Here is a 230,686-nt window from a genome sequence, read left to right as displayed (position 1 = left end):
TGCACTCCGGCTCCGGCCGTACCTACCACGTGGTGTTCAACCCGCCGAAGGTAGAAGGCAAGGATGACGTGACCGGCGAAGACCTGGTGATCCGTGCCGACGACGAAGAGACCACGGTGCGCAAGCGTCTGGACGTGTACCATCAGCAGACTGCCCCGCTGATCGGTTTCTACGGCAAGGAAGCGGAAGCGGGCCACACCCGTTACGTCAAGATCGACGGCACCCAGCCGGTGGATCAGGTCAGCAAGCAGCTGGCGAGCATCCTGGGCTAACCCGCCATTGCCAGTCGATCTGCTTTGCCAGCCGCTGGCAATCATCTTGCCTGGGCCAGCCGCGATAGTCTGAGACAAGGGTCCATACAGGGCCCTTTCTTGCATCATAACAAGAATGACAAAACCGCATGACAGGAAGCTAACGTGACCACCAAAACCGGGATCTTGCTCGTCAATCTGGGGACACCCGCCGCACCGACCGCTGCCGCCGTCAGGGCCTTCCTCAGCCAGTTCTTACAGGATCCGCGGGTGGTCGAGATACCCCGCCTGTTGTGGTCCCCCCTGCTCAATTTCGTCATATTGCCACTGCGTGCCCCCAGGGTGTCCAAGCTCTACCAGCAGATCTGGACCGAGCAGGGCTCACCGCTGATGGCCATCAGCCAGCGTCAGCGTGACGCCCTCGAGCAGGAGCTCAAGCGCGAAGGGGTGGATGTGCCCGTGGTGCTCGCCATGACCTATGGCAGCCCGTCACTGAATGACGGCTGGCAGGCGCTCAAGGCGCAAGGGGTCAACCGGGTGATACTGCTACCGCTCTATCCGCAATATGCCGCCAGCACCACGGCCGCCGTTTTCGACGGCTGGGCGCGGGTGATGAAGCGTGAGCGTCACCTGCCGGTGATGCGCCTCATCCGTGACTATCACAACCACCCCGAATACATACAGGCGCTGGCCATGAGTGTACGCCGCCAGTGGGAGCAGCAGGGCCAGGGTGAGCACCTGCTGATGTCCTTCCACGGCATCCCCCAGCGCAGCGAGGACGAGGGTGACCCTTATGGTCATCAGTGTCGCCGCACCGCGACCCTGCTGGCCGAGGCCCTGGGTCTCGCCCCCGAGCAGTGGAGCGCCAGCTTCCAGTCTCGCTTCGGCAAACAGGAGTGGCTCAAGCCTTACACCGATGCCACCATCACCCAGCTGGCGGGGCAGGGGGTCAAGCGACTCGATGTGATCTGCCCGGCGTTCTCCGCCGACTGCCTCGAGACCCTGGAGGAGATCCAGGTCGAGAACCGTCACCTCTTCCTGGAGGCGGGGGGCGAGCAGTTCCACTACATCCCCGCGCTCAACAGCGATCAGGCCCATATCCGCATGATGGTGTCGCTGATCTGCCGCGAGCTGGCGTGATCGACCGGGATTTCAACGTTCAACGATAAGGATTGTCCAGATGATGCATATCACGCTGATTTACGCAGGCCTCTTGGGGCTCTTGTTCCTGCTGCTCTCCTTCTGGGTGGTCAAGCGCCGGGCCCAGTTCAAGGTGATGATAGGGGAAGGGGAGGCGCCGGAGATGCTGGCCGCGATCCGCGCCCACGGCAACTTCGCCGAGTACGTGCCGCTCACCCTGCTGCTGATGGCCCTGTGCGAGCTGGCCGGGGTCGGCGCCTTCTGGCTGCACCTCGGCGGCATGCTGCTGCTGGTGGGGCGCATCCTGCACGCCATCGGCATCCAGATCCCCAAGGCACCGAACAAGCCCAGACTGTTCGGCACCCTGTTCTTCTGGTTGTCCCTCGGCCTGTTCTCGGTGTTGGCGCTGGTGCAGGGGTTGTCGTTCGGCTGAGTGCCAGCCCGGGTCCGCTCATTTGTAAAAAACCACCTCATGCCGAGGTGGTTTTTTATTGCATCAAAGTCAAACGTTTGCCTCTGCAACCCTTGCCTATACTGACCCCATATTTTAATCGGGCGACTTTTCGGCGAGGCGGATTGTGTTAAAATCCCGCCCCTCTTTCCCCCAGAGCACAGAACATTGCCATGAAATTTCCCGGTCAGCGCAAGTCCAAACACTACTTCCCGGTCGACAGGCGTGATCCCCTGATCCCGCAGAATCCCCTGCTCACCGAACTGGGCAAGGCCTATGTGGTGGGCATCGATCAGACTCTGGTGGACATCGAAGCTCATGTGGATGAAGACTTCCTGAACCGTTATGGCCTGAGCAAGGGCCACTCCATGCTCATCTCCGACGACGTGGCCGAGCAGGTGTATGAAGAGCTCAAGGCCAACAACATGGTGGTGAGCGAGTTTGCCGGTGGCACCATCGGCAACACCATGCACAACTACTCCGTGCTGGCGGATTCCCACTCCATCCTGCTCGGCGTCATGAGCCAGGACATCCGCATCGGCAGCTACGCCTACCGCTATCTGTGCAACACCTCCTCTCGCGTCAACCTCGACTACCTGCAGCCGGTAGACGGTCCGGTCGGCCGCTGCTTCACCTTCATCACCGAAGGGGGCGAGCGCAGCTTTGGCATCAACGCCGGCAAGATGGATCACCTGGATGTGGCGCACATCCCCGAGGCCATCATCAAGGAGGCCTCCGCCCTGGTGATCACCGCCTATCTGGTGCGTGGCGCCGACGGTACCCCCATGAAGGACGCGGCCATGACCGCCGTGCGTTATGCCCGCGAGGCCGGGGTGCCCGTGGTGCTGACCCTGGGCACCCGCTTCGTCATCGATGAGAATCCCCAGTGGTGGCGCGACTTCATCGCCGAGAACGTGACGGTGCTCGCGATGAACGAGGACGAGGCCGAAGCCCTGACTGGGATAAAAGACCCCCTCGGCGCCGCCGACAAGGCGCTGGATTGGGCCGACATGGTGCTCTGCACCGCCGGCCCCATCGGCCTCTACATGGCGAGCTACACCGAGGAGGACTACAAGCGCGAGACCACTCATACCCTGCTGCCCGGCGTCATCCCCGAGTTCAACATGTATGAGTTCAGCCGTCCCATGACCCGTGCCAAGTGCCGTAAGCCGGCCCGCATCTACTCCCACATCTCCCCTTACATGGGCGGCCCGGAGAAGATCAAGAACACCAACGGCGCCGGAGATGGCGCCCTGTCTGCGGTGCTGCACGACATGGTGGCCAACGCCTACCACCGCATGAATGTGCCGAACTCCGCCAAGCACCTGTCCGAGTTCCTGACCTATTCGTCCCTGGCCCAGGTGTGCAAATACGCGAACCGGGTGAGCTACGAGGTGCTGGCCCAGAGCAGCCCGCGCCTCTCTCGCGGTCTGCCGGAGAAGGAAGACAGCCTGGAAGAGGTGTACTGGGAGCGTTGATCCCGGTTGGTTTGTGCTGAAAAAAACGAAGGCGCCCAATGGGCGCCTTCGTGCATTTCGGGGCTGGATCATATTTCTGGCAGCGCGTTGGCCGCCATCGTGGACAGCCCGCGCCGATGCGACATACCTTGTTAACAACATGTAGCGGTTGAGGGATGGGCTTATGTTGAGACGATGGAGTATCGGCCGGCGGCTGTCGCTGGTGACCCTGATGGTGCTGGTCCTGCTGGGGCTCTTGCTGTTTTCCTGTCTGCAGATCTACCAGCAGGGGCTGATGGCGGAGAAGAGCCGGCAGACCCAGGCTCAGGTCGAGACCGCCTACAGCCTGGTGGCCGAATTCGAGGCCAGGGTGCGGCGAGGCGAGCTCAGCGAGGCCGATGCCAAGGCTCAGGCCCTGGCGCTGCTCAAGGGGCTGCGCTATGGCCAGGACGACTACTTCTGGATCAACGACAGTCACCCCACCATGGTGATGCACCCCATGAAACCCGCGCTGGATGGCCAGGATCTCTCCGGGGTGGAAGACAAGCAGGGGCTCAAGCTGTTCGTCGCCTTCGCCGAGCTCGCCAAGGTGCAAGGGGCGGGGGAGGTGGCCTACTACTGGCCCAAGCCCGGGGTGGAGGAGCCGGTGCGCAAGATCTCCTACGTCAAGCGCTTCGCCCCCTGGGACTGGATCATCGGCACCGGCGTCTATGTGGATGACGTGGAGGCCCAGTATCGGGAGGTGCTGTTCACCCTGCTCGGGATTGGCGCCCTGCTGGCTGTCCTGCTGTTCCTGGTGGTCGGCCTCATAGTGCGCAGCATAGTAGTGCCCCTGTCCCAATCCGTGTCGGCCCTCGGCAACATCGCCAGGGGAGAGGGGGACTTGCGGTTCCGCCTGCCGGAGTTGGGTCGGGATGAGCTGAGTCAGCTGTCCGTCAACTTCAACCAGTTTGCCAGCCAGATGGCGCAGCTGGTGGGGCGCAGCCAGCAGATCGCTGCCCAGAACCGGGAGCAGGCCCATCAGCTGGAGCAGATCGTCGATCGTACCGGTGCCATCGTCACCGGCCAGGAGCAGGATACCCTGAGGGTCGCCAGCGCCATGGAGCAGATGACGGTGAGCAGCCGGGAGGTGGGCCAGCACGCCGCCCAGGCGGCCGATGCGGCGGACGCCGCGCTCAATCTGGCCCAGCAGGGTCGCGAGGTGGTGGCCCAGACCATCGCCACCATAGATCAGCTGGGGGACGAGATGGCCCAGACGGTGCGAGCCGTGGGTCAGCTCGAGCAGGAGACCCAGCAGATTGGCTCCGTGCTCGACGTGATCCGGGGGGTGGCCGAGCAGACCAACCTGCTGGCGCTCAACGCCGCCATCGAGGCGGCCCGGGCGGGCGAGCAGGGTCGCGGCTTCGCGGTGGTGGCGGACGAGGTGCGCACCCTGGCGACCCGTACCCACAGCTCCACCGACGAGATCCGGCAGATGATACAGCGGCTGCAGGAGGGAGCGGGCAAGGTCGCAAGCGGCATCACCCAGTTGCAGCAACTCTCCCGCAGCACCGCCGACAAGGCCGGTGAGGCGGACGGCGCCATCCATGCCATCGCTGGATCCGTGCACACCATTACTGCCATGAATAGTCAGATAGCCACCGCCGCCGCCGAGCAGAGCCGGGCGGCGGAGGAGATCAATCAGCGGCTGGTGGCCATCACCACCCTGGCGGCGGATGCCCTGGCCCAGAACCGGTTGACGGAGCAGGCGGCGGGCACCCTGGCCCACTCGTGCGACGAATTGGGGGCCCTGGTCGCCCAATATCGTACCTGAGGGCGCTTATCCCCTGCTTTTTGGGGATTTGACTTGAGTCTGGGGGGCTTTTGGGACACCATCAGCCCCATTCTCGGCCACGTTGGCCGACTGCCTGCCATTTGCCAGCAAGAGAGAGATCCCCATGAGCAAACTAACTGACAATCTTGACGCCAATTTCCAGCTGTTTATCGAAGAAGTCCGTGAGTCGGGTCAGGTGTGGGGTCTGCGCTACGGTGAAGATTGGGTGGTATGCCGCTCCGCCGAGTTCGAAGATGCCGATGTGATGCCGCTCTGGTCCGCCGAGGGCGATGCCCGTCTGCACTGCGTGGACGAGTGGGCGGATTACGAGCCGGAAGTGATCGAGCTGGAAGAGTTCCTCGACATCTGGATCAACGATCTGGACGAAGACGATGTGCTGGTCGGCCCGAACTGGAACGCCGATCTGGAAGGCCAGGAGCTCGAACCCATCGAGCTGGCCAAGGCGCTGGTCGAACTGGACGCCTGAACTGTGCTGCATTGAGAGCCCGCAAGCGGGCCCTCTGACAGCAGAACCGACCGCCGCGAGGCGGTCGGTTTTTTTATGCCCGCGCCGGCAGAATACTGAATGAAAAGGCGATTTGCCTTGGCGAAGGCGGCGCTATGGGCCATCATCAACCCTTTGCCGGACGGGAGGTGCCATGTTTGTATTTGACGTGACCACAGCGGCGGGCGCGCGGGCACAGATCCGGGTGCAGGCGCTGGACTGGAGCCAGAGCGGACCCGTGACCTTCAGCTGTGACAGCGACGAGCTGGCGCTGGTGCTGCTTGGTGGTTGTCGCTGCGATGCGGTGGGATTTTTCAACCTGCTGGCCGGTTGCAAGCCGCTCTATGTGGAGCAGTGGCTCGCTTACTTGCAAGAGAGCGGCCACATCGACAAACAGAGTTGCCAGCTGGAGAGCCCGGTCCAGAGCGATTATCTGGCCAAGGCCGGACTGGATGACGAGGAGCTCAATGCCCTGCTGGGTCAGGTCTACAAGGTGGCCGGCTTCAACCGGTTGCAGATCAACCGCTACCTCAAGAATCGCCACAACCCGACCATGCTGGCGACCCGTTACGATCAGAAGGAGCTGGAGCGCTATCGCCAGCTCAACGACATCATTCTGACCCTGCTGAAGCTGAAACGGCCTCAGTAAAGAGGCCGAACTGGCCGTTGTCCGGTCTCAGCTCCTGGGGCCGGGCAATGAGATATCCCTGCAATCCGTCCACATACATGCCTTGCAGCAACTCTTGCTGGCTGAGCTGCTCCACCCCTTCCGCGATCACCACGCACCCCATGCGATGGGACACGTCGACTATCATCCGCACGAACTGCTGGTTGGTGAGATCCTGCTCCAGCTCGGTGATGAGGGCGGGATCCAGCTTGATGTAATCGGGCTTGAGCTCACGAAACAGGCTGAATGACCCTATCCCCTTGCCGAAGTTGCAGATGGCCGAGCGACTGCCGTGGCGCCTGAGCAGCTCGAACAGCCGCCTGGCCCCGGTCAGGTTGCGCTCCAGCTGCTCCTCGTCCAGCTCGAACACCAGGTTGGCGCCGATGTCGGGATCCCGCTGCAGCTGGTGATCGAGCCAGATCAGGAAGGCGCTGTTTTGCAGCAGGCTGCCCGGCAGATTCAGACCCCAGCGGCTGCTGTGGCTGCCGAAGGCCCGGTACTGGCGCATGACGTGCCGGATCACCATCTGCTCCAGCCGCATCGTCATGTCCAGCCGCTGGGCCATGGCGAGCAGGGTATCGCTGGGGAGCACGGTGCCGTCGACGCTGCTGAAGCGGGGGTAGATCTCGTGATAGGCGAGCATGCCGCTGTGCAGGGGCAGTATGGGCTGACAGCTGAAGCTGACGCGCTCCTGCTCCAGCAGATCGGTCAGCACCTGGGTCCAGTGCCGTTGCCCCTGCAATTCGACCACCTCATCATTTTGCTGGATGGCCCAGCCGTTGACCGCCTCGGTCTGGGCACGGGCCAGCGCCAGATCGGCCCGGGCCAGGATGGCCTCTATCTTTTGCTCGCTGCTAAGGCGGGTCATCCCCGAGTAGGCAGCGCTCTCCAGTTCGTGCTCTTGCTGGTAGTGGTCGAAGGCATGCTTGAGATCCCGCCCTAGAAGATGGGGGGGGATCTTGGCGAGCGGCGGCACCAGCACCGCAAAGTCGGCGCCCGAGATGCGATAGACCTGGTGGCCGGGGAAGCGGCTGACCGTGTGGATGATGAGGTGGGCTATGTCCTTGATGTAGGCATCCCCCGACTGGAAGCCGCGCTGGGCGTTGAGTTTGCCAAGCTCGGTGGCGCGGATCAGTACCAGGATCGCGGTCTGGGTATCCTCCTGTTGCAGCAGTTCGGTCAGATCGCGCCGAAACGCGTGGCGATTGCGCAGCCCCGTCATCTCATCCTGAGTGGCCTGGCTGTGCAGCTCGCTGATCTGGCGGTGGGCATCGAGTTCGGCCTCGCTGAAGGAGGCGAGCAGCTGACGCAGCGCCTCCTGGGCCTGCGGGCTGCTCAGTTTGGCGGGATCCCGCTGTGCGAGCGCCTGCAGCCAGTCCTGCTCCTGCCTCGCCAAGGCGCCCTTGCGCAGGCTGTGGCTGAGAAAGATCAGCAGGGCAAAGCCGAGCAGGGTGGTCGCCATGACCAGCCACTGGGTGGGTGATGAGGTCGAGGGAGAGAGCCAGATCCCCTGCAGCAGCAACAGGGGCAGGCAGACCAGGGCGCCGACCAGCCGCAGATTCCCTTCACGTTTAATCAACATCGTTTCATCCTTGATGATGTCCATAATGGATGAATTCTAATCAAGTCGGCAGCCCGGTGCCTGTGTACTCACACAACTCCGGGAAAAGATGGGTAAAAAGCGGCTAATCTGTGAGTGAAAACACTTTCATAACCGCTAAAAAAGGTGAAGATGAGATGAAAACAGCTCCAACTAGGCCGAGGTGATTATGTCGTTAGAACCCGTAGATACTGCCAAAGCACGGCAACTATTGAATCAGAGTATGGCCTTGGTGCTCGCGGGAGGGCGGGGCAGCCGTCTGAAGCAGCTGACCGACAACCGTGCCAAACCCGCCGTTCATTTCGGCGGCAAGTTCCGCATCATCGATTTCGTGCTCTCCAACTGCATCAACTCCGGCATCCGCCGGGTGGGTGTGGTGACCCAGTACAAGTCCCACAGCCTGCTGCGCCACCTGCAATCGGGCTGGTCCTTCCTGCGCTACCAGATGAACGAGTTCATCGATCTGCTGCCCGCCCAGCAGCGGGTGGACGAGGTGCACTGGTATCGCGGCACCGCTGACGCCATCTACCAGAACGTCGACATCATCCGCGACTACGGCCCCAAGTACATAGTGGTGCTGGCGGGGGATCACATCTACAAGATGGACTACGCCGCCATGCTGCTCGATCACGTGCGCCTCGGCGCCAAGGTGACGGTGGGCTGCATCGAGGTGCCACGGGTGGAGGCCTCGGCCTTCGGCGTCATGGACATCGACGAGCATCGTCAGATCCGCGCCTTCGTGGAGAAGCCGGCCAACCCGCCCGCCATGCCGGGTAACGAGGATGTCTCCCTGGCCTCCATGGGGATCTACATCTTCGAGGCGGAGTATCTGTATCAACTGCTGGAGGAGGACATCAACAACCAGGAGTCCAAGCACGACTTCGGCATGGACCTGATCCCCCGCATCGTCACCGAAGGCAAGGCCTTCGCCCACCCCTTCACCATGTCCTGTGTGGGTGCCAAGGAGGGGGTGAAACCCTACTGGCGCGACGTGGGAACCCTGGATTCCTTCTGGGAGGCGAACATGGATCTCGCCTCCGTGGTGCCCGAGCTCGACATCTATGACGAGAACTGGCCCATCTGGACCAGCCAGAACATGGCCCCTCCCGCCAAGTTCGTGCAGGACAGAAACGGCCAGCACGGCATGACCATCAACTCCATGTTTGCGGGTGGCTCCATCGTCAGCGGCTCCTTCGTGCTCAACTCGGTGCTGTTCACCAATGTGCGGGTGCACTCCTTCTGCACCCTGGATCAGGCGATCATCTTCCCCGGGGTCGAGATCGGTGCCGGCTGCCGACTACGTCGGGTGGTGGTGGACAAGGGCTGCAAGCTGCCCGATGGGCTGGTGGTGGGGGAGAACGCGGACGAGGATAGCCGCCGCTTCTATCGCTCCGAGCAGGGCATAGTGCTGGTGACCAAGGCGATGCTGGCCAAGTTGAAGGGATGATTTAAAACGATAAAAAACAAGGGAGCCACGAGGGCTCCCTTTTTCATGGGCCAGATGACCCTTGGTTCACTTATTTCTCACTCACGACGGCCTTGCCGGCCATCACCATGGCGGTGCCGTGCTTGCCACCGGCGGCGGTGACTTGCGGCACGCCGTCTTCGTCGGTGTCATGGCCTGCGCCTTCGATGACGTTCTCACCGGAGTCGCCGATCCATTCGGCCATCTGCATGCCGCCGTTGACGGTGCCACGGAACCAGCTCACATAACGCTGGGTCAGGTGGGCCAGCTCAAGCTCTGGTGCCTTCTCGGCTCCTTCGTTGCGCAGGTTCAGCATGGCGGAGCGCAGGGCGCCGGAGATGGCGGCCTGGGTCCAGGGGCTGTATTCACCCTGCTTGCCCGCGAGCCAGGTACCGGCCTTGGCATTGAAGAAGGCCTTGTCGGTGGCGATGAACAGCTCCCTTGCCGCGGTGCGGTACTTGGCATCCGAGGTGGCGAGGAAGGCGGCGGTCAGGCCGCGGATGGCGGCGAACTGGGTCTCGATGGACTGGCCCGCATCCGGTTTGGCACCCAAGGTCAGGCCATCGTGCAGCAGACCATTCTTGCCCTTGAGCTGGGCGAGCAGGAAGTCCGCCTGCTTGCGAACGAGCGTCAGAGCCTGTTGGCCCTGGGCGGTCTTGAGGTTCAGCTCGCCGTTGTCACCGGCGGCGTAGCCGACCGGCAGCGCATCCTGGGCGCGCTGGAAGATCTGCAGGGCGACCAGGGAATAAGCGGCGTCGAAGGTGGTGACGTGCTTGCCCTGTTTGCCTGCCTGCCAGCTGTCCACCAGGGTGCCGGCCTTGGCGTCGAAGTGCAGGGCATTGAGGTTCTTGAACACCATGCCGGAGAGGTTCAGTGCCAGGGAGAAGGCATCCTGGCCCGCGACCAGCTTGGCGGCATCGCTGCCTTGGTTGGCCGCCGGTGCGGCGGCGAAGGGGGCGCCGTCAAACACGGCGTGGAAGGCCGGGTTCTGGTTGGTGTTGGCGCTGCGCTGATCGCTGAAGGCGTAGAATTCGGACAGGGGCCACAGCAGCATCCAGGCGTCGCGCAACTGGGCTGAGCCATCCACGACCTCCAGCTTGCCGATGGCACCCACCTCGTTCTTGGTGGTTTCGGTCACTTTCACCTGATGGGGGAAGTAGACCACGCCCTTGGCCGGATCGTATTGGGGGCTTATCTTGGCGCCGAGCTGTTTGCCGTCGAAGCCGAGCTGACCCTGCAAGATGGCCAGCTTGTCGATGGACTGTTCGGTCAGCATCATGCCGTTGAAGCCATCTGCGGCGGAGACGCCGAGCTTGTGCTTGCCGTCCTGATCCATGGTGGAGGAGGCAGCTTCAACTTCTTCGTCGCTCTCGGCGACGTGCATGCCACCGAGGAAGTCCTGGGACCACATCACTTCCTTGAGCAGGATGCCGCCCACGGCCGCCGGGTTCAGCAGGTTGTCACTGCCGCTCCAGCGCAGAGTGGTGTAGTCACGGAAGTAGGCGGGAACCTGGGTCTTGACGGATTTCTCGACGCCCTTGGCGGTCTTGATGGTGACCTGATCGCCGTTGACCGGGGTGGTGTTCACGGCTTGCGCAAACTCGGGATTGGCGGAGGCGTAGGGCAGGGAGAGGGGATACATGCCTTGCGGCACTTCGTCGGCCGGGAAGCCGACGGCCTCGGCCATGGCCAGTACCCGCTTGCCGAGATCGGCCAGGGTGCCGCCACGAGCCAGGTTCTGCGGCCCGTTCACCAGATGCGGGCCCATGCTGGACTGGTAGTTCAGGGCATACATGGCCTCTTCGGAGTATTCATAGGATTCGATGCCAGCGGCGAAGTCGAACGGGGTCGGCTCATCGGCGCGGTTGGCATCCAGCACGTCCAGATCCAGGCCAAGGGCCTCGGCCAGCGGCTCGCCGGAGAGCTCGAATTCGGTGTAGGCCAGCATGCTGGCGGCGGTATTGAAGGTCTTGTCCTCGACCTTGACGGCGGCGTGCGCGGCGCCGCCGATCAGTGCACAGGCAATCGCCTGCACCAGTACGGTTTTTCTCATGTCCTTTTCACCCATATGTTTGATTTTATTATGACGCTTCTCAAAATCTAAATGAGAATGGTGTGCATTATGGGGCAAAGGAGGGGGCTTGAGAAGAGAAAAGCCGCGCCTGGGTTGCTGGGGAGAGGGGAGGCGCGGCGATGAGTATTACATCAGTTTGAAGGGGATGACCAGGCGGCCCGGCTCCACCTTGAGGGCCTCGACCTTATCCTTGATCCTGGCCTCGTTCTTGCGGTTGCCATCCAGACGGTAGACCGGGGTCTGGGAGAGGAACAGGGAGAGGGACTGGTTGAAGGTCGGCAACAGCGGGGTGAGGGCGGTGCCCACGTCGGCCGGCTCCGTCTTGACCGAGATGAGCTCCAGATCGCGAAGGTAGATGGCGCCTTGCTCGGCCACATAGTCCGGGCGGGCACTCAGGGAGAGGCGGATCTTCATCTGCTGGCTGCCCAGCGGGCTCGCCACCTGCAGATCCCCGGCGGCATCCAGTTCGACCCGATCGGCGCGGCTGCGACCGATGCGGCTCTGCAGATCGTCGAGCCGGATCTTGCTCGACATGATGCCGGGGATGCCGATCTCTTTCTCGAAGGCGACCCTGTCTTTGAGGTACTGGTTTATCTCGCTCTCGCTGACGTTGTACTGGGTGAGGGAACAGGCTGCCAGCAGCAGGCTCAGGGGAAGCAGAAGCAGGTTTTTTAACATGGAGGGTTTCATCTCGACGGGTGACAACAGGACATGGCGCCATCTTAGGGGCAAAGCGGCTTGGCCGCCAGCTCAGGCCTTTTTATCCCGTTTCTGTCGCATCCCCCATATGGGGATGGCAATTTGTGTTCATTCGAGTAGCACTTCAGGCCCCGGTCACGCCAGGCCAGTGCTGGCCTCATCGCCCCTATATCCACAGATAAGCTCCAGTTTTTCCGCCAAAAAATCCCCTTGACCGGGCTCTTTCGACCCGCGTATTTTACCGCCGCTCAAAAGCAATTGATAACGATTATCATTTTGAATCATCTTTGAGGGTCTAGCGTGAATACTCTTGTAATGAAAGATGGTGTCCCTGCCGAGGCCGGATCCCCGCCCGATTTCTTGTTTACCTCGGGCCAGGGCTGCCTTCGCGCCTATGATTTGGGCCAGCCCATCAGCACCCCGGCCAGCGAGTGGTCCCTTCTGGAGCGACAGATAGTGCAGGCCCTGGCGGCGGCAGAAGCCGCAGGCCAGGCCAATCCGCTGCTGGTCGGTGCCTTCGCCTTTGACCCTGCCGAAGCCTCCTGTCTCTATGTGCCCGGCCGCTATGAGCGGGGAGAGCGAGTCTCCCCCCAGGCGAGCACCCCCGACACCAATCAGGTAATCTCGGTGAGCAGCACGCCCGCCGCCGCCGAATTCAAAGCCTCGGTGAGCTCGGCCCTCGATGCCTTCGCGAAGGGCAGCCTTGCCAAGGTGGTGCTGTCGCGCAAACTCAAGCTGCACCTGCGCAAAGCCGCCGATCCCGAGCGGGTGCTTGCCCGCTTGATGACCCAAAATCCCAACGCCTTCCACTTCTCCTTGCCGCTCGGGCAGGGCCGTCGCCTGCTCGGTGCCAGCCCCGAGTTGCTGCTGCGAGTCAGTGAGGGCGCCGTCTTCACCCATCCGCTGGCGGGCTCCGCCAAGCGGGGCGGCGAGCCGCAACAGGATGAGGCGGTGGCGCGCAAGTTGCTGGCCTCTCACAAGGATCAGCACGAGCACCGCCTGGTGATCGACGAGATCCGCCGGGTGCTGACCCCCCATTGCCGCGAGCTGGCGATCCCCGCGAGCCCGACCCTGATGAGCACGGACACCCTCTGGCATCTGGGCACCCCTATCGCGGGCCAGCTGCACGGGCGCGATGCCTCCGTGCTCTCCCTCGCCTGCCAGCTGCATCCCACCCCGGCCCTGTGCGGCTATCCCACGGATCTGGCGCGTCAGTTCATTCGCGAGCAGGAGCCCTTCCGGCGCGCCCTGTTCAGCGGCATCGTCGGCTGGTGCGACAGCCAGGGCAATGGCGAGTGGGCCGTGGTGATCCGCTGCGGCGTGCTGGATGGTCATCATGTTGAGCTGTTTGCCGGCGCAGGCATAGTGGCGGGGTCGGATCCCGCCATGGAGTGGGCCGAGACCGGCACCAAGCTCGGCACCATGTTGAAAGCGCTGGGTCTGGATCTGGAGGTGGCGCTATGAGACAGCCTTACCACATGGGCTTGCCGAGCCGGCAGCCCAAGTTCAATGCCCTGGGCCTGGATCTGGAGGTGGCCCTATGAGCGATGCCAAGCGTTTCCTGCCCTACACCCGCTGGCCAAGCAGGCTGGCGGAATCCTACCGTGCCAAGGGCTATTGGCGCGGTGAGCCGCTGACCGCCATGCTGAGTCGCCAGTGCGAGCTGGCGCCGGATGCGGTCGCCATCCTCTGCGGCGAGCGCAGCATCAGTTATCGCGAGCTCGATGAAGGCGCGACCCGGTTGGCCGAGAGGCTGGCCTGCCACGGCTTTGGCGTCGGCGATACCGCCCTGGTGCAGCTGCCCAATGTGGCCGAGTTCTACCTGGTGTTCTTCGCCCTGCTCAAAGTGGGCATAGCGCCGGTCAATGCGCTCTTTAGCCACAACCGGCTGGAGCTGGTCTCCTATGCCGAGCAGATTGCCCCCCGGCTCTTTATCGGCTCCACCGCGCATCCGCTCTTCGCAGGCCTGGATCGCGGCGCTGAGCTGCTGGCAGGGATAGGCGCCGAGCTGGTGCTGCTCGATGGCGAGAGCGCAGAGCTGGGTCTGGCCCACTGGCTAGGGGCGCGGGATGACATGGGCACGGCGCCTGTGAGCTATGGCCCTAGCCCGGCGGACGAGGTGGCCTTCTTCCAGCTCTCCGGCGGCAGCACAGGCACCCCCAAGCTCATTCCCCGCACCCACGACGATTATCTCTACAGCGTGCGCCGCAGCAACGAGATCTGCGAGCTCGGCCCCCATACCCGTTACCTGTGCGCCCTGCCGGCCCCTCACAATTTCCCCTTAAGCTCCCCCGGGGCGCTGGGGGTATTCGAGGCGGGCGGCGCCGTGGTGCTGGCGCCGGATCCCGGCCCCATGAGCTGCTTCCCGCTGATCGCCCGCCACGGCGTCAACCTCTGCTCCCTGGTGCCGCCAGCGGTCTCCCTCTGGTTGCAGGCGGCCGAGGCGGACCCGTCCGTGCGCAGCCAGCTCGAGAGCCTGGCCTTGCTGCAAGTGGGCGGTGCCAAGCTGGCCGAGGCGGTGGCCAGGAGGATCACCCCGCTGCTTGGTTGCCAGCTGCAACAGGTGTTTGGCATGGCCGAGGGCCTGGTCAACTACACCCGGCTGGACGATAGCGACGACAAGATAATCCACACCCAGGGCCGCCCCATGTGCCCGGATGACGAGGTGCGGGTGCTGGACGAGGAGGGCAATCCGGTTGCCCAGGGCCAGCCCGGCGCCCTGCACACCCGCGGCCCCTACACCTTCCGCGGTTACTACCAGAGCCCGGACCACAATGCCCGGGTGTTTGATGCCGAGGGCTTCTACTGCTCCGGGGATCTGGTGGTGCAAGACCAGGATGGCTACCTCACCGTGGTGGGGCGGCAGAAGGATCAGATCAACAGAGGCGGCGAGAAGATCGCGGCCGAAGAGGTGGAGAACCAGCTGCTGCACCACCCGGCCATCACCCAGGCGGCCCTGGTCTCCATGCCGGACAGCACCATGGGGGAGAAGAGCTGCGCCTTCATCGTCACCACTGAGCCGGGCCTCAGGGCGCTGGCCCTGCGCAAGTTCCTGCGCTCTCGCGGTGTCGCCGAATTCAAGTTGCCGGATCGCTTCGAGATCCTCGAAGCCCTGCCCATGACGGCGGTAGGCAAGATAGACAAGAAGGGCCTGCGTGAGCGCATCGCGCAATCCGTTGCCGCAAGCCAGCCCCTGACAACAGTTTAAAACTAAAAGGAATCATGACGTTATGGCTATCCCAACCCTGAACAACTACGCCATGCCCAGCCAATGGAAGGCCAACAAGGTCAGCTGGACCCTGGCGCCGCGCCGCGCAGCCCTGCTCATTCACGACATGCAGGAGTACTTCACCGCCTTCTATGGCGAGAACAGCCCTCTCATTGGCGAGCTTGTCGCGCGTCTGGCCGCGGTGCGCAAGCACTGCAAGGCCCTCGGTATCCCGGTTTACTACACCGCCCAGCCCAAGGATCAGGCGCTCGAGGACAGGGCCCTGCTCAACGACATGTGGGGTCCGGGTCTGAACAAGAGCCCCGAGTTGCAGCAGGTGGTGGCCCCCCTGCGCCCCGAGAGCGACGATGTGGTGCTGGTCAAATGGCGCTACAGCGCCTTCCAGCGCTCAGAGCTCGAGCAGATGCTGAAAGAGCAAGGGCGAGATCAACTGATCATCGGCGGCATCTACGGCCACATCGGCTGCATGATGACCGCCTGCGACGCCTTCATGCGCGACATCCAGCCCTTCTTCCTGGCGGACGGGGTGGCGGACTTCTCCCTGGCAGATCACCAGATGGCGCTGGACTATGTGGCGACCCGCTGCGGCAAGGTGGTGCCCTGCGAGGAGGTGCTGGCCCTTGCACCGGCCGCCCAGGCAATCCCTCTGCTCACCAATCCGTTGCTGACCTATGAGGGGCTCAAGGCGCGGCTGCTGAGCCACATCGACGAGGATGAAGCAGAGTTCGACGCGGACGAGAACCTCATCGACTACGGTCTCGACTCGGTGCGCATCATGTCCCTGCTCACCGAATGGCGCGCCGCCGGGGTGGAACTCGGCTTCGTGGACTTGGCCAAGACGCCGACCCTGAACGGCTGGTGGCGCCTGATCGACGCCAAGCTGGCCGAGCAAAACACCCTGGAGGTGGTGCAATGAGCCGCTTTCCCTTGACCATCCCCCAGCAGGGGCTCTGGTCCGGTCATCTGCTCAACGACGACAAGGCGATGTTCAACACCGCCGAGTGCATCGCCTTCGATGGCAAGGTGGACGGCACCGTGCTGGCCGCGGCACTCGCCCAGGCGGTGGGCGAGTGCGAGGCCCTGCAGGGCCATTTCGAGGACAATGGCGATGAAGTCTGCTTCGTCAGCCACGCCCTGGCCCCGGCCTACCGCGAGGTGAACCTGGCGCGCGGTGACGAGACGGAGGCCCGCGCCTGGGCATGGGCGGATCTGCGCCGCCCGTTCGAGCTGACCACGGAATCCCCCTGCCGCTTCGCCCTGCTGCGTGGGCCGGAGCGGGATTATCTCTACAGCTGCGTGCACCACATCGCCCTCGACGGCTTCGGCACCACCCTGCTGTTCCAGCGCATCGCCGAGCTCTATGGGGAAGGGCTGGAAGGGGCCATGTTGTCGCCGTCCCCGTTCGGCCTGCTGGACGAGGTGCTGGCAGAAGAAGTGACCCGGGAGGAGAGTGGCAAGAACGCCGCCGCTCGCACCTTCTGGCAGGAGCAGTTGCAAGGCTGGCCCGAGGTGAAATCCTTCAGCGAGTCCCGCGCCCCCATCGCCGCCGAATTCATTCGTGAGAGCCGCCCGCTGCCTGCCGAGCTGTGGCAGACCCTGGTGCGCTTTGCCGATGACAACAAGCTGGGCTGGCCGGATCTACTGCTGGCCGGGCTCTCGGCCCAATTGTCCCTCGCCAGCGGTCAGGAAAAGACCCTGTTTGGCCTGATGATGATGAACCGCATCGGCTCGGCCTCCCTGACCGTGCCCTGCATGCAGATGAACATCATTCCGCTGGCGCTGGCGCTCGATGAGGGGCTGGATCTGACGGTCGCCGCCAGCGCCGTGGCCAAGGCCAAGCGTGGTGTGCGCAAGCATCAGCACTATCGCTACGAGTTGCTGCGCCGCGACCTCGGCCTGGTGGGGGGCGACAAGCGGCTGTTTGGCCCCCTGGTCAACATCATGCCGTTCGACCATGCCCGCCGCTTCGGGCCGCTCAATGCTCATATCCTCAACATCAGCGCAGGTCCTGTGGAGGATCTCACCATCGAGATCCAGGTCGGAGCCGATGGTCAGCCCAGGCTGGATCTGGACGCCAACCCGGGTTGCTACCAGCAGGCCGATCTGGCGCGCATCGCCGATACCCTGTTCGCCCTGCTGGGTCGCTGGCTGGCCGAGCCCACCCTGACCCTGGGCAGCCTCAAGGCCGATTGGCTGGCCGAGCAGCGGCTGACTGCGCTGATCACTGGCCCTTCCCACGAAGTTATCAAGGTGCGCCCTGTGCTGGATGCCCTCTGCCACTTCGCGGCCCAGACCCCGCACAAGATAGCGCTGGAGCAAGGGGAGGCTCGCTTTAGCTACGAGGCGCTGCTGGCGCGCAGCGAGCAGATGGCCTCAGCCCTGCAGGCCGCCGGTGTGCAGCCGGGAGACAGGGTCGGCGTCATGCTGGCGCGCAGCCCCCAGGCCATCTTCGCCCAGCTGGCGGTGCTCCTGGCGGGCGCCGTCTATGTGCCCCTCGATCCCGAGCAACCCCTGGAGCGTCAGGGCCACATACTGCGTCTGGGGGAGGTGAAGACCCTGATCACCCAGGCGGAATATCGCCACAAGCTGGCCAGCCTGTTCGAGGGCCGGACTCTCTTGGTTGGGGATCTGGTGAGCGAGAACCGTCTCTGCCAGCCGACCAACTGCGCTGCGGTGGCTTACCTGATGTTCACCTCAGGCAGCACGGGTCTGCCCAAGGGGGTGGCCATCAGCCACGGCGCCCTGGATCACTTCGCCGCCGCCGCTCGCTGCCGCTATCACCTTGATGGGGACGCGCGGATGCTGCAATTCGCCCCCTTCAACTTCGACGCCAGCATAGAGGAGGTGTTCGCCACCCTGAGTGCCGGCGCCACCCTGGTGCTGCGCACCGACGCTCTGCTCGAATCCATCCCCGCCTTCGTGGCCGGAGTGGAAGAGATGGAGATCACCCATCTGGACCTGCCCACCGCCTTCTGGAACGAGTGGGTGGTGTCGCTGGGCGCAGGCCAGGCCCATATCCCGGCCAATCTGGCCACCGTCATCATCGGCGGCGAGGCGGTCTACCCGGAGCAGCTGGCCCAGTGGCAGCGTCAGGGACGCGCCGATCTGCGTCTGTTCAACACCTATGGTCCCACCGAGACCACGGTCGTGGTCACCACCCAGGAGCTGCAAGGGGAAGACCCGACTCAGGCCCAGCTGCCCATCGGCCTGCCGCTGCCCGGCATGCAGGCGCTGATCCTGGGGGCGGGGGAGCAACCCGCCGAGGAGGGGGAGCTGGTGCTGCTCGGCCCGCAACTCGCCAACGGCTACGTCGGCGGCGTTCAGGGGAGTTTCGGCACCCTGAGGGTCGGCGCGCAGGATCTGCCCGTCTATCGCACCGGCGATCGCGTGCGCTGGGTGGCCGGTCGTCTGGTCTATCTCGGTCGGCGCGACAACGAGTTCAAGATCAGCGGCTATCGCATCCAGCCCGGTGAGGTGGAGGCCCAGTTGCTGGCGCTGCCCGGAGTGGATGAGGCCTGCGTGCAGGGGGTGAGCATCGGCAATGTACGCCGGCTGGTGGCCTTCGTGGCCGGAGCCGAGCGGGATAGCCGGGTCATCAAGGCCCAGCTCGCCAGGGTGCTGCCTGCCGCCATGATCCCCACCGACTATCGCCACTTTGATCAACTGCCCCGCACCGGCTCCAACAAGCTGGATCGCAAGGGGCTGCTGGCCCAATACCAGGCGGGTGGGGAAGCCCTGACGCTGGGCAGCGAGACAGAGAACAGGGTCGGCGCCATCTGGCAGCAGATCCTGGGGCTGGCCACCATGGGGCCGGCGGACAACTTCTTCGAGCTGGGGGGCCAGTCCCTGCAGACCATACAGATAGTGAACCGGCTCGGCGCCGAGTTCGGGGTGCAGGTGAAGGTCTCCGATGTGTTCGATCATCCCCGTCTGGACGACTTCTGCCGTTTCCTCGACGGCAAGCTGACCGAAGACGAAGAGAGCGTGGAGATGGTCTGGTGATGAAAGGCGAACAGATGATGAACTTTGATTTCAGTGGCAAGCGGGTCTGGGTGACCGGGGCCGGACGTGGCATAGGGTATGAGGTGGCGCAGCAGTTCGTGGCCGCCGGCGCCGAGGTGATTGGGCTGGATCAGGCCTTCCCCCATGCGGATTACCCCTTCGCCACCCGGCTGCTCGACATTCGCGACTCGGGGGCGGTCAATGCCTGCTGCGAGGAGCTGCTGGCCGATGGCGGGCTGGACGTGCTGGTGAACGGGGCCGGGGTCTTGCGCCTCGGTCCCACCGAGACCCTGAGCGACACCGATTGGGATGATTGCCTCGCGGTCAACGCCAGCGGCGTCTTCTACCTGCTGCGGGCCCTGGTGCCCCATTTCAAGGGGCAGCAGAGTGGCGCCATCGTCACCATCGGCTCCAACGCGGCCCATGTGCCGCGCATGCAGATGGCGGCCTACTGCGCCTCCAAGGCGGCGGTCACCAGCCTGACCCAGACGGTGGGGCTGGAGCTGGCCCCCTTCGGCGTGCGGGTCAACCTGGTGTCGCCGGGTTCGACGGATACCGAGATGCTGCGCGGCATGCTGCCCGATGAAGGGGCCATGGCTCGCACCATCAAAGGGCTGCCGGATCAGTTCAAACTCGGCATACCGCTGAACAAGATCGCCACCCCCAGCGAGATCGCCAATACCGTCCTCTTCCTGGCCTCTGACTTGGCCAGCCACATCACGCTGCAGGATCTGGTCGTCGACGGCGGCGCCACCCTGAGCGCCTGATCCAAGAGGCTGAGATAACTTATGAACAACATGATTGCGTTGCTCCAGCAGCTGGAGCGCCAGGGAGTCAAGCTGGCCCTGAACGACAAGGGTCAGCTCATCTCCCAGTCGAGCAAGGAGGCGGTGACCCCCGCCATCGGCGCCCTCATCAAGGCGCACAAGGACGAGCTGGTGCGCTGCCTGGCCGCCCGCGCCGCCTTCGAGGCGCCCATCCTTGCCCAGGGTGCCCTGCAGGGGCCGCTCTCCTCCTCCCAGAGCGGGCTCTGGTTTATCGAGCAGTACGAGGAGGCCTCCCACCTCTACAACATGCCGGTCTATTTTAGGGTCAGGGGAGATCTCGACACCGCCGCCCTGGAGTTTGCCTTCGATCACCTGTTTGCCCGCCATCCCAGCATGCGCACCCGTTTCGTCAAGGACGAGGCGGGCAGGGGAGCCCAGGAGATCCTGCCCCATGTTCCCTTCAAGCTGCAGATAGAGGATATGAGCACAGAGCCCAATGCCGAGCGCGAAGCCTATGTGGCCAAGCGGGTGCGGGAAGAAATTGGCCGCCCCTTCTCCCTGACCAAGGGGGATTTGAGCCGGGTCAACCTTATCCGGTTGGGGACTCATGAACATGTGCTGCTGATCACCCAGCATCACATCATCTCCGATGGCTGGTCGGTCAAGAACATGTTTGCGGACCTGAAACGTGCCTTCCTGGCTCATCAGAACCGCGCACCCTTGAACGTGGCCGAGCTGCCGCTCAACTACCTCGACTATGCCCACTGGTTCAACTCGCCGCGCTTTCTCGATTACCACGCCGAGTTCAAGCCGTTCTGGGTGGACAGGCTGGGCGGAAGCCCCGAGGTGCACGGCCTGCCGCTCGACAAACCGCGCCCGGCCCATCAGGCCAGCGGCGGCGAGCTGGTGTTCTCCACCATAGACAACGCCCTGTGGGACAGCTTCAAGCGGCTGTGCCAGCGCCACAGCACCTCCAACTTCATCGGTCTGCACGCCCTGTTCGCCTTGCTGATGGTGCGCCAGAGCGGGGAGAAGGAGGTGGTCATCGGCACCCCGCTCGCTTACCGCGAGCGCCACGAGATAGAGTCCCTGGTGGGCTTCTTCGTCAACACGCTCGTGCTGAGAACACGGCTGGAGGGGCGGCCGAGCTTCGTCGACTATCTGCAACAGTGTCGGGAGGAAGATCTCGCTGCCTTTGACCATCAACTCTATCGGTTCGAGGCGCTGGCCGAGGCCATAGGAGCGGATCGCACTACCGCCATCAATCCCATCTTCCAGATCATGCTGGTGTATCAGGCCAAGGTGGATTTCAACGATCTCATCCCCGGCTGCCAGCTGGTGGAGGAGACTTCCCCCGTGTTGCCCGCCAAGACCGACATCTCGGTCAAGGTGACCGAGTTGATGGACTCGGTGCGGGTGGACTGGCTGTTTGCCACCGCCCTGTTCGAGCGTGCCACCATCGAAGCCTACGCCGATCGCCTGCTGCACCTGATGCGCGCCGTAGTGGCCGCCCCCGACACCGACATCTGGCAGTTGCCCCTGGAGGCGGGGATGGACAAGGCGGCGCTGGCCGCCGAGCTCGCCAGCCTGCCGAGCGACTACCCGAGCCGGGACACCCTGCTCTGCCAGTTCGAGAGCCAGGCGGCGACTCATCCCGCTGCGCTGGCCGTGACCGACGATGAGCGCGCCCTGAGCTATGGCGAGCTGGAAGATCAGGCCAACCGGCTGGCTCATTGGCTGCTGGCGCAAGGGGTGACCCCGGGCGCCGCCGTCGGCATCCAGGCCAAACGGGATGTCGCCTTCGTCATCGGCCTCTTGGCCTGCTGGAAGGCGGGGGCGGCCTATGTACCGCTCGACCCCGCCTATCCCGCCGAGCGACTGGCCCATATCCTCACAGATGCGTCCATTCGCCTGGTGCTGGGGGGCGAGCAGGACGAACGACTGGCCGAGGCCCTGCCGCTGGTGGCCGCCAGCCGCCAGGTCCGCTACCAGAACCTGCATCGATTGGCGCTGGCCGACTCGCCGGCACAGGCCCCGGCTTTGGTTCGCGAGCCCGCCATGCTGGCCCAGATCATCTACACCTCGGGATCTACCGGCCTGCCCAAGGGGGTCATGGTGGAGCAGGGCAGCCTGGTCAACCTGATGGCGGATCACGGCGCACGGATCGAGCTCGATCGGCACGGCGCCATGTTCAACTGCATGTCCCTGTCGTTCGATGCGGGCAACATGACGGCCCTGTTGCCGCTCTCTTGCGGCGCGGCCCTGCATTTCGGCGAGCCGGGGGAGGGGGTCATCACTGCCGCCATGGCCAAAGGCGCCAGCCATATGATCCTGCCGACAGCGCTGCTGGCGAACCTGCTGCCGCCGACGGATCTCGGATCCCTCAAGGCCATAGGTTTTGGTGGCGAGGCTTGCCCGAGCAGCCTGGTGGATCGTTGGGGGAACCGGGTTGCGCTCTACAACATGTACGGCCCGACCGAGTGCACCGTCACCGCGCTCTGCGCGCGGCTGGTGCCGGGCGCGCCCATCACCATAGGCCAGCCCATAGCCAACCTGAAGGCACTGATCCTGGACGAGGCGGGCAACCCCTGCCCGGTGGGAGTGCCGGGCGAGCTCTGTCTGGCCGGCCTCGGCCTGGCCCGTGGCTACCTCAACTTGCCGGAGCGCACCCAGGAGGCCTTCGTCGAGCTGACTCTTGATGACAGCGCCGATGGCCGTACTTATCGCCTCTATCGCACAGGCGATCGGGCGCTGCTGCGCCGTGATGGCAACATCAACTACCTGGGCCGCCTCGATGAGCAGATAAAGCTCAGGGGCTATCGCATCGAGCCCGGCGAGATAGAGACCCAGATTGCCGTGCTCGAGCCGGCCATTCGCCAGATCAAGGTGGTGGTGCAAGAGGGTCGTCTGCTCGCTTACGCCAGCATGCAAGCCGGCGCGACCGAGCCGGACGCCGAGGCACTGCTGCAACGGGCCGGTGAGTGTCTGCCCGAATACATGGTGCCGGTACGGCTCTGTTGGCTGCCCGAGATGCCGCTCACTCCCAACGGCAAGCTGGACTTGCGCCGCCTGCCCGCCATCAGCTGGCAGGAGAGCAAGGCCGAGCCACAGAGCAAGCTGGAGCAGACAGTGCTCGCCATCTGGCAGGGGGTGCTGAAACAGCCCCTCGGGGTGGAGGATGACTTCTTCCGCTTAGGCGGAGACTCCATCCTCAGCATCCAGCTCACTACCCGCTTACGGGACGCCGGACTGCACTGCAGCGTGAAGGACGTGTTCGAGGCCAAGACGGTGCGCCGCCTCTGCCGCCAGCTCGGTCAGCAGCAGGCGGTCAGCCACCAGACTGAGCAGGGGATCCTGGAGGGGGAATTCCCCCTGCACCCCATTCAGCACTGGTTCTTCGAGCAGGGCTTCGCCAAGCCCGGCCACTGGAATCAGGGGGTGATACTGCGCCTGCCTGCCGGCATAGACGACGATGCCCTGACTGGCTGGATGAGTACCCTGCTCGGTCACCACGACGCCCTGCGCCTGGCGGTGACCCCGACCGGCCAGCGCTATCTGCCCGAGCTGGCGCTGCCGCCCCTGCATCGGTTGGATGCGGCCACGCTGGACGAGGCCGAGCTGCAGGCTCGGCTGACCCAATGGCAGGGGGAGCTTGCACCCGAGCAGGGCCAGACCCTGGCCTGGGGGCGGCTCTGCAACCTTGCGAGCGAGGCGGATGCCGAGCCCGTTGAGGGGCTCTTTATCGCCTTCCACCATCTGGTCATCGATGCCGTCTCCTGGCGCATCCTGGCCGAGGATCTGGTCCGTCTCGCCGAGGGTCGGGCCTTGCCCGCCAAGGGTAGCAGCTACCGCCAATGGGGAGAGGGGCTGGCCGCCTACGCGACCCGCGAAGCGGCCCAGCTGGCGTTCTGGCTGGGGCAGGGGGAGGGCAGCGAGCAAGGCTTGCTGGAGGCCCAGCGCGCCCCCGATGGCCGCGCCGCCGCCAGCCTGTTGCGTCTGGATGAAAGCACTACTGCTCGCCTCATCGATGAGGCCAACCAGGCCCATCTCACCCAGGTGCCAGATCTGCTGCTGGCCGCCCTGACCCGCACCCTGAGCGAGCTCGGTTACGGCGCCAAACAGTGCGTGATGCTGGAAGGGCATGGTCGTGAAGTTATAGATCTGCAACTGGATGTGAGCCGCACCCTCGGCTGGTTCACCAGCACTTATCCCCTGGCGCTGGCCGATAGCGCGTCCTGGAGCGATCTCGTCTGTGACACCAAGGAGCGGCTGCGGGCCGTGCCGGACAAGGGGGTGGGCTTCAACGCCCTGCGCCTGCACCATCCCAATGGTGGTGAGCTGCCCCACTCCGCCATCGTCTTCAACTATCTGGGGGTCTCCCACAGAGGCACGCCGGCTCCCTGGCAGCCCCTGCCGGTGGCGCCGGGCCAACCCTCGGCGCCCGAGAACCTGCCGCGCGAGCTCATCAGCCTCCACGGCGGCGTCTATGGCGGTTGCCTCACCCTGCGCCAGGTCGGCGCCCTCAACCAGGCGGCGAGCGACGCCCTGATGGCGACCCTCGCGGCCAATATCGAGGCCCTGGTGAACGCCTGCTGCGCGCAAGCCAAGCCGCGCCGCACCCCGAGCGACTTCCCGGGGCTGGCGCTCTCCCAATCCGCCCTGGATTTGGTGCTGGACGCAGAACAGGCCGGCGGCGAGGTGGAGACCCTGCTGCCCATGACGTCCCTGCAGCAGAGCATGCTCTATCACAGGGCGCTGGCGCCCCGTGATACGGCCTATCACCTGCAGACCGAGATAAGCTATCGGCAAAACCTGGATGTGGCAGCCTATCACGCTGCCTGGCAGGCTCAGCTCGCCCGCTGGCCCGTGCTCAGGGCCGCCCTGCTGATGGAGGAGGGCGTGGCGTTGCAGCGCATACTGCGCCACGCCGAGCTGCCGTTCCACCATGAGGACTTGTCCGGCGTGGCGGGGGCGGACGCTCGCATCGAGGCCTATCGCCAACAGGATCTGGTCCATCCCATCGGGCTGGACAAGGCACCGCTGTTGCGGATCGCCTGCTTCACACTGGCCCCCGATCACCACAAGGTGATCCTGAGCGCTCATCACGCCGTGCTCGATGGCTGGAGCGGTCCCGTGCTGCTGGGCTCCCTGCATAGACACTACCAAGCGCTGATGCAGGGCCAGGCTCCTGAAGTGACACCGGATACCGCCTGGCTCGCCTTCGGTCGCCATATCGCCAGCGGATCGGCCACCAGCGCCGCCTACTGGCAGGGACGTGCCGAGCTGCTGGCCAAGCCCAACGATCTCTCGTGCCTGTTCGGGGTGGCGCTGGAGCCACACCTGACCCAGCACAGGCCCGAAGTCTGCGGTGAGACGCTGGCGCCGGCCCTGTCCGGGCAACTGGAGGCGCGGGCCCGGGCGCTCGGGGTGACCGCGGGCCTGCTGGCCCAATACGCCTGGCATCGCCTGCTCGCCCGCCAGTGTGGCGACGAGATAACCCTGGTGGGCAACGTGACCCCGGGCCGGGACTTCCCCATCGAGGGGATCACCCAGAGCGTCGGGCTCTACATCAACAGCCTGCCGCTCGCCCTGGATTGGCGCAGCGAGGCGACCCTGGAGCAGCATATCGCCTTGTTGCAGCGGAGCTCGCTGGCGCTCAATGAGCACGGCACCCAGTCTCTGGCGGCCCTGACCCGGGGTGGTCCGCGCCTGTTCCAGAGCCTGTTCGTGTTCGAGAACTACCCCATGCCGGCGCGGCCCGAGACGCCGGAGCCCCATCAGCTGGTGCCGCAGTTTGGCACCGTGGTGGAGAAGGTGGAGCTGCCGCTCTCCTTGGTGGTCAACGCTCGCGGCGGCCAGCTCAACCTGCGCCTCGAATACGACGGCGAGCTGATAGCGCGGGAAGGGGCCAAAAGGGTATTGGCGCAGTGGCTGGCGGAGCTGGCGTGGCTGGCGCAGGCCCCCCTGACCGAGCCTGCCCGCCTGGTGGGGATGGAGAGGAGCCAGACTGCCGCGCCGGTACAGATCCCGTCAGGGCAGGAGGCGTGCCCCGCCCATCCCGCCGCTCGCCGCCTGCTGGCCCTGTGGCAGCAGCACTGTGGCGAGGCCGCGCGCTGGCAGCAGCCGCTGGCAGCGCTCGGGGCGGACTCGGTGCAACAGCTCGCCCTGCTGGCGGCTCTCAATCAAGAGTTCGCCGGGGATCACCGCCCGCTGACGCTGCGGGATCTCAAGGCGCACGGGGCGCCCTGTGCCCTCTACCATCACTGGCTGGAACGGCTGCCCGAGGAGGTGCTATGACGGTCGCTACACCGATTGCAACAAAGGAGGCGGGGGGTTCCCCGTCCCATTCACCGCAGCGGGCGGGGCTGAGTGCCCGGCTGGCCGGGTTGCTCGGCGGCACGCCGCTGGCCCCCGCCATCGGCATGGAGGGTGATTGGCTCACCTACGCGGATCTGCAACGCCGGGTCGATCAGATCGCCGCCAGCCTGCAAGGGCTGGCGGTGGGGGAGCGAGTCGGTCTCTATCTGGATCGCACGCCGGATCTGGTGGCCAGCCTGCTCGCCTGTCTGCGCCTCGGACTCTGCTTCGTGCCCCTCGAGCCGGACTTCCCGGTGGAGCGGCTGCAGGGCATCGCCCGTCAGGCGCGGCTCTCGGCGGTGCTCTGCGATCGCGGGTCGGATGTGCCGGACTTTGGCTGCCCGCTGCGGGCCCTCGCCGAGCTGGCTGACTCCGGCCTTGTGCGAAGCGGGGCGGTCTCCTGTCCCCAGGTGGACGACGCTCTGGCGGCCTACATGATGTTCACCTCGGGTTCCACCGGTGAGCCCAAGGGGGTGGTCATCAGTCGGCGCGCCCTGCTCTGCTTCCTCGACGGGATCCGTGAGCGGTTAGGCCTGACCCCGGCTTGCCACTGGCTTTTCATCACCACCCCGGCCTTCGACATCTCCCTGCTGGAGATGCTGGGGCCGCTCTGGAGCGGGGGCCGGCTGACGGTAGCGGGCAATCAGCACAACAAGGATCCCTTGGGAATGCTGGCGCTGCTGGCGGCGGACTCGTCCATCAATTGGCTGCAGGCAACCCCGGCCTGCTGGCGCATGCTGCTCAAGGCGGGCTGGCAGGGCAGTGACAGCCTCACCGCCCTGTGCGGCGGCGAGGCGCTGGATCTCGGTCTCGCCGAGCAACTGTGCGGCCGCACCCAGCGGCTGTGGAATTGCTACGGTCCGACCGAGGCCACCGTCTGGTCCCTGGTGAGCGAGGTGCGCATGCCGCCGGTCGGCGGGCGCATCACCGTGGGTCATAGCCTGCCGGGCTACCGCCACTGGGTGCTGGACGCCGAGGGGCTGCCGGTGAGCGAGGGGGAGGAGGGAGAGCTCTGCATCGAGAGCCCGGCCCTGTGCGAGGGCTATTGGCGCAAGCCGGCTCTCACCGCGGCGGCCTTCCTGCGCCTGGGTACCCATCGCCTCTACCGCACCGGCGATCGGGTGCGCAGGCTTGGCAGCGACAGCTTCCTCTATCTGGGGCGGCGCGACGATCAGATCAAATTGCGCGGTTTTCGCATCGAACTCGGGGAGGTGGAGGCCGGCCTTCGCCGCCAGGCCGGGGTGCAGGAGGCGGCGGTGCGACTGGTCGGCGAGGGGGATGAGGCCATGCTGGTGGGCTATGTGGAGGCCAAGGTCGGGATAACCCTGAACCGGCTGGCCCTGCGCAAGGGGCTGCAAGCGAGTTTGCCCCACTACATGGTGCCGGCCCGCCTCATACTGTTGGATGCCCTGCCCAAGACCGGCAGCGGGAAACTGGACAGAAAGGCGTTGCCACTGCCGGAGTGAATGGTGGTGGGGCGGTAAACTGCCAGATCTGATTTTCATAGATCACATATGCTTTGAAACTCAAACTAACTGGTGAGTTATCGCTCGCAGACCTATCCCGCGAGCGGCAGGCCGGATCTCCCAGGGGATCCTGTTCCAGTCGACAGCTCCAGCCTGCCAGCCAAACAAAAGCCCGCATGATGCGGGCTTTTTTTATTCCTGTGTGACGGCATTAACGGGTGATGGGGGCCGCATCCGGCTTGCTCATCAGCTGCTCCACATCGTCGATCACCCGCAGGGCCGCCTGGGGGCCGCCGGTGGAGGTCCAGAGCGATCCGTCCACGGCGCCGAAGCGCTTGCCCTTGATGGCGCTGAGCTGCTGGAAGGCTGGGGTCTGCTCGGCCTGCTTCATGGCATCCACCGCGTCACCGCTGGTGCTCAGGGTGCCGATCACCAGCCAGTCACCGTCCAGCAGGTTGAGGGATTCCAGGCTCAGGGCCGGGGAGTGGGGTCTCTTGTCGCCGATCTGGTGGGCCGGGCGGGCGAGGCCCATCTCCTGCACCACGCTGCTGGCGAAGGTGCCACCGTGCATGTAGCTCGGCCCCTTGGGGTTCCAGCGCACTATGCTGATCTGCTCCCCCTGATGCTTGGCAAGCCGGGTACGCGCCTCCTGCAGGCGGGCGTCATATTGGGCGAGGAAGGCCTTGCCCTCGGCCTCCCTGTTCATCACCAGGGCGCTGCGCTGGAACACCAGCTTCCAGGGCTCGCCCCAGTTGCCGGTGACCACGGTCGGCGCTATCTCCTTGAGCAGGGCCAGCAGCTCGGGCTTGGTCTGGCCGGTCAGGATGAGATCCGGCTCCAGATCGATGAGTTTCTCCAGGTTCGGATTGTCCAGATCCCCGACCACGGCGATCTCCTTGCCCGCCTTGTCCAGCAGGTAGCGGGGCAGGGTGGCCTGGCCGCGGCCGTTGACGGTGCCGACCGGCTGCACGCCCAGGGTCAGGGCGCTGTCCAGATCCAGCTCGCTCAGCACCACAATGCGCTTGGGGGCGTCGGGAACGGCTTGGGACTGGCCGTTGGCATCGAGGATCTGGCGGGTGCCGGCCTGGGCCTGGAAGCCAACCAGGCTCGCCAGCATCAGGGCGGCGGCCAGGGGGGAGGAGATCTTCATGGTTACATCCTTATGGGTGAAATCGGCGGGCACCCTGGCGGCGCTGTCTATCGACTTGGCGGCGCTGTCTATCGACCGGACGGCTCTGTCTATCGGCTGGACGGCTCTGCCTATCGGCCAGGGTGCACTCTCTTTGTTCAGCCCCAAATGGGCGGGAACATGCTACCACAGGAGCGATTGAGAAGCGTTGTCATTTGTATTTGTGGCATGTTCCGGGTTGGCTTTGGTACCATCAGGCACCCATGCCAGGAGCCTTCCATGCCCCCTTCCTCCCCCTCCGCCGATGGGCGCTTTATTCGTCACGCCGATGCCTTGTTCATGCCTTGTCTCGACAGCCTCCCCCTTCACAGGGTCTGTTTCGATCTAGCGGCCTTCAGGCCCGCTTGCTTTGCCGAGCAGGGGATGGCCTTGCCGGCCGAGTTGCAGAATGCCGTGGCCAAGCGACAGGGGGAGTTTCTGGCGGGTCGGCTGGCGGCGCGGCTGGCCCTGCGTCCTTATGGGCTGGGCGACGAGACGGTGACCATAGGCCAAAACCGGGAACCGCGCTGGCCTGCGGGGATGGAGGGCAGTATCAGCCACAGCCAGCTGCAGGGGCAGGGGATGGCGCTCTGCGCGGTGCGCCCCGGCAAGGCGGGGCTGGGGCTGGATCTGGAGGCCTGGCTCGATGAAAGCCAAACGGCGCAGCTCTGGCCCGGCATCGTCGATAAGGAGGAGTGGGGGCGACTGGCTTCGGGGGCCGCTGCCGCCGATCTGAGCCTGGCGGAGGGGCTGACCCTGGTGTTCTCCGCCAAGGAGAGCCTGTTCAAGGCGCTCTACCCCAGGGTTGGGCGCTATTTCGATTTTCTCGATGCGAGCTGGTCGGCCATGGGGGCCCAGACCCTGAGGTTGAGTCTGAAGACGGCGCTTGCCCCGGACTTGCCCGCCGGCTGGCAATGCACCCTGCGCTGGCAGCGGTTGCCGGGAGGCCTGCTCACCCTGCTGGCGCTTTGAATCCACCAGGACATCAGCCAATAAAAAAACCGCCCGATGGGCGGTTTTTTATTGAAGGCGTCAGGCCCGTTGTTTGCCGGCCGCGGCATCAGTGCGCCGACGGGGCACTATGACGGGGGCGCCGTCGCCTGGGGCGTGCAGTATGTCGACGTCGGTCTGGTAGAGGCGGTCGATCAGGGGCTTGGTCACCACCTCCCGGGCCGGCCCCATGGCCTGAACGCCGCCGTTCCCGAGGGCGATCAGCTCGTCGCAGTAGCGGGCGGCGGTGGCGAGATCGTGGATGACGATGAGCACCGTCTTGCCCTCGGCGGTGATCTGGTGGATGGCCTCCATCACCTCGGTCTGGTGGCCTATGTCGAGCGCGCTGGTGGGCTCGTCCAGCAAGATGATGTCCGCGTCCTGGGCCAGCACCATGGCGAGCCAGACCCGCTGGGCCTGACCGCCGGAGAGAGAGCTGGCGCTCTGGTGCCAGATGGCGTCCAGCTGCATCCGCTCGCGAGCCCAGTTGACCATGTGGGCATCCTCCGCGCTCCACTGATTGAACCAGCCCTGATGGGGATGGCGGCCGTATTGCACCAACTGCTCCACCAGGATGCCCGCAGGCACCAGCGGGCGCTGGGGCAGGTAGGCGAGCTCCCGGGCCAGCGCCTTCATGCCGTGGCTCGCCAGCGGCTTGCCCTTGAGCAGGATCTCCCCGCTCTGGGGCTGCTCTTGTCCCGCCAGCAGCTTGAGCAGGGTGGACTTGCCGCCGCCGTTCGGGCCGACGATGCCCACCAGCTTGCCCTTGGGCAGGGTGAAGGAGACGTCGTCGAACACGGGTTTGTGCTGATAGCCGAAACGCAGGTTATTCACGCAGAGGGTCATAGGAGGGCCCCTTGTCGGTCTTGGAAAAGGATGGAGTGCATCATCAGTCGGCTCTCTGCCTGTCTTTGATAAGGATGAACAGCAGCAACAGGCCGCCGAGGATACGGGTCATGATGCCGGTGGCGACCTCGTGGGGGCTGGCCAGCACCCGCACCAGGGTGTCGCTCGCCAGCAGCAGCAGGGCGCCGCACAGGGCCGCTATCCAGAGCGGCACTATGCGATCCCGGGAGAGCCAGGAGGCGAGGATGGGGGCCGCCATGGCGATGAACACCACGGGGCCGCCGATGGCGGTGCCAAGTGCTGCGACTATGATGGCCTGGGCCAGCACCCCGAGCTGCACCCGGTTCACGTTCACCCCCAGGGTCTGGGCGGTGACGGGGCCCAGGCGCAACACGCCGAGGGCGCGGGAGAGGTAGAGGATCCAGGGGCAGATCAGCAGGATCAGCACGCCGACCGGCAACACAGTGCCATAGCCCTGGCCGACGAAGTTGCCCATGTTCCACAGGTAGAGGCTGGTGAGGTGCACCAGGGACTGGGTGGACATGGCGAACTGGCCGATGGCGTTCATCAGCTCGGAGACGCCGATGCCGATCACCACGAACAGATAGCCCTGCTCCCCCGGCTTGTTGCACAGGGCGTAGAGCACCATGGCGGCGAACAGGGCGCCGAGGGGCGCGGCCCACCAGGGCCAGCTGCCGAGGGTCAGGTAGAGGGAGAAGATGATGATGGCCAGGGAGGCCCCCTCGTTGACCCCTATCATGTCCGGGGTGGCGAGGCGGTTGCGGATCAGGGTCTGCACCAGGCAACCGGAGAGGCCCATGGCGGCGCCCGCCACCAGCACGGCGACGATGCGCGGCAGCCGGATCTTGAACACCGTCACCTGATCGAGTCGGCTCCCCTCGCCGAGCAGGGTCTGGACGACCCCCAGCATGGTGATCTTGCCGGAGCCCAGGGTCAGCGCCAGCAAGGAGAGCAGCACCAGAGCGACGATCAGCGCGAGGGTGATAAGCCAGGCCCGGCGTTCGAGCAGCAGGGTGCGGGAGCCCAGGCGCAGGCAGAGGGTGCCGGCGGGGAGAGGGTAGGGGGCAGGGGCGTCTTGGATGGCGTTATGCATGGGAGGCTCCTTATTTGACGGCCAGCAGGGAGCGGAAGCCGCCGCTGCGCACCACCAGGATGAGCACGGGGGCACCGATCAGCGCCAGGATCACCCCGTTGGGCAGTTCGAACGGCTGCAGCAACCAGCGCGCCAGTATGTCCGCGCCGAGCAGGAACAGGACGCCGAACAGGGCGGAGAAGCGCACCTGAATGGACAGGCGCACCGGCTCTACCAGGCGGGCGCAGTAGGCGGCGAGGAAGCCGACGAAACCGATGGGGCCGGCGATGGCGATGGCGCAGGCGGTGAACAGGGTGGCGGCCAAGAGCACGCCGATGCGCACCCGGGTCGGCCGGATGCCGAGCGCCTGGGCCTGGTTGTCCCCCATCTGCATCAGGGTGAGCTGACGGCACAGGGCCAGGGTCAACAGCAGGCCCGCCAGGGCGAAGGGCACCACGGTCAGCACCGAATCGAGGTTGGAGGCGGCGAGCGATCCTAAGTTCCAGAAACGGAACTGTTCCAGCACCACCTTGTTGGAGAGCAGCAGGAAGTTGGAGAGGCCGCCGAAGGTGGCGGAGAGGGCGACCCCCACCAGGATGAGTTTGAGGGGGTTGGAGCGACCCACCATCAGGCCGAGGCCGAGCACGACGAGGTTGCCAAGCAGGGCCCCCATGCCAGACCAGAGCAGGTAGCCGTAGGCGGATTCGACGCCGAAATAGGTGAGGCCTATGACCAGGGCGAAGACGGCGCCGGCGTTGACCCCGAGCAGGCCGGGCTCGGCCAGGGGATTGCGGGTGGCGCTCTGCAGCATGGAGGCGGCGAGTGCGAGACAGACCCCGACCACCAGGGCCGCCAGGGTGCGGGGCAGGCGCAGGGTGTTGACTATCATGGCGAGCTTTTCATCGGCTACGAGGACGGGGTCGCCCAGCAGGAAACCGGCGACCTCGCGGCCACCATAGACACCGGCCCCGGTGGCCAGTGACAGGCAAATCAGCAGGAACAGGAGCAGCACTCCGAGCCAGAACAGCTGTGCTTGGTATCTGAGCACTCAATGACTCCTTTGAATTCGGGATGGTAGAAACGCAAAAAGGGAGCCCTGTCGGGCTCCCTGCACAAGGGGGAGATTACATCCTGTAATCGATCCCGGCGTAGACGGTACGACCTTCCAGGATGAAGTCGGCGTCGGTGGCGACCTGATCACGTTGAGTGTTGGTCAGGTTGGTGATGCCGAGCTTGAAGTCCAGGGCCGGCGTGACCTTCCAGTTGGTGTTCACGTCCAGGGTCTGGTAGTGCTCGGATTTGAACGCCTGGGCGTTGCGGGCCGGGACCTTGATGATCTGGCTGCCGACATATTGCCAGGCCAGGTTGGCGCTGACGATGTCCGTTGCCTGCCAGTCCAGACCGAGGTTGCCGGTGTGATCCGGGGTCTTGGCCAGGTCATCACCCGTGCTCTTGTCTTCGGAGTCCAGCATGGTCCAGTTACCGGTCAGCTGCACGTTGTCCAGCACGTCGACCCAACCGGTCAGCTCCAGACCCTTGATGCGGGCCTTCTTGACGTTGAGGTAGGTCATCACGGTCGGACGGTAGCCTGGGCCCCACTGATCGCTCTGGATCAGATCCTCGATGTCGTTGTGGAAGCCGGTCACGCCGGCGCCGAAGCGGGCGCTCTCGTAGGCGGTGCCGAGCTCATAGCTGACCGCGGTTTCCGGTTTCAGATCCGGGTTGCCAATCACCTGGCAGGCACCACGGCAGGCGGTGGTGGAGAAGCCTTCGCTGGACTGGGCCAGGGTAGGTGCCTTGAACGCCTTGCCGGCGCCACCCTTGATCACCCACTCGTCGGTCAGGGTGTAGAGGGCGTAGGCACGGGGGCTGAACTCGTTGCCATAGGTCTCGTGGTGATCCAGACGACCGGAGAGGGTCAGGGCCAGATCGCCAAAGCCGAACTCGTCTTGCAGGTAGACGGCGCTCTGGGACGCATCCACGCTGCCGTTGGCGATGTTGCGGCTGTGCTCCAGCTCGGTCTTGCGCAGCTCGGCGCCCGAGGTCAGCAGGTGCTCACCCAGGTAGCCGCTGACCTGACCGTCGACCGTGTTGTTGGTCTGGGTGACATCGGCGGCGCCGCCGTTGAGCTGGGAGTCGTCCATCAGGTCGATCTGCTCAAAGTAGTAGCGCACCCGGCTGTCAAAATGCTGCCAGCGGCCGTTGTGGCTCACCCCCAGGCTCAGACGATCCAGGTTCTGTACGTTGTGCGGGGTGGCCGGTGCGGTCGGGGCGCGGGGCACGTTGTTGAAGTAGCTGTCCATGTCGTTCTGGTTGTAGCCCAGATCGAATTCCACGTCCTGGTTGTCGGCAACCAGCCACTTCAGGCCGGTCAGCACGTTGACCACTTCGCGTTTTTCCAGCGCATCGGCGTCCGGGTTGTTGGACTGTTCGCTCTTCCAGCGGTCACGCTGGTAGCCTTCGACCACTATGTTGCCGAGCAGCTTGTTGTCGATGAGGGCACCGGATACATAGGCGCTGCCCTGGTTGGCATCGCCGCCGTCACCCTTGGTCGGGATGCTGTGGGTGTAGCCGACGGAGGCTTCGGTCTTTTCGGTGGCCTGGCGCAGGATCACGTTGACCACGCCCCCCAGGGCATCGGCACCGTACAGGGAGGAGACCGGGCCACGGATCACTTCGATACGCTCGATGGCCGCCATGGGAATGGAGCTGAGATCGAAGTCGTTGCCGTAGGCGCTGCCCAGGGTCTCGCGGGCATTGACCCGCTTGCCGTTGATCAACAGCAGGGTGTAGTCGCCGCCCATGCCACGGATCTTGATCTCGTTACGGCCGGTGGGGTTGGTGGCGATGATGTTGACACCCGGCACATGCTTGAGCGCATCGCCGATGTTGTTGACGTTCATCTTGTCCAGATCGGCGCGGCTCACGACCGAGACGCTGGCCGGGGCCGTGAATTCGGTGTGCTTGGTCTGGGTGGCGGTGACCACCACTGTCTCGTTGGCCTTGGCCGACTCGGCCTGGGCCAGACCCGGCAGGGCCAGCAGACCGAGGGAGAGCAAGATGGGGTTCAATTTAAATACGCCGTGCTGCAACTGCATTGTTAAAACTCCATGGAAAAACCTGGGTTATGGGATCCGGACTCTTCTGGTCCAGTGCTCACTGACTTCCTTGTCTGGCAGTGCCAGGGGCAGGATTATTGTTGTTTTGTATCCGCTCCAGTCCCCGGATGAGGAACCAGACGCCCGTGCAGGCCAACAGGCCGCAGGCGATATTGATCCAGGCGAGGGTGGCGAAGCCGTGCAGGGCGCCGCTCTCGTCCGAGATGAGGAACTTGGCTGACAACAGGCTGCCGAGCCCGGCCGCCACATTGGTGACAGTGCCCTGGAATGACATGAAGGCGGCGCGCTGATGGGGGGCCGGGATGCCTGCGGTGACGGCGAGCGTGGTGCTGGCACGGGCCGAACTCAGGGCCATGAAGAGGGTAAACAGCAAATAGATGGGCATGCCGACCGGCAGGGCGAAGCCGAGCAGGGTCACCAGGGCCAGCAACAGGCTGGTGAGCAGGATGGCGCCCTGGGCACGGCCCTTGTCTATCCAGCCGCCGCACAGACGCATGGTGGCCATGCTGGCGAGGCCGCCGCACAGATAGAGGGCGGCGATCTGCTCGCGCGGGAAGCTCAGGTTGAACTGGAAATAGTTAGCGAAGTGCGGGATCAGCAGGAAGTGACCGAACATCTGCAGGCTGAGAATGCCGAGGGCGCCCTGGCACAGGGGGGAGCTCAGCAACTGGCGCAGGCCGCTACCCTGGGGGGCTCGGGTGACCGGCAGGGAGGGCAGCAGGCGGCTGCTTATCAGGGCAAGCAGCAAGCCACAGGCGCCAAACAGCAGGAAGGGGCTCTGCCAGCCGAGCCACTGGGCCAGGGTCAGGGCGACGGGCACGATCAGGATGGCGGCCAGGGAAAACGCCATGCCCACATAGGCGAGGCGGCGTCCGCGCTCGCTGGGTGGCACCAGATCCAGCACGGCGGCCATCAGGATGGCGGAGAGCGGGCCCGCCACGCAACCAGAGAGGATAAACAGCAGCAAGAGTTGCTGGCTGTCCTGCACCAGGGCACAGGCCATCAGCAGCAGGAAACGCAAGGTCAGCAGCAACAACATGGCGGGTTTACGGTTGAAGCGATCGAGCCAGGGGGCGGCGAGGATCCCCATCAGGGCGGCCCCCAGAGTCGCGCCGCCACTGAAATAGCCGGTCTGCTCCGGCGCCATGCCGAGGCTGATGACGAGATCCGGCCCAAGGGGCATCACCATCATCATGCTGCCCATGGAGAGCATGTTGATCAGCATCGCCAGATGAATGGCGGCAGGGATGCTGGAGAGGGTCGAAACTGGCTTCATCAGAGGCTGACTCGAAAAAATGAGTCCGAATTGTATCCGAGGGTTTTCGTTGTGACAACAAATGATAACCATTTTTATTTGTATTGAGTGGTCTCTCAATGAGTCTTTTTTGTTGCGTTGGACGATGGCCTGATAAAGGGCGAGATAATGTGTAAATACACAGCAAAATGAAGGGCTTCTGGCGCCGCTATCATTACAATGACGGCACGGGGCAAGCAGACTATGTGGCAAGAAGGGGGAGACGATGATGAGAGTGTGGCGATGGATCTGGCTGTGGTGCTGCTGCGGGCTCTGGGCCCTGCCGCTGCACGCCGAGGTCAAGGTGATCCCGGTATTTGAGGCGCCCGCCATGGTGCAGACCCTCAAAGAGATCTACCCGGCGCTCGGGGTGAGCGCCATGGGCAATCAGCTGGTGCTGAGCGGCACGCCCGCGCAGTTGCAGGAGGCAGAGGCCACCCTGAATCAGCTCAACCAGCCACCCCAGAGTCTGCTCATCGAGTGGCGGGTGGAGGGAGCCTCCAGCAGCCGGCAGTTGGGAGTGGGGGTCGGCAATGACAACGCCAAACGGCAGTGGCTCGTCGAGGGCGGGGCGCAGGATTATCAGCGCACCCAGAACGACAGCTGGCAGGTGCGCGGCCTGTCGGGGCGGCCGGTGCTGTTGCAGATGGGCTCCTACCAGCCGGTCACCTTCTACCGCTGGCAGGGGGGGCGAGTGGTGGGCATGGTGCCCTTGATCAACGGTCTCTATGCCACCGCGACCCTGATAGGCGATCGGGTGCAGATAGCGCTCAGCAGCGAGCAGGCCAGGCTGGAGCGGGGCGACATCAAGACAGGGCAGAGCGCCACCGAGGTGAGCGGTGCACCCGGCCAGTGGCTGACGGTGGGGGAGCTCTCCACCAGCCAGAGCAGTCGGGGGGCCGAGCTCTCGAATTCGTCACAAGTCGGGGTGGCCAGCGGCGGCGAACGCCAGACCCTGCAGATCCGGGTCACCCGCCAATAGGCGCCAGGCTGATCACGACTCCCCTCAGAGTCATGATCACCTAGGTTGAACTTGCCCGATCAGCCCCCGGCGTGGGGTTGATCGACGGCGTATTCCCGCAGCTGACGGCTCTTGAGCAGATACCAAAGTGCCCACAGGCTGCCGATCAGCACCAGCGCCGTCGGCCAGCTGAACGACCACTTCTGCAGGTTGAGGCTATGCAACTGCAGGGCCAGGCCCCCCAGGGTCGAGCAGAGCAGCAGGCCGCGACTGTGGCGCCTGAGCCAGGCACGGGGGCTGCGGGTATGTTGATGGGTGCCGCCGAAGGCGAGCAGCGCCAGCATGGCGGGCAGATCGCTCAAGAGGCCGAGATAGAGGCTCATCCTGTCCGGATAAAACAGCGTCAGGATCTCGCTGCCGCTCTCGCGGGTGACCCCCGCCATCAGAAACAGCCAGACCGAGCGGGTCAACAGCAGGGCGATGGGCCAGAACCAGAGCGGCGGACGCAGCTGGCCGTGATCGTCATAACGGTGTTCGGGATAGAGGGTCATAAGGCCCTGTTTGCGTTGGTTGGGCTAGTGATAAAGGGGATATGGGGCGACGGGGGTGGCTTTACAAGGTGAGGGCTTGGCCGGAATTAATCGGGGAGCCTTAAGCTCCCCAATCCACCAATTCTGTTTTCGGTGGCTTACAGCCAGCCCTTGCGCTTGAAGAACAGGCCGGTGCCGAGGGACGACATCACCATCAGCACCAGGGACATAGCATAGCCATACTCCCAGGCGAGCTCCGGCATGCGGCCGAAGTTCATGCCGTAGATGCTGGCGATCAGGGTCGGTGGCAGGAAGATCACCGCGGCCACCGAGAAGATCTTGATCACCTTGTTCTGCTCCAGATTGGTCACCCCCATGGAGGCCTCCAGCTGGAAGTTGATCTTGTCGAACAGGAACTGGGTGTGGGGCAGCAGGGACTCCACGTCGTGCAGCATCTCGTCGATCCACTTGTTCTGCTCGCTGGTCATGCGCTGGCGCAGGCTGCGTTTGAGGAAGCGCAGGGCGCGGCGGGTATCGTGCAGAGAGAGGCGGATCTGGCCGTTGGCTTCTTCCTGGGCCATCAGCTCTTTCAGCATGGGATTGATCTGATCTGGTTCAAAAATCTGGTCTGCGGTGTTTTCCAGTGTTTTATAACCGTCTTCGATGAGATCTGAGAGATATTCCACCTTCAGATTCTGCACTTCCAGCAGGATATCGAGGGCATCCTCCACCTCCAGGCGGTCCTGGCGCATGTAGTGGCGCAGCAGGCGCACCAGACCGATGTCATCCTCGCGGATGCTGATCAGCAGGTTGTTGCGCAGGGTGAAGGAGACGTGGACCCCCTTGGTGTCGCGGCCGATCCGCTGGGGGAACAGGGAGTGGATGTGCAGGCCGTCGGTGTCCCAGTAGAAACGGGCGGAGGCCTCGATGTCGTCCAGCTCTTCCTTGTCCGGCACCTCTTCCAGGAACAGGCCCGTCAACCATTCTCGCTCCGCCGTGTCCGGCTTGTAGGCATCCAGCCAGACAGTGTTGTCGGGGACTATGTCGTCCGGCCCGAGCGTGACTATGTCCAGCACCTTGTTATTGAGAATGTAGGCGGTGATCATCTGTCCCCCCTTAAGAAGTCGTGGGTAATCAGGGATGGTTGCACAGGTTCATGCGGCCCTAGATCGCACAGAAAGCGATCCCATGAAATAACGTAGCGAGGCCGATGGACAACCTGAATGCGGCGAACTATACAGGGGCGCGTCGCGCTTGTCAGGGCCTATTCATCAGGCTTCCGGCCTGTTCGCTCAAAAAAACAGCGAGGTCGGATCAGCGGATCTGGCCTCGAAAGTGGCAAGATCGGCCTCGCCCTATTCCCCTGTCGAGTCAGGGGAACAAGAGGGCAGGAGCCATATGGCCGGGTGGCTGGGCTGCGAACTTATCCCGGGCGGGTCCAGAGGGGGGGGTTGGCTTGAACATCCTCGCTGTCGCGGGTTTTCTCACATCCCCATTTCACATATTGGGGTAGTTGGGGCCCGATCCCCCCTGAGGTGGCGTCCAGACGATATTCTGGGATTGAGCATCCTTGCTGTCGCAGCTTTCCCCACATCTCAAATCCCATATCTCACATATTGGGATAGTTGGGCCCAGAGCCACCTTGCGGCGGGGTCCAGACGATATTCTGGGCTTGAGTATCCTTGCTGTCGCAGCTTTCCCCACATCTCAAATCCCATATCTCACATATTGGGATAGTTGGGCCCAGAGCCACCTTGCGGTGGGGTCCAGACGATGTTCTGGCTGGGATCCTTGATGTCGCAAGTCTTGCAGTGGATACAGTTCGCCGCGTTGATCTGCAAGCGAGGCTGGCTATCCGCCCCCGGGATCTCGGTCTCCACTATCTCAAAGACGCCCGCCGGGCAATAGCGCTGGGCGGGCTCGGCCCAGGTGGGCAGGTTGACCGTCACCGGGATGCTCGCGTCCTGCAACTTGAGGTGGCAGGGTTGATCCTCGTCGTGACTGGTGTTGGCGAGATAGACGGACGAGAGCTTGTCGAAGCTGAACTTGCCATCGGGCTTGGGATAGGGGATGGGCTGGCAGCGACTGGCCAGGCGCAGCTGACGATAATCCGGCTCCTTGTCCAATAGCGTCACGGGGGAGCCCTTGCCCCAGAGCCGCTGCTCCAGCCAGTTGAAGGCGCCGCCGAACCAGGGGCCGAAGCGGTGCAGGGCAGCGCCGAAGTTGCGGGCGGCCTTGAGCTCTTGTGCCAGCCAGCTCTGCTGCAGCGCATCGCCGAACTCGGCCAGATCCCGGCCCCCCTCATCTCCCCCGCGCAGGCTCATGGCCACCGTCTTTGCCGCCAGCATGCCGGACTTCATGGCGCAGTGGATGCCCTTGATGCGGGAGAAATCCAGGGTGCCGGCATCGCAGCCGATGAGCAGGCCGCCGGGGAAGTGCATGCGCGGCAGGGAGTGCCAGCCCCCCTTGGTGATGGCGCGGGCGCCGTAACTGATGCGCTCGCCCCCCTGCAGGGTGTCGGTAATCAACGGGTGATGCTTGAGACGCTGGAACTCGTCAAACGGGCTGAGCCAGGGATTCTGGTAGTTGAGATCGACGATGAGACCGACCGCCACCTGATTGTCAGCCAGATGATAGAGGTAGAAGCCACCCTGGCTCTTGCTGCCCTTCTCCTCGCCGAGCGGCCAGCCGCTGCCGTGCAGCACCAGGCCTGGTTTCGACTGGCTGGCAGGCACCTGCCACAGCTCCTTGAAGCCGATGGCATAGTGCTGCGGTTGGGCGTCGCTCTCCAGATTGAATTCGGCGATCAACTGCTTGCCAAGGTGGCCGCGGGCGCCCTCGGCAAGCAGGGTGTAGCGGCCGAGAAGCGCCATGCCGGGCACGTGATCCGCCTTGGGATTGCCCTCCCTGTCCAGCCCGAGATCGCCGGTGATCACCCCCCTTACCCTTCCTTTTTCCAGGATGAGCTCGCTGGCGGCGAAGCCGGGGTAGATCTCGACCCCGAGGGATTCGGCCTGCTGGCCGAGCCAGCGGCAGAGGTTGCCGAGGCTGATGATGTGGCAGTTGTCGTTGTGCATGCGCGGCGGCACCGCCCAGTGGGGCAGTTGCAGGGCGCGGGTGGCGCTTTGCAGCAGGTGCACTCGATCGTCCGTGACCGGCGCCCCGAGCGGTGCCTGTTGCCAACTGTCCGGCAGCAGCTCCTTGAGGGCGACGGGATCGAGCAGGGCGCCGGAGAGCAGGTGGGCACCGATCTCCGCCCCCTTCTCCAGCAGGCAGACCGCCAGATCCGGGCTCTGCTGCTTGAGTGCGATGGCGGCACTGAGGCCTGCCGGGCCGCCACCGACGATGACGACATCAAATTCCATTGCTTCGCGTTCCATCTTGCCTCTGCGCTCGACTTGGCCTAGGGTAGTGCTGGTAGTTTACGTAAACGTAAACCATTTTGTCAGCATATAAAGTGCGGAAGTGCAAAATGGACTCACTCAACCGATACGAGGAATGACCGCCATGAAGCTGCTGGTCGCTGTCAAACGGGTCGTCGACTTCAACGTCAAGATCCGGGTCAAGAGCGATGGCTCCGATGTGGAGCTCGCCAATGTGAAGATGGGCATCAACCCGTTTTGCGAAATCGCGGTGGAGGAGGGGGTCAGGCTGCGGGAAGCCGGGATCGCGACCGAGCTGGTGGTGGTCACCTTCGGGCCCGCCGCCGCCGCCGAGCAGTTGCGCCATACCCTGGCGCTGGGGGCGGATCGGGCGCTCCACTTTGTCACAGAGGAGCAGCTGAGCCCGCTCAAGGTGGCGCAGGCGCTGCAAAAGCTGTGCGTGCAGGAGCAACCGGATCTGGTGCTGCTTGGCAAGCAGTCCATCGATTCTGACAACAATCAGGTCGGCCAGATGCTGGCTGCGCTCACCGATTGGCCGCTGGCCACCTTCGCCTCCGCCATCAAGCTGGTGGAAGGCGAGTTGCAGGTGACCCGGGAAATCGACGGCGGCCTCGAGACCCTCGGCATGGCGCTGCCCGCCGTGGTGACGGTGGACTTGCGCCTGAACGAGCCGCGCTTTGCCTCGCTCCCCAACATCATGAAGGCCAAGCGCAAGCCGCTGGAGAGCCAGCCCTTTGCGGCCCTCGGTCTAGACACCGACAGTGACATCCGGCTACTCGGGGTGATGGCACCCGCGGTGCGCAGTGCCGGCGTCAGGGTTGGCTCGGTGGACGAGCTGCTGGACAAACTCAAACACGAAGCCAGGGTGCTGTCATGAATCCCATTGGTATCAGCGCCCGGGTGAGCGCGACACATAGCGGATGCCGGCCTGTCGCAGGGACAAGGGCTGGCGCGGTGGAACGGATTGCGAACGAAGCTAAGGTGCAGCCATGAGCGTACTGGTTATAGCCGAACATCATCAGGGCCAGTTGGCCGACAGCGCCGCCCGACTGGTGGCGGCGGCCACCCAACTCGGCGGTGAGGTGCACCTGCTGCTGCTGGGGCAGGGGCTGACCGAGGCGGGGGAGCAGGCCGCCGGCCTGCAAGGGGTCGATCGGGTGCTGCTGGCCGAGCATCCCCTGCTGGCGGAAGGGTTGAACGATGGGGTCGATCGCTTGCTGGCCCAGGTGGTGCGGGACTATCAGCACTGCCTGATGGCGGCGAGCAGCCACGGCAAGGATCTGCTGCCGCGGGTGGCGGCCAGGCTCGGGGTGGAGATGATCTCCGAGGTGACCGGCATCGAATCCGCCGATACCTTCCTGCGTCCCATCTATGCGGGCAACGCCATCGCCAGAGTGGCGAGTTCGGCCCCCGTCAAGGTGCTCAGCATTCGCGCCAGCGCCTTCACCGGGGTCAGTGGCGGGGCGGGTGGAACGCCGGTCGAGCGACTGCCCGTGTCCGATCTCAGGTGCCGCACCCGCCTCATCGAGCGGCGGGCGGTGCGATCGGCTCGGCCCGAGCTCGGCGCGGCCCGGGTGGTGGTCTCGGGGGGACGGGCGCTCGGCTCGAAAGAGCAGTTCGCCCTCATCGAAGCCCTGGCCGACAAACTGGGGGCTGCGGTCGGGGCGTCGCGGGCAGCGGTGGACGCGGGCTTTGTCGCCAACGATCTGCAGGTGGGCCAGACCGGCAAGATAGTGGCCCCCGAGCTCTACATCGCGGTCGGCATCTCGGGGGCCATCCAGCACCTGGCGGGCATGAAGGAGTCCAAGGTGATCGTCGCCATCAACAAGGATCCCGAGGCCCCCATCTTCCAGGTGGCGGACTACGGCCTGGTGGGGGACCTGTTCAGCCTGTTGCCCGAGCTCACCGCCAAGCTGTGATGTTGTGAAAAAGGGCCTCGGCAGCGCATTTATGCCAGCAGCCGGCCATTTCTCTGCACGTTCTCTGCAAGCCCTGACCCATTCAGGGCTTTTCTACTCTTTGGGATCGGCCTGGCTGACCCAAAAGGGTGCGCCAGATCCCAAAAAGCCTTTGCCCCGACGGGGCCCTCTCGTGTAAAAACATTCAAGTCATCGATCACTCTCATCCACTCACGGAAAGCGTCATGAGCCAAAAAATTTACAACTTCTGCGCCGGCCCCGCCATGTTGCCGGTTGAAGTCATGGAGCGCGCCCAGCGCGAATTTTGTAACTTCCAGGGGCTGGGAGCCTCGGTCATGGAGCTTTCCCATCGCGGCAAGCCCTATATGGCGGTCGCCGAGAAGGCGGAAGCCGACTTGCGCGAGTTGCTGGCGGTGCCGGACAACTACAAGGTGCTGTTCATGCACGGCGGCGGTCGTGGCCAGTTCTCCGCCGTGCCCATGAACCTGCTCGGTGGCGCCAACAAAAAAGCCGATTATCTGCTGACCGGCGTCTGGGCCGCGAGCGCCGTGGATGAGGCGCGCAAGTTCGGCGACATCCAGACCTTTGATGGAGTCGCCAAGAACGCACAAGGGATAAGCCATCTGCTGCCGACCCCGGCGTTTCGCGCCGACGCGGCCTATGTGCACTACTGCCCGAACGAAACCATCGATGGCATAGAGATGTTCGACATCCCGGCCACCGGCTCTGTGCCCCTGGTGGCGGATCTCTCCTCCACCATCCTCTCCCGTCCCCTCGATGTGAGCCGCTTCGGCGTCATCTACGCCGGCGCCCAGAAGAACATAGGCCCCTCCGGGCTCGCCATCGCCATAGTGCGGGACGATCTGCTGAGCCAGGCCCGCGCCGATGTGCCGTCCATTTTCGACTACCAGCTCACCGCCAAGAACGACTCCATGTTCAACACCCCGCCGACCTACGCCTGGTATCTGGCCGGTCTGGTGTTCGAGTGGCTCAAAGAGCAGGGCGGCCTCGCCGCCATGGAAGCGCGCAACAAGGAGAAGGCCGACTTCCTCTACGGCTACCTCGACGACTCCAGCTTCTACGGCAACAGGGTGGACGTCGCCTGTCGCTCCCGCATGAACGTGCCGTTCCAGCTCAAAAACGAGGCCCTGGACAAGCTGTTCTTGGCCGAGTCGGAGGCCGCCGGCCTGCTGGCACTGAAAGGGCACCGCATCGTCGGTGGCATGCGTGCCAGCCTCTACAACGCCATGCCGCTGGAAGGGGTCAAGGCCCTGGTGCACTTTATGGATGGTTTTGCCAAGCGCCACGGCTGAGGCGCAGTCCCATGATGCGAGACGCCGGGGACTCCCCGGCGTCTGTTTTTCCAGCAGATCCTGACCGTCCATCCCATGGGCCCGATTTTGTGCCATGCGCAGTCTTGCCGCACAGGGCAGGGGCTGTTAACGTCCGGTCAGGCGATTTAATTGAGATCTTACAGGAAGTCTATGAATTCGTTGCGTTTGGAACCCATTTCTCGTGTGACTGGCGTGGTCAATCTGCCAGGCTCCAAAAGTGTCTCTAACCGGGCCCTGCTGCTGGCGGCCCTGGCGCGTGGCACCACCCGGCTGACCAACCTGCTCGACAGCGATGACATCCGCCACATGCTGGCGGCGCTGACCCAGCTCGGGGTCAAGTACAAGCTCTCCGCCGACAAGACCGAGTGCACAGTGCATGGCCTGGGTCGCAGCTTCGCGGTGAAGGATCCGGTCAACCTGTTCCTCGGCAACGCCGGCACCGCCATGCGTCCGCTCTGCGCCGCGCTCTGTCTGGGCTCCGGCGAATACATGCTGGGCGGCGAGCCCCGCATGGAAGAGCGCCCCATCGGCCACCTGGTGGATGCCCTGCGCGAGGCGGGTGCCCATATCCAGTACCTGAAAAAAGATGGCTACCCGCCGCTGGTGGTGGATGCCAAGGGACTCTGGGGCGGCGACGTGCACGTGGACGGCTCCGTCTCCAGCCAGTTCCTGACGGCGTTTCTGATGGCGGCCCCCATGGCGGCCGGCGACACCCGCATCCACATCAAGGGGGAGCTGGTCTCCAAGCCCTACATCGACATCACCCTGCACATCATGAAGCAGTTCGGGGTGGTCATCGAGCACGACGACTACAAGCTGTTCTATATCAAGGGCAACCAGACCTACGTCAGCCCGGGCGACTTCCTGGTGGAAGGGGATGCCTCCAGCGCCTCCTACTTCCTCGCGGCGGGTGCCATCAAGGGCAAGGTGCGGGTGACCGGTATCGGCAAACACAGCATCCAGGGCGACATTCACTTCGCCGACGTGCTGGAGAAGATGGGGGCGCGCATCACCTGGGGCGATGACTTCATCGAGGCGGAGCAAGCACCGCTGCACGGCATCGACATGGACATGAACCAGATCCCCGATGCGGCCATGACCATCGCCACCACGGCGCTGTTTGCCGAGGGGCCCACCTCCATTCGCAACATCTACAACTGGCGGGTGAAGGAGACGGATCGACTGCACGCCATGGCGACCGAGCTGCGAAAGCTGGGTGTGGAAGTGGAGGAGGGGCACGACTTCATCACGGTCACGCCGCCCGCCAGCCTCAAGCACGCGGCCATCGACACCTACAACGATCACCGCATCGCCATGTGCTTCTCCCTGGTGGCCCTGTCGGATACTGCGGTGACCATCAACGATCCGGGTTGCACCTCCAAGACCTTCCCGGACTACTTCGACAAGCTGGCCAGCATCAGCCAAGCGGTCTGATCCCAAAGGTCCGCTGCCCGTGCCCGCCCTCTCGCCATGCGCGAAGGGCGGGTCTCTTCTTTTCAGCCCCGCCAACACTTCGCTAGCATCATTATTACAACTTGCAAGACTCCGTTGCTAAATTCATTTCATGAAGATGTAATTTTCTATTTACACCGCTCCGGCTGCGGGCTAGATTGAAGTTTCTTTATCGCAGTTATCTAGCAGGAAGCCTTGTCATGAAGCATCAAACCGACGACGTTCGTATCAGTGAAATCAAAGAATTATTGCCCCCGGTTGCGGTGCTCGAGAAGTTTCCGGCGACTGAAACCGCCTCATCGACCGTGTTTGAATCCCGCCAGGCCATTCATCAGATCCTGGCCGGCGAAGATCAGCGCCTGCTGGTGGTGATCGGCCCCTGCTCCATTCACGATCCGGTGGCGGCACTGGAATATGGCAAGCGCCTCAAGACCTTGCGTGATGAGCTCAAGGGTCAGCTGGAAATCGTGATGCGGGTCTACTTCGAGAAGCCGCGCACCACCGTGGGCTGGAAGGGACTGATCAACGACCCTTACCTCGACAACAGCTGCCAGATCAACGACGGCCTGCGAATCGGTCGCAAGCTGCTGCTGGATCTCAACGACATGGGGCTGCCGACCGCCTCCGAGTTCCTCGACATGATCACTCCGCAATACATGGCGGATCTGATGAGCTGGGGCGCCATCGGGGCCCGTACCACCGAATCCCAGGTGCACCGTGAGCTGGCCTCCGGTCTCTCCTGCCCGGTCGGTTTCAAGAACGGCACCGACGGCACCATCAAGGTGGCCATCGATGCCATCGGCGCCGCCAGCGCGCCGCACCACTTCCTGTCGGTGACCAAGTACGGCCACTCCGCCATCGTCTCCACCGCCGGTAACCCGGACTGTCACATCATCCTGCGCGGTGGCCGCGAGCCGAACTACAGCGCCGCCCACGTCGAGGAGGTGGTGAAGGGGCTGGACAAGGCCGGTCTGCCGCAGAAGGTGATGATCGACTTCAGCCACGCCAACAGCAGCAAGCAGTTCAAGAATCAGATGCTGGTGGCCGAGGACGTGGCCGGCCAGCTGCGCGCCGGCAGCAAGGCGGTGTTCGGTGTCATGGTGGAGAGCCACCTGGTGGAAGGACGCCAGGATCTGGTGGAAGGCTGCGAGCTCACCTTCGGCCAGAGCATCACGGATGCGTGCATCAACTGGGCCGATACCGAGGTCCTGCTGCGCAACCTGGCCGATGCGGTGGCGACGCGCAACGCGCTCTGATGCCCAGGCCCAAGCGGCCCGTTCACAACAGATAAAAAAAGCGCGACCTGGGGTCGCGCTTTTTGTTGGCCTTGTGTGGCAGTAAGGGCCGCTTACTTGGCTTTTTCCTGATGGCCGCGCATGCGGATGTTGATCATCTCCACCACCAGCGAGAAGGCCATGGCGAAGTAGATGTAACCCTTAGGAATGTGCATATCCAGCCCTTCGCCGACCAGGGCAACCCCGACCAGGATCAGGAAGGAGAGCGCCAGCATCTTGATGGTGGGGTGCTCGTCGACGAAGTCACCGATGGCCTTGGCGGCAAACATCATGACGCCGACGGCGATGACGATGGCCAGCACCATGACGGGCACGTGATCCGCCATGCCGACCGCGGTGATGACGGAGTCCAGGCTGAAGATGATGTCGAGGATGGCGATCTGCACCAGTGTCGACATGAAGCCGGCGGTCTTGCTGACCGTCCCCGGCTCTTCGGCGGCCCCTTCCAGGCTCTGGTGGATCTCGTGGGTACTCTTGGCGATGAGGAACAGACCCCCCACCAGCAGGATCAGATCCCGGCCCGAGATGGCCTCATCGAACAGGCTGAACAGCGGATGGGTGAGACGCATCACCCAGGCCAGGGACAGCAGCAGCAGGATGCGAGTGCCCATGGCGAGCCCCAGCCCGAGGATCCGTGCCCGTTGGCGCTGGGCCTCCGGCAGGCGACCGACCAGGATAGAGATGAAGATGATGTTGTCGATGCCCAGCACGATCTCGAGCAGGGTAAGGGTGGCGAGTGCTACCCAGGCAGAGGGATCAGCAATCCATTCCAGCATGATTGAACCTTGGTTGAAATATTGAAGCAGCGCATTTTAGCAGGCAAGCACGGCTTGTCCCATAGCGGCGAACAGATAAAATGGCGCTGTTCAGAGGGAGAGAATCATGTTTCGTTTAGGGCTCATTATCAATCCGGTGGCCGGTATCGGCGGGGCGGTTGGCCTCAAGGGCAGCGATGGGGTGGTGGCCGAGGCGCTGGCCCGGGGTGCCGTGCCCAAGGCGCAGGCACGGACCCGTCAGGCCCTGCTGCCGCTACTGGATCTGACGCAGCCCTTCGAGCTGCTGACGGTGGCGGGGGAGATGGGGGCAGAGCTTGCCGCCTCGCTGCAACTGCCGCACCGCATCGTCTATCAGCCCGCCGCAGACGCCACCACCGCGGCCGATACCCGCGCCGCCGCCGCCCTGATGCGCGAAGCGGGGGTCGATCTGCTGCTGTTCGCCGGTGGGGATGGCACGGCCAGGGACATCTGCGCCGTGGTGGGGGAGTCCTGCCACGTGCTCGGCATCCCGGCCGGGTGCAAGATCCACTCCGGGGTCTATGGGGTCACCCCAGCTGCCAGCGGGCGGGTGGCGGCGCGGATGATAGAAGGTGAGCTGCTCAGCCTGGTGGACGCCGAGGTGGTGGACATCGACGAGGAGGCGTTTCGTGCCGGCAAGGTGCGGGCCCGTCACTATGGCCAGATGCAGGTGCCCGGCGATCTGCGCTACGTGCAGGCGACCAAGCAGGGCGGGCGGGAGTCCGAGGAGCTGGTGCTCGCGGATCTCGCCGCCGGGGTGGTGGAGGAAATGGAACCGGATACCCTCTATCTGATGGGGTCGGGCAGCACGGTCGCCGCCTGTATGGGGGAGCTGGGGCTGGAAAATACGTTGCTCGGTGTGGATCTGGTGGAAAATGGCCGGCTTATCGGGCAGGATCTGTCCGCCGCCGAGATCCTGACCCGGATCCGCGGTCGTCGCTGTCGCCTGATCATTACCCTGATCGGCGGTCAGGGACATCTGTTCGGGCGCGGAAATCAGCAACTGAGTCCAGAGGTGATCAGGGCCGTCGGGCGAGACCATATTCAGGTGCTCGCCACCAAAGCTAAGCTGGCGGCACTCGAAGGCCGTCCGCTGCTGGTGGACACCGACGATCCGGCACTGAACCGGTCGTTAAGGGGTTATCTGCGGATAACCACCGGCTACAAGGATCAGGTCATCTACCCGGTGGCCAACCCGGAATAGGACACCAAGGATGCGGCTGGCCTGGCGCCAGAGAGCCGCGATCAACAGGATCGCGGTTCCACTCCCCGAATTTTTTGCCGGCAATCCCGGAAATGAGGCTGCGTTACATGACAATTCACGATTTTGAGCACAAGTTGTTGGGATTGATCGACGGCATGGTGGCCACGGCCAGCGATGACGATCTGTTTGCTGGCGGCTACCTGCGCGGTCATATCTCCCTGGCGGTGGCCCGTGCCGAGCTGGAAGGCAAGACCCTGGTGCGGGATGTAAAGAGCTATGTCTTGCGTAGCCTGAATGAGGCCATCTTGCAGGGCGAGCTGTCCGAGCAGGACGAGGTGCTGGTGCAGGATCTGTGGCAGCGTCTGCAGCAACAGGCGGAAGCTTGATCCCATTCTCAGTTCAAACAGAAGTTTAAGTAATCTGCTTCCCTGAGTGTTATCAAAAGGTTAATAATGGGACTCGCCTTTTGTTTCAGGGATTGAACTATGTCCTCCTCACGCATTGCCAACAAACTGCCGCTCGAGATGCTCTACCACTGGGAGCGGCAGTGTCCTGACCGAGTCTACCTGCGTCAAACCATTCACCGTGAATACGTCGACTTCACCTGGGGTGAGGTAGCCGATCAGGCGCGGCGCATGGTGACGGCACTGCGCGAGCTGGGGCTGGTGGCCGGTGACAAGGTGGCGCTGCTCTCCAAGAACTGCGCCCAGTGGTTCATCGCCGATCTCGCGATGCAGATGGGGCAGTACGTGAGTGTGCCCATCTACCCGACCGCCAACGTCGACACCATCGAATACGTGCTGCGCCACAGCGAGGCCAAGGCGATCTTCGTCGGCAAGCTCGATGACTGGCAGAGCCAGGAGGCGGGGGTGCCGGCGGACTTGCTGCGCATCGCCTTCCCCTATGACACCATGCCGGCCCCCCATCAATGGGATGCGCTGCTGGATGCACACGCTCCCATCGAGGGCAGCCCGGTACAGGCGCCGGACGCCCTGCTGAGCCTGGTCTACACCTCCGGCAGCACCGGCAAGCCCAAGGGCGCCATGCTGAGCGTGGAGCGCTATGCTTGGTCCTGCGAGAAGCTGGTGGAGGCGGTGGCGCTGACCGAGGCCGATCGCGGCTTCTCCTACCTGCCGCTGGCCCACATCACCGAGCGGGTCTACATCTACGGTGGCAGCCTGTTCAGCGGCGCCACCATCGCCTTCCCGGAGTCCCTCGATACCTTCATCGACGACGTCAAACGTTGCCGTCCCACCGTTTTCATCTCGGTGCCACGCCTCTGGGCCATGTTCCGCATCAAGATCCTCGAGAAGCTGCCCCAGAAGAAGCTGGATCTGCTGCTCAAGATCCCGCTCGTCTCCGGCCTTATCAAGCGCAAGCTGCAAAAGGGGCTGGGGCTGGATCAGGCGCGGGTGCTGGGCTGCGGCTCGGCGCCGGTGGCACCTGCTTTGCTCGAGTGGTACTACCGCATCGGCATCGAGATCACCGAAGCCTGGGGCATGACCGAGAACCACGCCTTCTCCACCCTCAACTGCCCGTTTCGGGCCGACAAGATAGGCACGGTCGGCAAGGCGGGGCCGGGGGTGACCATCAAGATCTCCGACGAGGGGGAGATCCTCTGCCGCTGTGAGGGCATGATGATCGGCTACTACAAGGATCCCGAGCACAGTGCCGAGGCCATCGACGCCGACGGCTGGCTGCACACCGGTGACATGGGCAAGCTGGACCGGGAGGGCTACCTCACCATCACCGGCCGCATGAAGGACGTGTTCAAGACCGCCAAGGGCAAGTACGTGGCGCCGGTGCCCATCGAGGGGCTGCTGGGGCAGGAGCCCATCATAGAGCAGCTGTGCGTCATCGGGTACGGCATGCCGCAGCCGGTGGCCCTGGTGCAGTTGGCCGAGAGCGCCATGAAGGGGGATCGCGCCGCGGTCAACGCCCAGCTGGAGGCGGCCCGCAACAGGGTCAACGACAAGCTGGAATCCCACGCCCGCATTCGCGGCATCCTGGTGGTGAAGAGCCCCTGGAACATCGAGAATGGGGTGCTGACCCCCACCATGAAGATCCGCCGCCACCTGCTCGAGCAGAAATACGCGGACATCGGCGAGCGCTGGGCCGGTGGCGAGAGCATCATCTGGGAATCCTGATGGGCCTGTGAGGGGGCCTGGTGCCCCCGTATCGGCATTTAGCAAATCACTGCCAAGCGCCGCACTATTTAGAAAACAAATGAAAAAGGGGAGCCACTGGCTCCCCTTTCTGCGTTCAAGGCATCGATTAGACGGCTTGGTACTCCAGCTCGACCGTTCCCAGTGCCTTGAGGGTGGACTGGGCCGCATCTCGCTGGCTGATCGGGCTGTTGCCGTTCTCCAGCAGCACGGCGCGGCGCACAGTGCCGAGATCCTCGCCGTTCAAGACCGCGTGGGCACAGGCCATCTGCATCGGTGGCAGGCTGGGGTTGAAGGCGGCGTTCTCGGCGTAGCGCCCGCAGAAGATGCGACCATCCTCGAACTGCAGCGCCACCGCGGCGTAGCCCTGGCTGTAGGGGGCATAGCTCTGGCGGGCGGCGGCCAGCGCGGCCTGCCACAGGGGGTCGTCGCTCTCAAGCTTGAGCTCGTCGTGGGCCTGGGGGCTCATCAGGGCATCGGTGATGTCCAGATCCGCCGGGCCGAAGGAGTGGGGCAGGAAGGACTGCAGCTCGCTGAGATCGTCGGGCAGGGAGACCTTCAGGGTCTTGGCGGTGCTCAGCTCGTTCATGAACTGACGGCAATGGCCGCAGGGGGTGTAGTTGACGGTGATCTCACTGATCCCGGTCTCGCCGCCGAGCCAGGCATTGGAGATGGCGGACTGCTCGGCGTGCACCGAGTGGAACAGGCCAGGACCGGCAAACTCCATGTTGGCACCCAGATACCAGCGGCCGCTCAGGCCACAGGCGATGGCGCCGACGAAGAACTTGGAGATGGGGGCGACCGAGCAGGCGGCGGCCAGCGGCAGCAGCGCCAGGCGCAGGGCACGATCCTCGAGGCCGGTGGCGGCTTTGAGCACGGCGATTTGTGCCGGGCTGAAGCTGGCGTTGAATTCCTCATCCAGCATGGGGCGCAGGGCCGCTTGCAGCGGGGCAGAAAGGGTCTCGAATGGCTTGGCAAAACGGGGATGCATACTGTGTCCTCAAAGGCCAATTGGGGGGCCATTGTAGGGAGCAAGCGCGGCGAAATGTGTGAGCGCGCTCACGCCTTGGTGGGCAAAGGGCCGCAGATGTTAAAGGAAACGTTTGTCTTTCGCAATTTGTGTGCGTTCTGTGCGCCGGCTCGCAGATGGCGCGGCTCTCAGGCCAGCGTCATTGCCGGTTGGCACCCCTATGGGCCCGAGAGATCGCATCGACGCCGAGAGAAAGGGAATGGGCAGCATCCTTTGGTGACGTCAGCTGAGCCAGCGATGGAGAGTCAACAGAAGAGGGGCGAGTGATGGGAGGAACACCGCGGGCTGTTAGCCCCTGCGCCTCCCATCTTTCGACGCTCAGGTGAGCCAGTGATAAATGGCAAAGAGCAGGGGGGCGACGGCGGCGGTGAGCACGCCGCACACCACCATGGCCAGCGACGAGAAGGCGCCCTGGGTGACCCCCTTCTCGGCGGAGGTGGCGGTGCCGATGGCGTGGGCGCAGGCCCCCATGGCGAGCCCCTGGGCCTCGGGATCGGTCACCCGCATCAGCTTGAGCAGGGGGTAACCGATGAGGGCGCCGATGATGCCGACCACCACCACCACGGCGGCGGCGATGGCGGGAATGCCCCCCAGCGACTGGCTGACGCTCATGGCGAGCGGGGTGGTGATGGACTTGGTGGCCAAGGAGGCCAGCAGCGCCGGATCCGCCCCCATCAGATGGCCGATCACCAGAGTGGTACAGACCGAGATCAGCACGGACGCCAGGGTGCAGAGCAATATGGGCTTGAGCTTGGCCTGGATCTGGCGGGCCTGCTGATAGAGCGGTAACGCCAGCGCCACCACGGCGGGTTCGAGCAGGGCCGTGATGGGGAAGGTGCCGCGCTGGTACTGCTCGAGGGGCAATTCGAGCCAGAGCAGCAGGCCTATGATGACGGCGGTGGGCAGCAGCACAGGGTTGATGATGGGCCAGGGCAGGCGACGATAGAGGGCCCGGGTGGCGAAATAGAGCGCGAGGGTCAGGGGTATAGCAAACCAGAACATCATTGCTTGTTCATCCTCTGGTAGAGGTGGCCGACGGTGGCGAGGATCAGCACTATGCCGAGCACCACGCACAGCAGGATGAGGCCGAAGGATTGGCGCAGGGGTTCGAGCCAGGCCACCAGCCCGACCGCCACCGGCACGAACAGGACGCCCATGTGACGCAGCAGCAGGCCGGCTCCCTGCTCGACCCAGTGCAGCTTGATGAACTGCAAGGAGAGCAGCACGAACAGCAGCAGCATGCCGATGATGCTGCCGGGGAAGGCGAAGGGCAGCAGGGCCGCCAGGGCTTTGCCGACCAGCAGGCAGGCGACGATGACCATGAAATCACGAAGGTAGAGCAAGGCGCGTTGAAGCAGCACTGGGGCCTCATCTTGGCAACTGTGAGCGAGGTCGCAGTTTAGCAGAGCGCAGGGGGCGCAGAACAGGGTCAACTGGCCCACAGGCGATACAATGGCGACCAGAGTCATTCCTGTTCATAAGAAGGAGATCCCATGTCTTCCCCCTCTCTGTTGTCCCGGCTGCGCCAACTGGCCGCCGATCCCGCCCTGGCTCCCCAGCTGTTGCAGACCCCCGCCTGGGACGGCCCCCTGTGCCGGGTGCGGCTCGACAACGTCGGCCATGCGCCGCAGGCGGTGCACGACTGGCTGCTGTTTGACGGCGAGTTCGGCATAGACCCTGCGGCGGCCATCTACGGCGAGGGGTTCCAGATGCTGGCCCAGACCATGGGGACCTGGCAGGCCCCACAACCGGTGGGGCGCTGCCCGGATGCGAGCGTCTATCACATCACGGCGGATCAGGGCTATCACACAGTCCACAACCTGCTGCTGGTACAAGTACCAGCGGGCTGGCTGCTGCTGGCCTTTGCGAGCTGCCAGCGCTTCGGCGGCGAGTTCCGGCTCTACCCGAGCGGCCGGCTGCAGATCCTGATAAACGGTGAGGGACGGCAGTTGCTGCCGGGCGAACATTGGCAGAGTGAAGCCCTGCTCTGCCTGGAGGGGCCGGACAGGGAGGCGCTGTTGGCGACACTCGCGGCCCGGATCCATGCCGAGCACGGCAGCCTGGTCGACAGCGTGCCGACCCGCCCCAGCGGCTGGTGCTCTTGGTATCACTACTATGCGGACGTGAGCGCGGCGGATATTCGCGAGAACCTGGCGGAGCGGGCGGCGCGCTTCCCGACTCTGCGCTACGTGCAGATAGACGACGGCTATCAGGCCAAAATGGGGGACTGGCTGACGCCGTCTGCCAAGTTCGAGCAAGGGGTGGCGGCGCTCGCCCGCGAGATCCACGCCGCAGGTTGCGAGCCGGCGCTCTGGGTCGCCCCCTTTATCGCAGAGCCCGGCTCCCGGGTGTTTCAGGATCATCCCGACTGGTTCGTGAAGGGGGATGACGGCCTGCCGCTGCCCTCCGAGAAGGTCACCTACGGTGGCTGGCGCTGCACCCCCTGGTATGTGCTGGACGGCACCCACCCCGAGGTGCAAGCCCACCTCGAGCGGGTGTTCCGCACTCTGCGCGAGCAGTGGGGCATTCACTACTTCAAGCTGGATGCGAACTTCTGGGGCGCCATCCACGGTGGCCACTTCCATGATCCGTCCGCGACGAGAGTCGAGGCCTATCGCCGGGGCATGGCGGCGGTACTGCGCGGGGCGGGGGAAGGCGCCTTCCTGCTCGGTTGCAACGCCCCTATCTGGCCGAGCTTGGGCCTGGTGCACGGCATGCGGGTGAGCGACGACGTGGAGCGCCATGGCCCCCGTTTTCGCCAGATTGCGCGGGAAGCCTTCTGCCGTGCCTGGCAAAACGACCGGCTCTGGGCGCTGGATCCCGACTGCGTCTGCCTGCGGGACCTGCCGAACCAGCGTGCCGGCGAGACAGATTACCAGTTCCACCTCGCCGCCCTGGTGGCGAGCGGCGGCATGGTGCTGGCGGGGGACCGGCTGCGGGATCTTGACGAAGTTCAGGCTGGGCAACTGCACAAGCTGCTGGCCCTGTGCGAGGAGCGTGCGCCGGCGGCCCGCTTCGATGACATGAATTTCAGCCGTGGCCGGGTGGCGCTGCCGGGTGGCGGCGAGCTGCTCTGCCTGTTCAACTGGGACGATGCTGAGAGGGAGGTCGAGGTACCGGCAGGGGCCCTGGACTTCTGGGATGAGCACCCTGTGGGGCAGCGAGTTGTGCTGCGCGCCGGGCAAGGCAGGGTGCTGCGATACCGCTAAATGCCGTTAAAGCAGATAAAAAGGCTCCCGCGGGAGCCTTTTTACAGGGTGTCGCCTGTTAAAATCAGCCAGGGGCGTCCTGGCTTAGAAGTGCCACTCCACGCCGACGGCGTAGTTGGACGAGCCATAGCCCGGAATGTCGTTGCTGGAGGCCAGCGCCTTGACGGTCAGGCGGGCACTCAGGGGAATGCCGAGCCCCATGCCGATGGCGACCTCATCGCTTTGATCCCCCATCATGTCGACCCGCAGGGTGCGATAGAGGGAGAGATCCTCGCTCATCTGGGCGTAGATCTGGGACGACTTGTTGTAGAGCTGGCCGAACACTTCCATCTGGAAACCATTCTGCGCCGTGATGGCGAGCGGGATCCCGGCGAAGCGGTAGAGATCGGAGTGGTTGAAATAGCTGTTGGTGATAAGAGGGGTGAAGTCGGTCTGCTTGTAAAGGGTGCTGAAGTTGCTCTCGATCTGCTGATAGGTCTGCTCCGGCAGGCGGAGCAGATAGTCCGGCACCTCGAAACGGGCCCCGGCCATGGCGGCCGATGGCAGCAAGGCACAGGCGATAAGCGTGAAAGCAGCTGGTCCTGAACGCATCAAACGAGAGTTCCCCAAGAGTCGATAACACGGCATCCATGCCGTCGGTACATACAAATAATTAAATTGTCAGGAGTCTGGCTCCCCTCGCTCATTATGTCGCGAGCGCGGGGCGCGTACAGGGCTTTAACTGTGAAATCACTCACATATCAGAGATCTTCGAGGTAGTGATAGAGACTTTTCAGAATGGCAAAGTTCCGATCGTTACCCTGATTCTGCTCCGCCAGCGCCTCGAGGCGGGGAACATAATCCGGCAGACGGCGGCTGAAGTAGTCGCTGCAGTGCAGCCGCCAGCGCTTCTGCTCGGCTTCGCTTAAGGTGTGTGGCCAGTTGCGGGCGCGATAACGGAACAGCATCTCGGGCAGGCGCGGGTCGCTGAAGGCAAATTCCCGCTCTCCCAGCAGATCCGCCGGGGTGGCGCGCACCAGATCCAGGGTGGCCTTGTCGCCGTGGCCGAAGAAACCGGCGTAGAGCTGGGTGTCCGGGTCGCTGTCATTGCTGCCGACAAACTCCTGGTTGAACACCTCCACCAGCTTCTCGCGCACCTCGGGGTGGGCTCGCAGCAGATTGAGGCTCTTGCGGCACTGCTCCCGATCGACGCCGAGCTCGTCCGCCCGCTCCGCGGTCAGGGTGGCGGCCGGGGCCAGCACGGGGCACTTGTTGATGTGCACCAGCTTGACCGGTATGCCCGCCAGATCCCCGAGATCGTCTTTTTTGGTGTAGAGCCGCTCGCGGATCTCGTCGCTGGTGAGCTCGATGAGGGGGCTGGGGTCGCGGGTGAGATCCACCATGATGACGGCATTCTGGTTGGTCGGGTGCCAGGCCAGCGGTGACACCCAGCTCACGCAGCCCTGCCAGGGGGAGAACATCCCCGAGACGTGGGTCAGCGGCTTCATGGTCACCACGTCGATCAGCGCCTTGACCTTGTTCTTGTTGCGCAGGGCAAACAGGTAGTCAAACAGCTTCGGCTGGGCGCGTTTCACCAGCTTGGCCAGCTCTATGGTGGCCAGCACGTCCGAGAGGGCGTCGTGGGCGTTGGCGTGGGCCACGCCGTTGGCCACCGTCAGTTTTTCGAGCCGAAAACTCGGCTTGCCCTCTTCATCGAAGGCCCACGCTATCCCCTCCGGGCGCAAGGCATAGCAGGCCCGCAGCATGTCGAGGATGTCCCAGCGGGAGTTGCCGTTCTGCCAGCTGTAGGCATAGGGGTCGTAGAAGTTGCGATAGAGGGTGTAGCGCGTCACCTCGTCATCGAAGCGGATGCTGTTGTAACCCAGCACGCAGGTGTTGGGGGTCGCAAACTGCTCGTGGATCTGGCGGATGAAATCCGCCTCGCACAAGCCATCCTTCATCGCCTTTTGCGGCGTGATGCCGGTGATGAGGCAGGCCTCTGGCTCGGGCAGATAGTCCGCCGGCGGCTTGCAATAGATGACCAGCGGCTCGCCGATGATGTTGAAATCTGCGTCGGTGCGAATGCCGGCGAACTGCGCCGGCCTGTCTTTGGCCGGGCTGATCCCGAAGGTCTCGTAGTCGTGAAAATAAAACGTGGGCTCGAGGCCGGGTTGTGCTGGTCTGCTCATGTGTTCCGGGATGGGTGTCCGCAATATCGACGGCGCCACGGCAGGTGGCGGTGGCAAGGTTGGGCGGTGGCGGGCACCGCAATGCCCTGCATGGTAAACCATAGCGCTGGCAGAACGAAGCCCGCGCACGCCGCCTGCCGGTTTAATGAACGCTCGGGCGCGAAGGGGCTCATCGGGTGAAGGCGTTGAACCCGGGATCGGCATCGCCACTGTCTGGTGGCTCGGGATCCCCTATGGCCACCGGGGTCAGGCTGTGCAGATCGAGCAGGGTGAAGACGCCTCCTGCGTGGGGATACCAGCCGCCGGTGTCGATGTAGAACACATTGCCGAGGCGGGCCGGGGCGCTCACCGGGGTGTGGCCCACTATCAGGGCGACCAGATCCTCGACGCCGCGCTCATCCATCAGCTCGATGCGGCGCCGTGACCAGAGGCAGACGTTCTTGATGGCTCGCAACTGGCCGCCGCTGACTCCGCCGTCCAGCCTGTCCAGCAGGCTCTGCCAGGAGGGGAAGGGGCAGTCGGCATGGAGCAGCCCGATCGGGCCGGCCGGGGTGGTCACCTCGATGGCGATCGGCAGCCTACGGTAGCGAGCGGCAAAGTTGTCTTGCTCGGTCGGGCTAAGGCGCTCAAACCAGCTTCCCCCGTTCTGGATCCAATTCTCCCGGTCGCAGCTCTGGTGGCGGCAGACGTAGTCGTCGTGATTGCCGCAGACAGGGTGGAACCAGGGCTTATCCAGCCAGTCGAGAGCCTGTGCGCACTCGGGCCCGCGATCGGTCAGATCGCCGACGGAGAAGAGGCGATCCCGGGCCGGATCAAAGTCGGCTCTATCCAACGCCCGTTGCAGCAGCGCGAAGTAGCCGTGGATGTCGCCGACGGCGAGATCGCGCCCTCGCTCGTTGAGGGGGAAACGGCTGATCAATACACCCTCGCTCATCTCTGCACTCCTTTCTGCATTTTTTGCCTGGCACCGCTCGCGCCCAGCATCCCATGGCCGGTACGGATGGTTGGACAGTGGCTAAGTGCAGCATGGCACGACCCGCCTCGCCGGGGTAGAGGGGCGCTCATCTGCGGCCCCTTGCGGCGAGAGGGCCGGGTCAGCGCCCCTATGGTTGCCCATTTTTCGGGAATATTTCGGCCTGCTATCCCATCCTAATGAAACACCGCCATCTTCTTCACACTCTGCATCACACAAGCGGTACCACACACTCTGTACCACACAAGGAGTCCCATCATGGCCGAATACAGGGTTCGTCTGATCGCCCGCCAGCCGCTTGCCGAAGGCACCCTGGCTTTTCACCTCGAAAAACCCGCCGGGTTTGACCACAAGCCGGGTCAGGCCCTGAATCTCACCCTGCCAGGGCATCATGAGAATCCCAGATCTCCCGATGCCCGCCACACCTTCTCCATCGTCACCGCGCCCCATGAGAATGAGCTGGTGGTTGCCACCCGCATGCGGGACAGCCCCTTCAAGCGCGCACTCGGGGCTCTGCCCCTGGGCACAGAGCTGCAGCTAAACGGCCCCTTCGGCTCGCTCACCCTGCACAAGAGCCTGGATCGCACCGGGGTGCTCATCGCCGGTGGCATAGGTATCACCCCCTTCATCAGCATGTTGAGGCAGGCGGCGGCGCAACAGACGCCTCAGGATCTGCTGCTGATCTACAGCAACCGGCGCCCCGAAGATGCCGCCTTTCTCGATGAGTTGCAGCGGCTCGAGCAACAGAACCCGAGGTTTCGTCTGCTGGCGACCATGACGGACATGGCGCGCTCGGCGCAGCCCTGGCAGGGGGAGACCCACAGGCTCGACGGCCACTGGTTGTGGCAGGCCATCGGTGGGCTGGCCAAGCCGGTTTGCTATGTGTCCGGTCCGCCCCCCATGGTCGAGGCCATCAGCGAGGCGTTGAAGGTGGCCGGCTTGGACGAGGAGGATCTGCGCAGCGAATCCTTCTACGGCTACTGAAAAATTGCGACAAAAGGGTGCACGGCAGCCTGGTCTGCCGGGCACCCTTTTATCAGTTCGTACAAAAGGTTACAGAAGAAGAATGGCGGCTCGGGGAGGCGCTGGTGAATCATAGGGGAGCTTGAGTCAGGCTGGCAGCCGGCAGGCCGGATCGCAGGCGTTGCTCGGGATCTGCCCGCCCTCCATGGCGGGCGACGGAGCGATCGGCCAATGTGCGTTCTCATTTGGATTGTGTTTTTTTCACCCTGGACTGATTTTGCCAGTAGTCTCAACAGGGTGTCTTCATCATCTCTTCTCGCGACAGGAAGCTTATGCGGCGTCAGCTGTTGATCTGGATTGGCCCTCTGTGCAGCTTGCTGCTGCTGGGGGCGGCATTGACCGTGCTCTATCGTTTGACCCACCTCTGGCATTGGCACGACATCCGGCTGGCCATCTGGTCCCAGCCCTTGCCACAGCTGGGGGGCGCCTTGCTGCTGACCCTGCTCAGCTACGCCTGCCTGTGTTGCTATGACCTGCTGGCGGTGCGCATGGTCGGCAAGCGGCTGCCCTGGCAACAGGTCGGGGTGACCTCCTTCATCGCCTACACCTTCTCCAATACCCTGGGGTTTGCGCTGCTGACCGGTTCCTCGGTGCGCTACCGCCTTTACTCTGCCCTCGGGCTCGGTACGGGGGAGGTGGCCCGCGTCATTCTGTTCTGCTCCATCACCTTCTTCCTCGGTCTGCTGGGATGGGGCGGCGCCGCACTGTTGCTGGGGCAGGCCACCACCTTGCTGCCCGGCTGGCCGGACTGGGCTGGCTGGTCGTTGCAGGTGACGGGCGCCCTGGCGCTGCTGGCCGTGCTGGGTTATCTGCTGTGGCCCAAACCTGTGCTCGCCTGGCGCGGACATGAGCTGATCCTGCCGTCCTTCAGGCTGCGTCTGCTGCAACTGCTGATCGCACTGTTCGACTGGATGGCCGCCGCCGCTGTGCTCTTTGTGCTGCTGCCGACAGACAGCGTGCCCTACCCGGTGTTGCTCAGTGCCTTCGTGCTGTCCAGCCTGCTCGGGGTGCTGGCCCATGTGCCGGGAGGAATAGGGGTGTTCGAGGCGAGCATGAGCCTGCTGCTGTCCCAGTATCTGCCGGTGGACAAGCTGCTGGCCGCCCTGCTGCTCTATCGCCTCGCCTATTACGTGCTGCCCTTCCTCTGCGCCCTGCTGCTGTTTGCCAGCCAGGAGGCGCTGCAACAGCGGGCGCGCTGGCATCGGCTGCAGGGGATCATGGTCGCCAGCCGGGAGTTCGTGCCGGCCCTCGTCAGCATGGGGACCTTCGCCGCCGGCAGCCTGCTGCTCTGCTCCGGCATGATCCCGACCATGCGGGAACGGATAGAGACGTTTTTGCAGGTGCTGCCGCTGCATCTGCTGGAGCTGTCCCACGTGCTCGGCAGCGTGAGCGGCGTGTTGCTGATCCTGCTGGCGCACAGCCTCTACCGACGCCATGACGGGGCCTTCCGGATCACCCAGTGGTTGCTGGGGCTCGGCATCCTCTTCTCCCTGTTCAAGGGTTTTGACTGGGAGTCTGCCCTGCTGCTCGGGCTCTTCCTGCTGATCATCAGCCCCTGCCGTCCGCTGTTCTATCGCAAGGGATCCCTGCTGCACGCCCCGTTCACACCGGCCTGGCTGATGTCGGTGGGGGCCGTGCTGCTGGGTGCCCTGTGGCTACTGATGTTCTCCTACCGTCACGTGGAGTACGAACACACCCTCTGGCTCAATTTCTCGCCCCATGGTCCCGGGGCTGCGTCTCGTGGCCTGCGCGCCATGGGCAGCGTGGTCGCCGTGCTGGCGGTGGTCGGGGTGGCGCAGTTGCTGGCACCCTTGCGGGTCTTTGGCAACAAGCCGGACAAGGAGGAGCTGGCCCGGGCGCAGGCACTGGTGCTGCGAGAAGGGGGCGGCCACGGCTATCTGGCGCAGCTCGGCGACAAATCCTTGCTGTTCCACCCCGGTGGCGAGGCGTTTCTGATGTACGGGGTCGAGGGCAACTGCTGGATAGTGATGGGGGATCCCATCGGTCAGGCCGCCCTCATCGAAGAGCTACTCTGGCAGTTTCGCGAGCTGTGTGACGAGCACGACGTCAATCCGGTGTTCTATCAGGTATCGGCCCGCTATCTGCCGCTCTACCTGGATCAGGGGTTGATCCCGTTCAAGCTCGGTGAGGAGGCTATCGTCGATCTGCAGGGGTTCGATCTCGCCGGCAGTCGCCTGCGCAACCTGCGCCAGAGCCATGCCAAGGGCAAGCGGGAAGGGTTGTCGTTCGAGGTGGTGGAGGCTGGCCAGGTGGCCGCCCTGCTGCCCGAGTTGAAGACCATCTCCGATACCTGGCTGCAGAGCAAACAGGGCAAGGAGAAGGGCTTCTCGGTGGGCAGCTTCGAACCGGATTACCTGACCCTGAGCCCGGCGGCCCTGGTGCGGCACGGCGGCCAGGTGGTCGGCTTTGCCAACCTCTGGGTCAGCGACAACAGGGAGAGCCTCTCCATCGATCTGATGCGCTACAGCATGGACACGGGGGCGGCGCCCATCATGGACTTCCTGTTCGTCGAGCTGCTGTTGTGGGGCAAGGCAGAGGGGTACGCCAGCTTCAACCTCGGCATGGCGCCCATGTCCGGCTTCAACGATCACCCCCTCGGCGGTTACTGGGCCCGGCTCGGCAATACCCTCTTCACCCGGGGTAGCCGCTTCTACAACTTCCAGGGGCTGCGGCGCTACAAGGAGAAGTTCTCCCCTAACTGGGAGCCCCGTTACCTGCTCTGCACCAGTCGGCTGGCGTTGCCCAAGACTCTGACCCACCTGATCTCCCTGATAAGCCGTGGCCCCCTTGGATTGATGACGAATAGTTTGATGAAAAATGGGCTGATAAAGAAATAGGAGTTGGCCATGAGAGCCTGGTTATTACTGTTGCTGTGTTTTGCGTTTCCGTTGTTTGCCGCCCCTTCGTCCGCTGCGGTGAAGGCGGATCTGGGGCTGGTGGAGCTGCCGGTGGCGCAAGCCTCGTCCGCCCCCATGGTGGTCTTTATGAGCGGGGATGGCGGCTGGGCCGCGCTGGACAAGGGGCTCAGCGCCGAGTTGCAGCGTCACGGCATGCCGGTGGTGGGCTGGAGCTCGCTGAGTTATTACTGGAAGAAGAAGACCCCTGAGCAGGCCACCGCCGATCTGGTGCGGATCCTCGCGGACTACCAGTCCCGCTGGGGGCGTCAACGCTGGCTGCTGGTGGGCTTCTCCTTCGGTGCCGAGATAGTGCCCTTCGTCATCAATCGCCTGCCACAGGCCTATCGCAACAGCCTGGTGGGGGCTGTGATGCTCTCTCCCTCGACCGCATCGGACTTCGAGATCCACGTCAGCGACATGGTGGTGCACGACAAGGCGGGCAGCTATCCCACCCTGCCGGAGGTCAAGGCCATCAAGAGCCTGCCGCTGCTCTGCGTGCAGGGTTCGGATGACGACTCCCCGGTGAAGCTCTGCCCGCACCTGCAGCAGCCGAACGTCACCACCGTCACCTTGCCGGGATCCCACCACTTCGACGACGACTACGGGGTGTTGTACCGGAGCATCGCCGATCGGCTGCCCTGGGCGGGGGATGAGCCGGATCACTGAGCCAGCCTGGACCGCCAGGGGAGGCTGACTGAGAGAGTCATTTAGCTGTAAGCAGAATAAAACAACGCCAGTCAATTGAATGGCGTTGTTTTATTCTGTGATACGGCTTTCGATGGCGAGTCAACCGGCCTTAGAGCAGATCTTCCAGCTGATACTTCTTGAGCAATTGATCGAAGGTGCCATCGGCCTTGACGCTGTCGATGGCGGCATCGAACTGGCCCTTGAGTTTGGCGTCGTTCTTGCGCAGCGCCACCGCCACCCCTTCACCAAGGGTCTTGTCCTGGGTGCCGTTGAACTGGGGGCCGACGAAGGCGAACTGCTTGCCCATCTCCTTGTCGAGGAAACCCACTTTCAGCTGCACCATGTTGCCGAAGGTGTAATCGGCGCGGCCGGATTGCAGATCCAGCATGGGGGACTGGGCGTTGACGTAGCGCTTGATCTTGGCCACTTCCCCGTAACGGGCGGTGATGAAGTTGTCCTGGGGCGTTCCTTCCTGCACCGCTATCACCTTGCCCTTGAAGTGCGCCTGGTCGTCGGCGAAGGTGGCGGCCTTGTCGCTGCGACCCACGAAGCGGTTTTGCATCATGTAATAGACCTGGCTGAAGTCCACCTTCTGGCGCCGCTCGTCGGTGATGTTCATGGAGGACATGATGGCGTCGTACTTGCGCACCTGCAGACCCGGCAGCAGGGCGTCCCAGGGTTGGTTGATCACCTCGCACTCGGTCTTCATGGCCGCGCACAGGGCGTAGGCCAGATCGACTTCGAAGCCGCCGAGCTTGCCGCTGCTATCGACCATCTCGAAGGGGGGATAGGTGGCGTCGGTGGCGATCACCAGGGGTTTGGCGGCGGCCTGGCCGGCGGTGGCCAGGGCCATCAGCATCATGGCTGTGTTGAGTTTCATGGTCATTCCCTTGTAGTTGTACGTCTGTGGCGTCATGCCGATGGTCTTGAATGTACCGGCCTCAGGGGCCGACGGATATCTTGCGATGGTTGAGAGCCGGCAGCTGGCTGCGCACCTTGCGCTGGGCGGCCAGATCCAGGGTGGCGATGGCCATGCCCTGACCTTCTTCCACCCGGGCCAGCACCCGGCCCCAGGGATCGATGATCATGCTGTGGCCGAAGGTGCGGCGCCCACCCGGATGATGCCCGCCTTGGGCCGATGCCAGCACGAAGGCCAGGTTCTCCACCGCCCGGGCCCGCAGCAGCAACTCCCAATGGGCCAGGCCCGTGGTATGGGTGAAGGCGGCGGGCAGGGCGATGAAATCGGGCGCCGGATCGAGTCGAAACAGCTCGGGGAAGCGCAAATCGTAACAGATCCCTAAACGCAGCAGGCCCCAGGGCAGGGGATGGCTCACCACCTGCCGGCCCGGGCTCATGGTCGCGGCCTCGTCGTATTGCTCGCTGTCGGTGCAAAAGCCGAACAGGTGCAGCTTGTCATAACGGCTGGCCAAGTTCCCTTGGGGATCGATGAGCAGACTGCTGTTGTGCATCTTGCCGGGCTCTTCGCTTGCGAGCGGCAATGTGCCCGCCAGGATCCAGAGCCCGAGTTCCCGGGCCAGCCCCTGCGCCCATGCCAGCAGGGGGTGAGCGTCCACCGGTGCGGCCAGGGCGACCCGCGCCCGCTCATCGACCGGCATCAAATAGAAATATTCGGGCAACTGGGCGAACTCGGCCCCCTCGGCCGCGGCCTGGCGCAGCAGCGACTCGGCCTGTGCCAGGTTGTGGGCAAGATCATCCCCCGACACCATCTGCAAAACGGCAACGCGCACGTAATCCATGTTGCCTCCTAGACGCCGCACAGGCGCTCGGCGCCCGCCAGCAGGGTGTCGTCGTCCTTGGAGAAGGAGAGGCGGATGACCCGCTGATCCGTGCCGTCGTGATAGAAGGCGGAGACGGGAATGGTGGCGACCCCGTGCTCGCGAATGAGCCGCTGCACGAACAGGCTGTCCGCCTCGTCGCTGATGCGCTCGTAGCTGGCCAGCATGAAGAAGCTGCCGGCGGAGGGCAACAGGGTAAAACGCGAATCCCCCAGGGCCGAGGCCAGCAGATCCCGCTTGCGCTGATAGAAGGCCGCCAGCCCCTGATACTGGGCCGGTTGTTGCAACAGGTGGGCGAAGCCGTACTGCATGGGGGTATCGGCGGCGAACATGGCGAACTGGTGCACCTTGCGGATCTCCTCCATCAGGGGACGGGGGGCCACGCAATAGCCCACCCGCCAGCCGGTGACATGGAAGGTCTTGCCGAAGGAGAAGACGGCGACGGAGCGCTCCACCAGCTCCGGATAGCGGATGACGCTCTGGTGCAGGGCGCCATCGAATACCACGTGCTCATACACCTCGTCCGAGAGGATGATGATGTCGGTGCCGCGCACCAGGCGGGCGAGGCGCTCCTGATCCCCTGCCTGCCAGACGGTACCGGTGGGATTGTGGGGGGTGTTGAGCACTATCATGCGGGTGCGGGGCGTGATGCGGGCGGCGACCTCGTCCCAGGGGATGGCGAAGCTCGGTGCCTTGAGGGCGATCACCACCGGGGTGGCCCCCTGCAGCTGGATCATGGGGCGGTAGCTGTCAAAGGCCGGCTCGAACATGATCACCTCGTCCCCCGGATGCACCAGGGCCGTGATGGCGCAGAACAGGGCCTCACTGGCGCTGGCGGTGATGGTGATCTCCTCGCCGGCATTGTAGTGATGGCCGTAACTGGTGGCTATCTTGCTCGCCAGCTGTTCGCGCAGGGCGGGCAGCCCGGTCATGGGGGCATACTGGTTTTCGCCGGCCAGCATGGCCTCATGGGTGACCCGGATGAGATCAGGATCGCAGGGGAAGCTCGGGGCTCCCTGGGAGAGGTTGATGCTGGGATGGCGGTCGGCCAGATCCCCGATGACGCTGAAAATGGTGGTGCCCACCTGGGGCAGTTTGCTGAGAATGCGGGGGGAGGACATGGCGCCATCACCGATGTGTGTGTGAAAGATGTCCCTTTTTAGCCTCGCGGGCCCTTGCCGGACAACGGATTATTCGGCATGTTATGCATGAGTTTTTCTCAAGCATGGAGCCTTGCATGTTGACCAGCCAGCCCCGTAGCCACTTGCCCCTCTATGGCTTGCAGGTGTTCGAGTGTGCCGCCCGCCACCTGAGTTTCACCCTGGCGGCCGACGAGCTGTGCGTGAGCCAGGGGGCGGTGAGCAAGCAGATTGCCCAGCTGGAGGAGCGGCTCGGCCATTTGTTGTTCGTGCGCGGCACCCGTTGCCTGAGCCTGACCCCGGCCGCCGAGCGGCTGCTGCCCTTCATCGGGGAGGGGCTGGCTCGCATGGGGGAGGGGGTGAGCGCCCTGCAAACCCTGCCCCATGAGCAGGCCATCAGCATCAAGGTGCCCTCCTGCGCCAGCCGCTGGTTGCTGCGACGGCTGCAGGCGTTCGAGGAGGACGCGGTCGAGGTGCGCGGCAGCCACAGTCACGGCATCGATTTCTCCCGCGAGCCCTTCGATCTCGCCATCGTCTATCAAGCCACTCAGGCCAGGTACCCCCACAGCCGGCCGTTGTTTCGGGAGCGCTTGACCCCCATCTGTGCCCCCGCCTTCGCGGCCAAACATCGATTGTTCGAGCGATCTCTCGAGGAGCTGCCCCTGTTGCCCCTGCTCCATGCCAGCGCGGATCGACGGGACTGGCGCAACTGGTTTACGGCCTTCCTCGATACACCCTGGCAACCCCAGGGCGGCCAGCTGTTCGATACCCTGGATCTGGCGATGAATGCGGCCCTGCAGGGCTTCGGTCTCTCCCTCGGGGATCCCACCATAGTGGCGGAGGAGCTGGACAGCGGCGCTCTGGTGGCACCCTTTGCCCCCGTGCTCAGCACGGATCACGAATATGCCCTGCTCGCCCGGCCCGACAGCCAGCGCCCCGGCGTGGCCCGGGTCTACCGCTGGTTGCAGGACAGCCCTCCACACCCCTGAAGCCCTCTCGTTATCGCTGCAAGGGCGCCTGACCCTTATACATCAGGCGCCTGACACACCTCGCCTGTCGTCAGCGGCCTGCTTATCTCCCTATTCTGGTGGCGGTGAAACGGCCGCCCGTATCTGGTTTGTCTTCATCGACAGCGCAAAAGATGGCGAAGCCGAAACTCGGGCATAAAAGAGGTCTTCAAGGCCCGGAGGGGCTATGAGTGTCGGCCTTTGCAAGGGACGGAGTGATGAGGGGAGGCGAATTGCTCAGGGAGAATATAGGTCGAGAGGGGAGAGGACACGCGGGGCTGAAACAGCCCCGCGTGACGTTGTCACGGGGGCTCTGTCTGCTCCCCCGTTACACAGGCTGGTGAGGTTACTGGTAGACCGTCACAGACTCACGACCAAGCAGCCGGTCATAGATGGCGGCCAGCATCAGCCCCAGCAGGGAGGGCAGCAACCAGGCGAGACCCTGCTCCGCCAGCGGCAGATGCAGGCTCCACTCGGGCAGCATGCCAGCCAGTGCCGATCCCTTGATGCCGTCGATCATGCCAAACAGCAGGCTGATCAGCATGGTCGGGATCACGATGCGGGTGGCATTGTTCCACCAGCGCAGGGTGAAGCTCAGCAGCACCAGCACGATGCAAGGGGGGTAGATGGCCGTCAGCACCGGGATGGAGAGCTGGATCAGGTGGCTCAACCCCAGGTTGGAGACCAGGGTGGAGAAGCCCCCCAGCACAAACACCAGGGTGCGGTACGAGAAAGGCAGGTGCTGGGAGAAAAACTCCGCACAGGCGCAGGTCAGGCCAACGGCGGTGACCATGCAAGCGATGAAGATGAGCAGAGCCAGGAAGGCGCTCCCCATGCCGCCGAAGGTGTGCTGCACATAGGCGTGCAGGATCTCGGCGCCATTCTGGGCATTGGGCACCAGCTCACCACTGCTGGCGCCGAGCTTGAACAGGCCCAGATAGACCAGAGTCAGGCCCACGCCGGCCATGAGGCCCGCCAGTATGGTGTAGCGGGTCAGCAATTTGGGACTGTCGATGCCCCGGGAGCGGGCAGCGTTGACGATGACGATGCCGAACACCATGGCCCCCAGGGTATCCATGGTCAGGTAGCCGTTGACGAAACCGTTGGAGAAGGGGAGTTGCTGATAGGCCTCGGTGGCCGGGATGGCGCCGCCCGCGGGCCAGAGCAGGGCGGCGAGGCCGAGCACCGACAAGGCCAAGATCTTCATCGGCGCCAGCACGTGGCCGACGGTGTCCAGCAGCCGCCCCGGGTAGAGAGAGATGCCAATCACCAGTGAGAAGTAGACGACGCTGTAGATGAGCAGGGGGGTCGCATCGCTGCCAAAGAAGGGGGCAAGGCCCACTTCATAGGAGACGGTCGCGGTGCGCGGCGTGGCAAACAGTGGGCCGACGGCCAGGTAGCAGACGGTGGCCAGCAGCACACCGGCCCGTTTGCCGATGGGCAGGCTGAGGGCGTCGATGCCACCGCCGACCCGCGCCAGCGCGATCACGGTCAGGACGGGCAGCCCGACTGCCGTCAGCAGGAAGCCCAGGGCGGCGGTCCAGACCTGTTCACCGGCCTGCAAGCCGACCATGGGGGGGAAGATGATGTTGCCTGCGCCGACGAAGAGCGCAAAGGTCATAAATCCCAAGGCGACGATATCTTTGGGAGCTAATTGTCGTTTCATTGGAGTGTCATACCTGTCTGAAAGTGCTAATGCGGTCAAAAAACCTGTAGCAATCTGTATCTACGGGATAATCATCCTGAGAAATCAGGAGAAAATATTTATTGGTTTTATATCGTTCGCCGTTGTGGCGGGTGGCAAGTAAATCGATTATCGCGTGACAAGGCAAGTGCCGTGGCTAAATCAAAAAGATTGCACTGGATAATAAATTAAACAAAGTGAATGATGCTGGTTTTTCATAAAACCTCAATTTTATAGGCTGCCATCAGGCAGGCTCTTCTGGGTCGCAAAGCCTCTCTATTCAGCTGCCATGACGTCATCGTGCGGGATTATCGTCTGTATCCTCAAGGCAGGGAGCGCCGCTTTGCCTTGCCTGATCCTGTGTCGGAATTCCAGCTCCCGATCTCGGCCATTCGCGTCACATGGAGATCGCGATGGCGTATCCTCCCGTGGGATAAGGTGCTCCATGTCCAAATGGCAAACAGCAATGTGAATCTGTGGTGTGAGCGTTGGGGCGATGACTTTATTCGTATGAGGTTGGCCATCAGGCGAATGAGCAACAACGGTGTTGAATGGGTAGACGTCAAATATTTTTTGCATCATGAACACAACAGGGATAAGGCGATTGGTCATGCACATTTCATTGGTAAAAAATAAAAATATCTGTCAATGCAATGTGTATTGCTTCGTATCTAAAGCGAGTTCAGGGCTGAGAGAGGAGGATGCATCAGGCAATGTGGAATACAAAGCGTTCGCAGAGAAGAAGAACCGGCAAATATCATAGTGTCGATAATGAAGATAGGTTGGCGTATTTTCCGGTAATAAAAACAAAAGCCCCTGACGCTCAATCTGTCAGGGGCTTCTATGTGCAGCTAATATATTCGCCGCAGTCAGATACTCAGGTTATGCACTTCGTACTTTGGCTTGCACCGAGTCGACCGTTATCTCTTTTTTCACCGAATATTTCTTGCTGTAAATGGCGGTGAGGATAGGCACCAGCACGGCGGTCACTATCACGCAGGTTGCGACCAGGGCGGTGGCGGATTGAGCGACCGATTCAAACGCCGGGTTCATCTGGGCGATGATCATCGGGTTGGCAACCGCGGCACCGGCGGTGGAGGAGGCTGCGACCCCGGCGGTGCCGTTACCGCCTGCCAGCCACTTGTCGGCGAGGATCAGCGGGATGCCGGTGACGATGATGACGGCCAGGCCGAGCAAGATCCCCAACAGACCGGTGTCGATGATGACCGAGAAGTTGATGGTGTTACCCAGCGCGAAGCCGAAGAAGGGGATCAGGGTGCCGGTGGCCTTGCTGAAGAACTCCTTCAGATCCGGATCCAGGTTGCCCAGGGCAAAGCCGATCAGGAAGGGCAGGATGGCGCCGACGAAGTGGTGGCCCTGGAAGGAAGCCAGCCCAGTGGCACCCAGGATGACCATGGTCATCAGCGGGCCAGATTCAACGGACATGAGTACGAAGGCACCGGACTCTTCTTTGGTGCCGTACTGGTTCATCAGGCTGGCATAGAGGCCGCCGTTGGTCATGTCCATGGCCGAGACGAGCGCCAGGGTAGACAGACCGGCCAGCAGACCCGCCTCGATACCATGCTCGGGAATGAGCTGAGACGCCAGTATCGCCACCAGCCAGGCCACGGCAATCTTGGTGACTACCAGCACGCCGGATTTGCGCAGTACAGTCCCGGTGGCTCGCAGGTTGATGGAGGCCCCGATACAGAAGAACCAGACGGCCAGGATGGGGACCGTCCCGGTGATGATACCCTTGGTGAAGCCGCCATAATATTCGGCGGTTCCGGGGGCAAAGGTATTCAATGTGGCGCCCAGCAACAAGGGGATCAGCATGATCCCGCCTGGGATCTTGTCCAACGTCTGCTTGATTTTCATACCTACCTCATTTGTTATAAAACAGAGTTATTAAAATTTTGATTATTGATGGTGTTGGCAGATCAGTGGTTGGCTAACCAGCTCTTGCTGACCTTGAATACGGCTTTTTTAATTCTGTCTGGGGCATCAATCTGGCAGGTCGGACGATGTACTTCACCAGGATAGAAAATAGCAAAGTCACCGGCTCCAAGCATGATCCTGGTCGTGATTTCATCATTCTCGACAAATATCAGATCCGGTTTGCTCTCCTGATAATCATGGGGGGCGGAAATAGTGGCGCTGGTGGCGATAATTTCCTGGCCGGTGAGCAATACCTGAATATCGAGATATTGTTCATGGAATTCACTCTTCACACTGCTTTCATCCGCCGTGACGGGGCTGGATATCAGATAGAAAACGGCATTGTCGATAATGTCGTATTTACCATCGGCTTTATTCAGCAGATTTTGATGAGAACACTCTTCGCGACTCAAGAGCTGCAAGAGAGGGGCTGGCAGCATGGCCATGTCGAGCCGTTGCAAATTACCGGTGATCATCAGCGAGTCTTCCTTTTCGTATTGTTCGTCCTGATCGCTGATGCACTAAGTGATGCCAGCCGAGAGGATGAAATGGGGATACGTGTGTGGGTCGTTTGGGAGCCCGTTTACCGGGCTCCGCCATCATCAGAGTGCCGCCATGGCCTCACGGACCAGGGTGCCTATCTGTTCCCACTCCTGCCGATCGATGAGATCCGCGGGCACCATCCAGGTGCCACCGCAGGCAAACACCGATCCTTGCGCCAGATACTCCTTCACATTGCTCGGGCTGACGCCGCCGGTCGGCATGAAGCGGACCGGGTAGACGGCGCTCATGGCCTTGAGCATGGACAGGCCGCCGGAGGGCTCGGCCGGGAAGAATTTGAGGGTGCGCAGGCCGAGCTCCATCGCCTGTTCGACCATGCTGGGGTTGTTGACCCCGGGGATCATCAGCACGCCGCGTGCCTGGCAATACTGGACGATGCGCGGGTTGAAACCGGGGCTGACGACGAAGTCCACGCCGGCGTCGATGGCTTGATCCACCTGGGCCGTGGTGAGCACGGTACCGGCACCGATGATCATGTCGGGGAAGGCGGCACGCATCTGACGGATGGCATCGGCGGCGGCAGGGGTACGGAAGGTGATCTCCGCGCTCGGCATGCCGTTGTCCATCAGGGCATGGCCAAGGGCTACGGCATCGTCGGCGTTCTTGATGGCGATGACGGGGATGACCTTCAGGGTCGACAGTTTTTCAAGCAATGCTGACATGGGATGCCTCACTGGAAAGAGAAAGTGTGTGGGTAACCGGCATGGCCGGCAGGGGAATGATGGCCCCGCGATGCTGGATGACGGTGCTGGCCAGCAGGTGGGCATAAGATGCCGCTTCGCTTGCCGAGGCCTTGGCCAGTCGTTTGGCGAGGTAACCGGCGCTGAAGGAATCTCCTGCTGCCGTGGTATCGATCACTTGTTCTTTGGCCAGCGATATTGCGGGCACTTCATCGTGCTGTTCGCCCTGCACGATGAGGCAGGGCTCTGCGCCCCGTTTGATGACGATTTCGCCAACCCCGAGTGCCTGAGTGCGCGCCAGTGTCTGGGCTTCCTGGTGGTCGCCCCACAAGGCAAATTCGTCGTCCAGAGTCAGGAAGGCGATGTCGGTCAGGGCCAGCATGGCGCTATAGGTCTGCTGCGCCGCCTCTTTACTTTCCCACAGCCGTGGGCGGTAGTTGTTGTCAAACGCGATCTTCACACCAGCAGTCCGGCACTCGGCCAACTGCTGGAGCAGGGCTGTCCGGTCGGCGGGGGAGAGAATGGCGAGGCTGATCCCGCTCAGATAGAGGTAGTCAAACTCGCGCAATTGTTGGCAGACCTGGTCTGCCTCGGGCCCTTGCAACCAGTAACGGGCCGCGGCATCGCTGCGCCAGTAGTGGAAGGTGCGCTCACCCTGTTCATCGGTTTCGATGAGATAGAGGCCGGGCAGCTTGTGGCCGAGGCGCTGTACCAGATTGGTGTGAACCCCTTCCTGCTGCCACTGGGCCATCATGGCGCCGCTGATGGCATCGGTACCCATGGCGGTCACATAGTGCACGGTCAACTCGGGGTTGGCACGGGTCAGGTAGACGGCGGTGTTGAGGGTGTCCCCTCCAAAATGGCGCACGAGATCCGTCTTGCTTTCGGATAACTCGATCATGCACTCGCCGATGACGGCAACCTTGATAGACATATGTCCTCCCACTTTTATGATGTGCTCATTCTATTTAATGAAACGAAACTATCAAATGAATTGAAACGCCATTTCATTAAAGTGTGATTAAGCGCAAAGATTGGTCGGCGACGGGAGGAGATTCACCTGCTCAGCTCGGTTTCGGACGCGGTGAGGCACAGGAAATACCGAGTCTGCGCCAGGTGTGAGCGCGATCACGGAAGCCTGCTCGATGGGAGGAATGATGTCGAAAGAGGCTCGTTGGAGGGACTCATGACTATGATTGCGATGCCGTTTCAAATATAATGAAACGATAGGTTTCTGAAGGAGGTTTACATGTCAGTGGTAGATAATTCGCCGGATTCTGTCTCGTCTGTATTGAAAGTGTTTGGCATCTTGCAGGCACTGGGCGAGCAAAAAGAGATCGGCGTCACCGAGTTGTCCCAGCGGATCATGATGTCCAAGAGCACCGTCTATCGCTTCTTGCAGACGATGAAGACCCTGGGCTATGTCAAGCAGGAAGGGGAGACTGACAAATACACCCTGAGCCTGAAGCTGTTCGAGCTGGGCGGCAAGGCGCTGGGCTATCAGGACCTGATCCAGATAGCGGATGTCCAGATGCACCGGTTGGGCAAGCTGACCAAGGAGACCCTGCACCTGGGGACGCTCGACGAAAACAGCGTCGTCTATCTGCACAAGATCGATTCTGAATACAATCTGCGGATGTATTCGCGCATCGGGCGCCGTTGCCCGCTCTACAGCACCGGCCTTGGCAAGGTGATGATGGCCTGGTTGCCGGAAGAGGAAGTGCGCAGCATGCTGGCCAACGTGACCTTCGAGCGATTCACCGAGCACACCCTGGCCAACATCGATGAAGTGCTGGCTGAGCTGGTGCGGGTGCGTGAGCTGGGTTATGCGGAAGACAACGAAGAGAACGAGCATGGGCTGCGTTGTTTTGCGGTACCCATCTACAACCGGATGGGGCGCATCATCACCGGGCTCTCCCTGTCGCTGCCCATAGTGCGCTTTGAAGAGGGCAAACGAGCCGAGCTGATCAGTCTGCTGCATGAGGCCGCAGGCCAGATTTCGGCCGAGCTGGGTTATCACGACTATCCCTTTACCCCGCGATAAGGCGCCGAGTTCCATCCCTTGGTCGCACTCACTGAAGGGATGTCAGCAAACTGAAGCTGGCATCCCTGCATACCCTCGGTTATCGAACGCTATCTGGCTGGGCCGTGCGCTGGCTGCGGTAGAGTGAAAAGATGGTGTAGCCATTGATGACGAGGAACATCCCCTCCAGCAAGATCCCCCCAATCGATCCCGCCCAGATGTTGTGAATGACCCAGCACAGGCTGCTGGCCAGCATGCACCAGCGCAGTGACACCCCCTCCAGCCTAAACAGCGCATAGGTACTCAACGTGGTACCGATCAGGGTGAGCAACTGAATGGGATGTGTCAGTTGAGGTAGTACCAATCCCCAGGACAGGGCAATGAACAGCAACATGACGCCCAGGGTGCGATAGTAGCCGGAGACCCAGGTTCGGATCGCACAGAGCAGGCAGTTGATGGCGGCTGCCGTGGCGCCAAGCAGCATGAAATGCAGTGCCAGGAGCGCACCGTTGAGGGTCAGGTGCAGTCGCAGTTTCGCATCCTGGCGTTGCAGGAAGGCGACGGCGCCGATGGCGCAGGCCAGCAGGCCAAGCAGTTGGGTGAACCAGGGGGAGTCGAGCGGCATGGAGCGAATATCCGTGATGAGAAGAACGAAAAAAGGCGCCATAGGCGCCTTTTAGCATGGGGAGGAATTAACGGGCCAACCAGCCACCGTCGACGGCGATGGTGTAGCCGTTGATGTAGTCGGAGGCGGCGGACGCCAGGAACACCACGGGGCCCATCATGTCATCCGGCACACCCCAGCGACCGGCCGGGATCCGCTCCAGAATGGCGGCGTTGCGATCTTCATCGGCGCGCAGGGCTGTGGTGTTGTTGGTGGCCATATAACCCGGGGCGATGGCGTTGACATTGATGCCCTGGCTGGCCCATTCGTTGGCCAGCAGACGGGTGATCCCCATGACGCCGCTCTTGGAGGCGGTATAAGAGGGCACCCGGATCCCGCCCTGATAGGAGAGCATGGAGGCGATGTTGACTATTTTGCCGCCCTGACCCTGGGCGATGAACTGCCTGGCGACCGCCTGGGACATGAAGAAGACGCTCTTGATGTTGATGTTCATCACATCGTCCCAGTCTTTCTCGCTGAAATTGATGGCATCTTCGCGGCGGATGATGCCGGCGTTGTTGACCAGCACATCGACGCGACCGAAGTGGGATACGGCCTGATCCACCAGGGCGGGCAGGGTATCCACCTTGCTTACGTCGGCCTTGAGGCTCAGGAATTTGCGACCGAGCGCCTCAACCTTGGCAATGGTGTCGGTGGGTTCGACGATGTTGATGCCCACGATGTCACAGCCGGCTTCGGCCAGACCCAGTGCCATGCCCTGACCCAGGCCGGTGTCACAGCCGGTCACGATGGCAACCTTACCCTTCAAATCGAATGCGTTGAGAATCATCTTGTTTCCTCTGCTGCCACTCGAAGTGGCAGATATCAATGGGGGAAAAAACGGGCAGTGCAGACTGCCCGGCACAGAATGGGGACTAGCGCAGATCCTTGACGGCCACATGATCCATGTCACCGAACACCTGGTTCTCGCCGACCATGCCCCAGATGAAGGTGTAGGCCTGGGTGCCTACGCCGGAGTGAATGGACCAGCTCGGGGAGATGACCGCCTGCTCGTTGTGCACCAGCATATGGCGGGTCTCGTCCGGCTTGCCCATCATGTGGAACACGGCAGCATCGTCTTTCATGTTGAAGTAGAAATAGACTTCCATGCGGCGCTCATGGGTGTGGCAAGGCATGGTGTTCCACAGGCTGCCCTCTTCCAGTTGAGTCATGCCCATCACCAGCTGGCAGGTCGGTAGCACGTCCGGTACCAGGTACTTGTAGATGGTGCGACGATTGCTGGTGGCGGCCTCGCCTATGGTGCTCGGAGACGCCTGATCCTGGGTGACCTTGCGGGTCGGGAAGTTCATGTGGGCCGGGGCGCTGTTGTAGTAGAACTTGGCGGGCTGTGAGGTATCGACGCTGGCAAAGCTCAGCTCGCGGGCACCCAGACCCACATAGAGGGCCTCGGCGTTGCCGATCTCGAAGGTGGTGCCATCGACCACTACTACACCGGGGCCGCCGATGTTGATGAGGCCGAGCTCACGGCGCTCCAGGAAATAACTGACGCCGAAGGTCTTGCCCAGCTCATCCGAGAAACCGAGGGTGCCGTGCACCGGCATCATGCCACCGAACACGATGCGATCGATGTGGCTATAAGTCATGGTCAGCTGATCTGGCGTGAAGATCTCTTCTACCAGGAATTCACGGCGCAGACCCTGAGTGTCCAGCTGTTTGGCATGATCGCTGTGGATACTTTGACGAATTTGCATAATTAACCTCGGTAATAGCCCTCGGGCGTTGGCAAGCGGGTGTGTCTTCAGTGACTACAATTCTACCAAACAAAAAATAAAAATCAAAACAGCGTTTCGTATTTGTGATGCAAGTATCGCACTGTTTCTCTCGATGTCGTTTCAGTTTGCCTCATCGAGCTAGGCCATGGCCGCAGAATCGACAAGCGCACCGCTGGGGCCAGGATGCCGGGCGGTGGGCCAGGTCTTGATGGTGGAAGGCGTGACGGGCGTTTGGCTGGCTTGGGTCTGGGTTCTGGCAAGCCGCCTCTTTACTTTTCATATTTACTGTATAAAAATACAGTTATAAATCATGGAGAGCTATCCTATGCGCCTGGAAATCATCATCGACAAGAAACATCAGATCCCCACTCCGACCATGGAGGCGCTGCGGCAGGAGTTGCTCAAGCAACTGGGCGAGCCGTTCCCCGACTTGCACGTGCGGGTCGCGCCGGGCAGCGCCATGGCGCTGACGGTCAGCCGTGCCAGCAAGGAAGACAGGGAGCGGGCAGAGGCCATGGTGCAGGAGGTGTGGGAGAATTCCGACAGCTGGATGCCGGAGACGGAAAACGCCGACGCCTGAGGGGATAGCTGCGGTGGATTTCAGTGTCTGCCAGGATATGCGGCGCTATCCGGATCAAACAAAAAACGCAGCCAAGGGCTGCGTTTTTTGTTGATGGCGAGGCCGGTGTCAGCGGGTGAACGAAGGGCGTGGCAAGACCGCAGGCCCGTTCAGAGCCCGGCCCACTGTTTGAGACTGTCTTGTTGTACCCGCTGGTTGGCCTGGGCGATGTCGCCGTTGCTGCGCAGGGCCTTGATGGCGATGGGCAGGGCGCTGCGTACCTCGTCGGCGGTCATACCTGCATGCAGAGCCGGGTGATAGGCGAGCTTGAGCAGCACGTAGTCGAGCCCGGTCGGGAAGCTGTCGACGCTGTGGTCATTGAAGATGGAGGGAAACACCTTGTCCGAGTCATTGGGCAATCCCATGATCTGGGTGAGCTCCTCCACCACGCAGTCCAGGAAACGCCCCTTGTCTCGGCTGTAATCCACCGGAATGATGACGGTGGCGCGGGTGATTTCATAGGCGGTGTTGGTGGCAAAGTTGGCCAGGCAGATCCCCTCCTTGAGGGCGATCTTGACCGAGCCATCCTGGCCTATGGTGCGGCTGGCCCAGCTTGCCATCTGCTTGTGCCGGGTCATGATGAGGGTGAGATTGGGGTTGTCGTCGACGAGTTTGATCGGTTGGCCGGTGATCCTGGCCAGGTGCTGGCTCTGGATCCTGACCACCTCGGCCTGCAACGGCTTGTCACCAAATTCGTTGATGAGTTTGAGGCGAATAGGCGTCTGCCAGCGCGAGAAGCGCACATGTTGCTCATGGCCGTATTCCCGCTTCATGGCGACCTCGAAGAAGCTCTGAGTCAGGTAGTCATCGCTCTGCCAGCGCTCGGCGGAGAAGACGGGCAGGGAGAGCAGCCACAGGCCCAGCATCCGGCAGATCCAGACGAGGTGACCAGCTTGCCGCACAGGGTGTCGTCTTGGATTCATGTTGCCTCCTTGCAACCGGGGACTCAGCCCTTGGTGCGCTCAAGGTCACGCCAAGTGAGCCAGAGCCTGAGATCGAACTCCAGTTGATGATAGTCCGGTTCCATATGCTGGCAGAGCTGGTAGAAGGCCTTGTTGTGATCCTTCTCTTTGAGATGGGCCAGCTCGTGCACCACGATCATTTTCAGGAAGGCGGGATGAGCCTCCTTGAACAGGGCGGCGATGCGGATCTCGTTCTTGGCCTTGAGCTTGTTGCCCTGCACCCGGCTGACATAGGTGTGCAGCCCGAGGGCATCCTTGATCACGTTGATCTTGCCATCGAAGATCACCTTGGAAAGGGGAGAGGAGCTTTTGAGGTAGCGGTTCTTCAGCTCCATGGTATAGCTCAGCAGCGCCTTGTCACTTTGGATGAGGTGCGTATCGGGGTAGCGTTTGGCCAGCATGTCGCCGAGCTTGCCCGCCGCAATCAACTGCTGCACCTGGGCCTTGAGCGGGTCTGGATAGCCGCCCAGATAGGTCAGTTCCGCCATGATTTCTCAGCCTCCACACGAAAAAAGAGCGCCATTGTAGTCATGATGTGGCCGCTTGAACACCGCTGGCGTCTTCTCATAACCGACAAAAAGGCCGTCATCGTTGCCAATGACGGCCTCTCTTGCTTGTCAGTCGGGATGCGTGGTTCAGCGACGGCGATAGAGGCCGGGATCAACCTCCTCATAGCGCTCCGTCAGGTATTGATAGAAGGCGAGGCTGGAGGGGGAGCTCGGCTTTTTCAGCTCGGCCGCGATCCGCTCCGGCTTGGCGATGATGAACTTGGGGTTCTGGCGTTTGAGATCGGCCAGCACACGTTCACGCACGTCGTAGGGCGGGTTGACGTTGGCAAAGAACAGGTAGGCGGACGCCGGCTGGCGATCGGTCCACAGGTAGTACTGCGGCTGGATGCCGTCGACCCAGATCTTGTCGGTCGGGCTGGTCTCGGCCTTGATCCTGTCGACCCGCACCTGGGCCGGCGGGTTGAACGGCTTGCCCTTGAGAGTTCCCTCCCAGGCATTGTTGAGCAGCAGGGCCAGCATGGCCAGCGAGGCGAGCCAAGGGGTGGCGCTGCGCACATCCCAGGCGCGCCACAGGGGCACCAGGATCAGTACCGGCAGGGCCCACAGCAGGCTATTGCCGAGCACTTCACGCACCCGTTCCAGCGACCACTCCTTGGTGCTCCAGCCGTAGCCGAGCTGTTGGGCCAGCAGCCAGCTGGCCGTCAGCACCACCAGCGAGATGCAGAGCAGGCCGAGGGCATCGGTCTGCTGCTCGCTGCGATCCAGCAGGCAGGCGAGCGGCAGCAGGCCGAGCTGCAGATAGAGCACGTCGTAGTGATCGAACACATGGCCGGAGACCGAGTTGGCGATCAGGGTAAACAGCACCCCGAGCAGGGTGGCGCACAGAACGGGCAGGTGCCACTCCTGCCGCCTGGTCAGCATCAGCACGATGAAGGCGGGCAGCAGCATGACGAGGCCGGTGCGCAGCAGGCCGACGGCGCCCACCTCGGGGGAGAAGCCGTTGCCGTAGCTGCCCTCGAAGAAGATGCCGAAGGCGTAATACTGGAACTCGGCCAGCAGACCATGGTGCTGGAAGTAGGCAAACAACGGGCCGCCGACCAGCGCCAACCCCAGCAGGCTGGAGAGGAGCAGGCCAAAGGCGCAGCGCCACTGCTCGCGCAGGCACCAGTGGCAGAACAGCACCAGATACCATGCTCCCCAGAAGGCGCCGTTGTTGGTGCGCATCCAGGCGACGATGGCGAAGGTGATGGCCGCCACCAGCGCCGGTCCCCAGCTGAAGCGCTTGTCCAGCAGCAGGGTAATGAAGGCCCACTGGGCGAGGAGGGCCAGATAGAAGGTCCAGTCCTCGGTCATGTTGCCGTAGTAATAGCGGGTGCCATAGAGCGCCAGCAGCGCCAGCATGCTGCCGAGCCGCGCCCGCAGGGAGAGGCCGAGCTGGGCAAAGGCCTGCCAGCTGGCGAGCAGACCCAGCCAGCACAGCACCCACTCCAGCAGCCAGATCCCGAAGAAGCCACCCATCCCGTAGCCGAGCGCATCGAGGGCGAAGATCATCGGACCCTTGATGTCGATCATGTCTCGATAGAGCACGCCGCCTTCGCTCCACATCTTGCCCATGACCGCGAACAACGAAGCATCGAAGCCCGGCGCCATGCCATGAAACAGCGGGTTGCGCAGGCAAAACAGCAGTGCCATCAGGGCGGTGAGCAGGACAACCAGTGGTTTGAGCCCCGGATTGTGGCGTTGTGGGGTAAAACGGATGCTGTTATTCATGGATGACCTGTGGCTGCGGGAGAAACGAAAAGCGGGGCCTATCTTGCCGAGGCTAGCAGCTCTATGCAATGGGGTGGGGGGATGTGCTTGAAATAATTTATAAAAGTATCGTTTTCAGTCCCTCACGGGGAGACGAAAAGCGGGGCCCAGTGTTGCCGAGGTGCTCATTTTCCATGCATTTTGGGAGTGAAAAATATCGATGCACTTAAATGAGCGTCGTTTTATGTTGGTGATGCTCTATCTAGTCTCTCTCATCTGCTGGTAAATCGCAGTATGGTGGATGTTTTGACTGCCATCGTGGCTGGTGTCGTCTCGTGGGTTAAGGCCCTTCCCCCGCAAGGGGAAAGGGCCTTCGCTGATACCAGTCACCAGGGGCAATGGCCTAGCCCTGATATTCCACCAGCGCCGGCAGGGGGGCGAGTTCGGGCAGGTAGCGGGCCCAGCGGATAAAGGCATCCGCCAGGGTGATGCCAAGCTCCTGATTATGCTGGGTCAGGGTGCGGGCCAACGCCGTATAGCCCTCCTTGCCGGAGGCGGTGTAGGCGCTGGAGACCCCCCGATAGACGGCCTCCGGCTCGACTGCTTGCCACAGCCCCGGGCTCGCCTCCCATTCGAGACGGGTGATCCGGCGTCCCTTGGGCTTGTCCGCCTGATAGCAGAAGCGCACCCCGGCGGTGTAGGGGAAGCTGCCGCTGCCATTGCCGACCACGCCGTTGTTGGTGGCGTTGTCGATGGCCCCCTCCAGCGCCTCGGCGAGCTCATGACCGTGCACCCGATAGAGGGTGAGCGGGATGGCAAAGGGCAGCAGGCGGCCAGCGATGTCCGCCTCGCTCAAGGGGCCTGGCTCAAGCGAGCAGCGCACACCCCCGGCGTTATGCAGCGCGAAATCCACCTGGCCGACCTGCTCGCGGGCGCCGGTCAGCATGGCCTGGGCCACCAGTGGCGCCACCTGGCTGCCAGCGGGCAGGGCCGCATCGGGCAGGCGCTGATGGTGCAGTGGCCCGGCGAGTCGGGTCACGATGCGCCGGGTCATGGTCTCGAGTTCGGGCCGGTAGCGTTTGGCCAGATGCTGCTCAAGCGCGGGGGCGGGCTCGCAGAAGTGCAGGCCGGCGGGCGGCTCTGAGGCGAAGGGCCAGGGCTGCCAGGGCAGCCATTCGAGTTGGCCGGCGCTGCGTTGCACCCGGCCATTGTCGTCAAACTCCAGTTCGCAGACCCCGAGGCAGAGCGCGCTGTGGGCGGCGTGCAGGATGGCGACTCCCTCGACCATCAGCGGGTAGCTGCCCTCGCTGACGAGCCCGAGCGGAGCCAAGTCCCCCAGCTGGCTGTGGGTGTGACCGCCGACGATGAGGCTGAGCTCGGGGAAACGGGCGGCCAGGCGTTTGTCCTGCTCGAGCCCGAGGTGGCTCAACAAAATGATGTGGTGGATGCCCTCGGCCTTGATCTCGCTGAGGGCGGCGGTGAGGGTCTGCTCGATGCCGTGAAAATGGGTGTGGGCATCCGGGCTCGCGATGGCCGCCATCTGCGGCAGGGTGATGCCGAGCAGGGCGAAGGGCACGCCATCGATGAGGCGCTTGTGCCAGGGGCGACTGGCGTCATAGAGCCGTGGCAGGCCTCGCAGCCGCAACGCAATGTCGGTAGGCTCCTGACTGCTGTCGAGGTTGGCGGCCAGCACCGGAAAGTCGAGCTGGCGCAGAAACTCCACCAGGGGGCCGTTGCCGAGATCGAACTCGTGATTGCCGATCACCATGGCATCGGGGCGCAGCAGGCCGAGCAAGTCGGCGTTGGCCCGTCCCTTGAAGCGGTTGAAATAGAGGGAGCCCTGGAAGGTGTCACCGCCGTGCAGGAACAGGCAGGTCTGGCCCGCGTCTGCGGCTTGCTGGCGCAGGGCGGTGAGCCGGGACAGGATGCGGGCATAGCCGCCACACTGGGTGCGCCACTCGGACTCCCCGGCGGGGAGGAAGCGCATGGGCGCGCCATCGAAGTGGGAGTGGCAGTCACTGAAGTGGGCAAGTTGAACCGTAATACTCATCTCGGTCCTCCTTAGAGACAAAAGAGGACCGAGTCTACTCCAATCACGGGGAGAGATACCAGCCCGGCGGGAGCCGGGCCAGTGACAGATCAGGCGTGACTCAGGCAGGCACCAGGATCTGGGTGGCGAGGATCACCACCACCAGGCCGACCGCGACCGGTACCGAGGTGCGTTTGACCACCTCGAACGGCGACAGGTTGCCCATGCCCGCACAGGCGACCACCACCCCGGATACTGGGGAGATGGTGCGGCCCAGGTTGGATGCCTGCAGCATGGGGATGACCAGGTAGGCGGGGTTGACGCCGAGACTGGTGGCCAGATGGGGGATCAGCTCCACGAAGGCATAGAAGGGCGCATTGCCCGAGCCCGTGGTGAAGGCCGCCAGGGTGGTGATGACCACCAGCACCAGCATGATGACGACGCCCCCGGTGCCGAAGCTCTGGGCGAGATCCAGCAGATTGGCGATGAAGCCGAGCCCCATCAGCCCCTGGGCGAAGACCCCGGCACCCACCAGCAGCATGACCACGCCGGCGAAGGCGTCGGCCATGCTGCGCCAGCACACCTGCAGACCGTCCAGCAGCTCTTTACCGTTGCGCTTGCGCACCAGCTCCAGCAGGGCGGCCAGCACCAGGCAGATGACGATGATGGTGACGATGTCGAGCTTGGGCCCGACTTTGCCGTCAAACAGCAGCACGCCGATGATGGGGGTGAACGGCAGTATGGCGTAGAGCGCCGGGGCATCGGTGATGAGATCGCTCGGGGCGACCGGGGCGTTGTGCTCGCCGGACTTCTGATCCAGATAGCGCTGCCAGAAGAAGTGGGTCACCGCCATGGCGGCGATGGCCGCGATCGAGATGGGCAGGGTCAGTTTGAAGGCAAACTCGATGAGCTCCAGGTTGGCCGCTTGCGCCGCCATCACCACGTCTCCCGAGGTGGGGGCCAGTATGATGGCCGCAGGGGAAGCGCACACCGCCGCCGCCGCGCCGCGGGAGATCCCCATGTTGACCATCAGCGGGAATAGGGTCGCCATCAAGAGCACGCCGAGACCGGTGGCGGAGCTCACCGCCAGCGACATGGCGCAGGCCACCAGGTAGGCGGCGACCAGCAGGATGTAGGGGGACTTGATGATGCCAAGCGGTTTGCTCGCGAGTTTCACCAAGATGGTGTTGGCGCCGATGTGGCTCATGTAACCGGCGAAGCCGCACAGCACCATGATCAGCATGCCCAGGCCACCGCCACGGTCCACCAGCAGGAAGCGCACGTACTCGAACACGTCGGTGGCCACGTGGCCGGTGGAGGCGACGCTGGCGGGTAACACGGCCTTGCCCATCAGGGCGGTGATCGCCAGCAGCAGCAAGCCGCCGCTGAGCAACACCCCGGTGGCCGAGTAGCCCTTGAAGATGTAGCGACCCACGGCCAGGGTGACCAGGGTGCCAATAAGGAGTTCCATCATAGAATAAGTTCCTGAGTACGAGATAAAGGTTGGGGTCAGGGGGCGAGCGGTCCTTGGTGGATCTGACCAGTCTCAACCTGCTCCGACAAAAATCGTGCTGATTATTAGCCCTAAAGTAGTATTTTTCTTTGATCCACCTCCCCATCTTGAAATTTAACGCTCTGCAGCGGGGGGCCGTCCTGCGGCTTTGTCAGGGGGCGCTGCGACAGCAGGTGACAGCGCCCAAGATCGCGGTTAATCTCCCATCCTGAGTATTAATTCATTGATTCTTAATTGAATTCACGCTGGGACTCACAAGGGGCAAGACTGCGGAAAGATGGGACTCTTCACTAAGACAGGCGTGGTGGCGGCCTTGATGTTCGCCGCCGCAAGCGGGGCCGAGCCTTCCCATTATGCCGGCGTCAGACTAGCCCCCGACATCAAGGTGGATTTCCAGTTTTATCGGGTCTCCGGCCCCGATGTCGCCGCCGTCATGCGCCAGATAGCCAAACAAGGGGCCGCCCAGGCCGGCGGCCATATCGGCAGGGCCAGTTATCAGCTCTCCTGGCAGTTGCAGACCAGGCCGACCGCCGCCCGCTGCGAGCTGGAGCAGAGCGGTGTGACGGCGCGTATCCAGGTACGGGTGCCGAACTGGATGGACAAGGCCAAGGCATCCGCCGCCGAGCGGCAGAAGTGGGACAAGCTGGTGGCCGCCATGTTCGACTACGAGAGCCGTCACAAGGACATACTGCTGGAGAGTGTCAGCCAGCTCGGCACCCGCCTCGCCCAGTTGCCGGTGACGCGCGATTGCGCCGCCCTGCAGTCGCAAGGCTGGCAAGAGGGGCAGGCGGTGCTGGAGAGCACCCGTGCGCGCTTTGCCGCGCTGGCGCAGCAGACCGATGGGGGTCGCAAGCTCGGGCTGGGTTGGCCGAAACCGAGCTGATCTATCTTCTATGGGATTAAAAGAAACGGGCTGTCCGCAGGGACAGCCCGTTTTCATTGGCAGCGACTATTAGGTGGCTGTCTTGGCAAGCCAGGGTTAGCCGCGCAGGGGCTTGCCCTTGAGCAGCTTGCGTACCCAGTAACGGGCGGGGTGCAGCGCCTCCAGCAGGTCGGTTGGCAGCGGCAGGGGATCCCCACAGATCTCGCTGGCGATCAGCTCGCCGCACAGGGGCGCCGAGCACAGACCTCGGGAGCCGAGCGCCCCCAAGACGAACAGGCCGGGGTGCAGTGGCAAGGGTGCGGCATCCGCCTGCTGGGTCTGGAGGCGGGCGTACTGCTCTTCAAGCTTGGCCAACCTGGCGACGGGTCCCGCCACCGGCAGGTGATCCCGACTGGCGCAGCGCACGCCAACGCGCGCCTCGCCACCGCTCACATCCACCTCGCCTGGCCAAGTCTCCTCCGGCAGGCAGGCCTGCAGCCGGCTTTGGTTCTGTGCCTGCTCCTCGGCGCTGTAGTCGGTCCCGCTCTGGTTGCGGCCATAGCTGGCACCGATGCAGTGCTGGCCGTTGTGGGCCGGGGTCAGATAGCCGTCGTAGCAGAGCACCGTCCTGAGTTGGCTTAACCGTTCAGTGGTCGGCACATGGCTCACCTGACCGCGCACCGGGTAGAGCGGCAGCTCGGCGAAGGGCAGCAGCGCGGGCAGCTGATGGCCGGCGGCCACCACCAGGGTGGGTGCCTGCCAGTGGCGGCCATCCCTGCTTTCAACCTGCCAGCCATCCGCGTGTTCGTGGACGGCCGTGATCTCGGCGCCATATTCCAGCCGCAGCAGTCCGGTGGCCTCGGCCTCAGCCAGCGCGGCGCGGGTCAGATCCGCCGGGCAGAGCCAGCCTCCCAGCGGATAGCTGACCCCACCGTGGCCACAGGGCAGGCCGGAGGTTTGCTCCACCTCGGCGGCGTCGAGTGGGCGCATCAGTGTGGGCGGGAAGGGGCCCTGGCCCATCTTGGCGAGCTTGGCGGCAGATTTGTCGTCATAGCCGAGCTGCACCACGCCACCCGGTGATCCGCCATCCGACTCATCCCCCAGCCCGAAGGCGATGGAGTGGCGCTTTGCCAGTGCCAGCAGGCGAGTGCGGGCATAACCAAAGGCCAGGGCATAGAAGCGGGAAAGGGCGTCGTGCTCGCCGTTGAGCAGCGGGTAGAGCGCCCCCTGGCGATTGCCGGAGGCACCGGCGGCCGGCTCGTCGTCCGCGCACAGCAGGGTGACGGTGCGGCCCCGCTCCGTGAGGGAGAGCGCCGTCATGGCCGAGGCGATACCGCCACCGATGATCAGCACCTCGCCGGGCAAGCCGGCCGGGCGGGCATACCAGGGGGCTATGCTCTGCTCGGGCTGTTTGTCTTCCCGCATCCCCGCCAGCATCTCCCGCTTGCTGCCGTGTCCCTTGACCTTTTTCGCGCCAAAGCCAGCGGCGATCAGCCCACGGCGCACGAAACCGGCGCAGGTAAAGGTGGAAATGGTGGCGCTGGGGCGGGCGAGGCGAGCGAGGCCGTCAAACAGATCCTGGGTCCACATCTCGGGATTCTTGGCCGGCGAAAAACCGTCAAGATACCAGGCATCCACCAAGCCGCTCGGGCCCTGAGGCACTAGGGGCAGGGTGTCTTTGATGTCGCCAAACCAGAGGTCGAGCCGCACCCGGCCCTCGGCAAACTGCAAACGGTGGCAGCCTTCTATAGGCAGTGGCCACTGCTCGACGAGTTCCTGGCTCAAGGACGCGAGCTCCGGCCAGGCATCCAGGGCCTTGCGCAGATCGGCCCGGGTCAGAGGGTATTTCTCGAAGCTGATAAAGTGCAGACGGGCGCAACGCGCGGGGTCAACGGCCTGTTCCAGAAAGGCGGCCATTGTCGCCAGAAAGTTAAGGCCTGTGCCGAAACCTGTTTCACCAATCACGAAACTGTCACTATCGTGGTGCAAAAATCGCGCTGGCAGCCGATTTTGCTGTAAAAAGACGTAGCGGGTTTCACTTAGACCGTTATCATTGGAAAAGTACACATCCCCGAACTCACTGGAGACTGGAGTTCCCGCTTCATTCCAGTCCAATCGGGCATGATGTAAGGATGTTTGACTCACGTTTCCCTCTGCTCGCGTCACAAAATCGCGGGCATTCTACGTGAAAGCAGACCAGTTTGGCAGCCGAAAGCGGGTAGACTCGGTGCCAGTTTTTCCAGACGAGATGAATTAATGAGAAGAGCAGTGATCACCGGTATCGGCGTCATCTCCAGTATCGGCAACAACAAGGAAGAAGTGCTGGCCTCCCTGAAAGCAGGCAAATCCGGCATCACCTATTCCGAGCAGTTTGAGCAATACAACCTGCGCAGCCGTGTCTGGGGTAACCTCAAACTCGAGCCGTCTGAACTGATCGACCGTAAAGTCATGCGTTTCATGGGAGATGCCGCTGCTTATGCCTATCTCTCCATGCAGCAAGCCATCGACGACGCCGGTTTGCCGGAAGAGATGGTCTCCAACGAGCGTACCGGTATAGTCACCGGCTCCGGTGGCGCCTCCGGCAAGAACACCTCGGAGTCCGCGGACATCGCTCGTGAGAAGGGCGTCAAGCGGGTGGGTCCTTACATGGTACCGCGTACCATGTCCTCCACCACCTCCGCCTGTCTGGCCACGCCATTCAAGATCAAGGGTGTCAACTACACCATCAGCTCCGCCTGCGCGACCTCTGCCCACTGCATCGGTCACGCCATGGAGCTGATCCAGCTCGGCAAGCAGGACATCGTCTTCGCCGGCGGCGGCGAGGAGCTGGACTGGTCTTCCACCATCCAGTTCGACGCCATGGGCGCCCTGTCCACCAAGTACAACGACACCCCGGAAAAGGCGTCCCGTACCTATGATGCGGACCGCGACGGTTTCGTCATCTCCGGTGGCGGCGGCATCCTGGTGGTCGAGGAGCTGGAACACGCTCTGGCCCGTGGGGCTCACATCTACGCCGAGATCACCGGCTATGGCGCCACCTCCGACGGCTACGACATGGTCGCCCCGAGCGGTGAAGGCGCCGTGCGTTGCATGAAGATGGCGATGCAGGGTGTCGGCAAGGTGGATTACATCAACACCCACGGCACCTCCACCCCGGTCGGTGATACCAAGGAGCTGGAAGCCATCCAGACCCTGTTTGGCAGCAACGCACCCAAGCTCTCCGCCACCAAGGCCATGACAGGGCACGCCCTGGGCGCCGCCGGTGTGCATGAGGCCGTCTACTCCCTGTTGATGATGCAGCACGGCTTCATCGCCCCCAGCATCAACATCGACAATCTGGACGAGAAGGCCGTGGGTCTGCCCATCGTGCGCGAGTACGAAACCGCCGACCTCAATACCGTCATGTCCAACAGCTTCGGCTTTGGCGGTACCAACGCTTCTCTGGTGTTCAGCAAGTTCAAGGCTTGATGTTCACCGGGTTGAGATAGAAAAAGGCGCCGAAAGGCGCCTTTTTTATTGGATTGTCAGTGACTTTCAGGCTGGCTCGGCCAACGGCAGCCGCATATAGACGGCCCCCTCCCCATACTCATCCAGCGGCTTGCGGGTGGCAGAGGGAATGAACCCCTGCTTGCGCCAGAAGGCCGGCGCATCCTGCACCGCCACCAGGCCCGCGTGCTCATACCCCTCATTGCTGGCGAACTCGAGGGCGGTCGCCAACAGGCGCTGACCCACCCCCAGTCCACGGGCCTCGCCGGAGACGGCGAGATCGTGCAGGTAGAACTCCTCATCGCCGGCCAGGGCCTGCATGGGCATCGAAAGGGGCGGGGGCTGGTGGGCACGCCAGGGGTGGCAGAGCAGATAGCCCAGCACCTTGCCCTGGCGTTCGGCGACCCAGCAGCAGGCCGGTGCCAGCTCGGCCTTGTTGCTCATCACCTCGAGGGGCTCGGGCTCCAGCTGGTGATAACACTCGTGCTGGATGGCCATGATGGCGGGCCAGTCGAGGGCCCGGATGGTGCGGATGTTAATCATAACCTGGCATGCTGATGCAGTGAGTCACTCTGTGACGGAGCACCAGAGTAGCATAAGGTGCTGATAAATTGAACTAAAAAGGTCTGTTTGACGCCCTTTGGATCAGTTGTCGGCCTGCTTGCTCACCACTTTGATCAGCTGGTAGCGCACCGAGGAGGCGTCGGCCGGCACGTCGGTCAGCTGCTCCTTGGAGACTTCCAGCTCATAGCGGTAGCCGGGCTCGAAGGTGAAGCCCTCGATCTGCTGGTAGAACAGGCTCCAGCTCTCGCCGGGCTGACCACGTACCTGCATGCACTTCATGGGGGCGACACCGATGCAATCGGCCAGCTGGCTCTTGATGTAAAGGGTTTCGGTGGCCGGGGTGCTTTGGCAGGCGGCGAGCAACAGGGCGGAGCAGAGCAGGAGAGGGGTTTTCATGATGGAGTGTCCTTGACGTAAAAGGGCGCGATTAAAACCTCAAATGAAAAGGCGGTCAATGACCGCCTTTGTAACAAACCATGTCAGCGATTAAATCAGCGTTGATCGAGCGGGGTGAATTCCCGCTGGGCCAGGCCGGTGTAGAGCTGACGTGGACGACCTATCTTCTGATCCGGGTCCGAGTGCATCTCGTTCCAGTGGGCGATCCAGCCGATGGTGCGGGAGATGGCGAAGATCACGGTGAACATGGACATAGGGATGCCGATGGCCTTCATGATGATGCCGGAGTAGAAGTCCACGTTCGGGTAGAGCTTCTTCTCGATGAAATAGGAGTCCGACAGCGCGATGCGCTCCAGCTCCATGGCCACGTCCAGCAGCGGATCCTTGATCTGCAGCTCTTGCAGCACCTCGTGGCAGGTCTGGCGCATGACCTGGGCACGGGGATCGTGGTTCTTGTAAACCCGGTGACCGAAGCCCATCAGACGGAAGGGATCGTTCTTGTCCTTGGCCTTGGCGATGAACTCGGGGATGCGATCCACGGAGCCAATCTCTTCGAGCATCTTGAGGCAGGCTTCGTTGGCGCCGCCGTGAGCCGGGCCCCACAGGGAGGCGATCCCCGCGGCGATACAGGCGAACGGGTTGGCACCGGAGGAGCCGGCCAGACGGACGGTGGAGGTGGAGGCGTTCTGCTCATGATCCGCATGCAGGGTGAAGATGCGGTCCATGGCGCGCTCGACGATGGGGTTGACCTTGTACTCTTCGGTCGGCACACCAAACATCATGTGCAGGAAGTTGCCGGCATAGGAGAGGGCGTTACGCGGCTGCATGAACGGCTGACCGATGGAGTACTTGTAGCACATGGCGGCCAGGGTCGGCATCTTGGAGAGCAGACGGAAGGCGCAGATCTCGCGATGCTCTTCGTTGTTGATGTCGAGGGCATCGTGATAGAAGGCGGACAGGGCGCTGACCACACCGCACATGATCGCCATGGGGTGGGAGTCACGACGGAAGCCGCGGAAGAAGAAGGCGATCTGCTCATGCACCATGGTATGGCGGGTGACCAGGCGTTCAAATTCAGCGTATTGCGTCTTGGTGGGCGCTTCCCCGTACAGCAGGATGTAGCAGACTTCCAGGTAGCTGGCCTGGGTGGCCAACTGGGCGATGGGGTAACCACGGTGCAGCAAGACACCCTGATCGCCGTCGATATAGGTAATGGATGACTTACAGGCACCGGTGGCCATAAAGCCGGGGTCGAAGGTGAAGTACCCTTGTGCACCGAGTTTTCTGACATCGATGACATCGGGGCCGACAGTACCGGACAGGATCGGTAGTTCTACCGGCTCTTTTCCGGGCAGATGTAGGGTGGCTATTTTATCAGCCATAGCACGTCTCCTTTGCTCTTTTATAATTTGGTTCCAGTCCTACTTTATTACGACTTTCATGACGCTGGCAAAGGTTCTTACCCGTACCACGGCGGCTGGAGCGCCTTATTTGAACCAGAAATCCACTGCTTTGTCAATTTTTCAGGAGGATCATTAATGACTTGTTAAAGTCGTTGTGGGATCTGGTTTACGGTTTTGGGTTTTCTATGTAGCTAATTGATTGTCATTGGTTAAGGCCGCCGATATACTGCGCCACGTGGGTGATGGTCGTCGGTGTTTGAAACGCTTTCGCAAAGCCAGATGTGATATTGAAAATGTTATTTTTGGCTTTCCTGAGTTGTTTTGGTAACAAAAACCTAACAAATGCCACTCCTAGCCCTCAAAGCGTGTAAAAACAATAACTAACGTGCTCAATGGAGCTGAGTGGGCAAAGCCGTGAAAAATAAACAGAGACCTGTAAACCTCGACCTACAGACGATCAGCTTTCCTGTCACCGCCATCGCTTCCATCTTGCATCGTGTCTCAGGGGTCATCACCTTTGTGGCGCTTGCCATCTTGCTGTGGATGCTTGGTACTTCACTCTCCTCTCCCGAAGGATTCGACGACGTCGTTGCCATCATGGACAACTTCCTGGTCAAGTTCGTGTTGTGGGGGATCCTGACTGCGCTGGCTTACCACATTGTGGGCGGTCTGCGTCACCTGGTCATGGACATGGGGCATTGGGAAGAGCTGGATTCCGCGAATCAGAGTGCCCGTGTGGCCTTCGTGATCACCGCGGTTCTGGCGGTATTGGCGGGGGTACTGGTATGGTAACCAATTCTGCAACTTTCGGGCGCAGCGGTGTTCATGACTACATCCTGATCCGCGCTACCGCCCTCATCATGACGGCTTACGTCCTCTACCTGGTTGGCTTTGTCGCGTTCAACGACATCAGCTACGAGGTGTGGACCGGCTTCTTCGCTAAAACCTTCACCAAGGTCTTCACCCTGCTGACACTGCTGTGCATCCTGATCCACGCCTGGATCGGCCTGTGGCAGGTGCTGACCGACTATATCAAACCGGTCGGATTGCGCGGCGCGCTGCAATTTGCATTGGTTGTGGTGCTGTTTGTCTATCTGATGACGGGTTTCGTCGTGCTGTGGGGGGTGTAAGGTGACTATTCCAATTCGTGAATTTGATGCGGTCGTGATCGGTGCCGGTGGCGCCGGCATGCGCGCCGCGCTGCAGATTGCCCAGTCCGGCAAGACCTGCGCCCTGTTATCCAAAGTGTTCCCGACCCGTTCCCACACCGTTTCCGCCCAGGGCGGGATCACGGTTGCGCTGGGCAATGCCCACGACGACAACTGGCAGTGGCACATGTACGACACCGTCAAGGGCTCCGACTACATCGGTGACCAGGAAGCGATCGAATACATGTGCAAGACGGGCCCGGAAGCCGTCTATGAGCTGGAGAACATGGGCTTGCCCTTCTCCCGCTTCGACAACGGCTCCGTATATCAGCGTCCGTTTGGCGGCCAGTCCAAGAATTTTGGTGGCGAGCAGGCGGCCCGTACTGCGGCTGCGGCAGACCGGACCGGTCATGCGCTGCTGCACACCCTGTATCAGCAGAACGTCAAGAACAAGACCACCGTTTTCTCCGAGTGGTATGCGCTGGATCTGGTGAAGAACCAGGATGGCCACGTCGTCGGCTGCACCGCCATCGACATGGAGAGCGGCGAAGTCGTTTACTTCAAGGCCAAGGCCACCGTGCTCGCCACTGGCGGCGCTGGTCGCATCTATCAGTCCACCACCAACGCTCACATCAACACCGGTGACGGTGTCGGCATGGCGCTGCGCGCCGGTGTCGGCGTGCAGGACATGGAGTTCTGGCAGTTCCACCCGACCGGCATCGCCGGGGCAGGAGTGCTGGTCACCGAAGGTTGCCGTGGTGAAGGCGGTTATCTGCTCAATAAAGACGGCGAACGCTTCATGGAGCGTTATGCGCCGAACGCCAAGGACCTGGCCGGTCGCGACGTGGTGGCTCGCTCCATCATGATCGAGATCCGTGAAGGCCGTGGCTGTGACGGCCCCTGGGGTCCGCACATCAAGCTCAAGCTGGATCACCTCGGTAAAGAGGTACTGGAATCCCGTCTGCCGGGCATCTGCGAGCTGTCGCGCACCTTCGCCCACGTGGATCCGGTCAAGGAACCCATCCCCATCATCCCGACTTGCCACTACATGATGGGCGGCGTGCCGACCAGCGTGAATGGTCAGTGCCTGACCCAGGACAAGAGCGGCAACGACGTGCCCGTGGTCGGCCTGTTCGCGGTGGGCGAGATCGCCTGTGTGTCCGTGCACGGCGCCAACCGTCTCGGTGGCAACTCGCTGCTGGATCTGGTGGTGTTCGGTCGTGCCGCCGGCATGCATCTGGTGGAGACTCTGGGGTCCATGGAGCACGGTCGTGAGGCCTCCGAGGCCGACATCGCCGCCGCCCTTGCCCGCCTCAACCGCTGGGAAGCGAACCGTGACGGGGAAGACCCGGCCCAGATCCGCAAGGATCTGCAGCGCTGCATGCAGAACAACTTCTCCGTGTTCCGGGAAGGGGATGCCATGGCAGAAGGGCTGGCCGAGCTCAAACTTATCCGCGAGCGCCTCAAGAATGCCCGCTTGGACGACCGCTCCAGGGAGTTCAACACCCAGCGCATCGAGTGCCTGGAGCTGGACAACCTGATGGAGACGGCCTTTGCCACCGCGGTGGCGGCGAACTTCCGCACCGAGAGCCGTGGCGCCCACAGTCGCTTCGACTTCCCGGATCGTGACGACGAGGGCTGGCTGTGCCACAGCCTCTATCATCCGGACACAGAGTCCATGACCCGTCGCGCTGTCAACATGTCACCCAAGACCCGTGAGGCGTTCCCGCCCAAGGTGCGGACTTACTGATTGCGGAGCCAAGTACAATGAACGTCACATTCTCGCTATATCGCTATAACCCGGACGTTGATAACGTTCCGCATATGAAGGATTATCAGCTCGATATTCCTGAAGGCTCCGACATGATGGTGCTTGACGCACTGATCCAGCTCAAAGAGCTGGATCCCACGCTCGCCTTCCGCCGCTCCTGCCGCGAAGGGGTCTGTGGATCCGACGGTCTCAACATGAATGGCAAGAATGGTCTTGCCTGCATCACCCCGCTCTCCGATCTGCTGAAGAAGGGCAACAAGGTCGTCATCCGACCCCTGCCTGGCCTGCCGGTGATCCGCGATCTGGTGATCGACATGACCCAGTTCTACACCCAGTGGGAGAAGGTCAAACCCTTCCTCATCAACGATGAAAAACTGCCGCCCGTGCGTGAGCACCTGCAATCCCCCGAAGAGCGCGCCAAGCTGGACGGTCTGTACGAGTGCATTCTGTGCGCCTGCTGCTCCACCTCTTGCCCCTCCTTCTGGTGGAACCCGGACAAGTTCATCGGCCCGGCCGGTCTGCTCGCCGCCTACCGCTGGTTGGCTGACAGCCGCGACACCGCCGCGACCGAACGACTGGGTAACCTGGACGACGCCTTCAGCGTGTTCCGCTGCCACGGCATCATGAACTGCGTGAACGTCTGCCCCAAGGGCTTGAATCCGACCAAGGCCATCGGTCAGATCAAGTCGATGTTGCTCAACCGGGCTGTTTAGTATCAGGGCCTGAGGCGTCACGCGCCGGGCCCGACCTCTGGATAGCCATCCAACCCGTTGGCGGGATGGCTATTTAACCCCTACCAGCTGCACAGGCAGCGACAAGATGTACAAGGGATAGAAATGCATAACGGCGTGATGAAGGCCTGGTTGGAGTCATCTCACCTGGCTGGTGCGAATGCAAGCTACATTGAGGATTTGTACGAATCCTTCCTTGAAAACCCCGACTCCGTGGCCGATGAGTGGCGCAGCCTGTTCCAGCAGCTGCCCCAGGTGAATGGTCATGTGGTAGAACAACCTCACTCCCCGGTCCGCGACTATTTCCGCCGCCTGGCCAAGGACAACTCCCGTTACAGCACCCCTGTCAGCGATCCCCAGGTGGACGCCAAGCAGGTTCGCGTGCTGCAAATGATCAACGCCTTCCGTTTCCGTGGCCATCAGAATGCCAATCTGGATCCGCTCGGCCTATGGCAGCGTGAAACCGTTGCCGAACTGGATCCCGCGTTTCACAACCTGCAGGGTGCAGACATGGAGGCCACCTTCAACGTGGGCTCCTACGCCATCGGTCGCGAAACCATGGTGCTGTCCGATCTCTACGCCTCCCTGAAGAAGACCTACTGCGGCAGCATCGGCGCCGACTACATGCACATCACCTCTACCGAGGAGAAGCGCTGGCTGCAGGACAGACTCGAATCCATCGAAGGGAAGGGCAACTACAGCAGCGAGGAGAAGACTCGCTTCCTCGAGAGCCTGACCGCCGCCGAAGGGCTGGAAAAATACCTGGGCGCCAAGTTCCCGGGGGCCAAGCGTTTCTCCCTGGAAGGGGGCGATGCCATGGTGCCCATGCTCAAGGAACTGATCCGTCGCGCCGGTGAGCAGGGCTGCAAAGAGGCCGTCATCGGCATGGCCCACCGTGGTCGCCTGAACGTGCTGATCAACGTGCTCGGCAAGCGGGCGCAAGAATTGTTCGACGAGTTCGCCGGCAAGCACGGCGAGTCCTGGGGTACCGGGGATGTTAAGTACCACATGGGCTTCTCCTCCGACTTCGCGACCCCGGGTGGCAACGTCCACCTGGCGCTGGCGTTCAACCCGTCTCACCTGGAGATCGTCAACCCCGTGGTCATCGGCTCGGTGCGGGCGCGGATGGACAGACACGGCGACAAGGATGGCTCCAGCGTCCTGCCCATCACCATCCACGGTGACTCGGCCATCGCCGGCCAGGGCGTGGTAGCGGAAACCTTCAACATGTCCCTGACCCGTGCCTACGGCGTCGGCGGCACTGTGCGCATCGTCATCAACAACCAGGTCGGTTTCACCACCTCCTATTTCCGTGACCTGCGCTCTACCGAATATTGCACCGACATCGCCAAGGCGGTGCAGGCCCCCGTGCTGCACGTCAACGGCGACGATCCGGAAGCCGTGGTGCTGGTGACCCAGATTGCGTTGGATTACCGCAACACCTTCAAGCGCGACGTGGTGATCGAGCTGGTCTGCTACCGTCGTCACGGTCACAACGAGGCGGATGAGCCGAGTGCGACCCAGCCCCTGATGTACCAGAAGATCAAACAGCATCCGACTCCGCGCAAGATCTACGCCGATCAGCTGATCGCCGAAGGCTGCGTCACGCCGGAGCTGGTGACCGCTCAGGTCAACGACTATCGCGATGCCCTGGACAAGGGGGAGCGGGTGAGCAAGGAGTGGCGCCCGATGGAGCTGCACTCCGTCGACTGGACGCCGTATCTGGGCCACGACTGGGCCATGAGCTACGACAGCACTGTGCCCATGGCGCACCTGAAATCCTTAGGGGAGCGCATCAGCCAGTACCCGGCCACCCACGTGCTGCAGCGCCAGGTCGAGAAGATCTACGAAGACCGCCGCCTGATGGCCGCCGGCGAGAAACTGCTGGACTGGGGCTTTGCCGAGACCCTGGCTTACGCCACCCTGGTGGACAAGGGTTCCCGCATCCGCTTCACCGGGGAAGATTCCGGCCGTGGCACCTTCTTCCACCGCCACGCCGTGCTGCACAACCAGACCGATGCCAGCACCTACACCCCGCTGTGCAACCTGCACGACGAGCAAGGCCCGTTTGAAATTTACGACTCAGTGCTGACCGAAAACGCGGTACTGGCGTTCGAATATGGCTATGCCAGCGCCGAGCCGGCCGGCCTGACCATCTGGGAAGCCCAGTTCGGCGACTTCGCCAACTGCGCCCAGGTCGTGGTGGATCAGTTCCTCTCCTCCGGTGAACAGAAGTGGGGCCGGATGTGCGGTCTGACCATGCTGCTGCCCCACGGTTACGAGGGCCAGGGCCCCGAGCACTCCTCCGCCCGTCTGGAGCGTTACCTGCAGATGTGCGCCCAGCACAACATGCAGGTGTGCGTACCGTCCACCCCGGCGCAAGTGTTCCACATGCTGCGCCGTCAGGTAGTGCGCCCGATGCGCCGTCCGCTCATCGTGATGACGCCAAAATCCCTGCTGCGCCACCCGCTGGCGGTGAGCAAGCTCGAGGAGCTGGCGGAAGGGACCTTCCAGAACGCCATCGGCGAGATCGATGCGCTGGATCCCAAGGGCGTCAAGCGTGTGGTGTTCTGCTCCGGCAAGGTCTACTACGACCTGCTCGATGCCCGTCGCAAGGCCGAGCAGCAAGACGTGGCCCTGGTGCGGATCGAGCAGCTCTATCCCTTCCCGGAAGAGGAAGTGCGCGCCATCCTCGCCGATTACGCTCACGTCACCGATTTCGTCTGGTGTCAGGAAGAGCCGCAGAATCAGGGCGCCTGGTACAGCACTCGCCATCACTACGATAGCGTGCTGCCAAGCGTTGCCCGTCTGCGTTATGCCGGTCGTCCGGCCTCGGCCTCACCGGCCGTCGGCTACATGTCCGTCCACGCCAAGCAGCAGAAAGCCCTGGTGGAAGACGCTCTTACCCTGGAATAAACGCATTGTGGATGAGAGGGCGCTCCCTGAGATGACCCTCTCGGACTCTGGAATAAGCCTGCTGGCCAAGAAGTAACAAGGAACTGATTACATGACTATCGAGATCAAGGTACCGGACCTGCCCGAATCAGTGGCGGATGCCACCATCGCCACCTGGCACAAGAAACCGGGTGATCTGGTTGCCCGTGATGAAGTGCTGGTTGACATCGAAACCGATAAAGTCGTGCTGGAAGTCCCCGCGCCGGAAGCCGGCGTACTGGGCGACATCCTGCAAAACGAAGGCGCGACCGTGCTGTCCCGTCAGCTGATCGCCATGCTCAAGCCTGCCCCCGTAGCCGGTGAAGAGACCAAAGAGAAGCCGGTGGAAGCCGTCGCCGACGACAGCACCGATGGCATGAGCCCGTCCGTGCGCCGCCTGGTGGCCGAGCATGCCATCGACGTGGCCAAGCTGACCGGCACCGGCAAGGGCGGTCGCGTCACCAAGGAAGACGTGGAAGCCTTCATCAAGGGGCTGAGCAAGGCGGCTGCGGCTGTACCGGTTGCCGCTGCACCTGCCGCGCCGATCGCACCGCTGGCGGGTCGCACCGAGAAGCGCGTTCCCATGACCCGGCTGCGCAAGCGCATCGCCGAGCGTCTGCTGGAAGCCAAGAACACCACCGCCATGCTGACCACGTTCAACGAGATCAACATGGCGCCCATCATGAAGCTGCGCAAGCAGTACGGCGAGATCTTCGAGAAGAAGCACGGCATCAAGCTCGGCTTTATGTCCTTCTACGTGAAGGCGGTTGTTGAATCCCTGAAGCGCTACCCGGAAGTGAACGCGGCGCTGGATGGCGATGACATCGTCTACCACAACTACTTCGACGTCAGCATCGCCGTCTCCACCCCCCGCGGTCTGGTGACCCCGGTGCTGCGCGACTGCGACAACATGAGCCTCGCCGACATCGAGAAGGCCATCAAAGACTTGGCTGGCAAGGGCCGTGACGGCAAGCTGACCGTGGATGAACTGACCGGTGGCAACTTCACCATCACCAACGGTGGTGTGTTCGGCTCCCTGATGTCCACCCCCATCATCAACCCGCCGCAGAGCGCCATCCTGGGGATGCACAAGATCCAGGACAGACCCATGGCGGTGGACGGCAAGGTCGAGATCCTGCCGATGATGTACCTGGCCCTCTCCTATGACCACCGCATCGTCGACGGTCGCGAGTCGGTCGGCTTCCTGGTCTCCATCAAGGAACTGCTGGAAGATCCGACCCGCCTGTTGCTGGACGTCTAAACGAAATTAAAAAGATAACGAGGGGCCCCCGAGGCCCCTTTCACAGGGGATTGAGAAACAACGAGCCCCGGACAGAAAGACCTACAACACGGATAGAGCATCTATGAATCTGCATGAATATCAGGCAAAACAGCTGTTTGCCGAGTATGGCCTGCCGGTCTCCGAAGGTTATGCCTGCGCCACCCCGCAGGAAGCGGCCGAAGCGGCCGACAAAATTGGCGGCAACACCTGGGTCGTCAAATGCCAGGTCCACGCCGGTGGCCGCGGTAAAGCGGGCGGCGTGAAGCTGGCCAAGAGCAAGGACGAGATCCGTGCCTTCGCCCAGCACTGGCTCGGCAAGAACCTGGTGACCTACCAGACTGACGCCAACGGTCAGCTGGTCACCAAGATCCTGGTGGAATCCTGCACCGACATCGCCAAGGAGCTCTACCTGGGCGCCGTGGTCGATCGTGGCAGCCGCCGCGTGGTCTTCATGGCCTCCACCGAAGGTGGCGTGGACATCGAGAAGATCGCCCACGAAACCCCGGAACTCATTCACAAGGCGGCCATCGATCCGCTGGTGGGCCCGCAGGCCTATCAGGCTCGCGAGCTGGCCTTCAAGCTGGGTCTGGTCGGCGATCAGATCAAGCAGTTCACCAAGATTTTCCTGGGCCTGGGCCAGATGTTCCTGGACTGCGACTTCGCATTGCTGGAAATCAACCCGCTGGTGATCACCGCCCAGGGCAACTTGCACTGCCTGGATGGCAAGATCAACATCGACGCCAACGCCCTGTTCCGTCAGCCCAAGCTGCGCCAGATGCATGACCCGTCCCAGGATGACCCCCGCGAAGCGCATGCCGCCCAGTGGGAGCTGAACTATGTGGCGCTCGATGGCAACATCGGCTGCATGGTCAACGGCGCCGGTCTGGCCATGGGTACCATGGACATCGTCAACCTGCACGGCGGCTCACCGGCCAACTTCCTGGACGTCGGCGGCGGCGCCACCAAGGAGCGCGTGACCGAGGCCTTCAAGATCATCCTGTCTGACAGCAAGGTTCAGGCCGTGCTGGTCAACATCTTCGGCGGCATAGTGCGCTGCGACATGATCGCGGAAGGCATTATCGGCGCGGTCAAGGAAGTGGGGGTCAAGGTGCCCGTCGTTGTGCGTCTGGAAGGCAACAATGCCGAACTGGGTGCCCGTAAGCTGGCCGACAGCGGCCTCAACATCATCGCCGCGACGAGTCTGACTGATGCAGCTCAGCAAGTGGTTAAAGCCGCGGAGGCCAAATAATGAGCGTTCTGATCAACAAAGACACCAAGGTGATCTGCCAGGGCTTCACCGGCGGTCAGGGTACCTTCCACTCCGAACAGGCGATTGCCTACGGAACCCAGATGGTCGGCGGCGTGTCCCCGGGCAAGGGCGGCACCACTCACCTGGGCCTGCCGGTGTTCAACACCGTCCGTGACGCGGTCGAAGCGACCGGCGCCACCGCCTCCGTCATCTATGTTCCGGCCCCGTTCTGCAAAGACGCCATCCTGGAAGCCATCGATGCCGGCATCAAGCTCATCGTTACCATCACCGAAGGCATCCCGACCCTGGACATGCTGCAGGTCAAGGTGAAGCTGCAGGAAACCGGCGTGCGCATGATTGGTCCGAACTGCCCGGGCGTCATCACCCCGGGTGAGTGCAAGATCGGCATCATGCCTGGCCACATCCACAAGCCGGGCAAGGTAGGTATCGTCTCCCGCTCCGGCACCCTGACCTACGAAGCGGTCAAGCAGACCACGGACGAGGGCTTCGGCCAGTCCACCTGCGTCGGCATCGGTGGTGACCCCATCCCTGGCTCCAACTTCATCGACATTCTGGAAATGTTCCAGAAGGATCCGCAGACCGAAGCCATCGTCATGATCGGCGAGATCGGCGGCAGCGCCGAAGAAGAAGCGGCAGCCTACATCAAGGCTCACGTCACCAAACCGGTGGTCTCCTACATCGCGGGCGTCACCGCCCCGGCTGGCAAGCGCATGGGTCATGCGGGCGCCATCATCGCCGGTGGTAAAGGCACTGCAGCAGAGAAATTTGCCGCCCTGGAAGATGCCGGCGTGAAAACCGTGCGCTCCCTGGCCGACATCGGCAAGGCCCTGCGTGAAGTAACCGGCTGGTAATTCCTTCAAGCCAGTTATCTCTGATAAAAATGCCGCCCAATGGGCGGCTTTTTTTATGAATGCGGGTGTCAGTACGCGCGGTGCCAACCTGCATCTTTCCGCTGAGTCGGTTGAGGCTGGGCTGGTGGCCGGAAGGACGGTCCAAGTCCGGCCCGCTGAGCAATGGTCTGAGATGGGCCCCGGGGAAGCGGCCAGGGCTGTGCACCTATTCTGTTAAAACAGCAATGTCCTGCTGGGCATGCTGTGGGAGGGTGGCAGCAAAGTTATTGCGACCACCTCCTTTGCCATAAGGGTGATCCACTCCTCCAGACGGGGGATCGCCTCCAGCGGCGGGCGCTTCTCCCGGGAACTCCGAGGAGGAGCAGGACGCGAGCAATAGCGGAGCCGCTATTAGCAACGCAAGTTTCAACGTCTTCATGACAACGTCCTCTGTCCAGCTAATGGGCTGGACTTGCGACTAATCAGTTTAGGTCCTGTGACTGGGCGCAATGCCTCAACCGTGATTGGATCTGTAGCCATTGGAAGCTTGCTGGCGGGAAACTTTTACAAATTCAACGGCAATAAGGCCACGGCAAATTTGTCAAAAAATGCGTGGAAGTCGTCAAAGGCGAGCCGTTCCCGGCGCTTTGGATGGATGCCGACCGAAAACGGCTCCACTCTGGTTAATTCGCCGATTGAAAGCGATCCCCTCAGGCGTGGGGTGGATCGGCTTCGGACATGGCCCTCTCGCATGTTGGTCTTCACAGACGCGGTCACTCGCCATGGGCGTTGTCGAATGTGGCCCCGCGCAGCGAGACCCGAGGTTTAATACCCGCTTTTGGTCTTTCCGCTGTTTTGGGATCTCCCCACCTGCCTTGAAAAATCGGGCTAAAAAGCGTATAACCTCGCGCTTGTTAGTGTATTGAGTGAGCCCATCTTCATGCAGCAAAGAGCGCAGCAAAAAGTGCAGCAGACAGACGAAGTGCAGACCGCCCCTTTTTGGCAGGCGAAGAGCCTGCAGCAGATGACCATGGCCGAGTGGGAGTCCCTGTGCGATGGCTGCGGCAAGTGCTGCCTGAACAAGCTCATTGACGAGGACACCGAGGAGCTGGTGTTCACCAACGTGGCCTGCAACCTGCTCAATACCAAGACCTGCCAGTGCTCCGACTACGGCAACCGCTTCAAGAAGGAGCCGGACTGCCTGCAGATCACCGTCGACAAGATAGCCGAGTACGACTGGCTGCCGTCGAGCTGCGCCTATCGCCTGCTGGCAGAAGGGGATACCCTGCCTGCCTGGCATCCGCTGATCACCGGCAGCCGCAGCGCCATGCACCAGGCCGGCCAGTCGGTGCGGGGCAAGGTGGTGCACGAGGCGCAAGCTGGCGACTGGGCCGACCACATCATTACCTGGGCGAGCTGAGCCGTTAAACCGGGTTTTATATGCCAAAACAAGGGCAGGGGAGTGAGACTCCTCTGCCCTTGTTGCTTTTGGCATGCAAATGATGAGTTTTTGGCGGTAAAGGCAGTTTAAAATGGTGAATCGGGACGAAAGCATCATGGGGTCGTGAGATGTCGTCCCTGGCGCCGCCAGCGCACGTCAAACCGCTTCCATGACACAGGGGCAGGAGAGTCACACTCTTCTGCCCCTGCTGCTTTCTGGCGCCTCGTAGCGATGTAGAGTGGTTTCCCTTACCCTGGCCCTCTCCCAAGAGGGAGAAGGAACTGATCGGGGTTTATGTGCAGCCCCTGTCCAATCGCTTCCATGACACAGGGGCAGGAGAGTCACACTCTGCTGCCCTTGTTGCTTTCTGGCGCCTTCTAGCGATGTAGAGTGATTTCCCTCACCCTGGCCCTCTCCCGAGGGGGAGAGGGAACAGATCGAGGTTTGTGTGCAACAACACCTGTAGTGGCTGAGCATGGCGTTGTGCTGAAGGCGTGAAGGAAAGGGCAGGTTAAAGAGAGGCACACGCCTATCCCAAGTCAGCGGGTCAAAAGCAGAGGGACAGGCTCAGCGCTGACAAACAGCCATAAAAAAACCGGCGCCTTAGCGCCGGTTTTTAGTCACTGCGACTCTTGATTACAGAGACGCGGTGAAGGTACGGGTGATGACGTCTTGCTGTTGCTCTTTGGTCAAAGAGTTGAAGCGAACGGCATAACCGGATACGCGGATGGTCAACTGCGGATATTTCTCCGGGTTTTCCATGGCGTCCAGCAGCATTTCACGGTTCATCACGTTGACGTTCAGGTGCTGACCGCCTTCCAGGTTGGTCTCGTGATGGAAGTAACCGTCCATCAGACCCGCCAGGTTGGACTTCTGGGATTCCATGTCTTTACCCAGGGCGTTCGGTACGATGGAGAAGGTATAGGAGATACCATCTTTGGCGTAGGCGAACGGCAGCTTGGCGACGGAAGTCAGTGAGGCAACGGCGCCCTTCTGATCACGACCGTGCATCGGGTTGGCACCCGGGCCGAACGGTGCACCGGCGCGACGGCCATCCGGGGTGTTACCGGTCTTCTTGCCGTACACCACGTTGGAGGTGATGGTCAGCACGGACTGGGTAGCCACGGCGTTGCGGTAGGTGTTGAGCTTCTGGATCTTCTTCATGAAGCGCTCGACCAGGTCACAGGCGATGTCATCGACACGAGCGTCGTTGTTACCGAACTGCGGGTACTCACCGTCGATCTCGAAGTCGATGGCCACGCCATCTTCGTCACGAATCGGCTTGACCTTGGCGTACTTGATGGCAGACAGGGAGTCAGCTGCCACGGACAGACCGGCGATGCCGCAAGCCATGGTGCGATAGACGTCACGGTCGTGCAGCGCCATCAGGGAGGCTTCGTAGCTGTACTTGTCGTGCATGTAGTGGATGATGTTCAGGGCGGCGACGTATTGCTTGGCCAGCCAGTCCATGAAGTGATCCAGCCTGTCCATCACGTCGTTGTACTCGAGGTACTCGCCCTTGACCATTTCGGTCTTGGGACCGATCTGGATCTTGAGCTTCTCGTCGATACCGCCGTTGATTGCGTACAGCATGGTCTTGGCCAGGTTGGCACGAGCACCGAAGAACTGCATCTGTTTGCCGATGATCATCGGGGACACGCAGCAAGCGATGGCATAGTCATCGTTGTTGAAGTCCGGACGCATCAGATCGTCGTTCTCGTACTGAACGGAAGAGGTCTCGATGGATACCTTGGCGCAGTACTTCTTGAAACCGACCGGCAGCTTCTCGGACCACAGGATGGTCAGGTTCGGCTCAGGGGACGGGCCCATGGTGTACAGGGTGTTCAGCATACGGAAGCTGTTCTTGGTGACCAGGGTACGGCCATCAACGCCCATACCGGCCAGGGTCTCGGTAGCCCACATCGGGTCGCCGGAGAACAGTGAATCGTATTCAGGGGTACGCAGGAAGCGAACCATACGCAGCTTCATGACCATGTGGTCCATCAGCTCCTGGGCTTCTTGCTCGGTGATCAGGCCTTTCTTCAGGTCACGTTCGATGTACACGTCCAGGAAGCTGGAGGTACGACCGAAGGACATGGCGGCACCGTTCTGGGACTTGACTGCCGCCAGGTAGGCGAAGTAGGTCCACTGTACGGCTTCTTTGGCGTTCTTGGCCGGTACGGAGATGTCGCAGCCATATTTAGCTGCCATCACCTTCATCTGGGCCAGGGCACGGTGCTGCTCGGAGATCTCTTCGCGCAGACGGATGGTGGCTTCCAGGTTGACACCGTTTTCCAGATCAGCTTGCAGGGACTTGAACTGAGCCAGTTTGTCGGCCATCAGGAAGTCGATACCGTACAGAGCCACACGACGGTAGTCACCGATGATACGGCCACGGCCGTAGGCATCCGGCAGACCGGTGATGACGCCGGACTTGCGGCAGTTCAGGATGTCCTTGGTGTAGACATCGAACACGCCCTGGTTGTGGGTCTTGCGGTACTCGGTGAAGATCTTCTCGACCATGGGGTCAAGTTGACGGCCGTACACTTCGCAGGAAGTCTTAACCATCTTGATACCGCCGTTGGCGATGATGGCGCGCTTGAGCGGCTTGTCAGTCTGCAGACCGACGATTTGCTCCAGGCTCTGGTCGATATAGCCGGCATCGTGAGCGGTAATGGTGGAGGGCAGGTCAGTATCAAAATCGACCGGCGCGTGAGTGCGGTTCTCGATCTTGATGCCTTCCATGACCTTGTCCCACAGCTTGGTGGTAGCTTCGGTCGCGCCAACCAGGAAGGACTCGTCACCTTCATACGGGGTGTAGTTCTTCTGGATGAAGTCACGGGTGTTGACAGAGGTCTGCCATTCACCGGCCGCGAAGCCTTCCCATGCTTTTTGGAACTGTTCGTTAAGTTCTGCCATTTTCATTACCTCTCAAGGTATTTATGTGTCTGCCGCCATCCTTAATGATGGCGACGGAAGATAAACCAGTAAGTCAAGCCAACCATGACGCCACCACCAATGATATTACCAATGGTGACCGGGATCAGGTTGTGTAGAACGAAGTTGGATACGGTCAGGTCGGCGAAGGTAGCCGGGTCCTGGCCGATGGCCTGCCAGAATTCCGGGCTCGCGACGCTGTGGATAGCGATACCGACCGGGATCATAAACATGTTTGCGATGCTGTGCTCAAAACCGGAGGCCACGAACATGGCGACGGGGAGCAGCATGACCATTACCTTGTCGGTGGCACTGCGGGCGCCGAACGCCATCCACACGGCGAGACACACCATGAGGTTGCAGAGAATACCGAGGGCAAGGGCCTCGAAGAAGCTGTGGTGGATCTTGTGCTGGGCGACTTTCAGGGCGTTCAGACCCCACTGACCGTCTGCCGCCGTGTACTCGGCCGACATGATGATGAGCGCCACTACGATGAGGCCACCGATGAGGTTGCCAAAATAGACCAGGCCCCAGTTCTTGAGCAACTGGGCCCAGCTGATGCGATTGGCCGCCTTGGCCACCAGGGTCAGGGTGGTGGAGGTGAACAGCTCGGCACCGAGCAGCACGCACAGGATGAGGCCGAGGGAGAAGCACAGACCGCCAACCAGCTTGGCCATGCCCCAGGACATGCCGCTGCTGCCGGTGGTGACGGTAATGTAGAAAACAAACGCGATGGCGATGAAGGCGCCTGCGGTGATGGCCAGTGGGATGGTCTTGTATGCAGGCTTGGTGGCCTTGGCATAGGTGATATCTTCTGCCAGTGCAGCGATGGCTTCGGGCTTCAGACAATCAAAGGGAGATTCTGCTTTCAATTCTCATGTACCTGCATATTTTGCCTGTGGAAATCATAACAAAGGGCCTGATCGCCAAAATTGACATCGATCAAGAATTACAGATTGTGAATGTAATTTTACTACAGAAATTTGAGCCCTCTGGAAGCTTGACTTTACAGCCGATTTCAGGTGAAACAGAATTGGTGGTGTTGTTAAGTTGATGATTTTAAACTATTTAAAATTATTTTCTCTTAAAATATATCGGCAAGATAGCTTTGCGGCAACGCTGCACACAACTGCCCTGGTTGACAACCCCCTAAGAGGTATTTTTTGTTTTTTATTTCATCCCCGAATAACGGCCAGCCAAAGCGTAGACCATAAAACAGAAGGGGCCATCAGGCCCCTTCGTTACATTACCACATCAGGCCCAGGAATGGGCTCGTTTGGCCTTCTGTAATTTCTCATAGGCCGCCAGCAGTTTCTGGTGCAGCGGGAACTGGGACAGCGACAAGTCGGCCGCCTCCAGCCCGTGGAAGCGCGCCTCGCCGCTGGCATGGGCCCAGGCCTGCGCCAGGGTCTCTTCCCCGAACATGCGGCTGAACACGGCACGATACTGCTCGGGGTCGCGCTCCTCATCCAGGAACAGCTCGACACAGGCGCGCAGGGCGCGGTAGTAGTTGGCGCGATCGCTCGGGAACACCGACTGGTTGTACTCCATGGTCCAGTCGATGAGATCCAGCGCGCTCTCCAGCTCACCCGCGGCCAGCGCCAGCATGGCCTTGAGCTCGCCCACCCGCAGGGTATGCAGGGCGGTGCCCTTGGCGGCGGCGATGCCGAGCAGCTCGCGCACCCGGGTACGCTCGTCGTGCCCCTCTTCATCCAGCTGATCGAACAGCGCCATGTACTGCTCCGCGTCCCACTCCAGCGCCGGCAGGGCGAGGAGGGTTTCACGCAGGTGAGCGCCCATGGTGTTGTTGGCCAGCAGCAGATCCTCGACCGGATAGATGTCGGACATGCCGGGCACCAGGATGCGGCAGGCGTAGACGCCGAGGTGCTCGTAGTCGGCGATATAGACCGGCTGCTCCAGCTCGTGGAAGATGCCGATCAGGTGGTCGAACTCCTCCTGGGAGCTGCCGCGGAAGTCCCAGTCGGCGAACTCGAAGTCGGCTTCCTGCTTGAACAGATCCCAGCTGATGAGGCCGGAGGAGTCGATGAAGTGGGTCTCCAGGTTGTGGTGATCCGCCACCTGCTCGTTGTCGAACGAGGGGGGCACGAACACGTCCAGATCTTTCAGACCACGGCCCTGCAGCAGCTCGGTGACGGTGCGCTCGAACGCCACTTCGAAGCGCGGGTGAGCGCCGAAGGAGGCGAAGCAGGTGCCGTTGCTCGGGTTGAGCAGCACCACGCAGATGACCGGATAGCGACCGCCGAGGGACGCATCGAAGCTGTAGATGGGGAAGCCTTCGGCCTCCAATGCGGCGATGGAGGCGGCAATGCCGGGGTAGCGGGCGATCACCTCGGCCGGGATCTCCGGCAGGCTGATGGCCTCGGCGATGATCTTGTTCTTCACGTGGCGCTCGAACACCTCGGACAGCCCCTGGGTGCGGGCCTCGGTCTTGGTGTTGCCGGCGCTCATGCCGTTGGAGACATAGAGGTTGCCGATGATGTTCATCGGGATGTAGACGGTCTGGTGATCGGACTGACGCTCGAACGGCAGCGCGACGATGCCGCGCTCCTCGTTGCCCGATTGCAGGTCCACCAGCATGTCGGCGGTGACCTCACCGTCCGGGTTGTAGAACTTGCGGGTGAAGCTGTCGAGCAGGCCGGCGGGCAGCTGATCCCCCTCGATGGGGAACCACTTCTCGTTCGGGTAGTGAACGAAGTCGCCGTTCGCTACCTGCTCCCCCAGATAGAAGTCGGCGAAGAAGTAGTTGGTGGAGAGACGCTCGAAGTATTCGCCGAGGGCGGAGGCGAGCGCCGCCTTCTTGCTGGCACCCTTGCCGTTGGTGAAGCAGAGGGCGCACTCCTTGTCGCGGATATGCACAGACCAGACGTTGGGCACGGGGTTGAGCCAGGAGGCTTCCTCGATATCAAACCCCAGGGCTTGCAGCTTGGTCTGGAAGCGTTCGATGGAGTCTTCCAGCGCCGCGTCCTTGCCGGGAATAAAGGTGTGGTCGGTCATCACAATATCCTGATTTTATTGACTCATGTTAGGCCGCAGATAATAGCATGAGTCGGCGGGGACGCGGCGAGGACAATCCCATTCCAGGGGCGCAGCGCGCTGCAATCCGGGGCCGTTATGCCCCTCCTTTATAAGTTTCCCTAAACAACATTAAGAAAAAGTAGTTTTTTTTATGACTCGTCTCCCGCCATCATGGGCCCCTCTTGCTCGGAGAGGGAATACGCGCCGCATTCTGATACGGGTCGCCCTTGATGATTGCCTTCCCCAGAGCCTATCCATTGGGAGTTGCTATGCCATTGATGACACCACAGATCGCACCCGGCGTGACCGCCCTGGCACCGGGATTTCGGGCCCTGAGCATTCTGGTCGACGGGGCCCCCATCGTCGATGCCGAGGTCGGCAGCCGGGCGCTGGTGCGGGCCTGCCAGTCGGTCGCGGCGGGGGAGGCCCCCTGGGCGCAGGATCACCTCGATGCCTGGGACCAGGTGTTCAAGCGCTTCGGCGCCAAGCCCCAGCGTTTTCCCTGCTCGGCCCAGGCCCTGCGCAAGCGGGCGCTGCGGGACGGCTCGCTGCCCTGCATCGATCCCGTGGTGGATCTCTACAACGCCATCAGCATCGAGTACGCCATCCCGGTGGGCGGCGAGGACTTGACCGCCTACGAGGGGGCGCCGCGCCTCATCGTCGCCGACGGCAGCGAGCTGTTCGATACCATGAAGGAAGGGGTGCCCGCCCATGAGAGTCCGGAGCCCGGCGAAGTGGTGTGGCGCGACGACAGGGGCGTGACCTGTCGGCGCTGGAACTGGCGGCAAGGAGTCAGAACCCGGCTCAGCGTCGAGTCCGGCCAGATGTGGTTTATCCTGGAAAGCCTGCCACCAATGCCGCTGGCAGCGCTGCAGGAGGCCGGCGATCGGCTGATCGAGGGCCTGAGGCAGATGATGCCGGAGGCCCGCATCGAACATGAGCTGATCGGTTGCCTGACGGAAGCATAAGGTTGGCCCAGACATAAAAAGGGAAGAAAGAGGATGGCCACCCTGAGTGGCCATTTTTTATGCGCGCTGCTCGGGGATTAGCGAGAGCCGACCTGTCAATAAATGCTGAATCCAGGCAGATTGATATGCTGCTTTATATCCATTTTTTCAGATAAAAATGATGAAAAATCGATTCTGGTAGTGATATGTCGGCATGGGTCAGTACACGGGGCACAGCGATGGCAAAGGGGATCGGTCAGTCCGATCCCCTTGTCTTTGCTTAGCCGATAAATTTCAGCCCCAGTATGCCGCCGATGATCAGCATCAGGCAGAGCACCCGCGCCAGGGTGGCGGGCTCGTTGAACAGCCAGATCCCCATCAGCACTGTGCCGACGGCGCCGATGCCGGTCCAGACCGCGTAGGCGGTGCCGAGCGGCAACTGTTTGACCGCCATGGCGAGCAAGAACACGCTCACCCCCATGGCAGAGAGGGTCAGCAGGGTGGGGAGGGGACGGCTGAAGCCGTCGGTGTATTTGAGGCCTATGGCCCAGGCGACCTCGAACAGGCCAGCCAGTAGCAGGAGTAACCAGGGCATGGTGAATTCCAGCGGGGCAGGGTCGTCCCTGCGGGGAGAGGAGCCTCGGGGTCGTCCCCGAGGGGCAGTGCGACTGCCAATCAGCGCCAATCATGCCCCAAAGCGGGTCTGGCTGCCAAGTGCCGCCGCCAAGGGAGGTGACGGCGGTGGATATTGCGGCAATCGACACAGAATATTGCGCAATTCGACTTGCGCCCGCCGCGACAATCCGTAATGTGGACAGACGCAGTTTTTGCAAATCAATCATGTGACAAACTTGTGAACGGGCCCGCGTCCGGCAAGGGGTCACGGTGTATGACGCTTCGTTTTTAATAGCAGCTATCCAGGGTAGGACATTATGAAAAAAGTAGGTTTGGTCGGTTGGCGTGGCATGGTGGGTTCGGTGCTGATGAGCCGGATGCAGGAAGAGAAAGATTTTGCCCGCATTCAACCCACCTTCTTCACCACCTCCCAGGCCGGTGAGGCCGCCCCCAACTTCGGCGTCGATGCCGGCACCTTGCAGGATGCCTTCGATCTCGAGGCGCTGGCCGCGCAGGAGATCATCATCACGGCCCAGGGCGGCGACTACACCAAGGATGTCTATCCGCGTCTGCTGGCTGCCGGCTGGAAAGGCTACTGGATCGATGCCGCCTCCTCCCTGCGCATGGAGAAGGACGCCGTCATCATCCTGGATCCGGTCAACGGCGACGTCATCGAACAGGCCCTGAACAACGGCGTCAAGACCTTCGTCGGTGGCAACTGCACCGTCAGCCTGATGACGCTGGCCCTCGGCGGCCTGTTCAAGGCCGATCTGGTGGAGTGGGTGAGCGTGGCCACCTATCAGGCCGCTTCCGGTGGCGGTGCCCGTCACATGCGCGAGCTGGTCACCCAGATGGGCCTGCTGCGCGACGAAGTGGCGGTGGAGCTGGCGGATCCCGCCTCCGCCATCCTCGACATCGAGCGCAAGATCACCGAGAAGACCCGCTCTGGCACCTTGCCGGTGGACAACTTCGGCGTGCCGCTGGCCGGTGGTCTCATCCCCTGGATCGACACCAAGCTCGACAATGGCCAGAGCCGTGAAGAGTGGAAGGGCCAGGCCGAGACCAACAAGATCCTCGGCATCGAAGACGCTGCCATCCCGGTAGACGGCCTCTGCGTACGGATCGGCGCCCTGCGTTGCCACAGCCAGGCCTTCACCATCAAGTTGAAGAAGGATGTGCCGCTGGCCGAGATCGAGGCACTGATCGCGGCTCACAACGACTGGGTCAAGGTGATCCCGAACGATCGCGACATCACCGCTCGCGAGCTGACCCCGGCCGCCGTCACCGGCACCCTCAGCATCCCGGTGGGCCGTCTGCGCAAGCTCAACATGGGGCCGGAATACTTGGCCGCCTTCACCGTGGGTGATCAACTGTTGTGGGGCGCCGCCGAGCCCCTGCGCCGCATGCTGAACATCTTGCTGGCGCGCTGATAGGCCGACGCCGCATATATTAAAGAAGGAAGGCTTGGCCTTCCTTTTTTGCGATCAACGCCCAATAAAAAACGGCAGCCTTGCGGCCTGCCGTTTTTCAATTTATTCAGTTTGACTCTTACATGTTCTGTGCTTCGTTTGGCACGATGACAGAGGCGTGATTTCCTTTCGGCCCCTGCTGCAGTTCAAAGTTGACTGCCTGACCTGCTTTCAAGGTCTTGTAACCTTCCATTTGTATCGTGGAGTAGTGAGCGAAGATATCTTCACCACCGCCTTCCGGACAGATAAACCCAAATCCTTTTGCGTTGTTGAACCACTTGACTGTTCCGGTTGCCATACATCTACATCCTTTTATTGATTACCCTGAAGTCGTTGAGTAACCTGCGCCAGCCTTATATAACTAGAACATCAGCCCATAGCAGACGGGCGCCGATTAGCAAGTAACCAATCTAGTCCAACTTTTGAGCGAGTCAAGAAGTTGTTAACAACCGATGTGATCTGGTTAACAAGTCTATTGACAATCTTCGACGAGACGGTAGTAATCTAGAGGTACCAAAGCGCAATTATGAGCAAGCAGAAAGAACTCTTTGCTAATGAAGAGATTGCACAAGCAGAGAAAACGAAGCTGCAACCGCCACCCATGTACAAGGTCGTGTTGAACAACGATGACTACACACCGATGGAGTTCGTGGTGGAGGTGCTGCAAAGGTTCTTTGGTATGGATCTGGACAAGGCCACTCAGGTGATGCTGAGCGTGCATTATAGTGGTAAGGGAGTCTGCGGCACATTTACCGCCGAGATTGCCGAGACCAAGATGGTCCAGGTAAACACCTACGCACGTAACAACGAACATCCACTGCTATGTACCATGGAAAAGGCTTGAATCTGATGACTTGATCGCGATAACGACACCGCATTGTTGTTGTACTGAGGGGAGGTGCCTATGTTGAACAAAGATCTAGAAAAGACGCTGAACGAAGCTTTCAAGCTGGCTCGTGACGAGCGCCACGAATTCATGACCGTCGAGCACCTGTTGTTAGCCCTGTTGGATAACAGCTCAGCCCATGAGGCGCTGAGTTCATGTGGTGCTGATGTGGAGTCGATGCGCAAGGAGATCCGCGCATTCATCAATCAAACTACCCCGCTCATCCCCCGCGATGATGAAGACCGTGAAACTCAACCGACCCTAGGCTTCCAGCGCGTGCTGCAACGGGCCGTGTTCCATGTCCAGTCGTCCGGTAACACCGAGGTGAGCGGCGCCAATGTGCTGGTCGCCATCTTCAGTGAGCAGGAGTCCCAGGCAGCCTATTTCCTGAAAAAAGCCGAAGTAAGCCGGCTGGATGTGGTGAACTTCCTCTCCCACGGGGTGCGCAAAGACAGCAAACCCGAGGGTGGTAGCGGCAACAATGCCGAGTCTGACGACGAGGTCTCCTCTGCCCAGATAGAGAGCTTTGCCACCAACCTCAATCAGCTGGTGCTGGAGGGGCGCATCGATCCGCTTATCGGCCGGGATCAGGAGCTGAGCCGTACCATCCAGGTCCTGTGTCGTCGCCGCAAGAACAACCCGCTGCTGGTGGGGGAGGCCGGTGTCGGCAAAACCGCCATCGCCGAGGGGCTGGCCTATCGCATCGTCAAGGGTGATGTGCCCGAGGTGATCGCAAACAGCACCATCTATTCGCTGGACATGGGCTCCCTGCTGGCGGGGACCAAGTATCGCGGCGATTTCGAGAAACGCCTCAAGGTGCTGCTCAAGCAGATTGAGCGTCAGGAAGGGGCCATCCTGTTTATCGACGAGATCCACACCATCATCGGTGCCGGGGCGGCATCTGGTGGTCAGCTGGACGCGGCCAACCTCATCAAGCCACTGCTCTCCAATGGCCTGCTGCGCTGTGTCGGTTCCACCACTTATCAGGAATATTCCCAGATCTTCGAAAAAGACAGGGCCTTGGCGCGTCGCTTCCAGAAGATCGACATCGTCGAGCCGAGTGTGGACGACACTACCCGTATCCTGATGGGGCTCAAGAGCCGCTATGAGTCGCACCACGGCGTGCGTTACACCGTCAAGGCCATCCGGGCCGCGGTGGAGCTCTCTGCCAAGTACATCAACGACCGCCACCTGCCGGACAAGGCGATCGATGTGATCGACGAGGCCGGGGCGGGTCAGCGTCTGCTGCCAGCCAGCAAGCGTAAGAAGGTGATCAATGTGCCGGAGATCGAGGCGATCGTGGCCAAGATTGCTCGCATCCCGGAAAAATCGGTCTCTTCCTCCGACAAGGAAGTGCTGAAGAACCTGGAGCGCAACCTCAAGATGGTGGTGTTTGGCCAAGACAAGGCCATCAGCGTGCTGACCGACGCCATCCGCCTGTCACGCTCCGGCCTCGGCAATGAGCGCCGACCCGTGGGTTGCTTCCTGTTTGCCGGCCCGACCGGGGTGGGCAAGACCGAAGTCACTCAGCAGCTCGGCAAGGCGCTGGGGGTCGAAGTACTGCGTTTTGACATGTCCGAATACATGGAGCGCCACACCGTCTCCCGGCTGATCGGGGCTCCTCCTGGCTATGTCGGCTTCGAGCAGGGGGGCTTGCTGACCGATTCGGTGCTCAAGCATCCGCACTCTGTGGTGCTGCTCGATGAGATCGAGAAGGCGCATCCGGATGTCTTCAACCTGCTGCTGCAGGTGATGGATAACGGGACCCTGACGGACAACAACGGACGTAAGGCCGATTTTCGCAACGTGATCCTGGTGATGACCACCAACGCGGGGGTACAGGAGACCCAGCGCAAGTCCATCGGCTTCCAGCAACAGGACATGAGCCACGACGCCATGGTGGTGATCAACAAGACCTTCAGCCCGGAATTCCGCAACCGGCTGGATCACACCATCTGGTTCAATCATCTGGACATGACAGTGATCCACCAGGTGGTCGACAAGTTCATCGTCGAATTGCAGGTACAGCTGGACGCCAAAGGCGTGTCACTCGAGGTATCCGAAGAGGTGCGCCACTGGCTGGCAGAGAAGGGTTACGATCGAGCAATGGGTGCCAGACCCATGGGACGGGTCATTCAGGAGCACCTCAAGAAGCCGCTGGCCAATGAGATCCTGTTTGGTTCACTGGTCGACGGTGGGGTGGTGAAAGTGGAGTTGGTGGATAACAGCCTCAGCTTTGACTTTCAGGTCAATGTTGAAGCTGTCTCCCACTAAGTACGTTCAATACCAGAAATGACAAAAAACCCCAGCCGAGAGGCTGGGGTTTTTTGCTGAATTCCTGGCTTAGCGAGAGCGGAAAACAATACGTCCCTTGGAGAGATCGTACGGAGTCAGAGCCACCGTTACTTTGTCCCCAGTCAGGATACGGATGTAGTTTTTGCGCATCTTGCCGGAAATATGAGCGATAACCACGTGACCATTTTCCAGTTCCACACGGAACATGGTATTGGGCAAGGTTTCGAGAATGGTACCCTGCATCTCAATACTGTCTTCTTTAGCCATTGAATCCTCTTGATAAGCCACAACAAAAAACCGCTGGATCATGCCGGATTTAAGGCTATGTGTAAAGTTTACTCGGGCTTGGTGTCGAATTTTTTCCATTCTCCCTGCACCAGCAGCTCGTGGGGCAGGTATTGGCGCTTGTAATTCATCTTGCGGCACGCCTCCACCAGATAGCCCAGATACAGCCAGCTGCGACCGGTGCGTCGGGCAAGTTCCAACTGACTCAGAATGGCGAAGGTACCGAGGGAGCGATCGGCATAGTCCGGATCGAAGAAGGTGTACATGGCGCTCAGGGCGTGGGGCAGCATGTCCGTCGTGGCGACCCCGATGAGTCGTCCCTCTTTACGCATCTCCAGATAAAGCGGCGGCATCCAGTCGCAATGCAGGAAGCCTTTGTACTGGGTGCGGCTCGGCGGGTACATGCTGCCATCGCGGTGACGCTCGCGAATGTAGCGCTCGTAGAGCTGATAATATTCGGGCTTGTCGTCGTAGCTCAGCACGAGCTCGAGATCCTTGTTCAGCTGGCGAATGCGTTTCTGGCCGCGACTCGGCACGAAACGCTCGCTGTGGATACGCAAGGACTGGCAGGCACTGCAGGCCGGGCAGTGGGGGCGATAGATGTCGTTGCCGCTGCGCCGAAAGCCCGCCGTCAGCAGCCGCTCGTAGCCCGCGGCATTGAGCAGTTCGTGATCCATCAGCACCAGCAGTTGTTCCTGCTCGTGGCCGAGGTAGCTGCAGGGATGTTTGGGGGTCAAGCCGACCTTGAGGATCACTTCTTCAGTCATAGGCTGATGCTCCCAGCTTGCCAGCAGCCATCGGTCAGTCGCTGTTGACTTAGACTCGTCAGGGCCGTCAGAAACTGGCGTCTGGGCCACTGCTCTATTCCCAGGGTGGCCAGAAAGTCGTTTTGCATCTGACAGTCGATGAGGGCGCCGCCATGGCGGGCGAAGTGACGGCAGAGCGCCACCATAGCCAGCTTGGCGCCATTATCGATGCGGCTGAACATGGACTCGCCACAGAAGACGCGACCGAGGGAGAGACCGTAGAGCCCGGCCTGCAACTGGCCGTTCTGCCAGATCTCGATGGAGTGGGCGTGGCCCAAGTGGTGAAGTTGCTGATAGGCGTCGATCATGGGCGTGCTTATCCAGGTTCCACTGGCACTGCGACGGGGTGCGGCGCAGGCCGCTATCACCTCATTAAAGGCGCAATCGATGGAAATATCGAATGAGGTTCGGCGGATAAACTTGTGCAGGCTGCGCCCTATGTGCAGCCGCTCGGGCTCGACGACGCCTCTGGGATCCGGCGACCACCACAGCAGGGGCTGGTGTGGCTCATTCCACGGGAAGATCCCCCTGTGATAAGCTGCCAGCAAGCGGTCAGGGGTGAGATCGCCGCCGATGGCCAGCAGGCCGTTGGGCTCTTCCAGCGCATGGCTGGGGGAGGGGAACCAGCACAGCTCATCATCCAGTTGGGTAAGATAGCGAGACATAAGACAGAGGTTCATAGATGAAGGCCATTATCCTGATAGTATCCAGCTTGCTCGGCTTTGTCACGGCGCCCACCTGGGCTGCGCCCTATGAGCGCAACACGGCGCGCCCCGTGGATCAGGTGGTGTTTGGCCAGGTGGACACGGTGCGCAACATCACCCAGCGCCAGATGGTGGAGTCCGAGCATTCCGGCTGGAAGACCCTGGGGGGCGCCGTGCTCGGCGGCCTGCTTGGCAACCAGTTTGGTGGTGGTCATGGGCGGGAGATCGCCACCGCGGTGGGGGCCCTGGCGGGGGCGGCCGCGGCCCAGCAGTATCAGTCTGGCGGCAGCGTGGTGGAGAACAAGCTGGTGGAGCTGCTGATCCGCAATGAGCAGGACGGGCTTATCAACGTGATCCAGGATTACGATCCGGCCATGGTGTTCGCCAGTGGCGACAAGGTGCGGATCCTCTACTTCAGCGATGGGGTGCGGGTCGACAAGACCTATTGAGTCAGGCCATCTGTCGGGAAGAGAAAGCAAGAAGAGAGATTAAAAGCGGGAAGAATAACCCGGCAGCCCCTGCGAGGGGGGCCGGGCGGTACTACACGGAATGCCCCTGTCAGGCAGAGGAGTCCTGAGACACTATCTTGTCGCGGCCGGTGTTCTTCGCCTGATACAACTGGCGATCCGCCTCGCTGAGCGCCTCGTCCATGGAGAGCCGCCCGACGTTGATGACGCCAAAACTGGCGCGCACGAACAGCGATATCTCCCGGGACAGCGGCTGCTGACGCATCTGCTGGCGTAGCCCCTCCAGTCGTTTGAGCAACACGGGCACGGTGCAATGGGGCACCATCAGGGCAAACTCCTCTCCTCCGAAGCGGGCAATCATGGCGTCGGGGAAGAACTGGGTGAGCAGGCGGGTCAGGTGGCAGAGCAGCAGATCACCGATGGCATGGCCCCAGTGATCGTTGACTTGCTTGAAGTGATCCACGTCGAGCACACACAGGGTGAGCTGCGTCTGCTGGCGCTGATGCTCCTCGAACCACTTCTGTCCCTCGTTGAACCAGTAGCGCCGGTTGTAGAGCCCGGTCAGGTAGTCGCGGTTGGCCGACTCCTGGATGCTGTTGAATTGCTCCAGTGCCTCCAGATTGTGGCTGACCCGGCACTGCAGCTCCTCGGGTTCGAACGGCTGGTTGAGAAAGTCGTTCGCGCCCTGCTTGAGGTAACGGGCGGAGAGGCCGCGCTTGTCCGACACCGAGATGCCGATGATGGCGAGCCGCTGTTTGCTGTAGCGCTCTCGCAGCATGCGCACCAGGCTGATACCGTCGATCTCCGGCATGTAGTAGTCCACCAGCATCAGCCGAATGGCGGGATGCTGCTCGAGGATGGCCAGGGCGTCGCGAGCGCTGGTGGCCTCGTGCACCTGCAACAGCTGCTTGCGCAACTGGGCCATGGTGCGGTGACGGGCGGTACGGGAGTCATCGACCACCAGCACCTCGATGGCCTGGTTGAGGTAGAGACGGTGTACCAGGCTGACGGCGTATTGCAGGGAGTGGCGCGAATCCTTCATCACGTAATCCATCACCCCGGCCTCCAGCCAGGCTTCCCGCTTCTCCTCGCTGATGTCGGCGGTGAGGATCACCACCGGCAGACCCTGGGTCAGCAGCACATTGACCGCCTCTCCGTTGGGGGCATCCGGCAGGGTGAGATCCACCAGGGCGACCACGTACTCCTCTCCCTGACAGTGGCTGGCGCCCGCCAGGGTATCGAAGGCGTCGATTTCTAGCCCGGTTTGCTGGGTGATGGCCTGGATCAGCATGCGACGGATCGTCAGGCTGTCTTCGACTATCAATATTTTTCGTTTCATCCGGCTCCTTAAAACAAAAGGGCATGCCTCTTGGCATGCCCTTTATATCCTTGTGCTTATTGTGCGTCCAGATACCGTTCTGCATCCAGTGCCGCCATGCAACCTGTGCCGGCGGAGGTGATCGCCTGACGGTAGACATGGTCGGCCACGTCCCCTGCGGCAAACACGCCCGGGATGCTGGTCTGGGTCGCAAAGCCTTCCAGGCCGCCACGCACCTTGAGATAACCGTTCTCCATGGCCAGCTGGCCGGCGAAGATCTGGGTGTTGGGCTGGTGGCCGATGGCGATGAAGACGCCCATCAGCGGCAGCTCGGAGGTGGACTCATCCCGGGTGCTGCGCAGGCGCACGCCGGTTACGCCCATGTTGTCACCCAGCACTTCATCCAGGGTCTGGTGGGTGTGCAGCACTATGTTGCCGCTGGCCACCTTGTCGTGCAGGCGCTTGATCAGGATCTTCTCGGCGCGGAACTCGTCGCGGCGATGAATGAGGTGCACCTTCTTGGCGATGTTGGCCAGATAGAGTGCCTCTTCCACGGCGGTGTTGCCGCCGCCGATCACGGCCACTTCCTGATTGCGATAGAAGAAACCGTCGCAGGTAGCGCAGGCGGAGACGCCACGGCCCTTGAAGGCCTCTTCGGAGGGCAGCCCCAGATACTTGGCGGAGGCGCCGGTGGCGATGATCAGCGCATCGCAGCTGTATTCGCCGTTGTCACCCTTGAGGCGGAACGGACGCTGGGTCAGCTCTACCTCGTTGATGTGATCGAACAGGATACGGGTATCGAATTTTTCCGCATGGGCCTGCATGCGCTCCATCAGGGCCGGACCGGTCAGCCCTTCCGCATCACCCGGCCAGTTTTCCACTTCGGTGGTGGTGGTCAGCTGACCACCTTGCTGCATGCCGGTGATGAGCAGGGGATTGAGGTTGGCGCGGGCGGCATAGACGGCGGCGGTATAACCGGCGGGGCCTGACCCCAGGATCAGCAGTTTGCTGTGAGTAACTTGGCTCATGATGTGATTTCCGAGACGTGTTGAGTTTGCGCGATTGTAGGTAATTCGTGATCCGGGGTCAAAGGCCAGCGCATCGATTGTGGCAATCGCTATCGAGGGGGGAGGGGCTGGGGTTAGGCCATAAAAAAACCGCCCATCGCGGGCGGATTTTCACTCATCGCTTCCCCTTGCGGGGGGCGATCAGTTCAACAGGGTCAGGGGGTCTGTGTAGGCCAGACTGTGCGCCTCGGCCACTTCCCGGCAGGTGATCTTGCCTTCCATCACGTTCAGCCCGTGCAGCAGGTGGGGATCTCCCAGCAGGGCCTTGCGATAACCCTGCTCGGCCAGCCGGATGATGAAGGGCAGGGTGGCGTTGTTGAGGGCCACGGTGGAGGTTCTGGCCACGGCGCCCGGCATGTTGGCCACGCAGTAGTGCACCACCTCGTCGACGATGAAGGTCGGATCCTGGTGGGTGGTGGCGTGGGAGGTTTCCACGCAGCCGCCCTGATCGATGGCCACGTCGACCACGGCCGAGCCCGGCTTCATGCGCGCAATGTGGTCACGGCTGACAAGTTTTGGCGCAGTGGCACCGGGCACCAGCACGCCGCCGATGACCAGATCCGCCGCCAATATGTGGCGCTCCAGGGTCTCGCGGTTGGAGTAAACCACCTTGGCCGCACCCTGGAACTCGCTGTCGAGGCGACGCAGGGTATCGATGTTGTTGTCGAGTATGGTGACATCGGCGCGCAGGCCGATGGCCATGCGGGCTGCGTTCGAACCCACTACACCACCACCGATGATCACCACCTTGGCCGGCTCGACCCCGGGTACGCCGCCGAGCAGCATGCCGCTACCGCCGCGGGACTTCTCCAGCGCCTGGGCACCGGCTTGAATAGACATGCGTCCGGCCACCTCCGACATGGGGGCCAGCAGCGGCAGGCCGCCGCGGCTGTCGGTGACGGTTTCATAGGCGATGCAGACCGCGCCGCTGTCCTGCAATTCCCGGGTCTGGGCCAGGTCTGGCGCCAGATGCAGGTAGGTGAACAGGGTCTGGCCGGGACGCAGCATGGCACGCTCGACCGCCTGGGGCTCCTTGACCTTGACGATCATCTCAGCTTTGGCGAAAACATCGCCAGCGGAGGCCAAAATTTCGGCTCCAGCAGCCAGATAATCTGCATCACTGAAGCCAATGCCACTTCCTGCACCGCTTTGGACGAAAACAGTATGGTTTCGTGCTGTTAGTTCACGTACACTGGCTGGAACCATGCCTACGCGATATTCATGGTTTTTTATTTCCTTAGGTACACCGATAATCATGCTATCCCTCGTCTATCGATTGGTGGTTTATGTTGCTGGAATGTTAAGTGGCATTTGCGCCTAGTATATTCAGGTATTGACAGGATTTGTGACCATAATTATAAGATAGCTGGTGATTCTTACCAAAAAATAGCCAAAGGATGGAATTAAATGATGGAAGCTAAGAGTCGGCTAAAGGATTTGGACAGGATTGACCGCAACATTCTGAACGAACTGCAAAAGGACGGCAGGATTTCGAATGTTGAGTTGTCCAAACGAGTTGGCCTGAGTCCTACACCGTGTCTGGAACGGGTTCGTCGCCTTGAGCGACAAGGTTATATCGAAGGGTATGCCGCTATTCTGAACCCTCATTATCTGGATGCGTCTCTGTTGGTATTCGTGGAGATTACCCTCAATCGTGGCGCCCCCGATGTATTCGAGCAGTTCAACAAGGCTGTTCAGGTGCTCGAAGAGATCCAGGAATGCCACTTGGTCTCCGGTGATTTTGACTATCTGCTCAAGACCCGCGTCAGCGACATGTCGGCTTACCGCCGCTTGCTTGGGGAGACGCTGCTGCGTCTGCCCGGGGTCAACGACACCCGCACCTACGTGGTGATGGAAGAAGTCAAGCAGAGTAGTCGTCTGGTGATCAGCACCCGCTAAGCGGGTTATGCTGTGACTTGCAAGTTCCATGACGAGTCACGATAGTCAGAAACGAGCGGCTGGTCCGCTCGTTTCTTCTTATGGCGTATTCATGTTATTACCGTATTCATAGCCCGCCTCAGGCACAGGCTGACAATGGGTGGGCTTTTCAGGGATACTAGGCCCCCTATCCCCGCATTACATGTTTTCAGAAAGGAGCCGGAGTTTGGCCGATAAAAAGCTGTTTACTCCTTTATCAGGTACACAACGGATCTTCGAGGCCGTCTTGATCGCCATCACCCTGATGGCTGCCTATCTCTTGCTTGCCCTCTTGACCTATCACCCCGCCGATCCCGGTTGGTCCCAGACCTCCTGGCAGGGGGAGGTGAAGAACCTGGCAGGCAGCGCCGGTGCCTGGCTCGCCGATATCACCATGTTTACCTTCGGTGCCTTCTCCTATCTGGTGCCTCCGCTGACGGTGCTGCTCGGCTGGAGCCTGTTCTGGCGCCCGAGCCGACTGCTGGAGGTGGACTATCTCACCCTGTCGGTGCGGATCATCGGTTTCGTGCTGACCGTGCTCGGCATGTCGGCCATCGCCAGCATGAACTTCAACGACTTGCAGAATTTCTCCGCCGGCGGCCTGGTAGGGGATGTCATCGCCTCTGCCGTGGTGCCGCTGTTTGGTGGCGTCGGTGCCAACCTGATGCTGCTCTGCTTCGTGGCCACCGGCATCACCCTGTTTACCGGCTGGTCCTGGCTCACCATAGTCGAGCGGATCGGGGCCACCTGTACCGGCAGCGTCAGCGCCGTCTACCACTTCCCCACCACCCTCGGCCGCTGGTTGACCGGGGGCTGGCGCCAGCCCCGCTATGAGGGGCCGGATCCCCTGTTGGAAGGGGGTGTGGGCGTCCTTGATCTGGATGACGAGGACGACGAGCCGCACAGCAGCTGGACGCGCAATCCCAAGGCCAAGGCTGGCGGCAAGGCCCAGAAGTCAAAATCGGACCAGTGGCTGCCGGAGCTCGACGAGGATACCTTCCAGTTCGATCCGCAGTTTGACGACGAAGAGGACGAGGCGTCCGCACCCAAGGCCAAGCGCGCCGCCAAAGCGCGCCCGCAGCAGGTGATGGCAAACGAGGACGAAGACGATCTCGATTTGCCCTGGGCGGAAGGGGATGAGGACGCCGTTGCTCCTGTCGCCGCAGCGCCCAAACCCAAGCGTCGCCCGCAGCCGGGCATGGCCCCCTTGCCGAGCGTCGAGTTGCTGGACAGGCCGCCCGCCAAGACCCAGATGATGAGCAAGGACGAGCTGGACCGCATGGGCCGGCTGGTGGAAGCCAAGCTCGCCGATTACAACGTGCAAGCCAAGGTGGTCGGCGTCTATCCGGGCCCCGTCATCACCCGCTTCGAGCTGGATCTCGCGCCTGGCATGAAGGCGAGCAAGATAACGAACTTGTCCCGCGATCTGGCCCGCTCTCTCTCCGCCAGCAGCGTGCGGGTGGTGGAAGTCATTCCGGGCAAGACCTTCGTCGGCATCGAGCTGCCCAACCGGGTGCGCCAGACCGTCTACCTGCGCGAGACTCTGGATTGCGAAGCCTTCCGCGATAGCCGTAACCCGCTCACCATGGGTCTGGGTCAGGACATCGCCGGGGAACCCGTGGTGGTCAACCTCGCCAAGATGCCGCACCTGCTGGTGGCCGGTACCACCGGTTCGGGCAAGTCGGTGGGGGTGAACACCATGATCATTTCGATGCTCTACAAGTCGTCCCCGGACGATCTGCGCTTCATCATGATCGATCCCAAGATGCTGGAGCTCTCGGTCTACGAGGGGATCCCGCACCTGCTGACCGAAGTCGTCACCGACATGAAGGACGCCGCCAACGCCCTGCGCTGGTGCGTGGGGGAGATGGAGCGTCGCTACAAGCTGATGTCCGCGGTCGGGGTGCGCAACCTCAAGGGGTACAACGATAAGGTGCTGGCCGCGGCCGCCGAGGGGCAACCACTGCGGGATCCCCTGTGGCGCCCTGGCGACTCCATGGATCAGATGCCACCCGAGCTCGAGAAGTTGCCCCACATAGTGGTGGTGGTGGACGAGTTCGCCGACATGATGATGATCGTCGGCAAGAAGGTGGAAGAGCTCATCGCCCGTATCGCCCAGAAGGCGCGGGCCGCCGGTATTCACCTCATCCTCGCGACCCAGCGTCCGTCGGTGGATGTGATCACCGGCCTCATCAAGGCCAACATCCCGACCCGGATCTCGTTCCAGGTGTCGAGCAAGATCGATTCCCGCACCATCCTGGATCAGGGCGGCGCCGAATCCCTGCTCGGCATGGGGGACATGCTCTACATGCCGGCCGGCACCTCCAACCCGACCCGGGTGCACGGTGCCTTCGTCGATGACCACGAGGTGCACAAGGTGGTGGCGGACTGGAAGCTGCGCGGTGAGCCAAACTACATCGACGAGATCCTCTCCGGCGAATCGGACGGCGAGGGCGGCGGTGGCGACTACGGCAGCAACGGCGATGAAGAGCTCGACGCTCTGTTCGACGAGGCGGTGGCCTTCGTGGTGGAATCCCGCCGTGGCTCCACCTCCAGCGTGCAGCGCAAGTTCAAAATAGGGTACAACCGGGCGGCCCGTCTCATCGAGCAGATGGAAAATCAGGGTATCGTCAGTGCCCCGGGCGGCAACGGTCAGCGCGACGTACTGGCCCCGCCGCCGGTGCGCGATTAAGCCTCCATATCATCCTGGCCATGTCTGCGGACATGGCCTTTTATCTGACCCTCTTGAACGGGAATCGTGATGAAAAAAGCATTATTGATGGGTTCTGTACTGCTGCTGGCCAGCAGCCAGGTGTGGGCCGATGCCGCCAGCGATCTCAAGCAGAAGCTGGCCGGCGTGAGCCTGTTCTCCGCCAAGTTTGCCCAGGTGGTCTATGACAGCAAGGGCAAGGAGCTGCAACGGGCCGGCGGCGATCTGCTGGTGCAGCGGCCGAACCGCTTCAACTGGCACACCACCACCCCGGACGAGAGTCTGATCGTGGCCGACGGCAAGGATGTCTGGGTCTACGATCCCTTCGTCGAGCAGGTCACCGCCCTCAAGCTCAAGGACGCGGTGCTTAACACCCCCTTCGTGCTGATCGCCGGCAACGACAACGCGCTCTGGAAGAACTACGACGTGACCCAGCAGGGGGACGTCTATACCGTCACCAGCCGTAACCAGGATGAGCTGATCGCCTCCTTCCGCATCACCTTCGATCGGCAGAACAACATCAGCCGCTTCGACGTGAAAGAGGCGCAGGGGCAGTGGAGTGAATTCACCCTGAGCGGCTTCAACCGCAAGCCGGTGCTCAAGGGCAACGAGTTCGTGTTCAAGGCTCCGAAGGGGGTCACGCTGGACGATCAGCGCTGATGAACACGCTGGAGTCGAATTTCTTGTCGGGCTGTCACCTGCTGACGGCCCGCACCACGCTGGATGACCGAGGCCGATGAGCAACCTGTCGCTGGATTTTTCGTCTGACTTCCGCCCGCTGGCGGCCCGGATGCGGCCGCAAAATCTCGACCAATACATAGGTCAGCAGCACATCCTGGGGGCCGACAAGCCCCTGCGCAAGGCCATATTGGCGGGGCACTGCCACTCCATGATCCTGTGGGGGCCTCCCGGCACCGGCAAGACCACGCTGGCCGAACTCATGGCGCACTACTGCCAGGCCGAGGTGGAGCGGCTCTCCGCGGTCACCTCCGGCATCAAGGAGATCCGCGCCGCCATCGACAAGGCGAAGGAGAACAGCTGGCGCGGGGTGCGCACCATCTTGTTCGTGGACGAGGTGCACCGCTTCAACAAGAGCCAGCAGGATGTGTTCCTGCCTCACATCGAAGACGGCACCATCACCTTCATCGGCGCCACCACCGAAAACCCCTCGTTCGAGCTCAACAACGCGCTGCTCTCCCGGGCCCGGGTCTATCTGCTGAAACGGCTGGAGGAAGACGACATCCTCGCCATGATCGATCAGGCCATGACCGATCCCCGTGGCCTCAATGATCCCAGCCTGCGTTTTGCCCCCGGGGTGAAGGAGGCGCTGGCGAAAGCCGTGGATGGCGACGGGCGCAAGTCCCTCAACTATCTCGAGCTCCTGGCCGACATGGCCGAGAGCAGTGGGGCCGGCCCTGATGGACGAGAGGAGCGAGTCATCGACAGCACCCTGCTCGCCGCCGTGGTCGGGGAGCACGTGGCGCGCTTCGACAAGGGCGGCGATCACTTCTACGACCTCATCTCGGCGGTGCACAAGTCCATCCGTGGCTCGGCACCGGATGCGGCCCTCTATTGGTATGCCCGCATGGTGAGCGCCGGCTGCGATCCCCTCTATATCGCCCGCCGTCTGCTGGCCATCGCCTCGGAAGACGTGGGCAACGCGGATCCCCGCGCCATGCAGGTGGCGCTGTCGGCCTGGGACTGCTTCCATCGCATCGGCCCGGCGGAAGGGGAGCGGGCCATCGCCCAGGCCATCGTCTACCTCGCCTGCGCCCCCAAGAGCAATGCGGTCTACACCGCCTGGAAGGCGGCGCTCCATGACGCCAAAAACCTGCCGGACTTCGAGGTGCCGCCGCATCTGCGCAACGCCCCGACCAAGCTGATGAGCGAGCTCGGCTACGGCGCCGAATACCGCTATGCCCATGACGAGCCCGGTGCCTATGCGGCGGGGGAGAGCTACTTCCCCCCCGAGCTCGCCGGCAAGCACTACTACCAGCCCACCGACCGGGGGCTGGAGAAACAGATCGGCCAGAAGCTCGATTACCTGCGCGATCTCGACCGCCAGAGCCCGCGCAAAAGAGACAAATAGCTTCCCGATTTGAACATTGGCATCCCAATCGATTGGATCGCCGAAGTTTGGCCTGCCTGCCCCCCCAAACTTGGTAAAAACGACAGCAATACGCCCTGTTCGGGCGGGGGGGCGGTCTGCTACACTGCCCCTCTGACCCCGTTTGTCTTGGCCTGGTGCCATCTTCTTGATTTTGAAGGCCCGATGTTCACGGCTCGATATTCAAAGACGACAGGGGTGCGCCAACCGATGTTAACTTCCGGATCTGTTTTCTCGCCAGGGCGGATAACCCAGGCCAGATCCCATTAAAAAAAGTAGGTAAACCATGCTGGATCCCAAATATCTGCGCAGCGATATCGCCGAGGCTGCCGCTCGTCTGGCGACACGTGGCTACGTTTTGGACGTAGCGGCTGTCAACGCTCTGGAAGAGAAACGCAAGGATCTGCAGTCCCGCACCCAGGAGCTGCAGGCCGAGCGCAACGCCCGCTCCAAGTCCATCGGTGAGGCGGCTCGTCGTGGTGAAGATGTGACCCCGCTGAAAGCGGAAGTGACCAAGATCAACGACGAGCTCGAGACCAGCAAGGTCGAGCTCGAGACGCTGCTGGCCGACATCAAAGCCATCTCCGACGCCATCCCCAACCTGCCGAGCGACACCACCCCGGTGGGTCGCGATGAGAACGACAACGTGGAAGTGCGCCGCTGGGGTACCCCGCGTGCGTTCGACTTCCCGGTGCGCGATCACATCGATCTCGGCGAAGCGGCCAAGGGCGTGGACTTCAAGAACGGCGTCAAGCTCTCCGGTGCCCGCTTCGTGGTGATGAAGGGTCAGATTGCCCGCCTGCACCGCGCCCTGGCGCAGTTCATGCTGGACCTGCACACCCTGCAGCACGGCTACACCGAGTGCTACGTGCCCTACCTGGTGAACCCGGACAGCCTGTACGGCACCGGTCAGCTGCCGAAGTTCTCCGAAGATCTCTTCAACACCGGCATCGAGGGTGAAGGGGACGACGAGGGCAAGCTGCGCAAGTTCTCCCTGATCCCGACCTCCGAAGTGCCGCTCACCAACATGGCCCGCGACGAGATCTTCGACGAGCAGGAACTGCCCATCAAGATGACCGCCCACAGCCCCTGCTTCCGCTCCGAAGCGGGCTCCTACGGTCGCGACACCCGCGGTCTCATCCGCATGCACCAGTTCGACAAGGTCGAGATGGTACAGCTGGTGCACCCGGAGCAATCCTGGGCTGCGCTGGAAGAGATGGTCGGTCACGCCGAGAAGGTGCTGCAACTGCTGGAGCTGCCGTATCGCGTGATGGCGCTGGCCACCGGTGACATGGGCTTCTGCGCCGCCAAGACTTACGATCTGGAAGTCTGGCTGCCGGCTCAAGACACCTACCGCGAGATCTCCTCCGTCTCCAACTGCACCGACTTCCAGGCGCGCCGCATGCAGGCTCGTGTGCGCATCGACGGCAAGCCCCAGTTGCTGCACACCCTGAACGGCTCCGGCCTGGCGGTGGGTCGCACCCTGGTGGCGGTGATGGAGAACTACCAGCAGGCCGATGGCCGCATCGCCATCCCGACGGCGCTGCAGCCCTACATGGGCGGCCTGAGCCACATCGGCTAAGCCCGCGCCGATAACGACAACGCCATGGCCCAGCCATGGCGTTGTGCATTCAGGCGCCGCTCAACCGTTTGAGTGGGGGTAAAGCCGTCTCCATCGGCTCCCCCTCGATCCGTTAACACAATTTTATCAAGCATTGCGCAATCGTTTTTGTTAGACTGCGCCGCAATTTCGCAGGACACTCGTTTCTATGGTCTGGATTGATTACGCCATCATCGGCATCGTCGGTTTCTCCGCTCTCATCAGCCTGGTGCGCGGCTTTCTCAAGGAAGCCATGTCGCTCGTCACCTGGTTCGTCGCCTTCTTCATCGCCAGCCATTTCTATCCCGATCTCGCCATCTACTTCACCTCGTTCTCGGACGATCTCGTGCGCAACGGCCTCGCCATCGCCGCCCTGTTCGTGGCGACCCTGATCCTCGGCAGCGTGGTGAACTATGTGGTGGGCCTGCTGGTGGACAAGACCGGCCTGTCCGGTACGGACAGGGTGCTTGGCGTCTGCTTTGGCGCCATTCGCGGGGTACTGATCGTCAGTGCCCTGCTGTTTTTTATGGACACCTTCACCGGTCTCTCCCAGAGTGACTGGTGGCTGGCGTCCAAGCTGGTGCCGGAGTTCAAGCCGGTGATCCAGTGGTTTTTCGGGTTCATGTTGAACTCATCGAGTTTTCTCCAACAGGTACAGTGACTTCGAGGTAGCAAAGACATGTGCGGTATTGTCGGTATAGTTGGCACCACCCCCGTCAATCAGGCCCTCTACGACGCCTTGACGGTGTTGCAGCACAGGGGACAGGATGCCGCCGGGATCGTGACCATTGACAGTGGAAACTTCCGGCAACGCAAGGCTAACGGCCTGGTGAAGGATGTGTTTGAAGTGCGCCACATGCAGCGGCTGCAAGGGAATATCGGCATAGGACATGTCCGTTATCCCACCGCAGGCAGCTCCAGTGCCGCAGAAGCCCAACCTTTTTACGTCAACTCTCCCTACGGCATGGTGCTGGCCCACAACGGCAACCTCACCAACGCCAAGGCGCTCAAGGAGCAGCAGTTCAAGGTGGCCCGCCGCCACATCAACACCACCTCCGACTCGGAAGTGCTGCTGAACGTGCTGGCCCACGAGCTGGACCTGTGCGACAAGATGGAACTGCGCCCGGAGGATATCTTCTCTGCGGTGCGCAAGACCCACCAGCAGATCCGCGGCGCCTACGCCGTGGTCACCCTGGTGATAGGCCACGGTCTCATCGGTTTCCGTGATCCCAACGGCATCCGTCCGCTGATCCTGGGTCGCCGCGCCGACGAGCAGGGCCAGGTGGAGTACATGCTCGCCTCCGAAAGCGTGGCACTCGACGCCATCGGGTTCGAGACGGTGCGAGATGTCGCCCCGGGCGAAGCCATCTACATCACCGAGCAGGGTCAGCTGTTCTCCGAGCAGTGTGCCGAGCACCCGCAGATGAGCCCCTGCATCTTCGAGTACGTCTATTTTGCCCGTCCCGATTCGTGCATCGACAAGGTCTCCGTCTATGCAGCCCGCCTCAACATGGGCCGCAAGCTGGGCAAGAAGATCGCCCGCGAGTGGGAAGATCTCGACATCGATGTGGTCATCCCCATCCCCGAGACCTCCTGCGACGTGGCGCTGGAAATCGCTCACACCCTGGACCTGCCGTACCGTCAGGGCTTCGTGAAGAACCGCTACATCGGCCGTACTTTCATCATGCCGGGCCAGACCCAGCGCAAGAAGTCGGTGCGCCGCAAGCTCAACGCCATCGGCTCCGAGTTCAAGGGCAAGAAGGTGTTGCTGGTGGATGACTCTATCGTGCGTGGCACCACCTCCGAGCAGATCATCCAGATGGCGCGGGAAGCCGGTGCGGCCAAGGTCTACTTCGCCTCCGCCGCCCCCGAGATCCGCTTCCCCAACGTCTACGGCATCGACATGCCCACCGCCAACGAACTGATCGCCCACGGTCGGGAAGTGGAAGAGGTGTGCAAGCTGATTGGCGCCGACGGCCTGATCTTCCAGGATCTGGAAGATCTGGAAGAGGCGGTGCGGGAGATCAACCCCGAGCTGCGTCACTTCGAGACCTCGGTGTTCAACGGCCACTACGTCACCTCGGACGTGGATCAGAGCTACCTGGATCACCTCAACGCCATGCGCAGCGACGACAACAAGGCCGTGCGCGAATGGCAGGAAGGCACCAGCAATCTGGAAATTTTTAACGAAGGCAGTTAAACGTTTTTCAGTCGGTCTAGACCGTAAATAAAGATGGGGGCCTTGGCCCCCATCTTTATTTCTGTTTTCTCTCTGTCATCTCAGGCCAGATCTTCCCCGTGGCTGGCGATCACCTTCTTGTACCACCAGAACGACTTCTTGCGCCTGCGCGCCAGGGTGCCCTTGCCGGCGTCGTCCCTGTCCACATACACGAAGCCGTAGCGCTTGCTCATCTCGCCGGTGGAGGCGGCCACCAGATCGATGCAGCCCCAGCTGGTGTAGCCCAAGAGCGGGATGCCGTCACCGATGGCGTCCCCCATGGCGCTGATGTGCTCGCGCAGGTAAGCGATGCGGTAATCGTCCTCGATCTCGCCCTGCTCATTCGGCTCATCGACGGCGCCCAGGCCGTTCTCCACCAGAAACAGCGGTTTCTGATAGCGATCGTACAGGGTATTCATGGTGATGCGCAGGCCGAGGGGATCTATACCCCAGCCCCATTCGCTTACCTTGATGTGAGGGTTGCGCAGGGACTTGACCACGTTGGCGGCGCTGGTGTTGCCCGCGTTCATCTCGGCGGAGGCGCAGCGGGAGGCGTAGTAGCTGAAGGAGACGAAGTCGACGGTGTGTTTGAGGATCTCGTCATCTCCCGGCTCCTTGATCAGGGTCACGCCCTTCTCGCGAAACAGGCTGGCGGCATAGGCCGGGTAGGCGCCGCGGGCCTGCACGTCGATGAACAGCAGGTTCTCCCGCTCCTTCTGGATCGCGGCCCACACATCCTCTGGCTTGCAGGAGTAGGGGTAGAAGTTGCCCCCCGCCAGCATGCAGCCCACCTGGTTGTGCGGGTTCACCTCGTGGGCAATTTGGGTCGCCAGGGCGCTGGCAACCAGCTCGTGGTGGGCCGCCTGATACTTCACCTGCTCCTGATCTTCACCCGCGTCGAACACCAGCCCGGCCCCGGAGAAGGGACTGTGCAGCATGATGTTGATCTCGTTGAAGGTGAGCCAGTACTTCACCAGGCCATCGAATTGCTCGAAGCAGGTGCGCGCGTAGCGGGTGAAAAACTCCACCATCTTGCGGTTGCGCCAGGAGCCGTACTCCACCACCAGGTGCATGGGCACGTCGAAGTGGCACAGGGTCACCAGCGGCTCGATGCCGTACTTCTTGCACTCCTCGAACACCGCCCGGTAGAAGGCGATGCCCTCGGGGTTGGGCGCTTGCTCGTCCCCCTTGGGATAGAGCCGGGCCCAGGCGATGGAGGTGCGAAACACCGTGAAGCCCATCTCGGCCATCAGCGCTATGTCTTCTTGGTAGCGGTGATAAAAATCGATGGCGTCGTGGCTCGGATAATACTCGTCGTCTCGCAGGGTGAAGCGCTGCTCCTGGCCGAGTTTCACCGCCATGCGGTTCGGGCCGTGGGGGATCATGTCGACCGTGGTCAGGCCCTTGCCTCCCTCACGGTAGCCCCCCTCCGCCTGGTTGGCGGCCAGGGCGCCGCCCCAGAGGAAGTCTCGGGGAAATCTTGCTAACGACATCTGTTACCTCTTGTCATGTCGGATGATGCGAATTCACAGGCTGGCGGCCGTCTTGACCTGCAGCGTCGGCACTGTCTCATCGGAGGCGGCCTTAGGGTGCTCCTCCTGCACCGGAATGTCTTCAAAGCCCATCAGCAGGGTGAGCACGAAGGAGAGCACCACAGAGAGCGCCATGACCCCGAACACCCAGGCGATGCTCATGGGGTTGGCCGGATCGAAGAACTGGACGCTGGTGAAGAGACCCGGTGCCGCCATGGAGTGGCTGGCCAGCCCGGCCATGCCGGCCACGGCGCCACAGATGAAGCCGCTGATGAGGCTGGCGATGAGCGGCCGTTTCAGGCGCAGGGCCACCCCGTAGAGCGCGGGCTCGGAGATCCCCGCCATGATGGCGGAGGCCGCCGCCGCCAGCGCGGTCTGGCGCAGCTCGGGGTTCTTGGTACGCCAGGCCACCGCCAGGGAGGAGCCGCCGAGGGAGAGGTTGGCGCCGATCTCGGAGGGCATCACCATGCCTTCCTTGCCGGTCTCGGCGATGGTCTGGATGATGGTCGGAGTGAAGACGCGGTGCATGCCGGTCATCACCAACAGCGGCCACAGGGCCCCCATGATGGCCACCGACAGCCAGCCGAGGTAGTCGTGGACTGTGTAGACCAGGCCGGAGATGGCGGTGCCGATCCAGATGCCGATGGGGCCGATCAGCAGGATGGCGAGGGGCGCCGCGATCAGCACGATCAGCATGGGTTTCAAGAAGTTCTTGGTCACCGCCGGAGTGATGCGGTCAACCCAGCGCTCTATGTAAGAGAGGCACCAGGTCATCACCAGGGCCGGGATGACGGTGTAGGTGTATTTCACCGCGGTGACCGGGATAAAGCCGAAGCTGACCTGCTCCCCCTGGGCGGCCCTGGCCATCAGCTCGATGAAGCTCGGGTGCACCAGCACGCCGGCGATGGCGAGCGACATGTTGGTCTTGAACTTGACCGCCGCCGAGGCGGCGACCATCAGGGGCAGGAAGAAGAAGGCGCCGTCGCCGATGGCGTTGAGGATGATGTAGCTGGGGGAGGTGACCTCCACCATGCCGCTCATGCTGAGCACCATGGCCAAAAGCTTGACCATGGAGCCGCCGATGATGGCCGGAATGAGCGGCGACATGGTGCCGATCAGGGCGTCGAGGATGCCGGCGCCGAGGCGCTTGAGGCTGAAACCGGCTTTCACCTCTTCTTGTGGTGCGCCCTGTGCGTCTTGTGGCAGTCGGGCGAGCACCTCGCGGTAGGCGTGGGACACCATGTTGCCGATGATCACCTGGCACTGGTTGTCATTGTTCACCACCCCCATCACCCCGCTGGTGGCTTTCAGGGCGGGGTTGTCCACTCGGCTTGCATCCTTCAAGACGAAGCGCAGGCGCGTCATGCAGTGGGTGACCGCGACGATGTTGTCCGCTCCCCCCAGGGCACTGACGACGGCACTGGCCAGGGCCGCATAGTTTTTTGACATCTGGTTTATCCTTTTTGACCAAGAGAGACCGGCCATAGCCCGCCAGTGGTGTGGGGATGGACGGTGTGAAACTGCATGTGTGGAACCGGTTCCACATAGAGTGCTCAGTTTCTTTCTGCGATACAAGATGGTCCCCCGATCATTGTGCAGATCCGTGAATGGGATCACTCAATGACCCCTCCTGCCTGCATTCTTGCTACGACAACCCCAGGCCGGTGCAGTACACTGCGGCCCGTCAAGCATAACGGGATGGAGCAAGATGACGACGATGCTGGAGGTGGCAAGGCGGGCAGGGGTGTCGAAGGCGACGGTCTCTCGCGTGTTGTCGGGCAATGGCTACACCAGCCAGGAGACCCGGGACCGGGTGTTCCAGGCCATCGAGGAGAGCGGTTATCGCCCCAACCTGCTGGCCAGACAGCTGGCGACCAAGAACACCCAGACCCTGGGGTTGGTGGTGACCAACACCTTGTATCACGGCGTCTATTTCAGCGAGCTGCTCTCCCATGCGGCGCGGATGACCGAGGATCGCGGTCGCCAGCTGATCCTGGCCGATGGCAAGCACAGTGCCGAGGAGGAGCGTCAGGCCATCCAGTATCTGCTGGATCTGCGCTGTGACGGCATCATCATCTACCCGCGCTTCCTGAGCGTCGAGGAGATGGACGAGATCATAGAGCAGCATCCCCAGCCCATCATGGTGCTCAACCGCAAGTTGCGGCGCCACCACCGCCATTGCGTCTACTCCGATCAACAGGCCGCCGCCGCGGCCGTGGTGGATAAACTGGTGGAGATGGGGCACACCGACATCGCCTTCATCACCGGCTCGGCGGATTCGCCGACCGGCATCGAGCGGCTGGCCGGCTACCGGCAGGCCCTGGCCCGTCACGGGATCCCGCTGCGCGACGAATTGATCGCGCAAGGCAAGTGGACCCCCGCCTGCGGCGCGGCCGGGGTCTCGACCCTGCTGGGACGAGGGACCAATTTCAGCGCCTTGGTGGCCAGCAACGACGACATGGCGATCGGCGCCATCAAGCAGTTGCACCAGGCTGGCATGTCGGTGCCGGAGCAGGTCTCCGTGGTGGGGTTTGATGACATCGCCCTGGCGCCCTACGTCATTCCTTCGCTGGCCAGCGTCAAGATGCCGGTGACCGAGATGATCCAGGAGACCATCAGCCGGCTGATCACCATGGTGGAGGAGGGGGAGGCCGGTGAGCCACCCTCCTTCAGCGGCAAGCTGATCCGGCGCGACTCCCTCAAGCGCCTGCTGGAGTGAGGCCATTCTTGTTCTATCAAGAGGTGCTCCACCAAGCGGTGCGCCACCAAGAGGTGGGCAGGCGGGGCGGGATCCGTTAGCATGAGCCCCCTTCGCGAACGCTGGCATATCAAGCCAAGCCTTATCAAGCCGCATCAACCTATGCCAATCAACGCCAACCAGAGAGTACAAGAGTTCAGATGGATGACCTGCTAGCCCCCGTTCGCCAGTTCCTGCATTGTGAGACCCCGGATGAGTGGGTGGAGATGGCGCGGGATCCCGCCCAGTTGCCGACCCTGCTCATCGATCACGCCAACTGCGAGAACAAGGCCGCCCTGACCGCTCACAGCCTGGTGCGCCGCTACTGCCTGCCCAAGGGCAAGCGTCACCTGCTGCCCAAACTCGAGTTTTACCGTGAGCTGGACGCCATTCCCGAGAAGGCGGAGATCCTGGGCAAGCGCACCATGGGGGAGATGGACAAGAGCGTGTTTGCCGAGCTGGAGCGCAATCCGCTGTTATTCCCCATGGTGCGGCTCATCCAGGAGGAGCTGCACCACTTCGAGCAGGTGCTGGAGTTGATGCAGGCACGCGGCATTGCCTACGGCCCGGTCAGCGCGTCACGCTACGCCCGCAGCCTGCTCACCCATGTGCGCACCTACGAGCCGGCCGCCGTGGTGGACAAGATGATCATCGGCGCCTACATAGAAGCGCGCTCCTGCGAGCGTTTCGCCAAACTGGCGCCGCACTTGGACGAGGAGCTTGGCCGCTTCTATGTCTCCTTGCTGCGCTCCGAGGCGCGCCACTACCAGGACTATCTGGCCCTGGCGGAGCAATATGCGGGGGAGGACATCAGCGAGCGGGTGGCCTTCTTCGGCGCCATCGAGGCCGAGCTCATCTGCTCGCCGGATCCGCAGTTCAGGTTCCATAGCGGACTGCCTGTCAGATTTGACAGTTGTTGAGCCAGCGGGGGCCACCTACTATCGCGGTGTTCCTACTACGAGCGACGCAATCATTTTTTTGAGCGCAATCCCCGGCTACTGATGCGACATCAGGCCGGGTTTTTTTTATGGCGCAGAAAGGGAGCAGGGTCGATGGCGCCATCGACCCGGGGATCAGCGGCGGTATTCGTTGTTGTAGTTCTGAATGAGGCGGCGGGTCACCTCGTGCTGGGGATCGGCAAACACCTTGAGGGTCTTGCCGCGTTCCACCACCCGGCCGTCGTGCATCACCAGCACCTCGTCGCTGATGTGGCTGACGATGCCCAGATCGTTGGCCACCAGCACATAGCTCAGCCCCATGGTCTCCTGCATCTCCAACAGCAGGTTGATGATCTGGGAGCGCACCGAGATATCCAGAGTCGACAACGCCTCGTCCGCCACCACTATCTTGGGGTTGAGGATCAGCGCCCGTGCCAGCCCCACCCGTTGTTGCTGACCGGCGGAGAGCATCTGCGGGTAGAAGAGCGCGTGATCCGCCAGCATGCCCACCATGCGCAGGGTCTGCACCACCTTGTCGCGGCGCTCCTCTTCGCTCATCTCGGTGTTGAGGCGCAGGGGCGTCTCCAGGATCTGGCCGACCCGAATTTTTCGGTTAAGAGAGGTGTTGGGATCCTGAAAGATCATCCGCAGCAGCTTGCAACGGGTCTGATAATCCCCGTGCACCAGGCGCTGGCCCTCGACGGCGATCTCGCCGCCGCTCGGCTCTATCATGCCCGCCAGGATACGGGCTAGGGTGCTCTTGCCGGAGCCCGCCTCGCCGACGATGGCCAGGGTCTGGCCCACGCCGAGATCGAACGAGAGCGGCTTGATGGCCTCCACCGCCTGGCGCCGGAACAGACCGGTGCGATTCTGATAGGTCTTGCACAGGCCTCTGACCTGTAACAGAGCGGGTTCGATCACTGTATTGGCTCCTTTATGGCGCAATAGGCTGCCACAGGCTGAAAACTGCTCATGTTGATGCTGTTGAATCGCTCCGGCTCGGCAGAATAGGATATCTGCACTCGGGGAACATCAAGGGTCAGCGATTGAGAATGGGCCCGGATCATTTCTTCGGCTCTTCCATGTTCAGCGGGAAGTGACAACTGAACTGATGGCCCTTGATCTTGCTCATCAGCGGCGTCTGCACGCACTGCTTCTGGGCATAGGGGCAGCGGGGGCCGAGCCGGCAGCCGATGGGCAGGTGTTGCAGCGGCGGTATCACCCCGGGCAGGGTCTCGAGCCGGGACTTGTGGCGCACCAGCTTGTCAAAGTCGGGGATGGATTTGAGCAGGGCATCCGTATAGGGATGGTGGGGGGATTCCAGGATCTGATCCCGGGTGCCCACCTCCACCATCTGGCCGCAGTACATGATGTTGATGGTGTCGGTCAGGTTCGCGATGGCGGCGATGTCGTTGCTGATGATCAGGATGGTGGTGTTGCCCAGCTTGTTCATCTTGTCCAGCAGCCGCAGGATCTGGGAGTGGGTGGTGGACTCCATGGCGCTGGTGGGCTCGTCGGCCACCAGCAGGCGCGGCTGATTGGCGATGGCCATGGCGATCATCACCTTCTGGCACATGCCGTCCGACAGCTCGTGGGGATAGGCCCGCATCACCTTGCGGTGATCCTTGACGCCGACTCTGTGCAGCAGGGCGATGGCCCGCTTCTTGCGCCACTGGAAGCGCTGCCAGAACTTGCCGACGAAGGCGCTGGTGGGGATGGCCTCCTCCAGCTGGGTGCCTATCTCCTCGGACGGATCGAGGCAGCTGATGGGATCCTGAAAGATCATGGCGATCTCCCGGCCCATGATGCGGCGCCGCTCCTTGGGGGCCATGGTCAGCAAGTCCATGTCGTTGAAGCGCATCCGGTCGGCGCGCACTATCCAGTTGTCCTTCTGGATGCCGACGATCACCTTGGCCACCAGGCTCTTGCCGGAGCCCGACTCTCCGACCAGACCGCGAATTTCCCCCTCGTTCAGGGTCAGGCTGACCCTGTCCACCGCCTTGACCTTGCCCTGAGGCGTGTCGATCTCGATGGTGAGGTTGCGTATATCGAGCAAGGGCATCAGTGGCGCTCCTCATGAGGCTGTGGCACGGCGGGTTGCATCGGGGAGATGCCGTCCTTGATGGTATAGAGCAACGGGATCATCAATCGTTCCCCTCTTTGAGCGCTTCGCGAATGCCTTCACCCACCAGTGATCGGTTGACCAGCACGCCGTACAGGAATGGGCAGGGGCCAAGGGTGAACATGTCTATCTTGGGCAGAGAGCGCTGCATCAATCGTTCCCCTCTTTGAGTGCTTCGCGAATGCCTTCACCCACTAAATTGGTCACCAGCACGCTGAACAGGATGGCCATGCCCGGCAGGGTCACTGTCCAGGGGGCCAGATAGATGAGATCGCTCGAATCCGCCAGCATGGCGCCCCACTCGGGCTGGGGCGACTGGGCGCCGAGGCCGAGGAAGCCCACCGCCGAGATGTCCAGAATGGCGGCAGACAGGGTGCGGGTGGTCTGCGCCACCAGGGTCTCGACGATGTTCGGCAGGATGGCCAGACGCATGATCCGCCAGGGGGGCGAGCCATCGAGGCGGCTGGCGATGATGTACTCCTTCTGCATCTCGGCGTGGACCGCGTTGTAGGTCGCCCGGATAAAGGGGGGGATGAGCGCCAGCGTGATGGCGATCAGGGTGTTGAACAGCCCTGGCCCCAAGATGGCGACCACAATGATGGCCAGCAGCAGGGAGGGGATGGAGAGCAGGGTGTCGAGCAGGTGGTGCAGCACGCTCGATTTGACCCCCTTGCTCATGCCGCCGAGGATGCCGATGGTGGAGCCAACCACGAGGGCAATCACCACCACCAGCAGGGCGTTGCCGAAGGTGAGGCGGGCACCCACCACCAGGCGCGAGAGGATGTCGCGGCCCAGATCGTCAGTGCCGAGGAAGTAGTCGATGTTGCCGGTGCTGGCCCAGGAAGGCTCAAGCAGCAGGCGGCTGCTGTGTTGATCGTCGATGCCATAGGGCACCACCAAAGGGCCCACCAGGGTAACCAGCAACAGCAGCACGAAACACCAGAGACCGGCCATGGCCAGCGGGTTGCGCCTATAGGAGGCCCAAGTCTGCTCCAGGGGGGAGAGGATCCTGAGCTCCGGGTAGATGTTCGATTTATCTTGCATGAGTCAGGCTCCAGCCCAGGTGCTGGACAGGTTTAGTCTTGTTTTGCATAGAGTTCTTTACGCCGTGCCGGATACATGATGGTGGTGAGCAACTCGGTGCTGACGCTGATGAAGATCACGAAGCTGGCCACCACCAGGAAGGCGCCCCGGATAGCGGCGTAGTCCTGCAGCGCTATGCTGTTGACCAGCCAGCGACCGATGCCGGGCCAGTCGAACACGAATTCGGTGATCATGGCGGAGGTGAGCACGCTGCCAAGCTGCAGGCCGAGCAGCGGCAGCACCGGTGGCAGGGCATTCTTGAGGCCGTGGCGCCAGACGATCTGGCGGCGGGAGAGGCCCCGGCTCGCCGCAGCCTTGATGTAGTTCTGCTTCATCACGTCGATGAGGGAGCTGCGCACGTGGCGGATCACCTCTGTGGTGGGCACCACCGCCAGCACCAGAGACGGCAGCACCAGATGGCGCAAGGCATCGTGCAAGGCGGCGTCACGCCAGGGTTCGTGACTCAGCAGCACATCGACGATGGCGATGCCGGTGATGGAGGGCACGTCGTAGAGCAGGCTGATCTGGCCGGAGGCGGGCAACCAGCCGAGATCCAGCGAGAACAACATCACCATCAGCAAGGCGAGCCAGAATACCGGCACGGCGTAGCCGATGAGACCGGCGGCCATGATGGAGAGATCGAGCCCGCGCCCCTGATAGAGGGCGGCCAGGGTGCCGAGCGGAATGCCCACCAGCAGGGAGATGGCGAAGGCCGCGAGACACAGGGTCAGGGTCGCCGGGAAGTAGTGACGAATTTCGTCCAGCACCGGCTGGCCGGAGACGCTGGAGAGGCCGAAGTCACCGGCGAAGATGCGCTGCAGGAAGTCCGGGTAGCCTTGCCAGATGTCCAGCGCCTGGCCGATGAGACGAAACTCCAGCAGATAGGTCGCCAGGGTCAGCACCAGCAGGGTGATGAGCAGCAGGGTGATGCGGCGCAGAATATAAAAGAACATGGTTATGCCTCCGCCCGCTGGCTGGCCGATGACCGGCAAGGCCGGTCAGGGATGGAATGGATATCGAACCGCATGCTCACTCCCGATGGGCCTGGTTGAAGGTGGTGCCACCGAAGGGCATCAGGGTCAGCCCCTCGATGTCGCTGCGGCTCACCTGGGTGCGCAGGGCATGGGCCAGGGGGATGAGTGGCAACTGCTCATTGAGCAGGGTCTGGGCATAGTAGTAATTGCGCAGGCGGAAGGCGAGCTGAGGGGTGGTCACCGCATCGTCCAGCAGCTGATCGAAGGCCGGGCTGCACCAGCGGCTGTAGTTGTTGCCCCGCTCGACGGCGGCGCAGCTCAGCAGTTGGCGGAAGAAATTGTCCGGATCGGCGTTGTCGGCGATCCAGCCGGACAGCAGGCTGTCGTATTGCCCCTTGGCGAGCCGGGTCTCGATGACGGGCCAGGCTTGCTGCACGATTTTCAGCTTCACCCCTATCTTGGCGAGATCGCTGCGCATCAGTTGGGCGGTCTTGAGGCCGTCCGGGTTGTAGGGACGGGCTCCCGGCTGCACCAGCACCTGCATCTCGAAGCCCTGCTCCAGCCCGACCTCCTTGAGCAGCTTGCGGGCGAGGGGCAGATCCGGCTTGCGCAGTGGCAGGGAGGGATTGTAACCCCAGGAGAGCGGCGGCAGCAGGCTGGTAGCGGGCTGCCCGGTTTCGAAATAGACCGCCTGCAGCAGGTTCTGCACGTTGATGGCGCTGGCCAGCGCCTGACGGACTTGCACCTTGTTGAAGGGGGCCTTGCGGGTATTGAGGGCCAGGAAGGCGACGTTCATGCCCGACTGCACCGACAGATTGAGGTGGGAGTCCTTGTCGATCACCGACAGCTGGCTGGCGGAGGGGGTGCTCATCACATCGCACTCGCCGGTCAGCAGCTTGGCGAGCCGCTTGGACGATCTGGGGGTGATGTCGTAGACCAGTTGCTCAATCTTGGCCTCACCGCCCCAGTAACCGGGGTGGCGCAGGTAGCGCACGAACTCGTTGTGACGGTACTCCTTGAAGCTGAAGGGGCCCGTTCCTATGGGGCGGCTGTCGAGCAGCTCGGGGGTGCCGGCCTTGAACATCTGCTCGCCATACTCGGCGGAGAGCACGATGGCGTAGTCGCTGGCCAGGGTCGCGAGGAAGGAGGCATCCGGCCGGTTGAGCTCGAACACCACCTCGTGGGGCCCGTGCTTGTCGACCCGCTTGATGAGGGAGGCCAGCCCCATGCTGTAAAAATAGGGGTACTCGCCGCCGGAGATGGCGTGGTAGGGGTGATGCTCGTCCAGCAGGCGATGATAGGTGAACAGCACGTCGTCGGCGTTGAACTGGCGCGAGGGGCTGAACCAGGGGGTGCGATGGAAGGTGACCCCCTTGCGCAGGCTGAGAGTGTAGGTCAGCCCGTCCTCGCTGCTGCGCCAGGCGGTGGCAAGGCCCCCCTCCAGGCTCAGGGTATTGGCATTGACCTCAAGCAGGCGATCGTAGAGCGGGCGGGCACTGGCATCCAGGGTCATACCCGAGTTGGCGAGCTGCGGGTTGAAGGTCTGGGGCGCCCCGTCGGCGCAGTAGATGAGCCCCGTCTTCGAGGCATCGTCTTGTTTCTGACAGCCGGTGAGTACCAGGAGACCGAGCAGCAGTGGTGTGAGCATTCTCATTGTGGAGCCATGTCTTCATGCGAAATGTGTTCATGCAAGGTTGCCCGCGGGAGGGCGGGCGCGTTGCGGGTGCCTGCCGGGCAGGGCATCCCGGAGGGATCAGCCGATCTCAGTGTTGCCATTGTTGTCATCCCCCTCGAGCAGCTGGTATTTACGTAACATACCCCTGAACTGGTGGTAGCTCAGGGCCAGCAGATCGGCCGCTTTGCGCTGATTATACTGGGATTGCTGCATCGCTTGCTTGAGTAAATTGACTTCGAACTCAGCGACCGTGCTCTTGAGATCCAGCGGCAGGGCGGGGGCCTGACGCCCCCCTGACGTCGCAGGTCCGGCTGAGTCGGTGGCCTGGGCCTCGGTCCGGGCCCGGGGGCGCCAGGGGGAATCGAAGGGATTGATCACCAGCTCCGCCAGCGGCAACTGCGGATTGCCCTGGCGATAGAGGCTGCGCTCCACCACGTTTTTGAGCTCCCGCACGTTGCCGGGCCAGGGGTAGTCCAGCAGCAGCTGGGTCGCCTTGCGAGAGAACCCGGCAAACAGCGGATAGCCCAGCTCCCGGGTCATGCTGTGGGCGAAGTGCTCCGCCAGCATCAGGATGTCGTCCCGCCGCTCCCGCAGGGGGGGCAGGGTGATGACGTCGAACGCCAGCCGATCCAGCAGATCGTGGCGAAACTGACCCCGCTCGGCCAGCGCCGGCAGATCCTCGTTGGTGGCGCACACCAGTCGCACATCCACCTTGAGCGGCTTGGCACCGCCCACCCGCTCGAACTCGCCATATTCGATGACCCGCAGCAGTTTCTCCTGCACCCGGGCGCTGGTGGTGGCCAGCTCGTCGAGGAACAGGGTGCCGCCATCGGCGCGCTCGAACCGGCCCTGATGGCGCTTGGCCGCACCGGTGAAGGCGCCCGCCTCGTGGCCGAACAGCTCAGTTTCCAGCAGGCTCTCGCTCAGGGTGGCGCAGTTGATGGTGACAAAGCTTTGATCCCAGCGGGCCGAGAGATAATGTAGGCGGTGAGCGATGAGCTCCTTGCCGGTCCCTCGCTCGCCGATGATCAGCACGGGTTTGCGCAGGGGCGCCAGTCGCGAGGTCTGCTCAATGATCTCGAGAAACGCGTTGGACTCACCCAACAGGCTTTCCGTGTCTGTGCTCATCCTGATACCCGCTCGTTGAAAAATCTGGTCAATCTTACCAAAAGTTAGTGATTTTTATCACCCGTTGTTCCGAGTGACTTGAAACTCATGAAGTGTGCCCATATAAATCAATGAGTTAAAATTCGTTCCAGATTGGCACACAAGTTGCCATTGTCAATGGAGAAACAACCCAATGCCCATCACAGGAGTAGAGTCATGAGTATTTTTTCCCGCCTGGCCGACATCATCAATTCCAATCTGACGGCCCTGCTCGACAAGGCAGAAGATCCCCAGAAGATGGTGCGCCTGATCATTCAGGAGATGGAAGACGAGCTGGTGAAGGAGCGCTCCAACCTGGCCCGCTTCCTCGCGAACCAGAAAGAGATTGGCCGCCAGGTCAGCCGCCATCAGGAGCGGGTGAACGAGTGGCAGGCCAAGGCCGAACTGGCCTTGACCAAGGGTCGCGACGATCTGGCCCGCGCCGCCCTCATCGAGAAGAAGAAACAGACCGAGCTGGCCGAGACGCTGGTGCGTGAACAGCAGGCGGTGGACAGCGGCATCGACAAGCTGGGCGACGAAATTCGCCAGCTGGAAGCCAAGCTCGAAGACGCCCGCACCCGCCAGAAGGCGATGGCCATTCGCAGCGAGGCGGCCAGCAGCCGTTTGAACGTGCAGAGCCAGGTGGCCCGTGGTGACAGCCAGGCCGTGGTCAGCAAGTTCGAGCGCATGGAGCGCCGCATCGACGAGATGGAGGCCCGCGCCGATCTCGGTCAGTCCGACAAGGCGCTGGCCCAGCAGTTTGCCGAGCTGGAGGTGGACGATCAGATCAGCCGCGAACTCGAGGCCATGCGCCAGAAGCTGGGCCAGAGCGACGCCACCAAGCAGGGGGAGTAACGAATGGAAGACATCATTGGCATATTGGCGACGCCGCTCATCGTCTTCATGGTGATAGTGGCCCCCATCTGGCTGGTGTTGCACTATCGAGCCAAGGGGCGGATCGGCGTCGGTCTCGCCGACGGTGAGCGGCAGCAGCTGGAAGGGCTGCTGGTGCGCGCCGAGAAGATGCAGGAGCGAGTGGGGGCACTGGAATCCATTCTCGATGCCGAGGTCCCCGGCTGGAGGAACAAGGTATGACGCTGTCAAATCAGACGAGTCGCAATCTCTACCGTGACCCCCAGCGGGGCAAGATAGCGGGGATCTGCGCCGGCCTCGCCGACTACTTCGGGGTGGAGATCTGGATAGTGCGGCTGCTGGCCATCACCGGCCTCATCTTCGCCGGCTTCATCACCTTCACCGCCTACATCGCGGCCTGGTTCCTGCTCGACAAGAAGCCGGTCACCCTCTATGGGGAAAAGGATGCCGAGTTCAGCGATCTGCGCATGAAGTCGCGCAGCTGGCAGGCGGGGGTGACGCCCCACCAGGCGCTGGGCCGCATCGCGCAAGAGCTGGATTCGCTCGAACCCAGAGTACAGCGCATCGAGAAGCTGGTGACCTCCAAGGAGTTCAACTTGCAACGGGAATTCAGCAAGCTGTGATGAGATGACCCATAGCGTCCCGGGCCAGGGAGGGCCGGGGTGCGACAACAGAGAGGATTGATCACGCCTTGATACGCAACAAGCTCGAACAGCAGTGGTCTGTGCTGCAGCACAAGGCCAATGAGGTGGTGAACCGGGTACGGGATCGCCACATCCGGCTGGCGGTCACCGGCCTGTCCCGCAGCGGCAAGACCGCCTTCATCACGGCGCTGGTGAACCAGCTGGAGCACGCGGCCATCGATGGTCGGCTACCCCTGTGGGATGCTCAGCGTCAGGGGCGGATCCTGGGGGCGCGCCGGGTGCCCCAGCAAAATGCCCACATTCCCACCTTCCCCTACGAGCGCGGGCTCGACTCCCTGTTTGGGGATCCTCCCGCCTGGCCGGAGCCGACCCGCGGAGTGGCCGAGGTGCGCCTCGAAATTCGCTATCGCACCCGCCATCCCCTGCGCAAGCACCTGGGGGAGATCTCCACCCTCTACGTGGATCTGGTGGACTACCCGGGGGAGTGGCTGCTGGACTTGCCGCTGCTCGAACTCAGCTACGAGCAGTGGAGCGAGCAGGTTGAGCAGCAGCTGCGCCGCCCCGAGCTGCAAGCGCTCGCGAGCAACTGGCTTGAACCGCGCTGGCAGGCCGAACAGCCCTTCGAGGAGCGACCCGCGAGCGAGCTGGCCGAGCGCTACACCGATTATCTGCACGCCTGCAAGCGTGAGCTCGGCCTGCACCTCATCCAGCCGGGCCGCTTCGTGTTGCCCGGGGAGTATGCCGGCGCGCCACTGCTGCAGTTCGTGCCCTGGGTGTGGGACAAGCCCACGGGCGAGCCCGCCGATGGCAGCCTCTATGCCACCTTCAAGCAGCGCTTCGAGCAGTACAAGCAGCACCTGGTGCAGGGCTTCTACGAGCAGCACTTCGCGGGGTTTGACCGCCAGATAGTGCTGGTGGACTGCCTGCAGCCCCTCAACGCCGGCGCCGCCAGCTTCGGCGACATGCAGCAGGCCATCGCCCGCATCATGGAGAGCTTCGCCTACGGCAAGAGCAACTGGTGGCGCCGGCTGTTCGCCCCGCGCATCGACAAGCTGTTGTTCGTGGCGAGCAAGGCGGACCACGTGACGCCGGAGCAGCACGGGCCCCTGGTCTCCCTGCTGCAACATCTGGTGAGCAGTGGCCGTGGCCAGGCCCGCTTCGAGGGCATAGAGACAGAATGCCTGGCGCTCGCCGCCATCAAGGCGACCGAGGTGGGCAAGGGGATCGCCAACGGCCGCGAGTTCCCCGCCATTCGCGGCACCAGCCTGGAGGGCGAGCCGTTGCTACTGTTCCCGGGGGAGGTGCCGTCCCATATTCCCCCCGCCCAGTGGTGGAACACTCAGGGCTTCGATTTTCAGGCGTTTCGCCCGCTGCCCATGAGTGCCCATCAGGCCTTGCCCCACATCCGGCTCGATGCGGCGCTGGAGTTTCTGCTCGGGGATCACCTCGAATAATCAGCTGGCCGATCGGCGGGTTAACCCCGTGGATCGGCGCGGAGGAAGATAAACGATGAACGATCAGACAAAACAACGCCCCCCGGCGCAGGGGGGGCCGCTGCAAGGCAAGGTGGTGCTGGAGCCGGTGATCCCGGTGGCGTCACAAGAGCCTGCTCCCGCCCCGGCCCAGCGGCTGGAGGAGGCGAGCTTCGAGCGGCTCGATGAGCTAAGCGACTTCACCGAGGTGGAGCCGGCCCTGACCATCAAGCCCCGCCGCCGTCACCGCCTGCTCGGTTGGGGACTGGGGGCGGTCGGCCTGCTGTCCCTCGGCCAGTTTGGCGCCTTCCTCTACGACCAGTTTGTCTCGTCCCCGCTCTGGGGCGGCGCCTGGTTGGTGGCGTCGGGCCTGGTGCTGGTGGGCACGGCCGGGGTGGCGGGGCGCGAGTGGTTGCGGCTGCGCACCCTCAAGCGACGCCAGGATGTGCGCTCCCGCGCCGAAGATCTGCTGGCTCGCCAGGGGGTGGGGCAGGGGCAGGCGTTTTGCGAGGCCCTGGCGACCAGGAGCGGTGACAAGGGGCGGGAGGGGTACAACCACTGGTTATCTCAGCTCGACGAGAGTCACAGCGATCGGGAGGTGCTGACCCTCTATAGCCAGCTGGTGCTGACCGAGCGGGACAAGCTGGCCCAGGCCCGGGTTGCCAAGTGGTCGGGGGAAGCCGCCGTGCTGGTGGCCCTGAGTCCGCTCGCCACCGTCGACATGATGCTGATGTTGTGGCGCAACCTGCGGATGATCGAAGATATTGCGGATGTTTATGCCATCGAACTCGGTTACTGGAGTCGTATTCAGCTGATCCGTCAGGTGTTTCGCAACATGCTCTATGCCGGTGCCACCGAGCTCGTCACCGAGGTGGGGATGGACTTGCTCGGCGCCGAGCTCACCGCCAAGCTGTCGGCCCGTGCCGCGCAAGGGGTGGGGGCCGGCCTGCTCACCGCGCGGCTCGGGCTGCGTACCATGGAGGCGTGCCGCCCACTGCCCTGGTGCGGCGATGAGAAGCCCAAGCTCGGCGAGCTGCGCAAGCGGCTGATCGGCCAAATTACGGGTTATCTCAGCAAGTCTTGAGTCCGCTGCAAGGGTGATGATGAAAAGGGATTCCACAGCCTGATCGGCCGACTGGCGGGCTATCTCGACCAGTCACGAGCCGGGGAACCGGCATGTCACAAATTATTTACATCTCTGGCAAGCAGCCGACCTCGGGTCGGCTGCTTTTTTAGGGGGCAAACCGTTACAGTGATCCCATAGACCTTCATCGACGTGTCTGGACAAACAGACCAACGCAGACGTGCCCCAGCGGGGCGGGATGGAACGGGATCATGGCAAGCCTCTACACAGCACATCAGGCGGACGAGCAGGGCGTCATCCACTATCGGGATGAAGAACACGGCACCTGGCGGATCCTGATCGAGCGCCAGCTCGCGGCGCTGGAGGGCAAGGCCTGTGACGAATATATGGCGGGGCTGGCTCGCCTCAATTTGCCCCTGGATCGCATTCCGCAGCTCGGTGAGATCAACGCCGTGTTGCAGCCCGCCACCGGCTGGTCCGTGGTGGCGGTGCCGGCGCTCATCTCCTTCGATCGCTTCTTCTCGCTGCTGGCCAACCGCCAGTTCCCGGTCGCCACCTTTATCCGGCGCCGGGACGAGCTCGATTACCTGCAGGAGCCCGACATCTTCCACGAGCTGTTTGGCCACTGCGCCATGCTGACCAACCCGGCGTTCGCCCACTTCACCCATGTCTACGGCCAGCTCGGCCAGAAGGCGAGCAAGGAGGATCGAGTTTTCCTCGCGCGGCTCTACTGGTTCACGGTGGAGTTTGGTCTGGTGCAGGGAGATCTGGCAGAGGGAAATGAGGGGCTGCGCATCTATGGCGGTGGCATCCTCTCCTCTATCGGTGAGACCGCCTATGCCCTCGGGGGCGTGCCAGTGTTGCAGCCGTTTGACCCCATAGAGGTGCTGCGCACCCCCTATCGCATCGACATCATGCAGCCCATCTATTTTGTGCTGCCAAGCCTGGATGCGCTCTACCCCCTGGCGGATCAGGACATCATGGCCATGGTGGGCGAGGCCCGCCGCCTCGGCCTGCATGCCCCGCGCTTCCTGCCTATCAATCAAGCTGCGGGCAAGCAGGCGAGCTGACGGCCGCGCATTGCCCATTTCCCCACGAGTTATCAACGAAAGGAGTCCCGAATGTCCGAACTGGCAAGCCAACAGTGCGAAGCGTGCCGCGCCGATGCCCCCAGAGTCAGCGACGAGGAGCTGGCGGAGCTGATGCACCTCATTCCCGACTGGCAACCCCTGGTGGTGAAGGGAGAGCTGCAATTGCGCCGGGAATTTGTGTTTCGCAACTTCAAGGAGGCGCTGGCCTTCACCAACCGGCTCGGCGAGCTGGCTGAGGCGGAGTTCCATCACCCCGCGATCCTGACCGAGTGGGGCAAGGTGACCGTCAGCTGGTGGACCCACAAGATCGGCGGGCTGCACCGCAACGACTTCATCATGGCGGCGCGCACCGACGAGTTGCTCAAGTAGTCGCCTCGTCTAGGCGCCTCAGTGTCGCAATAGCGTCACACAAGGCGGGCCTGTCCGGTGAAAACGGGACGGGCCCGCATTTTTATGGGCCAGCCCTCGCACTGGCGGGATCGAGTCTGTATCATCCGGTTATTCAGAATGTTAGCCAGGAAGTGTGTGCCGAATGCGTCTTGAAGTCAGCTGTGAAGACCGCCTGGGCTTGACCCGGGAATTGCTCGACCGTCTGGTGGAGCACAACATCGATCTGCGCGGCATCGAAATCGATACCTCAGGCATCATCTACCTCAACTTCCCCGAGCTGGAGTTCCGCGATTTCCAGCACCTGATGCCGGAAATTCGTCGCATCCCCGGCATCTACGACGTCAAGACCATCCCCTACATGCCCTCCGAGCGGGAGCATCACGAGATAGAGGCGCTGCTCAAGGCGCTGCCGGATCTGGTGTTCTCCCTCGACAGCAAGGGGCGGGTGACCCAGGCCAACCAAGCCGCCCTCACCACGCTCGCCTTGCCGCCGGAAGAGGTGCGCGGCGTCTCCCTCGGCTCCCTGGTCAAGGGCTTCTCCTTTGCCCGCTGGCTGGAGGCGAGCGAGATCCGGCCCCAGACCTGCAAGCTCAGCCTCGGCGGCGAGGAGTATTTGGGCGATCTGATGCCGCTCTTCGTGGCCGAAGAGAAGGGCAAACAGGCCCTGGCCGGCGCCGTGGTGGTGCTCAAATCGGCCCGCCGGGTCGGCATGCACTTCAGCGCGCTGCACGCGGTGGAAGTCGGTGGCTTCGAGCATCTGCAGGCCGAGAGCCAGAAGATGAAAGAGGTGCTGGCCCAGGCCGCCAAGCTGGCGATGCAGGATGCCCCCTTGCTCATCGTGGGCGAGACCGGCACCGGCAAGGAGTTGCTGGCCCGCGCCTGCCACGGCGCCAGCCTGCGCTCCAGCCACCCCTTCATGGCGCTGAACTGCGCCGCCATGCCGGACAACGTGGCCGAGAGCGAGCTGTTTGGCTACGCCCCCGGTGCCTTTGGCAACAACACCGAGGGCAAGCGCGGCGTGCTGGAGCTGGCGAGCGGCGGCACCCTGATGCTGGACGAGATCGGCGATATGTCCCCCCACCTGCAGACCAAGTTCCTGCGGGTGCTGCAAGATGGCGTCTTCCGCCGGGTCGGTGACGAGCAGGAGGTGCGGGTCAACGTGCGCTTCATCTGCACCACCCAGAAGCAGCTGCTGGATCTGGTACACGAGGGCAAGTTCCGGGAAGATCTCTACTACCGCCTCAACGTGCTGAGCCTGGCGCTGCCACCGCTGCGCGAGCGCAAGGCGGACATCATGGCGCTGGCCCAGCAGTTCGTGTTTCGTTTTGCGAGCGAGCTGCAGCGCCCGCGCCCGCGCTTCACCCGTAACATGGCCGAATATCTGACCGCCTATCGCTGGCCGGGCAACGTACGCCAGCTGCGCAACTGCCTCTATCGGGCCATGACCCTGCTGGAAGGGGACGAAATCGGCCCTGAGCACGTGGACCTGCCGGTGGCGGCGGATGCCATGCCGCTCATCGACGAGTGGTTCGAGGGCGGGCTGGACGAGGCGGTGAAGCGCTTCGAGAGCCGGCTGCTGGAGCGGCTCTACCCGGCATTTCCCTCCACCCGCCAACTGGCCAAACGGCTCGGGGTGTCCCACACCGCCATCGCCAACAAGCTGCGTGAATACGGGATCGGCAAGAAATAGTCAGATGGTGGCTTATCTTTCATGGCACCCGCCTCAAGGCGGGTGCTTGCCATTGCTGCGACACCGGGTGACGCAACCGGTGCCCGACCCGATGGGCACCAGCCTCGGGGCTGATAAGCTCGAGGCGACCCCTCTCTGGCATTCCCTTCATGGGCGCCGGGCCACTTCGGTACCGGCGTGGGCATAAGCGCAGGCATCATGCAATCACCTCATCTTTTCCGGGCCATGGCCTTGCTTGCCCCCCTGTGCTATTCGCTGGCCTTGACGGCCGAGTCGGGGCCCCTGACCTCGGCGGAGATCCGCAGCGACCACGTGCGTCAAACCGTGCTCGATATCCTGAGTTATACCCGCTGGCCGAGCGAGCCTGCCGAGTTGCGGCTGTGCATCACTGCGCCGACGGAGTACGCCAGCACCCTGCTCACCATCACGCGGCAGGCCAACGGCCGGCTGGTCGATGTTCACCGCTACGAGACGGATGACGAGGCGCTGAGTCAGCGCTGCGATGTGATCTATCTGGGGGTATTGGCTCCCGAGCAGCGTCTGGCACTGTTCGAGCGGCTGCGGGGCCACGCCATCCTCAGCATCAGCGAACAGAGCCGTGACTGCATCGCCGATGCGGTGTTCTGCCTGCAGGCCGGACTGGATAGGGTGCGTTTTCGCGTCAATCTGGATGCGCTGGCCCGCAGCGGCGTGCGGGTGCATCCGGCTGTGCTGAAACTGGCGAAAGCGGACGAGGAGGAGCGATGAAAAACCCGTCTCATTCCGTCGGCCCGCGCATCACCTTGCGACAGAGCCTGGGGCGCACCCACATGATGACCTCCCTGACCGCCGTCTGCATGGCGGGGGTGTTCCTGACCATCACCGCCTTGCTGGCACTGCGACTCTATGCGGATCACAACCTGGAGCTGCTGGCCCGTGCCATCAGCTACACCACCGAGGCAGCCGTGGTGTTCCACGACGAGGAGGCGGCGAAGGATGCCCTGCAGGCCATCACGGCGCACGAGGACGTGGTCAGCGCCACCATCTTGCTGCCGAGCGGTCAGGTGCTGGCGAGCTGGAGCCGTGACATCACCAGCCCCTGGTCCAATCTGGGGCAACACCTGGCGCGGCTGCTCCTGCCGGGACCGGTGGAGCTGCCCATGATGCGTGAGGGCAAGGAGATAGCCCGCATTCACCTGGTCGGCCACGGCCAATACCTGCTGCGCTTCCTGTTGCAGACCCTGCTGGCGACCCTGGTCTGCCTGCTGCTCAGCATACTGGGCGCCCTCTATGTGGCGCGCCGGATGCAATATTCCATCACTGCCCCCCTCAAGGCGCTGGCGCAGGTCGCCCACAGCGTCCGTCGCCGGCGAACCCTCAATCAGCGGGTTCCCTCCGCCAATATCGCCGAGCTGCACGAACTGGGGGAGGATTTCAACTCCCTGCTCGATGAGCTGGAGGCCTGGCAGGCCCACCAGAAGCGGGAGAATGCCAGCCTGCTGCACCAGGCGACCCACGACTCCTTGACTGGTCTCCCCAATCGCTCCCTGTTCGAGGCCCGTCTGGCCCAGGCCATCAGGTTAGGTGACGCCCAGAACGAGCGATTCGCCCTGTTGTATCTGGATTGCGATCGTTTCAAGCAGATCAATGACAGCCTGGGGCACGCCGCCGGCGACGATGTGCTGGTGGCCCTGGCGCGGCGGGTACAGCACCAGCTCAGGCCCATGGATCTGGTGTGCCGGCTGGGGGGCGACGAATTCGCCATCCTGCTGGCCCCGTTGCACCATGAGCGCGAAGTGCGCGAGGTGATGTTGCGGATCCAGCAGGCGATGGCCGCCCCCGTGGTGTTGGGGGATGGTCGTCATCTGGAGGTGGGCGTCAGTGTCGGCTTTGCCATGTATCCCGAGCAGGGGCTGACGGCCGAGGCGCTGTTGCAACAGGCGGACAGCGACATGTATCAAGCCAAACGACAACGCAGGGAGGGGATCACCGACCAACAGACGAACAGATGATGTTTTTTCAGGCAAAAAATAAAAAAAGGATGATAACAATGACGATTTCCAACCTGATGAAGGCGGGCCTTGTCGGTCTGCTGCTGAGCGTGCTGGCCGCATGCCAGAGCGCCCCGCATGGCCTCTCGGCCGAGCAGATCGCCACGCTCAAGGAGCAGGGATTCCATCTCACCGACGAGGGCTGGACCCTTGATATCTCCAACAAGGTGCTGTTCGCCAACAACGTGGGCGCCCTCAACCCCAACACCCGCCAGGTGGTGGAGAAGCTGGGCAAGGCCCTGCTGGACGTGGGTCTGAACAAGGCCAGGGTGGACGGTCATACCGATGCCAACGGCGAGGCCGGCTACAACCAGCAGCTCTCCCTGAAACGGGCCCAGTCCGTGGCCGACGTCCTGGTGTCGGTGGGAATGCCGGCGGCCAATCTGGACATCCGTGGCCGCGGCGAAGAGGCACCGATTGCCGACAACGGCAACGCCGCCGGACGGGCGGAGAATCGCCGGGTCGCCATCATCATCGGCAACGACTGATCCCGGTCGTGCATCAACGGCGAGCATTCCCTGTCTTGAGGGCCTTAGGCCACTTCTCCCATTAGTCAAAATGCGTGTGTACGACCACTCTCCTGGCAGCCTTGCTGCGAACGGGGGAGTGGCTATCGCAGAACACCGTCTCTCCATCGCCATACAATCCGGGTCGCTTGACCGGGGATCGCTTGCAACCCAGGACTTAAGTGCCACCCCAGTGCCCCGGACTTGATCCAGCACAAGGTCGCACTGAACTGATATTCGTTATCATTTGCATTATTTTCTGATGGTAACTTGCCCGTGACGACAACACAGCTCACCCCGACCATGACAGGGCTCGCAACCCCTGATCCCCTCAAATTCGCCTTCGCCGCCAAGACTTCTGCCCATGCCAGCCGGGGTGGCATACGCCCCCTGACGCTCGATGACGCCGGTTGGCAGGCCTGGTGGCAGCAACAGAGCCAGGCAGACGAGCGAGCGCTTTACATCCACATTCCGTTTTGCCGCAAACGCTGCAGCTTCTGCAACTTCTTCGAAAATGGCGCCAACCCGGCGCGAATGAGCCGCTATATGGCGGCCCTGTGCACCAGCCTGCATCAGGCCGCGGATTCCCCCTTTGGCAGCAGCCGACCCTTCTCGGCCGTCTACGTGGGGGGCGGCACGCCGACCGACATGGCGGCGGACGATCTGGCGCGCCTCGCCGAGGCCATTCGCCGTTTTCCGCTGACGGCAGATGCGGAAGTGACCCTGGAGGGGCGCCTCAACGGCTTCGATGACGAGAAGTGGCAGACCGCCTTGGCGGGGGGCTTCAACCGTTTCTCGTTCGGGGTGCAGAGCTTCGATACCGAAGTGCGCCAGCAGGCGGCTCGCTTCGATGACAGGGAGACCCTGCTGGCCCGGCTGAAGGAGCTGACCCGGGATGACGCCGCCGTTATAGTCGCGGATCTCATCTTCGGCCTGCCGGGGCAGGACGACGCCGTCTGGCGCCAGGATATTGCGGACGTGATGGCGAGCGGGGTGCACGGGGTGGATCTCTATCAGCTCATCGCCATGGCGGGCACCAATCTGGAGCGCGCCGAGGCCAAGGGCAAGCTCGGCTGGTCGGCGGACGGCCAGCAGCGGGCCAGCATGTATGCCTATGGCGCCCAGACCCTGGAGCAGGGAGGCTGGCAGCGCCTCTCCAGCAGCCACTGGCGCCGCGGTGACGCCGAGCAGAGCCGCTATAATCAGATGGCCAAGCGCGGGGCCGAGATCCTCCCCTTCGGCGCCGGCGCCGGGGGCAATGTGCACGGTCACGGCCTGATGTATGGCCGGGATCTGGCGCTCTGGCACGAGGCGCTGGCAACCGGTGTGCGGGCCCCCGGCATGGTGATGGGTACCAACCTCAATGCCCGCATCGACGGCCTGCTGCGCGGGGCGCTGGATACCGGTTGGATCGCGTTGAGCCGGTTGCCGGCTCCCCTGCAAGCCCACTTGATGCCGCTGTTTGAGAGCTGGCAGCGCCACGGGCTGGCGGAGCTGACCGACCAGCGGCTTGAGCTGACCCTGGCGGGGCGCTTCTGGAACGTCAACCTGCAGGCCGGGTTGTTCGAGTTCCTGCAGCTCAACCCCCTGGGGGGCGGACCAGTCCCCTCCGCCAGTCTGGGACACCCGGGCGGAGCGGTACGACATTCGCTGGTATGAGTGATTTGCACACTATAAAAATGGCCCATCCTGTGATGGGCCATTTTTTATGCTGATAAATGCTTTGTGGCTAGTCGCCGATGCAGTCTACCCGTACCCGCAGGCTGCCCTCGGCCAGGGTGGTCACGAGCGACTGGCCGGGGCTCACCTGGCTGGCGCGGCTGATGACCTCGCCACCTTGTGTGCGGGTGATGGAGTAGCCGCGGCCCAGGGTGGCCAGCGGGCTGACCCCGTCTAGCCGCGCGCTCAGCATGGCGAGGCGATGGCCCGCGAGACTCTGGCGCTTGGCCATCAAGCTATGGAGGCGCTCCTCGGCGAGCTGATGACGGCGCTTGCCGGCCGCCAGCAGCTTCTCGGGGCTCTGGGCCTGCAGGCGTAGCTCGAGGTTGGCCAGACGCCGCTCCCCCTGATGCAGGCGGCTTGCCAGCAACTGCTGCAGGCGGCTTGCGAGCTCGTCGAGGCGCTGGGATTGCTGCTCCAGCCGGCGCTTGGGATCTTGATGATCCAGCCGCTTTTGCAGCAGCGCGAAGCCGTGGCTCGCGGCGGTCTGGCGCCGCGCCATGGCCTGCGCGAGCCTTTGTTGCAGGTGGGCGAGGCGCTGGGCGCGGGCGCTTCTGTCCGGCGCCACCAGCTCGGCGGCGGCGGAGGGGGTGGGAGCGCGCAAGTCGGCGGCAAAGTCGCTGATGGTGACATCCACCTCGTGGCCGACGGCGCTTACCACGGGAATGGCGGAGCGGCTGATGGCGCGGGCCACCGCCTCCTCGTTGAAGCACCAGAGATCTTCCAGCGATCCGCCACCGCGACCGACGATCAGTACGTCCACCTCGGCGCGGCGGTTGGCAAGCTGGATCGCCGCCACTATCTGGCCGATGGCGGCGCTGCCCTGCACCTGGGTCGGGTAGATAAAGACCGGCAGGTCCGGCGCCCGGCGCCTCAGCACCGTCAGTATGTCGTGCAGGGCAGCGCCGGTGGCGGAGGTGACCAGGCCCACGGCGCGTGGCTCGCGAGGCAGTGGCCGCTTGCGAGCCTCGTCGAACAAGCCCTCGGCGTCCAGGCGGCGCTTGAGCTCCTCGAAGCGCAGGGCCAACATGCCGTCGCCGGCGGGCTGCATGGATTCGATGATGAGCTGGTAGTCGCCGCGGGGCTCATAGAGAGAGACCCGTGCCTGCACCAGCACCTGCATGCCGTCTTGCGGGCGGAACGACACCCGCCGGTTGTTGCCCTTGAACATGGCGCAGCGCACCTGGGCCGATATGTCCTTCAAGGAGAAATACCAGTGGCCGGAGCTTGGCATCGCCAGGTTGGAGAGCTCACCGGTCAGCCACACCAGCCCCAGATCCTGCTCCAGGATCATGCGCACGGCGCTGTTGAGGCGGGTGACGGTGAAGATCTGCTGTCTGTTTTGGCTGGATTCGTTGAGGTGATTCAAGGCTGGCCCTGCTGCTGTGTCCGCCGGGGCGGGAGAAGACGATGGGGGCTATCTTACCCCAGTTCGCCCGGGGAGCCGAGCCCGGGCATGGCGGCCGTGTCTGGTGAACATTGATCCGATCTGGTGGGGAAACGTGAGGGAGAGGCAGCTTGCGCCCTTTATCCAGACACAGGCCGAGCCCTGGGGCTCGGCCTGATGGTTGGAACAGGGCAGGGGGTGGGTCAGCGCACCGGTTGGCCCGCGGGTTTTGTGGCCTTGGCGGGGCTCACCACCAGCCAGACCGCGAGACAGACGATGGCGCCGCCGACGACAAAGCCACCGGTGAGAGTCTCGCCGAGCACCAGATAGCCCCACAGTATGCCGAACGGGGGAATGAGGAAGGTGACCGTCAGGGAGCGCAGTGGCCCTATGTCGGCGATGAGCCGGAAGTAGAGCAGGTAGGCAAGGGCGGTACAGATGAAACCGACGGCCAGGATGCTGGCCCACACCTCGGGGATGGCCCAGTTGACGGCGGGCCCGGCCGCCATGGTGTAGCCGAAGAAGGGGAGCAGGAACAGGCAGGCGCCCAGCTGGCTGCCGAACGCCACCAGCTTGGCATCGAGGCCGCCCTGCTCGGTGATCCAGCGCCGGGTCAGGAAGCCGGCGCAGCCGTAGCAGGCGGTGGCGATGAGACAGGCCAGCACCCCGGTGATGAAGTTGCCGGTCAGGCTCAGCTCACCCGTGGTGCTGATGAGGGTGATGCCCACCAGGCCCAGCACGACGCCGGCCCACTTGCGCAGGCTCAGCGGCTCGTTGAAGCAGGAGAAACCGATCAGGGCCCCCATCAGCGGGGTGGTCGCGTTGAGGATGGCGGAGTAGCCGGCGGGCAACCAGAGTGCGGCGATGGCGTACATCAAAAAGGGCACGCCCGAGTTGATGATGCCGAGCACCATGGCGGATTTGAGCTTGCCCTTGAAACTCATGGGAGTGCGCAGCAGAAGCAGCATGACGGCCAGCCCGATGAGGGCGAAGAAGACCCGCAGGAAGGTGGTGTTGACCGAGCCGAACGCCGGGGCGGCGATGCGCATGAACAGGAAGCTGGCGCCCCAGATGGCGGCCAGCGCCAGCAGTCTCACATAATCCGATGTTCTCATCTTCTCTCCTTGAAATGACGGGCGGCCCTGCATCATGCAGGGCCGCCCCCTGTCTGGCAACCGGGTGAAGGGGGTGCAAATAAACAAGGCACCACCTGGGTGATGCCTTGTGACGACTCTGTGCCTGAGTCAACCTGGGGTCTGTGGGATCCGGCCTGCGCCGCGTTCGATGCGCGGGGCCGGTATTCTCACTCGCTTTCCGGCTGGCTGACGAAGGCTATCTTGTGCAGGCCGTGCTGGGAGGCCTGTGCCATCACCTTGGCGATGGCACCATACTCCACGCTCTTGTCGATGCGCAGCTGGATCTCGGGGATCTCCGGCTTGGCCTCGCTGGCCTTGACCATCTCGGCGAGCAGCGCCGTCTCATCGACCTGCTTGTCGTTCCAGTAGATCTTGCCGGCACTGTCGATGGAGAGGATCACATCTTCCTGCTTGGGCTGATTGACCTGGCTGCTGGCCTCGGGCAACTCGAGCTTGACCGCGTTGGTGAGCAGGGGGGCGGTGATCATGAAGACGATGAGCAACACCAGCATGACGTCGATCATCGGGATCATGTTGATCTCGGAGAGCGGCTGCTCGTCCGATTCCCCGGGAAGTTTGCCGAAAGCCATTACATCTGCCCCTTCTTGGCGGTCTCGCTCTTGGCACTCTCGATGTCGGACAGCTGGGTCACGTTGGACGGGGTTTTCTCAAATCCGGTCACCAGCAGGGCAAAGAGGTCGTAGGCGAACTCGTCCAGCGCCGCGAGTTTGAGGCGGTTGCGGCGCACGAAGAAGTTGTAGATGAGCACCGCCGGCAGGGCGACGGCGAGGCCGAAGCCGGTCATGATCAGGGCTTCACCGACCGGGCCTGCGACCTTGTCCAGGCTGCTCTGCCCGGCCGCACCTATGGCCAGCAGCGCGTGATAGATACCCCAGACGGTACCAAAGAGCCCGATGAAGGGGGCCGCGGAACCGACGGAGGCGAGGAAGGCCAGACCGTGTTCGAGGCGGATCCGCTCCATGGTGATGGCATGGCGCAGGGCGCGCAGCAAGAAGTCGTCCGGAGAGCCCAGCTTGAGGGAGACGGCTCGACCCTGTGCCCGATCGAGCTGGGAGACGGCCTCGAGGGCGGCATGGGTTATCCGGCCATAGGCTTCCTCGGGGGGCGTGTGGGCGAGCTGGCGTTCCATCTCCTGCACGCTCTCATGCTGCCAGAACTGATCCACGAAGCGGGTGTTCAGCCGCTGCTCGCGGTAGCTGAGGTAGAGCTTGAGCAGTGCGTAGTAGCAGGTGCCGAGCGACATCAGTACCAGCAGGATCAGTGGGACCAGGCCCACCCCGGTGTTTTGGCTGAGCAGGTGGTAGATGCCCATCGAGTTTGTTTCGATTTCCGGATTCATGGCTTATGCCCCTAACTTGAAAATAATGGTAACCCCTGTCCAGGCTGGGACGGCGGTATTGTTCTGTTTGGCTGGAATGAAGCGCCAACGGCTGACGGTCTTGCGAGCGACCATGTCCAGGCGCCGATGACCACTGCTCTGCTCCACTTCGACCGACTCGGCGGTGCCCTCTTTGGTGACGCGCACCTTCAATACCACGCGCCCTTCCTCACCCCGTCGGCGTGACTCCTGGGGGTAGGGTGGCTCGGGGTTATTCAATCTGGCATCCCGCGCGATGGGCGCACTGCTGCCGGCCCCGGCGCCCGTCTGGCGAGACTTGGTCGGCGGCGCACTGGCACCACTCGCGCTCTGGGTATTGGTTGCCGCCTGCGGGGTCGCAGGGGCAGAGGGCGCGACCACTGGCTCGGCCTTGGCCACTGGCGCCGGTTTGGTCACCGGCACTGGCTTGGGTTTTGGCTTGGGCGGAGTAGGCGCCGGTTTGGGAGCCGGTTTCTTGACGACCGGCTTGACCACTTTTGGCGGCACCGGGGTCGGCTTCTTCACCACGGGCGGCGCAGGGACGGCCGCTGGCGCCGCCGGCTTGGCCGGTGCGTCATCTTTGTCCGACTCGCCGGCCCAGCGGGCAGACAAGGTGATGGGTTCGGGTGGTGTGATGGGGTCGGCGCGGTTGTTGTGCACCAACCACAGGATGGCGAGATGCAGCGCAATCGCGACGGCCAGGCAGACAAGCTGAGCCGGGCCAAAGGTCACATTGTTGCTACCGGGTGCGGGCCTCGAGATGCAGGCATTCATCACCCTTCTCCATTACAGATGGTCATATTCATACTCAAAACGTCGATGATACTGGCGCCAGAACAGGGCCTTGCCGCGGAGCATACCCTAGCTTGCATGGCGCAAACAAGAAAGATTATCAATTGTACCTTGGTCTCGAGGAACGGGATCAGGGTGGTTTTGTCCCGCTTGGGGCCGGTTATCGGCCCCAAGCGGCTTGCCTCTTGACGGGGCCTCGGCCGGACGACGGGAGGCGAGGGGGAGTCGGCCCCTGCACTTGTGACCGCCAGCCTCGGCATGGGTCGCCCCCACCATCCATCTCCTGAGCGCCGGGTCGCGCCTGCGAAGCATCGAGCCAGCCATGTCTGCCGGGAAGCGGGGAAGGATGTCCGCGGCCCGATCCTCCCTCTGCCATCGTCGTTCTCGAGTGGCGCAATGAAAGCGCTATCAATCACATCTCGCCAATCTTGAAGTGGATTGTGGTCACATTTTGCACGGATCTGCCGTGAATTGGTTTTTTTGCACCCTAGACTGGCAGGGCTCATCTGAAGGCGGGACTGTAGCGGATGGGGGAATGCCGGGGCACACCGGCGTCACACACAAAACAATGAAAATAAAGGACTATCAATGGCTAGATGGATAATCGCGGCCGGATTGTTGGGGACACTCATGACATCGCCCGGCGCGGCGGCGGCTGAGTGGTTCTTCCGCGGCACTGCGAATGGATGGGCGGCGACCGCCATGGTCTCGACCGACGGCGTCAACTTCGATACCTGCCAGTTCTTCCAGAGCGGGGATGCCAGTGGCGGCCCGCGCTTCAAGATCGACAGATACGGCAACTGGCAGCAGAGCTACCCGACGGCCGACAAGCTGGTCAATGCCAATACCCACTATCAGATCCGGATCAATGCCGGCACCCAGGCGATCACCGCCACGGCGGTCGACAGCTGTACGGCGTCCGGGTTTGCCAAGAGCTGGCCACAGATGCAGGTGCGCGGCACCTTCAACGGCTGGGCAAGCCTCCCCATGACGCTGGTCGCGGATCACCTGTGGCAGGCCGAGGCCTACATGGATGGCAAGGCCAGCCAGCGCCTCAAGTTCGATCAGGCCGGTGACTGGGCCACTAATTACGGTGACAGCAACGCCGATGGTGTGCTCGAGCGCAGCGGCGGCGACATCCTCTGGAGCGGCACCGGCACGGTGCGCTTCCAGATCAACGATCAGACCCTGGCCTACAGCATCACACCCTTCGGGGATGACAATCAGCCACCGCTGGCGGTCATCACCCCGGGCGGCACGGTCAATGTGGCAGTCGGTGAGGCGCTTACCTTGAGCGGCAGCGACTCCACGGATGCCGATGGCCAGATTGCCAGCTACCTCTGGAGCAACGGTGAGACCACCGAGAGCATCAGCGTCAATACCAGCCAGGCGGGTACCTTCACCTATGGCCTGACGGTGACTGACGATCAGGGTGCCAAGGCCAGCAGCAGCGCCAGCGTGGTGGTGGCGGCCCCGCAAGCCAGCGACAAGTGGTACTTCCGCGGCACCCCCAACAACTGGGGCCTGACCGCCATGACCAGCCAGGATGGGGTCAATTTCTGTACCGAGCAGGCCTTTGGCAACAGCGATCCCCGCTTCAAGGTGGATCACAAGGGGGACTGGACCGAAGCCTACCCGGCCCAGGACTACAAGGTGACCGGCAACACCAGTTATCGCATCTGTTTCGATAGCCAGCGCAAGGCACTGGACGTGGCACCGCTCGCCGGCGCCGACACCCAGGCGCCGACGGTCAGCGCGAGCCCGGCCCCCGGCAATTATGCCCAGGCGCAGTCCATCACCCTCATCGTGAGCGATGATAAAGACAGCGCACCCAAGCTCTACTTCACCCTGGATGGCAGCACCCCGAGCACCAGCTCGGCCCTCTACAGCGGGCAGGGGATCACCGCCAGCGACAAGGGCAGTGGTGCGGATCTGGTGATAAAGACCTTGGGCATCGATGCTACCGGCAACCGCCGTGAGCAGAGTTTCAGCTACTACATTGGCGATCAGGCAGTGGCTGCTGGTGATTTTCGTGGGGAGAGCATCTACTTCCTGCTGACCGCCCGCTTCTATGACGGGGATGCCGGTAACAATTACTACAACCGGGATCGCTACAAGGCGGGGGATCCCCACTGGCGCGGCGACTTCAAGGGGCTCATCGGGAAGCTGGACTACATCAAAGATCTCGGCTTCACCGCCATCTGGGTGACGCCACCGGTGGAGAACCGCTCCGGCCTCGATTATCACGGCTACCATGCCTACGACTTCTACCGGGTCGATCCCCGGCTGGAGTCGCCGGGGGCGGGTTACCGTGAGTTTATCCAGGCGGCCCACGCCAAGGGGATCAAGGTGATACAGGACGTGGTGATCAACCACTCCAGTCAGTACGGCCTGCGCGGCAAGACCTGGATCGATCGCCTACCCGTCAAGTACTACGTGCCGACCGGCTCCAAACAGGGGCTGATCAACAACGGGCCCTATCAGGGCAACCTCGGGGACTACGCCAGCGCGAACCGCTGCGACGATGACAACCCGGCGGCCCCCGACTGGTACAAGGCGCGCTGTCAGTCCGATCCGGAAGGGCTGGTGCCCCTGGTGGATCCCAAGACCGGCAGCACGGTACCGAGCGCCGGCTACAACCCCAACCGCTTCTTCGGCATCGACGCCCAGACGCTGGATCCGGCCTGGTATCACCTGGACGGCTTCATGTCCGGCGGTGACTGGGAGAATCCACTCTCCCTGCAGCGCAAGCACATGGCGGGGGACTGCATCGATCTCGCCACCGGCAACGCGAACGTCAAGGCCTACATCAACGGCGCCATCCACCAGTACCTCGACATGGGGGTCGACGCCATCCGCATCGATACCCTCAAGCACATCGAGCGGGACGAGCTGCTGACCTATGTCCACGACTGGCAGGCCCACAAGCCGGGGCTGTTCGTGTTCGGGGAGAACCTGGTGAAGGGCACCGGCTGGGGATCCGAGATCGCCAACGACAACGCCTCCGCGGTGATCCGCCCCTGGTGGTACACCCGCACCACGACCAACCCGGCCAACCCCCGCGCCGGCGGTGATTCCGGCTTGTCGGTGCTGGACTTCTCCCTGTTCTCCACCTTCCGTGACAACGTGACCAAGGGCAGCTTCGGCGGCGTGGGCGGTATCTTCGGCATGGACTGGGTCTACGGGGATGCCACCAAGCTCATCACCTTCTTCCAGAACCATGACGTGGGGCCGGACAACGACTTCAAGTACCGCTACGGCGGGGAAGAGGGCAACGCGGCCATGACCTACAACCTGCTGTGGACGGCGCGGGGCATCCCGACCCTCTACTACGGGGAGGAGGTGATGTTCCAGGCCGGCAAGCCGCAAGACATCGACGGCGCCACCATGACGGTGGATCAGACCGGCCGCGCCTACTATGGCGACGTGCTGGACAACCCGGCGACCCCGTCCCACCCGCTCTATCAGCACATCAAGCGCCTGAACCAGATCCGCAAGGCGGTACCCGCCCTGCAGAAGGCGCCCATGAGCCAGGTGAGCGAATGGGGCAGCGGCATGAGCTTCGTGCGGGATCTCGGCGCCGAGGGCAGCTACGCGGCGGTCGGCCTGGCCGCCAACTCGGCCCAGCAGATCACCATCAGCGGCGTCAAGAACGGCAGCTACACCGATGCGGTGACCGGCACCACGCTCAGCACCAGCAATGGCAGCCTGAGCTTTGCGGTGCCCGCCTACTCGGCCCGGGTCTGGGTGCTTGGTGGCCCCGGCAAGGTCGGTGCCGATGGCAAATACCTGAAGTGATGGGGCTGATGCGAATGGTCCGGCAAGCCGGGTCATCGTTTCGCTGAAATGAAGATGGATAAATACCCGAAGTCGGCCCCTGGGCCGACTTTTTTATGCCCGCGTGTTGGCCGCAACGGGTATCGAGGCGGGGGCTAGGGTGCCGTTGCACCTAAATGATGCGCGCGCACTGAATTGGTGCGCCACTCTTAAATGGCTGAGCCTCCATTGACCCTGAAAATGCCGTCGTGTACGGGTGTCTTCTGGTTCTCATATATGGCGCCAAGCCTGATGGGACAAGGGATGGCGGCCACTGCCGCGCGTTTTGAGAGAGGCGCGGTGCGGCTTCTTGAGCGCCGACCTCGCAAATATGCTGGCTCGCCGGATCCGGTGCTTTTCAATTTGGTGTTATCACCATGCATTTTTATCTGCATGCGGAACTTAAATCCGAATATCTATTGTTTATCGGACTCTTGTTTTGATTGGCGCTGTTTTTGCTGCAGTTTGTAGCGGGTTAACCCCATGGACAGGGCAATCCTCCCATTTTCGTCGCACGCGGCGCCTTATCGGCCGTCAGGCAGCATTCAAAGTTGTGTTATTGGTTATCAAAAGGAGTCATATGGAAGGTGAAATGACCATGCAGCCGCTTGCTGCGAGCAAGGGGCTGGCCCATACCCTCAAGGACGATGTGTACGGTATGGTGCTCGGCGTCATGTTCATCGCCGTGGGCCTGAATCTGCTGAAATGCTCCGGCATGATCACCGGCGGCATCGCCGGCATCGCGCTCTTGCTCGCCCATGTCAGCAGCCTGCCCATCGGGGTGCTGTTCTTCCTGGCCAATTTGCCGTTTCTGGTGTTCAGCTACTTCACCATGGGGCGCGACTTCATGCTCAAGACCCTGGTGGTCAACCTGGCGCTCTCGGCCGCGACCCAGGGGGTGCCGCTGCTGCTGACGGTGAGCTACATACACCCGCTGTTTGCCGCTTTGGTGGGGGGCACCTTCCTCGGCATGGGGGTGCTCTCTTTGGCTCGCCACAATGCCTCCGTCGGGGGCATAGGGGTGGTGACGCTCTGGCTGCAGCGCCGCGCCGGCATCAACGCGGGCAAGAGTCAGATGCTGCTCGATGTGCTGGTGTTCGCCCTCTCCCTGCTCACCCTGCCGCTGCCCTTGCTGCTCTGGTCTACCTTGAGCGCGCTCGCCATGAACGCCATGCTGATGAACTGGCATAAGCCCGGTCGTTATCAGGGGGGCTGAGGGTCGGGGAGGGGGGCGGATGGTGCAAAAACATCCGGATCGGGCGGTTCGAGACAGAAGAGGCCCCAATGGCAAAAAAGATCATCTTGTCGTGGAAAACGGCATGGTTGCAGCTGAATTTATTGGTTTTTTGCCCCGTTGGTGGCGTTAAACCGGGCTACACCATAAAAAATTCAAAATACTTCTTTACCACTGGCCAATGCATGAGTAAAATTTGTCGGCAATATTTTCCACCCCCACTTCCACAACGGTGAGATATTGCCATGCTCAGGATTGCCAAAGAAGCGCTGACCTTCGACGATGTATTGTTGGTTCCAGCCCACTCCACTGTTCTTCCGAATACCGCTGACCTGCGCACCAAGCTCACGTCTGCTATCTCCCTGAATATTCCGATGATTTCCGCTGCCATGGACACAGTGACCGAAGCCCGTCTGGCTATCGCACTGGCCCAGGAAGGCGGTATCGGCTTCATTCACAAGAACATGTCCATCGAGCAACAGGCCTTCGAAGTACGCAAGGTCAAGAAGTACGAGAGCGGCGTCGTCTCCGACCCGGTCACCGTTCGTCCCGACATGACCATCGCCCAGATCAAAGAGCTGAGCCTCAAGAACGGCTTCGCCGGTTACCCCGTGGTGACCGAAGGCAACATCCTGGTCGGTATCATCACCGGCCGTGATGTGCGCTTCGTGATCGATCTCTCCCAGACCGTCGAACAGATCATGACCCAGAAGGATCGTCTGGTGACAGTGCGTGAAGGGGCACCTCGTGAAGAGGTGGTCGCCCTGATGCAAAAGCACCGTATCGAGAAGGTGCTGGTGGTCGACGCCGACTTCAAGCTCAAGGGCATGATCACCGTTAAAGACTTCCAGAAAGCCGAGCGCAAGCCGAACGCCTGTAAAGACGAGCGCGGTCGCCTGCGGGTCGGTGCCGCCGTCGGTGCTGGTGCCGGTAACGAGGAGCGCGTCGCCGCCCTGGTGGAAGCCGGTGTGGATGTGCTGCTGATTGACTCTTCCCACGGTCACTCCCAGGGCGTGCTGGATCGCATCAAGGCAACCCGTGCCGCCTATCCTGACCTGCAGATCATCGGTGGCAACGTGGCCACCGGCGCCGGCGCCCTGGCGCTGGTCGCCGCCGGCGTCAATGCCGTCAAAGTCGGTATCGGTCCGGGCTCCATCTGTACTACCCGCATCGTGACCGGTGTCGGCGTGCCCCAGATCACCGCCATCTCCGACGCCGTTGACGCGCTGGAAGGCACCGGTATCCCGGTGATCGCCGATGGCGGCATCCGCTTCTCCGGCGACCTGGCCAAGGCCATCGCCGCCGGTGCCAGCAGCGTCATGGTCGGCTCCATGTTCGCCGGTACCGAAGAAGCCCCGGGTGAAATCGAGCTCTACCAGGGCCGCTCCTTCAAGTCCTACCGCGGCATGGGCTCCTTGGGCGCCATGTCCAAGGGCTCTAGCGATCGCTACTTCCAGACCGACAACGCCGCCGACAAGCTGGTGCCGGAAGGGATCGAAGGGCGGGTGCCGTACAAGGGTCGCCTCAAAGAGATCATTCACCAGCAGATGGGCGGCCTGCGCTCCTCCATGGGCCTGACCGGCAGCGCCACCATCGATGAGATGCGCACCAAGGCCGAGTTCGTGCGCATTTCGGGCGCCGGGATGAAAGAGTCCCACGTCCACGACGTGACCATCACCAAAGAAGCCCCCAACTATCGGATGGGCTGATAAAACGGGGCTCTGGCCCCGTTTCTTTAATCCTTTTTATCCCCACACCAGCCTGATGCAGGAATAAAATGACTAACAATATTCACGCTCACCGTATCCTTATCCTGGATTTCGGTTCTCAGTACACCCAGCTTATCGCCCGCCGTGTCCGTGAAATCGGTGTCTACTGCGAGCTCTGGGCCTGGGATGTGACCGAAGCGCAGATCCGCGACTTCAATCCCAACGGTATCATCCTCTCCGGCGGCCCCGAGTCCGTGACCGAGGCCGGCAGCCCCCGTGCCCCCGAGTACGTGTTCAACGCCGGCGTGCCGGTATTCGGCATCTGCTACGGCATGCAGACCATGGCCGAGCAGCTCGGCGGCAAGGTGCAATCCTCCACCGAACGTGAATTTGGCTATGCCCAGGTCGAAGTGCTGGGTCAGTCCGGTCAGACCAGCGCCCTCTTGCGCAACATCGAAGACGCCATCGCCCCGAGCGGCCAGGCCCTGCTGGACGTCTGGATGAGCCACGGCGACAAGGTCACCGAGATCCCGGCCGGTTTCACCACCATCGCCCAGACTGCCACCTGCCCGCACGCCGCCATGGCCTGCGAAGAGAAGAAATTCTACGGCGTGCAGTTCCACCCGGAAGTGACCCACACCCGTCAGGGTGCCCGTCTGCTGGAGCACTTCGTCAAGGACATCTGTGGCTGCGAATGCCTGTGGACCCCGGCTACCATCATCGATGATGCCGTGACGCGCATCCGCGAGCAAGTGGGTGACGATGAAGTGATCCTGGGCCTCTCCGGCGGCGTGGACTCCTCCGTGGTCGCCATGCTGGTGCACCGCGCCATCGGTGATCGCCTGACCTGCGTGTTCGTGGATAACGGCCTGCTGCGTCTGAACGAAGGCGCCCAGGTGATGGAGATGTTCGGTGACCACTTTGGTCTGAAGATCGTCAAGGTCGACGCCGAGGAGCGCTTCCTGTCGGCTCTGGCGGGCATCGACGAGCCGGAAGCCAAGCGCAAGACCATAGGTCGCGTCTTCGTAGAAGTGTTCGACGACGAAGCCAAGAAGCTGAAAAACGCCAAGTGGCTGGCTCAGGGCACCATCTACCCGGACGTCATCGAATCTGCCGCCAGCGCCACCGGCAAGGCCCACGTCATCAAGTCTCACCACAACGTCGGCGGCCTGCCGGACGAGATGAAGATGGGTCTGGTGGAGCCCCTGCGCGAGCTGTTCAAGGACGAGGTGCGCCGCGTCGGTCTGGAGCTGGGCCTGCCCTACGACATGCTCTACCGTCACCCCTTCCCGGGCCCGGGTCTGGGTGTGCGGGTGCTTGGCGAAGTGAAGAAAGAGTACTGCGAGCTGCTGCGCAAGGCCGATGCAGTCTTTATCGAAGAGCTGCGCAAGGCCGACCTCTACAACCAGGTCAGCCAGGCATTCGCCGTCTTCCTGCCGGTGCGCTCCGTCGGCGTCATGGGTGACGGTCGCAAATACGACTGGGTCATTGCCCTGCGCGCCGTCGAGACCATCGACTTCATGACCGCTCACTGGGCTCATCTGCCCTATGACTTCCTGGGTCACGTGTCGAATCGCATCATCAACGAGATCAACGGCATCTCCCGCGTGGTGTACGACGTCTCCGGCAAGCCGCCTGCGACCATCGAGTGGGAATAAGGGCTAGCACCTCTTCCTGCCGATAACGTAAAACTGTCAAAAAGACGCCCTTGAGGCGTCTTTTCTTTTCTCAATCGTTTGCGTGCAACATCTTCCTTGTTTGAGTGCCCTCCAACACTGGTCTGCCCCTGTCATATGTGACAGGGGGCGTTTTATGGATCCAGCACTACGCTCATCCATGCCAATTGAGGCTGGCCGTTGTGAGACGGACGTCGTGGCAAAGTGCAGAGCAAGGGAGTGCCAGCGCTCGTTTTACCAAGAGCAACATGGCTCATGGTCATACCGTCAGGCCTTCGGTATGCCACTCCGGTGGAGTCTGGAAACCACTTGAATAAACGGGGCGGATCCCGAACAGCCATACGAGTAGGGCAAGTAATCACGGAGGGTTTGTTATGTCAGAACAAGCAGTGCTTGTTGGCGGATGGACGGCATACCACAAGTTGACCGCAAAAGATCAGGCGGTATTCGATGCAGCACTGAAAGGATTTGTGGGGGTGCAGTACCAACCCTTCGAAGTCTCGACTCAGGTGGTGGCCGGCACCAATTACCGCTTCAAATGCAAGAGCACGGTGCCGCTGCCGAACCCCATCCACGGGGAGGCCGTAGTGCAGATCTTCCAGTCTCTGGATGGTTCGGCCCATATCACTTCCATCACCCCTATCTGATCCGGTAGTGGGGAAAGCTGGGGAGGAGGTGAAGCCACCGACTGGTTAGCCTCCAAACTTCACCAATGAAAAAGACGCCCTTGTGGCGTCTTTTCTTTTTCAATGGATAGCAAGAAAGTTGGTCCCAGAGCTGGGTGAGGCTGCGGCACTGTGCTCGACTTGGCAGCTCTAGGGGGGAAGGTAAGGTATGGGGATGAAGTGGGGCTAGGGAATGAAATACGACACCACCGTTTTCATGCCCCGTGCTGATGCGATGTGCCGATACGACAGATCACCACTCATGTGGATTAGTTTGTTGATCTTGCTCAGGAAATTATCATCCAATTCTTTCCTCCACAGTCTCGTTCGCTAAGATAGTCGTTTGGCACAGTCTTTCCGGAGTAACTCATAAGCCAGTCCAGAAAAACGCCACAGGTAAAAAAACATCAGGCTGTCGGGCGGTAGCTTGGTTGTTATTCGGGAATAGTATGAGCAAGCGAGCGTCAGTGGGCGTAACGGTTGGTACAAGCGCATCATGGCCCAGACTTGTTCATGTAGGCGGGTCTACTGGTGTTTTCCATGGCTGCCCTAATCATCTTTTTTTATAAAGTTATGTATGGTAAAGCAAAAAAGGAAGTCAAGATAATACGTTAAGGCACCAGTGATACTCTGGTAATGTTATGATTTAAAATAAAATTTTTGGCGGTTATGAAGGTGAAGCTGAGTTATACGGAAGGCTCTGCTATCGGATTAGTACCGCCTTCTATTTAATCATTGTTAGGAATATTCATGCGCTTTCCATCCATCACAATACTGGCAAGTCTATCTATAGCAGCCTGTTCCACATTGACGTATCAAGAGCCACAAACTGGGCCGCTAGCGCGGGTTCGCTTTGTCACCGATTCCAATCAGATATCAGTACTGCGAACCTACGGGGATAAAAACTGCACGACAAATGAAGTTGAATGGCTTCGCCTCAGAAATGGGATGATGATTAACAGCTCGCCGAAACGGTTAGGCATGCCGCTGTGGAACTATCATGACAATGCTGCGAAGGAAGTCTTTGTAGAGGCAAACAAACAGATATACGGACTTTTCCAAGGAGGGGAAACGACGGCCCTAACGACATATCTTTGCGGCACACCATTTTCGTATTCATTTCAGGACGGGGCTGACTATGAAGTTCGTTTCAAATGGGCTCCTCAAGAGTGTCGCGTCACTATTGCTCAAATCGTCGATGGGCCGAAGGGCATGGAACTGAGAGAACAAGCTGCGTTTTCTAATCAAGTCAATGAAACGAACAAAGGTTGTTTGGCTGCATTCAATAAACCACGGCTCTATTAGTTAGTGCGCGGGTCGATTCCTAACATCACATTCAAAAACGCTCCCTGCGGTCGCTCGGGCGTGCCGCAAGCGGTACGCCGTTTAATTCAACGGCAGGGCTTCCCATGTCACCATTCGCAAATCTAGCCACCGAGCTTAACTCTGCCGGAGTCCGCATGGGGCAAATTCGCATCTACGACCCCCCAAGATTGTTGCTAAAGGGGCGATCTGCGCCCGAGTTCTCTATAATGCCTCTCTTTAAACCGCCGGGCCCATGTCCGGCGGTGCCATATGGTCTGCTTTAGTGTCGTTAAGCAGGGCCACGACAAGATTGAGAAACGGTTATGCATACCCTGGAACAGCTGCACGCTGGCGAGTTGAACGGTGCTCGCCATCTGAAGCTCTGTGAAAATCTGACGACTTTCCCCCTCGAGATTTTGAGCCTCAAAGAGACGCTGGAGGTGCTGGATCTCACCGGCAACCAGTTGAGCGAGCTGCCGGGCGAACTGGCCGAATGCACCAAGCTTCGCATCATCTTCTGCTCCGAGAACAACTTCACCGCGCTACCCGAGGTGCTGGGGAACTGCCCAGCGCTCACCATGGTGGGTTTCAAGGCCAACCGGATCGCCGTGGTATCCCCCCAATCGCTCCCCACCAGGCTGCGTTGGCTGATCTTGACCGATAACGCCATTGAGCATCTGCCTGAGGAGCTGGGTCAGTGTGCCTCCCTGCAAAAGCTGATGCTGGCGGGCAACCGCTTGACTGAATTGCCGGTGAGCCTAGTCAACTGCCAGCGCCTCGAGTTGCTGCGCATCTCTGCCAACCGGCTTGAGGCGTTGCCCGAGTGGCTGCTCTCCCTGCCGCGGCTCTCCTGGCTCGCCTATGCGGGCAATCCCTTCGCCGAGGCGTGGGAGCTGCAGGCTGGTACCGAGGTCGCCGTCGATGAGATTCCCTGGCAAGCGCTGGAAGTGGGCGAGCTGCTGGGGCAGGGGGCATCCGGCGCCATTCACCGTGCTCACTGGCACCCCGAATTGGGGCAAGCAGCGGGGCAGCCGCAAGAGTTGGCACTCAAGCTGTTCAAGGGGGCCATGACCAGCGACGGTCTGCCGGCGGCCGAGATGACGGCAGCCATGGCGGTGGGTCGGCATCCGGCGCTGATCGAGGTGATGGGTCGGGTGAGCGATCACCCCTCCGGCATCCCCGCCCTGGGGATGGCGCTCATCGACCCGGCCTTTGTGAACCTGGCCGGGCCACCCAGCCTCGACTCCTGCACCCGGGATATCTATCCGACCGGGCTCTATCTCACCCTGGCGACTGCGCTGGAGATGGCCAGCCAGATAGCCTCTGCGGCGGCCCATCTGCACCGCTCGGGCGTCATGCACGGGGATCTCTACGGCCATAACATCTTGCACGACGGGCAGGGCCGCGCCTTGCTCGGGGACTTCGGCGCAGCCTCCTTCTACCCGCTGGGGACGCCGCTGCTGGCCACCCGGTTGGAGCGGCTGGAGGTGCGCGCCTTTGGCTGCCTGCTCGAAGAATTGCTGGCGCTGTGCCCGGCGACGGCGGCCGCGTGCGAGGCGTTCCATCGACTGGCTAACGAATGCCAGCGCCCGGAGATGACCCTGCGGCCGAGTTTTGCCGAGATCCATGCCCGACTTGGTCAGATCCAGCTGCCGTTGAGGGCCGAGATGGCGCCACTGATGGCATAAACGGCTGTGGGTGGTGAGTCCTGCAGATAAAGCGTTGCAAGATGGCGAATTGGTAGTCAAACGCACCTGTAAAAGTGAAGTTAATGCACATTTAATGCTGCTGGCGATGGCCCGATGAAATGGGCAGGCCAGGGTCGACAAGGCTTGCGCCGCCCCGGTGAAGTTGTGATATTGATGCATCATTGCACATGACAGGAGGACGATGATGGAAGCTGAGTTTTGGCATCAGAGGTGGAAAGAGAACCGGATAGGCTTTCATCAGGCGGATTTCAATCGCTGGTTGCAAGACGTCTGGTTGGCCAGAAAAGGGGAAGAGCCAGTGCTGGTGCCCCTGTGCGGCAAGTCCGGCGACATGCTCTGGCTCAATCGGCAGGGTCATCCCATCGATGGCTTCGAACTATCTGAGCTGGCCATCGGCCAATTTTTCAGTGAAAACGATCTCACCGAGACAGTGACCGAGGTCGGGCCTTATCGCTGCCATAGACACGGCACCCTGAGCCTCTATCAGGGGGATTTCTTCGCGGCTCCCGCGCTGGGCCGTCGCTATCGGCTGGCCTACGACAGGGCCGCGCTCATCGCGTTGCCAACCCCCATGCGCCGCCAATATGCGGAGCTGATGAGCTGCCTCATCGAGCCGAATGGGCAAGTCTTGCTGGTGACCCTGGAATATCAGCCGGAGCAGCAGAAGCAGCCGCCGTTTTCGGTGGGGGAGATGGAGGTGCGCACCCTGTTCGAGCGTGATTTTGGCGTGGAGGTGCTGGGTCGGTCGGCCGAGCTGGATCACCCCAGGGTGCAGTCCGGTCAGCTCTCCTATTTCGATGAAGTGGCCTATCGTCTGACTCGCCGCGCCTGAGTGGCAAGCGTGAAAGCATCACGAGCCTGAGACTCTCTTTACCTCTTTTGACGTAGATCAACGTGGTGGTGCAGGGCTCTGTTTAAGATGATCCTGTTTCTCAATCACTGTTGGTCTCGGCCGGTGCGCTCTGGTTATCTCGCCTGGCTCGTTATCAGCTCAGTGTCTGATTTTCACGCTCATGTTCACTTTTGGCGGCTTTGGTCGCAATTGATAATGGTATTTCCAGCCGACCCGAGGGTCGGCTTTTTATTGTCCATCATCTGCTGTTGTGAAGGGGTTCAGGCGTCGAAGGTGCTGGCATTGAGCCGAAATGCCTTGGGATCGTCGATAAACTGGCCGGTGATCCGCTCATCGTGCTCATGGCCAAGGCCATAGCTGCAGAGGATCAGCCTGTCCGATGTTCTCGATCTTAGCTGGGTGATAAAGCGCACCAGATCGGCGCGGCTGAGGTTGCCGACCTCCTCGCACACTCGTTCCCGCTGATCGAAGCCGAGATCCTTGTTGCCGATGCTGACCCAGAGCCGCTGACCACGGCTGCGCAGGTTGGCGTCCCGCTCGCTGAGCTGTGCCTGCAGACCGGCCTTGCTGTCTTGCCACTGCTGCTCGGTGAACTCCAGCATGGCGATGGGGAAGAGATCGATGAACTCCTCCACCGCATCCAGCAGGATCTGGGGCCCAGCCACCGGCGATTGTATATAGAAGATGAGGCCGGGATGGCGGTTGAGGGGCAGGTTGCCGGCGCCCACTACGTAGCCGAGCTGCTGGCGGGTGCGCAGTTCGTGGAAGAAGGTGGATGACATGATGTGGTTGGCCAGGGTGAAGCAGGCGAGATCCCGTGGCCGCACGGTGCGGGACTGGTAGTAGACCAGCAGCGCCGAGTCTTCGTGCTCGCAACCCTGCTCGCGAATGAGGGTGCCTCTGTCCTGAATGGAGATGAGGGGACGGCGGGTCTCGGCGCTGGGCTGGCTGTTGTCACCGAGGTGGCGCTCCAGCAGCGCCGCCAGATCCAGTGCCTCGGCCGCGTCCCAGTCACCGTGGATCAGGGTTTCCACGTGTACCTTGGCAAACAGCTGGGCGACGAAGTCGGGCATCTCGTCCAGGCGAATGGTGCGCAGGTGGCGCAGCAGTTGCTCGAACGGCGGGTTGTTGGGCTGCAGCAGGCTGGTGAGCTGATTGAACAGCTGGGAGATGGGTCTTGTCTTTGACTGGTTCTCCCAGTTGCGAATGAGCTGCTCCTTGATCTCGCTAAAGCGGGCCGGATCCGGATACCCCAGGGTGCGGTTGCCGAGGATCATGTCCAGCAGCAGCGGCTGCTTGTCGGCAAAGCCGTTCATGTTGATGGTGAAGCCACCCTGGTGGGCATAGATCTGGTAGCCAAGCCCCGCGAGCTCTGCCGGGTAGGTGAGGGCGTTGAGGTGATCCGTGAGCAGCTCCACCGCGAGGCGGGCCATGGCGATGTGGCGCGGGCTCTTGACCGCGTGTTCGCTGTCGATGGAGATGTAGAGGTTGCCCTTGGGCACCCCAAACAGGTGCTCGTGCAGGTGCCAGAGCCTAAAACCGGGCCTGTCGATGAGGCAGGCCGGCATGTCGGCGGGCAGGGACGGCGCCCGGGCGTCCAGCCGGTTGCTGATGAAGGGGTTGGGGCTGGGCAGATGCAGGGCCGGGTCCGGCTCGCTCTGTTGCCAGCGGATCTTGTCCGCCTCCGCGATGGGGGTGACGCTGTAGGGAGTTTGATACCAGCGGGCGAGGCGATCCGTGTTCACCTCCGGCGCCTGGATGGTCATGCGCAGGTTGTGGGGGGTGAGTTTGGCGAGGAAACGGCGGATCAGCGCCTCGTCATATTCCCGCATCATGTAGTCGCCGTAGAGCAGATCTTGCGGGGCGTAACTGAACAGGTTCAGCACCAGGCCGGAGGCGGTGTCCAGCGCCCGGCCCCGCTCCTGGAAGCGAAATGCCGATTCCAGCACGCTGCGTTTCTCGTCATAACGCCAGGCCTGCAGGCCGTCGCGCTCGATGAGTTTCAGGTAGCCAAACAGCTCGGCCACTATCTCGTCGACATGTTCAAGCCCGAGGGGGGTGAGGCCGAAGCTCACGCCAAAATCCTTGAAGTTGGCACCGCTGACGCCGCCGCCGGCGGCGAGCTGATTGACCCAGCCACGGGCCTTGAGCAGGGAGAGCAGGCTGCCGTCCCCCTCGTAGCCGATGAGGTGGCTCAGGAAGGTGAGCGGTTTTTGCTGGTAGAACTCATCCACGCTCGGCAGGGGGAAGGTCAGCGCCAGCTTGCGGCTCTCCTTGACCGGCCTTATCTGAATGCAGATGCCGAGATCGTCGAGCCGGTAGAGTGGGGCGGAGAGGGTGGGCTCGCCCAGATTGCGATCCGGGATGGGGCCAAAGAAGCGATCGCACCAGCCGAGCTGGGTTTCGATGGACTCGGGGGAGATCATCACCAGCGCCATGCGATCCGCACTGTAGTGTTGTTCGTAGAATGCTATGAGATCGGAGCGCAGATCCCGGCCCGGGAGATCCGCCAGGGTATCGAGATTGCCGACCGAGAACTTGGAGAAGGGATGGGCCGGGTTGACCGTCTCTTTATGGACCTGATAGCTGCGTCGCACATCGTCCTGCAGCTTGAGGCGATACTCGGAGTCGACCGCGTTGCGCTCCTTGTCGACCCACTCCGGCGCGAAGGTGGGGCAGATGAAAAACTGGGAGAAGCGGTCGAGCCCGGCCTCGAAGAAGCCGTTGTCGATATCGAAGAAGAAGTTGGTGAACTCGGTCCCGGTCCAGGCGTTGTTGCTGCCGCCGTGGCGACTCATGAACTGCTGGTATTCGCCGGGTTTGGGATAAGTACGGGTACCGAGGAACAGCATATGCTCGAGGAAATGAGCCATCCCCTGGCGGTCGACGGGATCATCGAAATGGCCGGTGTTGACGGCCAGAGAGGCGGCGGATTTGTCGGTATCCGGGTCGCAGATCAGCAAGACCCTGAGCCGGTTTGCCAGCTCCAGATAGTGATACCGCCTATGGTCATTGGGACTGGCATGTGGGCTCATTAGGGCTGACTCGCGGTGAATTTATTTGAATTTAAACATGATTATCGACCCCGCTATCTCACGAGGCAAACCCTTTTCTGAGAGGTAGCGCAATTGTTTCCCCCCGCATGGCGGGGTAAGATTCTCCCGCTATTTAAACAGGCCCCCTGGGCGAGGTAGTAATGAAGATCTACATCATGCGTCATGGCCAGGCTGGCATGAATGCAAAAACCGATGAGCTGCGCCCACTGACCGAGCAGGGGATCGAAGAGTCTATCCACATGGCGCGCTGGCTGGCCCCCCAGCTGGCAGACTCCCTGAGCCTGGTGCTCCACAGCAACTACTTGCGAGCGAGACAAACCTGGCAGGCCATCGCCCCCGAGTTGCCCGAGGCCGCCATGGTCGAGGAGAGCGGCGACATCACCCCCTATGGTGACCCGGCTTTTGTCGCGAGTTATCTCACGGCGCTGGCGGCGCAGCACGACAGCATACTGCTGGTCAGCCACCTGCCGCTGGTAGGGTATCTGGTGCAGAGCCTCTGCCCGGCGGCGGGTGCCCCCATGTTTGCCACCTCGGGTCTTGCCTGTATCGAGTGGCAAAATGGCAAGGGGGTATTGCTCTGGTTGGAAGGACCACATACAATACGTTAAAAGTTAATAAAAAGTTACAGATTGGTTTTTTGGGGATGAGATAGGCGGTTTTTCCGGTTTTTTATACAAATTTAACGGAATTATTTCGCAGAAGCTGCTGTCATACGGATACAACTGCATGAGGTTGCAAACGATGAGAGTATTCAAGAAGTACCTGCCGCTGATGGTGGCAAAACATGTCAAAACCTTCTTCAAGGGACGGATTTACATTCACGGCAGGGGGCGCTTCGATTTCCAGTCGGGCTTGCTGATGATGCCATTGCAAGCCGACATTCCCCATCGCCAGACGGTGCTCGAGGTGAACGAACTCATTTCGAGGCTGCATATGGACGCGGCTTGATCCCCTCGTCAACATGATGGTCCTTCCCATGCCCGCCTCAGTGCGGGCATGATTGTTTTTGGGGCCAGAGCGGCGATGGTAGCTCTGTTTGATGCCGTTTTTGACTGACTTTGTCGACCCCCGTAGGTGATGCTTGCTTATCCCGTTTGCCTCTCTATACTCCCGCGAAATACCCGCCATTTCGTTCTGGATATCGCAATGCCCCTTGCCTTTCTGTTTCCTTTCTCCTGCATGGCTATCTGGGCCGGCAACGGCATCGTCAGCAAGCTGGCGGTGGGGATACTCTCGCCGGCCGCGCTGGCCTGGTCACGCTGGATGGTGGCGGCCATCATTCTCACCCCCTTCCTGGCACAGCGGGTCTGGCGTGAGCGTGCCAAGCTGCGGGCCGGTTTTTACCAGCTGGCCATGCTGGCGCTGCTCGGCATGGTGCTGAACCAGACCTTCGGCTACTACGCGGCCCAGACCCTGGGGGCCACCGAGATCGGCCTGATGATGGGCCTGACGCCACTGATGACGGTGCTGCTCAGCATCTGGCTGCTGCGGGAGCGCCCGACCTGGGGGGCTCTGCTCGGGGGCGTCATCTCCCTCTTCGGGTTGGCCATCTTGCTCGGGCAGGGGGATCCTGGCCGGTTGTTTACCCAAGGCATCCACCAGGGTTACGTCTACATGCTGTTGTCAGCGGCGACCTATGCGCTTTACAGCGTGCTGCTCAAGCGCTGGGATCTGGGGCTCGACAACTGGTCCATGCTCTACGGTCAGGTGCTGTGCAGCCTGCTGTTCCTCACCCCCTTCTACCTGCTGGTGGACGGCAATTGGCCCGATGGCAGCGCGCTCTGGCTCATCCTCTATGCGGGGATCCCGACTTCGGCACTTTCTCCCTGGCTCTGGATGCAGGGCATAGCGTTGCTCGGGGCGAGCCGCACCGCCATCTTCATGAACCTGCTGCCGGTGATGACGGCGGCGTTGGCCATCAGCTTGCTGGGCGAGACGCTGACCAGCTATCACCTGATCGGCGGCGGCATGACGTTGCTGGGGGTCTTGCTGGCCCAATTGCTGGTCAAACCCGTGGTGGTGCGGCGACGGGCCAGGCTGGCGGTGGCCACTTGCCGGGAAGATTGAAAGAAAAAGACCGCCTTGGAGGCGGTCTTTTTGGATCCGGGTCTTGGGGCCGGATGTTGGGCTATTGCGCCGTCAGATAGAGATCTTTCGAATACACCAGATCTTGCGGATTGTGGTAGGGGTAACCCTTGACGTTAGGCTTGAGCAGCCGTGACTTGACGTAGAAATAGACGGGGGCGATGGGGGCCTCCTCGTCGATCAAAGCTTCTGCCTGCTGATAGAGCCGGTTGCGCTCGGCCGGATCCTGGGAGTCATGGGCCTTGGCCAGCAGGGCGTCATACTGCTTGTTGAACCACTTGCCGCTGTTGGCGCTGCTGCTGGAGGTCATGATGTCGAGGAAGGTGGAGGCGTCGTTGTAATCCCCGTTCCAGGCGTAGCGGCTGACCACGAAATCCCCCTCGTTGAGCACCGACACCATGGTCTTCCACTCCATGTTGTTGAGCTCCGCCTTGACCCCCAGGTTGCGTTTCCACATGGAGGAGATGGCCAGCGCTATCTTCTTGTGCCCCTCGTTGGTGTTGTAGAGGATATCCACATCCAGCGGCTTGTCGGGGCCGTACCCCGCCTCCGCCAGCAAGGTCTTGGCCTTGGCGATCCTCTCCTCCTTGCTCATCAGCTCGCTGGCGGGGCGCTTGAGCTCGAAGCCATCCACGCTGGGGGGCGTCAGGCTGAAGGCCGGCAGCTGCCCCTGTCCCAGGATCTTCTCGGTGATGGTGCTCCGATCGATGGCCAGGGAGAGCGCCTTGCGCACCTTGGGGTTGTCGAAGGGTTTGCGCTGGGTGTTGAACACGTAGTAATAGGTCGAGAGCAAGGGGGCGCTGACCAGCTCTTCGGGGCTTTGGCTCTTGAGCTGCTGATACTGCTCGAGCGGATAGGTGGTGTAGTGCAACTCGCTGGCGCGGTAGCGGTTGTAAGCGGCGGTCTCGGAGACGATCTCCAGATAGACCACCTTGTTCAACACCGTATGCTGGTTGTCCCAGTAGTGGGGATTGCGCTCGGCAACCAGCTGTTCGTTCGGAGTCCACTCCTTCAGCACGAAGGCGCCGTTGGAGACGATGTTGCCCGGTTTGACCCACTCGTGACCGAACTTCTCGATGGTCGCCCTGGGGGCCGGGAAGGTGGTGTAGTGGGCCAGGGTCTTCAGGAAGAAGGGCACCGGCTTTGCCAGGGTGATCTGCAGGGTGTGGGCATCCAGAGCCTTGATGCCGAGGGCCTCGGGCTTGGCCTTGCCCTGGATCACCTCGCCGGCATGAGCCACCCCGGTCAGCTCGATGAACCAGGCGTAGTTGGAGGCGTTTTTGGGATCCGCCGCCCGCTGCCAGCCATAGACATAGTCCGCCGCGGTGACCGGCTCACCGTTTGACCACTTGGCGTCGGGTCTGAGCTTGAAGGTGTAGACGGTGCCCGTGGGATCGAGCTCGTAACCGAGCGCCCCCGCAGCCAGCAGCTTGCCGTTCCCATCCAGGGTGTAGAGCCCCTCGAACAGATCGTTGACGATGTCGCTGCCAGAGCTCTCTTCCACCATTTGGGGGTCGATGGAGCCTGGCTCTGCGCCGATATTGCGCACGAAGGTCTGCTGCGCTGCGGGGAGTAATTGGGTGCCGGCAGGCACCTGGGCCCCCAGGGCGGGGAGGGAGATCAGGGCGGCAACCGTGCCGGCGATGAGAGTCCTTTTCATTGAATATCCTTATGTTTTTTTGCTTCCAAAGCCTGGCCAGTGTGCGGGATCGATGGGGAGATCTCAAGGGGGGGCGGGCGCGGGATCCCCTGGCTCGACCGTATGGGGGGAGGCGGGTCAAGTGGCGTGAGCGCTGTGCATTCTTGCCACGAATTAACATACCGAAAGAGGTCGATTGAGCCCTGTTTTTTGCCAGTTCATCCCGCTTTCAGGAGGCAAACTGGCGATTTATACGCCGTCTTAATTCGCTGCAAAAACAAAAAACAACCGTTACATTAGGTTACAAAATGACGCTGCCGAGGTTCGGCACTTTTTTTGCCGACACTTGCAAACGTTTTCAACGCCAACGGAAACGCTCCTAAAGGAACAAGAATGCGAAACATGATCACCATGGGCGAGTTCATCGTCAAAAAGCAGGCGGACTACCCTACCGCGACCGGCGAGCTGACTTCCTTGCTCAGCTCCATTCGTCTGGCTGCCAAGGTGGTGAACCGGGAGATCAACAAGGCGGGGCTGGCGGACATCATCGGCTCCATGGGTGCCGAAAACGTGCAGGGCGAGGTGCAGCAGAAGCTGGACGTCTACGCCAACGAACGCTTCAAGGCGGCGCTGGAGGCCCGTGGCGAGGTATGTGGCATGGCCTCAGAGGAAGAGGAGGACTTCGTCTCCTTCGATTCCGAGCTCTCCCGCCACTCCAAATACATAGTGTTGATTGACCCCCTCGATGGCTCCTCCAACATCGATGTCAACGTCTCGGTCGGCACCATCTTCTCCATCTACCGCCGGGTCAGCACCCCGGGTGCCGGCGTGACCCTGGAGGACTTCCTGCAGCCGGGCAACCGTCAGGTCGCCGCCGGTTACGTGGTGTACGGCTCCTCCACCATGCTGGTCTACACCACCGGCTTCGGGGTCAACGGCTTCACCTACGATCCCTCCATCGGCTGCTTCTGCCTCTCCCACGAGAACATCCGCATCCCGGAGGAGGGCAAGATCTACTCCATCAACGAGGGCAACTACATCAAGTTCCCGGACGGGGTGAAGAAGTACCTCAAATACTGCCAGGAGCGGGACGAGGCGACCCACAGACCCTACACCTCCCGCTACATCGGCTCCCTGGTATCGGATTTCCACCGCAACCTGCTCAAGGGCGGCATCTACATCTATCCGTCCGGTACCAACTCCCCGAACGGCAAGCTGCGCCTGCTCTACGAGTGCAACCCCATGGCGTTTTTGGTGGAGCAGGCGGGCGGCAAGGCGTCGGATGGTTTCGGCCGCATCATGGATGTGCAGCCCACCGCGCTGCACCAGCGCACCCCCTATTTCGTCGGCTCCACCAAGATGGTAGAGCGGGCCGAGGCCTTCATGCGGGAGTTCTCCGCTCACGAGGATCCGGCCAATCAGGGCTGATCTCCGGCTGAAAGCGGTACAGAGAGCATAAAAAACGGGAGCCATATTGGCTCCCGTTTTGTTTCGTGCTCGCCGCCTACAGGCTGTTGTTGGCAAGATCCGTCAACAAGGAATCGACCAGCTTGAGCCGCATGGCCCTGTCCTGGTTCGGCACCTGGAAGCGCAATCGGGTCGGCCCGTCCATCTTGTAGATGCGCGGTTGCTCCGAGAGCAGCCTGACCAGGTAGCCCGGATTGACCTTGGTGTCCTGATTGAAATCGAGATAACCGCCGCGCTCGCTCATCTCCACCCGGCGGATGCCAAGCAAAGTGGCACGCTGGCGGAAGGCCGCGATCTCCATCAGCGTCTTGGTCGCCTCCGGCAGCAAGCCGAAGCGATCGATCAGCTCCACTTTCAGCTCCCGTAGCTCCTGCTCGTCCTTGGCGCTGGCGATGCGCTTGTACATGGAGAGCCGCATGTTGACGTCCGGAATGTAGTCGTCCGGCAACAGGGCCGGCAGACGCAGCTCCACCTCGGTGTGCTGGCTCATCAGCTGATCCAGGGACGGCTCCTTGCCGTTTTTCAGCGCATCCACCGCCTGCTCCAGCAGCTCCATGTAGAGGGTGAAGCCGATAGATTCGATCTGACCGCTCTGATCATCCCCGAGCAGCTCGCCGGCGCCGCGGATCTCCAGATCGTGGGTGGCGAGCGCGAAGCCCGCGCCGAGATCTTCCAGGGAGGCGATGGCCTCCAGCCGCTTGGCGGCGTCCTTGGTCATCAGCTTGGGATGGGGGGTGAGCAGATAGGCATAGGCCTGGTGGTGGGAGCGACCGACCCGGCCCCGCAGCTGGTGCAACTGGGCCAATCCCAGGTGATCCGCGCGGTCCATGATGATGGTGTTGGCGCTCGGCACGTCGATGCCGGTCTCGATGATGGTGGTGCACACCAGCAGGTTGAAGCGCTGGTGGTAGAAGTCCGACATCACCCGCTCGAGTTCCCGCTCGCGCATCTGGCCGTGGGCGACGCCGATGCGCGCCTCCGGCACCAGGGCGGCCAGGTCCGCCGCACACTGCTCTATGCTCTCCACATCGTTGTGCAGGTAGTAGACCTGACCGCCGCGTTTGAGCTCCCGCAGCACCGCCTCCCGGGTGACCGCCGGCTCTTGCTGGCGCACGAAGGTCTTGATGGCGAGCCGCTTGGCGGGCGGGGTGGCGATGATGGAGAGATCCCGCATGCCGGACATCGCCATGTTGAGGGTGCGCGGAATGGGCGTCGCCGTGAGGGTGAGGATGTCCACGTCGGCCCGCAGCGCCTTGATCTTCTCCTTCTGGCGCACCCCGAATCTGTGCTCCTCATCGACGATGAGCAGGCCGAGATCCTTGAAGGTGAGATCCGAGCTCAGCAGCTTGTGGGTGCCGATGATGATGTCCACCTTGCCATCGGCCAGCTCCTTCATGACGGCGGTCTGCTCCTTGGCGGAGCGGAAGCGGCTCAGCACCTCGACCCGCACCGGCCAGTTCGCGAAGCGATCGCGGAAGTTGTCGTAGTGCTGCTGGGCCAAGAGGGTGGTGGGCACCAGCACCGCCACCTGCTTGCCGCCGTGCACCGCCACGAAGGCCGCCCGCATCGCCACCTCGGTCTTGCCAAAGCCCACGTCGCCGCACACCAGCCGGTCCATGCTCTTGGCCTGGCACATGTCCCCCAGCACCGCGTTGATGGCGTTGAGCTGATCTTCGGTCTCCTCGAACGGGAAGCCGGCGGCAAACTGGCGGTAGGCCTCTTTATCGTGTTTGAAGGCGAAGCCGTGGCGCGCCGCCCGAAGGGCGTAGACATCCAACAGCTCCGCCGCCACGTCGCGGATCTTCTCCGCCGCCTTGCGCCGCGCCTTGGTCCAGGCCTCGCCGCCGAGCTTGTGGCTCGGCGGGTTGTCCGAGCCGGTGTAGCGGCTGATCAGATGCAGGTTGGTGACCGGCACGAACAGCTTGTCGCCGCCGGCGTATTCGAGGGTCAGGAACTCGGTGGGCAGGCCGCCGGCGTCCAAGGTCTCGAGGCCGAGGTAACGGCCGACCCCGTGATCCAGGTGCACCACCGGCTGACCCTGGGTCAGCTCGCCGAGGTTTCGAATGACCGCATCGGAGCTTAAGTTCTTGCTCTTCTCCCGCGCGCGTCTGCTGCGGATCTTGCCGCCGAGCAGCTCGGTCTCGGTGATGAGGGCGAGCTCTTCCTGGCCCGCCTCCTGCAGCAGGAAGCCGCGCTCCAGCGGGCTGACCAGCAGGCCGTGGCGGGCCTTGCTCCCGACGAACGCCTCGAGGGAGGGGAACTCTTTTGGCTGCACGCTGATGCGCGCGAGCAGATCGCCGAGCACCTCGCGCCGCCCCTCGGACTCCACCGCAAACAGGGTGCGGCCGCCAAAGCCTTGCAGGAATTTATCCAGCGCCAGCAGGGGCTGCTCCTTGCTGTGATCGAGCTGCAGGTCGGGCAGGGGGGCCGTGGGCAGGTTGTGCTGGCCGGCGCCGCCGTCGGTGGGCTCCGCCTGCAGCCGCACGGCGCCATATTGGCCGAGGGCCGCAAACAGCTGCTCCACCGGCAGATAGATCTGCTGGGGTGGCAGCAAGGGACGGGTGTTGTCCCAGCGTCTGTCCTCATAACGCTGACCGATGTCGTTCCAGAACCGCTGAGCGGCAGGATAAATCTCTCCCACCGTGATCAGCAGGGTGTTGTCCGGCAGGTAGTCAAACAGGCTGGCGGTCTGCTGGAAGAAGAGCGGCAGATAGTATTCGATGCCGGCGGGCCAGCGCCCCTTGCTCACCTCCTGATAGACGGAGCCCTCCACCCGCGACAGCTCGAACTGCTCGCGATACTGGCCACGGAACAGCTCGATGGCCGCCTCGTCGGTGGGGAACTCCCGGGCGGGCAACAGGCTCACCGACGTGACCGGCTCGCTGGAGCGCTGGGTCTCGGGATCGAAGGGGCGGATGGAGTCCACCTCGTCGTCGAAGAAGTCGATGCGATAGGGGCTGTTGCTGCCCATGGGGAAGAGATCCAGCAAGGAGCCGCGGGCGGCAAACTCGCCGTGCTCCAGCACCTGCTCCACCGCCACGTAGCCGGCCTCGGCGAGACGCCCCCGCAACTGTTGCAGGTTGAGGCGCTGGCCCGCTTTGACCAGCAGGCTGTATTTGTCGAGGTAGATCTGGGGCGCCGTGCGCAGCATCAGGGTGGAGATGGGCACGATCAGCACCCCGTTGCTCATTTGCGGCAGCTTGTAGAGGGTCTCGAGCCGCTGGGAGATGATGTCCTGATGGGGGGAGAAGGTATCGTAGGGCAGGGTTTCCCAGTCCGGGAACAGCAACACGGGGCAGCCCTTGTCGGCCAGCAGGTGTTGCAGCTCCTGCTCGAGGCGCAGCGCACTCGGGGTATCGGCGGTTACCAGCAGGACGGGGCGATCGGCCTCGGCGGTGAGGCGGGCGGCAACCAGCGCCAGGCTGCTGCCGACCAGCTGGCCGAGCGTTAACTTGTGGCCCGCTTTGGCGGGCAAGGCGGGGAGTGTCATTGGCATCATTCGATTCTTTTAACGTTGACCTTGGCGGTTGTTAGCGCTGACGCTCTTGGGCACGCAGCTTGAGCTGTTTCGATTGCACATGCAGGCTGGCACGCACCAGCAGTTCCCGGTCATCTTCACGGATGCGGGCATAGTCGAGCAATACATGGGTGCCGTGCTCGCCAGACTCAAGGTGTTTGACTTCGGCATAGCAGTAGACGGCGGCCGCCTCTTCCCGCAGGAAGATCTTGAGCCGCACTATCTGATGGAGGTGTGGCAGCTCGCCGTGGCCCTGGCGCGGGTGCAGGTAGGTGAGCTGACCGGCGCCAAAGCGCAGGGTGTGGAAGCGCTGCTCCGGGTGATCCTGCACCGCCAGCACATAGCCCATGATCATGTCGATCTTGCGGGACTGCTGGTTGATGATCTCGACGAGGTCGTGCATCGACTCGTTCTGGTTGCGCAGCAAGCGGCTGCTGACGAGATCGATGGCGGTGATGGCGGAGGCGATGCGAAAGGGCTCGGGCAACTCGGCGTCCAGCGCCTCCAGCGTCGGCAGGTGAAAGTCGGCCGGCATGGGGATCACATTGACCGGCGTGGCGTGGGTGACGCTGAAGAACTGTTCCTGCATGGAGGCTATCCCTTGTTGTCATAGACGATTTAGCTTTATTATCCGGCATCTTATTTTGTTGGCAACGTAGATATCCTTGAAGACTGGACTTTTTCAGCCACTATCGCTGGCCATCGGTCTGCGTTATGCAGGCTCACGACGCAGTAACCGCTTCGTCTCCTTCATCTCCCTGTTTTCCACCTTCGGTATCGCCATCGGGGTCGCCGCCCTGATGGTGGTCATCTCGGTGATGAACGGCTTCGAGGGGCAGCTCAAGGGCCGCATCCTCGGGGTGATCCCCCATGTGGTGGTGACCAATCCGGCGGGGCGCATCGATGCGGTGCCCGCGGGCCTGCCCGACTTGGCCAAGTTGCCCCACGTGGTCGCCCATGCCCCCATGCTCGACAGCGAAGGCATGTTGCAGAGCCCGGGGCAGCTCACCGGCGTCAGCGTGCAGGGCATCGATCCGGCGCACTGGCCCAAGGATGACATCCTCCATGCCCAGATGCTGGGGGGGCGCCTCGACAGCCTGCAGCGCGGTGAATACCACATCGTGCTGGGGCAGGGGGTCGCCAACCGTCTCAAGGTGTCGATCGGTGACGAGGTACGTCTCATCCTGACCGAAGGCACCCGCTTCACCCCCTTTGGCCGGGTACCGGCCCAGCGTCTGTTCACCGTCTCCGGCATCTTCGGGGTCGGCGCCGACGTGGACAGTCAGGTGGCGCTGATTGCGCTCGGCGACGCCCAGCGCATGCTGCGCCTGCCCGAGGGTACTGTCGGCGGCATTCGCCTCTGGCTGGACGATCCCTTCGCCGCCGATCAGGTGATCAAGACGCCGTTGCCGGACGGGCTGGAGTGGCAGGACTGGCGCCGCGAGCGCGGTGAGCTGTTCCAGGCGGTGGCCATGGAGAAACGCATGATGGGGTTGATGCTGGTGCTGATCATCGCGGTCGCCACCTTCAACATCCTCTCCGCCCTGGTGATGGTGGTCACCGACAAGGAAGGGGAGGTCGCCATCCTGCGTACCATGGGCATGAGCGAGTCCGGTATCGTCAAGATCTTCATGGTGCTCGGCGCCTCAAGCGGCGTCATCGGCGCGCTGTTTGGCGGCCTGGCGGGGCTGGCGCTCTCCCTTGGGCTCAACCCCCTGCTCGATGCGGTGGGCCTCAACCTCTATATGGCCGCCGGCGGCTCGGGCCTGCCGGTCATCGTCGAGCCCGCCCAGGTCATCACCATCTTGCTTGGCGCCGTGCTGCTCAGCTTCAGTGCCACCCTCTATCCGGCGGCCCGTGCGGCCCGGGTGAAACCGGCCGAGGCATTACGTTATGAATAGCGCCCTGAACAATTCATCTTCTGTCGTAACATCCCCCCGAAGTGGAGCCCCCTCTATGAATGTACCTTTGCTGCGCTGCGAGGCCCTGAATCATGTCTACCAAGAGGGCAATCTCGAGACGCAAGTGCTCAAGGGGATAGACCTGTCCGTGGCCCCCGGCGAGATGCTGGCGGTGGTGGGCAGCTCGGGCTCGGGCAAGACCACATTGCTGCACCTGATGGGTGCGCTCGACAACCCCTCCAGCGGCGCCGTGCTGTTCAAGGGTCAGGACATCCATCACTGGGACAGCCGTACCCAGGCCAGATTCCGCAACCAGGAGCTGGGGTTTGTGTATCAGTTCCACCACCTGCTCGCCGAGTTCACCGCGCTGGAGAACACCGCCATGCCGCTGCTGATCGCCGGAGAATCGGTGGCCAGTGCCAGCGAGAAGGCGACCCGGATGCTGGGGCGGGTGGGGCTCTCCCATCGTCTGAATCACAGGCCGTCCGAGCTCTCCGGTGGTGAACGCCAGCGGGTGGCCATCGCCCGCGCCCTGGTCAACGAGCCGAGCCTGGTGCTGGCGGATGAACCCACCGGCAACCTGGATCACGCCAGCGCCACCGCCGTCTACGAGCTCCTGTGCGAGCTGAACCGGGAGCTGGGTACCGCCTTCGTGGTGGTCACCCACGACCTGAGTCTCGCCGCCAAGCTGCACCGGCGGGTGACCCTGGTGAGCGGCATCATGGCGGAGGTCGCCTGATGTTCAAACCGCTGCCCCTCTTCCTGGGCCTGCGTTACAGCCGCTCCCGCCGTCGCAACGGCTTCATCGCCTTTATTTCAGCCTCCTCCCTCATCGGTATCGCCCTCGGGGTGATGGCGCTGATCCTCGGCCTCTCCGCCATGAACGGCTTCGAGCGGGAGCTTAAAAATCGGGTGCTCTCCGTGGTGCCCCACGGCGAGCTCGTGGGCATGGAGGCACCACTGCCGGACTGGCCGAGGTTGCGGGACTACCTGCTGGCCCAGCCCGGCATCGAGGCTGCCGCCCCCGTGATCCGCCTCGACGGCCTGCTCGAACACGGTTCCGCCTTGAAGGGTGTACAGCTGCGCGCCGTGCTGCCGGAGCTGGAAGCCAACCTGTCGGATGCGGGCAAATACATGACCGGCCGCGGTCTGCGGGAGCTGCAGCCGGGCGAGCGGGGAGTGATCCTCGGCAAGACCATCGCCGATAAGCTGGGCGTCGCTATTGGTGACACCGTCGCCTTGCTGCTGCCGCAAGGGGGGGATGCCGCCGGCATCAAGAACCCCAAGCGGGAGGCGCTCAAGGTGGTGGGGCTGTTGGAAATCGGCGGCCAGTTGGATGGGCTATTGGGCTTTATGCACCTGGCCGATGCTCAGGCCATCACCGGCATGGGCAGCGCAGTGGAGGGCTTCAGCCTCAAGGTCAATGACGTGCTCAAGGCACAGTCCATCACGGTGGCGGCGGCGAGCAAGTTCCCGCACTACGTCTACATCAGCAGCTGGATGAGCCGTCAGGGCTACCTCTACCAAGACATCCAGATGGTGCGTACCGTCATGTACGTGGTGATGCTGATGGTGGTGGCGGTGGCCTGCTTCAACATCGTCTCCACCCTGGTGATGGCGGTGAACGAGAAGCGCAGCGAAATCGCCATCTTGAAGACCATGGGGGCGAGCCCCGGCCAGATCCGGCTCACCTTCGTCATTCAGGGCATGGTGAACGGGGTGCTCGGTGCCTTGCTGGGGGCCCTGCTCGGCGGCCTGCTGTCGAGCAAGCTGACCCAGATCTTGAGCTTCATCGAAGGGGTGATCGGCCATCGTTTCCTCAATCCGGACATCTACTTCATCGACTTCCTGCCGACCGAATTGCACATGCAGGATCTGGTGATAGTGACCAGCGCCGCCATCCTGATGAGCCTGGTGGCGACCCTCTACCCCGCCTGGCGGGCGAGCGGCCTGGTGCCGTCCCGGGAGTTGGGGCACTGATGCGGTGCCATTGCAACTGATGAGATCACCAAAAGGGCCCGTCGGGGCCCTTTGTTTTGGATGTAAAACAGAGGTTTGCTTGGTGCGGAGGCTACCTGCTAGCTCGATTCAATGCAGGAATGCTTAAAGGCAGTGTCAATGTGCATTCAATTCATCGAGAGGCAGTGAGAAACTCGCCACGAACACATCGATAAAGTAGCGCATGGCGGGGTTCATCCGTGCGTCCAGCATCTGCTCGAGGCGCTTCCTGGCAGGTTCAAACTCCCGGTTGCCGGCGTTGATCTCTTCCAGGCATTTTGTATAGGCGCAGAGGGTATCGGCATCCTTCACCAGCCGGGTGAGCTCGCTGTCCTGGGCCGCCGAATCCAGCAGGGGACGAAAGTCCTCGATGAGCTCGGGGGGCAGCATCCCCAACAGGCGCTGCTCGGCCGCGAGCTCTATCTTCTTGTATTCACGGGCTATCTCGGGGTTGAAATACTTGACCGGGGTGGGCAGGTCGCCGGTCAGCACCTCGCTGCTGTCGTGGTAGAGCGCCATCACGGCGGCGAGGTTGGCATCGACCTTCCCCTCAAACAACCGGTTGCTGATGACCCCGAGGGCGTGGGCCACCATGGCGACCTGCAGGCTGTGCTCGGCGATGTTCTCGGGCTGGATGTTGCGCATCAGGGGCCAGCGGTAGATGAGCCGCATGCGGGCGAGATTGGCGAAGAAGTGGCTGGGGAGCATGAGGACCTCGAACAATGACAATGAAAAAGGGCAGACCCTAGTCTGCCCTTTTTTTACGCCGCAGGCATCGCCTGCGTGGTGATCCTGTCTCAGCGGATATAGCGACCGGATTCGGCCTCGTGGTTGGTCACTATCATCTGGCCGATGGGGGCGAGCGCGATCAGGGCCAGCTTGAGGTGCTGGATGCCGAACGGGATGCCGATGATAGTGACGAAGCAGGCAAGCGCCGAGGCGATGTGGCCGATGGCGAGCCATACCCCGATCACCAGGAACCAGAGAATGTTGCCGATCAGCCCCAGGGTGCCGGTGCCGATGTCGCTCTGGCCCGTCATGGACTTGCGGCTCACCGCCTGCTTGCCGAACGGGAAGAAGGTGAAGGTGCCGATGACGAAGCAGGCGCGTCCCCAGGGGATCCCGATGAGGGACACGAAACAGAGCAGCCCGGCCAGCCACCAGGCCAGCCCCATGAAGACGCCCCCCAGCACAAACCAGATCAGGTTAAACAAGAAGCGAAAAAAGGACATTTGGGTCACTCCAGACTCATAAGATGGTTGTCACCATAGCGATCCGTACTCGGGGACGCAATGGCTGATGCGAGAAGGCGGACAATTTGGGTCGCAGCCTCCCGACGGAGGGCGGTTTGGCGGTGATGTGGATGAAAAAAACCGGGACTTGGCCACAAAAGAGTGAGCAAGTGCAAAATATTGCTAATCCGTTACTTGAACTCGGCGCCCGCTTTCCCCATATAGAGGGCAGTCTTGCGCAAATTGTGCTGTCTGTGCCCCGGATGGGGGATGTGCGGCTCGACGCGACCAATGTGCGCCGCTATAATGTCGCGTCATATTTTCTCATCACAAAGACAGTCGTTGTCTTTATAAACAGGAAGACTCCGGGGATTTACCCAGGGGCAATAAAGGGTCAGCACGCAGTGCTGAGTTGAACGAGGTAAAAGAATGCAAGTTTCTGTAGAGACAACCCAAGGTCTGGAACGCCGTCTTACCATCACAGTACCGGCTGCTACCGTTGACGCCGCCGTGCGTAAAGAATTGAATGGCCTGGCCAAGACTCGTCGTATCGACGGTTTCCGTCCTGGCAAGGCTCCGGTTGCCATCATCAAGAAGATGTTCGGCGCCATGGCTCATGCCCGCGTTGCCGATGAAATGATGCAGAACAACTTCATCAAAGCCATCATCGAAAACAAACTGAGCCCGGCCGGTGCGCCGACCATGGATCCGAAAGAGATCAAGGAAGGCCAGGATTTCGAATTCACCGCCACTTTCGAAGTGTACCCGGAGTTTGAAGTTGCAGGCCTCGAGACCATCAAGGTCGAGAAGCCGGTTGCGACCGTCAAGGATGAAGATCTGGCCAACATGATCAACACCCTGCGCAAGCAACACGCCACCTGGACCGATGTTGACGCCGCTGCCGCCAATGGCATGCGTGTCACCCTGGACTTCGTTGGTTCCATCGACGGTGAAGAGTTCGACGGCGGCAAGGCCGAAGGCTTCTCCCTGGAGCTGGGCGCTGGCCGCATGATCCCGGGCTTCGAAGATGCCATCCTGGGCAAGAAAGCAGGCGACGAGTTCACCATCGAGGTGACTTTCCCGGCTGACTACCACGCCGAAAACCTGAAAGGCAAGGCGGCCAAGTTTGCCTCCAAGCTGATCAAGGTTGAAGAGCAGGTTCTGCCTGAGCTGACCGAAGAGTTCGTCAAGCGTTTCGGCATCGAAAGCGGCAACGTGGACGAGCTGAAGGCCGAAGTGCGCAAGAACATGGAGCGCGAACTGGCTCAAGCCCTGAAAAACAGCGTGAAAGAGCAAGTGCTGAACGGCCTGGTTGAAGCCAACCAGATCGATCTGCCGAAGGCTGCCGTTGCCCAGGAAATCGACACCCTGCGTCAGCAAGCGCTGCAGCGCTTCGGTGGCTTCCAGGGCGGCAACGCTCCCGAGCTGCCGGCCGAGCTGTTCCAGGCGCAAGCCGAGCGCCGTGTGCGCGTCGGTCTGCTGCTGGGTGACGTCATCCGCACCAACGAGATCAAGGCTGACGATGCCCGCGTGACCAGCATCATCGAGTCCATGGCCACCGCCTACGAAGATCCGAAGGAAGTGATCGAGTACTACCAACAGAACGAGCAAATGCTGAACGGCGTGCGCAATCTGGCGGTGGAAGATCAAGCCATCGACCTGATCCTGTCCAAGGCTCAAGTGACCGAGAAAGAAGTGGCCTTTGACGAAGTGATCAACAAGTCCGGTGCCGCTGCCTAAGAACATTTGACTTAAGGTCAAAACTGTTAAGTATAATGGCTCGTGTGATCTCCACTCGGGCCATTTTATTTTAGGGACAATGCCTTATGTACAAGAACTATAACGATGTGACTGAATCCCCACGCAATGCGCTCATCCCTATGGTGGTCGAGCAAACGGCTAAGGGTGAGCGTTCCTACGACATCTATTCCCGTCTGCTCAAAGAGCGGGTGATCTTCCTGACCGGTCAGGTTGAAGATCACATGGCGAATCTGGTGGTGGCTCAGCTGTTGTTCCTCGAATCCGAGAACCCGGATCAGGACATCAGCATCTACATCAATTCACCGGGTGGTGCCGTCACTGCGGGTATGTCCATTTATGACACCATGCAGTTCATCAAGCCGGACGTCAGCACCGTCTGCATGGGGCAAGCCTGCTCCATGGGCGCCTTCTTGCTGGCCGGTGGCGCCAAGGGCAAGCGTTTCTGCCTGCCCAATGCCCGTGTGATGATCCACCAACCCCTTGGCGGTTTCCAGGGCCAGGCATCTGACATCCAGATCCATGCCCAGGAGATCCTGAAGATCAAGAATACCCTGAACGACCGTCTGGCCTTCCATACCGGGCAGGACATGGCCACCATCGAACGTGACACCGACCGTGACAACTTCATGTCGGCCGAGCAGGCCGTGGCCTATGGTCTGGTCGATGGCATCCTGAGCCAGCGTGGCTGAGCAGGGTATTCCGGACTGTTGTAAACTCAACAGAACGATCCATCCTCTATTGATAAAACGAGGTTGCTGAATGACAGAGAAACGCAAGGGTGAGGGCGACAAGCTGCTTTATTGCTCTTTCTGCGGCAAAAGCCAGCATGAAGTGCGCAAGCTGATCGCGGGCCCTTCCGTCTACGTATGTGATGAGTGCGTCGAGCTGTGCAACGACATCATCCGCGAGGAGATCCGTGAGATCTCCCCCAAGCGTGATGGTAGCGAGCTGCCGACCCCTCATGAGATCCGCGCTCACCTGGATGACTATGTGATCGGGCAGGAGTACGCCAAGAAGGTCTTGGCGGTTGCCGTCTACAACCACTACAAGCGTCTGCGCAGTGGCAGCGAAGCCGGTGGTGTGGAGCTTGGCAAGTCCAACATCCTGCTGATCGGTCCAACCGGCAGCGGCAAGACCCTGCTTGCCGAGACGCTGGCTCGTCTGCTGGATGTGCCCTTCACCATGGCCGATGCCACCACCCTGACCGAAGCCGGTTATGTGGGCGAGGACGTGGAGAACATCATCCAGAAGCTGCTGCAAAAGTGCGACTACGACGTGGAGAAGGCCCAGCGCGGTATCGTCTACATCGACGAGATCGACAAGATCTCCCGCAAGTCGGACAACCCCTCCATCACCCGCGACGTGTCCGGGGAAGGGGTGCAGCAGGCGCTGCTCAAGCTGATCGAAGGCACTGTCGCCTCCGTGCCGCCGCAAGGTGGCCGCAAGCACCCGCAGCAGGAGTTCTTGCAGGTTGATACCTCCAAGATCCTCTTTATCTGTGGTGGCGCCTTCGCCGGCCTGGACAAGGTGATCGAACAACGTTCCGTCAAGGGCACTGGTATTGGGTTTGGCGCCGACGTCAAATCCAAGAATGCCAAGGCGACCCTGAGCGAGAACTTTGCCAAGGTGGAGCCGGAAGATCTGATCAAATACGGTCTGATCCCCGAGTTTATCGGTCGTCTGCCGGTGGTGGCGACGCTCACCGAGCTCGATGAGGCTGCCCTCATCCAGATCCTGAAAGAGCCGAAGAACGCGCTGACCAAGCAGTACGCTGCCCTGTTCGCGCTGGAAGAGGTGGAGCTGGAGTTCCGCGACGACGCCCTGAACGCCATTGCGCGCAAGGCGATGGAGCGTAAAACCGGTGCCCGGGGTCTGAGATCCATCGTCGAAGCCGTGTTGCTCGACACCATGTACGACTTGCCCTCCCTGGAAGGGGTCAGCAAGGTGGTGATCGACGAGACGGTGATCAAGGGGGATTCCGCCCCGCTGATGATCTACGACAATCCCGAGACTCAGGCCGCCGCCTCAGAGTAACTGGCTGATCTTTAATCACATAAAGGGGCTTTTTGCCCCTTTCATGCTTTTTACGGCCAAGGCGATTGAATCTCATCTTCGCGCCCCCATATACTCAGCCACGTGCTTTGCCAACGGTATAACAAGCCGAGAGGACATATATGAACCTAGAGCGTTCAGAACGCATCGAGATTCCCGTCCTGCCTCTTCGTGACGTGGTGGTTTACCCCCACATGGTCATTCCACTCTTCGTGGGGCGGGAAAAATCCATTCGCTGTCTGGAAGCGGCCATGGAGCAGGACAAGAAAGTCCTGCTGGTGGCCCAGAAGGATGCGTCGACTGACGAGCCAACGGTGGAGGAGATCTTCTCCGTCGGGACAGTGGCCAATATTTTACAGATGCTCAAGCTGCCGGACGGCACCGTCAAGGTGCTGGTGGAAGGGGGCCAGCGTGCCCGTCTTGAGCGGATGATCGATGACAAGGACTTCTTCGTCGGGGAGGCGCAGTACATAGCGTCTGCCGCCATCGAGGAGAAGGATCAGGATGTGCTGGTGCGCTCCGCCATCGGTCAGTTTGAAGGTTATATCAAGCTCAACAAGAAGATCCCGCCCGAGGTACTGACCTCGATCTCGGCGATCGACGATGCTGCGCGCCTGGCCGATACCATGGCCGCGCACATGCCGCTCAAGCTCGAAGACAAGCAGAAGGTGCTGGAAATCGCCTCTGTGTCCGAGCGCATCGAGTTTCTGATGGCCATGATGGAGTCGGAGATTGACCTGCTGCAGGTCGAGAAACGCATCCGCTCCCGGGTCAAGAAACAGATGGAGAAGAGCCAGCGCGAGTACTACCTCAACGAGCAGATGAAGGCCATCCAGAAAGAGCTGGGTGAGCTGGAAGACAGTCCGGACGAATTCGAAGCCCTCAATCGCAAGATTGAAGAGGCGGGGATGCCGGAAGATGCCCGTGAGAAGGCGCTGGCCGAGCTTGCCAAGCTGAAGATGATGTCCCCCATGTCGGCGGAAGCCACAGTGGTGCGCAGCTATGTCGACTGGATGGTGCAGGTGCCCTGGAAGGCCCGCTCCAAGGTCAAGAAAGATCTCGGCAAGGCCCAAGAGGTGCTGGACGCGGATCACTATGGCCTGGAGAAGGTCAAGGATCGCATCCTCGAGTATCTGGCGGTGCAGGCGCGGGTGAACAAGCTCAAGGGCCCCATCCTCTGTCTGGTTGGGCCTCCCGGTGTGGGCAAGACCTCGCTCGGTCAGTCCATCGCCAAGGCGACCGGTCGCAAGTACGTGCGCATGGCGCTCGGCGGCGTGCGTGACGAGGCGGAGATCCGCGGTCACCGTCGCACCTACATCGGCTCCATGCCCGGCAAGCTCATCCAGAAGATGGCCAAGATCGGCGTGAAGAACCCGCTGTTCCTGCTCGACGAGATCGACAAGATGAGCTCGGACATGCGCGGCGATCCCGCCTCCGCCTTGCTGGAAGTGCTGGATCCGGAGCAGAACAACAGCTTCAACGATCACTATCTGGAAGTGGATTATGACCTGTCGGACGTGATGTTCGTGGCGACTTCCAACTCCATGAACATCCCGGGTCCGCTGCTGGATCGGATGGAAGTGATCCGCTTGTCCGGTTACACCGAAGACGAGAAGCTCAACATCGCCAAGCAGCACCTGGTGGCGAAGCAGATCCAGCGCAACGGTCTGAAAGAGTCCGAGATCACCATCGAAGACTCGGCGCTGATCGGCGTGATCCGCTACTACACCCGCGAGGCGGGGGTGCGTAGCCTGGAGCGCGAGATCTCCAAGATCTGTCGCAAGGCGGTCAAACGCATCCTGCTGGACAAGAGCATCAAGCACGTTCAGGTCAATCAGGACAACCTCAAGGAATTCCTCGGGGTGCAGCGTTTCGATTACGGCAAGGCCACCGACCAGAACCAGATTGGTCAGGTCTGCGGCTTGGCCTGGACCGAAGTGGGGGGCGATCTGCTCACCATCGAGACCACCAACGTGCCGGGCAAGGGCAAGCTCACCTACACCGGGTCCCTCGGTGATGTGATGCAGGAGTCCATCCAGGCAGCCATGACGGTGGTGCGGGCCCGCGCCGAGAAGCTGCGCATCAACGCCGACTTCTACGAGAAGCGCGACATCCACGTGCACGTGCCGGAAGGGGCGACCCCGAAGGATGGTCCGAGCGCCGGTATCGCCATGTGTACCGCCCTGGTCTCCAGCCTGACCGGCAACCCGGTGCGTGCCGATGTGGCCATGACCGGGGAGATCACCCTACGCGGCGAAGTGCTGCCCATCGGTGGCCTCAAAGAGAAGCTGCTGGCGGCGCACCGTGGTGGCATCAAGCGGGTGTTGATCCCGTTTGAGAACGCCCGTGACTTGGAAGAGATCCCGGCCAACGTCAAACAAGATCTTGAAATTTATCCGGTTCGCTGGATTGATGAGGTGTTGGCGCTGGCGTTGCAGGACAATCCGCAGGGCTTCGAACGCGTTTCTGTCGTGTAAATGTTGATGCGCCGCAAATTTGGCGCATTCGGGAGGTGGTTAAGGCTTGCATGCGCCGGATAACGGAAGTAGCCTTGACCACCGATCGGGTACTCATGATGAGTCGCAATGCGTGATGTGGCGCGGGTTTGCGCCAGATTGTCACTTGCAACTGATCAGGAGGCTTGTTATAAAACCTCCACTTGTTGTGGCCAGGGAAATCAGCGCCGCAGCGATGTTCGATAAAAGGGGAAAATAAGAGTGAATAAATCTCAACTGATTGACAAGATTGCAGACGGTGCTGATATCTCCAAAGCCGCTGCTGGCCGTGCGCTGGATGCCTTCATCGATGCGGTAGGTGAAGCTCTGAAAGAGGGTGACCAGGTTGCTCTGGTTGGTTTCGGTACTTTCGCTGTTCGCGAGCGTGCCGCTCGTTCTGGCCGCAACCCGCAAACTGGTGCGACCATCGAAATCGCCGCCGGTAAAGTTCCTGCCTTCAAAGCCGGCAAGGCCCTGAAAGACGCGGTCAACTAAGCCGGGCGCTGATTTCAACATCGGCCACCGTCCTTGGTCGCAGACCAGACAAGTGAGAGGGCTCTCCCTCATACTGATTGACCAAGGCGCATCGCAATCGGTGCGCCTTTTCATTATTTACGCCCATCGAGTTCGGGAGCATAAGTACAAACATGATGTTGGATAAACTACGCGAAGGGGCGCAGGGCAAGGTAGCCAAGGTTATCTTGGGCCTGATCATCCTCTCCTTTGCCTTGGCCGGGGTAGGCAGCTACCTCAATGGCCCGGCACGTACCGCCCCCGCTACCGTCAACGGCAATGACATCAGTGCTCCCGCACTGGAGAATGCCTATCGCAACGAGCGGGCCCGCATGGAATCTCAAATGGGTGAGGCCTTCAATCAGATGGCTGCCAACCCCGATTACATGAAACAGTTCCGCCGTGGTGTGCTGGACCGGTTGATCGATCAGGCGCTGATCGATGGCAAGGCCCGCGAACTCGGCCTGCGCGTCAGCGACGAGCAGATCAAGCAGGCCATCGTCGCCATGCCGGAGTTTGTCGAAGACGGCAAGTTCAACAACGAGCGCTATCTGCAGCTGATCCGCCGCGCCGGCATGACGCCGGAGATGTTCCGTGACTCCCTGCGCCAGGACATGGTGCGTCAGCAACTGATGGGTGCCCTGCTGGGCTCCGAATTTGCGCTCAAGGGTGAAGCCGAGCAGCTCGACCGACTCTACAACCAGACCCGTGATCTGCGCCTGGTGCGTCTGAGCGCCGCCGCTTACATGAATGAGGTCGAGGTGACCGACGCCGAGGTAGATCAGTTCTACAAGGCCAACAGCGCCCGCTTCATGAACGACGAGAAGGTCAAGGTCGACTACCTGCTGCTGGACGCCGCCACCTTGAGCAAAGACATCAAGGTCAGCGAACAGGATGCCCAGGATTACTACGATCAGCACCAGGACCAGTTCCAGCGTGCCGAGCGTCGCCAGGTGGCACACATCCTGATCCCGTTTGGCAAGGATGAGAAAGCCGCCGAGCAGAAGGCGAGCGAGTTGCTGGCGAAAGCCAAGGGCGGTGAAGACTTCGCCGCGCTGGCCAAGGCCAACTCCTCCGATACCTTCTCCGCCAAGAAGGGCGGCGAGCTGGACTGGTTCGAGAAAGGGGTCATGGATCCTACCTTCGAGAAGGCCGCCTTCGAGCTGGCCAAGGCCGGCGATCTCTCTGGCGTGGTGAAGAGCCCGTTTGGCTTCCACGTCATCAAGCTGCTAGCCGTCGAGCCTGCTCAGACCAAGCCGTTTGCCGATGTGATGAGCGAAACCATCAGCCGTCTGCAAGCCGACAAGGCCAAGGAGCAGTTCTTTGCCCTGCAGCAGAAGATGGCCGACAGCAGCTTCGAAAACCCGGACTCGCTGGATCTCACCGCCGAGACCATGGGCCTGAAGGTCATCTCCTCTGACTACTTCAGTCAGGCCGATGCGGCAGCACCGCTCAATGATCCCAAGGTGCTGGCGGTGGCGTTCTCCGAACAGCTGCGCGATGACAACACCAACTCCGATGTGATTGAACTGGCAGATGGCAAGGCGCTGGTGCTGCACATCATGGGTCACCAGCCGAAGGCCGCCAAGCCGCTGGCGGAGATCAAGGAGCAGGTGATTGCGGCCATCAAGCACGACAAGGCGAGCGAAGTGGCGCGCAGCAAGGCGCAGGCCCTGCTGGACAAGCTGCACGCGGGTGAAGACATCCAGGCCGACTTGACCGCACTGGGTGCCAAAGTGGAGACCCATAACGGCGTCGCTCGCTTCACTCAGGACATGGATCAGAACCTGCTGGCCCAAGCCTTCCGCATGCCCCATCCGAAGGATGGCAAGCCGAGCGTGGAGCTGGTCGCCGAAGCCAATGGCGATCGGGTTGTGGTGGCGCTGGACAAGGTCAACGTGACCAAGGAGCCGTCCCAGATGGTCAGCCTGCTGCAAGGCCAGCTTGGCCAAGGCAAGGCACAGGCCTCCTACAAGTCGCTGATCGACGAGCTGCGCAAGACCGCGAAGATCGAGTACTTCACCGACGTGGAAGCGGCCGTCGAATAAACCCGACATCGCACGCCATCGAAAACGGCCCCACTATGGGGCCGTTTTTTTATCTATAAAATATAGATTTTATGGCGTTATCCATCGTCAATGTACTCAATATGCAGATGTTATATGTCACTCAAGGGGCATGGGGCAGATGTCGGCGCCGTGGGGATGATGCCTGCCGATCAAGAATCGGCTGGGTGCAAGTCGATGGGAGCTTGAATGCCAATCGGATGCACGGGCGCTGCTAGGATAATCAGTGCTGGTATGGGAGCGCGCGAGAGCCTCTGGGCGCCACGAGCCGCATCCGTATCGATCTGGGGGGCGCGGCACCTGTGAGTACTGCGAGTAGCATCCATACCTGTCTTGGACAAACCTGCAGGCTGCTATATGGGCTTGCAGGCAGCAGTTCGGAGGCAATAAAAAACCGGCGCCCATGGGCGCCGGTTTGCATTGGATGAGTGCGGGGGAGGATGTTTACACCACGCCTTGAGTACGCAGGTAATCCTCGTAGGTACCGCCGAAGTCGCGGATGCCGTTCTCGGTCAGTTCCATGATGCGGGTCGCCAGGGAGGAGACGAACTCGCGGTCGTGGGAGACGAAGATCAGGGTCCCTTGGTACATCTCGAGCGCCATGTTCAAGGATTCGATAGATTCCATGTCCAGGTGGTTGGTCGGCTCATCCATGATCAGGATGTTGGGGCGCTGCATCATCAGCTTGCCGAACAGCATGCGACCCTGTTCGCCACCGGAGAGCACCTTGACCGGCTTCTTGATGTCGTCCTGGGTGAACAGCAGACGACCCAGGATGGAGCGCACCGCCTGCTCGTCTTCGTTGGGCTGTTTCCACTGGGTCATCCAGTCAAACACGTTGAGATCGGTGTCGAAGTCTTCGGCGTGATCCTGGGCGTAGTAACCGATCTGGGCGTTTTCGGACCACTTGATGGTGCCGCTGTCCGGTGCCAGCTCGCCCATCAGGGTCTTGATCAGGGTGGATTTACCGATACCGTTGGTACCCAGAATGGCGACCTTCTCGCCCACTTCCAGCATCATGCTGAGGCCCTTGAACAGCGGTGTTTCACCGTAGCCCTTGGATACCCCTTCCACTTCCAGGATGTTGCGGTACAGCTTCTTCTCCTGCTCGAAGCGGATGAAGGGGTTCTGACGGCTGGAGACCTTCACTTCCTCAATCTTGATCTTGTCGATCTGCTTCAAGCGGGACGTTGCCTGGCTGGACTTGGAGGCGTTGGCGCTGAAACGAGAGACGAAGGATTGCAAGTCGGCAATCTGGGCCTTCTTCTTGGCGTTGTCGGAGAGCAGACGCTCGCGGGCCTGGGTGGCCGCGGTCATGTACTCGTCGTAGTTGCCCGGGTAGACGCGCAGCTCGCCGTAGTCCAGATCCGCCATATGAGTACAGACGGAGTTCAGGAAGTGACGGTCGTGAGAGATGATGATCATGGTGCTTTCACGATCGTTGAGCACCTGCTCCAGCCAGCGAATGGTGTTGATGTCCAGGTTGTTGGTCGGTTCGTCCAGCAACAGGATGTCGGGATTGGAGAACAGCGCCTGTGCCAGCAGCACCCGCAGTTTCCAGCCCGGTGCCACTTCACTCATGGGGCCGTTGTGCTGCTCGATGGGGATACCGGCGCCCAGCAGCAATTCACCCGCGCGCGCTTCGGCGGTGTAGCCGTCGAATTCGGCGACGGTGCCTTCCAGCTCGGCGGCACGCATGTAGTCGTCGTCGGTGGCTTCCAGGTTCGCGTAGATGGCATCGCGCTCGGCGATGGCGGCCCACAGCTCGACGTGGCCCATCATGACCACGTCCAGCACGCGCATCTCTTCGTAGGCGAACTGATCCTGGCGCAACTTACCGATGCGCTCGTTGACGTCCAGGCTCACATTACCGCCAGTGGGCTCAAGGTCGCCGCCGAGGATCTTCATAAAGGTGGACTTGCCACAGCCGTTGGCGCCGATGAGGCCGTAGCGGTTGCCGCCGCCAAACTTGACGCTGATGTTCTCAAACAACGGCTTGGCGCCGAACTGCATGGTGATGTTATTGCTGCTTAACAAAGGAGATGTCCCGGTTGGTCTGTCAAATGGCGCGCATTATGGCACAGATCCGCCGAAAGTTTTAGCAAGAACTGTGATCTGGCGCTATTGCATGGGGGGCAAGGGAGTATGAAAAAAGCCGGCACAGGGCCGGCTTGGAGAGAGACAACATTGCATCAGTGGGCGCTGGCGCCGGAGGCACCGAGCCCGGTCTGGGAGCGCACGAACTGCGGGAAGAACTTGGTGTGTTCGTCGGCCGCGTTCTGGGACTTGTCGGTCACCGAGAAGAACCAGATCCCGACGAAGGCCAGCGCCATGGAGAAGAGCGCAGGGTATTCGTAGGGGAAGATCGCCTCGGTGTGACCCAGTACCTTCACCCAGATGGTGGGGCCCAGGATCATCAGGGTCACGGCGCTGATGAGACCCAGCCAACCGCCGTAGACGGCGCCACGGGTGCTCAGGCGTGACCAGAACATCGAGAGGAACAGCACCGGGAAGTTGCAGCTCGCCGCGATGGAGAAGGCCAGGCCCACCATGAAGGCGATGTTCTGCTTCTCGAACAGGATGCCAAGACCGATGGCAACCACCCCCAGTACCAGGGTGGTCATCTTGGAGACGCGCAGTTCATCGGCTTCGTTGGCCTTGCCGTTCTTCAGCACGCAGGCATAGAGGTCATGGGACACCGCGGAGGCACCCGCCAGGGTCAGACCGGCGACCACCGCCAGTATAGTGGCGAAGGCCACGGCGGAGATGAAGCCGAGGAACAGGCTGCCGCCAACCGCATCGGCCAGGTGAACGGCCGCCATGTTGGTGCCGCCGAGCAGGGCGCCGGTGGCGTCCTTGAAGTCCGGGTTGGTGCTGACCAGCAGGATGGCGCCAAAGCCGATGATGAAGGTCAGGATGTAGAAGTAACCGATGAAGCCGGTGGCGTAGAACACCGATTTGCGGGCTTCCTTGGCATCACTCACGGTGAAGAAACGCATCAGGATGTGGGGCAGGCCGGCGGTGCCGAACATCAGTGCCAGACCCAGCGAGATGGCGGAGATGGGATCGGCCACCAGACCGCCCGGGCTCATGATGGCGGCGCCATTGGCGTGCACCTTGACGGCCTCGCTGAACAGGGCGCCGATGTCGAAGTTGACGGACTTCATCACCATGATGGCCATGAAGCTGGCACCGGAGAGCAGCATCACCGCCTTGATGATCTGCACCCAGGTGGTGGCCAGCATGCCGCCAAACAGCACGTAGAGCACCATCAGTATGCCGACCAGCACCACGGCGATGTGGTATTGCAGGCCGAACAAGAGCTCGATGAGCTTGCCGGCACCGACCATCTGGGCGATCAGGTAGAGGGCGACCACCACCAGGGAACCGCTGGCGGAGAGGGTGCGCACCGAGGTCTGCTTGAGGCGATAGGAGGCCACGTCGGCGAAGGTGTACTTGCCGAGGTTGCGCAGCCGCTCCGCGATCAGGAACAGGATGATGGGCCAGCCCACCAGGAAGCCGATGGAGTAGATGAGGCCGTCATAGCCCGAGGTGTAGACCAGGGCGGAGATGCCGAGGAAGGAGGCGGCGGACATGTAGTCGCCGGCGATGGCCAGGCCATTCTGGAAGCCGGTGATGCGCCCGCCGGCGGCATAGTAATCCGAGGCCGAGCGGTTGCGCTTGGAGGCCCAGTAGGTGATGAACAGGGTGGCGGCCACGAAGGCCACGAACATGACGATGGCCGGCACGTTCAGAGGCTGGCGTTGCACCTCGCCGGTCAGCGCATCGGCCGCCAGCAAGGGAGTGGAGATGAGGCCGCCGAGCAGCAGCAGAGACTTGCCTTTCATGATTGCACTCCCTTGAGGATCTTCTGATTCAATTCGTCAAACTCGCCGTTGGCCCGGAACACGTAGATGCCGGTCAGCACGAAGGAGGAGAGGATCAAGCCCACTCCGACCGGGATGCCGCGGGTGATGGAGGAGCCTTCGCTCAGGGGGGTGCCGAGCCAGCCGGGGGCGAAGGCGATGAGCAGGATAAACGCCAGGTAGAGCCCCAGCATCAGGATGGAGAGGGTCCAGGCGAAGCGCTGGCGCTTGGCGACCAACTCCTGAAAGTTGGGATCTTGCTGGATCCTCAGATAGCGTTGCTGTTCCATTGCAGTTCTCCGTGACGGTTGTGTCAGCTGTGAATGAAGGTTGTCCCTACCGAGCAGGAGGCCTGCTCATGTAATGAAAATGTGAATTAAATGTTATTGGTCGGCAATTAGACTTTGGGATAAGTCAGGGGTCCGCCATGGCGCAGGCGCAAGAAGATGAGGGCGGCGGTGATGGCATCGCTCAGGGCGTCGTGAGGGGGCAGGGCAGGCAGCCCCAGATGGCTGCTGATGGCGGCCAGGTGTAGATCGATGGCGGCGTCCGGGTAGCGGCGATAGAGCCTGTCGTGGTAGAGGCGGCTCACCTCTATACCGGGCTGGGGCAGGTGCAGGCCCCACCGCCGCTGGCAGGCCAGATTGAGGATCCGCAAGTCATAGGCGATGTGGTAACCCACCAGTTCACGGGGGCCGATAAAGGCCAGCAACTGGCGCAGCGCGACCTCCAGCGCCAAGCCGTGCCGCAGATCCTGATGGCGCAGGCCGTGGATCACCACCGACTGCTCGTTCAGGCTGGCGGGGGGCAACACCCGCAGGGAGAGTGCCTCTCCAGTCAGCAGCCGGTTGCCCTGAATGCGCACCGCACCGATGGACACTATCTCGGCCCGCTCGGGATCCAGGCTCGTGGTCTCCAAATCGAGGGCCACCCACTCATCGGCCGGGGCGTCACCAAACAGCGGGGCGAACTCCCCGTGGCGAAAGGCACGGCCGTACCAGCGTCGACGCCACTGGTGCCAGGGCGTCATTGCCGCAACCGAAAGTGGACGCCCAGCCACTGCTGAAACTTCTTCACCTGGTGCAGGGCGTGGCGCAGCAGATCCCTGTCCCCGTGGCTGAGGGCATCCACCTGCACCCTATGGTCCCCCGCCTTGAGCTGTCCGCCGAGTCGCAGCCGGATAAAGAGCCGAAACGCCTCCGCCAAGTTGGCGCCATAGTCGTGGCTGAGCCGGCCCGCAGAGACCAGCGCCTCGATGCGACCCAGGGTCGATGTCTCCAATATGCCCGCCTCCAGCGCCAGCACCCGCAGCCCGTGCACCAGCGGGAACAGGCCGCCGCGCTTGAGATCCAGCCCCTCGGGGGCCTGCTCCAGCCGGCCGAACAGGGTGAGGGGGGTGTGAAAGGCGATGGCGGCGCGGGCCATCTCCGCCAGCAAGTCGGGCCTGTCGCCGAGCCGCATCCGCAACTGGCGGGCGAGCGGGGCCAGCAGGTCTCTCTGCCCGGCGATGGCCTGGGCGTCGGCCAGGGTGGCGAGCCAGAGCAGATCCCCTTCGCTCGCCACGACACAGGCCCGCTCCACCTCGTCTCGCCACTGGGTCGCCTCCTTGACCCACTGGGGGTTGCTGACCATGACCCGGCCCGGACAGGGCGGGTAGCCGAGTCGCGCGAGCAGGGCGCTGAACGCGGCGAGATCCGTTTGCTGGCTTGGCCAGTGCAGGCCATCTGGCAGGATCAGGGCGTTGTCCTGATCGGTTTTCTGGATCTGCTCCCCGCGCCCCTCGGAGCCCAGCATCAGCAGGCAGACCTTGTCTTGCACCTCGGGCGGGATCACCAGGGCGAAGGCCTTGGCGATCAGCTGCTCGTTGATGGTGGCGATGAGCCTCATCAGAAAGAGGGTGTGGATCCCCTGGGCAAACAGCGATCGGGTCAGCTGTTGCTGCTCCCTGGCGACCGCCTCCAGAGCATCCAGGCTGTCTGCCCGGGCGATGCGCAGGGTCAGCACATGGGAGTGGGCGGAGAAGAGCCCGAGCACCTGGGTCAGGTGCAGAATGCCGGCCACTTCCTGCCCTTGCCAGACCACCAGACGCTTGATGCGATGGCGGGTCATCAGCAGCAGGGCATCGAACAGATAGCCGCCGAGCGGCAGACCGATGAGGGGGGCCGGGGTCAGGAGCGTGAGGGGGGTCGTCAGCGGCAATCCTTGCAGGGTCAGGGCGTGCAGCAGGGTCTTGCGGGTCGCGAGGCTCAGGCTGCCGTCGGGGGCCGGGTAGATCAGACAGTCGGTGCCACGGGCGGCCATGGCTTCGCTCGCGGCGAGCAGGCTGCTGTGCCTGCCGAGTTGCAGGGGCGGTTGCAGGTGGCTGATGTCGATGCGGGTCAGGATGAATTCCGCCAGGTTCTGCTGGCCGAGCTGGCTGCGCCGCTCCTGCTCGCGCTGGCGCTCTGCCAGATTGGCGGTGAAGTAGCGGGCGAAGGCGGGGTTGCCTGCGCAGAGTCCCTGAAACACGGCGCGGGGAATGAGCTGGCAGAGGCAGTCTTCCAGGGCGCCGAAACGGTGGCGACAGTGGCCATCGAACTGGGCGCGCACGTCGAACAGGTCCCCTTCACCATAATCCCCGAATGACTGGTGGGGGCTCGACTCCTCCACCGCCCCCTTGATGACGAGATAGAGGCCCGGCGGGGCTTCGCCCGGGCTCAGCACCGTCTGGCCGGCCCGAAAGTAGCAGATGCTGAGGCTCTGTCCGAGTCGCTGGCGCGCCGGTTCGTCGAGGCAATCGAAGGGCGGGCGGTCGAAGTTGAACAAGATGGTCATGACAATTCTCGTCTCGGCCGGGGGCATGGGGCATGGGAAATAGCGCCAGTCTGGCAAAGGCGCCAGACAGGAACCAGCCGACTTTAGTCGCAGAGGGGGCTTAGCCTCCCTGTACCCGCTGGTAACAGTCTGGTAACGTTGTGGTATGACCAGTGCCATATCAAGGAGGAGAGGGGAAATGGATAAACCAAGGGTCAAGTGCGAGATCCGGGACGGCATCGCCGAGGTGATGCTGGCGCGGGGAGACAAGCTCAACGCGCTGGACAGGGCCATGTTTGGCGCCATCGATGAGACGCTCACCCAGTTGCAGCAGCAGAAAGGCTTGCGGGCGGTGATCCTGCACGGGGAGGGGCGGGCGTTCTGCGCCGGGCTGGATGTGAAATCCATGCTCAAGCAGCCGGTGGCGGCCCTCGAGATCCTCAAACGGGAGGCTGACGAGGCCACCAATCTGGCCCAGCGGGTCGCCTATGGCTGGCACCAGCTGCCGGTGCCGGTGATCGTCGTCACTCAGGGGGTCTGCTTCGGTGGCGGCTTGCAGATAGCGCTCGGCGCCGATTTTCGCTTCAGCACCCCGGATTGCCGCTTTTCGGTGATGGAGATCAAGTGGGGCATCATCCCCGACATGAGCGGTAGCGTCACCCTGCGCAACCTGATGGGGATAGACACCGCCATGGAGCTCGCCATGAGCGGGCGTGAATGTGACGCCAGCGAGGCCAGGGTGCTCGGCCTGGTGAGCCGGGTCTGCGCTGATCCCCTGGCCGAGGCGCGGGAGTTTGCCCGCACCCTCATCACCAAGTCGCCGGACGCGCTGGCGGGGATCAAGCAGCTCTACACCCAGGCCTGGGCCCGCAGCGACGAGGTGATGCTCAAAGAAGAGACCCGCTTGCAGAAACAGATCCTGGGGCGGCCGAACCAGTGGCGCGCCACCCTCAACAGCCTGTTTCGTTGGCGCCTGCCGTTCGGCCCGCGCCGCAACGCGCTCTAGGGCCTAGCCCCAAAGAAAATGGCAGCCAAGGCTGCCATTTTTTATATCTCTCTTGGAGGGATTCGGACGTCAGGAGACCTTGCGATCCGGCTCGAAGGCGTGACCGGATTGCTCCTGCTCCAGGTTGTCTTCGGAGCGGTGGCCCGCCCAGTAGTCGGCGTTCTTGATGCCGAGCTTCTCCGGGTGGAACACGGGATCCAGCCCCTGGGCCTGCTGGGCCTCGTAGTCCTTGAGGCAGACGAGGGCGGTTTTTTGCAGCAGCAGGATGGCGCCTATGTTGAGCCAGGCCATCAGGCCTACCCCGATGTCACCCATACCCCAGGCGAGATCGGCGGTCTTGACGGTGCCGTAGACGGTGGAGGCCATCAGCGTCAGTTTCAGCACGAAGGTCAGCCAGGGGCGGTTCACCTTGCGGTTGATGTAGGCGATGTTGGTCTCGGCGATGTAGTAGTAGGCGACGATAGTGGTGAACGCGAAGAAGAACAGCGCGATGGCCACGAACATGTTGCCAAAGCCAGGCATCATGCTCTCCATGGCGGTCTGCACATAGCCGGGACCGGCGGCCACGCCGGCGATGCCGGTGTAGATCGCGGCGCCATCCGGCCCCTGCACGTTGTAGAGGCCAGTGATCAGCAGCATAAAGCCGGTGGCGGAGCAGACGAACAGGGTGTCGATGTAGACGGAGAACGCCTGCACCAGCCCCTGCTTGGCGGGGTGGCTCACAGCGGCGGCGGAGGAGGCGTGCGGCCCCGTGCCCTGACCCGCTTCGTTGGAGTAGACCCCGCGCTTGACCCCCCACATGATGGCCAGCCCCAGTACGGCGCCAAAGCCGGCGTCAAAGCCGAAGGCGCTCTTCCAGATCAGCATCAGCACGCCCGGCAACTGACCGATGTTGAGGGCGATGATGACGCAGGCGACGATGATGTAGCCCAGCGCCATGAAGGGCACGACGGTGCTGGCGAAGTGGGCGATGCGTTTGACCCCGCCGAAGATGATGAAGCCGAGCAGCAGCGCCAGGCCCGCGGCGGTGACGTTCGGATCGATGGCGAAGGCGGTCTGCAGGCTGGCGCCGATGGAGTTGGCCTGCACCCCGGGCAGCAGCACGCCGCAGGCGAAGATGGTGGAAATCGCGAAGGTCCAGGCGTACCACTTCATGCCGAGCCCCTTCTCGATGTAGAAGGCCGGGCCGCCGCGGTATTCACCGTTGATCTTCTCCTTGTAGACCTGACCCAGGGTGGACTCCACGAAGGCGGAGCTGGCACCGAGGAAGGCGACCATCCACATCCAGAACAGGGCGCCAGGGCCACCGAAGGTGATGGCGGTGGCGACCCCGGCGATGTTGCCGGTGCCGACCCGGCCTGCCAGGGTCATGGCCAGCGCCTGGAAGGAGGAGACACCGGCATCGGTGCTCTTGCCATCAAACATCAGGCGGATCATCTCCTTGATGTGGCGCAGTTGCAGAAAACGGGTGCGCAGGGAGAAGTAGAGGCCGACTCCCAGGCATAAGAAGATGAGCGCAGGGCTCCAAATCACGCCATTGATGGCATTGACGATCTCATTCATGTACAACAACTCCTTTGTCGTGCTCTCTTGGCGAGGTCTGTGCCTCGCTCTTGAAAAAACAGGCGACCAAAGAGGTCGCCCAATATGGGGCAGAACTTTCGACTACCAAGTTCGCGGGTTTTAACATATCGATTTGTTTTGTGGCTTCCTAGTAAAAATTGTTCATCAATTGTTAATTTGTGAATTGGCGTTAACAAATGGCCAAGGGAGCTGGACAAGATCCGGCTCTTGCCCATCATCCGGGCCTGCATCCTGTCGATGGGGGCGCAGGAGGGAGAACAGAGGGAGGATAAAAGTGGGGTCAGGCATGAAAATGAAAGCAGATAGCTGCACCATTCGCCTCGCGGGCGGGGAAGACGGCGCAGCCCTCGCCGGCCTGTTCGAGCAGTTGGGTTATCAGACCCGGGCGGACGAGGTGGTGGCACGCCTGCTGGCGCCGGATCCGGCAACTGAGGTGCTGCTGGCCTCACTCGGGAGCAAGGTGCTGGGGGTACTGGTGTGGCATCGGCTGCAGCCCCTGCATGTGGCCGGCACCTGGGGTCTCATCTCGGCGCTGGTTGTTGATGAGGCCACAAGGGGGAGCGGGGTTGGCGCCGCCTTGCTGGCGACGGCGGAGGCCCACGCCCTGGCGCAGGGTTGCAGCCAGCTGGAGCTCTCCAGCAGCCTCAAGCGGGAGGGGGCCCATCGTTTCTATCAGGCGCAGGGGTATCTCGAGCGCCCCAAACGGTTCGTGAAAGTGTTGTGATTGGCAAGAGGAGTCCCCGTGTTCTGGTCCAGATTGAGAGCTGTATTTGGTCGTCCCTCGGATACGAGGAGCAAAGTCCCCCTGGTGCTGGAGTGGCAACAGGCCCTGGCCGCCGTGCCCATCTTGCAGGGGTTTTCCCTAGCAGATGAACAACGGCTGGTGGCGTTGGCCCAACAATTTCTGGCTCGCAAGACCCTCACCCAGATCGGGGTCGAGCTCACGGCACGCCAGCAGGCGGTGCTGGCCCTGCAGGCAGTGTTGCCGATCCTGCACCTGGGGCTGGACTGGTATCGCGGTTTTCACGAGGTGATCATCATCCCCGAGCCCGTCACCCGCCGCCAGGAGGTGCAGGACGAGTTCGGACTGGTGAGCGAATGGGAAGAGGAAAACGCCGGTGAATCCTGGCCTCAGGGGCCGCTGGTGCTGGCCTGGAGCGAGTTGCAGCAGGATGGGGACTGGGACGGCTTCAACCTGGTGATCCACGAGCTGGCCCACAAGCTCGACATGCTGGGCGGGGACGCCGATGGGGCGCCACCACTGCATGGGGGCATGGATCCCAGGCAATGGACCCTGGCCCTGCAGAGCGCATTTGATGAGCTGAAGGGACAGCTCGAGCGGGGAGAGGTGACCGACATCGATCCTTACGCCGCCGAGCACCCCGCCGAGTTCTTCGCGGTGTGCAGCGAGAGCTTCTTCACCGATCCCCTGCGCCTGCGTACGGTGTATCCCGCCGTCTATGGCCAGTTCGAGCGCTTCTTTGAGCAGCAGCCGGCGGCGCGTTTCCCGGCTACCCGCCTGCTGGCGGGGGAGGGAAACTTCTCCGAGTAAGGGGCAAGGACTGAGAACCTGTTCACGATCTGTCATGAGAGGCTGTCAGCAAGGTGAAGAGCAGCGCAGGAACCGGAATGTATATGGATACATGAGGATTCCGAGCAGCACATGAGCCTTGATCACGGTCTCGCAGTAAGATCGTGAGCAGGTTCTGAAAGGCGGATAAACAAAAGGCACCCGAGGGTGCCTTTTTGCATTGGGCGCGAGCGCCGGATGCGAGTCTTAAGCGGCGGCTTTGAGCTGCACGGCGGCGGCTTTCTTGTGATCGCCGATCGGCAGCACGGTGCGGCCGAACTGCTCGTTGATCACGGTGGCCATGGCCAGGTAGATGGCGCTGGCGCCGCAGATGATGCCTTCAAAACCGGCGATGGTGCCGATCAGGGTGCTGCCGGTGAAATCACGGGCGGCCAGCAGGAAGAACAGCACTGTCAGGGAGGCGAACACGAACTGCTTCACGCGCGGGAAGTTGATGGTGCCAACCAGCATGAACAGGGTGAACATGCCCCACATCAGCAGATACCAGCCCATGAAGGCGTGCGGGGTGGCTTCGGCCAGACCCATGCCCGGCATCATCAACAGGAACACCAGGCTCCACCAGAAGGTGCCGTAGGAGATGAAGGCGGTCACACCGAAGGTGTTGCCACGCTTGTACTCCATGATGCCGGCGATGATCTGGGCCAGGCCACCGTAGCACAGGCCCATGGCCAGGATCATGGCGCTGATGGGGAAGAAACCTGCGTTATGGATGTTCAGCAGAATGGTGGTCATACCGAAACCCATCAGACCCAGAGGGGCAGGGTTGGCCAATTTTTCGCTCACGTGGTGTTCTCCAAAAATAGAGGGGGGTTGATAAAAGACGCGCGATTTTAGGCAGGCTCTCGGCCCCTCGCAAGGGGGGACAGGGCAGAAAAGGTAAAAAAACTACACGAATTTTTACCCGGGCCATTATTCGTGTCATTCAGGTAGGAAACAGGTAAATGAATGACGTTTTCTTGGTTGATTTTTTGTGTAAATGACGGCGGTATGAAAATTAATGACAGGGGGTGGTACAGGGATGGCTGACCGACTCCTGCCGATCTCTTCACTCGATCTCTGACTGACCGGCGACCCCTCTTGTGGTGGTCAATATTTATTCTCATATGCCATCAGACAAAGCTATTTTATGCCTGTTTGAAGGGAGTGGGTGGCGAGCTATCAGCCTTGAATGCACATGGGTGGTGTATTCCACTACTGGTCTTCATGGGGGTAGCGGAATATGTGGTTAAAAAGGGGTGCTAACCCCATCCTGGCAAGGGGTCGCAGGGCAGATGCGAGCCGTGCAGAGCGAGGGCAGGGGAAGACATGGCAGCGGCCGGAATAAAGCGGGGCGAGGGAGAGGGTATAAGCAGAACGGCAAACAGCGCGGGGCAGCCTGGGCCGCCCCGCGCCGTCAGTTATCCAGGGTCAGCACGACCTTGGCCTCCTTGTCCGTCTCCTTGACCTGGCTGTCGAGCACGAACAACCGCTCCGGCGCCAGTCCCTGGGTATCCACCAGATACTCCTTGGTGTTCTGGGCGCGGCGCATGGCGAGGTTGCGCAATGACTTGGCTGTGATCAGCTGCTGATCTCGCAGCAGGATCATCGCCTGGGTACGCAGGGCCGGGCTCTGCTCGGCCAGCTTCAATCGGTCGGCCAGGCTGCCGAGATCTTCCTTGAATTTGGCCTCATAGGCTTCCCCCAGTGCGGCTTGCAGGGCGGCGTCCTGCTCCAGTAGGCCGAGATCCGCCGGCGCGCCGGTGATCTTGGCCAGCACCCGCTCCAGCTTCTGGCGCTGCAAGATGGGGCGCTCCTCGTTGAAGTTCACCTTGCCCCTGATGTTCATGCTGAGCTTGGGCCGCTCCTTCAATGCCTGAGCGAGCTTGGTCAGCTTGGTCTGCTGGCTCGGGGTGAGGCTTGGATCCCCGAGCAGGAAGGGCAGTTCATCGAGATCCTTGGTGCCGCCGGTGAGGGAGGCCAGCAGGGAGAAGGGGGAGCTGATGGCCTTGGTCAGGGTATTGCCGAGTACGTCCCAGAAGATATTGCCCAGGCTGAAGTTCGGTTGATCCAGATCTCCCTTCACCTTGAGGTTCATCTTGATGACGCCGCTTGCGTCGCTCAGGAGGGCGATGGCGAGCCCGAGGGGCAGATCCCTGGCCTGCTCGCTCTTGATCTTCTCACCGAGCTGCAGCTTCTTGATGGTGATGTCGTTGTCCCCCTCCAGCCGCTTGCCCTGCAACTTGTAGTTGAGCTTCATGGAGAGCTGGCCCTTGTCGATGGCGTAGCCTGCGTAGGTGCTGGAGTAGGGGGTGAAGGTGGTGAGCTCCAGGTTGGTGAAGGCCACGGCGACGTCGAGCACGGGATCGTCGATCAGCAGGTTGGCGCCGCCCCGGATGGTGACGGGGGCATATCTGTCCACCTTGCCGTTGAAGCTGAGCTCCGAGCGCTGGCCGGGGTTGTTGCTGATGTGGCGGTTCTGGCCGTTGAGGGAGGCGATGTCGACCACGAACTCCGGGCTCAGGCTGCGATCGGCGAAGCGCAGGTTGCCCTGCTCGGTGCGCACCTGGTCGATGAAGATGCGCGGGGCGGGACCCTGGCTGGCCTTGTTGCCCGACCGGGGCAGCAGCAACTGCTGGACGTTGGTGATCCCCTCCTCACTGATCTCGATGCGGGCGAAGGGTTGGCGCAGCAGGATGTCGTCGATCTTCAGCTGCTGGCGCATGCCGTCATAGTGCAGCCCGCTCAGCTCCAGCCGTTCAATTTGCAGCAGGCGCTGGTTGTCGGCGCGGTCCAGCACGTGCAGCTTGTCGATATCGAGCCCGCCTTCCAGCTCCAGTTGGCTCAGCGCTCCGGTCGCGTCGGTGGCGATGGCCAGCTTGGTGCGGCTACTGAGCACGCCGTCTTGCACCTTTATCCGCAACAGATCCTGCAGATAGGGCTGGGCCCAGCCAAGCGGCAGCCCCTGCTGCCTGATCTCGCCGCGCAGGGCGAAGGGGGCGGGGACAATGGTGCCATCAAAATTGAGCTGGCTCTGGCTATCCAAAGTGCCACGCAAGTTCAGCGGGCTGGCCTGATCGGTGGCGTTGCTCAAGGCGCCCAGGCTGAGCTCCAGCCCAGAGATCGTCCGTGGCAGCGCCTTGCCGCTGCTGGACTCGGTCAGCTTGAGCTCACCGCCGCTGATGCGGGTTTGCTTGAGTTGCCAGCGCCAGGGTTTGGCGGCCGGTTGTTTGGTCTTCTTCGGCGCGTTGCCCGCCGGTTTGGCGGTGGTCTGCGGGATCAGCAGATCGCTCAGATCCAGCTGCTGTTTGTCATCGAGCACGGCCGTGACGGCCGGGGACTTGAGCTCGATGGCATCGACGCTGAGGGACTGCTTGTTGCCATCGAGCCTGATGCCGGTCAGGGCGAGTTGGTTGAAGCGGGCAAACTCGGCGCCCTTGGGGCGCTTGAACTGCCCGTTGTTCACGACCAGCTTGCCCTTTGACATCTGCCAGTCGAGCCCTTGTTTGCCCGGCGAGAGCTTATAGGCCAGCTCGGCGCTGGCCTCTCCCCTGGTCAGATTGACCTTGAGATAGGGCGCCCAGAGCGGGGCCAGGGGGGCGAGCGCCACCTTGCCCAGGCTGATCTGCCCCTTGCCGGCCCCGGTCATGACGTCGAGTTCTCCCTCGGCCTTGAGGGGGCTCTGCTGATTGAGGGTGGCGCTTAAGTGATAGGGGCTGCTGTGGGCTTTAGCGGTGGAAAAGCCCGGCAGTTGCAGGGCGAGATCCCCGAGGGTGAGAGGTACAACCCAGCCCGGGCTGCCGCGCTTGCGGCTGTCCAGGTACTGGATCCGGCCCTGCTCCACCGCCAGCTTGTCTATCTGCGCCGGCAGCGGCTCTGTCACCGGCTGCGCGGGATCGGACGCCGGCATACTTGCCAGCAAGGGGGCCAGCGCCTCGGTCAGGTTGAAACGCAGCTCGCCCTTGCGCGCCTTGTCTTTGCTCTCCTCGAGACGGATCAGGTTCAGCACGGGTTTGACCAGGGTGGCTTCTTCGAACAGGAGGGCCTTCTGGTGCCAGCTCTCTTTTACCCTGGGGATGAGCCTCAGCTCCTCGAACGCCACCATGGGCTGCTGCTTTTCGTCGAGCAGGGCGCTGGGGCCCAGGGTGAGGGCGGGGGCGCGCAGATCGACCCTTATCTCCCCCAGGGTCAGATGCAGACCATAGTGCTTGGCCAGCCAGTCGGGCAGGTGCCGCTGGATGAGGCCGGGAGCTTGCCACAGCAGGATGGTGAGAGAGACGAGCAGGGCCGCACAGAGATACAGGACGTAGCGCAACAGGCGAGCGGACAGAGGCTTGGGCATGACGGTCTCCATTTGATGCGCTCATGGTAGCAATTAATCGAAGAGTAATCATGAGGCGAGCGAAGGGATTGCGCCGGACTCTGACCGGGATCGGTCAGAGTGTGGACGGAGGATGGGTACAGATGCCGGCGCCGGGCAGGAAGGATGCCTGGCACTGTGACAGCCCCTCGGTCGCGAGCCGCCAGCGGAAGGCTGGATCTTGACGCCAACAGCTGCCATAAGAGCCTGCTTTCCACGCCGACGCCATCATACCCAAGGCCCTGCCTGATGGGGCGCCCTCTTCCCGGCACCGGTCACTCAGCGCCGGTTTTCAAGGCGTTGAGGGAATTGACGCAGCGCTGCTCGGCCACCTCCAGCTCGGCCATCACCATCTGGATATCTTCCAGCTGCTGGCGCAGGGAGTGGCGCCTCGCCTCGATGATCTGGATCATGGAGTGCAGCTGGGTCCGGCTGGTCTTGTCGGTGTCATAGAGGTCGAACAGCTCGCGGATCTCCGCCAGGCTGAAGCCGAGGCGCTTGCCACGCAGGGTCAACTTCAGGCGGATCTTGTCCTTGTGGCTGTAGATCCGGGTCTGTCCCTCCCGGGTCGGGGTGATCAGCCCCTCGTCCTCGTAGTAGCGAATGGTACGCGGCGTGACGTCAAACTCCTGCGCCAGCTCGGAGATGCTGTAGGTCACCTCCTTGCCACAGAAGGGAGTGGCTTTCATGGTGTGCTCCTGTGGGGGTCAAAGGTCGGGGCCGGTACCGAATGGGCGTCGATGAGCACCTTGCCGGCAAGGTTGTCAGGGACCATGGCACTCTCCTTGCGCTATCTCAGCCGCCGCTGTCCGCAGGTGCAAGGCCCTGGCATGCAGTGCCTGACCGACCCGGGAGCCGTTGGCGCGGCCGAGCTGCTCGCTCACCCACTGGCCGGTGGCGGCCAGCTTGTCCAGATCCACCCCTGTGCTCATGCCAAGGCCGTGCAACAGGTAGACTACCTCCTCGGAGGCGACGTTGCCGGAGGCCCCCGGCGCATAGGGACAGCCGCCGAGCCCGGCCACCGAGCAGTCGATGGTGCGGATGCCGCGTTCCAGCGCCGGCAGCAGGTTGGCGAGCCCCTGGCCATAGGTGTCGTGAAAGTGCACCGCGAGTCGCCCTGCCGGCACCTCGTGCAAGACGGCGTCCAGCATGGGGGCGACTGTGCCCGGGGTGCCGACGCCTATGGTGTCGCCGAGGGAGATCTCGTGACAGCCGAGATCCAGCAGTCGCTCGGCCAGGGCGGCGACCCTTTTTGGTCGGGTGGGGCCGTCATAGGGGCAGGCGATGACGGTGGAGAGGTAGCCGCGCACCTTGATGCCGAGTCGGCGCGCCTGTGCCACCAAGGGGGCGAAGCGCACCAGGGACTCCTCCACACCGATGCCGATGTTGGCGCGGGTGAAGCCGTCCGAGCAGGCGGTGAAGAGGCCAATCTCGTCGACCCGGGCGGCGATGGCGGCCTGCAGCCCCTGGAGGTTCGGTACCAGGGCACCGTAGCGGGTGGGCACCTTGCGAGGCAGTCGCTCAAACAGGACGCCGGAGTCGGCCATCTGCGGCACCCGCTTCGGCGAGACGAAGGCGCCCACCTCGATCCGCTGCAGGCCGCTGTCCGCGAGGCGCGCTATCAGTGCGAGCCGCTGCTCCAGGGTCAGGATATGGATCTCGTTTTGCAGGCCATCCCGCGGCCCCATCTCCACCAGACTCACCCGATCGACGGGCCTCGTTGTTTCTCTGCTCATGATGCGCTCGCCTCCTTGTGCTCGTCGCTGCTGCTGACCGGGTCGGCGAAGTGCACCAGCACGCTGCCCTGACTCACCTGTTCTCCCACCTTGCAACTCAGGCTGTCGACTATGCCGTCCCGCTCGGCCTTGAGGCTGTGCTCCATCTTCATGGCCTCCAGCACCAGCAGGGCTTGCCCCTTGCTGACTGGTTGGCCCACTTCGACCAGCAGCGCCACCACGATGCCGTGCATGGGCGCAAGGGCACCCTGCATGGCGCCGCCGTGGTCCTGATCATGGGTCGGGTGATGAAGCTGATCGTCTGCGCCGAAGCGCACGAGTCGGCCGTCCACCCGCAGGATGAAAGTGCCGGCCTCGCTCTTTTGCACCGGATAGCGCTGCCAGCGCCCCTCCTGCAACAGGCGGATATGATCGGCGCCCAGCTCATAGGGGATCTGCTCCTCCTGCCAGTCGAGCCGGCCTTGATGCTCGTCGAGGCTGATGACGCTGGCTTCTTCCCCGATCCGCACCGCCGCCGTCCAGCGTCTGCTCTGCCCCAGACGAAATCCCGGAGCTTGCTGCCAGGGAGAGGAGCCTGGGCGCTGGTGGGTGCCGTTGGCGAGCCAGAGCGCGGCCAGCGGCCAGGCGAGCTCAGGTGTGGCCAGCGGTTCTGTGGGGATGGGCCACTGGGTGTGATGGTCCATGGCCAGCACCTCAGGCTCCTGACACAGCCGCAGCAACAGCGAGCCGTTGTGGACCAGAGGGCCAATCTCCAGTGCCGCCAGCCCGTCGGCGAGGCGGGCGAAGGCCTCGGCGCGGCTCTGACCGTGAGCGATGAGCTTGGCGATCATGGGGTCGTAATAGGGGCTGACCTCATCGCCGGCGGCGACGCCGGTGTCGATACGCAACCCCGCAGGCCAGTGCAGCCAATGGATGGGGCCGCTGGCGGGCAGGAAACCGGCTCCTACGTCCTCGGCGTAGAGGCGCGCCTCCACCGCATGGCCGCTCAGCACCACTTCTGCTTGTGCCAGCGGCAGTGGCTTGCCTTCCGCAACTGCGAGCTGCCAGGCCACCAGATCCTGGCCGGTGACGCACTCGGTGACCGGGTGCTCCACCTGCAGCCGGGTGTTCATCTCCATGAAGAAGAAGGCCCCGTCGCACAGCAGAAACTCTATGGTGCCGGCCCCCTGATAGTCGATGGCCCTGGCGGCGGCGACGGCCGCCTCGCCCATGGCGCGGCGCAGGGGCGCAGGGATGTCGGGGGCGGGTGCTTCTTCGATCACCTTCTGGTGGCGGCGTTGCAAGGAGCAGTCGCGATCCCCCAGATAGATGGCGTTGCCCAGGCTGTCGGCGAAGATCTGCACCTCCACGTGACGGGCACGGGCCAGGTAGCGCTCCAGCAACACGTGGTCATCGCCGAAGGCGGCCAGGGCCTCGCGCTTGACCGCGGCCAGGGCCTCATCGAATTCGGCTATCTCCTCGACCCGGCGCATCCCCTTGCCGCCGCCGCCGCTGGCGGCCTTGATCAGCAGCGGGAAGCCGGTCTGGCGTGCCTGATCACGCAGCACCTCAGGGTGCTGATCTGCCCCGTGATAGCCGGGCAGCACGGGCACGCCCGCCGCCTGCATCAAGGCCTTGGCGCCGGACTTGTCTCCCATGGCGAGGATGGCGGCGCCGCTTGGGCCGATAAAGCGGATCCCCTCTGCCTCGCAGGCGCTGGCAAATTCATGGTTCTCCGACAAAAAACCGTAGCCGGGGTGGATGGCATCGACACTCGCCTGGCGGGCGATGGCGAGCACCTTGGCGCCGTCGAGGTAGCTCTCCCGCGCGGGGGCCGGCCCGAGATGCCAGGCCTCGTCCGCCTCGCGCACGTGCATGGCGTTTGCATCGGCATCGGAATAGAGGGCGATGCAGTGGATGCCGAGGCGGCGGGCTGTCTTGATGATCCGCACGGCGATTTCGCCACGGTTCGCTATCAGCAAGCGTTTGATGGGCGTGTGAATGGTCATGCTTCATCCTTGAAACGGGGGCGCCAGCCGGGGGGGCGTTTGTCGAAGAAGGCCTGCATTCCCTCCTGGGCTTCGAGGCCGACCCGCACCCGGGCTATGGTATCGACGGTTTTCTCTTCACATTGGTGGACGGGCTGGCCCTCGATGGCGGCCAGCAGCCTCTTGGTCTCTTTCATCGCGGCGGGGCCGTTGCGGCACAGGCGCAGGGCCAGCAGGCGCCCCTCGGTCAGCAGCTCGGTTGGGCTGGTCATCAGGTGGGCCACATTGAGCCGACAGGCGGTGATGGCATCAAACGGCTCGGCGCTCAGCATGTAGCGGCGCGCCTGGCGCATGCCCATGGTGCGCACCACGTAGGGGCTGATCACCGCGGGCACCAGCCCCAGACTCACCTCGGAGAGGCAGAAGCGGGCGTTGTCGGCGGCGAGCACTATGTCGCAGGCGCAGATGAGGCCAAGCGCCCCGCCGTAGGCTGCCCCCTGCACCAGGGCGAGGGTGGGGAAGGGCAGCTCATCCAGGGTCTGCATCAGCCTGGCCAGCACCCGGGCGTCTTCCCGGTTTTTCTCAAAAGAGCTGGGATCGAAATCCGCGTGGGCCTGGCTGCGCATCCAGTTGAGATCGGCGCCGGCGCAAAAATGCGTGCCCTCCGCCCGCAGCAGCAGGGCGTGGGGGCGACCGGCGCCGGCGTGGCCCTGAACCAGCTCCTCCAGGCCATCGAGCAGCCCCTGCATGAGGTTGGCATCCAGCGCGTTGTGGCGCTCCGGGCGTGCCAAGATGAGCTCCGCCAGGGGGCCGTGGCGCTCCAGCCGAAATCCGGCAAGAGGATCGCTAAAAAGGGGATCGGACATGTTGAACTCCTTACATCCGGAAGATGCCGTATTGTTCCGGGCCGATATCGGCGCCCCGGCAGGCGGCCAGCGCTAGCGCCAGCACGGTGCGGCTCTGGGCGGGATCGATGACGCCGTCGTCCCACAGCCTGGCACTGGCGTAGTAGGGGTGGCCCTGCTGTTCAAAGGTCGCGATCACCGGAGTGCGGATGGCCTCCGCCTCCTGCTCGCTCAAAATCTTGCCCTCGGCCGCCAGCTTGTCCCGGCGCACCTGCACCAGCACGCCGGCGGCCTGCTCGCCCCCCATCACCGAGATGCGGCTGTTGGGCCAGCTGAACAGGAAGTCGGGCTCATAGGCGCGGCCGCACATGCCGTAGTTGCCGGCGCCGAAGCTGCCGCCGACGATCAGGGTGATCTTGGGCACCCGGCTGCAGGCGACGGCGGTGACCAGCTTGGCGCCGTGCTTGGCGATGCCTTCTCGCTCGGCTTGGCTTCCCACCATAAAGCCGGTGATGTTCTGCAGGAACAGCAGGGGAATAGCGCGCTTGTTGCAGAGCTGGATGAAGTGAGCCCCCTTCTGGGCGCTGTCGCTGTGCAGTACCCCGTTGTTGGCGAGGATCCCCACGGGCATGCCTTGGATCCGGGCAAAGCCGGTCACCAACGTGGTGCCGAACAGCGCCTTGAATTCGTCAAACTCGGAGCCATCGACCAGGCGGGCGATCAGCTCTCGGGCGTCATAGGGGCGCTTGAGGCTGGTGCCCACCAGACCATAGATCTCGCCTATGGGGTAGAGGGGCTCGTCATAGGTTGGTGAGCGGGAAGTGGAACCCGACGTCGGAATATTGTTTTCACCCGCATGGCTGTCCCCCAAGTTGCTGACTAATGTGCGGGCGATGGTGAGCGCATGGGCATCGTCCCGCGCCATATGATCCGCCACCCCGGAGTGGGCGCAGTGTACCTCGGAGCCACCCAGGGCCTCGGCGCTGATCTCCTCACCGGTGGCGGCTTTGACCAGGGGTGGGCCCGCCAGGAAGATGGTGGCCTGGTTCTTGACCATGATGGACTCGTCCGCCATGGCGGGCACATAGGCGCCGCCGGCGGTGCACAGGCCCATTACCACGGCGAGCTGGGGTATGCCCTGGGCCGACATGCGGGCCTGGTTGTAGAAGATGCGGCCAAAGTGCTCCCGGTCGGGAAACACCTCGTCCTGCATGGGCAGGAAGGCGCCGCCAGAATCCACCAGATAGAGGCAGGGCAGCCGCAGCCGCTCGGCGATGGCCTGGGCCCGCAGGTGCTTCTTCACCGTGAGGGGGTAATAGGTGCCCCCCTTGACGGTGGCATCGTTCACCACCAGCAGGCAGAGCCGACCCGCGATTTGGCCCAGCCCGGTGATGATGCCCGCAGCGGGTACAAGATCGTCATAGACCTGCCAGGCCGCCAGGGCGGAGAGCTCGAGGAAGGGGGATCCGGGGTCCAGCAACTGATCGATGCGCTCGCGGGGCAGCAGCTTGCCACGGGACTGATGGCGGGCGTTGTTGGCCACGCCGCCGCCCTGGGCAATCTCGTCGAGGCGGGCATTGAGATCGCTGACCAACGCCTGCATGGCGGCCTTGTTGGCCACAAACTCCGGGCTTGCGGTGTCGAGGCGAGAGTGAATACGCGCGTGTATCTGGCTCATGCGCTTGCTCCCGCAGCTGCCTTGCTGCCGAGTTCGGATGAAAGCAGGCGGCTCATGTGTTCTCTCCCATCAGTTCGCGGCCGATGAGCCAGCGACGGATCTCCGAGGTGCCGGCCCCGATTTCGTAGAGCTTGGCGTCTCGCAGCAGGCGGCCGGTGGGGTAGTCGTTGATATAACCGTTGCCCCCCAGCAGCTGGATGGCATCGAGGGCCATCTGGGTGGCATTTTCGGCGGCAAACAGGATGGCGGCGGCGCAATCCTTGCGGCTGGTATGGTCCCGATCGCAGGCCGCGGCCACCGAATAGACCAGGGCGCGGCTGCTGGCGAGGCGGGTATACATGTCCGCGAGCTTGCCCTGCACCAGCTGAAACTCACCGATGGCCTGGCCGAACTGCTTGCGCTCGCGCACATAGGGCAACACCACGTCCATGCAAGCCTGCATGATGCCGAGCGGCCCCGCCGCCAGTACGATGCGTTCGTAATCCAGCCCGCTCATCAGCACCTTGACCCCGCCGTGCAGGGGGCCGAGCAGGTTCTCTTTGGGCACCTTGCAATCGTCAAATACCAGCTCGCAGGTGCTGGAGCCGCGCATGCCGAGCTTGTCGAGCTTCTGGGCTGTGGTGAATCCCGGGGTGCCCGCCTCGACGATAAAGGCGGAGATGCCCTTTGCGCCCGCCTTGGGATCCGTCTTGGCATAGATCACGAAGGTGTCCGCATCCGGACCGTTGGTGATCCACATCTTGTTGCCATTGAACAGGAAGTGATCGCCCCTGTCTTCCGCCGTCAGGCGCATGGCGACCACGTCTGAACCCGCACCGGGCTCGCTCATGGCGAGCGCTCCCACGTGCTTGCCGCTGACGAGATCAGGCAGGTAACGAGCCTTCTGATCAGGGGTGCCGTGACGGTGGATCTGGTTGATGCAGAGGTTGGAATGGGCGCCGTAGGAGAGGCCGACCGAGGCGCTGGCGCGGCTTATCTGCTCCATCACCAGCACGTGGGCGAGGTAACCGAGGCTCACCCCATCATAGGCTTCCGCCACCGTGATGCCGTGCAAGCCCAGCTCACCCATCTTGGGCCAGAGGTCGCGGGGGAAGGCGTTGCTCCTGTCTATCTCCTCGGCGCGGGGCGCTATCACTTTCTGGCAGAAGGCCTCGACCTGCTCAGTCAGGGCCTGGAGGGTCTCATCCATCAGGGCATGCATCCTTGCTCTCCTTATGTAGGGTTGTGCTCGGAGGTTCGACTGTCCCGCACAAGGGAAAAGGGGTCAGTCCACTCATGAAGCAAGTTTACGTTAGCGTAAACGTAAATGAATTGTTAGTCTAAGGTAAATGCGTTGACGGGTGACTGCAAGGGGCATCTCGGCGTGGTCGGCCTCGAGGCGCGGGCAAGATGACCAGCTACGGCAACCGCAATGGCGGCCCGCAACCCGGGCTCGGTGATAAGGCCGGGATAAGCACAGAGACAAGAGCAAAGGGGAGATCAGCATGAGTCAGCACCACACCCAGTACGGGGATCTGCCGCTGTATATCGGCGGCGAGGCCTGTCCGTCCGTGAGCGAGCAGTGGATCGAGGTGACCAACCCGGCGGATCAGAGCCTGCTAGCGCGGGTGCCGAGGGCGACATCGGCCGAGATCGAGCATGCGGTGCGCACCGCTCACGACGCCTATCTGCTGTGGCGGGAGGTGCCGGCCCCGGAGCGGGCTCGGGTCATGTTCAACTACCAGCATCTGCTGAAGGTGCATCACGACGAACTGGCGACCCTGCTGGCTCAGGAGACCGGCAAGAATCTGGCGGATGCCAAGGGTGACGTGTGGCGCGGCATCGAGGTGGTGGAGCAGGCCTGCGCCATCGCGAGCCAAACCCTGGGGGAGACCATGGGCAACGTGGCGCGCCGGGTCGATGGCCACTCCTGGGTGCAGCCGCTGGGGGTCTGCGTCGGCATCACACCGTTCAACTTCCCGGCCATGATCCCGCTCTGGATGTTTCCGCTGGCGGTGGCCTGCGGCAACGGCTTCGTGCTCAAACCCTCCGAGCAGGATCCCCTTACCCCCATGCGACTGGCGGAGCTGTTCGCCGAGGCGGGGGCGCCCAAAGGCATCCTCTCGGTGGTGCACGGCGGCGCCGAGCAAGTAGATGGGCTGCTCACCCATCCGGATGTGAAGGCGGTCAGCTTCGTGGGCTCGGCCCGGGTCGGTGCCCACGTCTATCGCACCGCCACCGAACACCTCAAGCGGGCCCAGTGTTTCGTCGGTGCCAAGAACCACATGGTGATCATGCCGGACGCCAACAAGAGCCAGGTGCTGAGCAACCTGGTGGGGGCCGGGGTCGGCGCCGCCGGCCAGCGCTGCATGGCCATCAGCGTGGCGGTGTTCGTGGGCAGCGCACGGGAGTGGATCCCGGCGCTCGCCGCCGAGTTTGCCAAGGTGAAACCGGGGATCTGGCATGATCCAGAGGCCGCCTATGGCCCTCTTATCAGCCCGGAGGCGAAAGTCAGGGTAGAAGGTCTCATCGAAGCGGGCATCAAGGAAGGGGCCGAGTGCCTGCTGGATGGCCGCTTCTGCGACGTGCCCGGCTACCCGGTGGGCAACTGGGTGGGGCCCACCCTGTTTCGCGGCGTGACCCCCGAGATGCGCATCTATAAGGAGGAGATCTTCGGCCCCGTGCTCGCCTGTCTCGAGGTGGAGAGCCTGGACGAGGCGCTGACCCTCATCAACAACAACCCCTATGGCAACGGCACCTCCATCTTCACCGGCTGCGGCGCCGCGGCCCGCAAGTTCCGTCACGAGGTGGCGGTGGGCCAGGTGGGGATCAACGTGCCCATCCCGGTACCGCTGCCGTTCTTCTCCTTCACCGGCTGGCGTGGCTCCTTCTACGGGGATCTGCACGCCTACGGCAAGCAGGCGGTGCGCTTCTACACCGAGACCAAGACGGTGACCGAGCGCTGGTTCGACGAGGACATCCCCACCGGCCCCAATATGACCATCCACCTGCGTTGAATGCTGCGCCGGGGTCGTTCCCCTCGGCGCTCACCATGATCATCCAGAGATAAGCAATCGAGATAACGAGGAAGCGAACAAGATGGATTTTACTTTGACCTTGGATCAGCTGGCCTACGTCGAAGCCGCCAGCGCCTTCGCCGACGAGGCGCTCAAACCCCATGCCGCCCGCTGGGACAGGGAGCACGAGTTCCCCATCCCCACCATCAAGCAGGCGGCGGCGCTCGGCTTCTGTGGCCTTTATACCCCGGAGCAGTACGGTGGTCTGGCCCTGCCGAGGCTGGATGCCAGCCTGATCTTCGAGCGCCTGTCCATGGGTTGCACCTCCACCACGGCTTACCTGACCATCCACAACATGGTGAGCTGGATGCTGGGCACCTGGCTGCCGGAAGACGTTGCCAAGGAGTGGGTGCCAAGGCTCGCCAGCGGCGAGTTGCTCGGCTCTTATTGCCTCACCGAGCCGGGGGCCGGCTCGGACGCGGCGGCCCTCAAGACCCGCGCGTTGCGGGACGGGGAGGATTATCTTATCGACGGCAGCAAGGTGTTCATCTCCGGGGCGGGCAGCACCCAGGTACTGGTGGTGATGGCCCGCACCGGCGGCGAGGGGGCCAAGGGGATTTCCGCCTTTATGGTGCCGGCCGAGACGCCGGGGGTGAGCTATGGCAAGGCCGAGGAGAAGATGGGCTGGAACAGCCAGCCGACCCGTGAGGTGAATTTCAGCGCCGTGCGCATTCCCGCCCGCTACCGGCTGGGTGAGGAGGGGGAGGGCTTCAAATTTGCCATGCAGGCGCTGGATGGCGGGCGCATCAATATTGCCAGCTGCTCGGTGGGGACGGCTCAGCAGGCGCTGAACGATGCCCTGGCCCACGTGCAGCAGCGCCAGCAATTTGGTCGCCCGATCAGCGAATTCCAGAGCGTGCAGTTCAGGTTGGCGGACATGGCCACCGAGCTCGCCGCCGCCAGACTGCTGGTGCGCCAGGCTGCCGACAAGCTGGACAGGGGCAGCCCGGACAAGAGCGCCTGGTGCGCCATGGCCAAGCGGCTGGCTACCGATGTGGGCTACAAGATCTGTGACGAGGCTCTGCAACTCTTTGGCGGCTATGGTTATATCCGCGAATACCCGCTGGAGCGCTACCTGCGCGACACCCGGGTACACCGTATCCTGGAAGGCACCAACGAAGTGATGAGGCTGATCATCGCCCGCCGCCTGCTGGCGGATCCCGGTTTGTCGCTGGAGTAACGGGTGCGCCGCTTTTTCTGGAGGGCGCCAAGGCAGGTCATGTGGTTAAACATCGCCCGCCGCCTGCTGGCGGAGCCCGACCTTTCGTTGGAGTAACTCGCACCCGGATAAGGCTTTGTGAGCCAGCCGAAAGTCGGCTCCATTCAACCCTGTCATCATGGGGCAGGTTTATTCACAAGGACGATGCAATGACAAGGATCAGGCTCGAATACCACGGCCACGTGGCCTACATCACCCTCGACCATCCGCCTGCCAACACCTGGACCCTCGCCAGCCTGCAGGCCTTCTTGCAGATGATGGTGGAGCTCGACGGCCGCCCGGACGTAGTGGCCCTGGTGATCCGCGGGGCGGGGGACAAGTTCTTCTGCGCCGGCGCCGATCTCAATATGTTTGCCGATGGCAATGTGGAGCACGCCCGCGCGGTGGCCGAGGCCTTCGGTCGCGCCTTCGAGGCGCTTGCCCGTTTCCACGGTGTCAGCATCGCCGCCATCAATGGTTATGCCATGGGCGGCGGGCTGGAAGTGGCGCTGGCCTGCGACATTCGCATCGCCGAGCAGCAGGCCAAGCTGGGGCTGCCGGAGGCCTCGGTCGGCTTGCTGCCCTGCGCCGGTGGCACCCAGCGTCTCACCGAACTGGTGGGGCCGGGCTGGGCCAAGCGCATGATCCTGTGCGGCGAGAAGGTGGGTGCCACCCTGGCCTACGAGATGGGGCTGGTGGAGGAGGTGGTCACCGAGGGCCGCGCCTGGGCGGCGGCGCAGCAGATGGCGCAGTTGGTGGAGCGCCAGAGCCCGAGTGCCCTGCGCGCCTGCAAGGTGCTTATCAACCAGGGCCGCAGCGGCCATCGAGATGAGGGTCTGCCACAGGAGCGCAGCCTCTTCCTCGCGCTGTTTGCGGACGCCAACCAGCGCGAGGGGGTGGCCGCCTTCCTGGAGAAGCGGCCGCCACGCTGGCACTACGGCGCGCCCTCAACACAAGATGGAGAGACCCATGAGTGAAGCGGTGCGGATGGCTCTCTATCCCACGGGGGATGGTCATCGGATCGGGGTGTTGACCCTCGACAGTCCCGCCTCCCTCAACGCCCTGAGCCTTGAGATGATCCAGCGCCTGCAAGAGGCGCTCACGGCCTGGGAGCAGGATCCCGCCGTGGTCTGCGTCTTGCTGCAGGGGGCCGGTGAGAAGGCGTTCTGCGCCGGCGGCGACATCCGCTCCTTCTATCACCGCAGGCAGGAAGCGGATGAGCAGGCGCTGTTTCACTACGCCCGCGACTTCTTTGAGCAGGAATACAGGCTCGATCACCATATCCACCGCTATGCCAAGCCGCTTATCTGCGTGGCGGACGGGATCTGCATGGGGGGCGGCATCGGCCTGTTCGCCGGCGCCGATTTCAGGATAGTGACCGAGAAGAGCCTGTTCGCCATGCCGGAGGTGACCATAGGCCTCTATCCGGACGTGGGGGCGAGCTGGTTTTTAAGCCGGATGCCGGGGCGGCTAGGGCTCTGGCTCGGGCTGACCGGGGCGCGCTTCAACGGTGCCGATGCCATTGGCCTCGGGCTTGCGGATCACGCCATGGCCAGTGCGGAGCGAGCTGAGCTGCTGCCCCGTCTGGCCGCCCTCGACTGGTCGGAGAACGAGCCCCGCGAGCAGTTGGATCGACTGTTCAGGGGCTTGCAGGTAGCGGTTACTGCTGATGTTCCGGCGCCCCTGCTCTTGCCTCATCAGGCCAGGATCGATGCCCTGCTGGCTGGCGTCAGCCTGGAGGGGGTGCTGACTCGGCTGTCTGATGCCAGCTTCGACGACAGGAGCCTGGCCCTGGCCCGGGAGACTTGCCTAAGCGGCAGCCCCATCAGCCGTGCCATCCTCTGGCGCCAGTATTGGCAGGCTCGCCGCCAGTCACTGGCCGAGGTGTTCGCCGACGAGCTGGCGCTGTCGGTCAACTGTGTGCTGAAGGGAGACTTCGTGGAGGGAGTGAGGGCGCTGCTCATCGACAAGGACAAGTCCCCCCGCTGGCAGGCGCCGCAGCCCGGCACCGACTGGCTGGATGATTATTATGCGTGGCCCCAAGGGCGCAACCCCCTGCAGGCTGGCGCCCGCTAGCGCAACGCAACGCAAGTGAACTTGAGAGCAAGGAGCAAACAATGACAAGGATTGGATTCATCGGGCTCGGCAACATGGGGGGACCCATGGCCGCCAACCTGGCCAAGGCGGGACACGCAGTGCAGGTATTCGATCTGGTGCCCGACAACCTGACCCGAGCGATCGCGGCCGGTTGCGTCGCCGCCGGGGATGCCTGGGAGGCGGTGAGCGGCTGCGAGCTGGTCATCAGCATGCTGCCGGCAGGCGACCATGTGCGTGGGCTCTGGCTCGGTGAGAGTGCGGGAGAGAGAGGCGGGCAGGATCTGCTGGCCGCCCTGCCGGCGGGGGCCCTGGTCATCGACAGCTCCACCATAGACGTGGCCTCGGCCCGCCGGGTGGGGGAGGCGGCCAGGGCCCGCGGCATCCGCTTCATTGATGCCCCCGTCTCGGGGGGCGTGGCCGGTGCGGCGGCGGGGACGCTGACCTTCATCGTTGGCGGCGAGGCGGCGGATTTCGAGGCGGCCAAACCCATCCTGGCCCTGATGGGACAGAACCTGTTCCACGCCGGGGCTCTGGGGGCGGGGCAGATCGCCAAGATGTGCAACAACATGCTGCTCGCCATCCACATGGCGGGCACCGCCGAGGCGCTGGCGCTCGGGGTGAAGGAGGGGCTGGATCCAAGCGTCCTCTCCACCATCATGGGCAAGAGCTCGGGCAACAACTGGAGCCTTGAACACTATAACCCCTGGCCCGGGGTGATGGAGAACGTGCCCGCATCGCGCGGCTATCAGGGGGGCTTCATGACCAAGTTGATGGTGAAAGACTTGGGGTTGGCCATGGCGCTGGCCGAGCACGCCCACAGCGCCGTGCCGCTCGGAGCCCTGGCTCGCAACCTGTTCAACCTGCACGCGAGCCAGGGGTTGGGAGAGCTGGATTTCTCCAGCATCCTAGGGCTGTATCTGGATAAAGCGCCAGGTGAAAAATAAGCGCTTGGGAGCGCTGGCCCCCCATCACTGTGCAGCCTGCACGCGAGCCAGGGGCAGGGAGCCAAGGATTTCTCCAGCATTCTCGAGCTTTATCTGGACAAATCACAGCCGGGTTAAGTGGCGGCTCGCCGCCCATCCCCCATTTACCGAACGTCTTGGCCGTACTCAGGCCGCGGCCAGCCCAATAACCAGGAGCATTCATGGACATTCATAACAGAGTCATTGCCATCACGGGGGCGGGACGGGGGCTTGGCCGCGCCATCGCCCTCAGCCTGGCCAGTCAGGGGGCCGTGCTGGCCCTTATCGACGTCAATCGCGCCGATCTGGAGGTAACCGAGGCGGAGCTGCGCAGCCGTGACGGGCGCTGCACCTTGTTCGTCTGCAACGTGGCCGACGAGGCCGAGGTGGAGGCGACCTTCGCCGCCATCAAGGAGCAATGTGGTGCCTTGCACGGCCTCATCAACTGCGCCGGGATCCTGCGGGACGGCATGCTGATCAAGGTGAAAGAGGGAGAACTGGTGGAGAAGATGAGCCTGGCCCAGTGGCAGGCCGTCATCGACGTCAACCTGACCGGCACCTTCCTGTGCGGCCGCGAGGGGGCGGCGCTGATGGCAAAAGAAGGGCAGGGCGGTGTCATCATCAATATTTCGTCGATTGCCCGTGCCGGGAATATCGGTCAGAGCAACTACGCCGCCAGCAAGGCGGGGGTGGCCTCCCTGGTGGTGACCTGGGCACGGGAGCTGGCGCGCCATAAGATCCGGGTGATGGGCATCGCCCCCGGGGTTTTTGCCACCGACATGACGGCGGCGATGAAGCCCGAGGCCATGGCCCGCATGCAGCAGGCCATCCCGGTCGGTACCCTGGGGCAGGGGGCGCAACTGGCCCAGACGGTGCAGTTCATCCTCGCCAACGACTACCTGTCCGGGCGGATCATCGATCTCGATGGCGGGCTGCGGCTCTAGCCTCGCCCGCGATACCACGACGCCCCTGACCATCAGGGGCGTTTTTATTGGTGGGCGGGCTGGCAGGCCGAAACAGGCGGGCGTTACCTGGATGAATACCCATGCAGGTCTTGTTGAAAAAGGGGCGCCAGGTCATTGAAAAATGTGAAATATCAGCGGGTCTCTCTTAATTTGAACCAGCTCACAGGCCATCAGAGTCAGTGCTGTAGAATTGCGCGCGGTCAAGACGGTGCATGATCGGCGCTATGAGGGATTGCGGTCGGAATAGTCATGCAATATAGTTGCCGCCTTTTTCACGGGGTACGGATTTTTCGCCCCTCCCATGTCGCGCGCAGCATGAATACGGATGCTCTGTAGCCGCCTAATAAAACAGGATTGAGATGGACAAGAAACTAGGGCTAGGCGCCCTCATTTCGCTGGTGATCGGCTCCATGGTCGGTGCCGGGGTCTTCAGTCTGCCACAGAACATCGCGGCTCATGCCAGCGCCGGGGCCGTCGCGCTGGGATGGGCCATCACCGGGATCGGCATGATCTGCCTCGCCCTGGTGTACCAGAACCTCTCCATGCGCCGCCCGGATCTCGATGGCGGTATCTTCAGCTACGCCAAGGCCGGTTTCGGTGATTTCGTCGGCTTCAACGCGGCCTGGGGCTACTGGCTCTGCCAGCTGCTGGCCAACGTCTCCTACGCCATCGTGGTGTTCAGCGCCCTGAGCTACTTCTTCGACACCCCGGACAACGTCATCTTCGGCGATGGCAACACCCCGGTGGCCATCACCCTGGCGTCCATCCTCATCTGGTCGGTGCACGCCCTGGTGCTGCGCGGGATCCAGGTCGCCGCTCTGGTGAACATAGTGACCACCATCGCCAAGATGGTGCCGCTCATCGTGTTCTGTGTCGCCGTGCTGCTCGCCTTCAATATGCAGACCTTTACCCTGGACTTCTGGGGCCATGGCAACACCGAGCTCGGCTCGGTGATGGATCAGGTCAAGTCCACCATGAAGGTGACCCTCTGGGTCTTCATCGGCATCGAGGGGGCCGTGGTGGTCTCCGCCCGTGCCCGTCATCGCAAGGATGTGGGCCGTGCCACCGTGCTGGCGCTGCTCGGCGCCCTGGCACTCTACGTGATGGTGACCCTGTTCTCCCTGGGGGTCATGAACCAGCCGCAACTGGCCGAACTCAAGAACCCCTCCACCGCCATGATCCTGGAGGCCGTGGTCGGTCCCTGGGGTGCCTGGCTCATCAACATCGGGTTGGTGATCTCGGTGATGGGGGCCCTGCTGAGCTGGACCGTGCTGGCGGCTGAGGTGCCCTACATCGCGGGCAAGACCGGGGTCTTCCCGGCCTGGTTTGCCAAGGAGAACAAGAACGGCTCGCCCCAGGTGTCGCTCTGGTGCTCCACCTGCCTGGTGCAGGTCTTCCTCATCATCATCTACTTCCAGAACAGCACCTACCTGGCGCTGGTCAACATCGCCACCTCGGCGGCGCTGGTGCCCTATGTCTTCTCCGGCGCCTATGGCCTCAAGCTGGCGATGCAGGGCACGACCTACGAGAACCAGCCTCACCAACGCAAGCGTGACCTGCTGCTGGCGCTGGTGGCCACCGTCTATGGCTGCTGGCTGGTGTATGCCGCCGGGGTGGAATACCTGCTGCTGGTGGCGCTGCTCTACAGCCCGGGCATCTTCATCTACTGGAAGGCGCGCCAGCATCATGGCCTGCGCAGCCTCAACCGGCTGGAGCAGGGGATGACGGCGGCCCTGCTCGGTTGCGCCGTGCTGGCGTTCTACAAGGTGATGGACGGTACCATTCCCCTGCATTAATCGGCACAATAAAGAGATGGCCTGGTGCCATCTCTTTTTTTATGCGCGGATCTGGTCAATATGACCACCACATTGCTAGGGAAGGAATTTTTATGCTGTTTTTGGGGTATCTGGTGTTGGGGGCCTTCGCGGGTCTGTTGGCCGGGCTGTTCGGCATAGGGGGAGGGCTCATCATAGTACCGGTGCTGGTCTTGAGCTTCCACGCCCAGGGAGTCTCCCCCGAGATCATCACCCACCTTGCCCTCGGCACCTCGCTGCCCACCATGATCTTCACCGGCTTCAGTTCGCTGCGGGCACACCAGGAGGCCGGCGCGGTCGACTGGGTGATGATCCGCCGACTGGGGGTGGGCATGTTGATCGGCGCCTGGCTCGGCGGCATGACCGCCAGCCAGCTCAGCGCCAGCACCCTCAACATCATCATCGGCTGCTTCGCCTGGACCATGGCGGTGCAGATGGGGCTGAACCTCAAGCCCAAGGCGGAACGTCGTCTGCCAGGCCCCGTCGGGACCGGCATCGCGGGCACCTTCATCGGTTGGCTCTCGGCGCTGTTTGGCATAGGGGGCGGCTCCATGACGGTGCCATACCTGAGCTGGAACTCGGTGCCGATGCGCAACGCCGTGGCAGCCTCTGCCGCCTGCAGCATCCCCATCGCGGTGGCGGGCAGCCTGAGCTACCTCTACGCCGGCTGGGGCCGCACCGACTTGCCCGAGTGGAGCGTTGGCTTTATCTACCTGCCGGCGCTGCTCGGCATCATCCTCACCAGCACCCAGTTTGCCCGCATCGGCGCCCGGTTGGCACACCGCCTCTCCCCCCAGCGGCTCAAGCAGGCCTTCGCCCTGCTGATGCTGGTGATCGGGGCAAAATTCATGCTATTTAGCTGATTTATTGGCAAATTGCCGAAAAAGCAGGCGAACGGTTCGGCTCGGGGCAGAAAGCCATTGCATTGACCGGCCAGTTTGCCTATTCTCCTCGCCGGTGGTCCTATTGGTCCTCTCGCATTGATAACCCGTCGACCTGGTCAGGACCGGAAGGTAGCAGCCAAGGTGGGGGACTCGAGTGCCGGGATGTGGCTGGTAGGGCCACCACTTGTTTCTGCAGATCAATAAGTTAACCCTCTTGAGCCGTCTGGTCATCCACTTTATGTGGACGACAGGAGCGCTCGCAATGAATCTCTGGCTCAGTCCTCAAGGTATCTGGTACTACCGCAAGGTGACAGTGCTCCCCTGTGGTCGCCGTAAAGACATTAAGAAATCTCTCCGTACTCGGGACAAGCTGGTCGCTCGTGACAAGGTGGCTCAGATGCTTGCTTGTGCGCGTTCTCGGGTAAAACCTGCGGCTGTCCAGCCAGAACCTCAGCCAAATTCCCTGCCGGAGCCTCAGCGGCTACCGCAACAGACACCATCTGTGGCCAATCTTGCCTCTGAGTCAGCCGCCAGTGGCGCCTTCTGCTATTTCATCCCCTGTACTTTCAGAACTCAGTGAAAGCCATCTGGGAGAGAAGGCGCTGTCCCAATTACGAATTGGAAGGTTAACCTTGAAATAGGTCATCAGATGGATACCCAAGCTTTCCAACATCTCTTGTCTCACGTCCCACTCTTCACTCCGCGCTAGCGCCGTACTGCTGTCCATGCACTCACCGCACCTGCGCCCATTGCCTCCCCAACGACGGTGCTCCCCCTTGCAGCTGCAGCCCTCACTGCCACGCCGCGGCCGCTCAATTGGCGCCTTGGGATTGGAACCGTGGCTTGCGCCGCTATAGCTGCAAAGCGTGTCTATGCACCAGTTCCGTGATGACCAAGACATTCAGGGCCGACTTCGTAAGGGACTCAGTGCTGGGAATACTATGCCCAGGCCATCATCGAGATACTGATCGTTCGGCAGGCGGCCATCCGCTGTGGGGTCTACAAAAACACTGCTTCCCTGTGGCGTCACCGCTTCTTGAAAGCCATGACAAGCAATCAGGCGACGGGATTGTCGACGTGGATGAAGCCTTCTTCCTGGAATCGTTCAAGGGTCAACGCAGATTGCCCGCCCTGCTCGTCATCGCGGTGGCAAGGAACGTACCCGTAGCACCGGGGCAGATGACATCCCGGTGATGGTGGTGCAAGACAGAGCGGGGCATCTGGCCGATTTCCAACTGGATAAGATGGATGCCCGAACGATCAAGGCGATACTCATGCCGTTGATTGCACCTGATGCCGTGTTTTGCCGTGACGAAGCGGAGGTCTATGCGAGTTTCAGCCATCAGCAAGGGCTGACACATCAAGTGGTGCACAATCGAGAAGGCGAGCCAGTCGTAGGGGCCTATCACATCCAGCACGTGAACGGTTACCACAGTCGGTTGAAAGGATGGATGGTGCGGTTCCATGGGGTAGCAACCTATTAGCTGGGGAATTATCCAGGCTTGCACAGGATGCTGGAGCGTTATGGGCAGAAAATAGATGTCTCTCAAGCAC

General features: G+C 62.3%; 188 protein-coding genes, 1 other RNA gene and 2 pseudogenes (1 of these 191 running past the window's edge). 105 read left to right on the top strand and 86 right to left on the bottom strand.

The window, feature by feature from the left end; all coding sequences use genetic code 11:
- The 7 genes from adk to BN1124_RS02820 form a co-directional block, all read left to right on the top strand.
- A protein-coding gene (gene adk / locus BN1124_RS02850; RefSeq protein WP_042638866.1) for an adenylate kinase crosses the window boundary here: on the top strand, positions 1 to 272 show its 3' end. Its footprint begins 373 nt before the window's first position; 272 of the gene's 645 nt are visible here — the last part of the coding sequence; its start codon lies beyond the left edge, outside the window; the stop codon is at positions 270 to 272.
- A 144-nt stretch (positions 273 to 416) separates the two neighbouring features.
- Positions 417 to 1,391 (top strand): ferrochelatase, encoded by a 975-nt coding sequence (gene hemH, locus BN1124_RS02845; protein WP_042638864.1) that lies wholly within the window; start codon positions 417 to 419, stop codon positions 1,389 to 1,391.
- Positions 1,392 to 1,431: 40 nt separating this feature from the next.
- Entirely contained in the window at positions 1,432 to 1,824 is a 393-nt protein-coding gene (locus BN1124_RS02840) for an MAPEG family protein (protein WP_042638862.1), read from the top strand.
- 191 nt (positions 1,825 to 2,015) lie between these two features.
- On the top strand, positions 2,016 to 3,320 hold the full coding sequence (locus BN1124_RS02835) for an inosine/guanosine kinase (protein WP_042638859.1): 1,305 nt from the start codon (positions 2,016 to 2,018) through the stop codon (positions 3,318 to 3,320).
- Between the two features lie 163 nt (positions 3,321 to 3,483).
- Positions 3,484 to 5,112 carry a methyl-accepting chemotaxis protein gene (locus BN1124_RS02830; protein WP_042638858.1) on the top strand — a complete coding sequence of 543 codons (1,629 nt, stop codon included), beginning with the start codon at positions 3,484 to 3,486 and terminating at the stop codon, positions 5,110 to 5,112.
- Positions 5,113 to 5,236: 124 nt separating this feature from the next.
- Positions 5,237 to 5,599: a DUF2750 domain-containing protein gene (locus BN1124_RS02825; RefSeq protein WP_010674427.1), complete on the top strand. Its 363-nt coding sequence runs from the start codon at positions 5,237 to 5,239 to the stop codon at positions 5,597 to 5,599.
- A gap of 172 nt (positions 5,600 to 5,771) precedes the next feature.
- The gene (locus BN1124_RS02820) at positions 5,772 to 6,266 is read left to right on the top strand and encodes a hypothetical protein (RefSeq protein WP_042638850.1); all 495 of its coding nucleotides are present in this window, start codon (positions 5,772 to 5,774) and stop codon (positions 6,264 to 6,266) included.
- Here BN1124_RS02820 and BN1124_RS02815 read toward each other — a convergent pair.
- The gene (locus tag BN1124_RS02815; protein ID WP_042639002.1) at positions 6,229 to 7,866 is read right to left on the bottom strand and encodes an EAL domain-containing protein; all 1,638 of its coding nucleotides are present in this window, start codon (positions 7,864 to 7,866) and stop codon (positions 6,229 to 6,231) included. The genes BN1124_RS02820 and BN1124_RS02815 overlap by 38 nt on opposite strands.
- A gap of 187 nt (positions 7,867 to 8,053) precedes the next feature.
- Between BN1124_RS02815 and glgC the strand changes: the two genes are divergently transcribed.
- Entirely contained in the window at positions 8,054 to 9,331 is a 1,278-nt protein-coding gene (gene glgC / locus BN1124_RS02810; RefSeq protein WP_042638848.1) for a glucose-1-phosphate adenylyltransferase, read from the top strand.
- A gap of 70 nt (positions 9,332 to 9,401) precedes the next feature.
- Here glgC and BN1124_RS02805 read toward each other — a convergent pair whose 3' ends face one another.
- Together BN1124_RS02805 and BN1124_RS02800 are read right to left on the bottom strand one after the other, a co-directional pair.
- Positions 9,402 to 11,402, bottom strand: coding sequence for a hypothetical protein (locus tag BN1124_RS02805; RefSeq protein WP_042639001.1), 2,001 nt, complete (start codon positions 11,400 to 11,402; stop codon positions 9,402 to 9,404).
- A 147-nt stretch (positions 11,403 to 11,549) separates the two neighbouring features.
- Entirely contained in the window at positions 11,550 to 12,101 is a 552-nt protein-coding gene (locus tag BN1124_RS02800) for a lipoprotein (RefSeq protein ID WP_042638846.1), read from the bottom strand.
- Between the two features lie 321 nt (positions 12,102 to 12,422).
- Here BN1124_RS02800 and BN1124_RS02795 point away from each other — a divergent pair, with 321 nt between their 5' ends.
- The 7 genes from BN1124_RS02795 to BN1124_RS02765 all read left to right on the top strand — a co-directional run bounded on the left by BN1124_RS02795 (position 12,423) and on the right by BN1124_RS02765 (position 27,943).
- Positions 12,423 to 13,586, top strand: a complete 1,164-nt coding sequence (locus tag BN1124_RS02795) for an isochorismate synthase (protein ID WP_042638844.1) — start codon at positions 12,423 to 12,425, stop codon at positions 13,584 to 13,586.
- Between the two features lie 76 nt (positions 13,587 to 13,662).
- Complete coding sequence (locus BN1124_RS02790; RefSeq protein WP_042638842.1) at positions 13,663 to 15,330, top strand: (2,3-dihydroxybenzoyl)adenylate synthase; 1,668 nt, start codon at positions 13,663 to 13,665, stop codon at positions 15,328 to 15,330.
- A gap of 22 nt (positions 15,331 to 15,352) precedes the next feature.
- Positions 15,353 to 16,267 (top strand): isochorismatase family protein, encoded by a 915-nt coding sequence (locus BN1124_RS02785; protein WP_042638840.1) that lies wholly within the window; start codon positions 15,353 to 15,355, stop codon positions 16,265 to 16,267.
- Entirely contained in the window at positions 16,264 to 19,353 is a 3,090-nt protein-coding gene (gene amoF / locus BN1124_RS02780; protein ID WP_042638838.1) for an amonabactin biosynthesis non-ribosomal peptide synthetase AmoF, read from the top strand. The genes BN1124_RS02785 and amoF overlap by 4 nt, the downstream gene beginning before the upstream one ends.
- A 17-nt stretch (positions 19,354 to 19,370) precedes the next feature.
- Positions 19,371 to 20,120: a 2,3-dihydro-2,3-dihydroxybenzoate dehydrogenase gene (dhbA, locus tag BN1124_RS02775; RefSeq protein ID WP_042639000.1), complete on the top strand. Its 750-nt coding sequence runs from the start codon at positions 19,371 to 19,373 to the stop codon at positions 20,118 to 20,120.
- Between the two features lie 21 nt (positions 20,121 to 20,141).
- Entirely contained in the window at positions 20,142 to 26,417 is a 6,276-nt protein-coding gene (locus BN1124_RS02770; RefSeq protein WP_042638836.1) for a non-ribosomal peptide synthetase, read from the top strand.
- The gene (locus BN1124_RS02765) at positions 26,414 to 27,943 is read left to right on the top strand and encodes an amino acid adenylation domain-containing protein (RefSeq protein ID WP_082041402.1); all 1,530 of its coding nucleotides are present in this window, start codon (positions 26,414 to 26,416) and stop codon (positions 27,941 to 27,943) included. Before BN1124_RS02770 ends, BN1124_RS02765 begins: the two co-directional genes overlap by 4 nt.
- Positions 27,944 to 28,154: 211 nt before the next feature.
- On the opposite strand, the gene BN1124_RS02760 is transcribed toward BN1124_RS02765, so the two are convergent.
- Positions 28,155 to 29,093, bottom strand: coding sequence for an ABC transporter substrate-binding protein (locus BN1124_RS02760; RefSeq protein WP_042638834.1), 939 nt, complete (start codon positions 29,091 to 29,093; stop codon positions 28,155 to 28,157).
- A gap of 258 nt (positions 29,094 to 29,351) precedes the next feature.
- Here BN1124_RS02760 and BN1124_RS02750 point away from each other — a divergent pair, with 258 nt between their 5' ends.
- On the top strand, positions 29,352 to 30,083 hold the full coding sequence (locus BN1124_RS02750; RefSeq protein WP_042638830.1) for a 4'-phosphopantetheinyl transferase family protein: 732 nt from the start codon (positions 29,352 to 29,354) through the stop codon (positions 30,081 to 30,083).
- Between the two features lie 60 nt (positions 30,084 to 30,143).
- Here the strand turns inward: BN1124_RS02750 and BN1124_RS02745 are convergent, their stop codons facing one another.
- The 5 genes from BN1124_RS02745 to BN1124_RS02725 all read right to left on the bottom strand — a co-directional run bounded on the left by BN1124_RS02745 (position 30,144) and on the right by BN1124_RS02725 (position 36,435).
- Positions 30,144 to 30,947, bottom strand: coding sequence for an amonabactin ABC transporter ATP-binding protein (locus BN1124_RS02745; RefSeq protein WP_042638828.1), 804 nt, complete (start codon positions 30,945 to 30,947; stop codon positions 30,144 to 30,146).
- A 43-nt stretch (positions 30,948 to 30,990) separates the two neighbouring features.
- The gene (locus BN1124_RS02740) at positions 30,991 to 32,061 is read right to left on the bottom strand and encodes an amonabactin ABC transporter permease subunit 1 (RefSeq protein ID WP_042638826.1); all 1,071 of its coding nucleotides are present in this window, start codon (positions 32,059 to 32,061) and stop codon (positions 30,991 to 30,993) included.
- Positions 32,062 to 32,071: 10 nt separating this feature from the next.
- Positions 32,072 to 33,088 carry an amonabactin ABC transporter permease subunit 2 gene (locus BN1124_RS02735; protein WP_042638824.1) on the bottom strand — a complete coding sequence of 339 codons (1,017 nt, stop codon included), beginning with the start codon at positions 33,086 to 33,088 and terminating at the stop codon, positions 32,072 to 32,074.
- Between the two features lie 76 nt (positions 33,089 to 33,164).
- Complete coding sequence (locus tag BN1124_RS02730; protein ID WP_042638822.1) at positions 33,165 to 35,138, bottom strand: siderophore amonabactin TonB-dependent receptor; 1,974 nt, start codon at positions 35,136 to 35,138, stop codon at positions 33,165 to 33,167.
- Between the two features lie 58 nt (positions 35,139 to 35,196).
- Positions 35,197 to 36,435: an MFS transporter gene (locus BN1124_RS02725; RefSeq protein ID WP_042638821.1), complete on the bottom strand. Its 1,239-nt coding sequence runs from the start codon at positions 36,433 to 36,435 to the stop codon at positions 35,197 to 35,199.
- Between the two features lie 247 nt (positions 36,436 to 36,682).
- On the opposite strand from BN1124_RS02725, the gene BN1124_RS02720 reads away from it, so the two are divergent.
- Positions 36,683 to 37,435, top strand: coding sequence for a hypothetical protein (locus BN1124_RS02720; RefSeq protein WP_042638998.1), 753 nt, complete (start codon positions 36,683 to 36,685; stop codon positions 37,433 to 37,435).
- Positions 37,436 to 37,494: 59 nt separating this feature from the next.
- Here BN1124_RS02720 and BN1124_RS02715 read toward each other — a convergent pair whose 3' ends face one another.
- The 5 genes and pseudogenes from BN1124_RS02715 to BN1124_RS02705 all read right to left on the bottom strand — a co-directional run bounded on the left by BN1124_RS02715 (position 37,495) and on the right by BN1124_RS02705 (position 41,324).
- Complete coding sequence (locus BN1124_RS02715; RefSeq protein ID WP_042638819.1) at positions 37,495 to 37,965, bottom strand: DUF2919 domain-containing protein; 471 nt, start codon at positions 37,963 to 37,965, stop codon at positions 37,495 to 37,497.
- Positions 37,966 to 38,102: 137 nt separating this feature from the next.
- Positions 38,103 to 39,050, bottom strand: coding sequence for a magnesium/cobalt transporter CorA (gene corA, locus BN1124_RS02710; RefSeq protein ID WP_042075357.1), 948 nt, complete (start codon positions 39,048 to 39,050; stop codon positions 38,103 to 38,105).
- A 391-nt stretch (positions 39,051 to 39,441) separates the two neighbouring features.
- Positions 39,442 to 39,531 (bottom strand): annotated as a pseudogene (locus tag BN1124_RS21825) (4Fe-4S dicluster domain-containing protein); the annotation flags it as partial.
- Positions 39,532 to 39,553: 22 nt separating this feature from the next.
- Positions 39,554 to 39,697 (bottom strand): 4Fe-4S dicluster domain-containing protein, encoded by a 144-nt coding sequence (locus tag BN1124_RS21820; protein WP_378052441.1) that lies wholly within the window; start codon positions 39,695 to 39,697, stop codon positions 39,554 to 39,556.
- Positions 39,666 to 41,324, bottom strand: a complete 1,659-nt coding sequence (locus tag BN1124_RS02705; protein WP_042638815.1) for an electron transfer flavoprotein-ubiquinone oxidoreductase — start codon at positions 41,322 to 41,324, stop codon at positions 39,666 to 39,668. The genes BN1124_RS21820 and BN1124_RS02705 overlap by 32 nt, the downstream gene beginning before the upstream one ends.
- A gap of 127 nt (positions 41,325 to 41,451) precedes the next feature.
- On the opposite strand from BN1124_RS02705, the gene BN1124_RS02700 reads away from it, so the two are divergent.
- From BN1124_RS02700 to aroG, 5 genes are all read left to right on the top strand, one after another.
- Positions 41,452 to 42,204 (top strand): electron transfer flavoprotein subunit beta/FixA family protein, encoded by a 753-nt coding sequence (locus BN1124_RS02700; protein ID WP_042638813.1) that lies wholly within the window; start codon positions 41,452 to 41,454, stop codon positions 42,202 to 42,204.
- A gap of 112 nt (positions 42,205 to 42,316) precedes the next feature.
- Complete coding sequence (locus BN1124_RS02695; RefSeq protein ID WP_042638811.1) at positions 42,317 to 43,246, top strand: electron transfer flavoprotein subunit alpha/FixB family protein; 930 nt, start codon at positions 42,317 to 42,319, stop codon at positions 43,244 to 43,246.
- 224 nt (positions 43,247 to 43,470) lie between these two features.
- The gene (gene serC, locus BN1124_RS02690; protein ID WP_042638809.1) at positions 43,471 to 44,559 is read left to right on the top strand and encodes a 3-phosphoserine/phosphohydroxythreonine transaminase; all 1,089 of its coding nucleotides are present in this window, start codon (positions 43,471 to 43,473) and stop codon (positions 44,557 to 44,559) included.
- 171 nt (positions 44,560 to 44,730) lie between these two features.
- The gene (aroA, locus tag BN1124_RS02685; protein WP_042638807.1) at positions 44,731 to 46,014 is read left to right on the top strand and encodes a 3-phosphoshikimate 1-carboxyvinyltransferase; all 1,284 of its coding nucleotides are present in this window, start codon (positions 44,731 to 44,733) and stop codon (positions 46,012 to 46,014) included.
- A 218-nt stretch (positions 46,015 to 46,232) separates the two neighbouring features.
- The gene (gene aroG, locus BN1124_RS02680) at positions 46,233 to 47,288 is read left to right on the top strand and encodes a 3-deoxy-7-phosphoheptulonate synthase AroG (protein WP_042638805.1); all 1,056 of its coding nucleotides are present in this window, start codon (positions 46,233 to 46,235) and stop codon (positions 47,286 to 47,288) included.
- Between the two features lie 92 nt (positions 47,289 to 47,380).
- On the opposite strand, the gene BN1124_RS02675 is transcribed toward aroG, so the two are convergent.
- Positions 47,381 to 48,103, bottom strand: a complete 723-nt coding sequence (locus tag BN1124_RS02675; protein WP_042638804.1) for a TerC family protein — start codon at positions 48,101 to 48,103, stop codon at positions 47,381 to 47,383.
- 106 nt (positions 48,104 to 48,209) lie between these two features.
- On the opposite strand from BN1124_RS02675, the gene BN1124_RS02670 reads away from it, so the two are divergent.
- The 3 genes from BN1124_RS02670 to BN1124_RS02660 all read left to right on the top strand — a co-directional run bounded on the left by BN1124_RS02670 (position 48,210) and on the right by BN1124_RS02660 (position 51,472).
- The gene (locus BN1124_RS02670) at positions 48,210 to 49,325 is read left to right on the top strand and encodes an ATP-NAD kinase family protein (protein ID WP_042638802.1); all 1,116 of its coding nucleotides are present in this window, start codon (positions 48,210 to 48,212) and stop codon (positions 49,323 to 49,325) included.
- A gap of 107 nt (positions 49,326 to 49,432) precedes the next feature.
- Positions 49,433 to 49,711: a YfcL family protein gene (locus BN1124_RS02665; RefSeq protein WP_033130286.1), complete on the top strand. Its 279-nt coding sequence runs from the start codon at positions 49,433 to 49,435 to the stop codon at positions 49,709 to 49,711.
- A gap of 99 nt (positions 49,712 to 49,810) precedes the next feature.
- A complete protein-coding gene (locus tag BN1124_RS02660; RefSeq protein WP_042638799.1) occupies positions 49,811 to 51,472 on the top strand; it encodes an AMP-binding protein in 1,662 nt (553 codons plus the stop codon).
- A 127-nt stretch (positions 51,473 to 51,599) separates the two neighbouring features.
- Here BN1124_RS02660 and cdd read toward each other — a convergent pair whose 3' ends face one another.
- The 3 genes from cdd to BN1124_RS02645 form a co-directional block, all read right to left on the bottom strand.
- Complete coding sequence (gene cdd, locus BN1124_RS02655) at positions 51,600 to 52,481, bottom strand: cytidine deaminase (RefSeq protein ID WP_042638797.1); 882 nt, start codon at positions 52,479 to 52,481, stop codon at positions 51,600 to 51,602.
- 357 nt (positions 52,482 to 52,838) lie between these two features.
- Positions 52,839 to 53,525 carry an LrgB family protein gene (locus tag BN1124_RS02650; protein ID WP_042638796.1) on the bottom strand — a complete coding sequence of 229 codons (687 nt, stop codon included), beginning with the start codon at positions 53,523 to 53,525 and terminating at the stop codon, positions 52,839 to 52,841.
- Positions 53,522 to 53,881 (bottom strand): CidA/LrgA family protein, encoded by a 360-nt coding sequence (locus tag BN1124_RS02645; RefSeq protein ID WP_042638997.1) that lies wholly within the window; start codon positions 53,879 to 53,881, stop codon positions 53,522 to 53,524. Before BN1124_RS02645 ends, BN1124_RS02650 begins: the two co-directional genes overlap by 4 nt.
- Positions 53,882 to 54,013: 132 nt before the next feature.
- Between BN1124_RS02645 and BN1124_RS02640 the strand changes: the two genes are divergently transcribed.
- Positions 54,014 to 55,729 carry a glycoside hydrolase family 36 protein gene (locus BN1124_RS02640; protein WP_042638794.1) on the top strand — a complete coding sequence of 572 codons (1,716 nt, stop codon included), beginning with the start codon at positions 54,014 to 54,016 and terminating at the stop codon, positions 55,727 to 55,729.
- Positions 55,730 to 55,813: 84 nt separating this feature from the next.
- Here BN1124_RS02640 and BN1124_RS02635 read toward each other — a convergent pair whose 3' ends face one another.
- From BN1124_RS02635 to BN1124_RS02625, 3 genes are all read right to left on the bottom strand, one after another.
- Positions 55,814 to 56,320: a hypothetical protein gene (locus tag BN1124_RS02635; protein WP_042638792.1), complete on the bottom strand. Its 507-nt coding sequence runs from the start codon at positions 56,318 to 56,320 to the stop codon at positions 55,814 to 55,816.
- A gap of 149 nt (positions 56,321 to 56,469) precedes the next feature.
- Complete coding sequence (gene sbcB / locus BN1124_RS02630) at positions 56,470 to 57,897, bottom strand: exodeoxyribonuclease I (protein WP_042638790.1); 1,428 nt, start codon at positions 57,895 to 57,897, stop codon at positions 56,470 to 56,472.
- Positions 57,898 to 58,066: 169 nt separating this feature from the next.
- On the bottom strand, positions 58,067 to 58,831 hold the full coding sequence (locus BN1124_RS02625; protein WP_042638788.1) for a metallophosphoesterase: 765 nt from the start codon (positions 58,829 to 58,831) through the stop codon (positions 58,067 to 58,069).
- 297 nt (positions 58,832 to 59,128) lie between these two features.
- On the opposite strand from BN1124_RS02625, the gene BN1124_RS02620 reads away from it, so the two are divergent.
- The 3 genes from BN1124_RS02620 (at position 59,129) to BN1124_RS02610 (ending at position 63,477) form a co-directional block, all read left to right on the top strand.
- Positions 59,129 to 59,854 (top strand): ferredoxin--NADP reductase, encoded by a 726-nt coding sequence (locus BN1124_RS02620; RefSeq protein ID WP_042638786.1) that lies wholly within the window; start codon positions 59,129 to 59,131, stop codon positions 59,852 to 59,854.
- A gap of 311 nt (positions 59,855 to 60,165) precedes the next feature.
- Complete coding sequence (mprF, locus tag BN1124_RS02615) at positions 60,166 to 62,751, top strand: bifunctional lysylphosphatidylglycerol flippase/synthetase MprF (RefSeq protein ID WP_042638784.1); 2,586 nt, start codon at positions 60,166 to 60,168, stop codon at positions 62,749 to 62,751.
- Positions 62,752 to 62,760: 9 nt separating this feature from the next.
- A complete protein-coding gene (locus BN1124_RS02610) occupies positions 62,761 to 63,477 on the top strand; it encodes an AcvB/VirJ family lysyl-phosphatidylglycerol hydrolase (RefSeq protein ID WP_042638782.1) in 717 nt (238 codons plus the stop codon).
- A gap of 130 nt (positions 63,478 to 63,607) precedes the next feature.
- Here BN1124_RS02610 and BN1124_RS02605 read toward each other — a convergent pair whose 3' ends face one another.
- The 3 genes from BN1124_RS02605 to BN1124_RS02595 all read right to left on the bottom strand — a co-directional run bounded on the left by BN1124_RS02605 (position 63,608) and on the right by BN1124_RS02595 (position 66,415).
- Complete coding sequence (locus BN1124_RS02605) at positions 63,608 to 64,378, bottom strand: ABC transporter substrate-binding protein (RefSeq protein WP_042638780.1); 771 nt, start codon at positions 64,376 to 64,378, stop codon at positions 63,608 to 63,610.
- Between the two features lie 61 nt (positions 64,379 to 64,439).
- Positions 64,440 to 65,255: a carbon-nitrogen hydrolase family protein gene (locus tag BN1124_RS02600; protein ID WP_042638778.1), complete on the bottom strand. Its 816-nt coding sequence runs from the start codon at positions 65,253 to 65,255 to the stop codon at positions 64,440 to 64,442.
- Positions 65,256 to 65,263: 8 nt separating this feature from the next.
- The gene (locus BN1124_RS02595) at positions 65,264 to 66,415 is read right to left on the bottom strand and encodes a methionine aminotransferase (RefSeq protein WP_042638776.1); all 1,152 of its coding nucleotides are present in this window, start codon (positions 66,413 to 66,415) and stop codon (positions 65,264 to 65,266) included.
- 116 nt (positions 66,416 to 66,531) lie between these two features.
- Between BN1124_RS02595 and BN1124_RS02590 the strand changes: the two genes are divergently transcribed.
- Positions 66,532 to 67,422 (top strand): LysR family transcriptional regulator, encoded by an 891-nt coding sequence (locus BN1124_RS02590; protein WP_042638773.1) that lies wholly within the window; start codon positions 66,532 to 66,534, stop codon positions 67,420 to 67,422.
- Positions 67,423 to 67,786: 364 nt separating this feature from the next.
- On the opposite strand, the gene brnQ is transcribed toward BN1124_RS02590, so the two are convergent.
- Positions 67,787 to 69,106, bottom strand: coding sequence for a branched-chain amino acid transport system II carrier protein (gene brnQ, locus BN1124_RS02585; protein WP_042638771.1), 1,320 nt, complete (start codon positions 69,104 to 69,106; stop codon positions 67,787 to 67,789).
- A 318-nt stretch (positions 69,107 to 69,424) separates the two neighbouring features.
- Between brnQ and BN1124_RS21485 the strand changes: the two genes are divergently transcribed.
- Positions 69,425 to 69,760, top strand: a complete 336-nt coding sequence (locus tag BN1124_RS21485) for a hypothetical protein (RefSeq protein WP_197066157.1) — start codon at positions 69,425 to 69,427, stop codon at positions 69,758 to 69,760.
- A 246-nt stretch (positions 69,761 to 70,006) separates the two neighbouring features.
- Here BN1124_RS21485 and kdgT read toward each other — a convergent pair whose 3' ends face one another.
- The 4 genes from kdgT to kdgK form a co-directional block, all read right to left on the bottom strand.
- Positions 70,007 to 71,002: a 2-keto-3-deoxygluconate transporter gene (gene kdgT, locus BN1124_RS02575; protein ID WP_042638768.1), complete on the bottom strand. Its 996-nt coding sequence runs from the start codon at positions 71,000 to 71,002 to the stop codon at positions 70,007 to 70,009.
- Between the two features lie 62 nt (positions 71,003 to 71,064).
- Positions 71,065 to 71,538, bottom strand: coding sequence for a NanQ anomerase/TabA/YiaL family protein (locus BN1124_RS02570; protein ID WP_042638766.1), 474 nt, complete (start codon positions 71,536 to 71,538; stop codon positions 71,065 to 71,067).
- 126 nt (positions 71,539 to 71,664) lie between these two features.
- Positions 71,665 to 72,285: a bifunctional 4-hydroxy-2-oxoglutarate aldolase/2-dehydro-3-deoxy-phosphogluconate aldolase gene (locus BN1124_RS02565; RefSeq protein WP_042638764.1), complete on the bottom strand. Its 621-nt coding sequence runs from the start codon at positions 72,283 to 72,285 to the stop codon at positions 71,665 to 71,667.
- Positions 72,269 to 73,237 (bottom strand): 2-dehydro-3-deoxygluconokinase, encoded by a 969-nt coding sequence (kdgK, locus tag BN1124_RS02560; RefSeq protein ID WP_042638762.1) that lies wholly within the window; start codon positions 73,235 to 73,237, stop codon positions 72,269 to 72,271. The genes BN1124_RS02565 and kdgK overlap by 17 nt, the downstream gene beginning before the upstream one ends.
- Positions 73,238 to 73,552: 315 nt before the next feature.
- Between kdgK and kdgR the strand changes: the two genes are divergently transcribed.
- A complete protein-coding gene (gene kdgR / locus BN1124_RS02555) occupies positions 73,553 to 74,347 on the top strand; it encodes a DNA-binding transcriptional regulator KdgR (RefSeq protein WP_042638759.1) in 795 nt (264 codons plus the stop codon).
- A 79-nt stretch (positions 74,348 to 74,426) separates the two neighbouring features.
- On the opposite strand, the gene BN1124_RS02550 is transcribed toward kdgR, so the two are convergent.
- From BN1124_RS02550 to kduI, 3 genes are all read right to left on the bottom strand, one after another.
- Positions 74,427 to 74,993, bottom strand: a complete 567-nt coding sequence (locus BN1124_RS02550; protein ID WP_231553584.1) for a YgjV family protein — start codon at positions 74,991 to 74,993, stop codon at positions 74,427 to 74,429.
- A gap of 25 nt (positions 74,994 to 75,018) precedes the next feature.
- Positions 75,019 to 75,780 carry a 2-dehydro-3-deoxy-D-gluconate 5-dehydrogenase KduD gene (kduD, locus tag BN1124_RS02545; RefSeq protein ID WP_042638755.1) on the bottom strand — a complete coding sequence of 254 codons (762 nt, stop codon included), beginning with the start codon at positions 75,778 to 75,780 and terminating at the stop codon, positions 75,019 to 75,021.
- A gap of 85 nt (positions 75,781 to 75,865) precedes the next feature.
- Positions 75,866 to 76,702, bottom strand: a complete 837-nt coding sequence (gene kduI / locus BN1124_RS02540) for a 5-dehydro-4-deoxy-D-glucuronate isomerase (RefSeq protein ID WP_042638753.1) — start codon at positions 76,700 to 76,702, stop codon at positions 75,866 to 75,868.
- A gap of 346 nt (positions 76,703 to 77,048) precedes the next feature.
- Here kduI and BN1124_RS02535 point away from each other — a divergent pair, with 346 nt between their 5' ends.
- The gene (locus BN1124_RS02535) at positions 77,049 to 77,303 is read left to right on the top strand and encodes a DinI family protein (protein ID WP_042638751.1); all 255 of its coding nucleotides are present in this window, start codon (positions 77,049 to 77,051) and stop codon (positions 77,301 to 77,303) included.
- A gap of 149 nt (positions 77,304 to 77,452) precedes the next feature.
- Here the strand turns inward: BN1124_RS02535 and BN1124_RS02530 are convergent, their stop codons facing one another.
- The 5 genes from BN1124_RS02530 to dcuC form a co-directional block, all read right to left on the bottom strand.
- A complete protein-coding gene (locus BN1124_RS02530) occupies positions 77,453 to 78,265 on the bottom strand; it encodes a DUF2927 domain-containing protein (protein ID WP_042638749.1) in 813 nt (270 codons plus the stop codon).
- Between the two features lie 23 nt (positions 78,266 to 78,288).
- Positions 78,289 to 78,792: a M48 metallopeptidase family protein gene (locus tag BN1124_RS02525; RefSeq protein ID WP_042638747.1), complete on the bottom strand. Its 504-nt coding sequence runs from the start codon at positions 78,790 to 78,792 to the stop codon at positions 78,289 to 78,291.
- A 147-nt stretch (positions 78,793 to 78,939) separates the two neighbouring features.
- Positions 78,940 to 80,583, bottom strand: a complete 1,644-nt coding sequence (locus BN1124_RS02520; RefSeq protein ID WP_042638745.1) for a hypothetical protein — start codon at positions 80,581 to 80,583, stop codon at positions 78,940 to 78,942.
- A 382-nt stretch (positions 80,584 to 80,965) separates the two neighbouring features.
- Positions 80,966 to 82,612 (bottom strand): bifunctional metallophosphatase/5'-nucleotidase, encoded by a 1,647-nt coding sequence (locus BN1124_RS02515; RefSeq protein ID WP_042638743.1) that lies wholly within the window; start codon positions 82,610 to 82,612, stop codon positions 80,966 to 80,968.
- Between the two features lie 100 nt (positions 82,613 to 82,712).
- The gene (gene dcuC, locus BN1124_RS02510) at positions 82,713 to 84,065 is read right to left on the bottom strand and encodes an anaerobic C4-dicarboxylate transporter DcuC (RefSeq protein ID WP_042638741.1); all 1,353 of its coding nucleotides are present in this window, start codon (positions 84,063 to 84,065) and stop codon (positions 82,713 to 82,715) included.
- A gap of 316 nt (positions 84,066 to 84,381) precedes the next feature.
- Here dcuC and BN1124_RS02505 point away from each other — a divergent pair, with 316 nt between their 5' ends.
- Positions 84,382 to 84,987 (top strand): DUF922 domain-containing protein, encoded by a 606-nt coding sequence (locus tag BN1124_RS02505; protein ID WP_042638739.1) that lies wholly within the window; start codon positions 84,382 to 84,384, stop codon positions 84,985 to 84,987.
- Positions 84,988 to 85,083: 96 nt separating this feature from the next.
- Here the strand turns inward: BN1124_RS02505 and mnmC are convergent, their stop codons facing one another.
- Complete coding sequence (gene mnmC / locus BN1124_RS02500; RefSeq protein ID WP_197066156.1) at positions 85,084 to 87,132, bottom strand: bifunctional tRNA (5-methylaminomethyl-2-thiouridine)(34)-methyltransferase MnmC2/FAD-dependent 5-carboxymethylaminomethyl-2-thiouridine(34) oxidoreductase MnmC1; 2,049 nt, start codon at positions 87,130 to 87,132, stop codon at positions 85,084 to 85,086.
- A 90-nt stretch (positions 87,133 to 87,222) separates the two neighbouring features.
- Here mnmC and fabB point away from each other — a divergent pair, with 90 nt between their 5' ends.
- Complete coding sequence (fabB, locus tag BN1124_RS02495) at positions 87,223 to 88,434, top strand: beta-ketoacyl-ACP synthase I (RefSeq protein WP_042638735.1); 1,212 nt, start codon at positions 87,223 to 87,225, stop codon at positions 88,432 to 88,434.
- Between the two features lie 66 nt (positions 88,435 to 88,500).
- Here fabB and BN1124_RS02490 read toward each other — a convergent pair whose 3' ends face one another.
- From BN1124_RS02490 to BN1124_RS02480, 3 genes are all read right to left on the bottom strand, one after another.
- A complete protein-coding gene (locus tag BN1124_RS02490; protein WP_042638733.1) occupies positions 88,501 to 88,995 on the bottom strand; it encodes a GNAT family N-acetyltransferase in 495 nt (164 codons plus the stop codon).
- Positions 88,996 to 89,097: 102 nt separating this feature from the next.
- Positions 89,098 to 89,412, bottom strand: a complete 315-nt coding sequence (locus BN1124_RS02485) for a DUF4377 domain-containing protein (RefSeq protein WP_042638730.1) — start codon at positions 89,410 to 89,412, stop codon at positions 89,098 to 89,100.
- A gap of 95 nt (positions 89,413 to 89,507) precedes the next feature.
- Entirely contained in the window at positions 89,508 to 90,794 is a 1,287-nt protein-coding gene (locus BN1124_RS02480) for a citrate synthase (protein ID WP_033132488.1), read from the bottom strand.
- 423 nt (positions 90,795 to 91,217) lie between these two features.
- Here BN1124_RS02480 and sdhC point away from each other — a divergent pair, with 423 nt between their 5' ends.
- The 9 genes from sdhC to BN1124_RS02435 all read left to right on the top strand — a co-directional run bounded on the left by sdhC (position 91,218) and on the right by BN1124_RS02435 (position 102,201).
- The gene (gene sdhC / locus BN1124_RS02475; protein WP_033132489.1) at positions 91,218 to 91,607 is read left to right on the top strand and encodes a succinate dehydrogenase cytochrome b556 subunit; all 390 of its coding nucleotides are present in this window, start codon (positions 91,218 to 91,220) and stop codon (positions 91,605 to 91,607) included.
- Positions 91,601 to 91,945 (top strand): succinate dehydrogenase, hydrophobic membrane anchor protein, encoded by a 345-nt coding sequence (sdhD, locus tag BN1124_RS02470; RefSeq protein WP_033132490.1) that lies wholly within the window; start codon positions 91,601 to 91,603, stop codon positions 91,943 to 91,945. Before sdhC ends, sdhD begins: the two co-directional genes overlap by 7 nt.
- 1 nt (position 91,946) lies before the next feature.
- Positions 91,947 to 93,713 (top strand): succinate dehydrogenase flavoprotein subunit, encoded by a 1,767-nt coding sequence (sdhA, locus tag BN1124_RS02465; protein ID WP_042638728.1) that lies wholly within the window; start codon positions 91,947 to 91,949, stop codon positions 93,711 to 93,713.
- Positions 93,714 to 93,730: 17 nt separating this feature from the next.
- The gene (locus BN1124_RS02460) at positions 93,731 to 94,447 is read left to right on the top strand and encodes a succinate dehydrogenase iron-sulfur subunit (RefSeq protein WP_042638726.1); all 717 of its coding nucleotides are present in this window, start codon (positions 93,731 to 93,733) and stop codon (positions 94,445 to 94,447) included.
- A 123-nt stretch (positions 94,448 to 94,570) separates the two neighbouring features.
- On the top strand, positions 94,571 to 97,381 hold the full coding sequence (gene sucA / locus BN1124_RS02455) for a 2-oxoglutarate dehydrogenase E1 component (protein ID WP_042638724.1): 2,811 nt from the start codon (positions 94,571 to 94,573) through the stop codon (positions 97,379 to 97,381).
- Between the two features lie 91 nt (positions 97,382 to 97,472).
- On the top strand, positions 97,473 to 98,660 hold the full coding sequence (gene odhB / locus BN1124_RS02450; RefSeq protein WP_042638722.1) for a 2-oxoglutarate dehydrogenase complex dihydrolipoyllysine-residue succinyltransferase: 1,188 nt from the start codon (positions 97,473 to 97,475) through the stop codon (positions 98,658 to 98,660).
- Between the two features lie 103 nt (positions 98,661 to 98,763).
- Positions 98,764 to 99,930 carry an ADP-forming succinate--CoA ligase subunit beta gene (gene sucC, locus BN1124_RS02445; RefSeq protein WP_042638720.1) on the top strand — a complete coding sequence of 389 codons (1,167 nt, stop codon included), beginning with the start codon at positions 98,764 to 98,766 and terminating at the stop codon, positions 99,928 to 99,930.
- Positions 99,930 to 100,802 (top strand): succinate--CoA ligase subunit alpha, encoded by an 873-nt coding sequence (sucD, locus tag BN1124_RS02440; RefSeq protein WP_042638718.1) that lies wholly within the window; start codon positions 99,930 to 99,932, stop codon positions 100,800 to 100,802. Before sucC ends, sucD begins: the two co-directional genes overlap by 1 nt.
- A gap of 919 nt (positions 100,803 to 101,721) precedes the next feature.
- Positions 101,722 to 102,201: a YcgN family cysteine cluster protein gene (locus BN1124_RS02435; RefSeq protein ID WP_042638716.1), complete on the top strand. Its 480-nt coding sequence runs from the start codon at positions 101,722 to 101,724 to the stop codon at positions 102,199 to 102,201.
- A 657-nt stretch (positions 102,202 to 102,858) separates the two neighbouring features.
- Here BN1124_RS02435 and pflB read toward each other — a convergent pair.
- The 3 genes from pflB to ycaO form a co-directional block, all read right to left on the bottom strand.
- On the bottom strand, positions 102,859 to 105,141 hold the full coding sequence (gene pflB / locus BN1124_RS02430) for a formate C-acetyltransferase (RefSeq protein ID WP_042638995.1): 2,283 nt from the start codon (positions 105,139 to 105,141) through the stop codon (positions 102,859 to 102,861).
- 41 nt (positions 105,142 to 105,182) lie between these two features.
- The gene (focA, locus tag BN1124_RS02425; RefSeq protein ID WP_033129631.1) at positions 105,183 to 106,031 is read right to left on the bottom strand and encodes a formate transporter FocA; all 849 of its coding nucleotides are present in this window, start codon (positions 106,029 to 106,031) and stop codon (positions 105,183 to 105,185) included.
- Between the two features lie 382 nt (positions 106,032 to 106,413).
- Positions 106,414 to 108,174 (bottom strand): 30S ribosomal protein S12 methylthiotransferase accessory factor YcaO, encoded by a 1,761-nt coding sequence (gene ycaO, locus BN1124_RS02420; RefSeq protein WP_042638714.1) that lies wholly within the window; start codon positions 108,172 to 108,174, stop codon positions 106,414 to 106,416.
- Positions 108,175 to 108,464: 290 nt separating this feature from the next.
- Here ycaO and BN1124_RS02415 point away from each other — a divergent pair, with 290 nt between their 5' ends.
- Positions 108,465 to 109,163 (top strand): B3/B4 domain-containing protein, encoded by a 699-nt coding sequence (locus BN1124_RS02415; RefSeq protein ID WP_042638711.1) that lies wholly within the window; start codon positions 108,465 to 108,467, stop codon positions 109,161 to 109,163.
- A 259-nt stretch (positions 109,164 to 109,422) separates the two neighbouring features.
- Here the strand turns inward: BN1124_RS02415 and sugE are convergent, their stop codons facing one another.
- Positions 109,423 to 109,737, bottom strand: a complete 315-nt coding sequence (sugE, locus tag BN1124_RS02410; protein WP_042638709.1) for a quaternary ammonium compound efflux SMR transporter SugE — start codon at positions 109,735 to 109,737, stop codon at positions 109,423 to 109,425.
- Positions 109,738 to 110,074: 337 nt separating this feature from the next.
- Between sugE and asd the strand changes: the two genes are divergently transcribed.
- Positions 110,075 to 111,187, top strand: a complete 1,113-nt coding sequence (gene asd, locus BN1124_RS02405; protein WP_042638707.1) for an aspartate-semialdehyde dehydrogenase — start codon at positions 110,075 to 110,077, stop codon at positions 111,185 to 111,187.
- Between the two features lie 118 nt (positions 111,188 to 111,305).
- Here asd and cspD read toward each other — a convergent pair whose 3' ends face one another.
- Positions 111,306 to 111,524, bottom strand: a complete 219-nt coding sequence (cspD, locus tag BN1124_RS02400) for a cold shock-like protein CspD (protein WP_005300025.1) — start codon at positions 111,522 to 111,524, stop codon at positions 111,306 to 111,308.
- A gap of 228 nt (positions 111,525 to 111,752) precedes the next feature.
- On the opposite strand from cspD, the gene clpS reads away from it, so the two are divergent.
- The gene (gene clpS / locus BN1124_RS02395; protein WP_033129626.1) at positions 111,753 to 112,070 is read left to right on the top strand and encodes an ATP-dependent Clp protease adapter ClpS; all 318 of its coding nucleotides are present in this window, start codon (positions 111,753 to 111,755) and stop codon (positions 112,068 to 112,070) included.
- 60 nt (positions 112,071 to 112,130) lie between these two features.
- Positions 112,131 to 114,386, top strand: coding sequence for an ATP-dependent Clp protease ATP-binding subunit ClpA (gene clpA, locus BN1124_RS02390; protein WP_042638705.1), 2,256 nt, complete (start codon positions 112,131 to 112,133; stop codon positions 114,384 to 114,386).
- A 69-nt stretch (positions 114,387 to 114,455) separates the two neighbouring features.
- On the opposite strand, the gene infA is transcribed toward clpA, so the two are convergent.
- The 3 genes from infA to aat form a co-directional block, all read right to left on the bottom strand.
- Positions 114,456 to 114,674: a translation initiation factor IF-1 gene (gene infA / locus BN1124_RS02385; RefSeq protein ID WP_005300033.1), complete on the bottom strand. Its 219-nt coding sequence runs from the start codon at positions 114,672 to 114,674 to the stop codon at positions 114,456 to 114,458.
- A 68-nt stretch (positions 114,675 to 114,742) separates the two neighbouring features.
- Positions 114,743 to 115,459 carry an arginyltransferase gene (locus BN1124_RS02380; RefSeq protein ID WP_042638703.1) on the bottom strand — a complete coding sequence of 239 codons (717 nt, stop codon included), beginning with the start codon at positions 115,457 to 115,459 and terminating at the stop codon, positions 114,743 to 114,745.
- On the bottom strand, positions 115,456 to 116,163 hold the full coding sequence (gene aat, locus BN1124_RS02375) for a leucyl/phenylalanyl-tRNA--protein transferase (RefSeq protein ID WP_042638701.1): 708 nt from the start codon (positions 116,161 to 116,163) through the stop codon (positions 115,456 to 115,458). The genes BN1124_RS02380 and aat overlap by 4 nt, the downstream gene beginning before the upstream one ends.
- 17 nt (positions 116,164 to 116,180) lie before the next feature.
- On the opposite strand from aat, the gene BN1124_RS02370 reads away from it, so the two are divergent.
- On the top strand, positions 116,181 to 116,651 hold the full coding sequence (locus tag BN1124_RS02370; protein WP_042638699.1) for an outer membrane lipoprotein: 471 nt from the start codon (positions 116,181 to 116,183) through the stop codon (positions 116,649 to 116,651).
- A 109-nt stretch (positions 116,652 to 116,760) separates the two neighbouring features.
- On the opposite strand, the gene BN1124_RS02365 is transcribed toward BN1124_RS02370, so the two are convergent.
- From BN1124_RS02365 to ald, 3 genes are all read right to left on the bottom strand, one after another.
- On the bottom strand, positions 116,761 to 118,008 hold the full coding sequence (locus BN1124_RS02365) for a diguanylate cyclase (protein ID WP_042638697.1): 1,248 nt from the start codon (positions 118,006 to 118,008) through the stop codon (positions 116,761 to 116,763).
- Positions 118,009 to 118,064: 56 nt separating this feature from the next.
- On the bottom strand, positions 118,065 to 119,015 hold the full coding sequence (trxB, locus tag BN1124_RS02360; protein WP_042638695.1) for a thioredoxin-disulfide reductase: 951 nt from the start codon (positions 119,013 to 119,015) through the stop codon (positions 118,065 to 118,067).
- A gap of 180 nt (positions 119,016 to 119,195) precedes the next feature.
- Positions 119,196 to 120,311 carry an alanine dehydrogenase gene (gene ald / locus BN1124_RS02355; RefSeq protein WP_042638693.1) on the bottom strand — a complete coding sequence of 372 codons (1,116 nt, stop codon included), beginning with the start codon at positions 120,309 to 120,311 and terminating at the stop codon, positions 119,196 to 119,198.
- 150 nt (positions 120,312 to 120,461) lie between these two features.
- On the opposite strand from ald, the gene lrp reads away from it, so the two are divergent.
- The 7 genes from lrp to purF all read left to right on the top strand — a co-directional run bounded on the left by lrp (position 120,462) and on the right by purF (position 129,588).
- Positions 120,462 to 120,953: a leucine-responsive transcriptional regulator Lrp gene (gene lrp, locus BN1124_RS02350; protein ID WP_005300047.1), complete on the top strand. Its 492-nt coding sequence runs from the start codon at positions 120,462 to 120,464 to the stop codon at positions 120,951 to 120,953.
- A 205-nt stretch (positions 120,954 to 121,158) separates the two neighbouring features.
- Complete coding sequence (locus BN1124_RS02345; RefSeq protein WP_042638686.1) at positions 121,159 to 123,663, top strand: DNA translocase FtsK; 2,505 nt, start codon at positions 121,159 to 121,161, stop codon at positions 123,661 to 123,663.
- Between the two features lie 69 nt (positions 123,664 to 123,732).
- On the top strand, positions 123,733 to 124,341 hold the full coding sequence (gene lolA, locus BN1124_RS02340) for an outer membrane lipoprotein periplasmic chaperone LolA (RefSeq protein ID WP_042638684.1): 609 nt from the start codon (positions 123,733 to 123,735) through the stop codon (positions 124,339 to 124,341).
- A gap of 76 nt (positions 124,342 to 124,417) precedes the next feature.
- Complete coding sequence (locus BN1124_RS02335) at positions 124,418 to 125,770, top strand: replication-associated recombination protein A (RefSeq protein ID WP_042638682.1); 1,353 nt, start codon at positions 124,418 to 124,420, stop codon at positions 125,768 to 125,770.
- A gap of 304 nt (positions 125,771 to 126,074) precedes the next feature.
- Complete coding sequence (serS, locus tag BN1124_RS02330) at positions 126,075 to 127,370, top strand: serine--tRNA ligase (RefSeq protein WP_042638680.1); 1,296 nt, start codon at positions 126,075 to 126,077, stop codon at positions 127,368 to 127,370.
- Between the two features lie 187 nt (positions 127,371 to 127,557).
- Positions 127,558 to 128,049, top strand: a complete 492-nt coding sequence (locus BN1124_RS02325; protein WP_033129614.1) for a CvpA family protein — start codon at positions 127,558 to 127,560, stop codon at positions 128,047 to 128,049.
- An 18-nt stretch (positions 128,050 to 128,067) separates the two neighbouring features.
- Complete coding sequence (gene purF, locus BN1124_RS02320) at positions 128,068 to 129,588, top strand: amidophosphoribosyltransferase (RefSeq protein WP_042638678.1); 1,521 nt, start codon at positions 128,068 to 128,070, stop codon at positions 129,586 to 129,588.
- An 80-nt stretch (positions 129,589 to 129,668) separates the two neighbouring features.
- Here the strand turns inward: purF and BN1124_RS02315 are convergent, their stop codons facing one another.
- Both BN1124_RS02315 and ascF read right to left on the bottom strand, forming a co-directional pair.
- Positions 129,669 to 131,099, bottom strand: coding sequence for a 6-phospho-beta-glucosidase (locus tag BN1124_RS02315; protein WP_042638676.1), 1,431 nt, complete (start codon positions 131,097 to 131,099; stop codon positions 129,669 to 129,671).
- A 33-nt stretch (positions 131,100 to 131,132) separates the two neighbouring features.
- Positions 131,133 to 132,587, bottom strand: a complete 1,455-nt coding sequence (ascF, locus tag BN1124_RS02310) for a PTS cellobiose/arbutin/salicin transporter subunit IIBC (protein ID WP_042638674.1) — start codon at positions 132,585 to 132,587, stop codon at positions 131,133 to 131,135.
- Between the two features lie 259 nt (positions 132,588 to 132,846).
- Between ascF and BN1124_RS02305 the strand changes: the two genes are divergently transcribed.
- Both BN1124_RS02305 and miaE read left to right on the top strand, forming a co-directional pair.
- Positions 132,847 to 133,857, top strand: coding sequence for a LacI family DNA-binding transcriptional regulator (locus BN1124_RS02305; RefSeq protein ID WP_042638673.1), 1,011 nt, complete (start codon positions 132,847 to 132,849; stop codon positions 133,855 to 133,857).
- Between the two features lie 179 nt (positions 133,858 to 134,036).
- Positions 134,037 to 134,795: a tRNA isopentenyl-2-thiomethyl-A-37 hydroxylase MiaE gene (gene miaE, locus BN1124_RS02300; protein WP_042638672.1), complete on the top strand. Its 759-nt coding sequence runs from the start codon at positions 134,037 to 134,039 to the stop codon at positions 134,793 to 134,795.
- 153 nt (positions 134,796 to 134,948) lie between these two features.
- On the opposite strand, the gene BN1124_RS02295 is transcribed toward miaE, so the two are convergent.
- From BN1124_RS02295 to pspF, 7 genes are all read right to left on the bottom strand, one after another.
- Positions 134,949 to 135,734, bottom strand: coding sequence for a peptide ABC transporter ATP-binding protein (locus BN1124_RS02295; protein ID WP_033129639.1), 786 nt, complete (start codon positions 135,732 to 135,734; stop codon positions 134,949 to 134,951).
- 142 nt (positions 135,735 to 135,876) lie between these two features.
- A complete protein-coding gene (locus BN1124_RS02290) occupies positions 135,877 to 136,875 on the bottom strand; it encodes a peptide ABC transporter ATP-binding protein (RefSeq protein WP_042638670.1) in 999 nt (332 codons plus the stop codon).
- 82 nt (positions 136,876 to 136,957) lie between these two features.
- The gene (locus tag BN1124_RS21735) at positions 136,958 to 137,086 is read right to left on the bottom strand and encodes a hypothetical protein (RefSeq protein WP_269429037.1); all 129 of its coding nucleotides are present in this window, start codon (positions 137,084 to 137,086) and stop codon (positions 136,958 to 136,960) included.
- Positions 137,086 to 137,979 (bottom strand): ABC transporter permease subunit, encoded by an 894-nt coding sequence (locus BN1124_RS02285; RefSeq protein ID WP_042638668.1) that lies wholly within the window; start codon positions 137,977 to 137,979, stop codon positions 137,086 to 137,088. Before BN1124_RS02285 ends, BN1124_RS21735 begins: the two co-directional genes overlap by 1 nt.
- Before the next feature lie 32 nt (positions 137,980 to 138,011).
- Entirely contained in the window at positions 138,012 to 138,971 is a 960-nt protein-coding gene (locus BN1124_RS02280; protein WP_042638666.1) for an ABC transporter permease, read from the bottom strand.
- Between the two features lie 76 nt (positions 138,972 to 139,047).
- Complete coding sequence (sapA, locus tag BN1124_RS02275; RefSeq protein WP_042638665.1) at positions 139,048 to 140,640, bottom strand: ABC transporter substrate-binding protein SapA; 1,593 nt, start codon at positions 140,638 to 140,640, stop codon at positions 139,048 to 139,050.
- Between the two features lie 105 nt (positions 140,641 to 140,745).
- A complete protein-coding gene (pspF, locus tag BN1124_RS02270) occupies positions 140,746 to 141,795 on the bottom strand; it encodes a phage shock protein operon transcriptional activator (RefSeq protein ID WP_042638663.1) in 1,050 nt (349 codons plus the stop codon).
- A 195-nt stretch (positions 141,796 to 141,990) separates the two neighbouring features.
- Here pspF and pspA point away from each other — a divergent pair, with 195 nt between their 5' ends.
- The 12 genes from pspA to hutW all read left to right on the top strand — a co-directional run bounded on the left by pspA (position 141,991) and on the right by hutW (position 153,252).
- A complete protein-coding gene (gene pspA / locus BN1124_RS02265) occupies positions 141,991 to 142,668 on the top strand; it encodes a phage shock protein PspA (protein WP_042638662.1) in 678 nt (225 codons plus the stop codon).
- Positions 142,669 to 142,671: 3 nt separating this feature from the next.
- Positions 142,672 to 142,908: an envelope stress response membrane protein PspB gene (gene pspB, locus BN1124_RS02260; RefSeq protein ID WP_033129602.1), complete on the top strand. Its 237-nt coding sequence runs from the start codon at positions 142,672 to 142,674 to the stop codon at positions 142,906 to 142,908.
- Positions 142,905 to 143,309: an envelope stress response membrane protein PspC gene (gene pspC / locus BN1124_RS02255; RefSeq protein ID WP_042638661.1), complete on the top strand. Its 405-nt coding sequence runs from the start codon at positions 142,905 to 142,907 to the stop codon at positions 143,307 to 143,309. The genes pspB and pspC overlap by 4 nt, the downstream gene beginning before the upstream one ends.
- Before the next feature lie 68 nt (positions 143,310 to 143,377).
- Positions 143,378 to 144,784 carry a YcjX family GTP-binding protein gene (locus BN1124_RS02250; RefSeq protein WP_042638659.1) on the top strand — a complete coding sequence of 469 codons (1,407 nt, stop codon included), beginning with the start codon at positions 143,378 to 143,380 and terminating at the stop codon, positions 144,782 to 144,784.
- Between the two features lie 55 nt (positions 144,785 to 144,839).
- Positions 144,840 to 145,886 (top strand): YcjF family protein, encoded by a 1,047-nt coding sequence (locus BN1124_RS02245; protein WP_042638657.1) that lies wholly within the window; start codon positions 144,840 to 144,842, stop codon positions 145,884 to 145,886.
- A 251-nt stretch (positions 145,887 to 146,137) separates the two neighbouring features.
- Entirely contained in the window at positions 146,138 to 146,956 is an 819-nt protein-coding gene (phhA, locus tag BN1124_RS02240; protein WP_042638654.1) for a phenylalanine 4-monooxygenase, read from the top strand.
- Between the two features lie 51 nt (positions 146,957 to 147,007).
- Positions 147,008 to 147,346, top strand: coding sequence for a 4a-hydroxytetrahydrobiopterin dehydratase (locus tag BN1124_RS02235; protein WP_042638652.1), 339 nt, complete (start codon positions 147,008 to 147,010; stop codon positions 147,344 to 147,346).
- Between the two features lie 163 nt (positions 147,347 to 147,509).
- On the top strand, positions 147,510 to 149,057 hold the full coding sequence (gene tyrR, locus BN1124_RS02230) for a transcriptional regulator TyrR (protein ID WP_042638650.1): 1,548 nt from the start codon (positions 147,510 to 147,512) through the stop codon (positions 149,055 to 149,057).
- 198 nt (positions 149,058 to 149,255) lie between these two features.
- Complete coding sequence (locus BN1124_RS02225; protein WP_042638648.1) at positions 149,256 to 149,804, top strand: regulatory sequestration protein YfiR; 549 nt, start codon at positions 149,256 to 149,258, stop codon at positions 149,802 to 149,804.
- Positions 149,801 to 151,048 (top strand): diguanylate cyclase DgcN/YfiN, encoded by a 1,248-nt coding sequence (locus BN1124_RS02220; RefSeq protein WP_042638645.1) that lies wholly within the window; start codon positions 149,801 to 149,803, stop codon positions 151,046 to 151,048. The genes BN1124_RS02225 and BN1124_RS02220 overlap by 4 nt, the downstream gene beginning before the upstream one ends.
- 38 nt (positions 151,049 to 151,086) lie before the next feature.
- Complete coding sequence (locus BN1124_RS02215; protein ID WP_042638643.1) at positions 151,087 to 151,575, top strand: outer membrane lipoprotein YfiB; 489 nt, start codon at positions 151,087 to 151,089, stop codon at positions 151,573 to 151,575.
- 321 nt (positions 151,576 to 151,896) lie between these two features.
- Positions 151,897 to 153,252, top strand: coding sequence for a heme anaerobic degradation radical SAM methyltransferase ChuW/HutW (hutW, locus tag BN1124_RS02210; RefSeq protein ID WP_042638641.1), 1,356 nt, complete (start codon positions 151,897 to 151,899; stop codon positions 153,250 to 153,252).
- A 70-nt stretch (positions 153,253 to 153,322) separates the two neighbouring features.
- Here hutW and xseA read toward each other — a convergent pair whose 3' ends face one another.
- From xseA to BN1124_RS02185, 5 genes are all read right to left on the bottom strand, one after another.
- Positions 153,323 to 154,681, bottom strand: a complete 1,359-nt coding sequence (gene xseA, locus BN1124_RS02205; RefSeq protein WP_042638639.1) for an exodeoxyribonuclease VII large subunit — start codon at positions 154,679 to 154,681, stop codon at positions 153,323 to 153,325.
- A 221-nt stretch (positions 154,682 to 154,902) separates the two neighbouring features.
- On the bottom strand, positions 154,903 to 155,814 hold the full coding sequence (locus BN1124_RS02200; RefSeq protein WP_042638638.1) for a DMT family transporter: 912 nt from the start codon (positions 155,812 to 155,814) through the stop codon (positions 154,903 to 154,905).
- A 188-nt stretch (positions 155,815 to 156,002) separates the two neighbouring features.
- Positions 156,003 to 156,425, bottom strand: a complete 423-nt coding sequence (locus BN1124_RS02195) for an ExbD/TolR family protein (RefSeq protein ID WP_042638636.1) — start codon at positions 156,423 to 156,425, stop codon at positions 156,003 to 156,005.
- Complete coding sequence (locus BN1124_RS02190; protein ID WP_042638635.1) at positions 156,425 to 157,195, bottom strand: MotA/TolQ/ExbB proton channel family protein; 771 nt, start codon at positions 157,193 to 157,195, stop codon at positions 156,425 to 156,427. Before BN1124_RS02190 ends, BN1124_RS02195 begins: the two co-directional genes overlap by 1 nt.
- A gap of 3 nt (positions 157,196 to 157,198) precedes the next feature.
- Positions 157,199 to 157,987, bottom strand: coding sequence for an energy transducer TonB (locus tag BN1124_RS02185; RefSeq protein WP_042638634.1), 789 nt, complete (start codon positions 157,985 to 157,987; stop codon positions 157,199 to 157,201).
- Between the two features lie 606 nt (positions 157,988 to 158,593).
- Between BN1124_RS02185 and BN1124_RS02175 the strand changes: the two genes are divergently transcribed.
- The 8 genes from BN1124_RS02175 (at position 158,594) to BN1124_RS02140 (ending at position 170,951) form a co-directional block, all read left to right on the top strand.
- Complete coding sequence (locus BN1124_RS02175) at positions 158,594 to 161,803, top strand: alpha-amylase family glycosyl hydrolase (protein WP_231553583.1); 3,210 nt, start codon at positions 158,594 to 158,596, stop codon at positions 161,801 to 161,803.
- 598 nt (positions 161,804 to 162,401) lie between these two features.
- Positions 162,402 to 163,037 carry a YitT family protein gene (locus tag BN1124_RS02170; RefSeq protein ID WP_156127980.1) on the top strand — a complete coding sequence of 212 codons (636 nt, stop codon included), beginning with the start codon at positions 162,402 to 162,404 and terminating at the stop codon, positions 163,035 to 163,037.
- A gap of 263 nt (positions 163,038 to 163,300) precedes the next feature.
- Positions 163,301 to 164,764 carry an IMP dehydrogenase gene (gene guaB, locus BN1124_RS02165; protein ID WP_042638631.1) on the top strand — a complete coding sequence of 488 codons (1,464 nt, stop codon included), beginning with the start codon at positions 163,301 to 163,303 and terminating at the stop codon, positions 164,762 to 164,764.
- Between the two features lie 68 nt (positions 164,765 to 164,832).
- Positions 164,833 to 166,422: a glutamine-hydrolyzing GMP synthase gene (gene guaA / locus BN1124_RS02160; protein ID WP_042638630.1), complete on the top strand. Its 1,590-nt coding sequence runs from the start codon at positions 164,833 to 164,835 to the stop codon at positions 166,420 to 166,422.
- 392 nt (positions 166,423 to 166,814) lie between these two features.
- The gene (locus BN1124_RS02155; RefSeq protein ID WP_033129582.1) at positions 166,815 to 167,087 is read left to right on the top strand and encodes a hypothetical protein; all 273 of its coding nucleotides are present in this window, start codon (positions 166,815 to 166,817) and stop codon (positions 167,085 to 167,087) included.
- Between the two features lie 768 nt (positions 167,088 to 167,855).
- Complete coding sequence (locus BN1124_RS21095; RefSeq protein WP_156127978.1) at positions 167,856 to 168,410, top strand: hypothetical protein; 555 nt, start codon at positions 167,856 to 167,858, stop codon at positions 168,408 to 168,410.
- 323 nt (positions 168,411 to 168,733) lie between these two features.
- Positions 168,734 to 170,098, top strand: coding sequence for a leucine-rich repeat-containing protein kinase family protein (locus BN1124_RS02145; RefSeq protein WP_042638627.1), 1,365 nt, complete (start codon positions 168,734 to 168,736; stop codon positions 170,096 to 170,098).
- A gap of 205 nt (positions 170,099 to 170,303) precedes the next feature.
- Complete coding sequence (locus tag BN1124_RS02140; RefSeq protein WP_042638624.1) at positions 170,304 to 170,951, top strand: thiopurine S-methyltransferase; 648 nt, start codon at positions 170,304 to 170,306, stop codon at positions 170,949 to 170,951.
- Positions 170,952 to 171,232: 281 nt separating this feature from the next.
- Here the strand turns inward: BN1124_RS02140 and BN1124_RS02135 are convergent, their stop codons facing one another.
- Positions 171,233 to 174,007 carry an insulinase family protein gene (locus BN1124_RS02135; protein ID WP_042638622.1) on the bottom strand — a complete coding sequence of 925 codons (2,775 nt, stop codon included), beginning with the start codon at positions 174,005 to 174,007 and terminating at the stop codon, positions 171,233 to 171,235.
- 161 nt (positions 174,008 to 174,168) lie between these two features.
- On the opposite strand from BN1124_RS02135, the gene sixA reads away from it, so the two are divergent.
- The 3 genes from sixA to BN1124_RS02120 all read left to right on the top strand — a co-directional run bounded on the left by sixA (position 174,169) and on the right by BN1124_RS02120 (position 176,095).
- Positions 174,169 to 174,636 (top strand): phosphohistidine phosphatase SixA, encoded by a 468-nt coding sequence (sixA, locus tag BN1124_RS02130; RefSeq protein ID WP_042638620.1) that lies wholly within the window; start codon positions 174,169 to 174,171, stop codon positions 174,634 to 174,636.
- Between the two features lie 133 nt (positions 174,637 to 174,769).
- Entirely contained in the window at positions 174,770 to 174,976 is a 207-nt protein-coding gene (locus BN1124_RS02125; protein WP_005324080.1) for a DUF1107 domain-containing protein, read from the top strand.
- Positions 174,977 to 175,174: 198 nt separating this feature from the next.
- Complete coding sequence (locus tag BN1124_RS02120; protein ID WP_042638618.1) at positions 175,175 to 176,095, top strand: DMT family transporter; 921 nt, start codon at positions 175,175 to 175,177, stop codon at positions 176,093 to 176,095.
- Between the two features lie 61 nt (positions 176,096 to 176,156).
- Here the strand turns inward: BN1124_RS02120 and BN1124_RS02115 are convergent, their stop codons facing one another.
- A complete protein-coding gene (locus BN1124_RS02115) occupies positions 176,157 to 177,773 on the bottom strand; it encodes a peptide ABC transporter substrate-binding protein (protein WP_042638616.1) in 1,617 nt (538 codons plus the stop codon).
- 372 nt (positions 177,774 to 178,145) lie between these two features.
- Here BN1124_RS02115 and fbp point away from each other — a divergent pair, with 372 nt between their 5' ends.
- On the top strand, positions 178,146 to 179,180 hold the full coding sequence (gene fbp, locus BN1124_RS02110; protein ID WP_042638614.1) for a class 1 fructose-bisphosphatase: 1,035 nt from the start codon (positions 178,146 to 178,148) through the stop codon (positions 179,178 to 179,180).
- Between the two features lie 76 nt (positions 179,181 to 179,256).
- Here the strand turns inward: fbp and mfd are convergent, their stop codons facing one another.
- On the bottom strand, positions 179,257 to 182,718 hold the full coding sequence (gene mfd / locus BN1124_RS02105; RefSeq protein ID WP_042638612.1) for a transcription-repair coupling factor: 3,462 nt from the start codon (positions 182,716 to 182,718) through the stop codon (positions 179,257 to 179,259).
- A gap of 31 nt (positions 182,719 to 182,749) precedes the next feature.
- Positions 182,750 to 183,325 carry a hypothetical protein gene (locus BN1124_RS02100; protein WP_042638610.1) on the bottom strand — a complete coding sequence of 192 codons (576 nt, stop codon included), beginning with the start codon at positions 183,323 to 183,325 and terminating at the stop codon, positions 182,750 to 182,752.
- 76 nt (positions 183,326 to 183,401) lie between these two features.
- Between BN1124_RS02100 and BN1124_RS02095 the strand changes: the two genes are divergently transcribed.
- From BN1124_RS02095 to lolE, 3 genes are read left to right on the top strand one after another with little or no spacing between them, the layout of a single operon-like run.
- Entirely contained in the window at positions 183,402 to 184,637 is a 1,236-nt protein-coding gene (locus BN1124_RS02095; protein WP_042638608.1) for a lipoprotein-releasing ABC transporter permease subunit, read from the top strand.
- Positions 184,638 to 184,692: 55 nt separating this feature from the next.
- Entirely contained in the window at positions 184,693 to 185,376 is a 684-nt protein-coding gene (gene lolD, locus BN1124_RS02090) for a lipoprotein-releasing ABC transporter ATP-binding protein LolD (RefSeq protein WP_042638606.1), read from the top strand.
- Positions 185,376 to 186,617 carry a lipoprotein-releasing ABC transporter permease subunit LolE gene (gene lolE, locus BN1124_RS02085; RefSeq protein WP_042638604.1) on the top strand — a complete coding sequence of 414 codons (1,242 nt, stop codon included), beginning with the start codon at positions 185,376 to 185,378 and terminating at the stop codon, positions 186,615 to 186,617. Before lolD ends, lolE begins: the two co-directional genes overlap by 1 nt.
- 135 nt (positions 186,618 to 186,752) lie before the next feature.
- Here lolE and yfbR read toward each other — a convergent pair whose 3' ends face one another.
- Together yfbR and BN1124_RS02075 are read right to left on the bottom strand one after the other, a co-directional pair.
- Positions 186,753 to 187,343, bottom strand: coding sequence for a 5'-deoxynucleotidase (gene yfbR / locus BN1124_RS02080; RefSeq protein ID WP_042638991.1), 591 nt, complete (start codon positions 187,341 to 187,343; stop codon positions 186,753 to 186,755).
- 89 nt (positions 187,344 to 187,432) lie between these two features.
- The gene (locus BN1124_RS02075) at positions 187,433 to 187,867 is read right to left on the bottom strand and encodes a YccF domain-containing protein (protein ID WP_042638602.1); all 435 of its coding nucleotides are present in this window, start codon (positions 187,865 to 187,867) and stop codon (positions 187,433 to 187,435) included.
- A 116-nt stretch (positions 187,868 to 187,983) separates the two neighbouring features.
- Here BN1124_RS02075 and BN1124_RS02070 point away from each other — a divergent pair, with 116 nt between their 5' ends.
- The 7 genes from BN1124_RS02070 (at position 187,984) to ppiD (ending at position 196,736) form a co-directional block, all read left to right on the top strand.
- The gene (locus BN1124_RS02070; protein ID WP_231553582.1) at positions 187,984 to 188,283 is read left to right on the top strand and encodes a hypothetical protein; all 300 of its coding nucleotides are present in this window, start codon (positions 187,984 to 187,986) and stop codon (positions 188,281 to 188,283) included.
- Between the two features lie 13 nt (positions 188,284 to 188,296).
- Positions 188,297 to 189,607, top strand: coding sequence for a trigger factor (tig, locus tag BN1124_RS02065; protein ID WP_042638601.1), 1,311 nt, complete (start codon positions 188,297 to 188,299; stop codon positions 189,605 to 189,607).
- Between the two features lie 86 nt (positions 189,608 to 189,693).
- On the top strand, positions 189,694 to 190,317 hold the full coding sequence (gene clpP / locus BN1124_RS02060) for an ATP-dependent Clp endopeptidase proteolytic subunit ClpP (RefSeq protein ID WP_005324106.1): 624 nt from the start codon (positions 189,694 to 189,696) through the stop codon (positions 190,315 to 190,317).
- A 70-nt stretch (positions 190,318 to 190,387) separates the two neighbouring features.
- Complete coding sequence (clpX, locus tag BN1124_RS02055; RefSeq protein ID WP_033129954.1) at positions 190,388 to 191,662, top strand: ATP-dependent protease ATP-binding subunit ClpX; 1,275 nt, start codon at positions 190,388 to 190,390, stop codon at positions 191,660 to 191,662.
- A gap of 140 nt (positions 191,663 to 191,802) precedes the next feature.
- Positions 191,803 to 194,157, top strand: a complete 2,355-nt coding sequence (gene lon / locus BN1124_RS02050; RefSeq protein WP_042638596.1) for an endopeptidase La — start codon at positions 191,803 to 191,805, stop codon at positions 194,155 to 194,157.
- A gap of 240 nt (positions 194,158 to 194,397) precedes the next feature.
- On the top strand, positions 194,398 to 194,670 hold the full coding sequence (hupB, locus tag BN1124_RS20610) for a nucleoid-associated protein HU-beta (RefSeq protein WP_005315375.1): 273 nt from the start codon (positions 194,398 to 194,400) through the stop codon (positions 194,668 to 194,670).
- Positions 194,671 to 194,822: 152 nt separating this feature from the next.
- The gene (gene ppiD, locus BN1124_RS02040; protein WP_042638592.1) at positions 194,823 to 196,736 is read left to right on the top strand and encodes a peptidylprolyl isomerase; all 1,914 of its coding nucleotides are present in this window, start codon (positions 194,823 to 194,825) and stop codon (positions 196,734 to 196,736) included.
- A gap of 462 nt (positions 196,737 to 197,198) precedes the next feature.
- On the opposite strand, the gene BN1124_RS02035 is transcribed toward ppiD, so the two are convergent.
- From BN1124_RS02035 to BN1124_RS02015, 5 genes are all read right to left on the bottom strand, one after another.
- A complete protein-coding gene (locus BN1124_RS02035) occupies positions 197,199 to 198,791 on the bottom strand; it encodes an ABC-F family ATPase (protein WP_042638590.1) in 1,593 nt (530 codons plus the stop codon).
- Positions 198,792 to 198,946: 155 nt separating this feature from the next.
- Positions 198,947 to 200,602, bottom strand: coding sequence for a cation acetate symporter (locus tag BN1124_RS02030; protein WP_042638588.1), 1,656 nt, complete (start codon positions 200,600 to 200,602; stop codon positions 198,947 to 198,949).
- Positions 200,599 to 200,910 (bottom strand): DUF485 domain-containing protein, encoded by a 312-nt coding sequence (locus BN1124_RS02025; protein ID WP_042638586.1) that lies wholly within the window; start codon positions 200,908 to 200,910, stop codon positions 200,599 to 200,601. Before BN1124_RS02025 ends, BN1124_RS02030 begins: the two co-directional genes overlap by 4 nt.
- A 107-nt stretch (positions 200,911 to 201,017) precedes the next feature.
- Positions 201,018 to 201,650, bottom strand: a complete 633-nt coding sequence (locus tag BN1124_RS02020; protein WP_042638583.1) for a 3'-5' exonuclease — start codon at positions 201,648 to 201,650, stop codon at positions 201,018 to 201,020.
- Positions 201,647 to 203,434 (bottom strand): putative nucleotidyltransferase substrate binding domain-containing protein, encoded by a 1,788-nt coding sequence (locus tag BN1124_RS02015; protein ID WP_042638582.1) that lies wholly within the window; start codon positions 203,432 to 203,434, stop codon positions 201,647 to 201,649. Before BN1124_RS02015 ends, BN1124_RS02020 begins: the two co-directional genes overlap by 4 nt.
- 178 nt (positions 203,435 to 203,612) lie before the next feature.
- Here BN1124_RS02015 and BN1124_RS02010 point away from each other — a divergent pair, with 178 nt between their 5' ends.
- On the top strand, positions 203,613 to 204,419 hold the full coding sequence (locus BN1124_RS02010; protein ID WP_042638580.1) for a crotonase/enoyl-CoA hydratase family protein: 807 nt from the start codon (positions 203,613 to 203,615) through the stop codon (positions 204,417 to 204,419).
- Positions 204,420 to 204,488: 69 nt separating this feature from the next.
- Here BN1124_RS02010 and BN1124_RS02005 read toward each other — a convergent pair whose 3' ends face one another.
- Positions 204,489 to 205,982 (bottom strand): alanine/glycine:cation symporter family protein, encoded by a 1,494-nt coding sequence (locus BN1124_RS02005; protein WP_042638578.1) that lies wholly within the window; start codon positions 205,980 to 205,982, stop codon positions 204,489 to 204,491.
- 307 nt (positions 205,983 to 206,289) lie between these two features.
- On the opposite strand from BN1124_RS02005, the gene BN1124_RS02000 reads away from it, so the two are divergent.
- Together BN1124_RS02000 and BN1124_RS01995 are read left to right on the top strand one after the other, a co-directional pair.
- The gene (locus tag BN1124_RS02000) at positions 206,290 to 206,727 is read left to right on the top strand and encodes a GNAT family N-acetyltransferase (protein ID WP_042638575.1); all 438 of its coding nucleotides are present in this window, start codon (positions 206,290 to 206,292) and stop codon (positions 206,725 to 206,727) included.
- An 18-nt stretch (positions 206,728 to 206,745) separates the two neighbouring features.
- Positions 206,746 to 207,555, top strand: a complete 810-nt coding sequence (locus BN1124_RS01995; protein WP_042638573.1) for a M90 family metallopeptidase — start codon at positions 206,746 to 206,748, stop codon at positions 207,553 to 207,555.
- Between the two features lie 225 nt (positions 207,556 to 207,780).
- Here the strand turns inward: BN1124_RS01995 and BN1124_RS01990 are convergent, their stop codons facing one another.
- From BN1124_RS01990 to BN1124_RS01955, 8 genes are all read right to left on the bottom strand, one after another.
- Positions 207,781 to 208,377: an acetate uptake transporter gene (locus BN1124_RS01990; RefSeq protein WP_033131986.1), complete on the bottom strand. Its 597-nt coding sequence runs from the start codon at positions 208,375 to 208,377 to the stop codon at positions 207,781 to 207,783.
- Between the two features lie 610 nt (positions 208,378 to 208,987).
- On the bottom strand, positions 208,988 to 211,924 hold the full coding sequence (locus tag BN1124_RS01985; protein ID WP_197066154.1) for a DUF748 domain-containing protein: 2,937 nt from the start codon (positions 211,922 to 211,924) through the stop codon (positions 208,988 to 208,990).
- A 281-nt stretch (positions 211,925 to 212,205) separates the two neighbouring features.
- Positions 212,206 to 212,619: a MerR family transcriptional regulator gene (locus BN1124_RS01980; protein ID WP_042638571.1), complete on the bottom strand. Its 414-nt coding sequence runs from the start codon at positions 212,617 to 212,619 to the stop codon at positions 212,206 to 212,208.
- A gap of 75 nt (positions 212,620 to 212,694) precedes the next feature.
- On the bottom strand, positions 212,695 to 213,666 hold the full coding sequence (locus BN1124_RS01975) for a hydroxymethylglutaryl-CoA lyase (RefSeq protein WP_042638569.1): 972 nt from the start codon (positions 213,664 to 213,666) through the stop codon (positions 212,695 to 212,697).
- The gene (locus tag BN1124_RS01970) at positions 213,663 to 215,654 is read right to left on the bottom strand and encodes an acetyl/propionyl/methylcrotonyl-CoA carboxylase subunit alpha (RefSeq protein WP_042638567.1); all 1,992 of its coding nucleotides are present in this window, start codon (positions 215,652 to 215,654) and stop codon (positions 213,663 to 213,665) included. The genes BN1124_RS01975 and BN1124_RS01970 overlap by 4 nt, the downstream gene beginning before the upstream one ends.
- Positions 215,651 to 216,499 (bottom strand): enoyl-CoA hydratase-related protein, encoded by an 849-nt coding sequence (locus BN1124_RS01965; RefSeq protein ID WP_042638565.1) that lies wholly within the window; start codon positions 216,497 to 216,499, stop codon positions 215,651 to 215,653. Before BN1124_RS01965 ends, BN1124_RS01970 begins: the two co-directional genes overlap by 4 nt.
- 10 nt (positions 216,500 to 216,509) lie before the next feature.
- Entirely contained in the window at positions 216,510 to 218,156 is a 1,647-nt protein-coding gene (locus BN1124_RS01960) for a carboxyl transferase domain-containing protein (protein ID WP_042638563.1), read from the bottom strand.
- Between the two features lie 52 nt (positions 218,157 to 218,208).
- Positions 218,209 to 219,357 carry an isovaleryl-CoA dehydrogenase gene (locus BN1124_RS01955; protein WP_042638561.1) on the bottom strand — a complete coding sequence of 383 codons (1,149 nt, stop codon included), beginning with the start codon at positions 219,355 to 219,357 and terminating at the stop codon, positions 218,209 to 218,211.
- A gap of 283 nt (positions 219,358 to 219,640) precedes the next feature.
- Here BN1124_RS01955 and BN1124_RS01950 point away from each other — a divergent pair, with 283 nt between their 5' ends.
- The 10 genes and pseudogenes from BN1124_RS01950 to BN1124_RS20595 all read left to right on the top strand — a co-directional run.
- A complete protein-coding gene (locus BN1124_RS01950) occupies positions 219,641 to 221,152 on the top strand; it encodes a CoA-acylating methylmalonate-semialdehyde dehydrogenase (protein ID WP_042638559.1) in 1,512 nt (503 codons plus the stop codon).
- Positions 221,153 to 221,234: 82 nt separating this feature from the next.
- A complete protein-coding gene (locus tag BN1124_RS01945; RefSeq protein WP_042638557.1) occupies positions 221,235 to 222,392 on the top strand; it encodes an acyl-CoA dehydrogenase family protein in 1,158 nt (385 codons plus the stop codon).
- Between the two features lie 188 nt (positions 222,393 to 222,580).
- Entirely contained in the window at positions 222,581 to 223,387 is an 807-nt protein-coding gene (locus tag BN1124_RS01940; RefSeq protein ID WP_042638556.1) for an enoyl-CoA hydratase, read from the top strand.
- Positions 223,380 to 224,486: an enoyl-CoA hydratase/isomerase family protein gene (locus BN1124_RS01935; RefSeq protein ID WP_042638554.1), complete on the top strand. Its 1,107-nt coding sequence runs from the start codon at positions 223,380 to 223,382 to the stop codon at positions 224,484 to 224,486. Before BN1124_RS01940 ends, BN1124_RS01935 begins: the two co-directional genes overlap by 8 nt.
- Before the next feature lie 41 nt (positions 224,487 to 224,527).
- Positions 224,528 to 225,451 carry a 3-hydroxyisobutyrate dehydrogenase gene (mmsB, locus tag BN1124_RS01930; RefSeq protein WP_042638552.1) on the top strand — a complete coding sequence of 308 codons (924 nt, stop codon included), beginning with the start codon at positions 224,528 to 224,530 and terminating at the stop codon, positions 225,449 to 225,451.
- A 200-nt stretch (positions 225,452 to 225,651) separates the two neighbouring features.
- Positions 225,652 to 226,413, top strand: a complete 762-nt coding sequence (locus BN1124_RS01925) for an SDR family oxidoreductase (RefSeq protein WP_033131973.1) — start codon at positions 225,652 to 225,654, stop codon at positions 226,411 to 226,413.
- A gap of 380 nt (positions 226,414 to 226,793) precedes the next feature.
- Positions 226,794 to 228,230 carry an arginine-ornithine antiporter gene (gene arcD / locus BN1124_RS01920; RefSeq protein ID WP_042638550.1) on the top strand — a complete coding sequence of 479 codons (1,437 nt, stop codon included), beginning with the start codon at positions 226,794 to 226,796 and terminating at the stop codon, positions 228,228 to 228,230.
- 92 nt (positions 228,231 to 228,322) lie between these two features.
- Complete coding sequence (locus BN1124_RS01915) at positions 228,323 to 229,111, top strand: sulfite exporter TauE/SafE family protein (RefSeq protein ID WP_042638548.1); 789 nt, start codon at positions 228,323 to 228,325, stop codon at positions 229,109 to 229,111.
- Between the two features lie 101 nt (positions 229,112 to 229,212).
- Positions 229,213 to 229,309: signal recognition particle sRNA small type (gene ffs, locus BN1124_RS20605), an RNA gene on the top strand.
- A 472-nt stretch (positions 229,310 to 229,781) separates the two neighbouring features.
- Positions 229,782 to 230,686 (top strand): annotated as a pseudogene (locus BN1124_RS20595) (IS1595 family transposase); the annotation flags it as partial.

Source organism: Aeromonas eucrenophila (assembly GCF_000819865.1).
Lineage (GTDB): Bacteria > Pseudomonadota > Gammaproteobacteria > Enterobacterales > Aeromonadaceae > Aeromonas > Aeromonas eucrenophila.
The sequence above is the reverse complement of the archived record's forward strand: the minus strand, read 5'-3'. Positions and strand labels throughout refer to the sequence as shown.

Coding starts and splice junctions, on each gene's coding strand:
- BN1124_RS02715 (WP_042638819.1), bottom strand. CDS start 37,965: ATGACCCTCTATCCCGAACACCGTTATGACGATCACGGCCAGCTGCGT.
- pspC (WP_042638661.1), top strand. CDS start 142,905: ATGACGCTGTCAAATCAGACGAGTCGCAATCTCTACCGTGACCCCCAG.
- ald (WP_042638693.1), bottom strand. CDS start 120,311: ATGATTATCGGTGTACCTAAGGAAATAAAAAACCATGAATATCGCGTA.
- dhbA (WP_042639000.1), top strand. CDS start 19,371: ATGAACTTTGATTTCAGTGGCAAGCGGGTCTGGGTGACCGGGGCCGGA.
- BN1124_RS02370 (WP_042638699.1), top strand. CDS start 116,181: ATGAAGGCCATTATCCTGATAGTATCCAGCTTGCTCGGCTTTGTCACG.
- lon (WP_042638596.1), top strand. CDS start 191,803: ATGAACCTAGAGCGTTCAGAACGCATCGAGATTCCCGTCCTGCCTCTT.
- BN1124_RS02620 (WP_042638786.1), top strand. CDS start 59,129: ATGGCCGAATACAGGGTTCGTCTGATCGCCCGCCAGCCGCTTGCCGAA.
- BN1124_RS02190 (WP_042638635.1), bottom strand. CDS start 157,195: ATGAATCCGGAAATCGAAACAAACTCGATGGGCATCTACCACCTGCTC.
- clpS (WP_033129626.1), top strand. CDS start 111,753: ATGAGCAAGCAGAAAGAACTCTTTGCTAATGAAGAGATTGCACAAGCA.
- BN1124_RS02280 (WP_042638666.1), bottom strand. CDS start 138,971: ATGTTCTTTTATATTCTGCGCCGCATCACCCTGCTGCTCATCACCCTG.
- sdhD (WP_033132490.1), top strand. CDS start 91,601: ATGGTAACCAATTCTGCAACTTTCGGGCGCAGCGGTGTTCATGACTAC.
- BN1124_RS01965 (WP_042638565.1), bottom strand. CDS start 216,499: ATGTCCGATCCCCTTTTTAGCGATCCTCTTGCCGGATTTCGGCTGGAG.
- BN1124_RS01970 (WP_042638567.1), bottom strand. CDS start 215,654: ATGACCATTCACACGCCCATCAAACGCTTGCTGATAGCGAACCGTGGC.
- BN1124_RS02485 (WP_042638730.1), bottom strand. CDS start 89,412: ATGAAAACCCCTCTCCTGCTCTGCTCCGCCCTGTTGCTCGCCGCCTGC.
- ppiD (WP_042638592.1), top strand. CDS start 194,823: ATGATGTTGGATAAACTACGCGAAGGGGCGCAGGGCAAGGTAGCCAAG.
- sbcB (WP_042638790.1), bottom strand. CDS start 57,897: ATGAGCAGACCAGCACAACCCGGCCTCGAGCCCACGTTTTATTTTCAC.
- kdgK (WP_042638762.1), bottom strand. CDS start 73,237: ATGTCTATCAAGGTTGCCGTCATCGGCGAGTGCATGATCGAGTTATCC.
- sugE (WP_042638709.1), bottom strand. CDS start 109,737: ATGCCCTGGTTACTCCTGCTACTGGCTGGCCTGTTCGAGGTCGCCTGG.
- BN1124_RS01985 (WP_197066154.1), bottom strand. CDS start 211,924: ATGGAGACCGTCATGCCCAAGCCTCTGTCCGCTCGCCTGTTGCGCTAC.
- cspD (WP_005300025.1), bottom strand. CDS start 111,524: ATGGCAACCGGAACAGTCAAGTGGTTCAACAACGCAAAAGGATTTGGG.
- BN1124_RS02825 (WP_010674427.1), top strand. CDS start 5,237: ATGAGCAAACTAACTGACAATCTTGACGCCAATTTCCAGCTGTTTATC.
- BN1124_RS02145 (WP_042638627.1), top strand. CDS start 168,734: ATGCATACCCTGGAACAGCTGCACGCTGGCGAGTTGAACGGTGCTCGC.
- sapA (WP_042638665.1), bottom strand. CDS start 140,640: ATGCTCACACCACTGCTGCTCGGTCTCCTGGTACTCACCGGCTGTCAG.
- infA (WP_005300033.1), bottom strand. CDS start 114,674: ATGGCTAAAGAAGACAGTATTGAGATGCAGGGTACCATTCTCGAAACC.
- BN1124_RS02590 (WP_042638773.1), top strand. CDS start 66,532: ATGTTGACCAGCCAGCCCCGTAGCCACTTGCCCCTCTATGGCTTGCAG.
- BN1124_RS02830 (WP_042638858.1), top strand. CDS start 3,484: ATGTTGAGACGATGGAGTATCGGCCGGCGGCTGTCGCTGGTGACCCTG.
- mfd (WP_042638612.1), bottom strand. CDS start 182,718: ATGATGCCAATGACACTCCCCGCCTTGCCCGCCAAAGCGGGCCACAAG.
- BN1124_RS02625 (WP_042638788.1), bottom strand. CDS start 58,831: ATGAGCGAGGGTGTATTGATCAGCCGTTTCCCCCTCAACGAGCGAGGG.
- asd (WP_042638707.1), top strand. CDS start 110,075: ATGAAAAAAGTAGGTTTGGTCGGTTGGCGTGGCATGGTGGGTTCGGTG.
- kdgR (WP_042638759.1), top strand. CDS start 73,553: ATGTCAGTGGTAGATAATTCGCCGGATTCTGTCTCGTCTGTATTGAAA.
- BN1124_RS02725 (WP_042638821.1), bottom strand. CDS start 36,435: ATGAAGCCAGTTTCGACCCTCTCCAGCATCCCTGCCGCCATTCATCTG.
- BN1124_RS02490 (WP_042638733.1), bottom strand. CDS start 88,995: ATGATTAACATCCGCACCATCCGGGCCCTCGACTGGCCCGCCATCATG.
- BN1124_RS01980 (WP_042638571.1), bottom strand. CDS start 212,619: ATGAAAGCCACTCCCTTCTGTGGCAAGGAGGTGACCTACAGCATCTCC.
- BN1124_RS02460 (WP_042638726.1), top strand. CDS start 93,731: ATGAACGTCACATTCTCGCTATATCGCTATAACCCGGACGTTGATAAC.
- sucD (WP_042638718.1), top strand. CDS start 99,930: ATGAGCGTTCTGATCAACAAAGACACCAAGGTGATCTGCCAGGGCTTC.
- pflB (WP_042638995.1), bottom strand. CDS start 105,141: ATGGCAGAACTTAACGAACAGTTCCAAAAAGCATGGGAAGGCTTCGCG.
- BN1124_RS01975 (WP_042638569.1), bottom strand. CDS start 213,666: ATGAGCAGAGAAACAACGAGGCCCGTCGATCGGGTGAGTCTGGTGGAG.
- BN1124_RS02720 (WP_042638998.1), top strand. CDS start 36,683: ATGAGAGTGTGGCGATGGATCTGGCTGTGGTGCTGCTGCGGGCTCTGG.
- BN1124_RS02305 (WP_042638673.1), top strand. CDS start 132,847: ATGACGACGATGCTGGAGGTGGCAAGGCGGGCAGGGGTGTCGAAGGCG.
- mmsB (WP_042638552.1), top strand. CDS start 224,528: ATGACAAGGATTGGATTCATCGGGCTCGGCAACATGGGGGGACCCATG.
- BN1124_RS02800 (WP_042638846.1), bottom strand. CDS start 12,101: ATGTTAAAAAACCTGCTTCTGCTTCCCCTGAGCCTGCTGCTGGCAGCC.
- phhA (WP_042638654.1), top strand. CDS start 146,138: ATGGCAAGCCTCTACACAGCACATCAGGCGGACGAGCAGGGCGTCATC.
- guaA (WP_042638630.1), top strand. CDS start 164,833: ATGACTAACAATATTCACGCTCACCGTATCCTTATCCTGGATTTCGGT.
- dcuC (WP_042638741.1), bottom strand. CDS start 84,065: ATGATGGAACTCCTTATTGGCACCCTGGTCACCCTGGCCGTGGGTCGC.
- BN1124_RS02745 (WP_042638828.1), bottom strand. CDS start 30,947: ATGACCCTCTGCGTGAATAACCTGCGTTTCGGCTATCAGCACAAACCC.
- BN1124_RS02155 (WP_033129582.1), top strand. CDS start 166,815: ATGTCAGAACAAGCAGTGCTTGTTGGCGGATGGACGGCATACCACAAG.
- kdgT (WP_042638768.1), bottom strand. CDS start 71,002: ATGAAAATCAAGCAGACGTTGGACAAGATCCCAGGCGGGATCATGCTG.
- BN1124_RS02520 (WP_042638745.1), bottom strand. CDS start 80,583: ATGAATAACAGCATCCGTTTTACCCCACAACGCCACAATCCGGGGCTC.
- BN1124_RS21735 (WP_269429037.1), bottom strand. CDS start 137,086: ATGCAGCGCTCTCTGCCCAAGATAGACATGTTCACCCTTGGCCCCTGC.
- aat (WP_042638701.1), bottom strand. CDS start 116,163: ATGTCTCGCTATCTTACCCAACTGGATGATGAGCTGTGCTGGTTCCCC.
- ycaO (WP_042638714.1), bottom strand. CDS start 108,174: ATGACCGACCACACCTTTATTCCCGGCAAGGACGCGGCGCTGGAAGAC.
- BN1124_RS02515 (WP_042638743.1), bottom strand. CDS start 82,612: ATGAGTATTACGGTTCAACTTGCCCACTTCAGTGACTGCCACTCCCAC.
- ascF (WP_042638674.1), bottom strand. CDS start 132,587: ATGTCAAAAAACTATGCGGCCCTGGCCAGTGCCGTCGTCAGTGCCCTG.
- BN1124_RS02025 (WP_042638586.1), bottom strand. CDS start 200,910: ATGGAACAGCAACGCTATCTGAGGATCCAGCAAGATCCCAACTTTCAG.
- BN1124_RS02315 (WP_042638676.1), bottom strand. CDS start 131,099: ATGTCGTTAGCAAGATTTCCCCGAGACTTCCTCTGGGGCGGCGCCCTG.
- BN1124_RS02505 (WP_042638739.1), top strand. CDS start 84,382: ATGGGACTCTTCACTAAGACAGGCGTGGTGGCGGCCTTGATGTTCGCC.
- BN1124_RS02570 (WP_042638766.1), bottom strand. CDS start 71,538: ATGATCACCGGTAATTTGCAACGGCTCGACATGGCCATGCTGCCAGCC.
- BN1124_RS02245 (WP_042638657.1), top strand. CDS start 144,840: ATGAACGATCAGACAAAACAACGCCCCCCGGCGCAGGGGGGGCCGCTG.
- BN1124_RS01925 (WP_033131973.1), top strand. CDS start 225,652: ATGGACATTCATAACAGAGTCATTGCCATCACGGGGGCGGGACGGGGG.
- BN1124_RS02530 (WP_042638749.1), bottom strand. CDS start 78,265: ATGAATCCAAGACGACACCCTGTGCGGCAAGCTGGTCACCTCGTCTGG.
- BN1124_RS02750 (WP_042638830.1), top strand. CDS start 29,352: ATGCCCCCTTCCTCCCCCTCCGCCGATGGGCGCTTTATTCGTCACGCC.
- pspF (WP_042638663.1), bottom strand. CDS start 141,795: ATGAGCACAGACACGGAAAGCCTGTTGGGTGAGTCCAACGCGTTTCTC.
- BN1124_RS02665 (WP_033130286.1), top strand. CDS start 49,433: ATGACAATTCACGATTTTGAGCACAAGTTGTTGGGATTGATCGACGGC.
- tig (WP_042638601.1), top strand. CDS start 188,297: ATGCAAGTTTCTGTAGAGACAACCCAAGGTCTGGAACGCCGTCTTACC.
- amoF (WP_042638838.1), top strand. CDS start 16,264: ATGAGCCGCTTTCCCTTGACCATCCCCCAGCAGGGGCTCTGGTCCGGT.
- corA (WP_042075357.1), bottom strand. CDS start 39,050: ATGATCACCGCCTACATTCTCAATAACAAGGTGCTGGACATAGTCACG.
- mprF (WP_042638784.1), top strand. CDS start 60,166: ATGCGGCGTCAGCTGTTGATCTGGATTGGCCCTCTGTGCAGCTTGCTG.
- BN1124_RS02335 (WP_042638682.1), top strand. CDS start 124,418: ATGAGCAACCTGTCGCTGGATTTTTCGTCTGACTTCCGCCCGCTGGCG.
- BN1124_RS02650 (WP_042638796.1), bottom strand. CDS start 53,525: ATGATGTTCTGGTTTGCTATACCCCTGACCCTCGCGCTCTATTTCGCC.
- BN1124_RS02595 (WP_042638776.1), bottom strand. CDS start 66,415: ATGTCCTCCCCCCGCATTCTCAGCAAACTGCCCCAGGTGGGCACCACC.
- kduI (WP_042638753.1), bottom strand. CDS start 76,702: ATGCAAATTCGTCAAAGTATCCACAGCGATCATGCCAAACAGCTGGAC.
- hutW (WP_042638641.1), top strand. CDS start 151,897: ATGACAGGGCTCGCAACCCCTGATCCCCTCAAATTCGCCTTCGCCGCC.
- glgC (WP_042638848.1), top strand. CDS start 8,054: ATGTCGTTAGAACCCGTAGATACTGCCAAAGCACGGCAACTATTGAAT.
- BN1124_RS01935 (WP_042638554.1), top strand. CDS start 223,380: ATGAGTGAAGCGGTGCGGATGGCTCTCTATCCCACGGGGGATGGTCAT.
- BN1124_RS02525 (WP_042638747.1), bottom strand. CDS start 78,792: ATGGCGGAACTGACCTATCTGGGCGGCTATCCAGACCCGCTCAAGGCC.
- miaE (WP_042638672.1), top strand. CDS start 134,037: ATGGATGACCTGCTAGCCCCCGTTCGCCAGTTCCTGCATTGTGAGACC.
- lolE (WP_042638604.1), top strand. CDS start 185,376: ATGTTCAAACCGCTGCCCCTCTTCCTGGGCCTGCGTTACAGCCGCTCC.
- BN1124_RS02380 (WP_042638703.1), bottom strand. CDS start 115,459: ATGACTGAAGAAGTGATCCTCAAGGTCGGCTTGACCCCCAAACATCCC.
- BN1124_RS02600 (WP_042638778.1), bottom strand. CDS start 65,255: ATGGATTACGTGCGCGTTGCCGTTTTGCAGATGGTGTCGGGGGATGAT.
- BN1124_RS02325 (WP_033129614.1), top strand. CDS start 127,558: ATGGTCTGGATTGATTACGCCATCATCGGCATCGTCGGTTTCTCCGCT.
- BN1124_RS02010 (WP_042638580.1), top strand. CDS start 203,613: ATGGATAAACCAAGGGTCAAGTGCGAGATCCGGGACGGCATCGCCGAG.
- BN1124_RS01945 (WP_042638557.1), top strand. CDS start 221,235: ATGGATTTTACTTTGACCTTGGATCAGCTGGCCTACGTCGAAGCCGCC.
- trxB (WP_042638695.1), bottom strand. CDS start 119,015: ATGAGCCAAGTTACTCACAGCAAACTGCTGATCCTGGGGTCAGGCCCC.
- BN1124_RS02030 (WP_042638588.1), bottom strand. CDS start 200,602: ATGAAAGGCAAGTCTCTGCTGCTGCTCGGCGGCCTCATCTCCACTCCC.
- fbp (WP_042638614.1), top strand. CDS start 178,146: ATGCGAAACATGATCACCATGGGCGAGTTCATCGTCAAAAAGCAGGCG.
- serC (WP_042638809.1), top strand. CDS start 43,471: ATGAGCCAAAAAATTTACAACTTCTGCGCCGGCCCCGCCATGTTGCCG.
- BN1124_RS02670 (WP_042638802.1), top strand. CDS start 48,210: ATGTTTCGTTTAGGGCTCATTATCAATCCGGTGGCCGGTATCGGCGGG.
- BN1124_RS01950 (WP_042638559.1), top strand. CDS start 219,641: ATGAGTCAGCACCACACCCAGTACGGGGATCTGCCGCTGTATATCGGC.
- BN1124_RS02435 (WP_042638716.1), top strand. CDS start 101,722: ATGCAGCAAAGAGCGCAGCAAAAAGTGCAGCAGACAGACGAAGTGCAG.
- sucA (WP_042638724.1), top strand. CDS start 94,571: ATGCATAACGGCGTGATGAAGGCCTGGTTGGAGTCATCTCACCTGGCT.
- BN1124_RS02740 (WP_042638826.1), bottom strand. CDS start 32,061: ATGCATAACGCCATCCAAGACGCCCCTGCCCCCTACCCTCTCCCCGCC.
- BN1124_RS02535 (WP_042638751.1), top strand. CDS start 77,049: ATGCGCCTGGAAATCATCATCGACAAGAAACATCAGATCCCCACTCCG.
- clpX (WP_033129954.1), top strand. CDS start 190,388: ATGACAGAGAAACGCAAGGGTGAGGGCGACAAGCTGCTTTATTGCTCT.
- BN1124_RS02115 (WP_042638616.1), bottom strand. CDS start 177,773: ATGAAAAGGACTCTCATCGCCGGCACGGTTGCCGCCCTGATCTCCCTC.
- BN1124_RS02415 (WP_042638711.1), top strand. CDS start 108,465: ATGCCATTGATGACACCACAGATCGCACCCGGCGTGACCGCCCTGGCA.
- arcD (WP_042638550.1), top strand. CDS start 226,794: ATGGACAAGAAACTAGGGCTAGGCGCCCTCATTTCGCTGGTGATCGGC.
- yfbR (WP_042638991.1), bottom strand. CDS start 187,343: ATGCTCCCCAGCCACTTCTTCGCCAATCTCGCCCGCATGCGGCTCATC.
- BN1124_RS02840 (WP_042638862.1), top strand. CDS start 1,432: ATGATGCATATCACGCTGATTTACGCAGGCCTCTTGGGGCTCTTGTTC.
- cdd (WP_042638797.1), bottom strand. CDS start 52,481: ATGCATCCCCGTTTTGCCAAGCCATTCGAGACCCTTTCTGCCCCGCTG.
- BN1124_RS02365 (WP_042638697.1), bottom strand. CDS start 118,008: ATGAAACGAAAAATATTGATAGTCGAAGACAGCCTGACGATCCGTCGC.
- lrp (WP_005300047.1), top strand. CDS start 120,462: ATGATGGAAGCTAAGAGTCGGCTAAAGGATTTGGACAGGATTGACCGC.
- BN1124_RS02225 (WP_042638648.1), top strand. CDS start 149,256: ATGCAATCACCTCATCTTTTCCGGGCCATGGCCTTGCTTGCCCCCCTG.
- BN1124_RS02550 (WP_231553584.1), bottom strand. CDS start 74,993: ATGGCGCCTTTTTTCGTTCTTCTCATCACGGATATTCGCTCCATGCCG.
- aroA (WP_042638807.1), top strand. CDS start 44,731: ATGAATTCGTTGCGTTTGGAACCCATTTCTCGTGTGACTGGCGTGGTC.
- BN1124_RS02660 (WP_042638799.1), top strand. CDS start 49,811: ATGTCCTCCTCACGCATTGCCAACAAACTGCCGCTCGAGATGCTCTAC.
- purF (WP_042638678.1), top strand. CDS start 128,068: ATGTGCGGTATTGTCGGTATAGTTGGCACCACCCCCGTCAATCAGGCC.
- BN1124_RS02700 (WP_042638813.1), top strand. CDS start 41,452: ATGAAGCTGCTGGTCGCTGTCAAACGGGTCGTCGACTTCAACGTCAAG.
- BN1124_RS02820 (WP_042638850.1), top strand. CDS start 5,772: ATGTTTGTATTTGACGTGACCACAGCGGCGGGCGCGCGGGCACAGATC.
- BN1124_RS21095 (WP_156127978.1), top strand. CDS start 167,856: ATGCGCTTTCCATCCATCACAATACTGGCAAGTCTATCTATAGCAGCC.
- BN1124_RS02100 (WP_042638610.1), bottom strand. CDS start 183,325: ATGCAGGAACAGTTCTTCAGCGTCACCCACGCCACGCCGGTCAATGTG.
- odhB (WP_042638722.1), top strand. CDS start 97,473: ATGACTATCGAGATCAAGGTACCGGACCTGCCCGAATCAGTGGCGGAT.
- BN1124_RS02125 (WP_005324080.1), top strand. CDS start 174,770: ATGAGAGTATTCAAGAAGTACCTGCCGCTGATGGTGGCAAAACATGTC.
- BN1124_RS02185 (WP_042638634.1), bottom strand. CDS start 157,987: ATGAATGCCTGCATCTCGAGGCCCGCACCCGGTAGCAACAATGTGACC.
- BN1124_RS02675 (WP_042638804.1), bottom strand. CDS start 48,103: ATGCTGGAATGGATTGCTGATCCCTCTGCCTGGGTAGCACTCGCCACC.
- BN1124_RS02290 (WP_042638670.1), bottom strand. CDS start 136,875: ATGCCCTTGCTCGATATACGCAACCTCACCATCGAGATCGACACGCCT.
- BN1124_RS02170 (WP_156127980.1), top strand. CDS start 162,402: ATGGAAGGTGAAATGACCATGCAGCCGCTTGCTGCGAGCAAGGGGCTG.
- BN1124_RS02705 (WP_042638815.1), bottom strand. CDS start 41,324: ATGGAACGCGAAGCAATGGAATTTGATGTCGTCATCGTCGGTGGCGGC.
- BN1124_RS02135 (WP_042638622.1), bottom strand. CDS start 174,007: ATGAGCCCACATGCCAGTCCCAATGACCATAGGCGGTATCACTATCTG.
- BN1124_RS02695 (WP_042638811.1), top strand. CDS start 42,317: ATGAGCGTACTGGTTATAGCCGAACATCATCAGGGCCAGTTGGCCGAC.
- sixA (WP_042638620.1), top strand. CDS start 174,169: ATGAAGATCTACATCATGCGTCATGGCCAGGCTGGCATGAATGCAAAA.
- BN1124_RS02285 (WP_042638668.1), bottom strand. CDS start 137,979: ATGCAAGATAAATCGAACATCTACCCGGAGCTCAGGATCCTCTCCCCC.
- BN1124_RS02565 (WP_042638764.1), bottom strand. CDS start 72,285: ATGTCAGCATTGCTTGAAAAACTGTCGACCCTGAAGGTCATCCCCGTC.
- BN1124_RS02005 (WP_042638578.1), bottom strand. CDS start 205,982: ATGAATGAGATCGTCAATGCCATCAATGGCGTGATTTGGAGCCCTGCG.
- BN1124_RS02635 (WP_042638792.1), bottom strand. CDS start 56,320: ATGCGTTCAGGACCAGCTGCTTTCACGCTTATCGCCTGTGCCTTGCTG.
- BN1124_RS02790 (WP_042638842.1), top strand. CDS start 13,663: ATGAGCGATGCCAAGCGTTTCCTGCCCTACACCCGCTGGCCAAGCAGG.
- aroG (WP_042638805.1), top strand. CDS start 46,233: ATGAAGCATCAAACCGACGACGTTCGTATCAGTGAAATCAAAGAATTA.
- BN1124_RS02765 (WP_082041402.1), top strand. CDS start 26,414: ATGACGGTCGCTACACCGATTGCAACAAAGGAGGCGGGGGGTTCCCCG.
- BN1124_RS02760 (WP_042638834.1), bottom strand. CDS start 29,093: ATGAAGATCTCCTCCCCCCTGGCCGCCGCCCTGATGCTGGCGAGCCTG.
- lolD (WP_042638606.1), top strand. CDS start 184,693: ATGAATGTACCTTTGCTGCGCTGCGAGGCCCTGAATCATGTCTACCAA.
- BN1124_RS02770 (WP_042638836.1), top strand. CDS start 20,142: ATGAACAACATGATTGCGTTGCTCCAGCAGCTGGAGCGCCAGGGAGTC.
- BN1124_RS02220 (WP_042638645.1), top strand. CDS start 149,801: ATGAAAAACCCGTCTCATTCCGTCGGCCCGCGCATCACCTTGCGACAG.
- BN1124_RS02835 (WP_042638859.1), top strand. CDS start 2,016: ATGAAATTTCCCGGTCAGCGCAAGTCCAAACACTACTTCCCGGTCGAC.
- clpP (WP_005324106.1), top strand. CDS start 189,694: ATGTACAAGAACTATAACGATGTGACTGAATCCCCACGCAATGCGCTC.
- BN1124_RS02195 (WP_042638636.1), bottom strand. CDS start 156,425: ATGGCTTTCGGCAAACTTCCCGGGGAATCGGACGAGCAGCCGCTCTCC.
- BN1124_RS02140 (WP_042638624.1), top strand. CDS start 170,304: ATGGAAGCTGAGTTTTGGCATCAGAGGTGGAAAGAGAACCGGATAGGC.
- BN1124_RS02785 (WP_042638840.1), top strand. CDS start 15,353: ATGGCTATCCCAACCCTGAACAACTACGCCATGCCCAGCCAATGGAAG.
- BN1124_RS02020 (WP_042638583.1), bottom strand. CDS start 201,650: ATGACGCCCTGGCACCAGTGGCGTCGACGCTGGTACGGCCGTGCCTTT.
- sucC (WP_042638720.1), top strand. CDS start 98,764: ATGAATCTGCATGAATATCAGGCAAAACAGCTGTTTGCCGAGTATGGC.
- BN1124_RS01915 (WP_042638548.1), top strand. CDS start 228,323: ATGCTGTTTTTGGGGTATCTGGTGTTGGGGGCCTTCGCGGGTCTGTTG.
- BN1124_RS02730 (WP_042638822.1), bottom strand. CDS start 35,138: ATGCAGTTGCAGCACGGCGTATTTAAATTGAACCCCATCTTGCTCTCC.
- BN1124_RS02175 (WP_231553583.1), top strand. CDS start 158,594: ATGGCTAGATGGATAATCGCGGCCGGATTGTTGGGGACACTCATGACA.
- BN1124_RS01955 (WP_042638561.1), bottom strand. CDS start 219,357: ATGCATGCCCTGATGGATGAGACCCTCCAGGCCCTGACTGAGCAGGTC.
- BN1124_RS02605 (WP_042638780.1), bottom strand. CDS start 64,378: ATGAAACTCAACACAGCCATGATGCTGATGGCCCTGGCCACCGCCGGC.
- guaB (WP_042638631.1), top strand. CDS start 163,301: ATGCTCAGGATTGCCAAAGAAGCGCTGACCTTCGACGATGTATTGTTG.
- BN1124_RS02200 (WP_042638638.1), bottom strand. CDS start 155,814: ATGAGAACATCGGATTATGTGAGACTGCTGGCGCTGGCCGCCATCTGG.
- brnQ (WP_042638771.1), bottom strand. CDS start 69,106: ATGAAACGACAATTAGCTCCCAAAGATATCGTCGCCTTGGGATTTATG.
- BN1124_RS01940 (WP_042638556.1), top strand. CDS start 222,581: ATGACAAGGATCAGGCTCGAATACCACGGCCACGTGGCCTACATCACC.
- BN1124_RS02640 (WP_042638794.1), top strand. CDS start 54,014: ATGTCTTCCCCCTCTCTGTTGTCCCGGCTGCGCCAACTGGCCGCCGAT.
- clpA (WP_042638705.1), top strand. CDS start 112,131: ATGTTGAACAAAGATCTAGAAAAGACGCTGAACGAAGCTTTCAAGCTG.
- BN1124_RS02000 (WP_042638575.1), top strand. CDS start 206,290: ATGAAAATGAAAGCAGATAGCTGCACCATTCGCCTCGCGGGCGGGGAA.
- pspA (WP_042638662.1), top strand. CDS start 141,991: ATGAGTATTTTTTCCCGCCTGGCCGACATCATCAATTCCAATCTGACG.
- BN1124_RS02120 (WP_042638618.1), top strand. CDS start 175,175: ATGCCCCTTGCCTTTCTGTTTCCTTTCTCCTGCATGGCTATCTGGGCC.
- lolA (WP_042638684.1), top strand. CDS start 123,733: ATGAAAAAAGCATTATTGATGGGTTCTGTACTGCTGCTGGCCAGCAGC.
- BN1124_RS02075 (WP_042638602.1), bottom strand. CDS start 187,867: ATGTCCTTTTTTCGCTTCTTGTTTAACCTGATCTGGTTTGTGCTGGGG.
- serS (WP_042638680.1), top strand. CDS start 126,075: ATGCTGGATCCCAAATATCTGCGCAGCGATATCGCCGAGGCTGCCGCT.
- BN1124_RS02015 (WP_042638582.1), bottom strand. CDS start 203,434: ATGACCATCTTGTTCAACTTCGACCGCCCGCCCTTCGATTGCCTCGAC.
- BN1124_RS01960 (WP_042638563.1), bottom strand. CDS start 218,156: ATGAGCCAGATACACGCGCGTATTCACTCTCGCCTCGACACCGCAAGC.
- kduD (WP_042638755.1), bottom strand. CDS start 75,780: ATGATTCTCAACGCATTCGATTTGAAGGGTAAGGTTGCCATCGTGACC.
- tyrR (WP_042638650.1), top strand. CDS start 147,510: ATGCGTCTTGAAGTCAGCTGTGAAGACCGCCTGGGCTTGACCCGGGAA.
- BN1124_RS02805 (WP_042639001.1), bottom strand. CDS start 11,402: ATGAGAAAAACCGTACTGGTGCAGGCGATTGCCTGTGCACTGATCGGC.
- BN1124_RS02235 (WP_042638652.1), top strand. CDS start 147,008: ATGTCCGAACTGGCAAGCCAACAGTGCGAAGCGTGCCGCGCCGATGCC.
- pspB (WP_033129602.1), top strand. CDS start 142,672: ATGGAAGACATCATTGGCATATTGGCGACGCCGCTCATCGTCTTCATG.
- BN1124_RS02215 (WP_042638643.1), top strand. CDS start 151,087: ATGACGATTTCCAACCTGATGAAGGCGGGCCTTGTCGGTCTGCTGCTG.
- BN1124_RS02480 (WP_033132488.1), bottom strand. CDS start 90,794: ATGGCTGATAAAATAGCCACCCTACATCTGCCCGGAAAAGAGCCGGTA.
- BN1124_RS02815 (WP_042639002.1), bottom strand. CDS start 7,866: ATGTTGATTAAACGTGAAGGGAATCTGCGGCTGGTCGGCGCCCTGGTC.
- fabB (WP_042638735.1), top strand. CDS start 87,223: ATGAGAAGAGCAGTGATCACCGGTATCGGCGTCATCTCCAGTATCGGC.
- BN1124_RS02610 (WP_042638782.1), top strand. CDS start 62,761: ATGAGAGCCTGGTTATTACTGTTGCTGTGTTTTGCGTTTCCGTTGTTT.